The organism is Natribaculum luteum (assembly GCF_023008545.1).
In the GTDB taxonomy this organism is placed as follows: Archaea; Halobacteriota; Halobacteria; order Halobacteriales; family Natrialbaceae; genus Natribaculum; species Natribaculum luteum.
This window is the reverse complement of sequence record NZ_CP095397.1, coordinates 559,743-786,218: the sequence shown is the minus strand read 5'-3', so window position 1 is coordinate 786,218 and position 226,476 is coordinate 559,743. Positions and strand designations below refer to the sequence as shown.

General features: G+C 58.6%; 217 protein-coding genes and 41 pseudogenes (2 of these 258 running past the window's edge). 100 read left to right on the top strand and 158 right to left on the bottom strand.

The window, feature by feature from the left end:
* The 7 genes from MU558_RS04130 to MU558_RS04100 all read right to left on the bottom strand — a co-directional run.
* Positions 1-1,184 carry the 5' portion of an IS4 family transposase gene (locus MU558_RS04130; RefSeq protein WP_425607621.1) on the bottom strand. Its footprint begins 121 nt before the window's first position, so 1,184 of the gene's 1,305 nt are visible here — the first part of the coding sequence; the start codon lies at positions 1,182-1,184; its stop codon lies off the left edge, out of view.
* 328 nt (positions 1,185-1,512) lie between these two features.
* Positions 1,513-2,337: an IS5 family transposase gene (locus MU558_RS04125; RefSeq protein ID WP_246966781.1), complete on the bottom strand. Its 825-nt coding sequence runs from the start codon at positions 2,335-2,337 to the stop codon at positions 1,513-1,515.
* Positions 2,338-2,552: 215 nt separating this feature from the next.
* The gene (locus MU558_RS04120) at positions 2,553-2,807 is read right to left on the bottom strand and encodes an arsenate-mycothiol transferase ArsC (RefSeq protein ID WP_246972187.1); all 255 of its coding nucleotides are present in this window, start codon (positions 2,805-2,807) and stop codon (positions 2,553-2,555) included.
* 540 nt (positions 2,808-3,347) lie between these two features.
* Entirely contained in the window at positions 3,348-4,163 is an 816-nt protein-coding gene (locus MU558_RS04115) for an IS5-like element ISNpe14 family transposase (protein WP_015298633.1), read from the bottom strand.
* 69 nt (positions 4,164-4,232) lie between these two features.
* Entirely contained in the window at positions 4,233-4,457 is a 225-nt protein-coding gene (locus MU558_RS04110; protein ID WP_246972186.1) for an arsenate reductase/protein-tyrosine-phosphatase family protein, read from the bottom strand.
* 15 nt (positions 4,458-4,472) lie between these two features.
* A complete protein-coding gene (gene arsB / locus MU558_RS04105) occupies positions 4,473-5,639 on the bottom strand; it encodes an ACR3 family arsenite efflux transporter (protein ID WP_322987035.1) in 1,167 nt (388 codons plus the stop codon).
* On the bottom strand, positions 5,632-6,030 hold the full coding sequence (locus MU558_RS04100) for an ArsR/SmtB family transcription factor (RefSeq protein ID WP_246972182.1): 399 nt from the start codon (positions 6,028-6,030) through the stop codon (positions 5,632-5,634). The genes arsB and MU558_RS04100 overlap by 8 nt, the downstream gene beginning before the upstream one ends.
* 150 nt (positions 6,031-6,180) lie before the next feature.
* Between MU558_RS04100 and MU558_RS04095 the strand changes: the two genes are divergently transcribed.
* The 4 genes from MU558_RS04095 to MU558_RS04080 all read left to right on the top strand — a co-directional run bounded on the left by MU558_RS04095 (position 6,181) and on the right by MU558_RS04080 (position 8,908).
* Positions 6,181-6,603, top strand: a complete 423-nt coding sequence (locus MU558_RS04095; RefSeq protein ID WP_246972180.1) for a RidA family protein — start codon at positions 6,181-6,183, stop codon at positions 6,601-6,603.
* Positions 6,604-7,069: 466 nt separating this feature from the next.
* A complete protein-coding gene (locus MU558_RS04090; protein ID WP_246972178.1) occupies positions 7,070-7,312 on the top strand; it encodes a thioredoxin family protein in 243 nt (80 codons plus the stop codon).
* A 6-nt stretch (positions 7,313-7,318) separates the two neighbouring features.
* Positions 7,319-8,248 carry a permease gene (locus MU558_RS04085; protein ID WP_246972176.1) on the top strand — a complete coding sequence of 310 codons (930 nt, stop codon included), beginning with the start codon at positions 7,319-7,321 and terminating at the stop codon, positions 8,246-8,248.
* A gap of 279 nt (positions 8,249-8,527) precedes the next feature.
* On the top strand, positions 8,528-8,908 hold the full coding sequence (locus tag MU558_RS04080; protein WP_246972173.1) for an ArsR/SmtB family transcription factor: 381 nt from the start codon (positions 8,528-8,530) through the stop codon (positions 8,906-8,908).
* Between the two features lie 231 nt (positions 8,909-9,139).
* Here MU558_RS04080 and hcsS read toward each other — a convergent pair whose 3' ends face one another.
* Together hcsS and MU558_RS23300 are read right to left on the bottom strand one after the other, a co-directional pair.
* Positions 9,140-9,331 (bottom strand): halo-CC-star protein HcsS, encoded by a 192-nt coding sequence (gene hcsS, locus MU558_RS04075; protein WP_246972171.1) that lies wholly within the window; start codon positions 9,329-9,331, stop codon positions 9,140-9,142.
* Positions 9,322-9,462 (bottom strand): annotated as a pseudogene (locus tag MU558_RS23300) (halo-CC-star protein HcsL); the annotation flags it as partial. The gene hcsS and the pseudogene MU558_RS23300, both read right to left, overlap by 10 nt.
* 47 nt (positions 9,463-9,509) lie before the next feature.
* Here MU558_RS23300 and MU558_RS04070 point away from each other — a divergent pair.
* Together MU558_RS04070 and MU558_RS04065 are read left to right on the top strand one after the other, a co-directional pair.
* Positions 9,510-10,115, top strand: coding sequence for a helix-turn-helix domain-containing protein (locus tag MU558_RS04070; RefSeq protein ID WP_246972169.1), 606 nt, complete (start codon positions 9,510-9,512; stop codon positions 10,113-10,115).
* The gene (locus MU558_RS04065; RefSeq protein WP_246974815.1) at positions 10,094-10,582 is read left to right on the top strand and encodes a transposase; all 489 of its coding nucleotides are present in this window, start codon (positions 10,094-10,096) and stop codon (positions 10,580-10,582) included. The genes MU558_RS04070 and MU558_RS04065 overlap by 22 nt, the downstream gene beginning before the upstream one ends.
* On the opposite strand, the gene MU558_RS04060 is transcribed toward MU558_RS04065, so the two are convergent.
* From MU558_RS04060 to arsD, 3 genes are read right to left on the bottom strand one after another with little or no spacing between them, the layout of a single operon-like run.
* Complete coding sequence (locus tag MU558_RS04060) at positions 10,579-10,818, bottom strand: YlbF family regulator (protein ID WP_246972167.1); 240 nt, start codon at positions 10,816-10,818, stop codon at positions 10,579-10,581. The genes MU558_RS04065 and MU558_RS04060 overlap by 4 nt on opposite strands.
* Positions 10,815-12,746 carry an arsenical pump-driving ATPase gene (gene arsA / locus MU558_RS04055; RefSeq protein ID WP_246972165.1) on the bottom strand — a complete coding sequence of 644 codons (1,932 nt, stop codon included), beginning with the start codon at positions 12,744-12,746 and terminating at the stop codon, positions 10,815-10,817. The genes MU558_RS04060 and arsA overlap by 4 nt, the downstream gene beginning before the upstream one ends.
* Positions 12,747-12,749: 3 nt before the next feature.
* A complete protein-coding gene (gene arsD, locus MU558_RS04050) occupies positions 12,750-13,079 on the bottom strand; it encodes an arsenite efflux transporter metallochaperone ArsD (RefSeq protein ID WP_246972163.1) in 330 nt (109 codons plus the stop codon).
* Between the two features lie 74 nt (positions 13,080-13,153).
* On the opposite strand from arsD, the gene MU558_RS04045 reads away from it, so the two are divergent.
* The 3 genes from MU558_RS04045 (at position 13,154) to MU558_RS04035 (ending at position 16,859) form a co-directional block, all read left to right on the top strand.
* Positions 13,154-14,037 (top strand): IS1595-like element ISNpe28 family transposase gene (locus MU558_RS04045; protein ID WP_015310310.1). Its coding sequence is split into 2 segments (ribosomal slippage): positions 13,154-13,616 and positions 13,616-14,037, totalling 885 coding nucleotides; the frame shifts between segments, so codons are not numbered across the junction.
* On the top strand, positions 14,034-15,200 hold the full coding sequence (locus MU558_RS04040; protein ID WP_246972161.1) for a Cdc6/Cdc18 family protein: 1,167 nt from the start codon (positions 14,034-14,036) through the stop codon (positions 15,198-15,200). The genes MU558_RS04045 and MU558_RS04040 overlap by 4 nt, the downstream gene beginning before the upstream one ends.
* Positions 15,201-15,599: 399 nt before the next feature.
* On the top strand, positions 15,600-16,859 hold the full coding sequence (locus tag MU558_RS04035; protein WP_246972159.1) for an RNA-guided endonuclease InsQ/TnpB family protein: 1,260 nt from the start codon (positions 15,600-15,602) through the stop codon (positions 16,857-16,859).
* 48 nt (positions 16,860-16,907) lie between these two features.
* Here MU558_RS04035 and MU558_RS04030 read toward each other — a convergent pair whose 3' ends face one another.
* Positions 16,908-17,096 carry a hypothetical protein gene (locus MU558_RS04030; RefSeq protein ID WP_246974813.1) on the bottom strand — a complete coding sequence of 63 codons (189 nt, stop codon included), beginning with the start codon at positions 17,094-17,096 and terminating at the stop codon, positions 16,908-16,910.
* 109 nt (positions 17,097-17,205) lie between these two features.
* Here MU558_RS04030 and MU558_RS04025 point away from each other — a divergent pair, with 109 nt between their 5' ends.
* The 3 genes from MU558_RS04025 to MU558_RS04015 all read left to right on the top strand — a co-directional run bounded on the left by MU558_RS04025 (position 17,206) and on the right by MU558_RS04015 (position 20,455).
* Complete coding sequence (locus tag MU558_RS04025; RefSeq protein WP_049912044.1) at positions 17,206-17,562, top strand: calcium-binding protein; 357 nt, start codon at positions 17,206-17,208, stop codon at positions 17,560-17,562.
* A 162-nt stretch (positions 17,563-17,724) separates the two neighbouring features.
* Positions 17,725-19,137 carry a DEAD/DEAH box helicase family protein gene (locus tag MU558_RS04020; protein ID WP_246972156.1) on the top strand — a complete coding sequence of 471 codons (1,413 nt, stop codon included), beginning with the start codon at positions 17,725-17,727 and terminating at the stop codon, positions 19,135-19,137.
* Complete coding sequence (locus tag MU558_RS04015; RefSeq protein ID WP_246972154.1) at positions 19,124-20,455, top strand: DUF790 family protein; 1,332 nt, start codon at positions 19,124-19,126, stop codon at positions 20,453-20,455. Before MU558_RS04020 ends, MU558_RS04015 begins: the two co-directional genes overlap by 14 nt.
* A 443-nt stretch (positions 20,456-20,898) precedes the next feature.
* On the opposite strand, the gene MU558_RS04010 is transcribed toward MU558_RS04015, so the two are convergent.
* From MU558_RS04010 to MU558_RS03980, 7 genes and pseudogenes are all read right to left on the bottom strand, one after another.
* Entirely contained in the window at positions 20,899-22,071 is a 1,173-nt protein-coding gene (locus MU558_RS04010; protein ID WP_246972152.1) for an ISH3 family transposase, read from the bottom strand.
* Between the two features lie 177 nt (positions 22,072-22,248).
* Positions 22,249-22,446 (bottom strand): annotated as a pseudogene (locus tag MU558_RS04005) (hypothetical protein); the annotation flags it as partial.
* Between the two features lie 380 nt (positions 22,447-22,826).
* On the bottom strand, positions 22,827-24,152 hold the full coding sequence (locus MU558_RS04000; protein ID WP_246972150.1) for a Cdc6/Cdc18 family protein: 1,326 nt from the start codon (positions 24,150-24,152) through the stop codon (positions 22,827-22,829).
* Between the two features lie 699 nt (positions 24,153-24,851).
* The gene (locus tag MU558_RS03995) at positions 24,852-25,049 is read right to left on the bottom strand and encodes a hypothetical protein (protein WP_246972148.1); all 198 of its coding nucleotides are present in this window, start codon (positions 25,047-25,049) and stop codon (positions 24,852-24,854) included.
* Positions 25,049-25,213, bottom strand: coding sequence for a hypothetical protein (locus MU558_RS03990; protein WP_008015145.1), 165 nt, complete (start codon positions 25,211-25,213; stop codon positions 25,049-25,051). Before MU558_RS03990 ends, MU558_RS03995 begins: the two co-directional genes overlap by 1 nt.
* 158 nt (positions 25,214-25,371) lie before the next feature.
* Positions 25,372-25,932: an SWIM zinc finger family protein gene (locus MU558_RS03985; RefSeq protein WP_246972146.1), complete on the bottom strand. Its 561-nt coding sequence runs from the start codon at positions 25,930-25,932 to the stop codon at positions 25,372-25,374.
* Between the two features lie 110 nt (positions 25,933-26,042).
* Positions 26,043-26,477, bottom strand: coding sequence for a TRAM domain-containing protein (locus tag MU558_RS03980; protein ID WP_246972144.1), 435 nt, complete (start codon positions 26,475-26,477; stop codon positions 26,043-26,045).
* 365 nt (positions 26,478-26,842) lie between these two features.
* Between MU558_RS03980 and MU558_RS03975 the strand changes: the two genes are divergently transcribed.
* Positions 26,843-28,012, top strand: a complete 1,170-nt coding sequence (locus tag MU558_RS03975) for a DUF6498-containing protein (protein ID WP_246972143.1) — start codon at positions 26,843-26,845, stop codon at positions 28,010-28,012.
* Here the strand turns inward: MU558_RS03975 and MU558_RS03970 are convergent.
* Positions 27,993-29,335 (bottom strand): annotated as a pseudogene (locus MU558_RS03970) (ISH6 family transposase). The gene MU558_RS03975 and the pseudogene MU558_RS03970 overlap by 20 nt on opposite strands.
* Positions 29,336-29,361: 26 nt before the next feature.
* On the opposite strand from MU558_RS03970, the gene MU558_RS03965 reads away from it, so the two are divergent.
* On the top strand, positions 29,362-29,934 hold the full coding sequence (locus MU558_RS03965; RefSeq protein ID WP_246972141.1) for a Cdc6/Cdc18 family protein: 573 nt from the start codon (positions 29,362-29,364) through the stop codon (positions 29,932-29,934).
* A gap of 178 nt (positions 29,935-30,112) precedes the next feature.
* Here MU558_RS03965 and MU558_RS03960 read toward each other — a convergent pair.
* Positions 30,113-30,996 (bottom strand): IS1595-like element ISNpe28 family transposase gene (locus MU558_RS03960; protein WP_015310310.1). Its coding sequence is split into 2 segments (ribosomal slippage): positions 30,113-30,534 and positions 30,534-30,996, totalling 885 coding nucleotides; the frame shifts between segments, so codons are not numbered across the junction.
* Between the two features lie 238 nt (positions 30,997-31,234).
* Between MU558_RS03960 and MU558_RS03955 the strand changes: the two genes are divergently transcribed.
* Positions 31,235-31,882: a hypothetical protein gene (locus MU558_RS03955; RefSeq protein ID WP_246972139.1), complete on the top strand. Its 648-nt coding sequence runs from the start codon at positions 31,235-31,237 to the stop codon at positions 31,880-31,882.
* Positions 31,883-32,930: 1,048 nt separating this feature from the next.
* Here MU558_RS03955 and MU558_RS03950 read toward each other — a convergent pair.
* The 4 genes and pseudogenes from MU558_RS03950 to MU558_RS03935 all read right to left on the bottom strand — a co-directional run bounded on the left by MU558_RS03950 (position 32,931) and on the right by MU558_RS03935 (position 36,796).
* Positions 32,931-34,580, bottom strand: coding sequence for an IS1634 family transposase (locus tag MU558_RS03950; RefSeq protein ID WP_246972137.1), 1,650 nt, complete (start codon positions 34,578-34,580; stop codon positions 32,931-32,933).
* A 221-nt stretch (positions 34,581-34,801) separates the two neighbouring features.
* A pseudogene (locus MU558_RS03945) lies at positions 34,802-35,755 on the bottom strand (ArdC-like ssDNA-binding domain-containing protein).
* 282 nt (positions 35,756-36,037) lie between these two features.
* Positions 36,038-36,457, bottom strand: coding sequence for an HVO_A0114 family putative DNA-binding protein (locus MU558_RS03940; protein ID WP_246972135.1), 420 nt, complete (start codon positions 36,455-36,457; stop codon positions 36,038-36,040).
* 24 nt (positions 36,458-36,481) lie between these two features.
* Entirely contained in the window at positions 36,482-36,796 is a 315-nt protein-coding gene (locus tag MU558_RS03935) for a toxin-antitoxin system TumE family protein (protein WP_246972133.1), read from the bottom strand.
* 136 nt (positions 36,797-36,932) lie between these two features.
* Here MU558_RS03935 and MU558_RS03930 point away from each other — a divergent pair.
* A pseudogene (locus tag MU558_RS03930) lies at positions 36,933-37,277 on the top strand (restriction endonuclease); the annotation flags it as partial.
* Here MU558_RS03930 and MU558_RS03925 read toward each other — a convergent pair.
* Positions 37,216-37,497, bottom strand: a complete 282-nt coding sequence (locus MU558_RS03925; RefSeq protein ID WP_246972131.1) for a DUF8129 domain-containing protein — start codon at positions 37,495-37,497, stop codon at positions 37,216-37,218. The pseudogene MU558_RS03930 and the gene MU558_RS03925 sit on opposite strands and share 62 nt — an antisense overlap.
* 103 nt (positions 37,498-37,600) lie before the next feature.
* Here MU558_RS03925 and MU558_RS03920 point away from each other — a divergent pair, with 103 nt between their 5' ends.
* Positions 37,601-38,869, top strand: coding sequence for an FAD/NAD(P)-binding protein (locus tag MU558_RS03920; protein ID WP_246972129.1), 1,269 nt, complete (start codon positions 37,601-37,603; stop codon positions 38,867-38,869).
* A 38-nt stretch (positions 38,870-38,907) separates the two neighbouring features.
* On the opposite strand, the gene MU558_RS03915 is transcribed toward MU558_RS03920, so the two are convergent.
* The 6 genes and pseudogenes from MU558_RS03915 to MU558_RS03895 form a co-directional block, all read right to left on the bottom strand.
* Positions 38,908-40,152, bottom strand: a complete 1,245-nt coding sequence (locus tag MU558_RS03915) for an FAD/NAD(P)-binding protein (RefSeq protein WP_246974810.1) — start codon at positions 40,150-40,152, stop codon at positions 38,908-38,910.
* A gap of 68 nt (positions 40,153-40,220) precedes the next feature.
* Positions 40,221-40,958: a P-loop NTPase family protein gene (locus MU558_RS03910; RefSeq protein ID WP_246972127.1), complete on the bottom strand. Its 738-nt coding sequence runs from the start codon at positions 40,956-40,958 to the stop codon at positions 40,221-40,223.
* 502 nt (positions 40,959-41,460) lie between these two features.
* Positions 41,461-41,694, bottom strand: a complete 234-nt coding sequence (locus tag MU558_RS23375) for a DUF7124 domain-containing protein (protein ID WP_425607622.1) — start codon at positions 41,692-41,694, stop codon at positions 41,461-41,463.
* A gap of 47 nt (positions 41,695-41,741) precedes the next feature.
* Positions 41,742-42,311 (bottom strand): annotated as a pseudogene (locus MU558_RS03905) (GTPase domain-containing protein); the annotation flags it as partial.
* On the bottom strand, positions 42,304-42,489 hold the full coding sequence (locus MU558_RS03900; protein WP_246972123.1) for a 30S ribosomal protein S14: 186 nt from the start codon (positions 42,487-42,489) through the stop codon (positions 42,304-42,306). The pseudogene MU558_RS03905 and the gene MU558_RS03900, both read right to left, overlap by 8 nt.
* A 2-nt stretch (positions 42,490-42,491) precedes the next feature.
* Positions 42,492-43,640, bottom strand: a complete 1,149-nt coding sequence (locus MU558_RS03895) for an NAD(P)/FAD-dependent oxidoreductase (protein WP_246972102.1) — start codon at positions 43,638-43,640, stop codon at positions 42,492-42,494.
* 64 nt (positions 43,641-43,704) lie between these two features.
* Between MU558_RS03895 and MU558_RS03890 the strand changes: the two are divergent.
* Positions 43,705-44,325: pseudogene (locus tag MU558_RS03890) on the top strand (CobW family GTP-binding protein); the annotation flags it as partial.
* A gap of 121 nt (positions 44,326-44,446) precedes the next feature.
* On the opposite strand, the gene MU558_RS03885 reads toward MU558_RS03890, so the two are convergent.
* The 7 genes from MU558_RS03885 to MU558_RS03855 form a co-directional block, all read right to left on the bottom strand.
* Positions 44,447-45,982 carry a GNAT family N-acetyltransferase gene (locus tag MU558_RS03885; protein WP_246972100.1) on the bottom strand — a complete coding sequence of 512 codons (1,536 nt, stop codon included), beginning with the start codon at positions 45,980-45,982 and terminating at the stop codon, positions 44,447-44,449.
* A gap of 246 nt (positions 45,983-46,228) precedes the next feature.
* Positions 46,229-47,017, bottom strand: coding sequence for an ABC transporter ATP-binding protein (locus tag MU558_RS03880; RefSeq protein WP_246972098.1), 789 nt, complete (start codon positions 47,015-47,017; stop codon positions 46,229-46,231).
* On the bottom strand, positions 47,008-47,850 hold the full coding sequence (locus MU558_RS03875; protein ID WP_246972096.1) for an ABC transporter permease: 843 nt from the start codon (positions 47,848-47,850) through the stop codon (positions 47,008-47,010). Before MU558_RS03875 ends, MU558_RS03880 begins: the two co-directional genes overlap by 10 nt.
* The gene (locus MU558_RS03870; protein WP_265781565.1) at positions 47,847-48,875 is read right to left on the bottom strand and encodes an ABC transporter substrate-binding protein; all 1,029 of its coding nucleotides are present in this window, start codon (positions 48,873-48,875) and stop codon (positions 47,847-47,849) included. The genes MU558_RS03875 and MU558_RS03870 overlap by 4 nt, the downstream gene beginning before the upstream one ends.
* Before the next feature lie 18 nt (positions 48,876-48,893).
* Positions 48,894-50,198, bottom strand: coding sequence for an IS4 family transposase (locus MU558_RS03865; RefSeq protein WP_425607621.1), 1,305 nt, complete (start codon positions 50,196-50,198; stop codon positions 48,894-48,896).
* Positions 50,199-50,421: 223 nt separating this feature from the next.
* Entirely contained in the window at positions 50,422-50,850 is a 429-nt protein-coding gene (locus tag MU558_RS03860) for a CopG family ribbon-helix-helix protein (RefSeq protein ID WP_246972092.1), read from the bottom strand.
* A 41-nt stretch (positions 50,851-50,891) separates the two neighbouring features.
* Positions 50,892-51,215 (bottom strand): hypothetical protein, encoded by a 324-nt coding sequence (locus tag MU558_RS03855; protein ID WP_246972091.1) that lies wholly within the window; start codon positions 51,213-51,215, stop codon positions 50,892-50,894.
* Positions 51,216-51,742: 527 nt separating this feature from the next.
* Between MU558_RS03855 and MU558_RS03850 the strand changes: the two genes are divergently transcribed.
* Positions 51,743-52,585 (top strand): N-glycosylase/DNA lyase, encoded by an 843-nt coding sequence (locus MU558_RS03850; protein WP_246972090.1) that lies wholly within the window; start codon positions 51,743-51,745, stop codon positions 52,583-52,585.
* A gap of 223 nt (positions 52,586-52,808) precedes the next feature.
* Complete coding sequence (locus MU558_RS03845; RefSeq protein ID WP_246972089.1) at positions 52,809-53,900, top strand: glycolaldehyde reductase; 1,092 nt, start codon at positions 52,809-52,811, stop codon at positions 53,898-53,900.
* Positions 53,901-53,968: 68 nt separating this feature from the next.
* Here MU558_RS03845 and MU558_RS23235 read toward each other — a convergent pair.
* Positions 53,969-55,054, bottom strand: a pseudogene (locus tag MU558_RS23235) (saccharopine dehydrogenase family protein); the annotation flags it as partial.
* Between the two features lie 73 nt (positions 55,055-55,127).
* Here MU558_RS23235 and MU558_RS03835 point away from each other — a divergent pair.
* Positions 55,128-55,943: an IS5 family transposase gene (locus tag MU558_RS03835; RefSeq protein ID WP_246972087.1), complete on the top strand. Its 816-nt coding sequence runs from the start codon at positions 55,128-55,130 to the stop codon at positions 55,941-55,943.
* A gap of 222 nt (positions 55,944-56,165) precedes the next feature.
* On the opposite strand, the pseudogene MU558_RS23295 reads toward MU558_RS03835, so the two are convergent.
* Positions 56,166-56,357 (bottom strand): annotated as a pseudogene (locus MU558_RS23295) (oxidoreductase); the annotation flags it as partial.
* Between the two features lie 71 nt (positions 56,358-56,428).
* On the bottom strand, positions 56,429-57,184 hold the full coding sequence (locus tag MU558_RS03830; RefSeq protein ID WP_246972085.1) for a DUF8170 family protein: 756 nt from the start codon (positions 57,182-57,184) through the stop codon (positions 56,429-56,431).
* 92 nt (positions 57,185-57,276) lie between these two features.
* On the opposite strand from MU558_RS03830, the gene MU558_RS03825 reads away from it, so the two are divergent.
* Both MU558_RS03825 and MU558_RS03820 read left to right on the top strand, forming a co-directional pair.
* A complete protein-coding gene (locus MU558_RS03825) occupies positions 57,277-57,750 on the top strand; it encodes a helix-turn-helix domain-containing protein (protein ID WP_246972083.1) in 474 nt (157 codons plus the stop codon).
* A 225-nt stretch (positions 57,751-57,975) separates the two neighbouring features.
* The gene (locus MU558_RS03820; RefSeq protein ID WP_246972081.1) at positions 57,976-59,004 is read left to right on the top strand and encodes a Cdc6/Cdc18 family protein; all 1,029 of its coding nucleotides are present in this window, start codon (positions 57,976-57,978) and stop codon (positions 59,002-59,004) included.
* A 19-nt stretch (positions 59,005-59,023) separates the two neighbouring features.
* Here MU558_RS03820 and MU558_RS03815 read toward each other — a convergent pair.
* Together MU558_RS03815 and MU558_RS03810 are read right to left on the bottom strand one after the other, a co-directional pair.
* Positions 59,024-59,488 (bottom strand): annotated as a pseudogene (locus MU558_RS03815) (SOS response-associated peptidase); the annotation flags it as partial.
* A gap of 547 nt (positions 59,489-60,035) precedes the next feature.
* Positions 60,036-61,847, bottom strand: a complete 1,812-nt coding sequence (locus MU558_RS03810; RefSeq protein WP_246972077.1) for an outer membrane protein assembly factor BamB family protein — start codon at positions 61,845-61,847, stop codon at positions 60,036-60,038.
* A 586-nt stretch (positions 61,848-62,433) separates the two neighbouring features.
* Between MU558_RS03810 and MU558_RS03805 the strand changes: the two are divergent.
* Positions 62,434-62,710: pseudogene (locus MU558_RS03805) on the top strand (Lrp/AsnC ligand binding domain-containing protein); the annotation flags it as partial.
* 160 nt (positions 62,711-62,870) lie between these two features.
* On the opposite strand, the gene MU558_RS03800 reads toward MU558_RS03805, so the two are convergent.
* Positions 62,871-63,710, bottom strand: a complete 840-nt coding sequence (locus tag MU558_RS03800; protein WP_246972072.1) for a DUF4397 domain-containing protein — start codon at positions 63,708-63,710, stop codon at positions 62,871-62,873.
* 156 nt (positions 63,711-63,866) lie between these two features.
* On the opposite strand from MU558_RS03800, the gene MU558_RS23230 reads away from it, so the two are divergent.
* Complete coding sequence (locus tag MU558_RS23230; RefSeq protein WP_322987047.1) at positions 63,867-64,352, top strand: MBL fold metallo-hydrolase; 486 nt, start codon at positions 63,867-63,869, stop codon at positions 64,350-64,352.
* Here the strand turns inward: MU558_RS23230 and MU558_RS03790 are convergent.
* Positions 64,245-64,580 carry a putative quinol monooxygenase gene (locus tag MU558_RS03790; RefSeq protein WP_246972069.1) on the bottom strand — a complete coding sequence of 112 codons (336 nt, stop codon included), beginning with the start codon at positions 64,578-64,580 and terminating at the stop codon, positions 64,245-64,247. The two genes, MU558_RS23230 and MU558_RS03790, sit on opposite strands and share 108 nt — an antisense overlap.
* A 593-nt stretch (positions 64,581-65,173) precedes the next feature.
* Between MU558_RS03790 and MU558_RS03785 the strand changes: the two genes are divergently transcribed.
* The 3 genes from MU558_RS03785 to MU558_RS03775 are packed head-to-tail and all read left to right on the top strand — an operon-like array spanning position 65,174 to position 68,582.
* Positions 65,174-66,106 (top strand): hypothetical protein, encoded by a 933-nt coding sequence (locus tag MU558_RS03785; RefSeq protein ID WP_322987034.1) that lies wholly within the window; start codon positions 65,174-65,176, stop codon positions 66,104-66,106.
* Between the two features lie 2 nt (positions 66,107-66,108).
* Positions 66,109-66,414 carry a DUF8156 family protein gene (locus tag MU558_RS03780; protein WP_246972064.1) on the top strand — a complete coding sequence of 102 codons (306 nt, stop codon included), beginning with the start codon at positions 66,109-66,111 and terminating at the stop codon, positions 66,412-66,414.
* A gap of 2 nt (positions 66,415-66,416) precedes the next feature.
* Entirely contained in the window at positions 66,417-68,582 is a 2,166-nt protein-coding gene (locus MU558_RS03775) for a type B DNA-directed DNA polymerase (protein WP_246972061.1), read from the top strand.
* 405 nt (positions 68,583-68,987) lie between these two features.
* Here the strand turns inward: MU558_RS03775 and MU558_RS03770 are convergent, their stop codons facing one another.
* Positions 68,988-70,403: an ATP-binding protein gene (locus MU558_RS03770; RefSeq protein WP_246972059.1), complete on the bottom strand. Its 1,416-nt coding sequence runs from the start codon at positions 70,401-70,403 to the stop codon at positions 68,988-68,990.
* A 184-nt stretch (positions 70,404-70,587) separates the two neighbouring features.
* A pseudogene (locus MU558_RS03765) lies at positions 70,588-70,686 on the bottom strand (MerR family transcriptional regulator); the annotation flags it as partial.
* A gap of 68 nt (positions 70,687-70,754) precedes the next feature.
* Between MU558_RS03765 and MU558_RS23370 the strand changes: the two are divergent.
* Positions 70,755-70,946 (top strand): annotated as a pseudogene (locus MU558_RS23370) (HVO_A0114 family putative DNA-binding protein); the annotation flags it as partial.
* Here MU558_RS23370 and MU558_RS03760 read toward each other — a convergent pair.
* Positions 70,918-71,556, bottom strand: coding sequence for a hypothetical protein (locus MU558_RS03760; RefSeq protein WP_246972057.1), 639 nt, complete (start codon positions 71,554-71,556; stop codon positions 70,918-70,920). The pseudogene MU558_RS23370 and the gene MU558_RS03760 sit on opposite strands and share 29 nt — an antisense overlap.
* A 115-nt stretch (positions 71,557-71,671) precedes the next feature.
* Between MU558_RS03760 and MU558_RS03755 the strand changes: the two genes are divergently transcribed.
* Both MU558_RS03755 and MU558_RS03750 read left to right on the top strand, forming a co-directional pair.
* Positions 71,672-72,508, top strand: a complete 837-nt coding sequence (locus tag MU558_RS03755) for a DUF8170 family protein (protein ID WP_246972055.1) — start codon at positions 71,672-71,674, stop codon at positions 72,506-72,508.
* 1,743 nt (positions 72,509-74,251) lie between these two features.
* Positions 74,252-75,421 (top strand): annotated as a pseudogene (locus MU558_RS03750) (orc1/cdc6 family replication initiation protein); the annotation flags it as partial.
* Between the two features lie 5 nt (positions 75,422-75,426).
* Here the strand turns inward: MU558_RS03750 and MU558_RS03745 are convergent.
* Both MU558_RS03745 and MU558_RS03740 read right to left on the bottom strand, forming a co-directional pair.
* Positions 75,427-75,915, bottom strand: a pseudogene (locus MU558_RS03745) (IS630 family transposase); the annotation flags it as partial.
* Positions 75,916-75,986: 71 nt separating this feature from the next.
* On the bottom strand, positions 75,987-76,496 hold the full coding sequence (locus tag MU558_RS03740) for an IS630 family transposase (RefSeq protein ID WP_246971982.1): 510 nt from the start codon (positions 76,494-76,496) through the stop codon (positions 75,987-75,989).
* 47 nt (positions 76,497-76,543) lie between these two features.
* On the opposite strand from MU558_RS03740, the pseudogene MU558_RS03735 reads away from it, so the two are divergent.
* Positions 76,544-76,723: pseudogene (locus MU558_RS03735) on the top strand (cell division control protein Cdc6); the annotation flags it as partial.
* Between the two features lie 449 nt (positions 76,724-77,172).
* Here the strand turns inward: MU558_RS03735 and MU558_RS03730 are convergent.
* Positions 77,173-77,496, bottom strand: a complete 324-nt coding sequence (locus MU558_RS03730) for a DUF6788 family protein (protein ID WP_246972050.1) — start codon at positions 77,494-77,496, stop codon at positions 77,173-77,175.
* Positions 77,497-77,622: 126 nt separating this feature from the next.
* Complete coding sequence (locus tag MU558_RS03725) at positions 77,623-78,036, bottom strand: helix-turn-helix domain-containing protein (RefSeq protein WP_246972048.1); 414 nt, start codon at positions 78,034-78,036, stop codon at positions 77,623-77,625.
* Positions 78,037-78,165: 129 nt separating this feature from the next.
* On the opposite strand from MU558_RS03725, the gene MU558_RS03720 reads away from it, so the two are divergent.
* Complete coding sequence (locus tag MU558_RS03720) at positions 78,166-78,714, top strand: DUF8170 family protein (RefSeq protein ID WP_246972046.1); 549 nt, start codon at positions 78,166-78,168, stop codon at positions 78,712-78,714.
* Between the two features lie 67 nt (positions 78,715-78,781).
* Here the strand turns inward: MU558_RS03720 and MU558_RS03715 are convergent.
* From MU558_RS03715 to MU558_RS03700, 4 genes and pseudogenes are all read right to left on the bottom strand, one after another.
* Positions 78,782-79,102: pseudogene (locus MU558_RS03715) on the bottom strand (hypothetical protein); the annotation flags it as partial.
* Positions 79,103-79,244: 142 nt separating this feature from the next.
* Positions 79,245-80,228 (bottom strand): DUF7983 family protein, encoded by a 984-nt coding sequence (locus MU558_RS03710; RefSeq protein WP_246972044.1) that lies wholly within the window; start codon positions 80,226-80,228, stop codon positions 79,245-79,247.
* Positions 80,229-80,315: 87 nt separating this feature from the next.
* A complete protein-coding gene (locus MU558_RS03705; protein WP_246972042.1) occupies positions 80,316-80,912 on the bottom strand; it encodes a hypothetical protein in 597 nt (198 codons plus the stop codon).
* Positions 80,913-80,975: 63 nt separating this feature from the next.
* Positions 80,976-81,362, bottom strand: coding sequence for a hypothetical protein (locus MU558_RS03700; RefSeq protein ID WP_246972040.1), 387 nt, complete (start codon positions 81,360-81,362; stop codon positions 80,976-80,978).
* Positions 81,363-81,443: 81 nt separating this feature from the next.
* Here MU558_RS03700 and MU558_RS03695 point away from each other — a divergent pair, with 81 nt between their 5' ends.
* The 6 genes and pseudogenes from MU558_RS03695 to MU558_RS23225 form a co-directional block, all read left to right on the top strand.
* Complete coding sequence (locus tag MU558_RS03695) at positions 81,444-81,698, top strand: DUF8081 domain-containing protein (RefSeq protein ID WP_246972038.1); 255 nt, start codon at positions 81,444-81,446, stop codon at positions 81,696-81,698.
* 381 nt (positions 81,699-82,079) lie between these two features.
* Positions 82,080-83,897: an SWIM zinc finger family protein gene (locus MU558_RS03690; RefSeq protein ID WP_246972036.1), complete on the top strand. Its 1,818-nt coding sequence runs from the start codon at positions 82,080-82,082 to the stop codon at positions 83,895-83,897.
* Positions 83,898-83,993: 96 nt separating this feature from the next.
* Complete coding sequence (locus tag MU558_RS03685) at positions 83,994-84,482, top strand: hypothetical protein (protein ID WP_246972034.1); 489 nt, start codon at positions 83,994-83,996, stop codon at positions 84,480-84,482.
* Positions 84,483-84,617: 135 nt separating this feature from the next.
* Positions 84,618-84,884, top strand: a complete 267-nt coding sequence (locus MU558_RS03680) for a hypothetical protein (RefSeq protein ID WP_246972032.1) — start codon at positions 84,618-84,620, stop codon at positions 84,882-84,884.
* A 98-nt stretch (positions 84,885-84,982) separates the two neighbouring features.
* Entirely contained in the window at positions 84,983-86,296 is a 1,314-nt protein-coding gene (locus MU558_RS03675; protein ID WP_246972031.1) for an RNA-guided endonuclease InsQ/TnpB family protein, read from the top strand.
* 50 nt (positions 86,297-86,346) lie between these two features.
* A pseudogene (locus tag MU558_RS23225) lies at positions 86,347-86,436 on the top strand (ligand-binding protein SH3); the annotation flags it as partial.
* 101 nt (positions 86,437-86,537) lie between these two features.
* Here MU558_RS23225 and MU558_RS03670 read toward each other — a convergent pair.
* Both MU558_RS03670 and MU558_RS03665 read right to left on the bottom strand, forming a co-directional pair.
* Positions 86,538-86,800 (bottom strand): annotated as a pseudogene (locus MU558_RS03670) (type II toxin-antitoxin system RelE family toxin).
* Positions 86,793-87,071, bottom strand: coding sequence for a ribbon-helix-helix domain-containing protein (locus tag MU558_RS03665; protein WP_246972029.1), 279 nt, complete (start codon positions 87,069-87,071; stop codon positions 86,793-86,795). The pseudogene MU558_RS03670 and the gene MU558_RS03665 overlap by 8 nt, the downstream one beginning before the upstream one ends.
* A 77-nt stretch (positions 87,072-87,148) precedes the next feature.
* On the opposite strand from MU558_RS03665, the pseudogene MU558_RS03660 reads away from it, so the two are divergent.
* A pseudogene (locus MU558_RS03660) lies at positions 87,149-87,363 on the top strand (restriction endonuclease); the annotation flags it as partial.
* Here MU558_RS03660 and MU558_RS03655 read toward each other — a convergent pair.
* The 3 genes and pseudogenes from MU558_RS03655 to MU558_RS03645 form a co-directional block, all read right to left on the bottom strand.
* Complete coding sequence (locus tag MU558_RS03655; protein WP_246972028.1) at positions 87,338-88,288, bottom strand: MarR family transcriptional regulator; 951 nt, start codon at positions 88,286-88,288, stop codon at positions 87,338-87,340. The pseudogene MU558_RS03660 and the gene MU558_RS03655 overlap by 26 nt on opposite strands.
* 44 nt (positions 88,289-88,332) lie before the next feature.
* Positions 88,333-88,915, bottom strand: a pseudogene (locus tag MU558_RS03650) (hypothetical protein).
* Positions 88,916-89,125: 210 nt separating this feature from the next.
* Positions 89,126-90,724: a glycoside hydrolase family 71/99 protein gene (locus MU558_RS03645; RefSeq protein ID WP_246972027.1), complete on the bottom strand. Its 1,599-nt coding sequence runs from the start codon at positions 90,722-90,724 to the stop codon at positions 89,126-89,128.
* A 346-nt stretch (positions 90,725-91,070) separates the two neighbouring features.
* Between MU558_RS03645 and MU558_RS03640 the strand changes: the two genes are divergently transcribed.
* A complete protein-coding gene (locus MU558_RS03640) occupies positions 91,071-92,024 on the top strand; it encodes an AAA family ATPase (protein ID WP_377071182.1) in 954 nt (317 codons plus the stop codon).
* Here the strand turns inward: MU558_RS03640 and MU558_RS03635 are convergent.
* The 8 genes and pseudogenes from MU558_RS03635 to MU558_RS23365 all read right to left on the bottom strand — a co-directional run bounded on the left by MU558_RS03635 (position 92,021) and on the right by MU558_RS23365 (position 99,561).
* Positions 92,021-93,499: a DUF7519 family protein gene (locus tag MU558_RS03635; protein WP_246972022.1), complete on the bottom strand. Its 1,479-nt coding sequence runs from the start codon at positions 93,497-93,499 to the stop codon at positions 92,021-92,023. The two genes, MU558_RS03640 and MU558_RS03635, sit on opposite strands and share 4 nt — an antisense overlap.
* Positions 93,499-94,620, bottom strand: coding sequence for a DUF58 domain-containing protein (locus MU558_RS03630; protein ID WP_246972020.1), 1,122 nt, complete (start codon positions 94,618-94,620; stop codon positions 93,499-93,501). Before MU558_RS03630 ends, MU558_RS03635 begins: the two co-directional genes overlap by 1 nt.
* A gap of 203 nt (positions 94,621-94,823) precedes the next feature.
* Complete coding sequence (locus tag MU558_RS03625; protein WP_246972018.1) at positions 94,824-95,690, bottom strand: DUF7269 family protein; 867 nt, start codon at positions 95,688-95,690, stop codon at positions 94,824-94,826.
* On the bottom strand, positions 95,683-97,662 hold the full coding sequence (locus tag MU558_RS03620; protein WP_246972015.1) for a DUF4129 domain-containing protein: 1,980 nt from the start codon (positions 97,660-97,662) through the stop codon (positions 95,683-95,685). Before MU558_RS03620 ends, MU558_RS03625 begins: the two co-directional genes overlap by 8 nt.
* Positions 97,659-98,081, bottom strand: coding sequence for a hypothetical protein (locus MU558_RS03615; protein ID WP_246972011.1), 423 nt, complete (start codon positions 98,079-98,081; stop codon positions 97,659-97,661). Before MU558_RS03615 ends, MU558_RS03620 begins: the two co-directional genes overlap by 4 nt.
* Before the next feature lie 335 nt (positions 98,082-98,416).
* Positions 98,417-98,563, bottom strand: a pseudogene (locus MU558_RS03610) (IS5/IS1182 family transposase); the annotation flags it as partial.
* 284 nt (positions 98,564-98,847) lie between these two features.
* Positions 98,848-99,243 (bottom strand): DUF7567 family protein, encoded by a 396-nt coding sequence (locus MU558_RS03605; protein ID WP_246974802.1) that lies wholly within the window; start codon positions 99,241-99,243, stop codon positions 98,848-98,850.
* A 75-nt stretch (positions 99,244-99,318) separates the two neighbouring features.
* On the bottom strand, positions 99,319-99,561 hold the full coding sequence (locus MU558_RS23365; protein ID WP_425607620.1) for a DUF7568 family protein: 243 nt from the start codon (positions 99,559-99,561) through the stop codon (positions 99,319-99,321).
* Between the two features lie 510 nt (positions 99,562-100,071).
* Between MU558_RS23365 and MU558_RS03600 the strand changes: the two genes are divergently transcribed.
* Positions 100,072-101,232, top strand: coding sequence for a Fic family protein (locus tag MU558_RS03600; RefSeq protein WP_246972008.1), 1,161 nt, complete (start codon positions 100,072-100,074; stop codon positions 101,230-101,232).
* Here MU558_RS03600 and MU558_RS03595 read toward each other — a convergent pair.
* The 4 genes and pseudogenes from MU558_RS03595 to MU558_RS03580 all read right to left on the bottom strand — a co-directional run bounded on the left by MU558_RS03595 (position 101,229) and on the right by MU558_RS03580 (position 103,565).
* Positions 101,229-101,817 (bottom strand): annotated as a pseudogene (locus MU558_RS03595) (DUF6735 family protein). The gene MU558_RS03600 and the pseudogene MU558_RS03595 overlap by 4 nt on opposite strands.
* Positions 101,818-101,884: 67 nt before the next feature.
* Entirely contained in the window at positions 101,885-102,265 is a 381-nt protein-coding gene (locus MU558_RS03590; protein WP_246972005.1) for a hypothetical protein, read from the bottom strand.
* 91 nt (positions 102,266-102,356) lie between these two features.
* Positions 102,357-102,545, bottom strand: coding sequence for a DUF8012 family protein (locus MU558_RS03585; protein WP_246974799.1), 189 nt, complete (start codon positions 102,543-102,545; stop codon positions 102,357-102,359).
* Between the two features lie 126 nt (positions 102,546-102,671).
* The gene (locus MU558_RS03580; protein ID WP_246972002.1) at positions 102,672-103,565 is read right to left on the bottom strand and encodes a biosurfactant protein 1; all 894 of its coding nucleotides are present in this window, start codon (positions 103,563-103,565) and stop codon (positions 102,672-102,674) included.
* A gap of 136 nt (positions 103,566-103,701) precedes the next feature.
* Between MU558_RS03580 and MU558_RS03575 the strand changes: the two genes are divergently transcribed.
* From MU558_RS03575 to MU558_RS23105, 3 genes and pseudogenes are all read left to right on the top strand, one after another.
* The gene (locus tag MU558_RS03575) at positions 103,702-104,232 is read left to right on the top strand and encodes a DUF7342 family protein (RefSeq protein WP_322987033.1); all 531 of its coding nucleotides are present in this window, start codon (positions 103,702-103,704) and stop codon (positions 104,230-104,232) included.
* Between the two features lie 223 nt (positions 104,233-104,455).
* Positions 104,456-105,832, top strand: a complete 1,377-nt coding sequence (locus MU558_RS03570) for a transposase (protein ID WP_246971998.1) — start codon at positions 104,456-104,458, stop codon at positions 105,830-105,832.
* A gap of 64 nt (positions 105,833-105,896) precedes the next feature.
* A pseudogene (locus MU558_RS23105) lies at positions 105,897-106,010 on the top strand (DUF7342 family protein); the annotation flags it as partial.
* A 6-nt stretch (positions 106,011-106,016) separates the two neighbouring features.
* On the opposite strand, the gene MU558_RS03565 reads toward MU558_RS23105, so the two are convergent.
* From MU558_RS03565 to MU558_RS03530, 8 genes and pseudogenes are all read right to left on the bottom strand, one after another.
* Positions 106,017-106,469 (bottom strand): toxin-antitoxin system TumE family protein, encoded by a 453-nt coding sequence (locus MU558_RS03565; protein WP_246971996.1) that lies wholly within the window; start codon positions 106,467-106,469, stop codon positions 106,017-106,019.
* The gene (locus MU558_RS03560) at positions 106,466-106,978 is read right to left on the bottom strand and encodes a winged helix-turn-helix domain-containing protein (protein ID WP_246971994.1); all 513 of its coding nucleotides are present in this window, start codon (positions 106,976-106,978) and stop codon (positions 106,466-106,468) included. Before MU558_RS03560 ends, MU558_RS03565 begins: the two co-directional genes overlap by 4 nt.
* A 77-nt stretch (positions 106,979-107,055) precedes the next feature.
* Positions 107,056-107,619: pseudogene (locus MU558_RS03555) on the bottom strand (transcription initiation factor IIB); the annotation flags it as partial.
* 46 nt (positions 107,620-107,665) lie between these two features.
* Positions 107,666-109,122: pseudogene (gene tnpC / locus MU558_RS03550) on the bottom strand (IS66 family transposase).
* A gap of 75 nt (positions 109,123-109,197) precedes the next feature.
* A pseudogene (locus MU558_RS03545) lies at positions 109,198-109,566 on the bottom strand (TFIIB-type zinc ribbon-containing protein); the annotation flags it as partial.
* A gap of 163 nt (positions 109,567-109,729) precedes the next feature.
* A complete protein-coding gene (locus MU558_RS03540) occupies positions 109,730-110,149 on the bottom strand; it encodes an RNA-guided endonuclease InsQ/TnpB family protein (RefSeq protein WP_246971992.1) in 420 nt (139 codons plus the stop codon).
* Between the two features lie 274 nt (positions 110,150-110,423).
* Positions 110,424-111,269: an arsenite methyltransferase gene (locus MU558_RS03535; protein WP_246971989.1), complete on the bottom strand. Its 846-nt coding sequence runs from the start codon at positions 111,267-111,269 to the stop codon at positions 110,424-110,426.
* A complete protein-coding gene (locus MU558_RS03530; RefSeq protein ID WP_246971987.1) occupies positions 111,262-111,621 on the bottom strand; it encodes an ArsR/SmtB family transcription factor in 360 nt (119 codons plus the stop codon). The genes MU558_RS03535 and MU558_RS03530 overlap by 8 nt, the downstream gene beginning before the upstream one ends.
* 657 nt (positions 111,622-112,278) lie before the next feature.
* Between MU558_RS03530 and MU558_RS03525 the strand changes: the two genes are divergently transcribed.
* Complete coding sequence (locus tag MU558_RS03525; protein ID WP_246971985.1) at positions 112,279-112,377, top strand: CBS domain-containing protein; 99 nt, start codon at positions 112,279-112,281, stop codon at positions 112,375-112,377.
* Positions 112,378-112,478: 101 nt separating this feature from the next.
* Here MU558_RS03525 and MU558_RS03520 read toward each other — a convergent pair whose 3' ends face one another.
* The 4 genes and pseudogenes from MU558_RS03520 to MU558_RS03505 form a co-directional block, all read right to left on the bottom strand.
* Positions 112,479-112,838 carry a MarR family transcriptional regulator gene (locus MU558_RS03520; protein WP_246974797.1) on the bottom strand — a complete coding sequence of 120 codons (360 nt, stop codon included), beginning with the start codon at positions 112,836-112,838 and terminating at the stop codon, positions 112,479-112,481.
* 99 nt (positions 112,839-112,937) lie between these two features.
* Positions 112,938-113,136, bottom strand: a pseudogene (locus tag MU558_RS03515) (DUF7558 family protein); the annotation flags it as partial.
* A gap of 73 nt (positions 113,137-113,209) precedes the next feature.
* Positions 113,210-113,500 (bottom strand): DUF8069 family protein, encoded by a 291-nt coding sequence (locus tag MU558_RS03510; RefSeq protein ID WP_246971984.1) that lies wholly within the window; start codon positions 113,498-113,500, stop codon positions 113,210-113,212.
* Positions 113,501-113,671: 171 nt separating this feature from the next.
* Positions 113,672-114,094 (bottom strand): type II toxin-antitoxin system VapC family toxin, encoded by a 423-nt coding sequence (locus MU558_RS03505; RefSeq protein WP_246971983.1) that lies wholly within the window; start codon positions 114,092-114,094, stop codon positions 113,672-113,674.
* 57 nt (positions 114,095-114,151) lie between these two features.
* Here MU558_RS03505 and MU558_RS03500 point away from each other — a divergent pair, with 57 nt between their 5' ends.
* Positions 114,152-114,661 carry an IS630 family transposase gene (locus MU558_RS03500; RefSeq protein WP_246971982.1) on the top strand — a complete coding sequence of 170 codons (510 nt, stop codon included), beginning with the start codon at positions 114,152-114,154 and terminating at the stop codon, positions 114,659-114,661.
* 71 nt (positions 114,662-114,732) lie between these two features.
* Positions 114,733-115,221 (top strand): annotated as a pseudogene (locus MU558_RS03495) (IS630 family transposase); the annotation flags it as partial.
* A gap of 73 nt (positions 115,222-115,294) precedes the next feature.
* Here the strand turns inward: MU558_RS03495 and MU558_RS03490 are convergent.
* Entirely contained in the window at positions 115,295-115,600 is a 306-nt protein-coding gene (locus tag MU558_RS03490) for a hypothetical protein (RefSeq protein WP_246971981.1), read from the bottom strand.
* An 884-nt stretch (positions 115,601-116,484) separates the two neighbouring features.
* On the opposite strand from MU558_RS03490, the gene MU558_RS03485 reads away from it, so the two are divergent.
* The gene (locus MU558_RS03485; RefSeq protein ID WP_246974794.1) at positions 116,485-116,736 is read left to right on the top strand and encodes a hypothetical protein; all 252 of its coding nucleotides are present in this window, start codon (positions 116,485-116,487) and stop codon (positions 116,734-116,736) included.
* A 315-nt stretch (positions 116,737-117,051) separates the two neighbouring features.
* On the opposite strand, the gene MU558_RS03480 is transcribed toward MU558_RS03485, so the two are convergent.
* On the bottom strand, positions 117,052-118,761 hold the full coding sequence (locus MU558_RS03480) for an ATP-binding protein (RefSeq protein WP_246971980.1): 1,710 nt from the start codon (positions 118,759-118,761) through the stop codon (positions 117,052-117,054).
* A gap of 288 nt (positions 118,762-119,049) precedes the next feature.
* On the opposite strand from MU558_RS03480, the gene MU558_RS03475 reads away from it, so the two are divergent.
* The 3 genes from MU558_RS03475 (at position 119,050) to MU558_RS03465 (ending at position 120,423) form a co-directional block, all read left to right on the top strand.
* Positions 119,050-119,358 carry a hypothetical protein gene (locus MU558_RS03475; protein WP_246971979.1) on the top strand — a complete coding sequence of 103 codons (309 nt, stop codon included), beginning with the start codon at positions 119,050-119,052 and terminating at the stop codon, positions 119,356-119,358.
* Between the two features lie 270 nt (positions 119,359-119,628).
* Positions 119,629-119,964, top strand: coding sequence for a winged helix-turn-helix domain-containing protein (locus MU558_RS03470; RefSeq protein WP_246971977.1), 336 nt, complete (start codon positions 119,629-119,631; stop codon positions 119,962-119,964).
* A gap of 9 nt (positions 119,965-119,973) precedes the next feature.
* Positions 119,974-120,423, top strand: a complete 450-nt coding sequence (locus tag MU558_RS03465) for a type II toxin-antitoxin system VapC family toxin (RefSeq protein WP_246971975.1) — start codon at positions 119,974-119,976, stop codon at positions 120,421-120,423.
* A gap of 6 nt (positions 120,424-120,429) precedes the next feature.
* Here the strand turns inward: MU558_RS03465 and MU558_RS03460 are convergent, their stop codons facing one another.
* The 6 genes from MU558_RS03460 to MU558_RS03435 all read right to left on the bottom strand — a co-directional run bounded on the left by MU558_RS03460 (position 120,430) and on the right by MU558_RS03435 (position 125,173).
* Positions 120,430-120,645, bottom strand: a complete 216-nt coding sequence (locus MU558_RS03460; protein ID WP_246971973.1) for a HalOD1 output domain-containing protein — start codon at positions 120,643-120,645, stop codon at positions 120,430-120,432.
* Between the two features lie 183 nt (positions 120,646-120,828).
* Positions 120,829-123,087 carry an AAA domain-containing protein gene (locus MU558_RS03455; protein WP_246971971.1) on the bottom strand — a complete coding sequence of 753 codons (2,259 nt, stop codon included), beginning with the start codon at positions 123,085-123,087 and terminating at the stop codon, positions 120,829-120,831.
* Between the two features lie 87 nt (positions 123,088-123,174).
* On the bottom strand, positions 123,175-123,609 hold the full coding sequence (locus MU558_RS03450; RefSeq protein WP_246971969.1) for a PIN domain-containing protein: 435 nt from the start codon (positions 123,607-123,609) through the stop codon (positions 123,175-123,177).
* Positions 123,610-123,861: an AbrB/MazE/SpoVT family DNA-binding domain-containing protein gene (locus tag MU558_RS03445; protein ID WP_246971966.1), complete on the bottom strand. Its 252-nt coding sequence runs from the start codon at positions 123,859-123,861 to the stop codon at positions 123,610-123,612. It abuts the gene before it with no gap.
* Positions 123,862-124,032: 171 nt separating this feature from the next.
* Complete coding sequence (locus tag MU558_RS03440) at positions 124,033-124,248, bottom strand: HalOD1 output domain-containing protein (protein WP_246971965.1); 216 nt, start codon at positions 124,246-124,248, stop codon at positions 124,033-124,035.
* On the bottom strand, positions 124,241-125,173 hold the full coding sequence (locus MU558_RS03435) for an ArdC-like ssDNA-binding domain-containing protein (RefSeq protein WP_246971964.1): 933 nt from the start codon (positions 125,171-125,173) through the stop codon (positions 124,241-124,243). Before MU558_RS03435 ends, MU558_RS03440 begins: the two co-directional genes overlap by 8 nt.
* Before the next feature lie 657 nt (positions 125,174-125,830).
* Between MU558_RS03435 and MU558_RS03430 the strand changes: the two genes are divergently transcribed.
* Positions 125,831-126,901 carry an outer membrane protein assembly factor BamB family protein gene (locus MU558_RS03430; protein WP_246971963.1) on the top strand — a complete coding sequence of 357 codons (1,071 nt, stop codon included), beginning with the start codon at positions 125,831-125,833 and terminating at the stop codon, positions 126,899-126,901.
* Positions 126,902-127,008: 107 nt separating this feature from the next.
* On the opposite strand, the pseudogene MU558_RS23360 reads toward MU558_RS03430, so the two are convergent.
* Positions 127,009-127,169 (bottom strand): annotated as a pseudogene (locus MU558_RS23360) (DUF7558 family protein); the annotation flags it as partial.
* 49 nt (positions 127,170-127,218) lie between these two features.
* Between MU558_RS23360 and MU558_RS03420 the strand changes: the two are divergent.
* Positions 127,219-127,845: an IS607 family transposase gene (locus tag MU558_RS03420; RefSeq protein WP_246971962.1), complete on the top strand. Its 627-nt coding sequence runs from the start codon at positions 127,219-127,221 to the stop codon at positions 127,843-127,845.
* Positions 127,838-129,613, top strand: coding sequence for a zinc ribbon domain-containing protein (locus MU558_RS03415; protein ID WP_246971960.1), 1,776 nt, complete (start codon positions 127,838-127,840; stop codon positions 129,611-129,613). Before MU558_RS03420 ends, MU558_RS03415 begins: the two co-directional genes overlap by 8 nt.
* Positions 129,614-129,712: 99 nt before the next feature.
* Here the strand turns inward: MU558_RS03415 and MU558_RS03410 are convergent, their stop codons facing one another.
* The 6 genes and pseudogenes from MU558_RS03410 to MU558_RS03385 all read right to left on the bottom strand — a co-directional run.
* Positions 129,713-130,054 (bottom strand): PemK-like protein, encoded by a 342-nt coding sequence (locus tag MU558_RS03410; RefSeq protein WP_246971958.1) that lies wholly within the window; start codon positions 130,052-130,054, stop codon positions 129,713-129,715.
* Complete coding sequence (locus tag MU558_RS03405) at positions 130,051-130,410, bottom strand: MarR family transcriptional regulator (protein ID WP_246971956.1); 360 nt, start codon at positions 130,408-130,410, stop codon at positions 130,051-130,053. Before MU558_RS03405 ends, MU558_RS03410 begins: the two co-directional genes overlap by 4 nt.
* Before the next feature lie 92 nt (positions 130,411-130,502).
* A pseudogene (locus MU558_RS03400) lies at positions 130,503-130,890 on the bottom strand (DUF7558 family protein).
* On the bottom strand, positions 130,890-131,180 hold the full coding sequence (locus tag MU558_RS03395) for a DUF8069 family protein (protein ID WP_246971954.1): 291 nt from the start codon (positions 131,178-131,180) through the stop codon (positions 130,890-130,892). Before MU558_RS03395 ends, MU558_RS03400 begins: the two are co-directional and overlap by 1 nt.
* A gap of 369 nt (positions 131,181-131,549) precedes the next feature.
* Complete coding sequence (locus MU558_RS03390) at positions 131,550-131,942, bottom strand: DUF7994 family protein (RefSeq protein WP_345781507.1); 393 nt, start codon at positions 131,940-131,942, stop codon at positions 131,550-131,552.
* A gap of 185 nt (positions 131,943-132,127) precedes the next feature.
* Positions 132,128-132,682: pseudogene (locus tag MU558_RS03385) on the bottom strand (hypothetical protein); the annotation flags it as partial.
* Positions 132,683-133,317: 635 nt separating this feature from the next.
* On the opposite strand from MU558_RS03385, the gene MU558_RS03380 reads away from it, so the two are divergent.
* A complete protein-coding gene (locus MU558_RS03380; protein WP_246971949.1) occupies positions 133,318-134,679 on the top strand; it encodes a CapA family protein in 1,362 nt (453 codons plus the stop codon).
* A gap of 211 nt (positions 134,680-134,890) precedes the next feature.
* Positions 134,891-135,303 (top strand): annotated as a pseudogene (locus MU558_RS03375) (zinc ribbon domain-containing protein); the annotation flags it as partial.
* A gap of 18 nt (positions 135,304-135,321) precedes the next feature.
* Here the strand turns inward: MU558_RS03375 and MU558_RS03370 are convergent.
* Positions 135,322-135,585: a HalOD1 output domain-containing protein gene (locus MU558_RS03370; RefSeq protein ID WP_246971947.1), complete on the bottom strand. Its 264-nt coding sequence runs from the start codon at positions 135,583-135,585 to the stop codon at positions 135,322-135,324.
* A 113-nt stretch (positions 135,586-135,698) separates the two neighbouring features.
* Between MU558_RS03370 and MU558_RS03365 the strand changes: the two genes are divergently transcribed.
* Positions 135,699-135,977 (top strand): DUF2250 domain-containing protein, encoded by a 279-nt coding sequence (locus tag MU558_RS03365; protein WP_246971945.1) that lies wholly within the window; start codon positions 135,699-135,701, stop codon positions 135,975-135,977.
* A gap of 189 nt (positions 135,978-136,166) precedes the next feature.
* Here the strand turns inward: MU558_RS03365 and MU558_RS03360 are convergent, their stop codons facing one another.
* Positions 136,167-136,946 carry a class I SAM-dependent methyltransferase gene (locus MU558_RS03360; protein ID WP_246971944.1) on the bottom strand — a complete coding sequence of 260 codons (780 nt, stop codon included), beginning with the start codon at positions 136,944-136,946 and terminating at the stop codon, positions 136,167-136,169.
* A gap of 251 nt (positions 136,947-137,197) precedes the next feature.
* Between MU558_RS03360 and MU558_RS03355 the strand changes: the two are divergent.
* Positions 137,198-137,407, top strand: a pseudogene (locus MU558_RS03355) (RNA-guided endonuclease InsQ/TnpB family protein); the annotation flags it as partial.
* Between the two features lie 190 nt (positions 137,408-137,597).
* On the opposite strand, the gene MU558_RS03350 reads toward MU558_RS03355, so the two are convergent.
* Positions 137,598-138,788, bottom strand: a complete 1,191-nt coding sequence (locus MU558_RS03350) for an ISH3 family transposase (RefSeq protein ID WP_246971941.1) — start codon at positions 138,786-138,788, stop codon at positions 137,598-137,600.
* Between the two features lie 106 nt (positions 138,789-138,894).
* Between MU558_RS03350 and MU558_RS03345 the strand changes: the two are divergent.
* From MU558_RS03345 to MU558_RS03340, 3 pseudogenes are all read left to right on the top strand, one after another.
* Positions 138,895-140,016, top strand: a pseudogene (locus MU558_RS03345) (RNA-guided endonuclease InsQ/TnpB family protein); the annotation flags it as partial.
* Between the two features lie 43 nt (positions 140,017-140,059).
* Positions 140,060-140,199 (top strand): annotated as a pseudogene (locus tag MU558_RS23510) (DUF8158 family protein); the annotation flags it as partial.
* 65 nt (positions 140,200-140,264) lie between these two features.
* Positions 140,265-140,733: pseudogene (locus MU558_RS03340) on the top strand (DNA-binding protein); the annotation flags it as partial.
* A gap of 332 nt (positions 140,734-141,065) precedes the next feature.
* Here the strand turns inward: MU558_RS03340 and MU558_RS03335 are convergent.
* From MU558_RS03335 to MU558_RS03325, 3 genes are read right to left on the bottom strand one after another with little or no spacing between them, the layout of a single operon-like run.
* Positions 141,066-142,148, bottom strand: coding sequence for an ABC transporter ATP-binding protein (locus tag MU558_RS03335; protein ID WP_246971940.1), 1,083 nt, complete (start codon positions 142,146-142,148; stop codon positions 141,066-141,068).
* On the bottom strand, positions 142,145-142,972 hold the full coding sequence (locus tag MU558_RS03330) for an ABC transporter permease (protein ID WP_246971939.1): 828 nt from the start codon (positions 142,970-142,972) through the stop codon (positions 142,145-142,147). Before MU558_RS03330 ends, MU558_RS03335 begins: the two co-directional genes overlap by 4 nt.
* Positions 142,969-143,904, bottom strand: a complete 936-nt coding sequence (locus tag MU558_RS03325) for an extracellular solute-binding protein (RefSeq protein WP_246971938.1) — start codon at positions 143,902-143,904, stop codon at positions 142,969-142,971. The genes MU558_RS03330 and MU558_RS03325 overlap by 4 nt, the downstream gene beginning before the upstream one ends.
* A gap of 59 nt (positions 143,905-143,963) precedes the next feature.
* Between MU558_RS03325 and MU558_RS03320 the strand changes: the two genes are divergently transcribed.
* Positions 143,964-144,389 carry a Tfx family DNA-binding protein gene (locus MU558_RS03320; RefSeq protein ID WP_246971937.1) on the top strand — a complete coding sequence of 142 codons (426 nt, stop codon included), beginning with the start codon at positions 143,964-143,966 and terminating at the stop codon, positions 144,387-144,389.
* A 260-nt stretch (positions 144,390-144,649) separates the two neighbouring features.
* Here the strand turns inward: MU558_RS03320 and MU558_RS03315 are convergent, their stop codons facing one another.
* Positions 144,650-145,423, bottom strand: coding sequence for an E3 ubiquitin ligase family protein (locus tag MU558_RS03315; RefSeq protein ID WP_246971936.1), 774 nt, complete (start codon positions 145,421-145,423; stop codon positions 144,650-144,652).
* 154 nt (positions 145,424-145,577) lie between these two features.
* Positions 145,578-146,384 (bottom strand): annotated as a pseudogene (locus MU558_RS03310) (IS630 family transposase).
* A 94-nt stretch (positions 146,385-146,478) separates the two neighbouring features.
* Between MU558_RS03310 and MU558_RS03305 the strand changes: the two are divergent.
* The 3 genes and pseudogenes from MU558_RS03305 to MU558_RS03295 all read left to right on the top strand — a co-directional run.
* Entirely contained in the window at positions 146,479-147,294 is an 816-nt protein-coding gene (locus tag MU558_RS03305) for an IS5 family transposase (protein WP_246971935.1), read from the top strand.
* A 427-nt stretch (positions 147,295-147,721) separates the two neighbouring features.
* A pseudogene (locus MU558_RS03300) lies at positions 147,722-148,104 on the top strand (transposase); the annotation flags it as partial.
* Positions 148,100-148,357: pseudogene (locus MU558_RS03295) on the top strand (IS5/IS1182 family transposase); the annotation flags it as partial. The pseudogenes MU558_RS03300 and MU558_RS03295, both read left to right, overlap by 5 nt.
* 50 nt (positions 148,358-148,407) lie before the next feature.
* Here the strand turns inward: MU558_RS03295 and MU558_RS03290 are convergent.
* Both MU558_RS03290 and tnpC (MU558_RS03285) read right to left on the bottom strand, forming a co-directional pair.
* Positions 148,408-149,385 (bottom strand): annotated as a pseudogene (locus tag MU558_RS03290) (transposase).
* A 20-nt stretch (positions 149,386-149,405) separates the two neighbouring features.
* Positions 149,406-150,863: an IS66 family transposase gene (tnpC, locus tag MU558_RS03285; RefSeq protein ID WP_246971934.1), complete on the bottom strand. Its 1,458-nt coding sequence runs from the start codon at positions 150,861-150,863 to the stop codon at positions 149,406-149,408.
* A 93-nt stretch (positions 150,864-150,956) separates the two neighbouring features.
* Between tnpC (MU558_RS03285) and MU558_RS03280 the strand changes: the two genes are divergently transcribed.
* The 4 genes from MU558_RS03280 to MU558_RS03265 all read left to right on the top strand — a co-directional run bounded on the left by MU558_RS03280 (position 150,957) and on the right by MU558_RS03265 (position 153,296).
* Positions 150,957-151,148 (top strand): hypothetical protein, encoded by a 192-nt coding sequence (locus MU558_RS03280; protein ID WP_246971933.1) that lies wholly within the window; start codon positions 150,957-150,959, stop codon positions 151,146-151,148.
* Positions 151,141-151,824 (top strand): restriction endonuclease subunit S, encoded by a 684-nt coding sequence (locus MU558_RS03275; protein ID WP_246971930.1) that lies wholly within the window; start codon positions 151,141-151,143, stop codon positions 151,822-151,824. The genes MU558_RS03280 and MU558_RS03275 overlap by 8 nt, the downstream gene beginning before the upstream one ends.
* Positions 151,825-152,104: 280 nt before the next feature.
* On the top strand, positions 152,105-152,869 hold the full coding sequence (locus tag MU558_RS03270; protein WP_246971928.1) for an aldo/keto reductase: 765 nt from the start codon (positions 152,105-152,107) through the stop codon (positions 152,867-152,869).
* A 31-nt stretch (positions 152,870-152,900) separates the two neighbouring features.
* On the top strand, positions 152,901-153,296 hold the full coding sequence (locus MU558_RS03265; RefSeq protein WP_246971926.1) for a pyridoxamine 5'-phosphate oxidase family protein: 396 nt from the start codon (positions 152,901-152,903) through the stop codon (positions 153,294-153,296).
* A 6-nt stretch (positions 153,297-153,302) separates the two neighbouring features.
* Here the strand turns inward: MU558_RS03265 and MU558_RS03260 are convergent, their stop codons facing one another.
* The 6 genes from MU558_RS03260 to MU558_RS03235 form a co-directional block, all read right to left on the bottom strand.
* Complete coding sequence (locus MU558_RS03260; protein ID WP_246971924.1) at positions 153,303-154,037, bottom strand: MBL fold metallo-hydrolase; 735 nt, start codon at positions 154,035-154,037, stop codon at positions 153,303-153,305.
* Between the two features lie 282 nt (positions 154,038-154,319).
* On the bottom strand, positions 154,320-155,087 hold the full coding sequence (locus MU558_RS03255) for a Nif3-like dinuclear metal center hexameric protein (RefSeq protein WP_246971922.1): 768 nt from the start codon (positions 155,085-155,087) through the stop codon (positions 154,320-154,322).
* Between the two features lie 87 nt (positions 155,088-155,174).
* Positions 155,175-155,993, bottom strand: a complete 819-nt coding sequence (gene speB / locus MU558_RS03250) for an agmatinase (RefSeq protein WP_246971920.1) — start codon at positions 155,991-155,993, stop codon at positions 155,175-155,177.
* Entirely contained in the window at positions 155,993-156,367 is a 375-nt protein-coding gene (locus tag MU558_RS03245; protein WP_246971918.1) for a translation initiation factor IF-5A, read from the bottom strand. Before MU558_RS03245 ends, speB begins: the two co-directional genes overlap by 1 nt.
* Positions 156,368-156,626: 259 nt before the next feature.
* On the bottom strand, positions 156,627-157,694 hold the full coding sequence (locus MU558_RS03240; RefSeq protein WP_246971916.1) for an aminotransferase class I/II-fold pyridoxal phosphate-dependent enzyme: 1,068 nt from the start codon (positions 157,692-157,694) through the stop codon (positions 156,627-156,629).
* Between the two features lie 120 nt (positions 157,695-157,814).
* Entirely contained in the window at positions 157,815-158,867 is a 1,053-nt protein-coding gene (locus MU558_RS03235) for an enolase-like domain-containing protein (RefSeq protein WP_246971913.1), read from the bottom strand.
* Between the two features lie 24 nt (positions 158,868-158,891).
* Between MU558_RS03235 and MU558_RS03230 the strand changes: the two genes are divergently transcribed.
* Positions 158,892-159,029 carry a hypothetical protein gene (locus tag MU558_RS03230; protein WP_246971910.1) on the top strand — a complete coding sequence of 46 codons (138 nt, stop codon included), beginning with the start codon at positions 158,892-158,894 and terminating at the stop codon, positions 159,027-159,029.
* A gap of 69 nt (positions 159,030-159,098) precedes the next feature.
* Positions 159,099-159,272 (top strand): DUF1059 domain-containing protein, encoded by a 174-nt coding sequence (locus tag MU558_RS03225; RefSeq protein WP_246971907.1) that lies wholly within the window; start codon positions 159,099-159,101, stop codon positions 159,270-159,272.
* Positions 159,273-159,277: 5 nt separating this feature from the next.
* Here MU558_RS03225 and MU558_RS03220 read toward each other — a convergent pair whose 3' ends face one another.
* Positions 159,278-159,433 (bottom strand): hypothetical protein, encoded by a 156-nt coding sequence (locus MU558_RS03220; protein WP_246971905.1) that lies wholly within the window; start codon positions 159,431-159,433, stop codon positions 159,278-159,280.
* A gap of 35 nt (positions 159,434-159,468) precedes the next feature.
* On the opposite strand from MU558_RS03220, the gene MU558_RS03215 reads away from it, so the two are divergent.
* From MU558_RS03215 to MU558_RS03205, 3 genes are all read left to right on the top strand, one after another.
* Complete coding sequence (locus tag MU558_RS03215) at positions 159,469-160,293, top strand: helix-turn-helix transcriptional regulator (protein WP_246971903.1); 825 nt, start codon at positions 159,469-159,471, stop codon at positions 160,291-160,293.
* 233 nt (positions 160,294-160,526) lie between these two features.
* Positions 160,527-161,132, top strand: coding sequence for an OsmC family protein (locus MU558_RS03210; RefSeq protein WP_246971901.1), 606 nt, complete (start codon positions 160,527-160,529; stop codon positions 161,130-161,132).
* Positions 161,133-161,143: 11 nt separating this feature from the next.
* Positions 161,144-161,914: a methyltransferase domain-containing protein gene (locus MU558_RS03205; protein WP_246971899.1), complete on the top strand. Its 771-nt coding sequence runs from the start codon at positions 161,144-161,146 to the stop codon at positions 161,912-161,914.
* Between the two features lie 74 nt (positions 161,915-161,988).
* Here the strand turns inward: MU558_RS03205 and MU558_RS03200 are convergent, their stop codons facing one another.
* Positions 161,989-163,590, bottom strand: a complete 1,602-nt coding sequence (locus tag MU558_RS03200) for an ABC1 kinase family protein (protein ID WP_246974791.1) — start codon at positions 163,588-163,590, stop codon at positions 161,989-161,991.
* On the opposite strand from MU558_RS03200, the gene MU558_RS03195 reads away from it, so the two are divergent.
* Positions 163,519-163,671, top strand: a complete 153-nt coding sequence (locus MU558_RS03195) for a hypothetical protein (protein WP_246975079.1) — start codon at positions 163,519-163,521, stop codon at positions 163,669-163,671. The two genes, MU558_RS03200 and MU558_RS03195, sit on opposite strands and share 72 nt — an antisense overlap.
* Here the strand turns inward: MU558_RS03195 and MU558_RS03190 are convergent.
* Entirely contained in the window at positions 163,668-164,033 is a 366-nt protein-coding gene (locus MU558_RS03190; protein ID WP_246971898.1) for an Hsp20/alpha crystallin family protein, read from the bottom strand. The genes MU558_RS03195 and MU558_RS03190 overlap by 4 nt on opposite strands.
* A gap of 99 nt (positions 164,034-164,132) precedes the next feature.
* Positions 164,133-164,408 (bottom strand): hypothetical protein, encoded by a 276-nt coding sequence (locus MU558_RS03185; RefSeq protein WP_246971897.1) that lies wholly within the window; start codon positions 164,406-164,408, stop codon positions 164,133-164,135.
* Between the two features lie 142 nt (positions 164,409-164,550).
* Here MU558_RS03185 and MU558_RS03180 point away from each other — a divergent pair, with 142 nt between their 5' ends.
* The 4 genes from MU558_RS03180 (at position 164,551) to MU558_RS03165 (ending at position 169,267) form a co-directional block, all read left to right on the top strand.
* On the top strand, positions 164,551-165,792 hold the full coding sequence (locus MU558_RS03180; protein WP_246971896.1) for a molybdopterin molybdotransferase MoeA: 1,242 nt from the start codon (positions 164,551-164,553) through the stop codon (positions 165,790-165,792).
* Positions 165,793-165,945: 153 nt separating this feature from the next.
* On the top strand, positions 165,946-166,629 hold the full coding sequence (locus MU558_RS03175) for a haloacid dehalogenase type II (RefSeq protein WP_246971895.1): 684 nt from the start codon (positions 165,946-165,948) through the stop codon (positions 166,627-166,629).
* A 51-nt stretch (positions 166,630-166,680) separates the two neighbouring features.
* Positions 166,681-168,555, top strand: a complete 1,875-nt coding sequence (locus MU558_RS03170) for a molybdopterin biosynthesis protein (RefSeq protein ID WP_246971894.1) — start codon at positions 166,681-166,683, stop codon at positions 168,553-168,555.
* Positions 168,556-168,619: 64 nt separating this feature from the next.
* Positions 168,620-169,267 carry a helix-turn-helix domain-containing protein gene (locus MU558_RS03165; RefSeq protein WP_246971893.1) on the top strand — a complete coding sequence of 216 codons (648 nt, stop codon included), beginning with the start codon at positions 168,620-168,622 and terminating at the stop codon, positions 169,265-169,267.
* A gap of 37 nt (positions 169,268-169,304) precedes the next feature.
* On the opposite strand, the gene MU558_RS03160 is transcribed toward MU558_RS03165, so the two are convergent.
* The 6 genes from MU558_RS03160 to MU558_RS03135 all read right to left on the bottom strand — a co-directional run bounded on the left by MU558_RS03160 (position 169,305) and on the right by MU558_RS03135 (position 173,476).
* Positions 169,305-169,934 (bottom strand): HAD family hydrolase, encoded by a 630-nt coding sequence (locus MU558_RS03160; RefSeq protein WP_246971891.1) that lies wholly within the window; start codon positions 169,932-169,934, stop codon positions 169,305-169,307.
* 78 nt (positions 169,935-170,012) lie between these two features.
* Complete coding sequence (locus tag MU558_RS03155; RefSeq protein ID WP_246971889.1) at positions 170,013-170,540, bottom strand: hypothetical protein; 528 nt, start codon at positions 170,538-170,540, stop codon at positions 170,013-170,015.
* 118 nt (positions 170,541-170,658) lie between these two features.
* On the bottom strand, positions 170,659-171,039 hold the full coding sequence (gene lwrS, locus MU558_RS03150) for an LWR-salt protein (protein WP_246971886.1): 381 nt from the start codon (positions 171,037-171,039) through the stop codon (positions 170,659-170,661).
* Between the two features lie 2 nt (positions 171,040-171,041).
* Positions 171,042-171,323 carry a 4a-hydroxytetrahydrobiopterin dehydratase gene (locus tag MU558_RS03145; RefSeq protein WP_246971884.1) on the bottom strand — a complete coding sequence of 94 codons (282 nt, stop codon included), beginning with the start codon at positions 171,321-171,323 and terminating at the stop codon, positions 171,042-171,044.
* Positions 171,324-171,433: 110 nt separating this feature from the next.
* Positions 171,434-172,747, bottom strand: coding sequence for a glutamyl-tRNA reductase (hemA, locus tag MU558_RS03140; protein WP_246971882.1), 1,314 nt, complete (start codon positions 172,745-172,747; stop codon positions 171,434-171,436).
* Between the two features lie 324 nt (positions 172,748-173,071).
* Positions 173,072-173,476 carry a DUF5778 family protein gene (locus tag MU558_RS03135; protein ID WP_246971880.1) on the bottom strand — a complete coding sequence of 135 codons (405 nt, stop codon included), beginning with the start codon at positions 173,474-173,476 and terminating at the stop codon, positions 173,072-173,074.
* 134 nt (positions 173,477-173,610) lie between these two features.
* On the opposite strand from MU558_RS03135, the gene uppS reads away from it, so the two are divergent.
* Together uppS and MU558_RS03125 are read left to right on the top strand one after the other, a co-directional pair.
* Positions 173,611-174,543: a polyprenyl diphosphate synthase gene (gene uppS, locus MU558_RS03130; RefSeq protein ID WP_246971879.1), complete on the top strand. Its 933-nt coding sequence runs from the start codon at positions 173,611-173,613 to the stop codon at positions 174,541-174,543.
* Positions 174,544-174,602: 59 nt separating this feature from the next.
* Entirely contained in the window at positions 174,603-174,968 is a 366-nt protein-coding gene (locus MU558_RS03125; protein ID WP_246971878.1) for a DUF7344 domain-containing protein, read from the top strand.
* Positions 174,969-175,049: 81 nt separating this feature from the next.
* Here MU558_RS03125 and MU558_RS03120 read toward each other — a convergent pair whose 3' ends face one another.
* Positions 175,050-175,655, bottom strand: a complete 606-nt coding sequence (locus tag MU558_RS03120) for an undecaprenyl diphosphate synthase family protein (RefSeq protein WP_246971877.1) — start codon at positions 175,653-175,655, stop codon at positions 175,050-175,052.
* A gap of 195 nt (positions 175,656-175,850) precedes the next feature.
* On the opposite strand from MU558_RS03120, the gene MU558_RS03115 reads away from it, so the two are divergent.
* Positions 175,851-177,182 carry a DUF92 domain-containing protein gene (locus MU558_RS03115; protein WP_246971876.1) on the top strand — a complete coding sequence of 444 codons (1,332 nt, stop codon included), beginning with the start codon at positions 175,851-175,853 and terminating at the stop codon, positions 177,180-177,182.
* Between the two features lie 15 nt (positions 177,183-177,197).
* On the opposite strand, the gene dnaG is transcribed toward MU558_RS03115, so the two are convergent.
* Both dnaG and MU558_RS03105 read right to left on the bottom strand, forming a co-directional pair.
* Positions 177,198-178,514, bottom strand: coding sequence for a DNA primase DnaG (gene dnaG / locus MU558_RS03110; protein ID WP_246971875.1), 1,317 nt, complete (start codon positions 178,512-178,514; stop codon positions 177,198-177,200).
* 157 nt (positions 178,515-178,671) lie between these two features.
* The gene (locus MU558_RS03105) at positions 178,672-179,661 is read right to left on the bottom strand and encodes an ArsR/SmtB family transcription factor (RefSeq protein WP_246971874.1); all 990 of its coding nucleotides are present in this window, start codon (positions 179,659-179,661) and stop codon (positions 178,672-178,674) included.
* Positions 179,662-179,841: 180 nt separating this feature from the next.
* Between MU558_RS03105 and MU558_RS03100 the strand changes: the two genes are divergently transcribed.
* The 6 genes from MU558_RS03100 (at position 179,842) to MU558_RS03075 (ending at position 185,426) form a co-directional block, all read left to right on the top strand.
* The gene (locus tag MU558_RS03100) at positions 179,842-180,081 is read left to right on the top strand and encodes a DUF3311 domain-containing protein (protein WP_246971873.1); all 240 of its coding nucleotides are present in this window, start codon (positions 179,842-179,844) and stop codon (positions 180,079-180,081) included.
* Complete coding sequence (locus MU558_RS03095; protein WP_246971871.1) at positions 180,078-181,547, top strand: sodium:solute symporter family protein; 1,470 nt, start codon at positions 180,078-180,080, stop codon at positions 181,545-181,547. The genes MU558_RS03100 and MU558_RS03095 overlap by 4 nt, the downstream gene beginning before the upstream one ends.
* 785 nt (positions 181,548-182,332) lie before the next feature.
* On the top strand, positions 182,333-182,962 hold the full coding sequence (locus MU558_RS03090; RefSeq protein ID WP_246971869.1) for a DUF6517 family protein: 630 nt from the start codon (positions 182,333-182,335) through the stop codon (positions 182,960-182,962).
* 558 nt (positions 182,963-183,520) lie between these two features.
* Positions 183,521-183,811 carry a hypothetical protein gene (locus MU558_RS03085; protein WP_246971868.1) on the top strand — a complete coding sequence of 97 codons (291 nt, stop codon included), beginning with the start codon at positions 183,521-183,523 and terminating at the stop codon, positions 183,809-183,811.
* Between the two features lie 409 nt (positions 183,812-184,220).
* Entirely contained in the window at positions 184,221-185,237 is a 1,017-nt protein-coding gene (locus tag MU558_RS03080; RefSeq protein WP_246971867.1) for a tyrosine-type recombinase/integrase, read from the top strand.
* Positions 185,238-185,279: 42 nt separating this feature from the next.
* Complete coding sequence (locus MU558_RS03075) at positions 185,280-185,426, top strand: hypothetical protein (protein WP_246971866.1); 147 nt, start codon at positions 185,280-185,282, stop codon at positions 185,424-185,426.
* Between the two features lie 12 nt (positions 185,427-185,438).
* On the opposite strand, the gene MU558_RS03070 is transcribed toward MU558_RS03075, so the two are convergent.
* Positions 185,439-185,879 (bottom strand): hypothetical protein, encoded by a 441-nt coding sequence (locus MU558_RS03070; protein WP_246971865.1) that lies wholly within the window; start codon positions 185,877-185,879, stop codon positions 185,439-185,441.
* Positions 185,880-186,028: 149 nt separating this feature from the next.
* Between MU558_RS03070 and MU558_RS03065 the strand changes: the two genes are divergently transcribed.
* On the top strand, positions 186,029-186,262 hold the full coding sequence (locus MU558_RS03065; RefSeq protein WP_246971864.1) for a hypothetical protein: 234 nt from the start codon (positions 186,029-186,031) through the stop codon (positions 186,260-186,262).
* Here the strand turns inward: MU558_RS03065 and MU558_RS03060 are convergent.
* The 3 genes from MU558_RS03060 to MU558_RS03050 form a co-directional block, all read right to left on the bottom strand.
* Positions 186,244-187,127, bottom strand: a protein-coding gene (locus tag MU558_RS03060) for an IS1595-like element ISNpe28 family transposase (RefSeq protein ID WP_015310310.1) whose coding sequence is annotated in 2 segments (ribosomal slippage) — positions 186,244-186,665 and positions 186,665-187,127 — 885 coding nt in all. Because the reading frame shifts where the segments join, the coding sequence is not laid out codon by codon here. The two genes, MU558_RS03065 and MU558_RS03060, sit on opposite strands and share 19 nt — an antisense overlap.
* A gap of 250 nt (positions 187,128-187,377) precedes the next feature.
* Positions 187,378-187,545 (bottom strand): hypothetical protein, encoded by a 168-nt coding sequence (locus tag MU558_RS03055; protein WP_246971863.1) that lies wholly within the window; start codon positions 187,543-187,545, stop codon positions 187,378-187,380.
* A gap of 1,067 nt (positions 187,546-188,612) precedes the next feature.
* On the bottom strand, positions 188,613-190,337 hold the full coding sequence (locus MU558_RS03050; RefSeq protein WP_246971862.1) for a hypothetical protein: 1,725 nt from the start codon (positions 190,335-190,337) through the stop codon (positions 188,613-188,615).
* 348 nt (positions 190,338-190,685) lie between these two features.
* Here MU558_RS03050 and MU558_RS03045 point away from each other — a divergent pair, with 348 nt between their 5' ends.
* Positions 190,686-193,448, top strand: a complete 2,763-nt coding sequence (locus MU558_RS03045; RefSeq protein WP_246971861.1) for an outer membrane protein assembly factor BamB family protein — start codon at positions 190,686-190,688, stop codon at positions 193,446-193,448.
* A gap of 39 nt (positions 193,449-193,487) precedes the next feature.
* Here MU558_RS03045 and MU558_RS03040 read toward each other — a convergent pair whose 3' ends face one another.
* The 4 genes from MU558_RS03040 to MU558_RS03030 all read right to left on the bottom strand — a co-directional run bounded on the left by MU558_RS03040 (position 193,488) and on the right by MU558_RS03030 (position 195,951).
* Complete coding sequence (locus MU558_RS03040; protein WP_246971860.1) at positions 193,488-194,603, bottom strand: phospholipase D family protein; 1,116 nt, start codon at positions 194,601-194,603, stop codon at positions 193,488-193,490.
* Between the two features lie 42 nt (positions 194,604-194,645).
* Complete coding sequence (locus MU558_RS23505; protein ID WP_377071379.1) at positions 194,646-194,918, bottom strand: DUF8112 family protein; 273 nt, start codon at positions 194,916-194,918, stop codon at positions 194,646-194,648.
* Positions 194,915-195,340: an SWIM zinc finger family protein gene (locus tag MU558_RS03035; protein ID WP_246971857.1), complete on the bottom strand. Its 426-nt coding sequence runs from the start codon at positions 195,338-195,340 to the stop codon at positions 194,915-194,917. Before MU558_RS03035 ends, MU558_RS23505 begins: the two co-directional genes overlap by 4 nt.
* Before the next feature lie 344 nt (positions 195,341-195,684).
* On the bottom strand, positions 195,685-195,951 hold the full coding sequence (locus MU558_RS03030; RefSeq protein WP_246971854.1) for a winged helix-turn-helix domain-containing protein: 267 nt from the start codon (positions 195,949-195,951) through the stop codon (positions 195,685-195,687).
* 109 nt (positions 195,952-196,060) lie between these two features.
* Here MU558_RS03030 and MU558_RS03025 point away from each other — a divergent pair, with 109 nt between their 5' ends.
* Complete coding sequence (locus tag MU558_RS03025; protein ID WP_246971851.1) at positions 196,061-196,552, top strand: FxLYD domain-containing protein; 492 nt, start codon at positions 196,061-196,063, stop codon at positions 196,550-196,552.
* 30 nt (positions 196,553-196,582) lie between these two features.
* Here the strand turns inward: MU558_RS03025 and MU558_RS03020 are convergent, their stop codons facing one another.
* Together MU558_RS03020 and MU558_RS03015 are read right to left on the bottom strand one after the other, a co-directional pair.
* A complete protein-coding gene (locus MU558_RS03020; RefSeq protein WP_246971848.1) occupies positions 196,583-197,572 on the bottom strand; it encodes a DUF7983 family protein in 990 nt (329 codons plus the stop codon).
* A gap of 63 nt (positions 197,573-197,635) precedes the next feature.
* On the bottom strand, positions 197,636-198,010 hold the full coding sequence (locus tag MU558_RS03015; RefSeq protein ID WP_486641996.1) for a DUF7964 domain-containing protein: 375 nt from the start codon (positions 198,008-198,010) through the stop codon (positions 197,636-197,638).
* Between the two features lie 275 nt (positions 198,011-198,285).
* Between MU558_RS03015 and MU558_RS03010 the strand changes: the two genes are divergently transcribed.
* Positions 198,286-199,197 (top strand): HFX_2341 family transcriptional regulator, encoded by a 912-nt coding sequence (locus MU558_RS03010; RefSeq protein WP_246971846.1) that lies wholly within the window; start codon positions 198,286-198,288, stop codon positions 199,195-199,197.
* Positions 199,198-199,331: 134 nt separating this feature from the next.
* Here MU558_RS03010 and MU558_RS03005 read toward each other — a convergent pair whose 3' ends face one another.
* Positions 199,332-201,980 (bottom strand): efflux RND transporter permease subunit, encoded by a 2,649-nt coding sequence (locus tag MU558_RS03005; RefSeq protein ID WP_246971845.1) that lies wholly within the window; start codon positions 201,978-201,980, stop codon positions 199,332-199,334.
* Between the two features lie 190 nt (positions 201,981-202,170).
* Between MU558_RS03005 and MU558_RS03000 the strand changes: the two genes are divergently transcribed.
* The 3 genes from MU558_RS03000 to MU558_RS02990 all read left to right on the top strand — a co-directional run bounded on the left by MU558_RS03000 (position 202,171) and on the right by MU558_RS02990 (position 206,504).
* Positions 202,171-202,824: a DUF8102 family protein gene (locus tag MU558_RS03000; protein ID WP_246971844.1), complete on the top strand. Its 654-nt coding sequence runs from the start codon at positions 202,171-202,173 to the stop codon at positions 202,822-202,824.
* A gap of 131 nt (positions 202,825-202,955) precedes the next feature.
* Positions 202,956-205,745 (top strand): valine--tRNA ligase, encoded by a 2,790-nt coding sequence (locus MU558_RS02995; RefSeq protein ID WP_246971843.1) that lies wholly within the window; start codon positions 202,956-202,958, stop codon positions 205,743-205,745.
* Positions 205,746-206,150: 405 nt separating this feature from the next.
* Positions 206,151-206,504, top strand: a complete 354-nt coding sequence (locus tag MU558_RS02990; protein WP_246971842.1) for a DUF7344 domain-containing protein — start codon at positions 206,151-206,153, stop codon at positions 206,502-206,504.
* A gap of 127 nt (positions 206,505-206,631) precedes the next feature.
* Here MU558_RS02990 and MU558_RS02985 read toward each other — a convergent pair whose 3' ends face one another.
* Entirely contained in the window at positions 206,632-207,330 is a 699-nt protein-coding gene (locus tag MU558_RS02985) for a DUF1405 domain-containing protein (protein ID WP_246971841.1), read from the bottom strand.
* A 90-nt stretch (positions 207,331-207,420) separates the two neighbouring features.
* On the opposite strand from MU558_RS02985, the gene MU558_RS02980 reads away from it, so the two are divergent.
* Together MU558_RS02980 and pdxS are read left to right on the top strand one after the other, a co-directional pair.
* A complete protein-coding gene (locus tag MU558_RS02980) occupies positions 207,421-208,179 on the top strand; it encodes an acetoacetate decarboxylase family protein (protein ID WP_246971839.1) in 759 nt (252 codons plus the stop codon).
* 206 nt (positions 208,180-208,385) lie between these two features.
* Complete coding sequence (gene pdxS / locus MU558_RS02975; protein WP_246971837.1) at positions 208,386-209,294, top strand: pyridoxal 5'-phosphate synthase lyase subunit PdxS; 909 nt, start codon at positions 208,386-208,388, stop codon at positions 209,292-209,294.
* A 76-nt stretch (positions 209,295-209,370) separates the two neighbouring features.
* Here pdxS and MU558_RS02970 read toward each other — a convergent pair whose 3' ends face one another.
* The 6 genes from MU558_RS02970 to MU558_RS02945 form a co-directional block, all read right to left on the bottom strand.
* A complete protein-coding gene (locus MU558_RS02970) occupies positions 209,371-209,970 on the bottom strand; it encodes an HAD family hydrolase (RefSeq protein WP_246971834.1) in 600 nt (199 codons plus the stop codon).
* 49 nt (positions 209,971-210,019) lie between these two features.
* Positions 210,020-210,361, bottom strand: a complete 342-nt coding sequence (locus tag MU558_RS02965) for a hypothetical protein (protein ID WP_246971833.1) — start codon at positions 210,359-210,361, stop codon at positions 210,020-210,022.
* 2 nt (positions 210,362-210,363) lie between these two features.
* Positions 210,364-211,242, bottom strand: a complete 879-nt coding sequence (locus MU558_RS02960) for a homoserine kinase (protein ID WP_246971832.1) — start codon at positions 211,240-211,242, stop codon at positions 210,364-210,366.
* Between the two features lie 631 nt (positions 211,243-211,873).
* A complete protein-coding gene (locus MU558_RS02955) occupies positions 211,874-213,133 on the bottom strand; it encodes an MFS transporter (RefSeq protein WP_246971831.1) in 1,260 nt (419 codons plus the stop codon).
* 116 nt (positions 213,134-213,249) lie between these two features.
* The gene (locus MU558_RS02950; RefSeq protein WP_246971829.1) at positions 213,250-213,564 is read right to left on the bottom strand and encodes an ASCH domain-containing protein; all 315 of its coding nucleotides are present in this window, start codon (positions 213,562-213,564) and stop codon (positions 213,250-213,252) included.
* A gap of 56 nt (positions 213,565-213,620) precedes the next feature.
* Complete coding sequence (locus MU558_RS02945) at positions 213,621-214,214, bottom strand: DUF6149 family protein (RefSeq protein WP_246971827.1); 594 nt, start codon at positions 214,212-214,214, stop codon at positions 213,621-213,623.
* A 145-nt stretch (positions 214,215-214,359) separates the two neighbouring features.
* Here MU558_RS02945 and MU558_RS02940 point away from each other — a divergent pair, with 145 nt between their 5' ends.
* Positions 214,360-215,592: an NAD(P)/FAD-dependent oxidoreductase gene (locus MU558_RS02940; protein ID WP_246971825.1), complete on the top strand. Its 1,233-nt coding sequence runs from the start codon at positions 214,360-214,362 to the stop codon at positions 215,590-215,592.
* A 72-nt stretch (positions 215,593-215,664) separates the two neighbouring features.
* On the opposite strand, the gene MU558_RS02935 is transcribed toward MU558_RS02940, so the two are convergent.
* From MU558_RS02935 to MU558_RS02910, 6 genes are all read right to left on the bottom strand, one after another.
* On the bottom strand, positions 215,665-217,305 hold the full coding sequence (locus MU558_RS02935) for a bifunctional N(6)-L-threonylcarbamoyladenine synthase/serine/threonine protein kinase (RefSeq protein ID WP_246971821.1): 1,641 nt from the start codon (positions 217,303-217,305) through the stop codon (positions 215,665-215,667).
* A gap of 122 nt (positions 217,306-217,427) precedes the next feature.
* Positions 217,428-217,562 (bottom strand): 30S ribosomal protein S27ae, encoded by a 135-nt coding sequence (locus MU558_RS02930; protein ID WP_246971819.1) that lies wholly within the window; start codon positions 217,560-217,562, stop codon positions 217,428-217,430.
* A 4-nt stretch (positions 217,563-217,566) separates the two neighbouring features.
* Entirely contained in the window at positions 217,567-217,881 is a 315-nt protein-coding gene (locus MU558_RS02925) for a 30S ribosomal protein S24e (RefSeq protein ID WP_246971817.1), read from the bottom strand.
* A gap of 135 nt (positions 217,882-218,016) precedes the next feature.
* A complete protein-coding gene (locus MU558_RS02920) occupies positions 218,017-219,012 on the bottom strand; it encodes a WD40/YVTN/BNR-like repeat-containing protein (RefSeq protein ID WP_246971815.1) in 996 nt (331 codons plus the stop codon).
* Between the two features lie 364 nt (positions 219,013-219,376).
* On the bottom strand, positions 219,377-219,844 hold the full coding sequence (locus MU558_RS02915; RefSeq protein WP_246971813.1) for a GNAT family N-acetyltransferase: 468 nt from the start codon (positions 219,842-219,844) through the stop codon (positions 219,377-219,379).
* 73 nt (positions 219,845-219,917) lie between these two features.
* Positions 219,918-220,712 (bottom strand): ABC transporter permease, encoded by a 795-nt coding sequence (locus MU558_RS02910; protein WP_246971811.1) that lies wholly within the window; start codon positions 220,710-220,712, stop codon positions 219,918-219,920.
* A gap of 187 nt (positions 220,713-220,899) precedes the next feature.
* On the opposite strand from MU558_RS02910, the gene MU558_RS02905 reads away from it, so the two are divergent.
* The gene (locus MU558_RS02905; RefSeq protein ID WP_246971809.1) at positions 220,900-221,988 is read left to right on the top strand and encodes a COG1361 S-layer family protein; all 1,089 of its coding nucleotides are present in this window, start codon (positions 220,900-220,902) and stop codon (positions 221,986-221,988) included.
* A 49-nt stretch (positions 221,989-222,037) separates the two neighbouring features.
* Here the strand turns inward: MU558_RS02905 and MU558_RS02900 are convergent, their stop codons facing one another.
* From MU558_RS02900 to uvrA, 3 genes are all read right to left on the bottom strand, one after another.
* Positions 222,038-222,997 carry an ABC transporter ATP-binding protein gene (locus tag MU558_RS02900; protein ID WP_246971806.1) on the bottom strand — a complete coding sequence of 320 codons (960 nt, stop codon included), beginning with the start codon at positions 222,995-222,997 and terminating at the stop codon, positions 222,038-222,040.
* Between the two features lie 115 nt (positions 222,998-223,112).
* On the bottom strand, positions 223,113-223,517 hold the full coding sequence (locus MU558_RS02895; RefSeq protein WP_246971803.1) for a DUF7994 family protein: 405 nt from the start codon (positions 223,515-223,517) through the stop codon (positions 223,113-223,115).
* 154 nt (positions 223,518-223,671) lie between these two features.
* Positions 223,672-226,476 carry the 3' portion of an excinuclease ABC subunit UvrA gene (uvrA, locus tag MU558_RS02890; protein WP_246971800.1) on the bottom strand. It continues 153 nt past the right edge of the window, so 2,805 of the gene's 2,958 nt are visible here — the last part of the coding sequence; its start codon lies off the right edge, out of view — the gene reads right to left on this strand; its stop codon occupies positions 223,672-223,674.

Sequence of the window (226,476 nt, the reverse complement as noted above, 5' to 3'; positions counted from 1 at the left end):
AGATACTCTCTCAGTTCGCGGAGGATGAGCTGGGCGTGCGACCGAAAGGTCGCCGCCCAGCGTTCCGGCGGAAACACGATCCCATCATCAGCGTGCTCTATGACCAGACCGAGTAAATCACGACTCACGACCAAGGATAACAACGCTGCGTACAGCAGAATCTCTACGATGTGCTTCTTCGTCGTGTCGAACTCGTCCAGTTCGTACTGCGTCTTCAGTTCACGGAACAACAGCTCTACTTCCCATCTACATCGGTAGATCGTCGCTAGATCGGCCGGGAGAAACTCTTCCCGAGAAAGGTTCGTGATGTACAGATGGTAGTCGTCGGCGTCCTCGTTGCGGACGCCGACGACGCGGAACCGTTTCGTATCACGTGACTGCGTGCCCGCGTACTCTCGTCGGTCAAACTCGACCTCGACTTCCACGTCGATGTACTTCCGGGAGAGATCATCCACGATGTCGAAGATCTTCTCGCCTTCTAAGGGAATGGCGCGGCCGCGCCATTCCCGTAATTCCTCCGTTACAACCGGGTTCGCGCTCTTTTTCAGTCGGCTCACGAAGTAGCCGTCGTTCTCGTCGATCAACGCGAACCGCCGGTACTTGAAATAGGCGAGGTCGAAGATCGCTAGCCGTCCTTCCAGCCACGATCCTGTGTTAAACAACGTGCTGTCGTGCGTTTTCTCGTCTGTGACGTTGAAATGTTCGACTGTCTGGTCAGTGACGTTGTGGAGCAGGTGGAGCTTCGCTCCAGCCTGCTCCTCGTGACGTGCTTTGTACGCTTCAGAGAGCAACTCGTGCAACCGCAGGACGGTTCCATCAGCGATCATCACGTCTCGAAACCGGTCGAACTCATCAGAGACGGTGTGAGGGACAGCGACCTCGTCGAACCCGTATTCGACGAGGTCGCGGAGGTACTCTGCGAGCGTCGGAGTCAACCGCTGGTAGAAGCCGCCCGGAGAAAGTGACTCGTCAGCGGTAGAGTTGTAGGTACGTCTGAAGGCCGCAAGCGTTCGGCTTTCGCCTGCGGCGAAGCCGAACGCAAACGACCAGACAAGTGGCGGGAGCTGAAGCTTCCCCTCGCGCTCGACCACGCCGACGGCATCGGCGTGGTCTTCGAGCGCTTCAGAGGGAAGGAGGTTAGTGAGACGGCGTTCAATGTGACGTGAGGAGGTTTCGGTGTGCACAGCTGTCACCTCCTCATTCCTTCCGAAAAGCAACTCCGATAAGCCGCCGCTGTCATGCGGTTCTTGGCTTAGCTAAAGACGGATGGATGCTGCACTGACCGAAGAGGACCCTTCGGATTTTGACAGAGCCGCTGCGGCCATCTGAATCCGGAACCGTATGCATTGAGAAGATCAGTCTCAACTTCTGGGTGTATTTGGAAATTGAGACTAAAGCAGGTCTAGCGGGCCTGTAATGCGTGGTTCTGGACGGATTGGCGATCAAGAACTGTTTCAGACCGCCTCTCAATCGTCCTCTCCTGTGCTCTGTTGAATAGATGCTGAGTCACGGTTACAGCGGTTCACACAGCGATTCTATGTTAATGATAGCGAACATCAAGACAATTTCACGGAACTGCCGATACCAGCCGAGCGCTCGCACGGCGTCGCCGAGCGAGCGCTTGGTTGTCGAGTACGACGTTTCGGCCATCCACCGCTGAGAGTAGCCTTTTGCCCGGTTGAGCGCGTTGTTCAGAGCTGCTTTCGGTGATGATCCACGATAGTGAACGAGGTACTCAACGTCATATGCGGCGATTTCGTACTCGGTGTGCCAGTCTTGGAAGCCATTGTCGGCGGCGACGGACTGCAGGTCGTCCGCGTTTCGGCGGACGACCTGCGGTCCGGTCTTCGTATCATGCTTCCACCGTGCTGTGATGTGAACGTCAAGAACCGCAAGCGATTCCACATCAGTTAATGTCGTCACTTTCAGCGTCTGTACGGTACTTCCCGACCGCTGGCGGAAGTACGACGACGCACGGCGGCGGTCGAAAAACGTGCTGTCGAGAGCGGCGTGTCCAGATTGCGGGTGCTGCTGCGCTGAAACGCGCAGCAGCGCCCGCCACACCCACATTTTCAGCCGGTCGAATGATTTGTAGATCGTGCTGTAGTCCGGCAGATCGTCCCGATCTAAGCCGAGCGCTTCACGAATCTCAGTCATATACTTCAGCCGATTCGGCGTTTCACGGTAGCTGTGGCCTTCTTCGAGCCGAAAGCAGTGCAGAACGACGTGGACCCAGCGGGCGAACCCGCCGCTGGCGGGCTCGCCCGCATGCTTCCCCAACGCTTGTTTAGCTAGGTCACGACACTGCTCAACGAAGTCGAGGATATCGAGTTCCATAGGACAGAACCGAATTCCTCGGCTTCATCCTTCTAAACTAGTGATATCGGCTGATTAGATCGCTATTCAACAGAGCACTCTCCTGTTGTACCGGGGAGCAAGACATTACCCAAGTCTGAATCATAATATGTTCAGGATGGCTTTATATCCACGTCTACGGTAGGTGGATGCTGAGATCGATACTCTCGAGATGTCGATCGGTGTAGGGATGGTTGCTACGCCGATTCGATCTCGTCGAATAGGTCGTTCACTCGTCGTTCGATCTCGTCACAGATCTGGCTAACTTCAGCAGCTGACTTCCCGTCCGGATCGTCAAGCTCCCAATCCCGGTTCTCACCAGCCCATCCGGCAGGACAGACACCGTCGGCTGAACAACCCATCGTGATGACGTAATCGCTCTCCTGTGTTTCCTCGAACGTGACTTCCCGGGGCGTCCGCCCCGAAATATCGATTCCAACTGCGTTCTGCACGCAGACGAAGGCAATTCTCAGTGGGTCAGTTTCCATGTTCTCAGTCATGTGTAGTAGAGTGTGCGCGACGCTCCGCCTGATCTGGCAGATCGTCGATAAGTTCGATCACCTGTTGTTCGATTTCAGTGCTGATTGCCCAGACAGACTCCAGATCGGTGTCTACTGGGTCGACGAACCCCCAGTCACGAACGACGACCCCCGGTGGCACGTCCTCAACCGATAGTGCACAGCCCATCAACGCTACGACGTCACACTTCTCGAGCGTGTCACGGGTGATCTGTGTCGGTGACTGTTCGGACATGTTGTAGCCTTTTTCATGCTCTGTTGAACGCAAGACGGCGGCAGTATTGAAATTTTGATATCCAGGCAGATGGCGTTAGAACTCCTGTACTGATTGTTTTGAGATCTGGATGATGTGGGAGGAGTACAGTTCGTTGATTCTGCAACCATCAGAATTAGGTCACTTTGTGAGAACCCGTACGTGGATGACGGCGATGTCTCTGGCGGATACGTCCAGAGAAAGAGAGCAGGCGGCGAGCCCTAACTCGCCGCCTGCGATAGGTTATGCACGATACACTTGCGCGTGAGCTCTCGGAACTGGCCGTGCCAGCTCCGAGAGCGTAACTTCTCACCGTCATCCTTCAGCAGTGAGAACGCAGTCTCACTCAGTGTCCGCTGATGGTACAGATCTTCGTCCATCCGAGCGTTATGCGCTTTCTTCAGCGCATTGTGCTCCCTGTGTTTGATTAGCGGTCGTGTCGCGCCAGCGCGACACTCCTCTCTGAGATCTGACCACGAATAGTTCGCATCTGCAAGGAACTCTTGCAGGTCTTCGGCGTTGCGCCGATAGACCTGCAAGCCGATGTGTCCGTCCCACTTGCGCTTCGTCGTGAAATGAACGTCTTTGATCGCCAGTGACTCTGTATCGACCAAAATCGTTGTCTTCAGCTTGTGAAACGAGAAGCCAGCACGATTCCGGTAATGATAGCTGGTTTGATCTCGCTGGAAGCCACTGGCGTCGATTGCTGCTGTTCCCGACCAGCCAGCCTGCTCCGCACTGCGGCGGAGCAGGCTGCGGAGTTCACGCATGTCGACCTGTTGCTCCCATCGACAGAGCGTGGTGTGATCCGGCGATTTGTCGATGTTAAGCTCTTCACGGATGGCTCTGGAGTCATTGAACCATGCTTCAGTCTCTCGGAAATCTTTGTCGAGTTCCGCATGCAAGAGGATAAACGCGATCTGAGTCCACTCGGCGAACCCGCTGGCGCCGTCCGGCGCAGCGGGTTCGTCAGGGTTATCCACGTGCTGTTTGGCAAGATTCTTACACTGCCGTATGATCGGCCGTTTCGACCTCATATCGCAAGACGGCGTCCAATTCCCCACAAGCCTCACGGAAATCAGCCGAGAACAAGGCTGAAACTGGTGCTATTCGACGCTGCAACAGAGCACTTTTTCACCCATCACCTCTATGACGGCCGGATAGATCGCTTCGGCGGGATCTGTCCCACCAGAGATGACCTCGATGTCGGTTCGATTCCGGATCTGGACTTGGGTTTCGGCGAAGGCAGCAGCGATCTGGCTCCGACCTGCGTTTTCGACGCAGACGAACGCAAGGCGGAGCGGGTCAAGGGTGTCTGTGTGTGATCCCATTGGCATGTCTTGTTGTTAGTCGTCCTCCGCGGGTGGATTGGAGGGAGGTGTGTTGAGCTGTCCGGTTGTGGCACCACTCCAGTCGAAGCGCCGCTGGAAGTACAGTGCGACGTTGACCAGTGCGAGTAGAACCGGCACCTCGATAAGCGGACCGACGACGGTCGTGAAAGCGACGCCAGAACCGACGCCAAACACCGCGACTGCAACCGCGATTGCGAGTTCGAAGTTGTTCGATGCGGCGGTGAACCCGATCGCGGTCGTCGTCGAGTAGTCCGCGCCGATGCCACGTCCCATCCCGAAACTCACGAGGAACATGACGACGAAGTAGATCGTCAGCGGGACGGCGATCAGGAGGACATCACCGGGCGATGCGACGATGGCCTCGCCCTGAGTCGCGAACATCACGATGACGGTAAACAGCAACGCAATCAGCGTCAGCGGGTCGATCTTCGGGACAAACGTCTCCTCGTACCACTCCTCGCTTTTGGTTCGCGTTCCGATGTACCGGGTAAGGAAGCCGCCGGCGAAGGGAATGCCGAGGAAAATGACGATCGCTCTGAACACCTGCGCTGGCGTTACGTTGAACGTCTCGATGCCGGCGACGAGCGCCTCCATGCCAAGGAGCGGCGGGAGAAACAGGCCGAAGAACCAGACGTAGACGCCATAGGTGACGATCTGGAAGAGACTATTGAAGGCGACCAGCCCAGTCACGTACTCGGTCGAACCCTCGGCGAGTTCGTTCCAGACGAGCACCATCGCGATACACCGGGCCATCCCGATGAAGACGAGTCCGAGGAAGTACTCCGGGCGTGCGGGAAGCCCGGGCACGAGCCCACTGAAGAAGACGACTGCGAGTCCGAACATCAGCGTCGGACCGATGAGCCAGTTTTGAATGAGGCTCAATCCGAGGACACGCCAGTTGCGAAAGACGGTTGGAAGCCGCGAGTAGTCCGCTTTCGCCAGCGGCGGATACATCATCGCGATCAGACCGATCTGGACGAGGTGGAACTCTTGAATCGGCTGTGTGACCGACGGCGCGACGAAACCAAGTCCCACGCCGATGGCCATCGCTCCGAAGATCCAGACGGTGAGATACTTATCGAGAAAATCCATCGACCGCGGATCGCCACAGCTCTCGCAACCACAGTTCGGGCCGTGTTCGTGCGCGTCGGTATTACTCATCCGTGATCATCCCGTCCAACAGCGTCAGGATCGCAACCGCGCTGTTCGAGGCACGATACTTCCGCCACCGCCCGTCCTTCCGGCGTGTCACCAGACCGGCGTCGGTTAGCTCAGAGAGTGCGTGACTGATGGCACTCTCGCTCGTATCGATCATTGCGTTCAATTCACAGACACAGAGCTCGCCGTCAGCGGCGACGAGTAGCCGAACGAGCTTGTACCGCGTTTTGTTCGCAAGCGCTGCTAGCACGTTGAGATCCGAGTCAATCCGCTCGGTCGAGAGCACCGCCTCGAGCGTATCGAGCTCGTCGAGTCGCTGATCGACGTCCTCGGGACGACAGTCCTCGAGTTCGCCCTCGAGATATCGCTGAAGACGCTGGGTCGCTGTTGACATCATCCTCAATTGAGACTCTACTCAATTAATACTTCCGAACGATACCGAACGATAACTGGTAAACTCGATTAAACCGCTGATTTAAGGTGTATGGTAGACTTTGGCGTAGTGCCCAACAAATCTATAAGTGAGCATTTCTTCAATTGAGGTATGCAACAGTCAAACATCAATCAGCATCAGTTGCCGTCTCGTGCAAGCGTCTCGAGTCGCAAACAGCGTGCCGGGACGGCGTTCACCGGCGGCTACGGCACGAAAACTGGGAGTTCTGACCTCCTGTTTCTGGAGGGGCAACTTCCAACTGAGGACGGTGTGGTCGACGGCGATCAGCCAGCGGCGGCACAGATGAACCGCGCGCTCTCGAACCTCGAGACGGCACTCGAAGAACAGGGCCGAACGCTCGAAGACGTGCTCAAGGTGACGGTGTATCTCACCGACCTTGAGCAGTACGACGCGGTTAACGAGGTCTATCGCGAGGCATTCGGTGAGCAGCTCCCAGCGCGGGCCGTTGTCGGTGTTTCGGAGTTACTTGGTGGTGCCAGCGTTCAGCTTGACGCGGTTGCGGCAATCGAGTGAGGATTTCGTTCTCGAACGGTTCTCGTGGGATAGCTAAATGTTATCCGAGAAACAGTGTATCGAAGTGAGTCGTCCTGTGTAGACTGAATTGATCTCATATCGAAGGTTCCCGATTTATCCGACACTCGACTTGAGTCCAGTCGCACCCGATCTGAACCCGATCGAGTCAGATGTATACTTGCGTTCACCGGATGTATCACCTCTTATTCTGTCGAACAAGCCAGCCATCCACAATATTTGTCTTTTCCAAACTGGTAATATACCCCCTCTCGAGGACTACCTCTGAGTGAGGTTCGCACGAACAAATCGAGTTTTATCGAAACGTACTAATACCGCACCGGACTTTATCGATATGTATGGCAGATCCAATGGTCAACAAGACCGTGGACGCACAGGATGGAACCGATTTGACGGCAGATAACTCCCGGCGTTGGAACGGCGAAATCGAAAAAACCGGAGGTGACCTATGAAAATCACCGTTTACGGACCGGACGGTTGCAGCAACTGCTCACAACTCAAAGAGAAAGCTCAGAACGTCGTCGACGAAAACGGATTCGACGCGGACGTAGAGAAGGAAGGGGACATGGCGAAGCTGGCGGAGAAAGGCATTATGTCCACGCCAGGCTTCGAGATCGACGGCGAAATGGTCTTCAACGGGTCGAATCCGTCTGAAGACGAGTTACAGGAGCTCATCGAGGACCGGTTGTAAGAACCCATGGTTTTTCAACAGATAGCCACATACGTAGTCGAGGCTCTCGGACTCACGGGGTCGCTGAGAGCGGCGGCTCATTTCTGGATCTACGACACGCTGAAGATCCTCTCGATACTCATCGTCGTGATTTTCGGCGTGACGTACCTCCGAACGTACTTTCCGCCGGAGAAGATCCGGGACTATCTCCAAGGGAAGCGAGCAATAACGGGGTACGCACTCGCTGCGTTGCTCGGAATCGTCTCCCCGTTTTGCTCCTGTTCGACGATCCCGATATTCCTCGGAATGGTCGGTGCGGGAATCCCGTTCGGGGTCACGATCACGTTCCTCGCCGTCTCGCCGATGATCAACGAGGCTGCGCTCGTCGTGTTGCCGGGCGTCGTCGGATTCAAACTGACAGCCCTGTATGCGGTGAGCGGGATCGTGATCGGGATGTCCAGCGGTTACACGCTCAATAAACTGGGCTTCGACAGATACATCGAGGAGTTCAATTTCGGCGACTCGGATGTCGAAATCGATGAACCCTCGAGAAGAGAGCGTGCCAGAGAGGCGTACGTCGAGGCAAAAGACATCATCGTCGAAATCGTGCCATACGTTATCGTCGGCGTCGGAGCGGGTGCAGCTATCCACGGCTACCTGCCCGGCGAACTGGTGACACAGTACCTGTCGGGGCCGCTCGGCGTCTTCGGCGCGGTCGCCGTCGGTGTCCCGATGTATACCGACATCCTCGGTGTCATACCGGTCGTCGAATCGCTGATCGGGAAAGGACTACCGGTTGGGACGGGCCTGGCGTTCATGATGTCGGTTGCTGCACTCTCGTTCCCACAGTTCATGATCCTGAACAAAGTGATGAAGAAGGAACTGATCGCGGCATACGCGACGACATTGGCAACAGGTATCTTGATCATTGGATTGCTCTTCAATCTAATACTCTAGATTCGTAGTTGACTCAACGAAGCCAGCGTTCAGGTTGACGTCGTTGCGTAAGTCGACTGATAATATCTTCAGTATACCGCGAAGACCTCTAGACTCGCGTCTGAGAGAGTTCATTCACCGAAACCTTTAGCAGCGAACCAGCCGTTAACGATTTGTATGGCAGCTTCTCCGGTCAGCAAGGCTGTGGACGCACTGGCTGGAGCGAATTCGGCCGTCGCTGATACCTCCTGTAATTGTGACGCCGAACTCAAAGATGTTGCCGGTAAACAGTAAGCAACGATGGCTGACTCAGTACCTGAATCGGCACGACAGACGCTGGACCGGCTCTATGAGGACCCAGAGAATCGCCTCTCGTCGCTATTTGAACTTACGCCAGACGACGAGCAAGTGAACGCGCAGCTTACGGTGTTCAAGGCACTGGCAAACGAACACCGCATTCGAATTCTCGAAGCTCTCAGAGAAGGCGAGTTGTGTGCGTGTGAGCTACAGGTTGTTCTCGATGCACCCCAATCCACGGTCGCAAGTCACCTTCGAGAACTCAAAGACGCGGGGATAGTCAAAACCCGACGTCAAGGCAAATGGACCTACTATCGAATTGGAGACACTGCAGTTCTCCAGTTGCTCGAGATCTCTTACGCGCTTACCGACAAGACTGACTAGCGCCTCTAGGCCCCATTGGTGCAGTGAAGTCACTTCTCGAACTCACGAGTGTAGTGCAAGAACTGCATACCATCCTCCCACCGTCACTTTACACCCGTCTTGCGAGAGTACCGATTCTACGCCCCGTCTCACGGACTCAGTGTTTTGGTTTCTGTGCTTCAATAGTCGCAGTGATGATATATTCACACATGACCTATATGATAAATACTGGTGTGGCTATCAGAGCTGCTGTTAGCAGCAGTCGCTCCCAGCGTCGCAGACTGCACCGTACTCGAGACCAATCTCGTCGCTGATAGCTTCATTACACTCGATCAACAACGCCTCGAACTCGGCCGCTGTCGCCTCCGACTGCGCCATATCGAGGTCCTCACCGAGTGCTTCGGCGGCGGCCAAAACTTCTTCGTCGGAAGAGCTCAACAGCACCCACCTCCCAGTAACTGCGCGAACTCCCGTCTGATCTGCTTGCTGATCACATCGTTCGTCTGCTCGAGAAGGTCGACGAGCTCCTCTTGCGCTGCCCGATGCTGTTGGATCGTCTCGTTGTTCGAGAGCTCATAGTGTCTAGGGAAATGTTTTACCTATAGAGACACTGGTATTGGTAATGGGTCGGCTCGACGACATCACGCTCGAAGAACTCTATGATCTAAAGGACCAGATCGACAAAGGGAAGCCGCGAGAACGTGTTCTCGCGGCGATTGGGCGTAAGCAGGGCGATCAACTGGAGACACTAGCTGATCGCCACGGTGTTGTCGAGAAAACGATTCGCAACTGGCTCGATCGGTTCGAGGAAGAACCGATCGAGCAGGCACCGTACGACGCTCCTCGACCAGGAGGTCCAGCAAAAATCGAGGGCGAAGACCGTGAGCAACTGTTCGAACAACTGCAACAGCCGCCGACCGAACTCGGCTACGACCAGCAAGCGTGGTCAGCGAAACTGTTGCTCCATCACGACGCCAAAGAGGATACGGCGTCGAATACCACGAAAACCTACGCGTACGACTTGCTGAAAGAGGCCGGCTGTCCTTGCGGACAGCACGGCCTCAACATCATGAAGCCGACCCTGAGAGAAAGCCGAGTTCCAAGAAACAGTCGAAAAAAACGACCCGAACTAACCGACAAAACCGTCGTTGTTGTCGATCAGCACACAAACACGTCGGAACTGTCCAACGACGTGGCTTCTACCCGATTGGCTCAAATCCGACAATAGAGGTTGCAACGTCGTGGGATTCAGTGACCGTGCTGGCGCTGTCACCGACGACGGTGACAGCTTCTTCTGCTGCTGCACCAGAAGAGAATCTCACACGGAACCATGGGATTCGGCTGTTAGAGGCGTTAACCGAGCGGTTCGGTGAGGAGTTAGTGGTGTTTCTGGATCGAGCGGGCTACTTCTATGCGAGGGATCTCTGGGAGCACGTGAGTGGTGAGCGCGAGACCGAAACTGTCGGAGACAGTTCGGTCTCGTGCGTGCGCGGAGACGATCTCGAAGTCTGGTACTTCCCGTCAAAACTCCCCGAATTGAACGCCGTCGAAGGGTGTTGGGACCAGCTGCAAGAGTGGTTCAAGTATCGACTCGTCCCTGATCTCTCGTCGCTGAAAGACTACATCTCACGAGGTGTAAAAACAATCAGCGAACCCAGCATTTGGCCGTATCTTACCGGTAAAGATTCGAACTAATCACTATCAGTCTGTAGTTCCTGAAGTTCGCTCATAACCGACGGGTCGAACTCGTCTCCTTGCAACTGCTGTTGTTTTTGCTGGTACGCTTCGAGCAGTGACTGCGCTTCATCGTCCGCTTCGAGTTGCTCGCTTGCGTCTACGAACTGTTGATAGGTCTCTGAGTCGCAGAGCGTCTCGATGAACGCCTGCAGCGACTCTTCGACGGCTGGCTCTTCTGACACAGCTTCACTCACGACGCCGTCACCTCCTGTTCCGTCTCCTTAGTGATATCGTCCAGCCCGGTGATCTCCTCACCGAACGCGCGCAGTTCGTCTAGTCCGACCGGCTCGTCCTGGCGCAGCGGGGCAAGCATCATCGGCACGTCGAACCGATCGCTGATCTCGCCGAGGTACTTCTCCTGCTGGGCGCGGCGGTTCTCAAAGAAGGCATTGTCGCCGTATTCCTCGGGGAGCAGGTAGTTCGCTACCACCAGCGAGGTCTCGATCCCAACTTGATTTTCGAGATCCGCGGCAGCCCGGTAGGCCTCCATCATCGGGGTGTACTCGGGGTACATCACGAATGCGAAGGTACTCCGTTTTGGATCTTTCATCGTCTCGATGACTTCGTCGTACTGGTCGGCTTTCGCGGGTGCGGCGCCCTTCGTCAGCGAACCGAGGTCCATGAACCCCTTCCAGTCGGAGGGAAGTTCGAGGAGTCGGAGTGTGTGCCCTGTGGGGGCGGTGTCGAAGACGACGACATCGTACCCGTCCTCGTCGAAATAGCTCACGAACTTTTCGAGGGCAGCCATCTCTTCGGCACACGGTGACTCCAGTTCCTCTTCAACGTTCGCGATCGCCGCGTCCACGTCGATCTGGGTGTCCTCCTTGTCCTCGTACATCTCGGTGACGTGGTTGAGGACCTGCGTGCGGTACTCCTCAAGCGCTTTCTCCTGGTCGATCCGTGCCGCGTCGAGGTTCGCCTGGCTGACCGAGGTCGGCTCGTGGCCGACCGGCTCGCCGAAGATGTCCTCAAGATGGGCGGCCGGGTCGGTGGTGATGACGAGCGTCTCGTGGCCCGCTTCGGCGAGCTTCGTTGCCGCCGTCGAAGCGATCGTACTCTTGCCGACGCCGCCCTTCCCGGTGAAGAAAAGGTACCGCGTCTCGTCGCCCGGTTGAAGCTGGTCGGCGACCGCCTCGGCGTCAGCCATCGAATCGAAGTCAACTGCGGTCTCGGCGTCTACGTTGGTTGCCGTTCCGACGTCGACGGCCGCCTCGTTGCCACCGTAGAGGACGCTGCCGACGTCTGCGAGCAGGTCAAGTCCTGCAATCTCGCCGGGTTGGAGTGGGTACGTCGCCATCGCGTTCGCGTCGAGCTCCGTCCGTGCGCGCTCGATAACGGCCTGCTCGTCTTCACGCTTCCCCTCGAAGAATGGATCTTCACACACTGACTCGGGCAGGTAGCCGTTGATGATCAGCAGTTGGGACTCGATCCCGAGCTCGCTGAGGTCGCTCGCGCTGCGTTCAATCTCGTCGATCGAAGAGTCCTTGGGCTTGCCGACGAACGCGAATGAAGTCCGCTCATCGTCCTGGAGTGTGTCGATGGCACGCTCGTAGTCCTGTTTTCGCTCCTCCATCGAGGCTGCCGGCCCGATACAGGTCGAGCCGCCCTTCTCCAGTTCGGCGTTCCAGTCGGAGGGCAATTCCATCAGGCGGATGGTGTGTCCCGTGGGGGCGGTGTCGAAGACGACGACGTCGTACTCCGGGCTATCCATGAAGTCAACGAAGTTATCGAAGGCGGCGATCTCCTCGACACAGGGACTGTTAAGCTGTTCTTCGACCGTCTCGATCTGATCCTCGCCGAGCAGTTCGCGCATCGGTTCGATCGTCTCTTGACGGTACTCCTCGGCTGCGGTGTCCGGATCGATCTCGATGGCCGAAAGCTTCTCGATGTCGTCGATAGCGGTGACCTCGTGGCCGATCTCCTGGCCAAAGATGTCCGAGAGATTCGGCGCAGGGTCGGTCGTCACCAACAGCGTCTCGTAGTCGTTGTCGGCGAGCCAGGTTGCCGTCGCGCAGCTCACGGTGCTCTTGCCGACGCCGCCTTTGCCGCTGAAGAAGACGAACTCGGTCTCATCACTCGTCGGCTCGACGACCGCTCGCGCGTCGGTGGGCGTTGTGCTCATGCGTTAGGCCTCCTCTGTCGGGGAGGCAGTTTCAAGTGCTGCCGCGAGTTCGTCGTACGAGAGGTACTCGGACTTGGCGACGATCTCGTCGTCGACGACGGTGATCGGCAGGATCGAGGGGCCGTGTTCCTCGACCAGATCGTAGATGCGCTGCGTCTCGAGGAACTGGTCGATGTTGTGCTGCATGTTCGCCCGCGAGATATCGACGTCCTCGAATTCCGCTTCGAGCTGGTCGAGGGCGACGCTGACTTCAACGAGTTCCTCGTCGGGGTCAGGACCACAGACGCCGGTGGAGCAACACATCGCCTCTTCGTACAGGGTGAGTTCAGTCATTGATGAAAATGGATCATCGCTCATCTCGATAAGTCGTAACATCAATTTTCCTTACTCTCCAAGTGTCTTCCAAGATGGACGAGAAGTCTGCGCAAGTGTTCCTTCCACCACGTGAGCGGTGCTTTGAACGTCTCCGTCTCGCCCGCTTCGGCGAGACGGTGACGTGTGTCCATTGCGAGAGTGACGACGTTGTCAAGCGCGGAACAACCGGAAAAGACGCCCAGCAGTACTGGTGCAAGGGGTGTGAGACGTACTTCAACGACCTCACAAACACGATCTTCGGCCAACATCGCTTCGAACTGGAAGAGATGTTCTATATCGTCAAGGAGATGCGATCTGAGCCGACCGCTCAGATCGCTCGTGACCTTGGCCGAGACTACGAAGCTGTTCTCAACTTCGTTCACAAAGTCCAGGATGTGAGCGGGGAGATCGATGAATTTGAGCTGTACGATGTCTGTGAAGCTGACGAGATCTACGTAACAGCTGGTGAGAAAGGGATCGAAGACGAGGATCAGAGTCCGCGCAAGCGCGGACTCAAAAAAAGGGACGAGGACGATTCGAATCAGACAAACCACCGGTGTTGACACTCGTCCGTCGGGATGACGGACGAGTTCGGTTTCTCGTCTGCAAGGATCTCCAAGACGCCGACGAAGACATCGCTGAATACGGTGATGGAAGCGTCATCCTCTGTACCGATGATTACACAATCTACGACGAGATCGAGGAGAAGGAGGGGGTGGACGGCCATCTGGCCGTCACCCACTCCGACACCTACGTCATCGGCGATGCCCACACGAACACCTGTGAGAACCGCCACAGCTTCCTTCGCCAGTGGCTGGCGAAGTTCAGAGGTGTCTCAAAACATCATCTCCAACGGTATCTCAATTTCCTTGAACTGAAACTCAACGAACCAGATAGCTGGTTCGAGAAACTCCTATGTTACAATGTATCGGGATGAGCGAACCTGTCCTCCAGGACGAAGGCATCCCGGATATGCTTCTGAGTGGTCCCTCGGGAACAGGAAAATCGCTTATTATTCATGCAGTCTGTAAACAGATCGTCGAACTGTGTGAGTCCCAAGGAAAGGTGTTCGGTGTTCTTTCGATCAACTGCGAGGGTCCAAAGACCGCAGATCGTGCTGTATATCGGTTAGTCAAAGCCGCCGCTGATGATCTCGGTGTTGATCCCGGTGTTCCACAGACCGGCGTCTCAACCGATCAAAAACTCGAACGCCTGTACGAACTAATGCGAGAGCATTACGATGGAGTCATATTCATTCTCGATGAGATCGATCTGCTCGAGGGACCGTATCAGGAGGCAGAGTACAATTCTCTCATCTACCAGCTTTCACGGGCCCGAAAGCTCGCCGACTTTGATGGTCCGATCTCACTTACAACCATTACTAACTATGCAGATTTCATGAAGAATCTCAATAGTCGAGCTCAAAGCTCTTACAACCCCGATGATATCTTCTTTGACGACTATGATGCGACGCAACTGCGTAGCATCCTCAAATACCGTCGCGACGCGTTCAAGCCGGAGTCTCTTTCAGATGACGTCATTCCACTTGTTGCTGCGTTCGGTTCCCAAACGCATGGGGACGCACGGAAAGCAATTGACCTTCTCAGATGGGCTGGTGAACTAGCTGAACGGCGGGGGGCGGATACAGTCACTGAATCCGATGTTCGCAAGGCACAGGAGAAATACACTGAGAACCGAAAACTCCGCCACATTAGCGGGATTTCGACACAGAAGAAGCTCTCCACATATGCCGTGGCGGCTACTGCCCACTATACGAAAGAAAACTTGGAGTGGATTCCAGCTGGTCCCGCATTTAAGACGTATCAGTTTATCGCCGACACGATGGATGCAGAGAAATACAGCCGTGAAACCTTCGTGAATCACGTTACTGAACAGAGTACGTACGGTGTGTTAGACTTCGAGCGTCGAGGGAGGGGACGTGGCAGAGGAGTACACATGTACTTCTCTCTTTCCGAAGACCCGGAAACGATCATGGAGACGATCCGTGAAGACTCTCGATTCGCTGATTTAGCTCACGAAGACCCAACTATCAGCTCTGTTGTTCGAGAACGAATGAAGAAGTTTCGTTCCAATAGCTAATCTTGACTCTACAGATAAGCAAGGCAAGTGCCTCGGGGCTTGACCCTGAGGCGGTTCACAGTGATAGGCAACGTGCCTCTGGGTGTGGCCCCGAGGCGACCCGGATTTTACAACTCGAAAACGGGGGGAGAAGACTCATGAGTTTTAATTTTCCATCTGATATAATCTCTTCCCCATCCCCATTTACAACTCGAAAATGGGGCTCCCGGTCTACTTAACCAGTCTCTCTTGTAGAACACGTTATACGCTGAACAGGCGCAATACCGCGTCCTTGAGGGCGTGGATGCGCACCGTCACTTGATGCAACAATCCATCGCCTATTGCATGGCCGGATATTCTCTACTGGAGCGGTACTATCATCTTCTCCGGGACTATAACTGGTTATGAAGCCAGAAATAGATGCGTACCGTCCGAACCTTCGAGGCGTCAATTGCCAACCCACAGCAGGTTAGTGATGACCTCGATCAACTCGGATGGGCCGCATCGAAACTCTGGAACGTCAGTCGCTACTACGCACAAGAACAGTGGGACGACACGGGCGAGATCCCCGATGACGGGGAACTCAAAGCTGAACTCAAAGGCCACGAACGCTATACGGACCTTCATTCTCAATCCAGTCAGCGCGTTCTCGAAGAACTCGCTGAAGCGTTCACTGGTTGGTTCGCAAAGCGTCGGGACGGCGATAGCCGTGCCCGACCGCCCGGCTACCGCAAACGCGGCGATTCGCACCCACGTTCTACTGTGACGTTCAAGGCGGCTGGCTTCAAGCATGATGCACAGTTCACTCGCGTTCGCCTCTCGAAAGGCCGCAACCTGAAGGAACACCGTTCGGACTTCGTGCTGTGCGAGTACGAGCTCCGTCCCGACGTAGACCTCACCGAGTGGGATATCCAGCAGGTCCGGGCCGTCTACACGTACGAAGAATGGCGGCTTCAGTTCATCTGCCGAAAGTCAATCGACCCCGACCCACCGGGCGACGGTGTTGCGGGGGTCGATCTCGGTATCTCAAACATCGCCGCGCTTTCGTTCGGGAGTGAGTCGATCCTCTTCCCCGGTAACGCACTGAAAGAGGACGAATACTACTTTGGGAAGCAGAAAGCGAAGTGTGACGATAGCCGATCGAACGAGCGCCTTCGGTTGGACCGGAAACGTACCGAACGTCGAACCCACTTCCTCCATACCCTCTCGAAACAGATCGTTTCGGAGTGCGTAGAGAGGGGTGTCGGGACCATCGTAGTCGGTGATCTCGAAGGGATCCGTGATAACGAGAACGGCGAGTCTCGCAACTGGGGCTCGCATGGCAACCTCGATCTTCACGGGTGGGCGTTTGACCGCTTCACGTCGATACTCGACTACAAGGCGGAAACGGAGGGGATCGATGTACTGATTGAGTCCGAACGTGATACCTCAAAGACGTGTTCCGCCTGTGGGACGAAAGACGGCAATCAGCGCGTCGAACGTGGGTTGTACGTCTGCGAGGAGTGCGATACTGTCGCGAATGCGGACGTGAACGGTGCAGAGAACATCCGACAAAAAGTAACTCCAAGTCCGTCTCAGGATAGGAGTAACGGCTGGTTGGCACAGCCTTCAGTCCATCTGTTCGATCGGAGTGAGGGCCGTTTCGCCCCGCGAGAACAGGTCGTGGACTGTAAACCCTAATATCCCAACGGCGGTCGGGATTCCACGTCGTTTACGGCGTGGAGGATGTCAAGCGGACATGGTGGGGTCCTTCCTTCCACAACCTTCCGTGTCATCGGTCAAACACTCACCATCAGAACCGGTACTGTCTGATCCAGCGACTGCTTTCGCACGCTCGAGCTCACGGATCTCTCGCTGAGCCTGTCGCTCGAGCAGTTCAGCTCGTCGATAGCGTGCACGTTGGTTAACCTTGTCCAGTGACTCAGATCTATTCTATGGGCGGATCGAGTGTCTCTTGGATTGGTTGGCAAGTGGTTTCTGCCACCCCTACCCGAGCATCTTGAGGCTAGAATGAGTACTGGTGGATATGACATGGACCGAGAAGGACGAAGAGCGGGAAGAGCGCATCAAGATGCGTATCATCGTCGACACCTACAGTCCAGAAGAGCAGGCGTGGGGATGGTACACCTATCTGGACGATACGATGGACTTCCCGTTTGAAGCGCGTTGTGTCACCGAGCGAGAGGAGTCTCCCCTCAAAGAAGGCGAAACGATACGCGTGATTGGAATGTCCCCGACAGATCCGACTCTCAGCCAGATGTTCGTGACGATAGAGTGGATGGACAGAGAACTTGGCGTGCCGCTAGAGCAACTGGAACCTCTCGAAGCCGGTCGTGACACAGAACAAGCGATTGCAGACTGGCAGTACTGGCTCGGCCGCTAACAACCGTGGCTCCTGACTGGGCTATCCACAACCGTGACCCCTCTCGGAGTCCAGCACCAAGGCACTCGCCTGTTTGTAGAAGGACAAGACGGACGAATGCCTCAATGGAACCCAAGAAACCCACATATTGAATCCGGTCGGGGACCTCTGTATATACACTGAATGCGAGTCGAATTCGACGACGGGACGCTCCTACTCCGTGATGCCCCAGACGATATCCCCTATGCGGAGTTGGACGACCGCGTCGACGAGTACCGAACGCAAGCATATCGATATCGATCCCTCCTCGAATGGGTAGGCGCCTGGTCGGACGGAAACGAGCAGGCAACGCTTCAGGACGGGTTCGCTCACGCTCTCGAAGACACCGCGCGGGCCTATCCTACCCTCGATCTTACGCCAGCACTCCACATCGAGCCACGTGACTACCAGCAGGCCGCCCTCGACGCTTGGATCGACCATGGCCGCCAGGGGAGTGTTGTTCTCCCGACTGGCAGCGGGAAGACCTTTCTTGGACTGCAGGCCATCGCTGATGCCGGAGTGAGCACACTCATCGTGACACCAACGATTGATCTGATGAATCAGTGGCACGCCACACTCACCAACGCCTTTGGCGATCAACTCACAGATCCGATCGGCGTTCTCGGCGGCGGTAGCCACGAGGTCACCGCAATCACCGTCACTACCTACGATAGTGCCTACCGCTACATCAACGAATACGGCGACCAGTTCGGCTTACTCGTCGTCGACGAGGAACATCACCTGCCAGCGCCGACCTACCAGCAAATCCCCGAGATGACGATTGCACCGTATCGGTTGGGACTGACTGCTACCTACGAACGGCCTGACGGAAAGCATGAACTCCTTGAGGATCTCATCGGTCCGGTTGTCTATGAAGAGGCTGTCAATGAACTTGCTGGCGAGTACCTCAGCGAGTACGAAACCATCCACATGTCTGTCGAGCTCACGCCAGAGGAACGGGAGACATACGACGAGGAGTACCAGCTCTATCGCGACTACGTCGATAGCCACGAGTTTGATCTCTGGAAAGAGGAGGGTTATCAGGAGTTCCTCAAACGGACGTCCTACGATCCGAAGGGACGGCGGGCACTCATCGCCAAGCAGCGCGCCGAACGCATCGCCCGAACGGCAGAGAAAAAACTCGAGACGCTCGACAACCTGCTCAAACGTCACCACGACGATCGCGCGATTATCTTCACTGCGAACAATGACTTCGCCTACCAAATCTCTCAGGAGTTCATCGTCCCTTGCATTACCCATCAAACGAAGACGGACGAGCGCACGGAGATTCTCGAGCGGTTTCGGACTGGCGAATACTCGATGCTGGCAACGTCTCAAGTGCTCGACGAGGGGATTGACGTTCCCGCTGCGAACGTGGGGATTATCCTGTCAGGAAGCGCATCGAAACGGCAGTATTCCCAGCGGCTTGGACGCATCCTCCGGCCGACAGATGACCGCCAGCCGGCCCGACTCTATGAGATTATCACGGCAGACACGATGGAAACATACGTGTCCCAACAGCGCCGACAAGGGGTGACGACGAATGCTGACGGCTGATCTGGCTCGCTCTCGTACCACCGGCGATGCAATCAAGCCGCTGTTTATTGATCCGACGGATGAGAACTATCGAGAGACGGCACGCGAACTCATTGCGCTGTTCGATGCCCATCTCGGTGAGCCGAAAGGCGATCTCGAGGATGCGATTGACGAACTCACCGTGGCGGATACCGACTACAAGATCGTCCAGGGACTGGCGAAACTGCTTCTGGACGAGTGTGAGTTCGAAGTCAGATCTCCAGTCGAGCCTCGTGAGATCCGCCAGACCCTGTTCGAGAAAGCCAACGAGCGGTATCCGGTTGTTCGCCAGCCTACGCTCGGTGACGACACACAGAAGATCGAGGTGTATAGTGCAGTTGCTGATGAGTTGGGTATCACACTCGAAGCGTGCTACCGCGGGATGTATGCTGACCTCGAGGAGAACAAACGACTTGTCCAGATCGGCACGCGGACCGCTGACCAGTATGCCGGTACTGGCGAGCAATCGACTACGACCACGACACTGACTGGCAGTAGTGACGGTGAGTACGAACACACTGATCTGACGGTCGACTGGCTGGTAACTCGCTACAATCTTGCGCTCGCCCAGGCAGTCCTCTACGACGCAACTGAGATGCGGATCCGTGTCTGGGATCATTTCGGGACAGTATTCAGCTACGTCAAACTCTTCGGACTGATGCACCGGATCTATCCGATCGATTCTGACGGCAAGCGTGTCGAACGAACTGACCATGCTGATGGCTATGAGGCCATACTCGATGGTCCAGCGTCATTGTTCTCCCAATCGCAAAAGTACGGCATCCGGCTGGCGAATTTTCTGCCAGCATTGCCTCTTTGTGACCGCTGGGAGATGACTGCCACAGTACTTGTCGATGAGACAGCGGGTGAGACACGGCAACTCAGACTAGACGGCACTGACGGACTCGATTCACACTACAGTACTGGCAGGCAGTTCGATAGCGATCTCGAGCAGACACTCGCCCAGAAATGGGAGCGAGCGACCACGGATTGGGAGTTACTACGCGAAAACGATGTGTTTGACCTCGGTGATGAGGTGATGATCCCCGATTTCGCGATCGAGCACCCGGATGGCCGGCGAGCGATTCTCGAGATCATCGGATTCTGGACACCCGAGTATCTCGAGTCGAAGCTGAAGAAAATATGCCAGGCAGATGCTGAGAATCTCCTTGTCGCAGTCTCCGAACAGTTAGACTGCTCAAATAATGACTTCGGTGACACGAGCGAGCGGGTGCTCTGGTTCAAAACTGGGATTCACGTCTACGACCTGGTTGAACTGGCAGAAGAGTATTCGATTTGAGAACGGAACTCTCAGTGTGTTTTCGACTGGCAGAGTTCGTGTCATGCGCGGTCGCGTCCGTGTAACTGGGAATCGGGAAGAGATTGATAATGAGGTCATCGGACAGATGACCTGTCGCGTGATCCACTGCGCGCGACACTGCCCGGATTCAATCATCGCCCACCCTCAGTCCCGTCCGGTGCTGATCTTCGTCCTCGATCCACCGGACGAATCGCTTTTCGACACTCGAGACACACCGTGTGCAGAGTAAACTCGGTACTTCCCGAACGTCGCTTCGTGAACTGTGCTGAGTCATGACAAATGGAGTGAATGCCGGTGTGGTAACTGAGTGAACAGGAAATAGAATCTACGGATGAGGAGAAGTGAAGTAAGAAGGCTGAGATACGCTGTTCTAGGCGAATGCTGTTGCTCACCAGGAGCTTGCCCAAGGCCGCGGGCTGGCGTCAGCCCGCGGCCGGCGCGTATGCTTCTGGCACACCTGTTCCGTTCATCTCGATCTCCCAACTCCGCTCTAGCTCTTCCTCTAATGCATGTCTGATCCAGTCAGAGAACGTCTTGAACGTGAATTCCTCGGGCAGGTCGCGCCCGCCCCGCTGGGGGCGGGCGACGACCGCCCATCGAAGCACAAGCCAGAGGTTCTCTAACAGGAATCCAACCAGGACGAACGCGAAGCGGATGATTGGGTCTTGTGTCGTCGTTACCACTCGTGCTTGGCGAAATACACGGTAACTCGTTTCGATCGCTGACCGTTTCCGATAGAGTCGTTCGACTTGTTTCGGCGTGCGATCGGTCAGATCGCACGCCACATAGCCTCGAACGACCTCGCCGCTTTTCCCGCGATCTCCGGCGTGATATGCCACCGCGACCGCGAGCGGGAATTCCAGTTCCCGCTCGCGGCCTTTGTACATCCGATAGGTTGTCATGTACGAGCAGTGCGTATCCAGCTTCTTCCTCATGCGCTTGCCCTTCTTTTGGACGGGAACGACAGTCGCAGCAATCTCCCGTGAGCGGCGCAGAATACGTTCGTTGTAGAAGCCACGATCTGCCAACAGAAGTTCTATCTCGAAGGGATAGGCTTCGACGCGGTCGAGGACGCGCTCGACCGCGTCGGCCTCTTTCTCATCACTACGGACGTACGTCATCGCCAACGTCACTGGCTTTCCGTTCGAGACGAGATACGCCGTGCAGTACCGGTGGCACGTCGTTGTTCCGTCTTTCGCGTGCATGCGACAGAGTTCACCTTCTTCATCGGCGTACGTTCCGTGGTAGGGGTTATCGACGAAGTCAATGGAGACGATCCTCGACCGATCAGGGTCGAGGATCGTCATCGCTAACTCCCTGAGAAGGCGGTTAGCAACCCGCTCAAGCCACTCTCGGTTGAGCGTATGGAGCCAGTCCATGACAGTATCATCACAGGCAGCGTTGTCGTTGTCCTTGCACGTCTCCCAGATGGACGTCTGATTGACTGCTGCAAGAATGACAACAGCCCAGATATCGCCGGGATCGAGGGGCGAGCCCTCGATCCCTGGCAAGGGGAGCTGGCAGATGACGTCTTCCGCTAAATCTTTCACGTCCGAATCCGAAAGAACACCGTCTGGCTGAGGGATACTGAACACATTCACTCAACCAGACATCTTCCTCATGGGACCAACGCTTTAGCTCCAGCTTTCACACCAGTCGGGAAGTACCGAAACTCTGTGTGAGTGGGGCCTCAACTATCTGTGAAGGGGGATTTTCATCCCTGTTTTCTCAGGAAATACGGTGTGTCTTCCGTCCCCCAACGTTCCATGTCGCTGGTCGAGCACTTCAATATCAGAATCTGTACTGTCAGGTCCAGCAACTGCCTTCGCACGCTCGAGTTCACGGATCTCTCTTTGAGCCTGTCGCTCAAGCAGCTCGGCTCGCCGACACCGTTCACGAGCGACATCGTCGACACCGTCCTCGTCACTGATCGTGAAGTGCTTGCCACGGTGATCGACCTGCTCGAGCATCAGTACCGATCCTCTGACTCATCTACTGCAGCATCCCGAGCGTCCGCTTGGAGATGCTCGTAATGAAAAGCGTGTTTGGTGGGGACACCATGTTGCAAGTGTTCTCTACTCTGGATCCCTAGATCGTTTAGCAATAATCGAACAATAGTAACGGTATAACATAGACACCACCCTGCAAGTGTTTTCTCTGCTAAGACGCGCTAAAGTGCCCCATTTGGGGCTATTTTAAATCACGCAGTTTTTGAGGATATTCAGCCTTCCTGATCTGTAGAATACAGAGTCTGGGTTCACTATGACACCACCCTGCAAGTGTTCTTGCTGTACATTGGGACACCATCTTGCAAGTGTTCACTATTGTGTCGAAATAAAGTCTGTATAGTCTACGTGAATTTCCATAGATTTTCTTGGTGTTGATCAGATATATCTGGTGCTTCGTATTCAGATGCTTCTTCTTCCAAATAATAGGCTAACATTTCATCTACATTACTCGGAACAGCATTGTTGTACGATGACTTGCGGGCAGCCTCGATAATATCACGTGGGTCGTCTGTAATATCGTACACGTACCGCCGACCACCTTCACGTCCAAGGTTCTGCTCAGCCGATCGTACTAAGCCCTGCATGGATAACTGATCCAAGAATTCGTAGATTTTCCGTTCACTCTTCACACGGGACACGACTGATTCCGCTACAGACGAATATAATTTATAAATCCGTTTCGTCGTTGCTTCCTGCTTCGGTTCGATGACTGCGAGTGCGGCCGCTAAGTACGTCATCGCTTGATGCGATGTGAGATCCTGCTCAAAATAATCCAAGATCTCGTCTGTTTCAACAGTTTCTGTCGCTTCATGCGTGTGTTCAGAAGTCACGACTTCTTTACCGTCCATACGGGCAAGTTCACCCGCTTTCTGTAGGATCCGTTTTCCTTGCCGAACGTCACCGCGCTCTTGTGCAGAGAATGCAGCTGCAAGTGGGATCACATCTTTTTCGAGGACACCATCTTTGAACGCCATATCAGCATAATACTCCAGAATATCGTTAAGCTCATTCGCGTTGTACGGCCCGAACTTAATTTCCCGTTCTCCGAGCGTAGACTTGACTTTTGGCTCGAGCACGTCAACGAATTTTAGATCGTTTGAAATACCGATTAACCCGATTTTCGCGTCTGTGATCGGCGTATTCTCGTTCGCTTCAGCGCGAGGTAACTCGTAGAGGAAATCATTTCGAGCATCCGGTGGAATGTTATCGATCTCGTCTAAAATGATAAGCACGTTCCCCCCAGCGTTCTCGATTTCCTGATATAGAAAGTCGAATACTTTGTCAGTGGAGTATCCGCTGTTCGGTAATTGGTCGTCAGGCGGACGAAAATCATTGACGAGTGCTGTGGCGAGCGCGTATGCTGATTTGTAGTTCCGACAGTTGATTGGCCCGACTACATTCAACGGGACGCCGGTTTCCGCAGCTTTCTCCTTGAGCTTGTTCCGCATCCAGAGTGTGACAGCGGTTTTCCCAACACCAGTCGGGCCGTAGATGAAGACGTTGTTGGGATCATGCCCAACAATGATATCTTCGAGAGCGATTGTGTACTGCTGGATTTCATCGTCTCGATGAAAGATTTTGTCAGGCATTTCATCCTTCTTGAGGATTTGCTTTTGTTTAAATATAGGATCCGTTGTATTGAACGGATTTTCGTCGAGATCAGTCATACCTAGAAAGTCAAGCGAATCCAACATAAACTTTGCTGACCACCCTGCAAGTGTTACAAGTGTTCTTCACCAGGACACACACACACACCACCTTGCAAGTGTTCTGCCGCTCACGAAAGCCTCCCCCCTATTTCCATATGAAATACTGGTGAAGAATGAATAAGGAAGGGAAACAATAGATTAGACCACATGAAACACTAGAAATTCGGCATCTTACTACTCACAATGATTCTGTAGAGAGGGTCATATCCAGTATTTCAACTGAATGCCATACTACTAGCTAGTACTAATATGAATGTTGTTGTTGTTACTATACTTGCCAACTCATAGAAATGGCTTCTAAAACGCTTAGAATAGAGAAACTCTGTGAAATAGTCCAACAAGAACACTCCTCAAAACCGTGTTAGAACCCTCCTTTATAAATAGAAACCTTCTGATCTGTTACATGGACTCTTTCGGAAGACCATGAACACTTGCAGAGTGGTGTGTGGGTGTGTTCGATGCGGATAACGAGGACATCGGTACATCATCTGTCGCGTGATCCGCTACGCGCGACATTGTCCGATCATTCTCACCCCTCAGTCATGTCCGGCGCTGATCTTTGTCCTTGATCCACCGGACGTATCGCTTTTCGACACCCATACACACCGTGTGCAGAATGAATCACTCGAGGTCACACCACGAGGGGAATGTTTGGTATCATCGTTCAAGTACTTCGACATTCGGATTAGCACCGTCTGATCCAGCGACTGCCTTCGCACGCTCGAGCTCACGGATCTCTCGCTGAGCCTGCCGTTCGTGCAGTTCGGCTCGCCGACAACGTTCACGAGCGTCGTCGACAACGTCCTTGTCACCGATCGTGAAGCGCTTGCCACGGTGATCGATCTGCTCGAGCATCAGTACCGATCCTCGGCTTCGTCCACTGCAGCATCTCGAGCGTCCGCTTGGAGGTGCTCGTAGCGGACCTCGCAGCTGTCCGAACAGAACCGACCAGAATACCCTGTCCGATCGCGGGCAGGTTCCGAACACGTCGGCATTCGGCATTCGTCGCGGTCAGTCATCTGGCGATCCCTCGATGTAGGAACCGAGTTGTTTCAGTGGCTGTCGGCGTGATTGTTGTCTCTCTTTGTCTCATGGGTTACTACGGTGGGCTCCTTTCGAGCCCCCGCACCCCTTTCGGGGGTTACAAACCGTCTCGAGTGATCTCGTCACTCGACAGTCAGCGGTTGAACGTGCCATCTGGCGCAGGAACAAGTCCCGTCCGGATCTCGAGGTCGACACGGCGAAGATGCTTGCAGCCGTTTTCTGGCTGGCGCTGTTCGAAATCTGGGCACGTACACGTCGCTGCCTCGATATCGACCTTGTAAGTGTTCCCGCTCTCACTCTCGACCTCGTAGACCGGGCCCACTGTTGCAAAGCGGACGTTCAACTTCTCGTTCAGTGCACGGCGAGTTCGTGGGTCGTCAATCGAGTAGCCACCTGCCTCGAGGACAGTCGGCGGCTGGGGATTGTTGCAGGGGGTGGTGAACTCGTCGCGATGGTTGCGTTCTTGGCCGCACTTCCTGCAACGCCAGTAGCGTGTCCGATACTCGTAGCCATCTGTGAGATTGAGTTCGTACGGTGTCGGTTCCGCGCCTGGCAGCCACTCGTCGATTGCGACGAGTTCGTGTCCGTTCAGCCGGGCAACGTCTCCTGGATAGCTGCGATCGCGGTCGGTCGTGTACTCGTCTGTCAGTTGATTTCGATGCTGGTCGCTCTGGTGTGGTCGATCTGTACTCATTCGTGGCCTCGAGGCACACGAGTATGCGCCTCACCCACTCAGGCGCAGAAAATCACCGGTATAAGCAGATTAGGGAAACAGATCAAGCTCTCGGCTATCTGGGTGGTGTTTCACAGTGCTCGTGGATCGCTATCGACGATGCTCGCAAATGCGACGTTCTTCTGAACCTGCTCGATTTCGATGGTAGGTTCGTCACCAGGTTGGGCTCCAGAGACGATCACGACATAGCCGCGTTCGACTTTTGCAATTCCGTCGCCCTGATCGCCGATAGTCTCGATTGTTACATTACGCACCTCGCCTTCCTCGACAGGAGGTCCCGATGGGGAACGGCTCACGGTCTCCTGAGAAGGAGGTTGCTGTGTCTTCTGTTGCACCGATGACTCTGTCGAAGCAGGCGACTCAAGAATCGCTACGCGATACGTTTCGTCGGCTGACAACGCCTCGTGATCGACTTCACTCGAGGGAACTTCGACAACGTATGTTCCATTTTGCTCTTCGATTGGGGCGCTAAACAGAGAGCGAAGGGAATCTGGAATCTCGACCATTGATTTTCTAGTGTTCAGTACCCACGGGACAAGTAAGTTTCAGTACTTCACAAAACTGGTCCTCGTAGACGTGGATTGCATTGTCTGCTTGCTCGATAGTAGACACACTTCACGCAAGCAGATTTTCAACTAACCAGCTTCGTGAAGTACTGATAATCCTTCCTGATGCTAAAGATATCTGTGCCGCTGGGGGTGAAGTGACTGGTTGGTCAGTATGTTAACCACGGTTAACCGGTCATCACGTGTAACAATTCATCCCGAAAGAGATTAGTAGCTATTTCCGCTGTTTTATTTTAATATCAGTTATATAATACGTGATATTATATTTTTAGACCCATATATCATTGTGGGTTTTTTAAAATATGGTGTTGGAGTCGACAGTCTTAGTTAAATCAACAGATTTTAGTGCCCGTGATATTAAATTCTCCCATAATAATATGATTAAAATCGAGCGCCGGCGGGATCAATTCACGGCGGTGCTATCAAATCTGGTATTGTTTGTTGGAGTCTTTGTGTTTCGATGGGACCCCCATCTTATTCTATTCTTCTATTGGTTTGAAGCAGGGATTGTTGTCATCCGAGAGGTGATTCAGTCATTGTTTGCTGAATTGCCACCATCAGAGGAATATTGCCCATCAGGATCAAAAGCAACATTTCCACTCAAAGAGTTAGCGGATGTCCGAGGCGGCCTTCAACTTACTCGCTTGCTTCCGCCAATATATCCACGCAATGTCCCATATGCACTAATGACGGTCATCCAACTGATTGCCTTTTGGCCGTTCGGGGGACTCGTATTAACCGGTATTGCTACCTCGTTTGTCGAACCACTTGTCTTACCGTCATCGGCTGCCCTCGGGATTCTTGCTATCGTGGGTCACCAACTGATTCAGTTGGTGTCCTGGTTTCGGTCAAGCAACTACAAAACAGTCGCTGCGACCGGAGGTATTTCCAAAACATATCTAGCGCTTTTATTCCTCCTTGCATTCATTGCGCCGGTTATCATCGGTGCCGTCCAAACAGTCGGTGTCGCTCAGGTCGGGCTTAGCCTGATCCTTATCGGATCAAAAGTAGTGTACGATATTCTCGAATTTCGAAAACCTAGGTTCGTCCAATCGACGATGTTCATTGATGAGACAGTGGGCGAAGAACCAACAGTCAAAATCCCAGATGGCAAGACGGTTGCAGAGTTTCACACCGACTGGCGTGCTGCACTTATAGTATCGCTATTTCGCGGTATTCTCTTTTCTTTCGTTATGCCTACAGTTCTTTTCGTTCTCGTCGGCGGGTTGATAGGGGGAATAGTCAGCGGGACACTATCCGGTGCTATAGCCGGTGCTGCAACTATCATCGCCATCCGTACTTTCTTCCAAATTTTTGTGGGATGGATCACTATAAGACCGATAGTCTATCGCGTGTATCCCGATGCCGTCGTCGTATATAATAGGCTAACCGGGGAAGCACAGGAGATAATCTCTCGAGAAGAGATTGAATATGTGGGTCCCGTCCCAAACTCGTCTAGAGTTCGCCTCTGGTAGCGTCAACTGACACCTCCATTGTGATGGCTGTTTTGGCTGATCGCTCGAGCAGTTCGTCGGCGAACGCCGCGAACTGCTCGGGATCGGCATACTGCACCAAATTCAACCAGAGAAGCGACTCTAACCCTGCTTCTGACCACCGCATCCATTGATTCTTACACCGCTTCGAAACTTCACCCATGGCTCGTTCGACCACGTTTGACGTCCACGGAACCTGCTGTTGATCAAGCGCGAGTTCCGCGAACGTCACGGTTGCTTCTGCCCATTCCCGGAGGTACGTCGTAGCTTTCGGGGAGTCTTGACGCTCTAACCTCCAGGCTTCCTTCTCGAGATTCTCGAGCGTTTGGTCGATCCGCTCGCGGATCGCCAAACGCTCATTCCTCGGTGCATGGAGTGCGACAGAGTTCTTCAGATGGAATAGATCATCCGTAACGCCAGAGACGATCGCTTTCCGCTCGGGGAGCGGAAACGCATCGTCTTTCCAGAGCTTGTACCGAGCGTTCGACCGACGTGAACGAGATCGAGCTGGTGAGATCGGTCTCCACTTTCGAACGCATCGACAAGCGCCTTTTCGGCGTCACTGACGACTGTGGCGTCGTCAGTGATCGCCTCAGTCTCTTCGAGGGGTTCTGCTGTTTCATCCCTGGATTCGTTGACGTTGACGTCTAAGAGTGTGGTTTCTGTGTCGTCACCCTCGGGCAAACGGCCGAGGGTGACGTTGACATCATGGTAGGTGCAATGGTCCTGCTGGCTATGACACTTCGTTCCGTCAGGAACGACAGTGTCTGCATTCGTCCCAGGAAGCCGATCACGAACGAAGTCGCCGAGCTTGCTGCCGTATTCACGGACTCGGCGGTTGACCGTCGTGATCGAGGGCATGGGAGTGAAGCCGTCGCCGTGGGCGACGGCATCACGATAGCTGAGCGAAGTAGCAAGTTCGGCAGCCTGGAGCGAGATATCCTCTTGATAGATGCGCTGGCCGTCGAAGTCGATAAGATCCTCGAGCGGACGGAAATAGGTCGGATCGCCGTCGGTAGCAGCAGTGTCTTTGACGTGATGGAGGGTGAATTCGTGTTCTCTTGCGGTTGTCACAGTGGTTCGTGTGGAGGTTCCAGCGCGCTGGAAACGGCAGTCGCCGTTTCCGCGCGCATGTTTCTCACCACAGTACGCCTCGACGAGGCGCTCGTCGAGGCTTCTAACGAGCTCCTCGAGGATAGTGGCCTCAAGCTGAATCTCAGTGAGAGATTCAGCGAGAGTGGCAAGCGGTAGCGTTTTGTCTTGGTCGAGACTAACTGTGAACTGCGCGTCAATTGTGGCGTGCATGGGTCACTTCGGGGTAGGTACCAGAGGTGACCCTGCTTCCACAGGAGTCAGTTACGACTCTAGACGAGTTTGGGACACGACCCCTCTCTGGAGATGTAATACCGCTCTGCGCAGCGCTTGCTGGCCAAGATACTGGCGACGCACGGCAGGCGATTCATCTCTTATCTACCGCGTGTGATCTCGCGCTAGACGATGGTAGTGATATCGTCACGGAATCTCATGTCCGAGAGGCCCGTGAAGAAATTCAGGAAGAGACGATTGGAAAAGGAATTCGTGGTGAGACGATCCAACGGAAAATCGCTCTACTAACTGTCCTTGAGTCTGAGCTATCGGGTGACGCGCCTGAAGGGACAACACAACTCTATCGTCGATACAAGCGGTTTACGAAACAGATTGGGGCCGACACTTACCAGCAGGGTACTTTCAGGGAGAAACTCAATGATTTGGCACATGGGAATATTCTTGAGGGTGACCGCCGCGGTCGTGGGCGTGGACGTGGAATGACGAATATGTACAGCCTTTCGGTTGATCCTGATCTCGTGATTGACAAAGTTGGTGATGACAACCGGTTGAGTCAGATCACGGAACAATTCGAGTAGCACGACTCATTACACTTTGTCTTGAGTCTCTTTTCCACGGACTGGCCGCCTCTTGGTCGATATCACCGACTTACACTCTGATACCCCCTCCCCCGAAGAATATATTCTGCTACCAAGTCGGCATTGTCCAAGGGGAGTTCACTCGCTGGTTAAACCTGATATCTATTCAATTCTTCGCTCATCCCGATACATTGTAACATAGGAGTTTCTCGAACCAGCTATCTGGTTCATTGAGTTTCAGTTCAAGGAAATTGAGATACCGTTGGAGATGATGTTTTGAGACACCTCTGAACTTCGCCAGCCACTGGCGAAGGAAGCTGTGGCGGTTCTCACAGGTGTTCGTGTGGGCATCGCCGATGACGTAGGTGTCGGAGTGGGTGACGGCCAGATGGCCGTCCACCCCCTCCTTCTCCTCGATCTCGTCGTAGATTGTGTAATCATCGGTACAGAGGATGACGCTTCCATCACCGTATTCAGCGATGTCTTCGTCGGCGTCTTGGAGATCCTTGCAGACGAGAAACCGAACTCGTCCGTCATCCCGACGGACGAGTGTCAACACCGGTGGTTTGTCTGATTCGAATCGTCCTCGTCCCTTTTTTTGAGTCCGCGCTTGCGCGGACTCTGATCCTCGTCTTCGATCCCTTTCTCACCAGCTGTTACGTAGATCTCGTCAGCTTCACAGACATCGTACAGCTCAAATTCATCGATCTCCCCGCTCACATCCTGGACTTTGTGAACGAAGTTGAGAACAGCTTCGTAGTCTCGGCCAAGGTCACGAGCGATCTGAGCGGTCGGCTCAGATCGCATCTCCTTGACGATATAGAACATCTCTTCCAGTTCGAAGCGATGTTGGCCGAAGATCGTGTTTGTGAGGTCGTTGAAGTACGTCTCACACCCCTTGCACCAGTACTGCTGGGCGTCTTTTCCGGTTGTTCCGCGCTTGACAACGTCGTCACTCTCGCAATGGACACACGTCACCGTCTCGCCGAAGCGGGCGAGACGGAGACGTTCAAAGCACCGCTCACGTGGTGGAAGGAACACTTGCGCAGACTTCTCGTCCATCTTGGAAGACACTTGGAGAGTAAGGAAAATTGATGTTACGACTTATCGAGATGAGCGAAGCTGTATACCTCAAAGGTCTTCAACAACAGCGAAACGATATTGGACAGACTGAGATGCATCTCGTGTCAAGATTGCCTCGATCAAATGACAAAGTGCGATACAACGCATGGGACTATTTGGATAGCATCGAGTTTGGAGAAACGTCTCACGAACCTTGGGAATGGGGGGTCGATAACTGATGGTTGAGTCAATCGAAATCGATCTCATACTAGAGGATACCGAGGCTAGCGCCGTCCTTGATAAGGTTCACAGCCACACTTCTGATATAGATGGATACTTGGTGGAATGGTATCCAAACGAGAAAAAACGCATTTATATATCTCATAGACTTAATGATCAGTCATTTGGGTTATCTGTGACTGCCAATGAAGATGATGATCCTGAATGGTATACTTTACCTTCGAGGTCAGCGATTGGCCTTCAAGTTCAAACTGAAGATCTTTCTGGTTACAATGCTACTGATGAGCGGGTGTCTATGCTTTTAAACATCGTAGAGACTGTTTATACTGCGTCTGATGACTATATATATGGATACGGACTTGATACGGAACACGTTGGGAGTATTGGCGAGAACTGGGGGCCTGATAAGCCGGTAACCAATGAGAGCATCGCGAACAATCGCATCGCAGACGTGAGCTGGCTGATGCTCTTTGCGCCGGAACTGGTTGACGAGTACGGTCGGGAATGGTTATTGAGTGCACCGACTTGGAAACATCAGGAGTTTGACGACGGTGGAATTATGCTTGTTGCAAGCCCTGATCCCACCGACTACGACACCTTCACCGAAGGGCGTGAATACCTGCGCGAGTACTTCGATTTTAGGTGACGATGACCTGAGTTCTTTCCTTCGCTCTTGCTAGTATTGACAGCAGTGGCGGCGTTATTCACTGTCGATAGCGTAGACGCTACAAGAGCTAAAGGCATGTTTGTAAATTCAATTTTTATAAATTATGACTGATGTAATCATGTTATGAGACTTCATCGGCGAGGCCATCGACGACGAAAAAGCGAAAACTGATCGTCTACTCGATGCTGCAGACGGTGGTCGAGATGGGGTAAGAGATATGGTTCTCTCGTATCTTGGGCTCGGCGAGATCGACGAGGCACGGAAACGGGGCCGCCGAAGCAGCGCCAGACTACCTGCAGTATGCGCGATTCGTCGCGGAAGGCGACGCGATCACGAACTTGACGAGCACGCCTGGCCGCCGACCGCCTCCTCGAGTACGATGTCGAATCATTCGAGGCCGTCGATGCACTCGAGATTGGGTAGAAGTCACTCAATACGAAATCTCGAGACGTCTCGAGAGGATTTCATACTTGCCCAGATGGGTAAGGAGTAACCGCCAGCCAGGGCGGGACAATCACCACGTCGGCTTCATCTCCCGCGTGAACGTGGTGGCATTCGCCTTGGACTCTGTAATCACATTTCGAACACAGCGTTATTCTCACCATCTGGGTCGAAGAGCAGATCGAAAGCTGGGTGTTTGAAGAGTTCTTCATTACAGGACTTGCACTTGGTGAGTAGAGTCCGTTCTGCGCTCCAGTAGTCTGTCCGCATAATTACAGAGCTGCCTTGCTTTCCGTAGTGCCCTCCAGTTACCCTAAAATGACTGAATTCACAACTCCCGCATTCTGGACATGAGTCTGTCAGGCCCTGCCAGTCGTCCCGCTTGCTACCGTTAATACCCACTTTCAGTACCTGATTCCGATTTCACGAGTTATTTTCCGAAATTGGCATGATCTGCAAGTCTATTTCATAGAAATCAAGTAGGTTATCATCTGATAGATTATAACGGCCCTCTCAACATGTGATTGAACTAAAAATATTGCGAAACAAACGTGCGAGCCAGAGAGGTTTGCCTCTCTGGCCGCGCTTACACCTTCGATTCGATCCCATACGCGGCAATGCTGAGATCAAGCAACTCAAGAACCCGTTTCGGGAGATTGTCATTGTCTGGAAGCTCTCGTTTACCGTCAGTCTGCATCACGAGCACGTTTTCGAAGCGTTCCAAGACGCGTCGGCCGGTGGGCCGAAAACTCGTCGGCCCACCGGCCAGATCCATCGGTTCATCCGCATCTTTCAGCGCCTCGCGTGCGCGTCGTTCAATGAGTGAGTAGACGAGCAACGCCATCAGCAGCACGTACCCTAACGCTTCGACACGCTCGGGCCGGTCAAGGTAGACCGGCCCGACGCGTTTCGGATCTTTGAGTACTGGGAATCGACGCTCAACCGCTTGCTGTTCTTTGTACTCCCGCAGTACTCGCTCTGCTGGCCACTCTTCTGCATCGTCCAACGAGGTGACGACTACGAAACAGCTGGCTCTTTTCTTGCGATGGGCGATCGCCGCCGCGTCCCGCTGGACGCTGGCGGCGATCTGAAACACGGTTTCGTATGGGTCCCATTCTTTCGGCGGTCGTCCCGGTTTGTCGCGGCTCTTCTTCTGTTCGGTTTCAACGACCTTTGCTTCGAATTCGAAGTAGGGATTGTTGTGATCGTCGAGCCACGCGTCCCACGCTTCCTGAGCGTCGGGTTCACAGGCGAACGAGCGGTCGGTCAGCTGACCGACCGCGTCTTCAAGATCTTCTTCGGTGCTGTCGAGATCGTTGTCGATGCGTCGTTCAGAGCGTCCGTCAAGCGTGGACGAATGGACAACGACACACCGCAAATTGTGTTCAGAGATGGGAGTTTGAAAGGTTTGAATCTGGTAGGAGGCAGCGTCTTCGTCGTCTTCGTCATCGACAAACGTTCCAAGATTGGTCCAGTCGTTGGCCTCCCACGCGCGGTCGATGAGCGTATCGACCGCGCTGTATGTACGTGGGAGTCGACTGATGATGGAGATGCCCTCAGCAGCGGCTTGATCGAGCGATGTTTGATTGACGACCGCGCTGTCAGCGACATAGACGGGGGGCTCGTCAGCGGCGAGCCGCTGACGGAGCCGAGCGATGAGGTCAGTGTTCCAGGTGCTGTCAGAGGTGTTCCCGTCGAGGATGTCTCCGACGACGGGAACGCCGGCTCGGTTGACACCGAGCCCGACTTGGAATTGCTTGAGATCCGGCCGATGATCTTTGCTGTAGCCATGCGTGATAGAGAGTGTTTCGTCTGTGTCTTCGTCAGTTTCGTAGAGTCCGTGAACGGAGAAAGAGGTGGTATCCGCGTGAAGCACGTCGGTAGAAACATCTTCGCGAGCAGCGGCTTCGACCAGCACGGTCCCGAGGACCGTGCTTGGGTCGCCCTCAGAGAGTTTGTCGAGTGCTCGTCCAAGGGTATGGTCGTTGAGATCTTCAGGTTCAGTATCCTCGCCAAAGAGGTTCTCTGTGTCGGTATCACGGAAGAATTCGGGCAGCCGATACATCGGCTGCCCTTGAGTCAGACAGTTCATGATTAACGCCATGAGCCGCAACCCGGGCGAAAGCTGGGAGCGGTCTTCGTCCCAATCGAGATCCTCATTGAGAACCTCAATGAGGCCACTTTCCTCACAGATAGCACGAATGACCGGAAGAGGTCCCGGTGCGAGGATTTTCACAGACGAACTCACGGTACCGTGAGTTTGTCTGAGTGCCTCAAGAAGCTCACCCTACTCCTCAACAGGAAATAACGTTGTCAATCTGGATGAGGTACTGAAAGTGGGTTATATACTCACTACCCCACCACTTCCGCTGTTAGAGTGATCAGTATCCAGTTCGGGGATTCACTCCACTGATTTATAATATAAAAAACCATTACAAACGCCTGTCCTGAAGATCCTCAAAAAGAAGCACCCGATCGCTCATCGTCGATTACCTCGCTGACGACGTCGATGATCTCCTGGGCAGTCGAACGGATCCACTCAAGCCGGTTAAGGATCGTCTCCGGCTCGTCACCGTGCCACGCGGCGAGGTAAAACGCTGATCCACTGTTATCCAACTCGAAGTACCGCCCAACGATGTAGCCGACCGCTTCGGCCTCGAGTTCGCGCTTTGATCGCTCAGCCTCGTCGTCTACGCCGCTGTGTAACAGCGCATGTGCGTACTCGCGAACGAGCGTGATAGCGAGATCAGCGTCGTTCTCGCGATCACGGACGGCGACGCGTGGCTGTTCTGCTGGCTGATACTGGCAGACGCCTTTGGCGTTCCCATGCGACCAGTCTTGAGGTGATACAACCTCGACGTCTACTTCGAGTGTGTCTGTCGCCTCGAGGAGTGCGGGAACTAACTCGTCAGCGTCACCTTTCGCTTCTGTCTCGAGGTCGGGCAGTGGCTCGCCGTCAGTCTGTGAGATATCGAAGACGGCTGCTGGCCGAAAGCTCACGAGTCCCTTTTCCCAGCTGTCCGGGGGGGTTTCATCGTATTCACAGTCACTGCGCTCGTGATACGACGGCGAGTTTCCACAGTCAGGACACTGTTTCGCGATGATGGGTGCCCAGATCTAGATCGCCGTCTCCCCTTCTTTGACGTGCCGGTCAAACTCGTTTTGCCATGTTCGATAGCCGGCAACGCGTGTCGCGTGTGGACACTGGAGTGTGATCAACAGCGTGTTTCGGTGCGAGTAGTCGTGGAAGCGACTCTGGACGTCCAACCATTCTTTGAACTGCTCGCTCGAGACGGCGTCATCGACCTCATTGACGAGGTCCTGGATCCATGTTTCGATCGTGCTGTGCATCTCGTTGTTCCGGGTGTCCGAATCGTCGAACGTTTCCCGGGAGCTTCTGCTCGTAGTCATATTCGATCACCGCTTCTCGAGTCGAATCGGACCGAATCGGACTGAACTCGAGAAAACCTCCGCCCCTCAGTGGGTCTCACAAAAGACGCCGGACTCGAGCAGCTAGAGAGTCGTCAGTCAGTGGGCGCAGGGGTCTCCACTTTGATCGGCACGTCGTCTGGTGCTCCGCTCTCGTTCAGGGAGACGCTAGGTATGTATTATGCATCGTACGCAGTCCCGATCAGCAGTGATTCAACTTCTGCGAGCGCTTCGTGTCGGTGAACAGATAAGTAAACCGGAAGACTAATCTGCGCTGGCAGGAGCACTGTCAGCGTCGCCGTCGTCAAGGAGGGGGTAGTCGATATGCATCTCTATTTTGTCGAATGGGACGATTGGTTGTATCGCGCCACCAGGGCCACCTTCCTCAAGCTCGAGAATACCCAGCACCTCGAGGTGCTTCAGGTCTGCATGAACATCGGAGACATCGCGATCGACGAGTCGTGCAGCTTCACGCATACTGGAGGGGTGCTCTTTGGCGATTGCTTGGATGAGAGTTAGACGCAGTGGTGTGAGACTGTCAACGAGATCGTCGTAGGTACCGAACTGGAGGACTGCCTGCTCATCACTCTGATCTAGTTCATCAGCTTCAGCGTCTTGAATGAACTGGAGAGTGTCCTTACGAACCTGTGCTCGATCGCCGACGGTGATGTGAAGCGTGGTCATCGGTTGGTGTGGTGTATGCAGTTTTCAATAGGGACGTGGCGGATTGCCGCCAGTGGTGTCCCAGTATTCGTCAGCATTGGCCCAGAACTCAACGAGGAGTTCCTCCATTCCAGGAAACTCGAGATCAGTATCGCCAGCAGCAGTGTGGAGTTCATGGCCTTTGGCATCTTCGTGAGCGTTGTCGTAGCGGATGAGCGTCAGGTCTTGTAGCGTGCCCAAGTGGAGTGTGTATTTCCAGCCGGACGGGTAGGTGTTTGTATCGGTCGTACGTCGTATGACGACGTTTTCAACGAGTCCGGCTTCGACGTGGGTATACCGATGCGTAAGTTCATGGCCCATCCTCCATCTGTTGGGATGTTCCCCAACATCAAAAGTACGTTGGGTGAATACCCAACACTACCCCTAACTATTTGATACACTCAAGCGACTCAGAATATATTTGGCAATTAAGTGATGTGTTCTGAATATCTCCGAAATGGCTGTCTTGGATAATTTCTCTGGGTTCGAATTCGGGGACCTGATGGAGGATGTCTTCCGAAATCTCGGTTACGAAAACGTCCGGCAGGCCGCAAAAACGGCTGATAAGGGGCGAGATATTCTGATGGAAGAGGTCGTCGACGGGACTCGGCGAGCGATTGTTGTCGAGTGTAAGCATACAGGGACTGTTGGACGGCCAGTCGTACAGAAACTTCATTCAGCCATTGCGACGTTTGACTTCGACGGACCCAAGCGCGGAATGGTCGTCACGACAGGTCGGTTTACCAGTCCCGCCCAAAAGTACGCTGACCGCCTCGAGCAGAACGGCGATCCATATCCTGTGAGCGGAGTTCGTTAGTCCGCGTCTCGAGCAATCGGAGAATCGGGACGCGTTGTTGGTGCTGGTTTTCGTAGGCGATGCAAGCTCGCAGTATATCCATATCGTTGACGAGAACGGCGAGATCGCGGTCGCCGCTCTCGCCCAAGACGTGATTGAGCGTGGTCGTCTTGCCGGCACCGAGTGTCCCGGAGAGCACCGTCACCGGGATCGTCTGCTCTTCCATACGTTGCTAATACCATTCTTCGAAATAATACATACTAGTATAATATCCAAGTTCTTATTAACTATAGAGGGTTGTCTTCGAGCACTGACGCGACGTATCTCATATGACGACAGGCAACCCAACCCGTGAATTCGGCTGCATCATCGTCGGAGGAGGGATCCACGGCACGTACCTCGCCCAACGTCTCCTCGAAGACGCTCCGTTCGACAGATCTGACGTTCTCATCGTCGATCCCCACGACCGATTGCTGGCGTCATTCCGTGAGAAGGCAAAGGCCTGCGGCATGGAGGCACTTCGATCGACGTTCGTTCACCACGTCGGAACCGAACCGTTCGGGCTCGAGAGTTTCGCCGAAGCGAACGATCGCGAGGACGAACTCGTTCCGACGGTCGACTACCCACCGAGGCCGTCGCTCGACCTCTTTTTGGACTACTCGGACTACGTGATCGATCGAAAGAATCTCGGCTCGCTGCATCGTCGGGCCGCCGTTGATGCGATACATGAACTCCCCGATGGGACGGGTCTTCGGCTCGAGACAACCGAAGGTCCCATCGATACCAATTACTGCATCTTGGCGATTGGCCACGGCGGGCACTATCGGTGGCCCGACTGGGCCGCCGGTCTCGATGGCGTCGAACACATCTGGGAGGGGTTCGACCCCGACGCGTCGGCCGATCGAACGATCGTCGTCGGCGGCGGCATCACGGCCGCGCAACTCGCGTGTGAACTGAGCGAGACAGAGTCGGTGACCTTGCTATCACGGCATCCGCTCGAGTGGGAGGTCTCCGAGGCGGATCCGCCGTGGATCAACTGGTCACACGTCGAAGAAACCCTCCACATACACCCACCGGGATCGAGTGACCGGTTCGAGGTGATTTCGGATGCTAGAAACGCTGCGACGATTCCACCGTACCTCTATCAGGAGTTGGGGAACCGGATCAACGAGGGCGAGCTTACGCTCGCACAGGGTGCGGTCGACTCGGCGACGGTCGAAGACGGGTCGGTTCGGCTCTCCCTGGATCACGGGTTGCAGTTGCTCGGAGACCGCGTCGTTCTCGCGACTGGATTCGAACCCGTGTTCGATCACCCGTTCGTCGATCGAATCGCCGACGAACTCGAACTGGCTCGAGGGTATCGAGGGATGCCCGTTCTCGACGACGACACACTCGCCTGGCAGCGCGACGACGGCTGGTTCGTTCCGCTGTATGTCTCCGGAGCGCTCGCCCTCGGGGCAGTCGGCCCGTACGCGCCCAACATTCCGGGTGCCAGACGAGCCGGCGATCGGATCACGGCTGCCATCAAACACCGCCGTCACCGTTCCGAGGCGGATGGCACGAGCGAATCGGCGTCCGGAATGGGTGCGTCCGACTGATCGAGTACGGTACGACGACGAACAAGGTTCGATTCAGTTCACAGCTTGGTTGTTCGTTTCTCGGCGTCGAGGTCGGACTCGAGAGATCCGGCGATCAGCTCTCCCGCACGTCTGGCACCGATGACGTTTCGAGCGAACGGACCGAGGACCTGCTCTGCGGCGGCGCCCGAAACCGCGATTCGCGAGGGCGTCTCGTCCTGGCGCATCCATCGGAGCGTGTCGTCGTCCAGAACGGGTGCCCCATGATACCCAGTCTGCAGCGACGATTCTCTGCGTAGGTGGCGAAACAGTTCGCCATCGTACGGCGATCCGAACCCCGTCGCGCAGATCAGTTCGTCGAGACAGAACGCGCTGCCGTCGCGACAGGTGACGACGACCGTTCCACCGGCTTCCGTCGCGACCGTGATCTCCGATTGCTCGAGTTCGACCCGCTTCCGCTCGAGCGCTCGCTGGAGTCGACGAAACACGTACGGGGGCATCGTTCCGTCGTACCGAGCGTCCGAAACCAGTTCCTCGCGAGCACGCGATCCGGGAGGGTGTGCGTGGAGGTTCTCGATAGCACCCGAGAAATGCATCCAGTCGGTGCTTGCCTCGAGCGTCTCCACGCGAAACGGGCTTCGGGCGAACAGCACCACGTCACGGCCCGGTTGGGCGAGCGTCGTCGCGAGTTGCGCGGCGGTGATCCCGCCGCCGACGACTCCGACGGTCGATGTCTCCCCAATCGCATCGGGGTCGAATCCCGGATCCCAGACGTGGGTCACCGGTTCCGTCGAGGCCAGGTCCGCTGCCCACTCCGGGTACGTGAACGAGCCACCGTGCCCGACAGCGAGGAGACACCACCGTGAGTCGATACGACCGTGGTTCGTCTCGATCTCGACGACGCCTCGACGATCGGCGATATCCGTGACCCGAGCCTCCAACCAGATCGACTCGAGGTCGTACCGATCGCAGAGCCACTCGGCGTGATCGAAGAACAGCGACACTGTCGGTCGATCCGCGCCGACCGTGCTCGGCACGAGTTCGTCCTCGCGACCGTGTGCTCGAGCGAAGTCCCGAAGCGAGAACGGATCGGTATCGACGTGATGGACGAACGGTGATCGAAACTCGACCATCCCGCACTGGCGACACTGTCGGCGAAACGCCTCAAGCAGACCAGCCGGATCGATGATACGTAACTCACTCAGCTCTAATAGCTCAGCGTCCAGTAGACGAACCGCCAGATGGACGCCGTGGACGCCCCCGCCGACGATTGTGACGACCGCGTCGGTATCCGCCTCCGTCATCGTCGTCCGCCGATCCACTGATGAGAGGACCGCACTCCGCTCGGGGAAAGACGTTCGTTATCTCTCATTCAGTCTAGTCGTCGGCGTGCCAGCACGTGTCCGTCATGGCATCGGCAGTTACACTCGAAATAGGCCGCGCTGTATCCGGCCGTTTCGAACGAGTCGATGAGCGGAGCAGCATCGCCTCGCTTCTCGACTTCGACGTCGACGATCGACTGCTCGCCACGTTCGAGTGCCTCGAGTGCTCGCTCGGCTCCCTGTCGGTCGGGTTGGATGGCTTCGATGAGTATCGCCTCGACGGTCCAGTCCGAAAGCACAGGCACGCGTCCGTCGGCGATCGCCGACGATATCTCCTCGTCGTCGTAGAAGTACTCGGCGAGTTCCGGTCCGTCGACCGTTCGAAGTCGATCCCTCGCCGACTCGCGGAACCGATTGACCAGGAGGAACCAGTCGACGTCGTGTCGGCTGGCGACCCGCTCGTACCTCACGACGCGCTCGAGCGTCTGGGGCGTTGCAACGACGAACACCGTATCCAGGCGTTCGGCACGGGATCCGATCGCCTTCGTACCCGATGGACAGTCCTCGACTGTCCACTCGACACCGAGTGCGCCGTCGGTGGTAACGTCGCGGTCGGTCACCAGTTGCGTTGCCTCACCGGTAACCTGTACGCGCGTTCGCTCGGCGAGTCGAGCCGTGACGAGCGCGGCGATCGTCGTCTTGCCGACGCCTGGATCGCCGACGAACGCGATGTGATGCGTCTCGCGCTCATTCCCGACCGTTCCGACCTCCGTTGACGTTGTCGACACGATTGTTGGCAACACCGACCCCGAAGATAATCAAAATTATTATTTCTTTACTTATTCTTAATAATTGCAGCGTGTGTGAGCAGGCAGTGTTCAGATAAGGTTGAAGGAATGAGACGTAGCGTTTTCTGAGTGGTTCGTGTCCGAAAACGCACGTCTCAGTCCTAGTATTGGCCAGATAGACCTGCTGATGTCCGGGCAAGTCTCGAGCGGCTCGAAGAGTTGGGTGTCACAGTCTTTGATGCTCGAGAGTGTTGGAACGGTGCAGCCGCGCTCAAGGAAGCGTATACGATGGCACTCGGCGATGCATATGCGCTTGCGACGGCCGACGCTGTCGATGGAACACTTCTTGTCGGAGCAGACGATGATTAGCGCCCCCGAATTCGATTCCTCCGGAAGTTCAGATGAATCTTGGTCACTTACTGGGTTTCAGGGGTAGTTCTGTACGAAAGCCCTCATCTATTCGAGTATTTATCTTCTAGAAGTCCTCTCTTACTGGTATCTCTTACCCTTGACCCCTAAGTACACGTGCCAACCAGGAGGTCAACTGGTTCCGTAGCGTAGTCTCCGTGTCCTCGAGCTCCCAGCCAGCAGCACGGGCAGCGTCTGCGAGGGCGAAATACTCCCAGTGATGCTGAGGAAGGTAATCGGGACGGTCGGGAGCCTCTCCGACTAGAACGTGTCTCTCGGTCATGAACCGGTTATGAAGGTGGTTGAAGTTCGGGGTGGTCGGTGTCATCTGGAAGTCTCGACGAATGAGATTCTCTGAATTGAAGGCGTGAGCAGCCCCGGGAACTCGTCGACGTCGTGAAGCGCGCTGACGAGGTGCCTGTGATCGGTTCCGTCGACTGCAGTACTGCCGCCGTCAGTTGCGACGCGGGAGACGTTTCGCACGTCCACCGGAGCGAGCGGGACTCCGAGGTCGTCGGCGAGCGCGTCCAGTTCAGTACGTGCTTCGGTCGGGTTCGCCACTTTGTCCCAGAACGTCACTGCGATCGCACCGACTTTTCCCTGCACCAGCGGCAGCAGGTCTTCGAGGTCATCGTCGATGTTCGTCGCGCGAACGACGAGTAGTACCGTATCAGTCTCTTCGACGGCTCTGATCGCCGCTCGGGTGGTCTCGGTGTCCGTCCCGAGCAGGATGCCGGGTGTGTCGACGAAGACGAACTCGTCCGACTCGTATCGTTCGACATCGACGGTGGTTCCCCGGAAGTTTCCCGTCGTCGGATTCGTCCCAGAGAGACCGGCGACGAGTTCCGATTTCCCAACGCTCTCTTTACCGACGACCACGACAGTTGCCTTCCCGTCGTTCTCCGTCGATGGGACGTTGCTCGTGAGGCTCCGTGCGTCAGTCATATTTTTTGAACCCCATCTTCGGAGCCAGTTCACGGAACGATTGCCGGCAGAGCCAGATGTCGTACTTTCCGACGAGACCCTGTTCGCGGCCCGTCATCCGGCAGACGTGTCGGTCGTCGTCTCTCGCCTCGTTCGGCTGCTCGGTTCCACCGTCTTTCTGCGGAGTCTCTCGTGCCATGATTAGCAGTCGCACATATCGGGTTCGCAGCAGGACAAGTCCTCGAGGAACATGCTCTTCTCGCGGTACTCGTCGAGGGGAGTTCGGTCGATATCGAGTCTTGTGGCGATTTCGTCGGCGACGACGGCGAAGCGCTGCCTGAACTTGTAGATGAAGCAGAACTGTTGACCGTTGTGCGCGACCTGTGGACCGGCGAGAAACAGGCCAGGGCTGGTGGTCGACTCGTCCTGTTCGGTCAGCTGGGGCTGGCCATTCTCGAAATCGAAGTATTCGTCGACGAGACCGAGTCCACTCTCGAATCCAGTCGCAAGAACTGGCCGATTCTGGGTGGTAAACCACGCTCCGTAAGTACCGATTACGTCGAACGTCTCCTCCTCAACGTCGACGCGCTCAACTCGGATTCCGTCTTCGAGGGCGATCGGTGCGTCGTATTTGAGGGCCTCCCGCAGCCGCTGGCTCGTATATGGAGAGAGTACTTCACTCGGATCTGGTCCCCGGAACTGCCACGGCCCTTCCTCGTCGACGACGAGCACTTCGTGACCCAGGTCAGCGAGTGCGAGTGCCGCGTCGATACCGCTCTCGTACCCGCCGATGATGACGATGGGGTCCTCGACACACTCGCTGGCGAACGCACTCCAGGACTCGACTCGGGAGTTGTGGACGCAGTGACTCGCACCGGGGAACGGATCGTCCTTCGGTTGCCCGAACTGTCCGGCCGCCCAGATGACGAACCTGCTCTGGATGATGCCAGTAGACGTGTGAAGTACGAACCCGTCGTCGTGTCGCTGTACCGACTCCACTTCTGCACCGGTCCGGACGGGTAAGTCGTGAAACTCGACGACTCCTTGGAGATATTCGGCGTACTCTCCACCTGTCGGGTGTTCACGGTCGAGCGCAAATGCGGGTGAGGTGTCAGTAGTGACGGCGTTCAGGTCCCGGCAGCCGAAGCTGGTGCTGGGAAACGATGGCGTGATGAGACGCATCTCTTCTGGCCACTGTTGGAACGACGCCCCGACTTCGTCTCGCTCGAGGATGGCGTAGGAGTCGAGACCTAAATCCGCGAGAACGGCCCCCAAACCGACGCCAGCGGCACCTGCGCCGACGATTGTGACGTCGAGCGACTCGTGTTTACGGGCTTCTTCGGGTGTCACTGTTAACAATATAGAATGTTAGATAGCCAATTATAAATAAGACATGGCCAAATTTTAATAACAGATAAGTCGAGAGACGATTCCCGTCACCGTGCTGAGCGGCAACCTCAGCGCGGGCAAGACGACCGTGCTGAACAACCTCCTGAACACGCGAACGGACCAGGACGTCGCGGTCCTCGTCAACGACATGGGTGAAGTGAACGTCGACGCCGAGCGCGTCGCCGAACACTCGGACATCTCGGAAGACGACGAGGACCTGATCGAACTCTCGAACGGCTGCATCTGCTGTGAGCTACGCGACGACCTGCTGGACGCACTCGCGAAGCTCGCACAAGCCCGCGAGTTCGACTACCTGATTATCGAATCGACTGGCGTCGTCGAACCGTTGTCCGTCGCCCAGACGCTCACCATGGGATTTGACCCGGGTGACCTCGATCCCACGGAGTTCTACGAGGAGACCGGTATCAAGGTGATGGATTACTACGAGCTCGACACCACGGTCACTGTAGTCGACGCTCACCAGTTCTGGACGACGTTCGATTCAAAGGAATCGCTGATGGACGGCGACACCGAGAAAGGTCTTGGGAGCCTCCTGGTCGAACAGATCAAGTTCTGCGACATCCTCCTGTTGAACAAGTGCGACCTCGTGGACGAGGAGACGCTCAACGAGATCGAAGAGATGATACTGTAACGGAGTTTCTACCTGTTCTCTGAAGGAGGTGTACTTTCAGCCAATATATAAATTAGACTACAGAAATCAGGGTTCGCCCAACGAAACAGGGCGGGAAAGCCGGATTCAGTGCTGTTCATTTTGCAGTGACGAGCAGTGCAGTAACCGTGCAGAAGTATCCAGATTGGTCCGGCAGGTAGTCGTCGCTGTCCGGATCGAACACTCTCTTGAGATCATCGAGATCGCTGCTGGTTACTAGTTGTTCGCTCGGCCGTGCTCGCAACTCACTATCACTGAGGTACGCCTCTGCGGCCTTCAGGTACTCCGTCTGGTAGATGTCTCTCAGTCGGTCCCGTATCTCTTCGTCGTCGACCGTGCTGTCCGTGTCCCCCCTCGTCTCGAACGATCCGTCTTCGGTTCTACTGTGCGTGACTGTATAGGTGTCGAGCGTCACCGTATCGAAGCCTGCATCGAGTAGCCACGAACGAGCCCGTTCTGGACTGATATCTGGATGGTATGAGTCCGAGTCCGCCCACTCTCTCTGCATCCCGTCGTCGCTACTGTTCACGGTACTCTGGTAGTACCGTTCCGCAACGACGTTCAGCCGGTGTTCGAGATCAGTATATCCGGGTAACAGCTGCGGCCGGAGCCAGTTTCCGTAGTACATTGCGAACACGCCATCATCGGAGAGAAACGGAGAGAGGGAGTCAACTAGTTTCGGCCCTGACATTAATCCAGGTGAGAACCCGTCTGCTACCCAGATACAGTCGAACTGACCAGTCTCGAACCCTAAATCGTCCGCTAGCAAGTCCGCTTGATGAAACGTCACCGGAAACTCACAATGCTTGTCGACGTGATCCTGTGCGGCTAAGATTTTCTCACACTCCTTCTCAACTGCGTGGACTGTTGCGTCGGGTCCGAACTCGCTCGTGAGTTCCGGCAATAGTCCTCCCGGTCCACAGGGAGCGTCCAGTACTGTCGGCTCGCCCGTGGTTACGTCGTCACTTACGTCGCGGATGGCCTGCTCGTAGGTTGGGTACATGAACTTGTTGTACCGCCGCGAAATATTTATCTCAGCCTCGTGGCCGTCGTCTTCCTCGGCGTCGGCTCTGCTCTCTCCTTCTCGGAACACCGGTTGCTGTTCATCCCAATCCTCTCTGGTCAGACCGTAGTAGAGGTTGTTCTTGTACTCTCCCTCCCAGCGCCACCCACTCCGCTTCTCACCCTCGAGTAGGAAACCGACTGACTCGAGAAGACTTTGTGATAGCTCGTTGTCCTCCCAGTGGTGGGCCGAGATACGCTGGCAATCGAGGTATTCGAACGCGTGGTTGACGACCGCCTTCGTCGCCTCCGTTCCGTACCCTTTTCCTCTCGCTTCTGGAATCAGCCAGATAGTGAGTTCGTAGTTGTTCTGCTGTTCCCACTGTGGGATCAGCGAGACGGTCCCAACGCGATCGCCATTAACCGTGATGAGCAGATATAATCCCCTGTTATCCCTCTGTTCGCTAATACGCTCTCGTTCCTCTTCGACGGTCAACGGCCGCATCCGGCCCAGATACGGACGCATCTCTGCACTGTTCAACGCGTCGTTTATGAACTCAACGTCTGAGTCCGAATCATCGTCGACCACTCGAAGGCCGACCTGACCGTAGTGGATGAATTCAGCCCCCATTATGCTAACATGGCTACAAATAATAATAAATGTTATTATTTATTGGCCATATTGTAGCAACTCGAATGTCAGTGTCTGTTGGGTGGAGTCCAATTCTAGGTATCCGCTGTCATCTTGCGACCCCCAGCGCCAGCCCAGTGGTGAGTCGGAATACGATCACCGTGGCGACAGTCCACTTCGCGGTACCTACCTGATCAACTAACTTCTCTCCGAAACTTGGCGGAATAAGCTTGCCCCAAGAGAGTATCAGTGACTAGTGTCGACCGGGCTCCCGAGTTCATCCCTAATTCGGGCGACGTGGTCCACGAAGTCACGCGAGGTCCGTTCACGTGGGCGCTCTAAGTTGATCGAGAACGTCGACTGCACGGTCCCCGGGTCTGCATTCATGACGACCACGCGATCAGCGAGAGTCACCGCCTCGTCAATGTCGTGCGTGACGAACACGACGGTCTGTCCGGTCTGTGTCCAGATGTCGAGCAATTCGGCGTGCAGTCGGTCGCGCGTCCGGGCGTCGACACTGCCGAACGGTTCGTCCATCAAGAGGATTTCAGGATCGACAGCGAGAGCGCGAGCGATCCCGACGCGTTGTTTCATGCCGCCGGACAGCGCCTTCGGGTACGCGTCCTCGAAGCCGTCGAGCCCCACCAGGTCGATCAACTTCCGGACCCGTGCTTCGCAGTCGGGGCAGTCACAGGCGGGCCGATCGAGGCCGAACCGGATGTTTCCGCGGACGGTTCGCCAGGGGAATAGTGCGTACTCCTGAAAGACCATCCCCCGGTCCAGCCCAGGACCAGTAACCGGGTCTCCACCGACCAGTATCGACCCACCGTCCGGGTCGTCGAGCCCGGCGATTGCCCGCAACAGCGTCGTCTTCCCACACCCCGAGGGACCGACCACACAGCAGAACTCACCCTCCGCCACTGAGAACGAGACGTCTGCGAGCGCTTGCTTCGACTCGTAGGACCTGCTGACGTTCTGGATTGTGATCTTCTCACGTGCGTCTTGACTGGTCGACGAGCCCGAAATCAGCGCCATGCGAGGACCCTCCGTTCGAGAAGTCGGAACCCGACGTCCATACAGAGGAATGCCAGGCTGATCAGGAACATGTAGGCGACGCTGGTCGCCATCGCAAGGTTGTTCGAGGCGTTGATGATCTCGTAGCCGACACCGGGCGCGCCGAACAACTCGGCGCCGACGACGATCATCCAGCAGCGACCGATGCTCGTCCGGAACCCAGTCAACACCTGGGGAGCGGCGCTCGGTAGTGCGACGAGTTTCAGCATCGAGAGGTCGCGCTCCACGCCGAGGGTTGACGCGGCATCGGTCAGCTCTCTGGAGACGCCTTCGACGCCACCGTAGGCGCCGTAGAAGTTGATCCAGAACGCGCCAACGAAGACGATGAACGCCGCACCGGTGTGGTGAATGCCGAACCAGACGATCGCAAAGACGATCCACGCCAGCGGCGGGATCGGCCGGAGCACCCGGACGAGTGGCCGCAACCAGTCATCGAGTGCCCTGTTCCAGCCCATCGCTAATCCCAGACTGATTCCACAGCCTGCACCGAGGAGGAGGCCAGGGACGTAGTGGAACAACGTTTGTGCGAGGTGCGCGAAGCCGGTCGGCAGTACTAGACTCGATTCCAGGACGGGGACCACGATCGCAGTCGAGGTCGCGAATAGGTCGATAAACGCGCGTACTGAATCGAGCGGGCCCGGCACCAGATACGACGGCTGGGTCGTCATCGCGCCGACCCACCAGACGAGGAGGAACACGAGAAGACCGCCCAAGCCGCGCAGATACCGTCGTAGGTCCCCCTCGAAGCTGCCGGCGACCACCGCGTTGGAACTGGTGTCGGTACGCGTGCTCATTCCTGGATGGCGTCGTAGGGATCGAACGCGAACAGATTCTCAGTCGCGACCGGTTCTTCGATGTTCCCGACGTTCGCGACGAACTCGCCCATCGTCGCAGCTTGGTCGGTGATCGCGTGCGGGTCCGAGAAGAAATCCGACGCCTGTGAATCCATGGCTGCCGTAGCGAGGTCCTCGCTCACGCCGGAGCCGATCACCGATGTGGCGTGGGCGGCGGCTGCATCCGATGAGTCTGATGTGAACTCGGTCGCTGCCATGTGCTGTTCGACCAGCGATTGGGCGACTTCACTGTCGTCAAGCACTCGTTGGTTTGCGAACAGCACCGTGACCGGGTGGTTTTTCAGTATATTTCCGGACCAGACAAGTTCGCCGAGGCCGTCATCCTGGCTGATGATCGTCGCGAACGGCTCCTGAATGATCGTCGCGTCGATATCGCCCGACTGGATCGTCTGGACCGCCTTCGCTGGCGGGACTTTCGACTTGTTAATTGCGGACTCCATTTCACCGACGTCGAGATCCTCTTGGATCCAGTATCGGAGGACGATATCGGGGACGCTCCCGTCCGGTGGGGCACCGAACCGTATCTTGCGACCATACTCCTGCTCGAAACGCCCGAACATAGCTGCGCCCTCCTGTTCGTAGAGCTCGACGAGTTCGGTTGTCCCCATGACCTTGAAGCCATTTCTCGAGTTTGCCGCGAGGATACCGGCGTCGGTGCCTTTGTCGACGAGAACCATCGCAGGGGTAATCCCGAAGAGCGCAACGTCGACGTCCCCGCTGGCAAACGCCTTGACGACGCTGGGACCAGAGCTGAACCGCTCAATTGTGACATCCGCTGGGACGTCCTCGTAGTAGTTCTCTTGTTCCATCACGTAGTGTTGCATGTTCGGATAAATCGGGACATACGCGATTGTGACGGAATCAAGTGGCCCCCCTCCTCGACCGAGACAGCCAGCGATTCCCGCCGCAGCAACAGTGGTTGCGCCTGCCTTCTGAAGCAGCCTTCGACGCGAGATGTGGACCATTAGTGCATTGGTCTTTAGCTAAGCCTCAGCAGCCGGTTGGATGGTAGTAGCGAGCTGTTCTTGCAGGATTGGTCGTTGCCTGTGGATCTTCTGAGCGTCTTCGATCAGTCGTTGTAGCAGTGGCGGCGGTGAGTAGGCGAGATACTCTCTCAGTTCGCGGAGGATGAGCTGGGCGTGCGACCGAAAGGTCGCCGCCCAGCGTTCCGGCGGAAACACGATCCCATCATCAGCGTGCTCTATGACCAGACCGAGTAAATCACGACTCACGACCAAGGATAACAACGCTGCGTACAGCAGAATCTCTACGATGTGCTTCTTCGTCGTGTCGAACTCGTCCAGTTCGTACTGCGTCTTCAGTTCACGGAACAACAGCTCTACTTCCCATCTACATCGGTAGATCGTCGCTAGATCGGCCGGGAGAAACTCTTCCCGAGAAAGGTTCGTGATGTACAGATGGTAGTCGTCGGCGTCCTCGTTGCGGACGCCGACGACGCGGAACCGTTTCGTATCACGTGACTGCGTGCCCGCGTACTCTCGTCGGTCAAACTCGACCTCGACTTCCACGTCGATGTACTTCCGGGAGAGATCATCCACGATGTCGAAGATCTTCTCGCCTTCTAAGGGAATGGCGCGGCCGCGCCATTCCCGTAATTCCTCCGTTACAACCGGGTTCGCGCTCTTTTTCAGTCGGCTCACGAAGTAGCCGTCGTTCTCGTCGATCAACGCGAACCGCCGGTACTTGAAATAGGCGAGGTCGAAGATCGCTAGCCGTCCTTCCAGCCACGATCCTGTGTTAAACAACGTGCTGTCGTGCGTTTTCTCGTCTGTGACGTTGAAATGTTCGACTGTCTGGTCAGTGACGTTGTGGAGCAGGTGGAGCTTCGCTCCAGCCTGCTCCTCGTGACGTGCTTTGTACGCTTCAGAGAGCAACTCGTGCAACCGCAGGACGGTTCCATCAGCGATCATCACGTCTCGAAACCGGTCGAACTCATCAGAGACGGTGTGAGGGACAGCGACCTCGTCGAACCCGTATTCGACGAGGTCGCGGAGGTACTCTGCGAGCGTCGGAGTCAACCGCTGGTAGAAGCCGCCCGGAGAAAGTGACTCGTCAGCGGTAGAGTTGTAGGTACGTCTGAAGGCCGCAAGCGTTCGGCTTTCGCCTGCGGCGAAGCCGAACGCAAACGACCAGACAAGTGGCGGGAGCTGAAGCTTCCCCTCGCGCTCAACCACGCCGACGGCATCGGCGTGGTCTTCGAGCGCTTCAGAGGGAAGGAGGTTAGTGAGACGGCGTTCAATGTGACGTGAGGAGGTTTCGGTGTGCACAGCTGTCACCTCCTCATTCCTTCCGAAAAGCAACTCCGATAAGCCGCCGCTGTCATGCGGTTCTTGGCTTAGCTAAAGACGGATGACCATTAGTGTTACTAACACCAAGAACAATTCTAATAACACCTATGATTTTCATAGGGGGAGTTAATACTCAAAGAGGGTTCGAGAGCGGAGATGTTGCTAGAGTTGGCGTGAATGCAGCGAGAAGGGGAGAGCAGGATCAGTTCATGTCGGCGAGCGGGCCGAAGTCATCCACCGGTAGCATAGAGTAATCAATCGTGAGCGTGTCCTCCGTCGCTCGGATCTTCCCGACGAACGTCGAGATCACTTCGAGGGACCCCTCTAACACGAACAGTTCCATGCAGTGATGGCCGCCGACGTGACTATGGAAGTTCGAAGCGACAATGTCCTCGTGCTCGTGGCAAAGGTGCATCATCTTCTCCTCAACGCTTGTCGTTTCGTAGTCGAAAACTACAGTTACGACTCCCATCAAATCACGGTCTTCGAGTTTCGTGTCCTCGAACTCACCGAGGAGGCTCCGACTCGCCTCACGAAGTACTTCACTGCGACCAGTATAGCCGTGATCGTCTGCAAACTGGTCGATCCGATTAAGTAGCTCCTCCGGCATCGAGACGCTGACTACACTCATATAAGGGTGTTAGAATAGTGGTGCCACTGGCCGACCGCCCGCTACAGCCAGCGCCAAGCTGCCCCCTTCTCGCGTTCGCCGAGATCAAGCTGAGCCGGGCCGAACCGATCTGGGTCCTTCGCCGCGGCCGTCCATAGACGATAGGCTTCGTTCAGACGAGTCTTAACGTTCTCGCTGCCCTGCAGTCGCAACATCACACGGGCTTCCTGTCGGTCGTCAACATCGACACTATGCTTTGTACACCACGCGACCAGCGCGCTCATCGTCTCGTCGATCCCGCGCTCCGCTGCCTCGAGTGCCTTCGCACCAGCCTCGATAGCGCGGCGAGTCGCGTCACGAACCTGCTGTACAGCGTCGTGGACCATCTCGGTGACGAGGTTCGACCGAAGCGAGACGGACCCGCATTCGGACTCGACGACTCGGGAATCCGCTTCAGCACCCGTCGCACGCTGTCGACGTGGCGACCGTATTCCTCGGCGATATACTAGGGAGATACTTGCCCACCGTCAGTGACCAACGCCTCGAGGGCCTCCCATTCGACGGGTGACAACCCGTCCGAGAGGTGCTTCACGACGACGTTCTCTTGCGTTTCACGTATTTGTGAGAGGTCTAACGAGACCGATGTTCACCTCCAGTTCCTCGGTCAGATCGAAATAGGCATCTGAGACGTACAGCCCATACCCATCACCATGATCGTCATCCGCAGGATGAACCAGAAGACCAGCGTTAGCAATCACTAAACATACTGTCTCGTCGAACTGGGCTATCAGATCCTTGAGATCGTCGGTGACGCCGATTGTCTCGTCTCACCGACCCACTTGTACGACGCTCCGAGCTCTAGAGACACCTCTCTCCACAGGGATTTATACTAACACAATTGATCCAACAAATCATGTCGAGCGAACGGATCGACAACGTCGCGGACGCTATGATTGCGCTTGGCTACGAGGGCATCGTCCGGTTCGATACGACGGAACCCGAGTACGCCTATGTGGTAGCGACCGTCGACAAGTTCGAGAGCGAGACACACCTCGCACTCCTCAATATCCTCGCGGCGACACAGGACTACCAACTTGCCGGCGATGCACAACGCTTCTGGCAGACGCTCGAGGAGACAGTTCTGGCCCAAGACGAAATTGTCACGGAATCGGACGTCAATGCGACGCTGAATGCGTTCATGGAAGAGCCAGTCAACGCCCGGCTGCAGAACCAAAAGAAAGACCGGTTGATTCGCATGATCAACAATGGATTCGGGGCGTGGTTCATCGAGAACTACCCCGACGTCGAGCCGCTCCAGGTCTGGGAAGAGATCGCCACAGCACTAGAGACGACGAAGGACAAGAAGACGGTCGTCTTCGCGATGAAGGTCTACGACATTTTCAACCTCGTTGTCAACGGCGAGTATCTCGATTTCCCAGTGGATCTTCCGATTCCGTGTGACGTGCAGGTCGAACGTGTCGCCACTGCCTCCGGAATTACCGATACCGACGCAACCGATCACGTGATGGATGCGTGGGCACAGGTGATGAATCTAGTAAACACAGAACTCGATCGCCCCGTCTCTATGCTTCGCATCGACAGCATCGTCTGGCAAGCTGGGCAGATCATCTCGAACAATGGCGATCGGCGTGCCGAAAGCAGGAGTGCTCTCGAGGCGTACTTCGAAGACGAAGTGGGGCTTGCCACGATGGACAGCGAACGACTAGCGCAAGAGCTGACGGTTGCCCTCGATTAAAGATATCCATCTATCTTAGACAGCTAAGATAGCTATCTAAGATCCCAGAAGGAGTCGTCTGGAACTAGTGCCGAGTTCTGTAACCCGTCGAGGTTCGTCCCAGTTTCAGCTGTTGTCCAGTACGTCGTGCTGAAGACAGGACGTGGTACGATCACCAGCCGTCCAATACCTGCGCACGAGAGCCAGGCCAAGCTACATTATCGGGACCGTGGTTCGGTCAAACATGGCAAAGATATTCGCCTCCCCTGCGAACTACACACAGGGCCGTGGCGTCGCTGCAGAGATCGGAACGCACGCGGAGGACCTCGGAAGTAGCGCCGTCCTCCTCGCTGACGAAATTGTGATGGACATCGTGGGTGATACCGTCACGGAGAGTCTCGAAGACCACGGGTTCGCCACCGAGACGGTGGAGTTCCGGGGCGAGTGCTCGGAACAGGAGATCGAACGCGTCGCCGACCAGGCAAGCGAGTACGGGAACGACGTCATCGTCGGCGCCGGCGGGGGCAAGGCACTCGATGCGGCCAAGGCGGTCGCGGAACGGCTCGACATCGCCATGGTCTCGATGCCCACCATCGCGTCGACGGACGCCCCCACGAGTTCACTCTCGGTGATCTACACCGAACACGGCGAGTTCGAGGAGTACTGGTTCCACTCGAAGAACCCAGAACTGGTCCTCGTAGATACGGCGATCATCGCGGAGGCACCGATCCGAACATTCCGGTCGGGTATCGCCGACGCGCTCGCGACGTGGTTCGAGGCCGACGCGACCTACCGCTCGCACGGCGAGAACATCTTCGGTGGGGCCTCGACCCGGGCCGGTCACGCGCTCGCCGAACTCTGCTACGAGACGCTCCGCCGGCACGGCGTCTCGGCCGTCCGTGCCGTCGAGAACGGCGCCGTGACGGAAAGCGTCGAAGCCGTAACCGAGGCGAATACGCTCCTGAGCGGCCTCGGATTCGAGAGCGGTGGGCTCGCAGCGGCCCACTCGATCCACAACGGACTCACGCAACTCGAGGCGACCCACGACGCGACCCACGGGGAGAAGGTCAACATCGGCACCCTCTCCCAACTCGTCCTCGAGGGCAAGGACGACGAGTTCGTCGAAGACATCATCGAGTTCTCGCTCGACATCGGGCTTCCGGTCACGCTCGCGGACATCGGTCTCGACGATCCTACCGAAGACCAGCTCGATACGGTTGCCAAGGCGGCCTGCGTCGAGGAGGAGACGATCCACAACGAGCCGTTCCCGGTCGAGCCCGCGATGGTCCGGGACGCGCTGTTGACCGTAAACGGGCTCGGCGAACGGCACAAGTAGCGCGTCCGGTATCGAAGCGAGACCGCTTGACGGTCGGTGCAGGCCTAGCCTCCGGTGAGCAACTCCTGCTACGCAGGCGGACGATCCCACACGTCAACCTCCACATCCAGTCCCGCCTGCCGAAGCCTGTCAGCAAGTGGGTCACCGATACCTGACGCCGGCGTAAGAATCCCTCCTGCGAGCGGTGAGTCGGTCTGGTCGCGCACCAGACACATCGCAGCTTCGCTGAGCATCCTCGCGGTTGCGCCGTACCCCGGATCCCGATCGGCGCTAATCTGACTCTCCACGACGAACGGGCCGTCAGTGGCGGTCCCACGGCCGAGCACACGGACGGTGAAATACCCATTTTCGATCTGTTCTCTCGTCGGCCCTTCGCCCGGCTCCGGGAACACGAATCGACGTAAGCCTTCTCGTGTTGATCCGAACGCCATCCCAGCAGTAGCGACCGTGATCCCTGCCCAGACAGCGTTTGCACGTGCCAGGCCGCCGAGGCCGTCGCCCATGGGCATCACTTCTGTGCACTCGAACTCACGCCCCCACGGGTACCCGAGCAGTGCGTTGCTGCGTCGAATGACTCGTTCGTTCACCATCGCCATCGGCGACGGAGCCGTCCACACCGCTCGTAGTGGGTCCTTTTTCGGTATGGACTGTGCGCCCGGATCGACGCCGTCGCGCTCACCTTTCGGTGCCAACGAGTACGGGTTCCGAAGCGTCTGCCGGGCCAGTGGGTCGGTCGACGCAGCACGAAACACTTCGATTGCACTGGCCATCGTGCCACCGCTCACGCTACCGCGACTGTCTTCCAGGTATATTTGTGCCATATCACACGGAGCCCCGAACTCGTCGATGGCGAACGATTGAACGAGTTTCGTACCGAGATCGGTGGGGATCGAATCGAATCCACAGCTGTGGACGATTCGAGTGCCTGCCTCGACTGCGTCGTCGTGGTATCGGTCGATCATCTCCCGCACCCAGTTGACCTCGCCCGTCAGATCACAGTAGTCCGTTTCAGCGGCGATGCATGCCTCGACGAGTGGTGTGCCATACTTCGTGTACGGACCGACCGTCGTACAAACGACACGCGTGTCTTCGGCGATGGCAAGAAGACTTTCAGGCTCGGTTGCGTCGCCGAGGACGATCGGGATATCATCCCATGCTCTGTTGAACGCCGACGCCCTCTGCGGATTGTATCGCTGATTTCAGGGGATTTGGACGCCGTCTGGCGATATGGGACGTCTCAGGAACCTCGCACAGACGTTTCACGAGTTCGCCACGACCCACGTAGAAGAACCAGACGTACCCGCCGCGCCGGACGGCGCGGACGGGTACGCCAAGTCCACGAAGATCGCGTTGCTCTTGCTCAAAGAGGAAGTCAACAAGCCGCTCCGGCAGTTCGAGGACTATCTGAACGAGATGCCGGGAATCCTTGCTGTGTTCGGCCTTGAGAAATCACCTGATTACACGTCTTTCAGCGTGTGGGACGGAGAATTCCCGATGAAAGAGTTGCGCCGCCTGCTCCGCCGGTCAGCGGAGCAGGCGGGGCTCTCAGGAACTGCCTCGATCGATGCCAGCGGCTTCCAGCGAGATCAGGCTAGTTCGCACTACCGAAATCGTGTCGGCTACTCGTTCAATGCGATGAAGACAACGCTGCTCGTCGATACGGAGTCACTTGCTATCATGGACGCTCATTTCACCACAAAGAAAGCCTATGACGGTCACATTGGGCTGCAGGTCTTTCGGCGCAACGCCGAAGACCTGCAGGCACTTCTGGCTGACAAGATGTACTCATGGAGCAATCTCCGGGAGGCCTGCCGTGAAGCGTCAACGCGACCAGTGATCAAACACTGTGAGCAAAACGCACTCAAGAAGGCTCACAACGCCAGAATTGACGACGAAGTCTACAATCAACGGTCAATGAGTGAGACCGTATTTGCGATGCTGAAGGACGACGGCGACGAGCTCCGCTCCCGGAGCTGGCATGGCCAGTTCCGGGAGCTCACACGGAAGTGCATCGTCCATAACCTCGCGCAGGCGGCGAGTTAAGGCTCGCCGCCTGCTCCTCTTCTCCGGACGTATTCGAGAGAGGCATCGCCATCGTCCATCTCACACTTCGTGCAGCATCTTGTGAAACTGATGTTTTGATCACTGCACAAGTCGGCTGAAATCGAATCGTCCGATCTCAGAACCTACCGATAGAGCGTAGCTACCGGTGGAAAAGCGAATGTCAAAATTTCTATGACGGCGCTGTCTTGCGTTCAACACTGCATCATCCCACGCAGAACGCCGGTCTCTGAGTGCTGTTTCCAATTTGTGGAGGCGACTCTCGTTGCGACCGCCGAGTGCGAGCGAGAGCTGGTCTGGTGTGTACTGTGCAGTGAGATACTCGGCGACGAGGCGGCCAGCAACGCCGGTTGCACCCCAGACGACGAGATCGTGCTGCCGGTCAGTGTTGGACACGGGTATCGGTTGCAATTAGTTATCCATGGCCTCAACTGTTGGGTCAACTACCCTTTCCGATGGGGCGGATGTCACGGAACGTTCGATAGCTGCTCTTCGAGTTCCCCCGTCGTCGTCCACGAAAAGCACTGATTCAGCGAGTCGAGGTGGACAAGGGAATCGGTTATCACGCCGCTGTACGACGGCGTGCGACCACCGAGTTCGGACTCCAGATACGATTTGAGATCCTGTGTCGAGATGTCTAGTCCCTGCTCACGAGCGTGTTCAGCGAGTGCAGCAAGTTCCTCCTCGAGGTCATCAGCATGATATGCCAGTTCGACGGCTCGAGCAAGTATCGCGTCTTGTGTTGTGAGCAAAGAGCCATCATCGTAGTGTTCTTCCTGTGCTCGAGGGAAGAGATACGTGCGCTCGAGCAGCACCGGGCGTTCAACGCGTCCAAACTCGGCGACCGCCCCTCCAGTATCGTGTTCAAGAATCAGCGGAATCGAATCCGCGTAAAGAGCGTGTAGGAAGAACTTGACTTTGAGGTCCGGAATGTCATCCGACACATCGAGGTCAGGCTGCGTGGCGAGCAGGTACGCATAGGCATCGTACCGGTGGTTCAACATATCAAGCGCCTCATCGAGGCGATACTTGAACGGCGATTCGTAACTGCCCAGCACAAAATACGTCGAATGTGGGCCAAAGAGATGCTCGTGTCGCTCTCGCATATACGAGAGGAGCCGTTCACTATCTACTGGGTCAAGTTCGAGGCCATAGAGAATATCATTTAAAATGAACTCCGTGAGTTCTTCGGTATTCCCCGGTATGTCTTCCGTACTAACCAATGTGGATTTACGGCCCAGTAACCATACTGGTCTAACTTAGAGAAACCCATCCCCTGTGCCTATGTGATCCGCCATCGTATGTACAGTTGATAATGGCCGACATCTCCGCACATTCCAAAGCCGATAACGAGGAAAACCCCTTAGAGCGGCAGCGTGAGCTGATGGAGCTGCTGTCACAGGAAACTCGACACAGCATCATTCAGGCACTCATGGGACACCCGAAAACCCTCGCGTCGGCGGATGAAATCAACCATTTCGTTCCAAGCAAATCGAAAAAGACCGTCGAAGAGCAACTGGACGTGCTCGTTGACGCGGACATCCTAGCAATCTACGAGTATCCACCAAACAAGGAAAAGCGCGGCTTGCCGTGGAAATTCTACGGCTTTACCGAGTATGGTGCCGGTATCCTTGGAGACTTCAATTATCTCAAGGGTGTCCCAATGGCGCGAGCCGTTCACCAGAAAACGCGAAAACCCGAGAAGATCGGGCGACACGAGACGGCCCCCCGACCGCCCCTCCCAGAACCAGTTCGTAAGACGTTCCGACTCGACGAAGAGACGGAATGACGGAGATCATCTGCAACTGGTAGGAGTCTCAGTATTGAGATCCACCTACAGCTAAGAGAGCTAAGTAATTTTCCGGGAACGTTCGAAGTCCTGCGGACCGAATCAGAGTATACAGGCTTGACAGCGGTAAAATACGGAGAGGAACAGATTGTGTATGGGGTATTTCCCGGAAACGACCCACTCACTCTTTTATGACTTGATGAAAAAGCAGTCTGTCAACAACAGATGATCCGCGATGCTCGTGTGCTCCGTTCCGGCTTCGTCCCTCGAGAAGTCGAGCATCGCGACGCCGAAGTTAACCACCTCTCCAGCGTCCTCGAGCCCATCACAAACGACGAACCCGCCGACACCACCGTCGTCACTGGCCCCAGTGGCGCGGGAAAGACCTGTCTCTCGAAGTTCGTCACCGAACGCCTTCGCGAGGAGGTCCTCGACGTCGAGACCACCTACGTCAACTGCTGGCGGAACTACACCCGGTTCCGGACGCTCTACCAGATTCTGGACGACCTCGGGACGACCATCGACATCCACCGCCAGTCGACGCCCCACGATGAACTCATCGACCGACTCCAGCAGCACGACGGCCCTCGAACCGTGGTCATCCTCGACGAGGCTGACCAGCTCGAAGACCCAAGCGTCATTTACGACCTTCATAGCCTCCCGCAGTTCGCGATTATCTGCATCGCCAACAAGGAAGAGGAGCTGTTCAGCCGCGTCGACGACCGCCTGGTGAGCCGACTGCGCTCCAGCGAACACGTCCGGATGGACAAGTACCACGACGAGCAGCTGTTCGACATCCTGAGTGCCCGTGCGAAATGGGGGCTCGACGAAAACGTAATCACCGACGACCAGCTCTATCGCATCGCCGACGCGGCCGCCGGCGACGCCCGACTCGCGATCGGCATCCTTCGGACGGCGGCCAGCAAGGCCGACCGCGAGAGCCGCGAACGGATTACCGACGATGTCCTCCTGGACGCTGCCGAGGACGCCCGCGCCCAGATCCAGCAGAAGAGTCTCGATTCCCTCACGCCCCACCAGCGCGTCGTCTATGATATCGTTCGCGACCACGGGCCGGTCGGGCCGAGCGAGATTCACGAGCGCTATGCAGCGGAGGTCGACGATCCGCGGACGAAACGAACGGTCCGGACGTATCTCTCCAAGATGGTCCAGTACAACCTCCTCGAGGCGGAGGGCACGAGTCGGGACCGAGAGTACTCGCTTGTCGATTCGGCGGCCGCATCTCCGATGCAGTGACGGCAAGGCATGCTGACAGTCATCCCGAACTGAATTCACCGAGGCCCGACTGCTCGTGGTCCAGCGGTTCGATGACCCGGGGATCGTCGTTGCCGGGGTTGTTGACCCGCGTCGAGATCTCGTCGGCGTCCATATCGTCCCTCGGATACGGCTGGCACAGTTCCTTGCGGGTGTCCGGATCTGCGGAGAGCCATTCTGACTCGGCATCCTGCGGAAGGACGACCGGCATCCTATCATGGATGGGTTTCATTACATCGTTCGGGTCCGTCGTGAGGATCGTCTCGTCGTCTCCCTCCCAGACGTCACAGAGCCCGGCCATCGCGAAAGTCGGATCATCCTCGCGGTAAATCCGATATGGCTGTTTCGGCCCACCATTCTGTGATTTCCATTCGTAGAACCCCGACGACAGGACGAGGCAGGGGCGGGATTCCCACGCCTGTTCGAAGACGTGTTTCTCATCAGCAGTTTCGGAGCGGGTGTTGATTCTGGAAAATAGTCGAATGTCGACGTCGCAGCTAGTGCGTGCCTGACAGGTCAACAACCCGACCTCAAGGGTCGGGGTATCCGCCTCGACCGCCGATGAACAGCGGTCAAATGGGGCGGAGGACCGCCTAATGACAGACGATACACCTAAACAATCGACAGGAGATACTACACTAAGGCTCTATTAAAACCCTCAACGGTTGATATAAATAGTGTGTTGAATACACAGCGCGAATGCAGCACGGCGATGTATCGAAATCGGGAATCACCCGATCGGTCAATGTAGACTCAGGACCAAGCGTCCACGCGAGTGTGTGCATCGGGGACGGCAACCGTGGTTCAAATCCCTGGGTCATAACCGTCGACGACAGCGGGGCACTCTCGGCCATTCGTTGCCGACTTCCCCCTGGCCCGCGACCTCACTCTGGATGTAGTGTCTCGCGCTGCGTGTAGTGCGTTGGGATCACGTGGATGACGCCGGCGACGGCTTTCCGCCCCGTCTGCGAAGGTCTACCGCCGCCGGTGATCGAGCGGCTGGTCGTCACCCCCTACTCGGGATGGGTATCGAAGGCAGAGACGATCCCACCACCACGACCGAGGTCTGTCGCATATACGACGCCGTCCCGTACCGTCGGTCGATGCCGAACCCAGAAGCGCACCTCCCGTTCCCATCGTTTCTCGCCGGTGTCCCTCTCGATGGCGTAGAGGTTCCCATCCCGGCTGCCCACGTAGACACCGTTGTCAGTAATTGCAGGTCGTTCGACCCAGCCATCGGTTTCGAACGTCCAGTGCACGTCGCCATCCTCGGCGGACAATCGGTACATCGAACCGTCGTGTGACCCGACGTAGATGCTTCCGCCGCGGGGATGGGGACGGGCGGTATCACCCGTATCGAAAGTCCACCGTTCCGCTCCGTCGTCGTCTTCCAGGGCGTACACCTTCCCGGAGCGGTCTCCCACGTACACCGTTCCATCTCCGTGCGTGACGGAGACGGTCGTGTCGTCGGTCGAGTATTGCCACTCGATGGACCCGTCGTCCGCGTCGAACCCGTAGACAGAACCCTGGAAGGAGCCAGCATAGAGTCGGCCCTGTGAGACCACCGACGGCGAAACCCAGTTCCAGGTCGGGAGGGTGGTCTGCCAGCGTTCTGAACCGGTCGTCGCGTCAATCGCAGTCACGACGCCTTCGGTGTCACTAACGAAGAGCGTTCCGTCGTGGAACATCCGCCTGGAGACGGACTGGTCTGTGCCCCACGTCCACGCCGCCGATCCGTCGTCAGCGTGAAAGGCGTATACCCCGCCGTAGCCGGCGAAGACAACGATGTCGTCGACCACTGTCGGGTGCGGGAGGCGCGTGTCGACCGTGTTGGACCACCGCTCAGAGCCGTCCCCGAGGTTGAGGGCGTATACGTCGCTTTCGTTCGTCCCCACGAAGACAGTCTCACCCTCGACAGTGTGGGACGAACTGTTCGTCAACCTATCATCTTCCCAGTTGATAGAGAACTGCCACCGCGATGAACCGTCGTCGCGATTGAGGGCAACGACCTCATCGCTGGAGACGAGGACCGTCTCGCCCTGGACGGTGGTGAAGGGGTGCTCACCGACCGGGACCGCCCACAGCGGTAGGTTCGTGTCTGCCTCGTCCATCCATGCCGGTTCCTCGACGGTGATCCCGGGGCCCGTTTCACCGTCGACGACAGCTCGAATCCGCTCCGACGCTTCGACCAAGAGGGTCGCCGAGACGCCGACGACAACTCCGTCGGCGTTCACCCGTAGCCGACAAGTCTCTATGTCGACCTCCGCCCCCAGGTCCTCGTCCAGCCCGACACCCTCCACGACGTAGCTACCACGGTCTTCGTCCCACTCCGGATCGCCGAACTCGAACGACGTGCCGACCTCGTGGAAGCTCTCGAGTTCTCTCTCGACTCGACGCACGAACGCTCCGTAGTCGGCTTCGTCGCGCCCGAACTCGGCGTCTCCCTCTCGCATCTGTCGGCGGTACACTTCGTCGTCGTTATAGAACCGCTCATAGACGATGTTGGCGTCGGTCGGTTCCTCGAGTTCCGTCTTGCGGCTCGACGCCGACATGTAGCGTGCCATCTCGGCCTCGGGATCGCCACGACCCGACCTCGCCTGGCTGTCCTGGACGGTGCCATCCTCAAGGAAGGATACGCCCCCCTGCACGGCGAATGCCTCCTCGCCAAGTGCCCGGGCCGTGCGGTCTCGAAGCGCATCGATATCGACACCGCCCCGAAGCGGTTCGGGCGGCTCGTCGGGCTCTGGCTCGTGGTTCATGACGGCATCCATTTCGGAACAGCCAGCCAGCGCGCTGAGGCCACCGATCGTGGCCATCGTGAGCATCCGGCGCCTCGAAAAAGATCGATCGCGTTCCATTATGAGAGCTCGTCGTTTCATAATCCCATAATGTTTCGGTTTGGATACAAATATATCGCATGTTCTGACTATTGGGTGTCCGTAGTTCTGACTCGCGACGGGGCGATCTACCCGCACGTCGCCAGCGAGTCGAATCCCAAATAGTCACAGAGAATAATTTCAGTGACACCAAAAGCGCCACCGGCCGCTAACAGCATGACCACCAGAGTCAGTACAATCATAATTACTGATAAGTTTCTCATAGCTTTCAGTCACTCTCAATGATTATAACGTCTAGCGGGTATGATTCTCGAGTTAGTCGCTGAACGGAACCGGGATGCGGTTGAGCAGATCCAATCGGCTCTTTCCGCGGTGAGCGAGCGGGTGTGAACCAATGTTTATCCCTGACAGAAGCGTCATCTGTATGGAAGAATATTTTCTGTATGATTCCCGATGTGCTGCCAATGTCTCGCTATGTTGTTTAATACGGGGAAATGTGGGCCTGTTGAAATCCTCAGTTGGTGATAGCTTTCGGAAGCCGTGCTGAATACAGGGCGCGAATGTCGCACGAGATCTGGCTCGATTTACCATCTCAACGCGTGCGTAGAACGTCACAGGCGATAATCGAGGTCGGCGTCCCGGTCGATGTCGGCACCCGCGAGGTTACAAAACGGACAGCCGAGTGGGAGGAAGTCGACTTCGTCTGGCAGGTCTCGGGCGAACAGGACATTGTCCTCGTCATCGACGCCGCCGACACCTGTGGCGTCAACGAACTCATCACGCAGGTGTGCGAGCAAGAAGGGGCCGCGAGCACGAAGACGCGGTTCATCCTCGACGAGCAACTCGAGTGACGTCCCGACGAGTCTGCTCTCCTATCAACTCATTCATGTAGTTGTGAGTTCTCGAACATCGCAAACGTATCGCGTTTGCTCATACGTTCAGCTGTACCTGCGTGAAAACATTCACTACCACATGGCAGCGAGAATTTTCCACGACGGGCAGCCGGCAGTATCACGTATCTTTCTTGTCCTCACACTTCTCCTCCTTTTTAGACTCTTTCTCGGGTTCGTCTTCTTTCGGCTCCTCTTTGTCCGACTCAACGACCTCTTCATCCGGAAGGGAATCCTCCGTGAGGAGTATCTCGAACGGCTCATCGGCGGGTGCTCCCTCTGGCTCGAGGTAGCCAATCGCGAACGCGGAGTAGACGGTTCCTCCGGCGAGGGAAACGTCGATTTCGAAGACGCTGGTCTCTCGGTCACCCGCAGGATAGATGACGAGCGTATACTCGCCTTCCGGGACCTCGGTGTAGCCGGATTCACCGAAAGCAACGTTCTCGAACAGCGCGTCCCCGTTTTCACTGGCAACGACGTCCACCGCAGGCGCGTCGGGTGAGGCGTGGAGGACGCGAACGCGAGCGGTACCCGGATCGACCGGGCTGTTGTCGTCGTCGAGGAACAGCGCCTCGAGGGGCTGGTTTTCGGCGGCCACTTCGCCGATCACTGCGAGAAGACCGTCGAGGGTGGGGTCCACGTCGCTGGCCTCGATGGTCTCCTCGAGCACTGCTTCGGACGGATCTTCACCGGTGGGAACGATCTGGACCGTGTACGTGCCAGGCGGGAGTTCGCGGTAGTCGGTGACCGTCCCGTACGGGACGCCCTCGCGGACCCGCTCTCCGTCGACGTAGACGTCGATGTTGGGTGCGTCGGGTGAGAGGTGTGCAACTCGAGTCTGGAAGCCGGTATCGGTTGGCTGGTCGTTCGTTTCGTGGTCACTCGAGGCGGCTGTAGTACCTCTGACGCCACTGACCACCACGAGGCCGCCGCCGATCTGTAGAATTCGTCGTCGGCTCACGCAATCTTCAGTCATTCAAATATCATGAATGGTGATATAGGTAATAGTGCTAACACTTGCAGGCACAGGCCGATGCAGTTCCGAGGCTCGATATCCAACGCTTTGGGCCGTCCGAGCGAACCACCCGATATAGAATAATCCAGATGCGCCCACGCCCTGCCCGTCGCCGTCAAGACGGAACGTGGCCTCGTTCTGGTTGACGTCGGACCCGAGGGGATTGCCGACGCCCTCGAGGTCCGCCTCTCGGATCTGGGCTATGGACTTGAGGACATCTGGCTAGTGTCCCTAACTCACCACGACGGGGACCACGTCGGCGAAATTGAAGAGGGCCGTGCACGCGCCGATCCAATCGTTGCTGCCCATCCGGAGGAGATGCTGAGCTTATCCTCTGAATGTTGCAAGCCGCTTCTGACAACAGTTCGGTACCTCGTTGAGTCTCTGCAAGATACACAGCGCGAATGCAGCACAGAATCTTGTTCAATCTGCGAAAGTGGTGATCGTTTAGTAGAGATGGATCATATATCAGTCAGCGGTTCAATCAAGTGCCGCGGCAGCATCACTTGCTGTGAACTCTGTACACGCTATCTCATCAGTCTCAAACTGAATCGTTTCGATCTTCCCATCTACGAGATCTGGGAGTGACTTGACAAATCTGCGGTATTGCACGGATTTAGTGTGCGTTTCGGCAGCAGCAGCATCTTCGTACTGCTCAAAAAACCGCATGACACTGGGGTCGTCGATGTCTATCATTGCGCGGTACCGGACGGTTCCGTCTTCGGTCTTCGAGCATTCAACGAGACCAGACACGAGTTCCATCACTTCCTCCCGCCGCGCTGAATCGAATGGAATTGTAGTATGAATAACCAGCATATTTGATAAGACATAGTCTGAACTCATAGTCGTTCCGGATTATCAATACGCTATCATCTCCTGCTAATTACGCAGATCTACCAAACAATTGGTTCATTGTCTTCGAAGGGAAACAAACAAAGCCGTCGTGCTGAACTCATGCTCTGGATGTAGCACGCTGTTTTTACCAGTTGACGTATAGGTCATACTCTACTGCGATACATCGCCCACCTATACTTATCGGATCGGGACGCCTACATAGTAGGTGCGAGAGCCGTTCTATGACGCCCTCATGGAGGTAAAGCAATATCGTACAGAAGGCCCACCCCTCGTCAGCTCTTGGGATATGCGGGGGCCGCAGCAGAAACATAGTCGCGTGAAGGCGACATCTGCGAGGGATCAAAGTGAATTAACCAACAATTTGTTTCAGATCACCTAATTCGTTGGTTAAAGCAAATAGTGCTGTCTGCCTTCGACTCTGGAAACTTCTCGGAAACAGTCGAACGACCGCAGGAATTCGGCGACTGAGTCCGGTCTCCATCTGTCTCATTTCTTCCCTGAAACGCGGAAGAGCCACGCCGCGGCTTATCGTGAACGTAGGCATCTAGTCGAGTATGCCTGACCACTCGACGTCGACATCGAACCGATTGGCGGTGAAACAGCCAACACGGGGCGCTGACCGCAATCGGTCCCTTGCTGACCAGGCCGATCCAGCCACGGAAGAGATGCTGTTGCCGTCACTCGAGGACGGCATCACGCTGCTCGACGTGGAGGGCGGCCGCGGCGTCCCAATCCTGCAGTCGCTCGTGCTCAATCACCTCCTCCTGCACGACGGGCCCGCCTTCTGGGTCGACGCAAACGGACACGCGACGACGACCACACTCGCGCAGATCGCCCCCAGCCAGCGGCTGCTCGACCGGATCCACGTCGCACGCGGGTTTACCGCCTACCAGCATTACGGCGCCGTCTATGATCTCCCGACTGCGGTGAATCAGTCCATCCAGGAGTCCACTGCTAATACCGGAACGGGTGGTCGACAGTCCGCGAATCGTGACGAGGACGCGTCCACCCACACACCCTCACTCATCGTCGCGCCGGCCGTCGACGCCCAGTACCGCGCCGACGACACCCTCGGTGAGACGCACGCGGAGACACTCCAGGCTCGAACCCTCGCCCGGTTAGCGACCTATGCTGACGGCTACGATGTTCCCGTTCTCGTCACCCGGAGCGAGCGCGACGCATTCACGGCACCGGTCGCGACGGCTGCCGACCACCACCTGGAGTGCGAGCAAACCCGGATGGGCCCACGGGTCATCAGCGACGACTTCGAGACGCTCCTCTATCCCGTCGACGGAGCGTACTACCAGACGACGTTCGCATACTGGCGGCAGCTGCTCGAGGCGCGCGCAACGCAAGTCGGCGTGGAGCCGTCGACAACGACTTCCAACGGTGTCGGGACGGGCGTCACAGCCGACGGAGAGACGATCTCGGTCGCGGCGAACCCCCTCCTCGACGCGTGGACAGCTGCTGGCACCGGAGGTCAATAACGATGGGGCGTACGAACCCCACGTACCGAGATGCCCTCCGGGCCATCGAAGAGCGCTGGGCAGATTTCAGGCGGGCACTCCGTCGTCGCGACCAGCCTCAATTCGACCGGCTGTTCCAGTACGCCCGCGAGCACGCCGATGCAAGCGGGTTATTGAACCATCAGAACCCGCTCCTGCCAGCGCTGGTGAGCATCGATCTCGAACAGGAGGCCCGCCTTGACGAGCACGAAGAGCGCCTCGAGGAGCTCGAAGCCGCGGTCGCCGCGGTTGATGACCAGGAGGACGCCGCTCTTGGACCGGACGTCTGACAATGCCGTTCACAATCGACTTTCTGGACGACGGTCGCGTCCTCGAGTGGGAGGCAACCGCCAATGGAGCCATCGCGACCGAGCACGACGACTACACGCCGCGTTTCTACGTCGCGCCTCGCGACCCCGGCGCAGACGTCGACCTCACGTCACTCCAATCGGTCTACGAACAGCACCCGAACGTCGTCGCGACCGAGATGGTTGTGCGACGTCCTGGCTTTCGACGAGACGAGGAGCCAGTCCTTGTCGTCGACGTCGAACACATCGACCGCATCACTTCGCTTTCCCGGCAGGCCCGCCAGCTGTCCGCCTATCCGGTCGGGGATCTCGCCTGCTTCAACGTCGACTTCTCACGGGAGTTTCGCTACTGCCTGGAGAACGAAATCGACCCGATGCCAGCGAGCGATCTGTCGACGCTCCGGCTCAGTGTCCCGGTGACTGAAACCAGCGGAGAGACGTACACGGAGCTGTCCGTCGCCGGCGACACCGTCACTGGACCGCCGGCGGATCTCTTGACGACAGTCCAGACAGCCCTCGAGGAACACGACCCGGACATCCTTATCTGCTCGACGAGCGAGATCATCCCGACGCTGTACGAGATGGCCGCGGCCGCTGGCGTCGACGAATTCACACTCAGTCGATGGCCCGATGTGGCCTATCAGCAACTCGCGAGTCGCTCGACGTACTCGAGCTATGGCCGCGTCGGCCACTCCCCGGCCCGGTACAACGTCCCCGGGCGGGCGATCGTCGACGAGTCGAACACGTTCTTCTACGGGGAGACGAACCTCGACGGCGTCCTCGACCTCGTCTCGCGGTCGAAAAAGCCCGTCCAGGAACTCGCCTGGGCGTCGATCGGAAACGTACTGACCGCGATCCAGATCTGTGAGGCACACGACCGTGGCGTCCTCGTGCCGTGGAACTCCTGGCGCCACGAGTTCTACAAGCCAGTGGGCACACTCCACGACGCCGATCGGGGCGGGTTCATCTTCGCACCCGATGTTGGCCTCCACGAAGACGTCCACGAACTCGATTTCTCGAGTCTCTATCCCAACATTATCTGTACACGAAACGTCTCACCGGACGTCATCCGATGTGAGTGCCATCGCGACCGTGACGACGTCCCCGGGCTCGGCTACGCGATCTGCGACAAGCGCGGCTATCTCGTCGACGTCCTTCAGCCCATCATCGACGCGCGCGACGATATCAAGGCGGCCATCCGTCGCGAACAGCAGCGAGATGACCCCGACGAGGAGCGCCTCGAGGAACTCGAAGGGCGATCGGGTGCGCTGAAGTGGATCCTCGTCGCCTGCTTCGGGTACCAAGGGTTCAGTAACGCAAAATTCGGACGAATCGAGTGCCACGAGGCAATCAATGCGTTCGCTCGTGAGATTCTATTAACGGCCAAGCAACGCTTGGAAGCCGGCGGCTGGCGCGTCGTCCACGGGATTGTCGATTCGATCTGGGTCACACCTGATCCCGATGTCGACGACGATGACCGCGAGGACCTCGAGACGCTCGCGATAGAGATCACAGAGAGCGTCGAGATTCGGCTCGAACACGAAGCTCACTATGAGTGGGTCGCGTTCGTCCCCCAACGCGGGAGCGACGCCGGCGCGTTGACGAAGTACTTCGGGAAAGTCGCCGGCAAAGATAAATTCAAAATCAGAGGCATCGAAGCTCGACAGCGGTCGACGCCGCCATTCATCGAGGAGGTCCAGCGGGAGTGTCTCGAACGGTTCGATGCAACCCGGTCGGCAGAAGCGGTACTCGGTTGTCTCCAGGACGCGATCGAGCGCCTTCGCTCCGGGGAGGTGCCGGTCAAGCAACTCGTCGAGCGGAACCGTGTCTCCAAGCCGCTAGAGGAGTACACGCAGAACACCCAGAACGTGGCGGCCCTGAAGCGTGCTCGCGATCAGGACCTCGCCGTCCATCCAGGACAGGACATTGAGTACGTGGTCGTCGACGATGAGAAAGCCTCTCGGGGCCGGGTCGCGTTGGCCCACGAAGAAATCGAGTCGTACGATCCGTCGTACTATGAGACGGAACTCGTCAGAGCTGTCGAAAGCGTTCTGTCTCCGTTGGGGTGGAGTCGGTCGGACATCCATCAGGAACTCGCCAAGACGCGGGTTCCTGAGCTGACGGCGTTCACCGATGCTGGAAATAATTAACCAACACGACCGCCTGACTAACGGAGTCGTTGGTTAAGACACGAAAGGTTCGGCTCGTATTCTTGGGTAGAAAGAGAGGGGACTCGAGGGCTCACACCTCTCGTCAAGAGTGAAAATCTGGAAGAGAGGGCGGGGTGAGGTCCACAGGAAATAGAGGTTCACGAGAAGAGGAGACGCAAGAAATCACGGAGAGAGCTGCTAAGACTGGCAGAAACGGCAAGAGGAGAAAAGTTATCACGAGCCGTAGTTCACGAGACTCTGGACGAATACCGCCTTCGTCCTCCTTATTCGCTACGCCATCGTCTCATTGGTTTCTTTCATTTGGTTCGCCTCTGGGGGTACGTTCGATTCCCCCGCACTCCTCTCTGGGGTCGAAAAACCATCCCCAGCTGTTACCCTCCGGCGTTACTCGTCGGCTTTACTCTCAAGAACAGCAACGATATCGGATAGATCGAAGAGACGAAGATCATCACGCTCGTCTGCAGCTTCCTCGACGGAGCGTTTGAACCCAGAGCGGCTGAACAAGGCGAATTCATACGTCGGCTCACCTCCTCCGGTGGGTGTCCAGTCGATGTACTCCACGTCGTCTTCGAGATCCGAAAGCACATCATAGCTGAGGGGGGCGCTGGTGAATTTCGCTTCGCCAGCGATCAGCGTTGACTCGTCAGTTGGTGCAACGATATCTACCTCCCGGCCCTTGTACCACCACTGGCTTGGCACCTGTGTGAGCTGGTAGTCTGCATAGAGCGCCGGCACCGCCTGGTGGCAGAGCGATTTGAACGTTTCGCTGACGAAGTCGGGCAATTCCGGTTCGATAAGGTCCTCGTAGGCGTTCTCGCCGTAGAGTTCGTACTGCCCTCCGCGACCGTAGAGATACCGGAAGTAAAACCGGAATACGGGATCTCGAATCTGGTATCGCGTCCGCTTGCTGCGTGCCGGGTCGGCGAGTGCTGGATGGTGTTTCTCGATGATCTGGAGCGTTTCCAGCCGGTCGAAGTAGTACGACGTGTTGGTGCTCTCGATGCCGGCTCCCTGAGCGATCTCGTTTCGACTGCGGTTCCCGCTAGCCATCGATTCCAGTACGGAGAAATACGTGTTCACCTCGTTGAGTTCCATCTGGAGGACGGTTTCGGGCTCGTCGTGGAGTGGGCCATCCGGGTCGCACAGCAGCCGCGTGATGTTCTCTCCGAGGCTCTGTGATGGATCAAGTGGGCTGAGATATCGGGGTGTACCGCCGAAGACGCCATAGACGAACACCCGTTCTTCGGGATCGTACGTCGGCACGAACTCTTGGATGGAGCGAAACGGCAGCTGGGTGAGTTCGAGGCGGCCATTCGGTGTCTGGGACACCCTGCCGTAGAGTGGCGCACCGCCATCGAGGACGTGGGTATGAATCATGCCGATTGCAGAGCCTGTGAGTACGAGCGTTGCCTGACTCTCGCCGACAGCTGTATCCCACAGGTGTTGAATGACCGACGGAAGTCCCTCGTTCGAATCGATGAGGTATGGGAATTCGTCGATGACGATGATGGCGTCTCTGTCGGTGAGGTACGTTAAGAGCGGTTCCCATTCCTCTTTGACGGCCGTGATGTCTGGATAGGTCGTCGCTGCTGCCTCGACGAACCGCCTGAGCTGTGTCGTCGCTGTCCCTTGGACTGCCTGATAGTACACGGCATCGTCGCGGTCGGCAATCGATTGGCGGACGAGTTCGCTCTTGCCGATCTGGCGGCGCCCATAAATAATTGCGAGTTCTGCAGCGTCACTCTCATAGAGGGTCTGCAACCGATCGAGTTCCTCGATACGATTGACGAACTGGTCCATACCTCCAGTCGTTGTGGGAGGTACATATGTGCCCCGAAGTTAGGAACCAGACTATAATAGTTTGAGCTATAATAATCTGGTCCCTAATACGGCGGGTCAACCATTCAACGACACACGAGGTGTGGCCAGCGCTCCAATCTAGTTGATCAGCGAGCGTACTGATACCGTTCCTATTTTCAGCAGGTGTGTAGTCAAGGTCGCCGTTTCGACACCACCGTTTGACAGTTTCGGGGTGGACGCCAAGTTCCTCCGCGAACTCGCCGATGGCGTACGACCGTGGCATCGTGTTGTTGCTAATTACCATTTATTACTTCTTAAAGACTCGGAATTCAGAAACAGTTATGAACCCTCATCGTGACCGTAAAGTCGTCAAGTGAGTTCCACGACGATGTCACCGACGATATCGAGGTATTCGAACGGGGCGTCGCGGTGGATTCCACGTCAACGCTCTCGTTCACCAGCTACGATAACCTCATGAAGACGCTGGCTCTGCGCCGAGAGAGTTGCCTCAGGATCAAAACAGTTCGTCGAGCGGGCGATCGGCGTTGTCCTCGGTGATGGCGTCCGGGTCAGGTTCCACCGGGGGTGCATCGAAGAGTCGGCCGCCACCACGTTCCCGGGCAGCCAACACATCGTCAAGTTCGGCTTGCATTTCATCGTCGAGAGTGGGCGCGGTGAAAGCGTTGGCAACGTCATCAGGCAGGGCGGGACGAGGTGCGTTTCGGTGCCGCTCGATTTTCTCAGTGAGGTAGAGGTTGTCCTGAAGGGCGCGCAGCACAGGCACGTACCGAAGGTAGTCGTATTCATCGAGTAGAGTGATGCCGTAGCTAGTGAATCTCCAGAACTCGCGTGGGTCATTTTGCTCAGCATCATCGCCGTCATAGACCTGTTTTGTCACGAGTTCTTTCTCCGCGAGGCGGTCGAGATGCTCAAGGATGGTCGACCGATTCTTGGGTACCAAGTACTCCAATTCGTCCAGTGTGACGAGATGGTCAGGATGGCCGAGGATTGCCTGGATAACGTAGTAGCGAGTTTCTTGCGTAATAAACCGGTGTGCGCGTCGCTGTTTCTCGAACGGCAGAACGTCTTCCCCACCGAACGGATCGGTTGGCCTTTCGGGAGGGCCTCGGTGGGCGTCCGCGCTATCGCTCATATGCGTCTTTTCCAGCCGAAGTTACGTAACTGTTCGGGTTAGCCAGGTTGAGATTACAGCAGTTTAGCCAACTTGTATATGAACGTTTAAGCCGAACACTTCTGTAGGGAGGAACATGAGCGGTCCACGGGTTCCCCAGAACGCAAACGCCATCTACCAAGCTGTCGACCGCATATTCGAGGGGATAGAAGCACCCCAGCGAGACTGGCAGGAAGTCATTCGATACATGAATGAGGAACTGCCACGATTCGAGCAAGCTGACACTAGTTACCTCGTTCTCGGTAGCTACCGGGGCCAGTACGGCCACCGGCTACGCGAGTTCGCCAACTGCTTGAACATGCCAACCAACGCCGAATCGATCGTACTTGGAGACACGCTCGATCTTGACACAGCAGTTATCCCTGAATTCGATATCAAAATCAATCTACTCGGCGAATTCGCTGACTCTATCGCGGGCGTCTACGAAAAAGAAGACGGCGGAGAAAGTCCTGAATTGGGCGTGTGCAGATCATTGTTCGCGAGGAAGACGTTTGTGTTTCCTCGAGATTACACAGGCCTCACTCGTGATAACCTCGAGACGCGAGAGGACGTTATCCAGGCAGCGCTCGCCATTTACTACACGGACTTCGACAACATCGATGAGAAAGACCGAGAGCAAGAAAAGAAGAAACGAGAGTTAGCGTCACTCATCACAGCCGCACAGCGTGAGGGAATTAACATCACCGAGCGCGAATTAACCGATATTATCAAAGAGAGAACAGCCAGTGTCGACGAGGAACCGGCAGTGTACAGCTGGGTGCATCTAAGTTTCTTCAAGCGGTGGGAAGCGATGGGGCAGTGCTACCCGTGGACGACGCTTGAAGAACTGCGCGATCTTGCTGACGAGATGCCAGGACCGGTGCGACCACGCTGGGAAACCGAGTTTGATGTCGACGTCTTCCTTGACGAGTGACATCCTCCGCGTCTTGACGTCTTCCACACGGCTGAAGCCCTGTCTCTTACCCACAAGTTGCACCACCAGTCGCGGGCGATCCATCGGAGAGTGGCGATCGAGATACCAGTATTCAGCGCCTTTCGCCGGGTGAAATCCGTAATTGTGGATCCGAACGCAGTTGACTCGAGTACTACGCTCCGTACCGAACGTCGATCTCGTCTCTCTTCCTGTGGGTCTCAGCTCGTGCTCGCCCGCCTCGGGAGCCTCCGAAACGCCGCTTTCGCGAGACTCCGTCGTATGGGTAAGAGACAGGACTACAGTCGTGGGCTTTCTCCTGTATTTCTGTAAATCAGAAATCGTTATCATACCATTTAATATATTAATTGATATGTCAGATATGGTCTCGTGGAAAACAGTTAGTATTGCAGCGATCCTCGCCCTTCTGGGAGTCGTGTTCAATACCACTCGATTTCACCTGACAGGAGCGGCACTTGGGTTGTGGATCGTTGGGAGCGTCGTGTTTGCGTTCCTCTTGACTCATGGTGTTCAGTACTACCGCATTAACTACGGTCAGTAGACGCTCTGTACTGTGCGATTCGAGCGAGGAAAATATCAACTGTTGAGCATTTCAACAGAGCCAAGCCATAGTGTATCAAATTATCAAGTGTGTCTGGTTTGACTGTACTGTTACTGGCTGTGCTCGTTCTCCAACATCCCATAGCTATTTTGATGTATTTTGATGCAAAGCGACTCGATCTCAAAAACCCAGAAATGTATTGGTTGGGGGTGATAGTCCCCGCAGGTGGATTTGCAGTGATACTCTATTATTTTTCAAAGCGGAAAGATCTCCCCAAGAAAGAAACCGAACTTTCGTAGAAGATCGCTGCTAAAAGTTTTTCACCAGTACTGAGCAATTTGTTCTTCACCTGAACCTACTGTTTATCAGGTAATTATAGGGAGCATGCGAACTGTTCTCTGACACTCTCAGGAACCCGCAAAGATTAACCAACGATCGAGGGAGTGTCCAAGTTCTGTTGGTTAAGAGAGAGCAGTCTCAGGAACGAGGACCCCCACACCCCGTGTGCGAAATGAAATCTGCAAAGAGGTCACGGCGACTGAGAGCAGAGATAAAACCGTAAACGGACGGAAAAGAGGGTGAGAGTAAGCAAACACGGGAGTTCTTCCCGGGAATTACTGTGAGAGAACTCTAGGATAATGATGTCGTATCACAATAAATACCATTTCAATTCAACCGACTCTAGTTCTAGTACGGTTCTGGTTGACAGAGGAGCTACATAAAAGTTCCCCTACTATAGACCCTTCTCGATTTCCGCTTTATCAGGCTCTCTACCCCACGAAGTCGACTATCTCGGCCAGATCCCGACGGATTACTCCAGTCTCCTCCCCTACCTCTCTCCTAATTTCATCTCGCACACGGGGTGTGGGGGTTGACGACTTTCGGGTTTCTGGGATCCATTGTGATCTCCTGGGTTGACTCCAGTTCCATCAGAGTCTGAGGTCTAGAGTACTATTTCATATCGCACACGGTGTGTGGTCTCTTACTCCCTTCTGATTGGAATCTGTTTCTCCACCAATTTCATATCGCACACGGGGGGTGACCGGGAAAATTGATTTCGCCCGCGGTTATACAATCTATTTGAATTGCCCCTTTCAGAGCCGCTCTAACCAGGTAATTCGACGAATTTAATCTCGCACACGGCTCCCCATAATTATTTATGGTCTCAACGATACCCCGAATACATGGCTGACGGGGACAATCAACAATCCCTCTCCCAATCCATTAAAGGCCGTCTTCAAGAGGGGGTACAGAATTCTGTATTTCGGGACAAGGGGCTCCTCGATCCTGATGCCGTCATCGACGAGGATCGAATCGTTGGTCGCGATGAACAACTAGACGATATCATTACTTACCTTCGGCCAGCGTTGCAAGGGAACCGCCCGCCTAATATGCTCCTTTATGGACCGTCGGGCACTGGGAAATCGCTTATCATCAATGCGGTCTGTCAGCAAGTGCTCGAACTCGCGAACTCCCAAGGCAACGGCTTCGGTGTCATCAAGATCAATTGCCAGACGATCAAATCTCACGACCGTGCCGTCTATCGTCTCGTCGAGAATGCTGCCGGCGAAGCTGGTGTTGATGTCGGTGTTCCCGAGAGCGGTATCTCGACGGACCAGAAGCTCAATCGCTTCTACGAAATTCTGAGCAACCACTTCAACTCAGTTATTATCATTCTGGACGAGGTGGATCTCTTGGTGGGGCGACAGCGTGATCCAAACGATGAACCAGCCTACTCAAAACTGCTCTATCAGCTGTCACGGGCGTCACAGCTAGGTCGGATCGAGGGCCACGTTTCTGTCGCTGCACTCACGAACGATCCTCGATTCATGGAAAACCTCGATGGGCGAGCCGAGAGTTCGTTTAATCCCCAGGACGTCGTCTTCTCTGACTACGACGCGAATCAACTCCAGGCAATTCTCGAGCGACGTCGCGACGCTTACCAAGACGGTGTCCTTGAGGAGGATATTATCCCGCTCAGTGCTGCGTTCGCTGCGCAGGATCACGGTGACGCTCGAAAAGCAATCGACTTGTTCCGGAAGGCTGGTGAGATCGCAGACCGCAATGGCGAAGACATGGTCTGTGAAGCGCATGTTCGCAACGCTCAGCGAGAGGCTGAACGCGACCGGACGCTGACCCAGATGCAGGGGCTATCGACGCAAAAGAAGCTCTCGCTTTACGCCACTGCGATTGTCCCTGTCTACTCTCAGCGCAATCTGAACGCCGTACCGAGTACGGTTGCGTACCGTGTCTATCAGTTTCTCACGGAGCTGTTAGACGCAGATGAAAAATCGCGTGACTCCTATCTACGGTACATGAGTGAAGCCGAGACCTACAATTTCGTCACGTCTGATAGTGATTAGTTCGAATCTTTACCGGTAAGATACGGCCAAATGCTGGGTTCGCTGATTGTTTTTACACCTCGTGAGATGTAGTCTTTCAGCGACGAGAGATCAGGGACGAGTCGATACTTGAACCACTCTTGCAGCTGGTCCCAACACCCTTCGACGGCGTTCAATTCGGGGAGTTTTGACGGGAAGTACCAGACTTCGAGATCGTCTCCGCGCACGCACGAGACCGAACTGTCTCCGACAGTTTCGGTCTCGCGCTCACCACTCACGTGCTCCCAGAGATCCCTCGCATAGAAGTAGCCCGCTCGATCCAGAAACACCACTAACTCCTCACCGAACCGCTCGGTTAACGCCTCTAACAGCCGAATCCCATGGTTCCGTGTGAGATTCTCTTCTGTCCAGCAGAAGAAGCTGTCACCGTCGTCGGTGACAGCGCCCAGCACGGTCACTGAATCCCACGACGTTGCAACCTCTATTGTCGGATTTGAGCCAATCGGGTAGAAGCCACGTCGTTGGACAGTTCCGACGTGTTTGGTGAACTGATCGACAACAACGACGGTTTTGTCGGTTAGTTCGGGTCGTTTTTTTCGACTGTTTCTTGGAACTCGGCTTTCTCTTCAGGGTCGGCTTCATGATGTTGAGGCCGTGCTGTCCGCAAGGACAGCCCGGCCTCTTTCAGCAAGTCGTACGCGTAGGTTTCGTGGTATTCGACGCCGTATTCCTCTTTGGCGTGATGGAGCAACAGTTTCGCTGACCACGCTTGCTGGTCGTAGCCGAGTTCGGTCGGCGGCTGTTGCAGTTGTTCGAACAGTTGCTCACGGTCTTCGCCCTCGATTTTTGCTGGACCTCCTGGTCGAGGAGCGTCGTACGGTGCCTGCTCGATCGGTTCTTCCTCGAACCGATCGAGCCAGTTGCGAATCGTTTTCTCGACAACACCGTGGCGATCAGCTAGTGTCTCCAGTTGATCGCCCTGCTTACGCCCAATCGCCGCGAGAACACGTTCTCGCGGCTTCCCTTTGTCGATCTGGTCCTTTAGATCATAGAGTTCTTCGAGCGTGATGTCGTCGAGCCGACCCATTACCAATACCAGTGTCTCTATAGGTAAAACATTTCCCTAGACACTATGAGAAGCGCGGACGGGGCTACGGTAACGGTGTTCACAAGGAGTACACCTTCGTCGATGATCCAGAGGTAGTCGCCGAGACGCTCCAAGCGGATATCCGACTCGAAGAGGTGGAACATGAAGAGGAACTGATCAAGTCTGTTGTCAACGCGCAGATCGACGATTTCTTCGACGGGAATTGATCTGAAGATGCGTCGACACTAGTCGCAAATTCATTTCGCACACGGGGTGTCTCCTCTCATCCTATCAGCCAATTCATCTCTCACATGGGGTGGTGGGATGCTCAAAGAAGTTAGTATTACTAGGTGTGTTAGACAACGATACACGGCATTTCATTTCGCACACGGGGTGTCTCCATTTGATCCACTACCGAATTCATTTTGCACACGGGGGGTCCACCTGATTTGGGGGCAAAATCATCTCGCACAGGGGGTGTCTTCTCTCAGATTCTGAGATTTCACTTTGCACACGGGGTGTGGTCGTGTTTTGTTAATTTACTTCGCACATGGCGTATAGGCTCCCCCTTATCGATGTGTAAATTTCTTCAATTCTGACAAAAGCAGCACTCCCTCTCGCTTCTCGTGTTTTCATTCTGATCGACCAGACGCGCGGTCGATGTGCCAGCCTACCGCTACTCGTCAGGATTGACTGGGCCTTTGTATTTTGAGGTCACCGTATCGCCTTCCCTCCACTGCCAGTAGTAGTAGCGATTGTCGTTGATCTCCTTGATCGTGATCGTGGCCTTCGCCGGGACGTCGTCTGGGAGGTCGTCGGGGCGTTCTTCGATCTCGTCTTTGTCCGACTCTTCCTCGAGGCGGGCCTCGCGTGCTTTGTGCTCGGCCAGTGCCTCAGCGTAGCGGGCAACGTGCTGGAGCTGGTCTGGTGAGTACCCGTTGAGCGTATCGACGATGTCTGTTGGGAGGTCTGCCGGCGGCGTCGGTGGCTCGTACGACATGGGGTGTCGCCTCGTGTTAACCAACATGTTGGCCAATAGTATAGATCTGTTGGTTAAATCTTCTCATCGCCTTCGTTACCCACTGAAGAGCACGATTAGCAAACTATTCGGAAATAGAACGTACGGTTATGCACCGTCAGGACGGGGGGCGTTCTCGTACTTGATCATCTTCTCGGGCTTGTCGGTGATCGTCTCGTAGATCCGCTGGAGCGTCTCCTCGGCGGCGAGCAGGTTGTGTTCTTCGAGGAAGGCTCGACCCTCCTCCGTGAGACCGTAGAACTTCCAGGGATACCCCTGCCGGCGCTGGTCGCCGTCTAAGGCGACCTCTTTGACGATGCCGGCGTCGATCAGCTTCTGGATGTGTTTGTAGACGGTGGCGTCGCTCACGCTGGGGTTGAGCTCCTCGAGTTCGTACATCGAGGGGAGCTGTTCGGGGTGCTGGAGGATGTTGTTGATGAGCGCGAACCGCGTCTCTTGGGTAACGAAGTGGACGAGTTCGCGGGTTTCCATTCCCTCAGTGGGTTCCAGGTCGGTGCTCATACGACACGATACACGCCCTTGCGGCAAGTAGTTTACTCCTAAGTAAATCACTCTAAGGTAAACTGGAATATGACTGACTCGGTAAATTACTTCATAAATCATATCTCGTGACCGTGAGGAGGACAGTGTATGTCCGACGAGGAGCCGCCCGTCCCCGAGGAAGTCCTCACGAGTGCGAAGGACCAACTCGACGAGGAAGAAATCTCTCTGGCGGACAACGAGGAGATCATCCACACTCTGAGCGAGTTGACGCCGGTCTACGAGAACGATCGATCGTACTTCGTGCTCGGGAACTACGACCAGGAACCGATTCGACGGCTGAACCTGGTGGTCGACCGACTCAACCGCCGGCAGGATGCCTACGCGTTCCGGATGGTCGACATCCGGGGCGAGTGGAACAACAGCATCCAGAAGTTCTGCCTGATCGCCGACATCGTGACCTACCTTGTCGGCGTCGCCGAAAAAGAGCCGAGTGACTTCCTCGTCGAGCAGGGGCTACTCGTCGGCACGACGGAGTATTTCGCGAAGAGCCACGTCCTCAAGCGGGTGTACGAGAACGAGGAGCATCCCTTTGGCTGGATGCAGGACGGCGTCTTCGCGCTGTTCGACCGGGAAGGACGGCTGTATTGCTGGCAGACCGAGGAGGAACTCGTTGACGTGACTGAGGAACTCCCGTGACAGCGGGTGGGCCGATACGGCCGGAGTTAACCAACACAGGCGAGGCGTCGGCCGGTCAGTTGGTTAATCAGAAGCGGTCTGCGTCAGTAGGGAGTTGACCATCAGGTCGGGGGACACGGCCACGCTTGATTTCGTGGTCAACGCGACGCATATGCTTGCAGCCACTGGCGGGCGTTCGCTGCTGCCAGCCCGCACAGGTCCAGGATTCACCGATCACGTCGACTTCGCAGCGGTTCCCAGACGCGAACTCCACCTCGTACCAGCCTCCCTTTGCGAGTAGGGAGACGATCATCGCTTCCTCGACAGCGCGTCTGGTTCGTGGCTCGAGATCGTCTGTCGACGTGGTTTTCTCTGACACGATCAGCCGATCACGGACGTCGCCTGCCCGTATCGACGAGTGATCCTATGAGGGAGACGTATCGAAAACGACGAGCTGCGGTCCTTTTTATCAGACTCAGATGTCCGGCGAAACCAGCGGTGAAGTCCACTGAGTAGATGAGTGCCACGACGAGAACGAGGCGTCGTGTGCATCACGGGTCAGCGCCTGACTGGGTATAGTACTCGGTTCCGGTGTCGAAGCCGGTCAAATCCTCGATCCGTGCTTCCAGATCCTCGATTTCCGCGCGCAACTCCGTGGCCTCCTCACTCTCGCTCGCTGCCAGCCGATCCTTCAATCCCTGCAGGCGCGTTTCCTTGACCTCCTCGTCGACCTCGGCTTTCCGGACGTATTCGGTCTCTGTGATCTCGTAGACATCACTCTCTCGGAGTTCGGTCACGTCGAGCGCATCGTCGACCTTGTCCGGATCCACACCCAGAACACGCTCGCGATCGATCCCCGCGTCCTCTAGCGCTGCGAGGACCTCCTCTTCGTCTCGTAATGACTTCGATCGACGGGCCGTCCGCTGGACCGAGCCGAACTGAGCGTGAACCGGGCGGTCGTGGTGGATCCGATTGAGGAGGATATCGGCGATATCCTGCCGGAGGTCGTTCGCCTCACGTTGCACGTCCGAGAGCAACGTGTAGAGGTTGACAAGTGCGTTCGTGTCGAGTTCGGTCAGATTAGTGGAATCGTGGCGTTCGAGAGCATCGATCAGAAGGAATGCATCCGAGTACACTCCGGCATCCGGTTCAGCCCGGTCTTCCGTCCTCGACTCTTCGTCATCGACGACGTGCGTAGCACTCGGCTCCTCGGTCTCGATGATGACGCCAGCTTCCTCGTCGATTTCGAATCGGGGGTGGAGCGTCAGGACCGCAGCATACGGCTCTGCGTCTGCCGGGATCCGGTCCAGCTCGAAGCGGCTATTCCTCTCTTGGATCCGCCGGTAGAGCGTCTCAAACTGCTCGCGCTGGAGCGGACGAGAGTCACTGGATTCCTGACATTCGATGATCACGCGGTGTTCCTGCGTGTCGGTGATGCGAAACCGCTTGTGCGAGAGTGGTGTGATGAGAGTAGCGTCAGAGGGGAGTTCCTCGGCCTCGTCGAGAAGCGTGTGCCAACTCACGCTGAATGGCATATCTGTATGAATGACGCCGGGAGCACAAAACTCCGCGGCTAACGCTCTCACCCCGATACACGTTCCAGACGAGTCTATTCGAGTGAACTACCGTCCACTACTGTGCTCGTCGCCCTCGAGCGCGTCCCGAAGCCCGTCCGGGAGTAGGGAAAACGGCTTCTCAGCGTGAAAGGCGACGTTCTCGTAGGCCTGCTCGATGTGTTTCCGCTTGGAGTCCTCACACTCCTCGGCGAGCGCTTCCAGTTCGTCCATCATCGACCGGAGTTCGTCGCTTTCTCCGAGCATCTCGGCGGTCAGCGCCAGTTCCTTGATCGCCTTGGCGGCCGCGCGTCGCACGCGGCCGTCGTCATCGCGGAGTGCGTCCACGTAGAGGTCCCGCAACCGGTCGTGGTGTGTCGCGATCTCGTCGAGCGTCCACTCGCCCGGTAACGCCTCGTCGGTGAGGTCCGCCCCGACCGTTCGATAGGCCAACCTGGGATACAGACCGGCCGCAAAGCGGATCACGGACTGTCGCTGGTATCCATTGTCGGCCTCGTAGAGGTCGCGACACATCTCGAAACACTCGTCGAACAGGGCGGCTCGTTCCTCGAGTTCGGTATTCTCGATTTCGTCGATTGCCCGATTCACGCGCTCGGTGTCGCCAGAGGAGAGTGCGTCGGCGAACGCCTCGCGAGTGTGATCCATACTCGTTCTTGGTCGGATGACGACGTAGTTCCTCGGATTGGGCTTCGAGAGGATCTCCGTTCCTCACCCGGCGGCGTCGTCGACGTAGTCTTCACGCCACCAGACGGTCCGGTCTGCAGGCGACCTGACTGCTGTCGCCGTGAACACTTCGACGGAGAACGTCTCCGTTACGGTCGTATCCGATCCGTGAAGATGGGTAGCGAGATAGCGCAGTAGTTCGGGGATCGCTTCGTCACTCCACGTATACTTCTCCCGGAGCACGAGAAGGGCGTATGCCCGATCCTCGTCGAGTGACCAGATCGTGGCCGTGGCGAGTCTGGCGCTGACGTGATCGTCGGCGACCACGTCCGGATGTGTGGTGTCGATGTACCAGAGTGTAGCTTGCTCGGACTGGAAGAGTGGAAGCGGATCAAAGTGCTCGGACTGGAGATGTTCGGGCGTCAGTTCCATATGCGGTTCGTACGGCTGGTAGCAATATAATCGACCCCGACTTGGGAAATCCTGAAGAAGAGCTACCGCGAACGAACAGCCATGGCCGACTACATCGTGGAACTCAAAGACTCGGTCTTTCGCGAGACACCACTCGCGGAGGCGAATTTCGAGGAGGATCGTCGACTTGTGTTCGGCTCGAAAGCGGACGCGGAGGCGTGGGTGACTGAACAGAACCGAGAACACGCGAGCAGGGGGCAACTCACGCTCCATACCGCCCATCCGGCCGACACGTCGGACGTCGACGCCTACGTCGTCTTCCAGCCGGTGAAAGGCGTCTGGGTTCCAGATTCGTAGGCCCACAGCCCCCAATCGTCCACCACAGTTATGGGATCAACTTTTGCAGGCGGAGTCCCCGTCCGCTGGGAGCATCGCAGTCCGCGCAAGCGGACGAAAAGCGCAGTAAGTCGGGGAGGAAGCCGTACACTTATCTGACTTCAGGAAGGATATCGAGACACGTCTATCCGGGCCAACAGTCGTCCGGATGGATGGGCACCAGTCAACGTGCCCCGAAGTCCGGGACGATGACCCCGAGAGCGGAAAACCGCCCACGCAGTATCGAACAATACTGCTGTCGAGGATGAGAACACGGACAAACCCCGCCCTCCACGAGCGAGTGGGCGCAAGCCCCCAGCGAAGTAGGGCGAGGTAGTTGACTCCGTAGATATCATACGAGCGATGGTTGATCCCGACCCAACACTCACGGAGGCAGCAGTCCGGGATCTGGCACGTCCACAGTCATACGACCGGGGGGAGAACTACTACGACGAGGGTGCCGTCGTCGAGCTCGTCCGGCGCGGTGAGACGATCCGAGCGGCGGTTGATGGCAGCCAGTATGTGCCCTATCAGGTGCGAATCGAACTCGACGAAACCGGAGTCGTCGACACGGCGTGTTCCTGTCCGTACGATCACGGTGGGATTTGCAAGCACCGTGTAGCCGTCCTCCTAACGTACGTCCGGGACCCCGGCAGGATCGACCAGCGACCGCCGGTCTCCGAACTGGTCACCGACGCGGATCCCGAGGATCTCCGTGAGGTTCTTGTCGACCTCGTCGAGAGTCGCCCGGAGTTGGCAGAGCAGGTTGTGTCCCGGCTCGAAACACTGGACTCAGGCGATGAGGACGACGACGCTCGCGACCGCACGCCCGACATTAATCGGGAGTCGATCCGCCAGCAGGTGCAATACATTCTCCGTCCAACCGAGGGATGTAGCGCCCACGCGCACGACCCGTATGAGGCGGTCGAAACTGACGTCGAGAAGTTGCGAAACCTTCTCGACCAGGCACGGACAGCCGTCGAGGCCGGCGACGGCGAGACGGCATTGGATATCCTCGAACCGCTGGCCGACGAACTTATGGACGAGGAGTGGCTCGCTCTCTCGTACGACGATTCGCACGCGATCTTCGAGTTTTTCGACGAGGTCGACCGAGTGCTGGCCGAGGCATTGCTCACGGCCGACCTCTCGGAGGCCGCGCGTGCCGACTGGGAGGATTGCCTCTGGGCGTGGGAACAGGAGATGGGGGGCTATACCCACCAGCCACCGTACAGCGTCGCCCTCGAAGCGACACAGCGGGGCTGGGACTTCGAGCCGATCCAGCGGGCGATGCAGGGCGATATCGGCTACGCGGACCTCTGGGAGGGCGACCCGCCCTGGTATGCCGAGGACTTCGTCAGAGCCCGACTCAACGTTCTCGAACGCCAGGGCCGCATCGAGGAGTACCTGAACCTGGCGGAGGCTGCGGACCTGATCGACGACTACGTCACCATGCTCGTCGAGGAGGGTCGGATCGACGAGGCAATCGAATACGGCCGGCGCAACCTGTACTCCCCGGACGAAGCACTCACGCTGGCCAAAGCCCTTCGGGAACACGACCAGCCAGAAGCCGCCCTGGAGATCGCCCAGCACGGATTGACCCTCGACGACAGCAGCGGGCAAGCGGAGTTGGCCGAGTGGCTCCGTGATAGAACTAGCAGCATGGGCGAATCCGAGATTGCGCTGGAGGCAGCCATCGCCGCGTTCGACGCCTCGCCGACGCTTGCGGCCTATCAGGCCGCAGAGGAACTCGCTGGCGAGGAGTGGCCTCCCGTCCGCAAGGAGCTACTGGAGTCGCTTGCAGACAGGGACACGAGACAGCGGACTGCGCGACGGCACGTCGAGATCTTTCTGTACGCGGAGCAATACGACGAGGCCATCGCCATCGCGGATCGGTTTTCGGATTACAAGGTAGTGGAGCCGGTCGTCGAGGCCGTCTGGGAGGAGCACCCCCACTGGACGATCGACGCCTGCAAGGAGCAGGCCGAGCCGATCATCGAGGAGGGACAGTCTCAGCGGTATCGCCATGCTGTGGACTGGCTGGAGTACGCGGGGAAGGCAGCCCAGGCGTCGGGAAACCTCGACGAGTGGTGTGCCTACGTGGAAGGTCTGCGAGACGAGCACTATCAGAAGTACAAGCTCCGGCCGATGCTCGAGGATCTGTTGGAGGAGTTCTCGTGCTGAAAGAACGAACAGAGAGGAACGGGGCAGTCTCCTTTTGGTTCCCGGCGGGCACCTCGTGCGATAGGCTTCTCTGTCTTCGTGGATACACTTCAGCCGATGCAAACCGAGACATGGATCGAGCGAACGATCATCGACCAACTTACCACCCACGACAGACGCTACAAACACGATTACGGTGGCGTCGAAAAAACGACTGACGACCTCGTCGCAGCCTGTGTGAAACACGATCTCATCACGTCAGAGGATGAACCTGAACTCCCATCGCTCGATCAGTTTTTCGCAGCGGATGTGGATCTCGAACCGGCGGTCGAGAGCGCACTCCAGACACTGGTGGAACGGGGCCTGATCGAGCGTGTCGGGGAGCGCGAGCGGCTTGGACCACCGCTCGAACCGGGTGACTACGGGACGACAGATCTCTGGAAGCCGACAGTCGAGGGACGGGCCGAAGCGAGCGCAATTCGTGAGGCATACTCCACAGAGGTCGAAGCACTCGCGGAATCGCACGGTACAGAGTCAGACGAATTCAAGGAACAAATCGTGACGCTCGCCAGAACGTACGGCATCCTCCCGAACTACTTCGGCTAAGAACGGGTTCGGGGCTCAGACCCCAGCTTTCTCCAGCTCGTCGAGAAACGCTGGCTGATTCGAGTACTCGTCTCGGAGGAACGACACTAGATTTTCGAACCGTCGGTCACGTCCCAGCGTCTGTACCGTCTGGAGGTGTTCGGTGACCTGTCTGTAATACTTGCGCCGACTCGCGTCGGCAGCGGCCTTCTTGATCTCGCGACGATACGCATCGAAGTATGCGGCGGGATCGTGGTCTCCGAGTTGGTCGATGTAAGCTTCGAACAGGTCGAGGTCGCGGGCGTTCGTAACCGTCTCGAAGGCGTCTTCGATCCAGTCTTCTCGCAGGTAGATTTCGATTATATGCTGAACAGGCGCAATACCACGGCCTTCAGGCCATGGATACGCGCCGTCACTCAGTGACCCATTCTACCGACTCCGACAGAGCCGGATATTCCACCGTTCTCAATCCAAATCTTTACAAAAGAAACGAATATAAGCGATTATAGAGGCGTTTCACGATGCTGGAAGTCCACCGCACCCATCGAGCGAAAATCCGCAACCACTCACAGGTCGCGGAGTCGCTCGACCGGCACGGGTGGAGTGCCAGCAAGTTGTGGAACGTCGCCAACTACCATTCCCGAGAAGTGTGGGCGGAAACGGGCGAGATTCCCGACCACGAGGAGTTGAAAGACGAATTGAAGACACATCCAAAATACAAGGGACTCCATTCTCAGTCCAGTCAGCGGGTTCTGGAGGAACTCGCTGAAGCCTTCAACTCGTGGTACTCCTCGGACGACGACCGGGACAATCCGCCCGGCTACCGCAAACGCAATTACTACGATGACGAAGGCTGCCGCGTCCACGAAGAGCACCCGCGCAGCACAGTGACGTGGAAGCAAAACGGTATCCGTCACGATACGAAGAACAACCGCGTCCGGCTATCGAAAGGTGCGAATCACAAGGAACATCCCCGAGCGTGGGAATATATCCTTGTCGAATACGAAACCCGTCCCGGCGTCGCAGTCGAGAACCTGCAACAGGTTCGCGCCGTCTACGACCAGCAGAAAGAGCGGTGGGAACTCCACCTCGTATGCAAAGACGAAATCGAGACACCCACCGCTCCCGGCAACGAGACTGCCGGTATCGACCTCGGCATCAGCAACTTCGCGGCTATTGCGTACAGCACCGAAGACGCCGACCTCTACCCCGGCAACCGCCTGAAGCAAGACGGCTACTACTTCCCGAAGGAAATCGCCACATGCGACGATAGCGGTGGTGAACGAGCGACAAGGCTTCACCATACGTGGTCGGAGCGCCGCACCCACTTTTTCCACGGTCTCGCCAAGCACATCGTTGAACGGTGTGTTGAGAAGAGGGTTGGACGCATCAACGTCGGTGACTTGGAAGGCGTTCGAGAGGACGATGACGGGGAAGCAAAAAACTGGGGCAAGCACGGCAACCTCGACTTGCACGGATGGGCGTTCGACCGCTTCACCAAGATTCTCACCTACAAGGCGAAAGTTGAGGGAATCACGGTCGTGGAAGTGTCCGAACGCGATACGAGCAAGACGTGTTGCGTATGCGGTAGGGAAGACGATGGTCAGCGCGTCGAGCGCGGCTTGTACGTGTGTGAGGCGTGTGATGCGGCGTTCAATGCAGACGTAAACGGGGCGGAGAATATCCGTCTCGACCTGAATGAAAGTAACTCCGAATCTGCACCCGATTTGGGTGGGGATAGGAGTACCGGCTGGTTGGCACAGCCCGGAGTCTACCTTCACGACCTTTCCCGAGGATTCCAACCTCGGGCAGAGGTGGTAGACTGCAAACCGTAATATCCCAACCTCGGGATTCCTCCGCGTTCACGCGGAGGAGGATGTCAATCGACGAACCGGCAACGAGTGCTCGCCTCCTCTTCATTTCCGTGATTATCTTCGGGATCGTCGGGCTCCACCTCGTCTCCGGTGGCCAGTGAACTACCCCGCCCTACTCGCTCACGTTCATTCGCTCCTCGAGGGTGGGAGCTTAGAACCCTCACCCAATCGCTAACCGAAGTACAACCGTAGGTAGAGCGGATTACGGTGGGCGGTGGCGATCATAGATATTCCGCCGATGCCCGACTGCCTCAACGATGAGGACATCCTCTTCTCGATTCCACGTGATGATCGCACGGTAGTCGCCGGCGCGAAGCTTGTAGTACGGATACCCAGTGAGCTTTTCGAGGCGATGGGAGGTCCAGTCTTTCGCTTCATCGAGTTTCTTCACCAACCGCTCTTGGCTTCGGTGTCGAGTCCCTCCTGTAAATCGAGTGCTTTCGGTGTCCACTCGACCTCAGTCATCGATTCCCAGCCGGTCCTTCACTTCGTCGTGTGACACCGTCTCTCCCTGCTTCCGCTGCTTGCGACTTTCGGCCAGATGCTCGAGCACTTCCTCGGACAGCTGTGTGGGGGGATTGACAGCGTCCCGAAGCGCGTCGCAGATGAACTCAGATTTGTTCGCGTAGCCACGTTCCTCCCAGACTTCGTCGACCTGTGCCAGCAGCGACTGGGGCACCCGGACGTTGATCTTCTCCATTTCACCGTCGCCGCCGGCGTCGCTGTCAGCGCTCATGTGCTGTGATCCGTTTGTATCACGTAAGTAGATTCGGTTGGATACGCGGGACTGTGGTTGATGAGGTCGAGACTGCGCTCGAGGGAGAACCGGTCTGCACGGGCTGTGCGGTTACCGAGCGGTTCGCGCTAATGATGAAGTACTTCTACGACGAGAACAACCTCGAGGAGTACGCCGACATGCCACTCCACGAGAAGGCGGTGGAGAACAAACTGCTGGTCGGGGGTGCGTGGTCGCGATACTACTGCTCATCGTCGGCCTGCTCGTCATGGGACTCCGTACTGCTCTTTGAGCGCCATATATTCGGCTTTGTTCGGGAGGCTGACGGGCAGATTGTCTGTCCTGTCGAAGTCTCCCTGAAGTGGCCGATACAACGCGTCCACAGTAGGTTCTAGGTCGTACCACTGTGCGGTCTCTGTGAGTGTTTCCTGGTCGATATCTAGCGTCTCGATCAGCAGTATCGAATAACTGACTCGCCGGGATCCACTATCGAGAAGAAGCGTATGGCAGACGATTTCGGCCGGTGTGAGCTTTTCGTCCGGGGCATACCAAAACGGAGGCTCGCCGGCGAGGAAAAACTGCAGACCATACTCTGCAAATCGACCCAGTCCGGTCATCTCCCAGTCTGGAGCTGCTTGTAGTGCGTCCGTATCCTCAGCGGTCTGTACGCGGACGAGAGCCCGCCTCGGATCGCACCACACAATCGTTGCGCTGGGAGCGATTTCCCGGACTCGTGATCGGTGTTCGTGTTGTACGACGGTACGAGCCAACGCCAGCAGCGGCGAGACTTCGTCGCGGAGCGTGTACTCGGGATCGGATCTGGATAGTAACGCTCGGTGCTTGAGCGGTGATAACGCGCTGTGGACACCTTGTCGGGTGATCCTGAGCCGGTCTGCGATCTCAGCGATGTGTCGTGGCCTATCGAGATACCAACACACGCGGAGGGCGGCTGGCGAGAGCAGTTCAGTCCAGTTAACGTGGCTGAACTCCGATTGGAGCGTTCGATACGCTTCGGTGACCGGATGTTCCGCGGCGCGGACTCGACGGTGATTGCTGGGGCCACGGGCCTCTGCGAGCAATCCCGCTGCGAGCAACTCATCGAGTACTTCGTAGAGATGCTCTCGTGAATACCCGGTCTCAGCCGCGAGTTCCTCCGGTGTCGCTTCACGGCCGGTACTCAGCGCGTCAAGCACGGCGAGTCCGGCCTTCGTAATCATCTATGTCTTTCTAAACTCTAATTATATAAATACAATTTGGGATTTTACTTGACGATTGCTTCGTCACGAACCAGCTCTATGAGCGCGTCCTCCAGTGACCCGTGGAATTGCCAGTTCGCCGACTCGAAGGCCTCGTCGGTCGGACCGTCCCAGCGGGGGAATGCCGAGTGACCGCTCACTTTGACCGTCCACTCAGCCGGCTCGTCGAAGGGGTTCTCCGTCGGGAGTTCCACGACGTAGAGATACTCTTCGTCGCCGTGAATGCCGTCAGCTGGATCCTCGATGCCGTGGCCCAGTAGGAACAGCGGCTGGTTGAGGTGCTCCATGTTGGCCGGCTCAAGGAGATCCGTAGGCTGGGCTGCGTCGATCGTTCGCTCCGGGTCTCCATCCAGATACAGGCCGACCGTCGAGAGCTTGTCGAGAAACACGAACGCGGCTGCCGTGTAGCCCGGCCCGCGCTCGGCGCGGGTCGCATCGAGGAGGTCTTTCAGCTGTGTAAGATCCCGGAGGACGCTCGCCGGGTCCCCATCTGAATGCCGGTACACCTGGTGCGACGCGGTTGTCATCGTTTGGTTCGCCGTCCTGGTCGACTCGCTGGACGAATCGGAGCTGACTTCGTGTCGACATCGATCATCGCCGGCATGAGTGCGCCGGCACCCATCGCCGGCGCAGCAGCAACATGCCGTAGTGGTAGACAGCGTGCGTCCCACTAAGCTCCACCCGGTCTTCTGAATACTGAAGGCGGTTTCGCACTCATATTGAAAACATAATTTTATTACATAGATAATATCGACATAACGCAGAATCAGTCCGCAAAATTAAAAAAGTGCTACTGACTCAACCCGTAGAGTACGTGTTCCAAGCGCCACCGATTGCAATTGTGCCCATCTGAGTATCTCCGATTCGAACAGTGACAGTGATGTTATCTGTTACTGCTCGTGCCACCAATATAAGTTCTGAAATGTCTGTCGTCGGGACAAAAAGCCGTGTCTGTGCAGTTTCACCCCCGAACCAACGCCACGTCCGCTCGCCGTCGGATTCGGAACCGTATACCCCCTCGGTGAAGAATGTCTGCCCTTCGTCGCCACCAATGTCGACCGCCAGTGTTCCATCAGCGGTCGCTACGCGAAGCTGGTCTACCATGACCGCGAGCTCTCGGGTGTCGTCGCTGTCTGGATTCTGTTCGGCCGGTTCGACCGTCTGTTCGTACTCGAGGACAATCGGTGTTAACGCTGGACTGGATGGCGTCTCCCAGTCGGTCCGTGCGAGTTCCTCTGCGACGGTCTCGAGATATGTCATGTCATACTCCTCGCTAGGCTCGATGGCCGAGTATTCCGGCCACTCGTTGAATGAGGTGATCACGATAGCGTCGTGATCACCCAAGCCGCGGAGCTGTCGGCAGTGGTCCCGGAAGCGCTCGGGGCTCCGCTCAAGCGCCGGGAGAAGGCGATCATCGCGGAATTCCGCCGGTGCCTCCCTGTGGTCGAATCCTGGCGTCACCGTCGGGATGAACTCAAGATTGTACTCATGGGCCGCCGCCCGCCATCGCTGGTGGTTCTCGATCACCGCCGTGTCGAACGCGTCGAGAAACGCCTCGTCAGGGAAGTAAGAATGATAATCCAACACGGCGTCGAAGGTTTCCGCATTGTAGCTCATCCGACGTGGCTGGTTGTAGTAGTCCGGGCCGCCGATGACGTACGCGTCGACGTCAACAGCGTCCCGTGCTGCCTGGAACACCCCCGGCATGTCACCCTTCGCACCGCTCGTCGACCAGAAGTACAGCGGTGGGCGGTCGTCTCCCAATCGGAGGTAGTTCGGGTCCGGCACGTGATGATCGGCCCAATGAGTGAACCAGCGTGTAATTAGCTCCTCCGCCCGTGGGTGGTCGAAGTCGAACCGGCCATCGTCGTCCCTGATCTCCGGTGGGAACCCGACGAGCAGCGTGAAGTTCATTTGATCGGCGTAGTCCGCCTCGAACACGACGTCCCGAATCGTGGTGTCGATTGGACCGTCCGGGCGGCCACCGGTGATGATCCACCAGTTAATGCCGTGTTCGAGACACCACTTCATATGTTGGTTGACGACCTCTACGTCCCTGGAGTCGTATGCACCGAGTTCCGGTGTGCCGGGTGTGGCAGAGAGCCACGAGTCCGGAGCATCTGTGGAGAGAAACTGACCACCGAAGCCCTCGTCTCCCCAGTACCACGCGTAGTACTGGACGCCGATGAGCTTGTCGTGGTCGATCTCGTCGACGGGGTCCGAGGTGGACGTTGTTGTTTCCTCTGTTGGTGTCTCCGACGGTGGTGTCGCCGTCGGCGTTCGCTCTTGACCCGATGGTGTCTCCAACTGGTTCTCGTTACTCGAACAACCCGCCAGACCGGCAATCCCGGCGCCACCGAGTTGTAGGAGCCGACGGCGCCGTAGTTCCTCACGCATAAAGTGACAATATTGAGAAATACCAAATAAGCCCTTTGGCTGGATTGGAAGCCAACTCGACGTGACGTACTCTGGGCGATAGTGTAAAATCGCCAAATTAATTGGTCGCGTCACAAAGCCGTCTAGAGTTTCCCGCTGAGAGTCGCGGCGGCACCTTACTACAGACAGTGATCCTGCGTTAGAATGGCGTGTACCGAGTGCACGTAGTTTAGAGATCGTTAGAGATAGGCACCACCGGACCGTCTACTCAACCACCGCTCGAAACTCTAGACTGCTTTGAGACGGCACCAACATATTTCCAAAGTATCAATAGGTTACTTGTTGAATATACTGATAGATAATCATGGTGGACTCGGATAAGACTATGGAAGCTGTACTTGATGCTGTTTCGGATGTAGTCGTTGCAGACGAGGAGTTTCTCAAGCAGATTCTTTCAGGGATCGTGGCGAATGGGCATATTCTGATTGAGGACGTCCCAGGAACAGGTAAGACGCTTACGGCTCGTAGCATCGCGACTGCGTCAGGCCTATCGTTCAAACGGATACAATTTACGCCTGATCTCTTGCCAGCAGACGTGACGGGTTCGTATATTTTCAACGAGGAGCATAACACATTCGAGTTCCGTGAAGGGCCTATCTTCGCAAACGTCGTGTTAGCAGATGAGATTAACCGTGCGCCGCCGAAGACGCAAGCAGCGCTTCTTGAAGCGATGGCGGAGGGTCAGGTGACTGTCGACGGCAAGAGTCACGATCTTCCATCACCGTTCTGCGTGATTGCAACAATGAATCCTGTCGAGCAGGAGGGAACGTTTAGGCTCCCGGAGGCCCAACTAGACCGGTTCTGGCTGAAAACAGAGATTGGATATCCTGATCGAGAAGGAGAATTGTCATTGTTACTGGCTCGTACTGAGCGAAGCAATTCGATACCAACCATAGAACAGGTAACTACCCGTGAACAGGTGCTTGATTTGCAGGCTGCGGCAGAGTCAGTCACCGTTGATGAAGATCTCTGTCGATACATCCTAGATATCGCACGGGCGACACGCTCCTCCAGGGATGTTGAGATTGGTGTCTCACCGCGCGGCACACAACGGTTGCTTGAGGTTGCCAGGGTCTGGGCGCTTATCAACGGTCGCGGCTATGTCATTCCTCATGATATAAAAACCATCGCTCAGCCAGTACTAGCCCACCGACTTGTTCTTGAACCAGAAGCGCAGGCGCGGAATATCCGTAAGACTGAAATCATCGAAAGTGCGCTGTCTACTATCGAGGTGCCGACAACAGAGGAATTGGAAACTTAGATATATCGGAGTGCTAATGCAAATGTGACGCCGGCGAACAGCAACGGGCTGAGAATCAGGAGTGATGGGGCTTTACCACTTTGTAGTGATACTGTGATTGAATATGTCCCTAGTGCGATGACAACCGCGAGACCGCCGACAGCACCACTTGCCAATCCATGAGCGAGTTCATTCTGGATAGCGTTGAACCGTCCGTTGAGCTGCTCACCTAGCGTGACACCGTTCTCGAGTATATCCCAGGTTAGGATGGATCCGATAAGACAGCATGCAACGACTGGCGGCCATGCTCCAGTAAAGCCTAATAGTGCAGCCCCAAGGAACAATCCCGCACTTGTAGTTGCTGGTACCCCTCGGGACTCAAGCCGGTAAATAACCCCCGTACTCAGCCAGAGTGTCGTGAGAGCGACTGATAAGAGGACAAAGATGAGACCAGATGAGAGTGCTGCGATGCCAATCAATTGTTCCATTGAAAATCCGTTATAGCCGGGAACGTGGACCAAGAATCGGTTCAAAACCAACTCGTTAGGGGCAAGCGTGAACGTGGTTGTTACGGAGATAGTCAAGATGAATGGAACAACTAGATACGATACTAGTGTTACCGCCTGTTCAAGACGCGCCCATCGAATGATCCGCAACACGAAAGACAAACAAAGAAGCGTGAGCAGTACCGCCTCGGCACCGAAAAATAGTGGTTGTAGCTCCAATATTGAGGGGATACCGCTAAGGACCGTTTCACTCCCAGAGAACATGCTAAGCCTCGAGATCACGTAGATGAGGGGTGGTCCAAGAGCAACGAATCCAATAATAAATATAGCTTTCAGGCCGAGTCGCGAGACTCGTCGTTGCTGGGAATAACTTATCAGATCAAGTTGTTTGAATTGACTGCTCGTAGCGTAGATTAGCAGGTACACCGCAAAGAGATGAATCAGAGTGATGGAAGCGGAAACTTGCATTCCCTCCTTTGAGATGGTTCTCAAATATGCTGAATGGGTGCTAGTAATGGCACTGGTGGCCGCATTCAGAGACAAGGAGGGAGAGTTTAGTAGAACAAGCCCCAGAATCAATGGGGTGATTGCTACTTGTACAAGCAACTTGCTATGAATCCTGAATAATGAGGGATCAGTATATCCCACTGCGACAAATGCAAGTGTGGCAACGCCAGAGATAGCGAAACCAGCGGCTACTGCCGCAATTGGAGGTGTATTGAAACTTGTGACAGCAATGGATGCGACAATTAAGAGAGTTCCAACGAAAGTAGCTATTCCGCCAGTTGACACCCCGATCGGCGTCTGTTTCTCCAGTGCAACAAGGCCTCCTGCAAGGACAAATCCGCCACCAACAGCAGCGATGGCCGCGAGGCCACCGCTAACCATAGTTGGATGTACTGTCAGTAGTATCACCGCGGTGGTCACGATTCCAATCAGCGTCGCAGTCGCGACACTAGTCACTGGAAGGGTAATATGCTCGCTTCTCATCACAAATCCTCCATGAGAGCCGCTGAAAGCGGATCACTGGTGTCCCAGTCGACAACAGCGACGCTTTCCTCCCGCAACGTTCGGATCCGGATTTGTCTATGCTGTGAACTCATCTTCGCACCTGGGCTCTCACGGTCTGTGATATCCGGCGAAACAACCGACACTCCGTAACCGTGAGCACTAAGCGTTTTGACGAGACTTCCAGGCTCGTCGTCGAGCAGCGGTGTGAATACGATACACTGTCCATAGTCTGGAAGCGATGATAGCAGCGTTCTGATCTCGTCTGTCTTTGTCTTGTCCCAGATCTCGAAATCTGGGCGGACTGAATCTGTCACGAACGGGTTATCAGTCGGATCAGCGTTATCTGGTGTCGAATTTTGTCTGTCTGTGATCGCTGGTTTGATTGGCTGTAACGCCTCGTGTTCTTCAAACGCTGCTTTCGCTTTGACAGTGTGATCCGTTCCTGAAGCAGGTGCTACTGCCAAAACATCATGTGAATAGAACCCGACGCCGACATGATGGTTAGCATCCGAGAGGACAGCGAAGTGCTGTTCGGCTGCATACACGCTTAGCTCGACTGCAGTTGGCTGTTCAACCGATGCCTGTCGGAATGCGATCGACCGCGTATCGATCAGGAGGTGAATGGTCGCAGCCTTCTCTTGATGGTATTTGACCGTTGAGAGTTCGCCCGTTTGAGCGTAGCGCCGCCAGTTAATCCGGTTCAACGTGTCCGATGAACGATACTCGCGAACAGAATGAAACGCCGCTCCGCTCCCACCGCTTTCCGTCAGGACTTGTCCAACTAGTTTTGAAGTCTGTGTTCCTGGCGGTCTAGTATTGATCGGTCGCTTGCATTTGAGTATCGTTTCAATATTGTGATCGTCACGCCGAGCAACGGTCCCGCTTGGTATATACGAAATCGTCGTTATCGGCCTGAACTCGTATGTTCCTTGACGAGCTGTGACCGTGTATTCGAATGTCTCACTTTCCCCTGGCTGGAGCAACATACCGGCGCGGGGTGAGCCACTGTTAATACCGAGCTCCGGTGGCACGCCATCAATAATTCTTAGGTCGGATATTACCCTTGTTCCTGTGTTTGTCACAGTGATTTTCACGTTCACGTCATCACCAGGTTCTGGTGGATTTGGTGATAACGAGCGCTCGAAATTGACTGACAGTGGTGGCTCGCGGACAAGTGCTCCATATGCGGAAAATGTTAGCGGTATTGAACTAAAGCTGAGTAACATACTACTGCGAAGGGAAATTCCGAGTGCCGCTAGAACTAATGCCGCCACCACCAATGAGTCCCACCGACGAGTCCGAATCATACGTTATCACGCTCTGTTACATTATCAAGTTCCTGAATAGTGCGCACGGCTCGTCGTTTGACTGAGGGTTCTGCGCTCACCCAGTCAAGCAGCTTGTACCGGATTGGCATGTCTGGTGTGTCTGCTCCCCCGACAAATGCTGCGATATCCTTTTGATCGGTCCATTCACCGTGCTTGACAACCTTCTCAGCATGTTCCCGTTTCCAACCATTATGTGTCACGAGACTTTCCACGACCAGTTCGCGTAGATATGCGCGCATATCGTTCTCTGAGCTCTGCCACTCAAGATCATCACTGCCCAATTTCATTAGTTGGTGATCAATATCGTGACCGGCCTTTGTCTGAGACTGACGATGAACTTCCTCCGGTGGTGAGACATCCTCAATAACCTGTTTTGTTCCATTCCAAGAAGTAAGCATAACAATAACAAAAACGAGTGCAGCTACGAGCCCTCCGAGAACGTAAAACGGTATATTTCTTGACTGTCTGGCCTGCTCAGCCCAGCTAGCGAGTTCTAGGGGAACTATACCTGGCCGAATCCAGATTGCGACCCCAATGCCCATGAGCATGATCCCAGTGACAAGTAGCCCGATAGACACCCAATGTGACGACTCTGGAGATTCGCCGTCAACGTTGTCGGCCGTTGGGCTGGATTTATCATCAGATCGGGTGGCCTCAGCATGCTTATTCCGCTGTGGTTCTTCGTCATCGTCGGCAGTTTCAGTGCCCTTGATCTGCTGTGAGTCTTCGTCATCTTCGGTAGTGTCAATGTCTTCACCGTAGACAAACCATCGTATCTGAATCAGAGCGACTACGATGAACGCTAATATAAGCAACAGAAACACTGAGTTCTGTTCAGTCATTGGTATCATCTCCATTTAACGCGTCAACGATGTGTGAGGCGGTGTCAGTCATTTCGGGAGTTGCTTTGTGGTCTCCGTATCGGAGTTTACGAAAGGCATGTGCCAGTTTTTTGACCGAGTTTGATGGATATCCTTTCTCGGACGCTTGTTCGGCGACCTCAGTTGGCGTCCACTCTGGTTGCCGACCGGCGGCTATCTCTAGTTCTTCCCATGCATCGAAGATCAACTGTACATTTTCGACAGACACCTCTGTTTCTTCATCTAGTAGCTTGTCAACCGCTCCAGTAGAGACTGTCTCCGCCGTTGAGTTTCCGTCACCGACATGCCGCTGTCGCAACGCTTGTCTTATACGTCCTGGAAGGTCTGCAATCCAAGTCGCGATAGCCATCCACGACGCTGGATCACGGATGATTGTAGAGATCTCAAGGAGCCAGCGGCCAGCCGACACTAACCGACGCAGGATAGCCAATTGCGCACGGAAGAGCGTACCAGTTAGGTCCCGTTTCGCGGCCACTAACCAGTGCTGGCCGCGGTTGATTAGCTGTCGGAGATTACGTACGGCCGCGGTTGTATATTCTATCAATCTAATATATATGTTTGTTACAGACCCCACCATATAGAAGGGAAGCCGTTGAATATTCTCACCGATGTGACCAATAGTATACCGAATCTTACTGACTGACCGATAGCGGATGACAACGGCCAAACCAAGGAGTGAAACCCCGATTCCGTATAAGAGCCAGTACAGCCAGAGATTATACGGCCCGGCAGTCGCCCGTATTGTACCCCGCTCGGCTACGACCATTCCATGGGTCGTCGCTTGCAGCAGACGGAACGTTGCTTGTCCATCATCCCCCGTTGTGGTGTACTCCTTATTTGCGAACATAACGTCGACGCCTTCGACTGGTTTTCCACCGTTTGTAATGGTGGCAGTGACCTCAAGTCCGGGTATAACGCGGCTATCGACTGTGAGATTAGCATCAGTCATAGTCGTCACCTGCCTTTCGGCTGAAAATTCCCCTCGTTTTGCAATAACTGTTGTTTCATTCTTAAATGGGAAAGTAATATTCGCCCTGCCATTACTATCAGTTATTGTCGATGAGTTGGCAACTCGAACAGATGCATTCGTCACTGGAGAATTAGCAACTGTAACACGAACCTCAGTGGCGGTCCCAGCGTAGGCTCTCTCATCGATATTGATATTAAGATCCTTTGAGACGAGTATCGACTCGTTTCCTATTAGGGTACCTTTCTCAACGATAACAGATGTGTTACGCTGGAACGGCACAGTGATCATTGCTGTCCCGTTCTCGTCGGTCCTAGCCGTTTTACCATCGACCTGTACACGACCATTAGTTACGGGCACACCATCGATGTGTGCATGCACCTTCATCTCCGAGCCAGGAATGGAATCCTGTGGCAGTGACACCGAGATGGTTGACGAGAGATTGTACCGGCGAGTCGTTTTGTCCGAGTTCTGTTCTATCGTGCTCCTATCCTGAATTGACGTTTGGGTGGATGGAGCCGCTCCTTGCCCCATCTGCCGAAATTCACGATTTTGAATCCTATCGGTTTGAGCACTATACTGCATGGTATTAATCGGCTCACGGATACTGCGGTGAGAGTTTGTTTCTCTACTGGTTTCTGGATCACGACGGGCTGTTACGTTAAGAATCTCCGTGTATGGGACCTCAGCTTCTATCTGCCCACGATTGTCCGTCTCATCAATTACATTTTTGTTGAACAGAATCTCCACGCCGGCAGCTGGCTCTCCATCGGCAGTAACGGTGACTGTAATTGTTCTACCTGGAACTGGTTCTGGATCGAGACTAATGTTAAGCGGGTTCGTTCCTCCTTCGTCGCTATTGGCCACCTGATCTCGGCTTGATTCCTCTTCGCTGTCCGCATTTTGTGTCTCTGATTGCTCAGAGGTATCTCCGTCCCCGCTTCTTGATCCAACACTTCTATTCATACTTCCCGACTCGTCTGTTTCTCCCCCACTACTCTCGGACCCAGTAGTCGTTTCTCCACTGTCCCCTGCACCAGTTGTGTCTTCTCCACTGTCCCCTGCACCAGTTGTGTCTTCTCCACTGCCCCCTGCACCAGTTGTGTCTTCTCCACTGCCCCCTGCACCAGTTGTGTCTTCTCCACTGCCCCCTGCACCAGTTGTGTCTTCTCCACTGCCCCCTGCACCAGTTGTGTCTTCTCCACTGCCCCCTGCACCAGTTGTGTCTTCTCCACTGCCCCCTGCACCAGTTGTGTCTTCTCCACTGCCCCCTGCACCAGTTGTGTCTTCTCCACTGCCCCCTGCACCAGTTGTGTCTTCTCCACTGCCCCCTGCACCAGTTGTGTCTTCTCCACTGCCCCCTGCACCAGTTGTGTCTTCTCCACTGCCCCCTGCACCAGGTGTCCCTTCTCCGCTGAGCTCACCATCGCTTGCTGAGGTTGTGGTCTCGTTTTGCTCGCCCCCGATTAAGTTTCCATCAGCTGCGTTGCTTCTGAGTGCTGGATCTGTCTCCCCCCCAAGTTTTTTTATAACTCCTTCATCCGACACTGACACGTTCGCACCGGCGAGCCCAAGACTACTAATACAGAGAACAGTAGCGAGGATAACACCTACACTCCGTCTATCCATTGACGGCGAATAGTGTGTGATATGATAATAGTTTTGCGGAATAATATGTGGTCCTGAATCTTAACCAAGAGAGCGTGTCATAGAATCCAACTCATAGCTTGAGTTTCTCACGTCCTGGATCACCTCCTCGCTCGTAGTTGGTGATTGCAATCACGATCCGGAGACACAGCACAACGAACACTTCTGTTCGTGCGTGGACGCGGCATTGGGCGCGAACGTGCCCGAGGCCGCAGCCCTTGGGGTCGCGTCGCAAAGCCGTCTAGAGTTTGCCGCTGAGAGTCTCGACGGCATCTTACTATAGACCGTGATCCTGCGTTAGAATGGCGTGCACCAAGTGCACGTAGTTTAGAGAGCGTTAGAGATAGCACTACCGGATCGTCTACTCAACCACCGCTCGAAACTCTAGACTCTAGACCGCTTTGAGACGCGACACATTATCTGAGCGGATCGTGCGGGATGTGCGCTCACGGTTCAGTAGAGCCGCTGATATCTGTCACCGACTGTCGGTTTTCGACATAGCTATTATGCCAGATGTGACAGTTCTTCTGCTTCCTCCACGTCGTCGAACTCGCCACGCTCGATCGGCCCCCAGTCCTCACCCGGCTCCGGACTCCACCAATCGACCTCGTAGGTGTCCGGTGCGCCAAGAACCTTCACTCGCGCCGAACCATCCGGAAGATCGTGACGCAGCTTCTCGTCGACGTGGAGTTTCCAAGTCGTGGCGATGTCGAAGCGGGCGAGCACAGCCTCCTCGTACCCGCGTGTTTCTCGGGATTCTTGGAGTTCGACCTGCGTGCTGCAGTTCTTGTAGAACACTCCCTCGAAGGGAATGTGGCTGAATATCTCGTGCCCGCAGACGGGCCACCAGAGGAACTCGAACAGTGCCTCACCGTGTCGGTCGAGTACTTCGAGACTCATTGTTGGACTGACCCGGTCGAACCGGGCCAACCTTTCCTGCCCGGACGAAAAACAGCGCTACGGGCGTACTCTCACTCAACGCTCGGCACCGTAGATGATGCGCGATGGAGCTTCGTAGCCGCAGTCGGGGCAATCGAACCAGCGCTCTACTTTCGGCCCGTCTGCTGATTTCTCACCGACGAGGACGTCGTCGCGCATGATCTCTTGTCCTCCTCTTCTGGCCGACCGTCGGCTACTCCGTGTGTCAGGATTCGAAAAGGCAAGGTTACAGCGGAAGCAGCGCGAAAGCCCACGACTGAAGTCCTGTCTCTTACCCACAAGTTGCGCTACCAGTCTGCGAGCGATCCATCGGAGAGTGGGCGATCGAGATACCAGTATTCAGCGCCTTTCGCCGGATGAAATCCGTAATTGTGGATCCGAACGCAGTCGACTCGAGTACCACGCTCCGTACCGAGCGTCGATCTCGTCTCTCTTCCTGTGGGTCTCAGCTCGTGCTCGCCCGCCTCGAGAGCCTCCGAAACGCCGCTTTCGCGAGACTCCGACATATGGGTAAGAGACAGGACTGAAGTCGCGGGAGAAGTCAGTCATCACCCCGTCTTCGGGCTGATGTGCTCGGCATACTCTGAATTCTTGGCTTGCTGATCAATCTCGAGGTGCATCACTTCAGCTAGGCGATGGTCGTCTGTCCGTTATGTACTGACGATGGCGGTGGCGATTTGCATAACGAATTCCAAGTATCTCTATCTTGGAACGGAGTGAGCTCACTTTTAGATAGCGATATCGAGATTCCGTTATCTATATTCCCATGGCTATGTGAGTTAGATAACAATGCGACCTGAAGACTTTGGTGAGGGCGCTCCGGGCGAGGTGGAGATGGTCGACGGCATCTTCGCATTCAGTCCCGACCCACTCCCCCCAGATCTTGACGCCACACACGGGCTGGTTGACGAGAACGGGGATGCGATGCATGCCGTGGGTCAGCTCTCCGATCTGGATACGTGGCTCGATTCGCCGGAGGTCATTCTGAGTCCCCTCATCCATCGTGAGGCTGTCGACTCCTCGAATATCGAGATGACGACGCGACTCACGCTCTCGGACATCTACCGGCGGGAAGCCGGCGAAGAGCCGGGACAGACGGCAACGGAACGTGCTGATATTACGGAAGCACAAAACTACGTCGAGGCAATTACGACTGGAATTGAAGCGCTCCGCCAGGGTGCTGCCTTGGATCGGGATTTACTGTGCCAGCTGCATGAAATCTTACTACGAGGTGCGCGCGGCGAAAAAAAGAACCCAGGAGAATTTCGTGAAGACCTTGTAGGGATTGATCAGCCGGGAACGCCGCTCAGCAAGGCCCGGTTCGTTCCGACACCACCGGCGAGTATTCCGTATGCACTCCGAAGCCTGCTCCAGTATATTCGGTCAGGACCTACGTACGCGCCGCTGGTCGACCTGGCGCTGATCCATTACCAATTCGAGACGATTCATCCATTTCAGGACGGCAACGGGCGGCTCGGTCGCCTTCTCGTGATGCTGGCGCTCTACAAGTGGGAACTGTTGCCCGGTCCGTATCTGTATCCGTCGTCGTATTTCAACGCGAACCGTGATGCCTACCTCGACAGGCTGCTGGCCGTGAGTCGTGACGGTGCCTGGACAGAGTGGGTGTCGTTTTTCATTCAGGCCATCGCCGAACAGGGACGTGAGGCATATACTGTCGCCCGAGAACTGCTCGCCCTGCGTGATCGTTATCGGGAGCAGTACCAAGGCCAGGGTGTCGTCATCCGCGAGCTCCTCGATTTCATCATCGAACACCCGTATCTCACCGAACCACAGGCAGTCGACGGGCTGGATCGATCACAACCGGCGGTCAATCAGGCCATCCGACGCCTCTGGGACGACGACGTGTTACGAGAGACAACTGGTCAACAACGAAACCGCCGATACGAAGCCCCTGAAGTCCTTGAGATCGTCGAACCGTACAATCCCTAATCGGGACGAACTGTGCTCCGGTCGGAGTTGGGGATGCGCAACTCCTGTCGCTCCTCAACCCACTCGTCGAGTTTCTATTCAGATATTGTTTCGCCGTCGACGGTGTGATCGCGCCCTTGTCGATCATGTTGCCGACGACATCCTTGAGCGCTTGGAACCGCCCCTGCAGGTGGCCGTCGCCAACCGCTTCACCATTGTACCAGCGCACAGTCGCGAGCGCCCCGTTCTCGACCGTCTCTCCCTGTTCGACTGTCTCCGAGTCGTACTGCAGGCCGAACTACAGCGTCCGATACGCGGTCACCTCGACGACGATCTTGTCGAGCGTGAGGCCGGTGGCGCGGGGCTTCGGCTCGACGACGGTCGGTCTTCGCCGGCGAGGTAGCCGTCGACGGCATCTGCCTCGAGGCCATCGGCCAGCTCCGCCAGCAGCTGTTTCGCCCACTTGGAGTCGGTGTCTTCGCCACCGAACGGCGACTCAGCCGAGATTCGGTGTTTGAGCTTCAGGTTCGCTGCGCCCCAATGGGTGTAGTGGAGCGTGTACTGTCCATCGGTCCGTTTGTACGCAACGAGTGTGCGGTGTCCCATCGAGCAATCACCTCGCAGGGCGACCGCGACTGGATTGCCCCGCACCCTTCCCGGAGGACGAACAACCCTACTCGTCGATCGGCTCGGGGGAACTGAGGTCCGCGTGCAGAACCTCGCCGTCGCGAACGACGTACCACTTCGCCAGCACGGGGAAGCGGCACTTCGTGAACCCGGCCGTCTGAATATCGAGTTCCTCGTCGGCTTCGAGATAGTCGGCGAGTTCTCGCAAGAACTCGAGGGTCACGATTCCACCGTCGTAGTCCGGGAGGCCGTTCTCCCGCGCCTCGTATACCTCGAAGTCGTCGTACCCCCAGATGGTGAGATCTCTGTCTTCAGTGACCTCCCAATCGAGCGTCCCGAAGCAGTAGCTCTCACAGAGCTCGCGGACAGCCTGCGGATCCGACACGATCGCGCCGGTCGACGTCGTCGCAGCTTGCAGTGTCGCCATGTCTGGACTTCACGGGGTCGCCCCCGCACCCCTGTCGGGGGCGATAAACCGACGCGAGAGGTGGCTCCCGAGGCGTGGCCGGGGACTCCAGTTAGGAGTCTGCGTGGGCGTCCGCCCCGGCTCCGTCGCCCGGCCGCGTGAGAAGGCTCACCTCTTCCAAGAGGTCTCTCACGGTCTCGACTCGCTCTCGATCCGCGTCGTCCAACCGGTCGACGTCGAGCCGTTTGAGATTGCTGAGTACACGATGCATCCGGTAGCCCTGTTTGAATTCTTGCTCCATCGGAAGCGCCTCACCGCTCGCCGGCGCGGAAAGACTCCCCATTGAGACTGGCGTCGGGCTTGCAGGAGATCACGGCCTTAACCAACGAACCTCGGAGCTACGTTCAGTCTGTTGGTTAATCGACGCTCAGCACTGGAGCTGCTCGAGACTGGGTCCGTAGCGAGCCGAGCCACACACCTGGCACTCCCAGATCGGTTGTCCAGTCCACGCCTCATCCGGGGCCGACTCGTGGGTCTTGAACCGGTGGTCGGTCGCCCGCCCACAGTTCTGACAGTCGAGTTCCTGAGTCGTCGGTACCGACGATACCTGGCTCTCAGCCGCAGCCTCGCCAGCGGATTCAATCAGCGCCATCGCTGGAACCAGCCACACCGCGTCGTCGGCGTCGTCAAGGACCTCAGTGAGCTGTGACGCATCGCGGATGCCGTTCCCCCGCTGGTCGTAGAGCCGCGTCGGGGCCTGCTCCTGACGCTCCGCCGTTCCCTGCCCGTTCCAGCCTGTCTGGTCACGGGCGGCACTGAGAAGCCGCTCTCCCTCTCCTGACAACACCTGTACCGCGTCAGGGAGTGAGGGCCATTGATCGGCCAGCTGGCGCGCCGGCGCCTCGTCGAGGTCGTAGATGAGCGTGTAGTCGTCGACGTCCGGCTCCGCCTCGTTGGCAGAGAGGTGGTTCGCCGCGGCGCCGCCCTTCACGACGGCCCCGTAGAACGTGGTCGACTCGACGAGCAAGTGGACGATGCCGAGGAACGTCGTCGACGCTGACTCGTCCGTGCTGGTGGCCTCACCACCGAGATGGTTGGCGAGACAAAACCGGCATTTCATTTGCCCGTCTGGGACTGACACCCAACAAGGCCGGCACTCGCCGTCGGTGGCCGTCGGCGCATCGGGGTAGCCCCCCGAGCTCGTCGCGACGCGTTGCCGCCGGGGATCACCCTCACAGTCGTCGTCCAGCCTCGTGTCCGGGATGTGGGACGCCTCGCCGGTCGGCCGCAGTTCCTCGAAGTCAGAGTATCGGTTGTGCATCGGTTGGCTCATAGCTTCTGTCGGTCTCACATTTCAACGTCCGTACGCCCTCGCTCGCAATACCCTCTCGATTATACGAGAGTATCTAACCATATATGGGAGTTCAGCGCAAACACTGTCGTAAGCGGTGCCAAGTATGTCCGAATCCTCGCGAGATGGGGTCCAGTCGTGGGCTGAGTCGATGATGAGCGCCCGCGACCGTATTCGAGCGGTCGCCGAGACGCTTCGTGAACCGCGGTCGGTCAACTGGATCAGCGAGCAGGCCGACGCTGCCTGGAGCACGACCAACGAGGAACTCCAAGCGCTCGTCGCCCAGGGCCAGCTGCGTCGCGTTGAGGCCGGCGAGACGACGCGCTACCAGCCGGACTACACGCGACTGCTCTTCGAGGAGATCCGCACGCTCATCGAGGAAAACACCCACGAGGAGCTGCGGAGCGAATTGGCCGCGATTACCGAAGAGATCGAGGAGTGGCAGGCGACCTACGACGTCGAGACGTGGGAGGAGCTCGAACAGTCGCTCGCCGATGGCGACCTCACAAGTGACGAACTTCACGAACGCCGTGACGTGATTACAGAAATGCAGGAGAAGGCCCACGGCTTTAGCCGTGTGGATGAATCCGTCACTTCTGAAACCAACCACAACTCTACAGCCCTCCTGCAATCCTGACCTTTACAAACCAATACACTAACTATACAGCCACACGTGAGCAGCCGACCACAACGCACTAACGAATACATTGCCGAACCCACCACCGAACGGTATCGGCAATGTCTATTCGGGTGGTTGGCCGCCCACGCCTCATTGTGGAACCAAATCACCTACCGACGCCGACAACAATACTTCACTGAAAACGGCGATGTATGGGACGCAGAATACACCGATCTTTACGATGACTACGCTCCCATACTCGGCAAAGCAAGTTGCCAGCAACTCGCCCGTAAAAACAGTGAAGCATGGCGAAGCCACTTCCGACTTCTCAACAACGCTCTTGTGGCGGAGATTGTTGATACAGTTTCCCGTCGTCGGCTCGAGTCAAGACTTGTCCGCCAGAGCCACTGAGATGCAAGTTCGCGATCTACTGCACTCGCTGCAGAATCGCGGGACGGCTCCGCATCAACAATGTGCTACACAAGAGCGTCTCAACAAATACCACGACAAAACCAGCACCACCATCACGGAGAAACCCAGTCCACCCGGATACTGGGGTAATCGAGAAAACGGCTACGAACTTCACGGCCTCGTCAGAAACGACCTCTACACGTTCGACTGGAACGAAAAACAAAGTACACTAGAGTTCGGCGTCGGCAAAGCACTCAAAGAAAAATACGGCCTTGGAGGACGAGAGCGTCTCACGCTTGAAGTCCGAGGCAACCCACAATGGAGCGGTGACGATGCACGGTTAGAACTCGTCTATGACGAAGCGGCAGACGTGCTTCGTGTCACGCATCCGGTTCGCATTCGGCCAGACAACATACAGAAACAGCGACTGGATGCATTCACTCATACACTCGATTCCGAGAACATGACACATGAAGCCGCTATCGACATAGGTGCAAACAACACGCTTACCATCGTCACCACTACCGGCGAAACCGCCGTGTATCATGCCCGTCCAGAGTTTGAACGGTTCCACACCGTCACCGAAGTAATCGCTGAACTACAATCACAACTCCCTGACGATCAATACACGAGCAAACGCATTCAGCGTGTGTACGATGAGCGTGGGGAGAAGCGTGATCATAGTCGTGATGCTGCGGTGAAACATGCGGCTGACTGGCTATTAGAACGGCACGTTGATACAGTGTACGTTGGCGATCTAACTGACGTATTGGACACACATTGGTCGGCAGAGGTGAATGAGAAGACGCATTCGTTCTGGTCCCATCGCCAACTTGTAGACCGAATCGAACTCACGTTCGGTGATGTCGGTATCACTGTCGAAGAAGTAAGTGAGGCTGATTCAAGCAGTCAGTGTCCTGAGTGTGGAAGTAGTGATGTGGGTCGGGATGGTGACTCGTTCCGGTGCCATGACTGCGAATTAGATGCACATAGTGACGTAGTAGGGGCGTGGAACGTATTGCGGTCGGAAGTTGGGCCGATGGCACGGCCTGCCGCCCTCTCCGCTGAACGCGATAGGGACGCACCCGAATCAGGGGCGTACTGGGAGTGGAATGGGCATGACTGGATACCCGCGAGTTTTGGGGAACAGTCATGTCCAGGTGACCAAACCAGCGTCGGCAAACCCGTAAGTTCACAGCCGGGGTAGTCTGCTGGCCGGATTGCCCACGGAGGAATCCCACGGCTTCAGCCGTGTGGAGGATGTCAAGCGCTGGGAGGAAAACCTGGAAGACCGCCGCCTCATCAAGCACGCGTTGGCGCTCTACTCGGATGTCGAAGCCGCTCGCGAGCAGATGATCGACGTGGGTGACCGAACGATGCGCTAATGCCGCTCACGGCGGGTTTGAGGCGCTATTCAGCTGCTCTATGTCGTCGTCCTCGTAGGCTGCCCGCCACATCGCATGGACGGCACGCGTCACGAGTGAGACCTCGGTCACGTCGATACAGGACGGCTCGGCGGCTGTCGTCGTGGCGTCGGGCGGAGGGTGGAAATGGATCTCGGGGGAGTGTGTATTCGGGTGGCGATCGAAGCGCCAGTTGACGTCGTCGCTATCGACGTAGTGAAACGAGTACATCCCCAGTTCGCTCCACTGGATATCGAGTCGCGCAGCGTCGGCGTCGCCGAGCCCATCGCTGAGACTGATCTGCAGTTCCGTGGGGGCGACGACGTCGTCGTACGAGGTTGCGTCGACTAACGGCTCAAGCTCGAGCCAGAGGTCACGAATCCGCTGAAGCGCCGGGAGATAGATCGGTCCGAACTCGCCGGCTCGGTCGTCCTCGCTCATACAGCGAGCTGGTGGCTGGCCTCGTCGTAGGCAAGTGCGGCTTGCGCGACGGCGAGATTCTGCCGGGTCGTGCGCCACGCCGTCAGGTCGTCCCAGCCCTCCGTCTCGCCGGCCTCAAGTTGCTGAGCGAGTTCTTCCGGGGACACCACGCCGTAACGGTCCTCGTAGCGCCGGATCTCGGCCTTCATCTCCTGGATACTGTCAAGCAACTCCGGCCGAGTGACCTCCTCACGCAGTTCTCGGATCCGGGACATCAAAACCCGGTCGCTGTTTCGCTTGTACAGCGTCGTTTGGCCGTCCTGTTCCGTCTCGGCGAACCCGGTGTTCACGAGCGTCTTGCAGTGTCGGCGCGCCGTCGGCTCGCTCACGAGCGCTCGATTGGCGATCTCGGCCGCCGACTGCCCATCGTGGGTCTGTTCGACGATTTCGTATACCCGCTCGAATGGCGTAGTCTCCTCTTTCCAGTCCGCTTTGACCTGCTCGTTGACGTCGTCCCACGTCTCGGTCATACTGGGTGCTACGCGGCCCAGGAACAAATAGTTTCCTGAAAAAACTATCTAACGACAGTGCTTGTAGCCGAGTATTGTCAGGCTACCTGTTCCTCTAACGTCTCTCGATGCGCCCGGACCGTCGTTGGCGTGACGTTCCCGATCTCCGCGACGTCACTTTGTGTCACCCACGTTCCCTGTTCCTGTCCCGCTTTGTAGAGGCAGGCCGCTGCGAACCCGGCCGGATGGACACCCGTCGTCACCCCCAGTTCTTCAGCCTGCTTCGCGAGTGTTCGGGCCCGCTGTCGGATCTCGTCCGGACACTCGAGGTCCGAGGCGAGTCGCGGCACGAACATACTGGGGGAGACAGGCTGGGCAGGAAGACCAAGTTCTTCGTTCAGCGTTTTGTACGCGTTTGTGACTCGAGACTCCTCTACGCGGGCCATCTCGCTGACCTCGCCCAGTAACCGCGAGAACCCGTTACATCGACAGGCCCCGTACACGCTGGCCGCGGCGATGGCCTCGATGGATCTGCCACGAAGCAGATCCTCGTTCTGGGCACTTCGGAAGAGCTGACACGCCTGGTCGCGCACCGAGTCGGAGAGTTCGAGGACACTCGCGATTCTTCGAACGTCACCCAGGCCGTGTGCGAGGTTTCGCTCGGGTAGTTGGATAGCGTGACCAGGATTCACCGGCCAGTGATGCCTCTCATCCTAATCTGAGTTCTTGCCCACCGAGGATGGACTGGAGCTGTTCAGGCGGATCAAGTCCTCGTCGTTTCCACGTGGCTAACATGGTCGTAATCGTCTCGTGAATCTGGACCCCTTCGGCTGAGCGGAGGGTCCGGAACATCTTCCGCAGCACAACTTGCTCGCGCAGAGCGCGCTCTGCGCGATTATTCGTCGAATCGACGTCTGGCTCTGTAACGAACGTCAGCCAGTGCCCTAACCCGTTCCTGATCTTCTCGATCAGCTTCTTGACCTCCTGTGCCTCGTAGTCTTCCCTGATCAGGCCTTCCAGATGTAACGACGCCTCCGCCCGCTTTTGCTCGCGGGCGGAGGCGGACGGATCCTCCTCGTCGAACGCCGTTAAATCGTCATGGAGAGCGTGTAACTCCTCAGACAACCTCTCTGCTTCCTCGTACCGTTCAGCAACGTACTCCGCCTCCCGCAACAGATGTGCCCAGCACCGCTGAGCTTCGAGTGATAGCTCGGATACGCTGACCAACCGTCACAGCTGAGCGTTGAGTCCTCGGCGAAGTCCTCGCCGAGGACGTCCTCTAACACCTGACTTCCACGACTCTCATCAACCCAGAACAGCACTTCTTCGTCAGTAACGAACGTCCACGCCCAGTGTTGCTCTCCGTCAACAGGAAATCCCGTTTCATCGCAGTAGACGACGTCACTTTCCTGAATACGGGCTTTGACATCGTCATACGCGGGTCGCAGCCGGTCTGCGACCCGCTTGGTCAGGTTGTAGATCGTCCGATGAGAGATGGGTGTATCGAGTTCCCAGTCAAACAGCTCCGCCTGTTTACGGTTTGGAAGTCGCTGATGGAACCTACCGAGGGCGGTTTGGGCCATGATATTTGGCCCAAACCGCCCGGTTTCCGGGCAGTCTGGATGTTCAGCAACGACTTCGTTTCCACAGGAACAGCGGTGTTTGCCGAGTTCGTACTCGACGACAGTGGTTGGAATAGGGAGAGGTATGTCGATAATCGTCCGTGAGATGTAGCTGTCCGGGTTAGAGAGGATTTGCTCACAGTCTGGGCAATATCCCTGATCGACTCGAATAGTCTCCTCTGGTTCCGGAGGCGGTCGAGTTGTTCCTTCGTGACCTTCGTCACGTCCTGGAGAGGAGCCGCTGGCGGCGTCAGCGTCGCCGCCAGCGTCGTCCCCTTGGTCTTCGTTCTCTTCCTCGTCGCTGTCATCGTTGCCAGGTGATCCAGCCACGCCACCCTGCTTACTGGGAGGTGTGTTTGGGTTTTCGTACCGCTTGAGGCGAGCCTCAAGTTGTTCGATCTGCTGTTGTTTTGCAGTGATCTGACGACGAAGAAGTCGGTTCTCAAGCTCTTTGACGACGAGTTGCTGGCGGAGATGCGTACTGTTCTCGGTGCGGATCGTGGAATCTATCGATTCCAGCGATCCGCTAACCCCCAGCGACACACTTGATTCACCATTGAGAGACCATTCATGAGACTGCTACGAAATCGGTCTGACGGCAAATCGCTATCCAACTACTCGCTCGGCTTTCGACTGAAACCGACCACGAATCTGTTCACGCCGCATTCGGGATAACCGCTGGCGCTTTTGCCCGGAGAGTTCGTTACCGTTCGCATCTTTCCCGTGACCGATTTCAGTTGAGAGCCCTCGGTCATGACGTGCCGCGGTGAGTGGGGCACCCGTCCGCTTTCGCTGGTCCCGATCGTGAGTTCTCCATTCAGGGCCGTGGTCGATCTGTTGCTCGTCAACAACGAGCCCACAGTCCTCGCAGATTGTTTCGACCGAATTGGTCGTGACCCGGCCATCGCATTCCGGACACGGATTCGGGCTGGAGTTTGTCTGGACGTCCTCGTCGAAGTTCGTTTCGTAGATGTCTCTCGTCGCCATGTTTCGTCACCAGTTCTCTGGAGATTCGCCAGCACGGCGAACCCCTCACCCATTGAGGGGAAAATAAACTCTGGGGCTCTGGTGAATCGCCATACTACGCGCTGTCTAGTTGTTAGCCTTTACCACCCCGGTCTTTCATCCATGCGTGGGGGCTTACAGGCTTTCATCCCATCAGTGCCGTCTCTCCCAGACCTACTTCAGAAAGCGAATAGTCGGCACCCAACTCGTCCAACCCAAGCTTTTGAACGTTGTACGCCGCGTTCTTGTCCCTATCTGCTTCAAACCCACACGCGGGACATGAATGCTCACGAACCCACAATGGCTTCGCCGTTTCCACGTCACACACCGCGCACCGCTTCGTCGTTCCCTCCGGCGGTACGGTTTCGACGTGGCAACCGTGCTTCCGCCCGTGGCGTTCGAACGTTTGAATCGTCTCGAACCACGACATCAACGCGATGTTCCGCTCGTTCGACGACAAGCGGAGCAGGCCGCGAGTGTTCAAGTCTTCGAGAAATACAGCGTCGTACTCTCGAGTGTATGCGCGGGCGAGTTTCTCACGGAAGTCTTTGAACTTGTTACGCAAGTCCTCGTAGGCTTCCGCGAGCCTACGCCTTGCTTTCGACGCGGAGCGGCGCGTCGAGGGTCTGTTTGACGAGTTCCATCAAGACAAACCGTAGCGCAGGCGCAATCGGCATCATGCGCTCGGACGAGCGGTAACCTGAGCGCCGCTCTCGATAGCTACATCATATGTCATTGAGAGCACCAGTCTCATTTACTCCTCCTCAATTTGTAGGATTACGTTTAACGTGTCTGTAGGAGTGGTGAAGTGGTCAGGACCGTCCGTACCTGCTGGTCGGTCATGTGTCGTATGCTGGTTTTCGGGCCTCGATAGTGGCGGAAACGAGGTAGTCACCGAGGTCGCGATCAGCGTCCCAGTCGCTGATGAACTCAGTGCTCTCGTCCTTGGGCGCTATCTCGATTGCTTCGAAGCCAGCACTGTCGAGCATCGCTTCAAGGGCGTCGATGGTTGACGCCCCGGCGACGCAGCCAGTTAGCGAGTCCGGGTCCATCCTGATGTCGTCGGGGAACGGTGCGGTTTGAACGACGTCTGAGATGGCGACACGGCCGCCAGGCTTGAGGACACGGTAGGCGTCGTCGAACACGCGTTGTTTTTCGGGGGCGAGGTTGACGACGCAGTTCGAGATGACGACATCGACGGTCGCGTCGGCAACGGGAAGGTGACTGATCTCGCCAAGGCGGAACTCGACGTTGTCGGTGTCGTTCTTCGTGACGTTTTCCCTCGCTTTCGAGACCATCTCTGGTGTCATGTCGACACCGATGACGTCGCCGTCTGGGCCGACCTCCTGTGCAGCGAGGAAGCAGTCGAAGCCGGCACCGGAGCCAAGGTCGAGCACTGTCTCGCCGGCCGTCATCTCGGCAAACGCCTTCGGATTTCCACACCCGAGGCCGAGGTCTGCACCGTCGGCGACCGACGCGACATCGTCTGCGTCGTAGCCGAGGCGTTCACTCCCGGTCACGTCCGCGTTGCCGCCACAGCACCCACCGTCGTCGGTGACATCGATGCCGACATCGCCACAGCAGTCCTGCCCGTCCGAAGCGATAGTCCCGTAGCGTTCGCGCACCATCTCACGGGTCTCCTCGGGGTCACGGTCACCGGCCACCGTATCAGTATCGTTATTCATGGGTACCTCGCAGGTCGTCGAGTGTTTCGAGGAGGGCCGCGGTCGTCTCAGTCGGTTCGTAGTACCGCCATGACCCCTCCTTGCGGCGCGTGACCAGCCCTGCGGTGTACAAGCGGGAGAGCGCTTGGCTGACGGCACTCTGACTGACGCCGACTGCGGCTTCGAGATCGCAGACGCAAACGCCGTCATCCGCGTTCGCGATTCGGCGAAGCAGTTCGTATCGCGTGTCGTTCCCCATCGCGGTTAGCACTTGGAGGTCCGTCGTCATTGCGTCTGAGTCGACATCGCCGGGCGGTGCACAGCAGGTCTCAGCTTCTTCCGTGGTTCCGTCAGCGATCGCATCCTCTGCCATATCAGCACTAGCTTATACAAGCAAGTACTAATATGTTCTCCTCAACGGGGCTATTCGCAACTTCGGAATCAACTCGAGCTCTCGTTGTCGCCTCAACATCACCGAGTTGAACCCAAATCAGTGCGCTAGAAAGACCGAGTACACCGACGCAACTGTCGGCTGTGTTGAATCGCCATACAGCGTTGGATTTCACTGGTTGACGGTCCGCTTGATGTTCTGTTTGATCTCTTGGAACGCCGTCGTCACCTGTGGATCCATGGGGAAACTCAATTGTACGACCGTTGTGAGTGATACAGACCGATAGCGCATACCTCCGACTTTAGGTGGAGGGCAAGCGGTAGGCCCAGCGAACCACCCGCAGTCAGTGAGCGGGGGCGGATTTCGACCAGAATCGTTTTGCTGTAGTCCCGAGTAACATGAACTGCTACGAATACCGTGAGATGCCGTCCCCGAACCACAAGGGGAAGCGAGCCAGCGGTGGTTAGCACGGCGATGACATGGTATTCGATGGGGCCTCATTGACCGGGCCACAGCCCTATATGAAGGAGGAAACGAGAGTTCCCCCGGTGTGTCGCCGGTTCCCTCTGAGTGCGGGTTGGAACCTCGAACGCCACATCCGGCGGAAATCCAATGGTCGGATTCCACGCTCTTTAGGGCGTGGAGGAGGTCAAGAGAGAGCATTCGGTTCAACACCTCCCAGTCGTTGATGATGATGAGATCGTGGGGATTTTGACAACAACTAATTTAGCTCACTAGTTACCTCGACTTCGGAGGAACATTCTCCGATCTCGGAACGAGCTTAGCGGTCATTGACCTCCTCCCACGACTGAAGGCAGTGGGTACCTGACCGAACGCTGTCACCGCACCTCCTCCATCTCGTCTGTCTTCAACTTCTCGAGATGCTCCTCGCCGTACTGCTCGTCTGCAGTCTGGTGGTGCTGGTGAAGCCGGTAGGCGGCCTGGAGCCGTTCCTCATCGTCAGTAATCGCCCAGTACGGCCGCTTGTGCCGCACGAGACCTCGTTCCTTCAGTCGCGAGAGGATCGCACTGACAGCATCCGTATCCAGCTCGAGTTGCTCGGCGATCGCCGCTGCCTTCCACGCCCGGTCGTCGTTCTCGTCGAGGAACAGCACGATCCGCTCGGTGTCGTTTCGTTCCTCGAATTTATCGTCGTCGGCGTTCTCGAACTCGTCGATATCGATGGTGCCGCTCGACATGGATAGTGTGGATTCCGTTGGACCATAGCTGTTTGGAGTGTTTGTTGGATCACGAAGGGGAGTTCCTGCATGTGGGTACGATATGGCTCTAACGGCACACTCCGCCGACAGAGTGACGAGATACTCCTCGAGGTCACGCGTCCAGTACGGCACGGGGCCATCGAAACTACAGCTGGTGCAGAGTTGGAGCGTGCCTTCGAGATATCCAAATTCGACACGAAAACCGCGTGAATGCGGCAAGTGTGTCGACGACGAGGCCACAGCCGTCGCAGGCGTGGTGATCCCGCTTGTCTTTCTCCCGGAATACGCTACTCCTGTCGCAGATTAGAATACTGTATTACAGAAGGTACAGTCCGAAAGCGTCTGCTGCATCACTTGTCTGCCTCACCAGCGTCACGGGCAGCCGACCAGCCACGATGGAAGACGGCGACCTGCTGAATCGAGTCGAAGGCTTCGCCACTCGGTTCGTGCACGAGGATTCGCTGTTCGGCGACCGCCGTCACGACACTGTCGTCGACGAGGTCATTCACAAGGTGTCGTGCGGTCGTCTCATCAACGTCCGCCGTCGATACCTGAGCAATATCCCGGTCCTGTGCGAGGAGTTCGGTTTCGAGCCGCTCGTGATCATCTCCAGTGTCGTCGAGTATATCTGGACCAGTCATGGGAACTCACTTGAGGCACGGTCGTTGAGCGCGCTTCGCGCTTCCTGGCGTTGACAAACATCCCGATGACACAGACGTGACCGAATACGCTCTCTCAACACACCCCGGGTAGCGAGGACACGCCCCCCGACCACGAGGCTACTGGCGACCACCACCACCTCAGCGAGGCTACTATCCCAGATCGATGTGCGGAATCGTCACGACATCGAATAGCTGGTAGTGTCGATCGTACGTCGCAATGTGGTCGACACCCAGTTCCTCCATGTGACTCGAAATGACAAAGTCCGTGAATGAGGCGTCGTTGCCGTCCCACTCGATGAATCTATCGCGACCCTGCTCGAATGCCTCATCGGGAACACGCTCGAAGCGAAACAGCCCACTTTCATCGACCGCTTTGAATAGCAACTCGGCGTATCGAAGCAACGCACGCTTTTTCAGTCGCGTTGCCGCCTCGTCGAGCGCGTGCTCGTTAACGATAAACTGTCGATATGGAAGATCCCCGCTGCGTGCGAACTCGGCGAGCGCTCGCGATGCGCCGTGCAGTTCGTCGTTCGGATTGAAAAACGCGAACAGGAACTTCGGCCCAAGAAACACCCGATGGGTGATAGTGTCTAGGGAAATGTTTTACCTATAGAGACACTGGTATTGGTAATGGGTCGGCTCGACGACATCACGCTCGAAGAACTCTATGATCTAAAGGACCAGATCGACAAAGGGAAGCCGCGAGAACGTGTTCTCGCGGCGATTGGGCGTAAGCAGGGCGATCAACTGGAGACACTAGCTGATCGCCACGGTGTTGTCGAGAAAACGATTCGCAACTGGCTCGATCGGTTCGAGGAAGAACCGATCGAGCAGGCACCGTACGACGCTCCTCGACCAGGAGGTCCAGCAAAAATCGAGGGCGAAGACCGTGAGCAACTGTTCGAACAACTGCAACAGCCGCCGACCGAACTCGGCTACGACCAGCAAGCGTGGTCAGCGAAACTGTTGCTCCATCACGCCAAAGAGGAATACGGCGTCGAATACCACGAAACCTACGCGTACGACTTGCTGAAAGAGGCCGGGCTGTCCTTGCGGACAGCACGGCCTCAACATCATGAAGCCGACCCTGAAGAGAAAGCCGAGTTCCAAGAAACAGTCGAAAAAAACGACCCGAACTAACCGACAAAACCGTCGTTGTTGTCGATCAGTTCACCAAACACGTCGGAACTGTCCAACGACGTGGCTTCTACCCGATTGGCTCAAATCCGACAATAGAGGTTGCAACGTCGTGGGATTCAGTGACCGTGCTGGGCGCTGTCACCGACGACGGTGACAGCTTCTTCTGCTGGACAGAAGAGAATCTCACACGGAACCATGGGATTCGGCTGTTAGAGGCGTTAACCGAGCGGTTCGGTGAGGAGTTAGTGGTGTTTCTGGATCGAGCGGGCTACTTCTATGCGAGGGATCTCTGGGAGCACGTGAGTGGTGAGCGCGAGACCGAAACTGTCGGAGACAGTTCGGTCTCGTGCGTGCGCGGAGACGATCTCGAAGTCTGGTACTTCCCGTCAAAACTCCCCGAATTGAACGCCGTCGAAGGGTGTTGGGACCAGCTGCAAGAGTGGTTCAAGTATCGACTCGTCCCTGATCTCTCGTCGCTGAAAGACTACATCTCACGAGGTGTAAAAACAATCAGCGAACCCAGCATTTGGCCGTATCTTACCGGTAAAGATTCGAACTAATCACTATGAGTCGTTCAGGCTCGAAGTCCCCCGCGGACACCGGCCCAGTGTCGGTATCAATCGAACGGCCCATTCACTCCTCGCTGTCGGGAGTCCCCGAGAATCGGATCCCAGCCGTGTCTCCACGCCACTCCTCAACCAGATCATCTTCTGTGGCGGCGTTCGTCCGTGGTGTCTCGGGCACTGGCTCTTGATCGAGCTGGTCGAGAATCGCGAACAGTGGATCGTCTGGATCGACCTGGTCCTGTTGTTCCATCCAGACTTCGGCCGCTTCATGTAAGGCCGCCGTGAGCGAGAGGCCCCGCTCTTGGGCGAGCGATTTGAAGTGACGGTATTCTTCGTCCGACAGTTCGGTCTGGACGTATGTGGACTCACTCATCGGAACTCACCCTGTTCATGAATAAATTAGAATTCATGGAGTATAAGCCTATCCATGGACGGTCTGGAGTATCATATCACCGAACGACTGGTGTCGTCAGGGTCATCTCCTGCAGCAAGATCAGAATTCAGGCGAGAAGTTCGGTTTCAAATCGCTCCTGATCGGCTGACCGGCCGTCGAGGATGTCTGGATCGGTCATGATAACGCTTGCTGAACCTCCGAGCGAATCCCTCGAAACTACCATCGATTGCCTCGTTATAGAGGTCAAGGAGAATACCTGCGGCTGAAGCCGCAGGATGAATCCGACAACCCGGAGTCAATCTACGCTGCAATAGCCACTCTGAGATTTGGCAATCCGTAGCTTAAAGTGATAGAAATCCTACGTATGGATAGGACTCAGGCTGGGAACGGAGCGATTCCCGTCAGTCCTACGATGGCGGCCTGTCCGCCCCAAGCAATGAGACAGTAATCGGAACCAGTTAGGTGAACGGTCGGTTCCTATACTGAACCGATGCAGTTCCCGACTGCTTGAAAGCACCACAGAAAGTAACTCCAAGTCCGCCGAAGTCTGCCGGACTCCCCGAGGCAAAAACAACTCCGGGAGTCCGAACACGACGGAGGATAGGAGTACCGGGGGCTTGGCACTCCCAGCAGTCCTACTCGCCACAGTCCGTGAACCCCACACGGATTCTCACCGCGTCGGGGTTCGGTGGGACTGCAAACCTGAAATCTCCAACGCTCAGGATTCCTCTGCGTTTACGCGGAGGAGGATGTCAATGGGGCTTTCCGCAGTTCTCCATAAAGGCGACATAAGAGCGAGTATTGGAATTAGCGACGCCGCAGTCAGGTGGTTTAATGGTTTCAGTTCCCTATACAGAGCAATGATGGCTGATTCCAGCGACCCACGCCCGCCGTTGGCGGAGTGGATTCTCGAGTGCTACGACCGTCTCTGTGCACAGACGGCCGACAGTGACGATCACTCCTTTTCTCGAGACCAAGCCGTCGAGATCCTTCTCGACGCTGACGGTCTGGCACTTGAGCCTGAAGATGCCACGTATGCACTTACTCGGCTCCTCGAGCGCGGCTACGTCTACGAAGTCGATGGCGAGTTTCGAATAACGACTCCAGAAAAATAACCCTGTTCCGCTCGAGACCTGCCGATCCAAATCAGCCTCGAGACACGACAAGTTGCTTGAACGCTTCGAACCTAGCAGAGCAGTATCTGCTCATTGGCGGCTCAAGCGGCAACAATCGACGTTCAGAGAGGGAAACGGGGGGCGATAGTGATGGTGGTGGTGGTGGACTTGCGGATGGGTCGACTGTGGAGCCCCCGAAGATGTCCCAGCGAGAGAGGTGGAAGACCGTTCGAATCTCCCCTCCCGCCGTCCGATGCTGATAGGTAGTGAGCAATAATGTATTTGGTCCAACCATCGAAAATCGGCTTCTGTCACTCAGTCACCCATCTGCAGTTGCACCTCAGCATCGTCGAACACAGCCTCGAACCCATTATCAACAACCGCCTGGACAAGTGTCGCAAACGTTTCGCGGTTCGCTGGATCCTCGATCAGTGAGCGAAACGTGCTCTCGAAATGGTGTCCGTGTGACGGTTGATCCGTACTCGAGGTCTCGTGGGCTGCTTCGTGCAACACCACGAGATACAGGTCGTGCATCCAGACCGCACGCTGCCGGCTCGTTACAGCGGAGTCAGTGATCACGATGTACGTTCTGCCGTCAGTCCAGGCATCGGCACTCGCTTCACCATAGTGCACATCCCGATCGATCCCAAGCTCCGAGGCCAACACTCGAGCAAAGAGCAGATACCGCCGCTGGTCAGCGTTCAACTGCGATTCGTCCTCGATGCGATGATAGCCCGTCCAAACGCCCTCTGATGTTGCCTGCTCACCGACATCGAACGTTTCCGGCACCGCTATCGATGTGTTCTCGTCGGTGGCAAGGTCGTGAAGTCGTTGAGTTGCCGCATCGCTCGTATCAAGGACGACGTAGCCACGCTCGACGAGTTTATCTGCGCCTTTCTGAGCGCCGTCGACCCACCCGATCTTTGGGGCCGCTTGGATCTCCTCGAGGCTGATGCGGGATTCGGTTGCCAGCTGGAACAGTTTGCGATCGGTCCACTGCTCGTCCGATGACTCGGACGCCATCGCTTCGACCATCACTTCACGGCTCTCGGCAGTCAGCCGGTCGTCTGAGACATTTGCGTACAGGTCATCACGCGCCTGCTCGAGTGCGTGGTCGATCCGCTGCCAGCGGTCACAGCCGGACTGGATGTCGTTACGCGCAAAGTTCAGCGTCAGATTCCCCTTCGAGACGACGAGCCCACCAAGTCCGTACTCGCGCTTCGTCGTGACGTAGAGCCCGTTGCTGTAGATGTCGAGTCCCTCGTGAGGCGTGTACTCGAGTGCGAGGATCGCCTCCTCGGTTTCGCGAACAAGTGATGGGTGTGGCGAGTCGGCCACTGCCTCGAGTGGATCCCCCTGATCGACCGGTTCACCGTTGATCACGACCGAGACGCCTGTCCGGGATTGCACGTACGCGAAGCGTTTGCGAAGATTGCGAACGTAGCGCCGCCACCGGTAGCTGTCTGGATCGGGCACTTCGTCTTCGTAGTGATCGATCTCGACGAGCATCCCCTCGAGGTGGTGGTCGACCTCTACAAGTTGGCCGTCGCGACCGCTGATGTCTGCCCACGGTCCCGAGTCGCGTTGATCGCGGTAGTCGAAACACAGTGCGGTGTCGTGACTCCAGATACGAACGGCACCCTTTGCGATGATCGCACCCTTGCCGATGCCCCACTCACCAATTGTCTCGTCGTCTGATCGTTGCTTGTTTCCTGCGCCAAGCACTGAGAGATTGCGTCGCCCCTCTGTCGACTCGAGATCGACGCCAGCGCCGTCATCGAGGATGAGCGATTGCCCGGGCGAGACGCTAACCAGCACACGGGATGACCCGGGACTGTCGATGCCGTTTTGGACGGCTTCGCGGATTGCGTCTGTGAGATCTGCCATCTGGTCTTCGATGAGGTACGTTGCGACCCGCTCGTCGGCCGTCATCGTCACGGTCTCGTCAGTCGATCGCTGACTGGCCTGCCTCGAGTCAGTTGTCTCATTCGTGGCGAACTCCGAGAGTGTTAGATGTTCTGTCATGGTGTCCGCCCATGTGGCACCACAGAAACCGAACGGCGGAACTCGAGCGCTTTCGCTAGTCGCGGTTGCTGCTGGAACTGGTAGATGGATTCGGACAATGGCTGCCTGCTTCGTCCTGTCTGTACTCTGGAATACAATGCTGGATTAGTAACCTAGGATGAGAGTGTCATAGAATAGGTCTCTCATCTACTATGCCGTACCCAGATTCAATAAGTACAGGTTGTGCAGTTATCCCTACTTGAGGGTGAATGAGTGAAAATAAGTTCTTGTGATATACGTTCTATAACAATGATCGAGTGGTTCGGTGGAGAACAGAACGTTATCGAGATCCTCATTCCACTGTTCGGGATTTGTGCTCTCTTGATCGCCCCAAAAATAACCGAAACCGGCCGTAGTAGACGATATTTTGTTCCAGCATTCATCTTCTGGCTTAGCTACCAAGTACTGATCGGACTTGAAGAAGGAACTCTCATCGCATTTCCCCACTCAATCGGGCTGATTAGTGCAATTCTGCTGTTGATCGGATTCATTGGATTGTTCTTCCGCGGGCTCTTTGCCGTGTGGAAAGAACGAGAATCTTCCATTTCCTCGGAGTGATATCACATTCTTGGAAGGGGTCCTATACGAGATATTTGCATACTCACCTATCGTGTTATTCACCGTAGGGGGAGTTGTAATCAATGCCGTGAGAAGACTTCTGTGACGCCCTCTAGGATTAGTAATCTATCGAATTATCGCCTTGGAGCAGGAGCCTTCATCGTTAGAAGCCGGTATTATTGGCAAGTCAGTCAACACTACGCATGGCTCGAATCGTTTCGGGTTGCTCCCGAGCAAACCGTTAAGACGCTAGAGAGAATATCCGTAGGTATGAGCGGAAATAATCGCGACGACCGTGGTCACTTCCAGGCCGAGCATACCGACCGGGAGTATCTTGCAGCCGTCGCTGAGCGGGAGCCGGCTGGCACATCGGAGATTGCTGAGGCAGTTGGTGTGACACGGCAGAACGCCGACCGTCGCCTACGCCGACTCGAGGATCAGGGGAAAGTCAGCTGCAAGAAGATTGGGACGTCGTTAGTCTGGAGCCTAGAAGAGGACACATACATCGTCCAGCATGTTGATCCAGACGATACTTTCTGGGAGGCGGAAACCTATGCCGGCGAAGAGATGAGTGCTGAGGATATCGACGACATCCTCTACAGCTAGCGGTATCAAATGACAACTGCACCAGAGCCATTGTTCATCGATACTGCCGCATTCTTCGCTCGGTTCAACGAGCGGGCTGCGGAGCACGAGCGTGCAACTGCCGTCTTCGATGGAATCCGTTCAGGCGACCTCCGATTTGATCCGTTGTTCACGAGCCGGTACGTTCTCTCTGAACTTGCGACCCTCATGCTTCGAAAAGTCAGCCACCGAGCAGCGGTAAACGCACTTGAGACCATTCGAAAAGCCAGTAGCTTCAACGTTCTTTCAGTTGGTGGGAACGCCTTTGATCGAAGCTGCGAACAATTTGCCGAATACGATGATCAGCAGATTTCGTTTGTTGATCACTCGAGTGCTGTCCTCGCTGCCGATTGTGGCATCGAGCACGTTTTCACATTTGACCGACGTGATTTCCGCACTCTCGATTTCACCGTTGTTCCAGACGATATCAGTGGTGTCTGACAGAAATCACATTCTAGTGACAGTTACTCTGGAGTCTGTAACCAACACGCGGAACTCACTATCCGTGAATTGAATTCCGAGATCAGTGTGTGGATCTGCTGAGTCCACAAGTTGCTCGAGTGCTTCGACGTCGATCACCCGCTGCAGTTGGTATTCATTGCGGCCGAGTCCCTGCTTCTCGAGTGCCTCGACGATCTCGAACAGAAGCGTTCCATCACTCATCGGCCATCACCCCGTCGACGACGTCGATAATCTCCCGGGCGGTCGAACTCGAAGCATCTCCCAACGATGTAGCCGATCGCTTTGGCCTCGAGTCAGTTGTCTCGTTCGTGGTGAACTCTGCTGACGTTGGATGTTTTATCATGGTGTCCACCCATCTGGCACCACAGAAACCGAACCGAACGGTTACTTGGGGACGGGAATGAACTCCGGTTCGACCTGACGTAGTCTCCCGGTGCTCTCGAGGAATGAGTAGAGGTCATCGTACAGGCCAGTGTTTTCGTCGGTGCCGTCTGGAGATGAGCGTAACGTGTACCAGTCGCCGACGATCGCACAGAACTGTTGGGCACGAGTCATCGCGACGTTCAACCGTCGGGGACCATCAAGTGGACGCCCGAGGAAGCCTGTCTCGCCAGTTGTGTTACTCCGAACTAACGAAATTACGATTGCGACTTTTTCGCTCCCTTGGAAGGAATCGATCGTGTCGACCGTGATGTTTCTTCCAGAATCAAGATGTCTCGCTAGCTTCTTTTGAATCGCGTTAGCCTGAGCCGTGTATGGCGTAATGACGCCGATTTCGGATGGGCTGAGATCTGCATCGGCGAGCAGTTCGCCGACGATATGGGCAACGAGTCGCACCTCTGCGTCGTTGCGCTTGGAGTGATCGATCGTTTCCTCGCTCCCACCGATATCATATCCGACGAATGCAGGCCGGTCCTCGAGTGCGGTAACGTCACGCCCTTGCCGCAGGGCCCGGTCGTAGAAGCGGCGGTTCGGAAACCAGGCGATGTCGCGATGCATCCGGTACTGCGTTCGGAGCTGGACGCCAACACCCTCGTAAACGCCGCCGTCGGCGTAGAGGTGCTCGAACAGGGAGAGACCGGCTGCAGACTCCGGTGGCTCTTCGGTTGCACTGAATGGCGGCAACTGCTTGTGGTCGCCTGCGAGGATCACTTTGTCCGCTCGCGAAAGCGGGATACACGAGGCGGTGCATGTCGCCTGTGTCGCCTCATCGAGGACGAGGACATCGAACTCTCGCTCGAGGGTCGCTGCGCTGCTGTTCGTCGCTGCGACGACATCGGCCAGTCCGTCGCAGGTGGCATACTTGGTGCTGACGACCTCGTTCGAGGATCTGCTGGCGTTCACGCGTCGGAGTACGAACTCGCCGGCACCGTGTTGTGCATGGGCGTGCAGTGATCGGTCGTCGGTCTCAGTCGCCGTGCTCGAGCCAGCAATGAGATTGTCGACGGCTTGGTTTGAATCGGCACAGACGAGGACGTCGTCCCCAGCCTCGACTGAGCGCCTGACGACTTCGACGAGCGTTCGCGTCTTGCCTGTGCCTGGCGGCCCGTGAATGCAAAAGAGGTGATCAGCAAGGAGGGCACAGGACACTGCAAGCTCCTGTTCCTGGTTCAGTTCGACGTCTTGCTGGCTACTCTTGACACCAGCCGTGTCCCCGAAGGTGACTGCTGTGTCGCCTGTCAAGAGCGCGCGTTGATCATCACGGTCGCGAACGCGCGCAATCGCAGCAAGTTCGCGCTCGTACGGAACGGGATTCAACAGTTGGGTGAGTGCAAATCTCCGTCGCTTCTGGCGGAGGAACGCACCGACAGTCGACCGGTTCTCGATCGTATACCAGTCGATAGCGAGACTGACGGTTAGTCCCTCGATCGTATCGACTGTCGCTGGAATCGGGAACGCATCTGGTGAGTGCTCTTTGCTTGGTGGGTGGAGGAGCACTTCGTTTCCTTCGAAGATCCGGAATTCACTCTGGACGACTCTATGCGTGTCATGCTGCCGATCGACTTGTCCATCGTCGATTCTGAATCGGTAGATACCATCTTCTGGGTGGCCGAGGGATGCAAGCGATGGAATCGCACCGAATCCCTCGGCACGGAGTGCCTCGGGTGTTGACGCGGCTGCTTTCGCTCGGTTTTGGTCACGTTGGGCGTCCATCTCTGCCCGAACGAACGACTCGAGTTCGTCAAAGAAGGTGTCTGTGTCGTTGTCGTCAGAAAGCGGATTTCGCGGTGGTTCCCGCTCTGCAATGGGAGAGTCGAAGTACGACGGCGGATCGTCAGGCGCGTAATCGGAGTGCCAGAAGCGTACCCGGTTGGCTAGCGATGAGACGGCAAACGTGTCTTGATCGACCGAAGCATAGTCGCCGCCATCATCGTAGATGAAAACATCGCCATGGAGTGTGTGTTCTGTGAAGGCGAGATATTCGCCCGAGAGTGCTGCGCTATTGCGTGTATGGAGCGGAATTACGATCCAGTCGTCTTTCTCGGGATGTACGAGTTGGTCGTGGTAGCTCGCATATTCGACGATCCCATCGATTGGAATGGGATCATCTCGCACCGGTTCGAACGTCTCGTCTGCCGGTGAATGGAGGGCAGCACTCGAGAGGTCAAAATTGCCGATCGCACTCTCGAAGAGGAGAGACATGTCGCCCAGAACGAAGCACTTGATCCTAAATCTTCCCGTTCAGTGAAGTCATTACGTGGCGAGTAATGTGCATATTGTCTGTCGGCGTCAATTAGGATCGTAGGGGTTCGTGGCTGTGTCGAGTCGGTAGACATCTTCTGCTGCATCGAAGTCATCGTCGAATGCATACAGATAGCCGAGCCCCTCGGTCTGCATGTACGCAATAATGCAGCTATCGACAAAAGACAGCGGCTCATGCTGTCGGAACAGTGCTTTTCCCGTTGCAAGGGCGTCGGCAGTGAGCGAGTCGATATGGAAGCGAGCGTTTTCCTCAATACGATTGAGGAGATCAACAGCTGCGTCGTGGCCGGCATGGGTAACGAGCCCGTTGAGCGTTTCCGCGAGGACGTAGTCAAGGACCACCGCCTCTGGAAGGTCCCCGCTGTCGATGCCACGGAGTACCGGAAGCGCGACTTCGTGAGAACTGTCCCGTCGGTATGCTGCTGCGAAGAGAACTGTCGTATCGATGAGCGCGCGTGGCATTTACTCTACATCGACGCCCCAAGCGTCATGATCGGTCGTAACGTTGGTATCCGTCTCGCCCTCGTAGCCATCGAACTCGGCAAACGTTCCCGTTTGCTGTTGAATGACTTGGACGCGGACGCTCCCATCGTCTTCGATATGCCACCGAAGCTGATCACCGTCGTCGATACCGAGTTCACGCCGAATTCGAGCTGGGATGTTCGCCTGATTCCCTGACACCTTACTTTCGGCGTCGATCCGTTCACTGCTCATATCTATCGATACGAGGCTGGTCCTGAAAAACCTAGTGTGTCTCCACACTACTCCGAATATGCCTCGTATACAGCAGACTAACCGGTTCACGAAAGAAACAGATTTGAATACGCCTCTGGATATCGGAGAGGAGATGTCTGAAATCCTTAAAAACGCCCTGGAAGCGTGGATTTATATTCTATCGACAGTCACCTCAGAGTCTGTAACTAGCACACGGAACTCACTAACCGTGAATTGGATTCCGAGATCTGTGTGAGGATCTGCTGAGTCCACAAGTTGCTCGAGTGCTTCGACGTCGATCACCCGCTGCAGTTGGTACTCATCACGGCCGAGTCCCTGGTTCTCGAGTGCCTCGACGATCTCGAACAGAAGCGGTCCATCACTCATCGGCCATCACCCCGTCGACGACGTCGATGATCTCTTGGGCGGTCGAACTGATTCGCTCGAGGCGATCGAGGATCGTCTCGGGTTCGTCACCCTCCCATGCAGCGAGGTAGAACGCCGACCCACTCGTGTCCAGTTCGAAATACCGACCGACAATGTAGCCGACCGCTTCGGCCTCGAGTTCACGTTTCGATCGCTCAGCCTCGTCATCGACGCTGTGCAACAGCGCATGTGCGTACTCGTGAACGAGCGTGACGGCGAGGTCAGCGTCGTTCTCGCGATCACGGACAGCGACGCGTGGCTGCTCTTGAGGGCGGTACTCACAGATGCCCTTGGCGTTCCCATGCGACCAGTCCTGGGGTGGCACGACCTCTACGTCTACCTCGAGTGCGTCTGCTGCCTCGAGGAGTGCGGGGATCAATTCATCAGTCTGTCCCCTTGCTTCTGTCTCGAGGTCGGGCAGTGGCTCGCCGTCAGTCTGTGAGATGTCGAAGACGGGCGCTGGTCGAAAGCCCACGAGTCCTTTCTCCCAGCTGCCCGGCGGTGTCTCATCGTATTCACAGTCACTGCGCTCGTGATACGACGGCGAGTTTCCGCAGTCGGGACACTGCTTCGCGATGATGGGTGCCCAGATCCAGATCGCTGTTTCTCCTTCTTTTACATGCCGGTCGAACTCGTTTTGCCACGTTCGGTAGCCAGCAACGCGTGTTGCCTCTGGACATTGGAGTTTGATCAACAGCGTGTTTCGGTGCGAGTAGTCGTGGAAGCGACTATGAACGTCTAACCACTCTGTGAACTGCTCGCTCGAGACGGCGTCATCGACCTCGTCGACCAGGTCCTGGATCCATGCTTCGATCGTCCTGTGCATCTCGTCGTGCCGGGTGTCCGAATTGTCGAACGTTTCCTGAGTGCTGCTGCTCGTAGCCATGCTTGATCAGTGCTTCTCGAGTCGAATCAGACCGAATCGGACTGAACTCGAGAAGACCTCCGCCCTTCAGGGGGTCTCACAAAATACACCAGATTCGAGCAGTTGGAGAGTCGTTAGTCAGCAGACGTCGGCGCCTCTGCTTTGATTGGCGCGTCGTCTGGTGTTTCGCTCTTGTTCAAGAGCGATGCTGGATATGCATCGTACGCTGCCCCGATCAGTAGTGGTTCAACCTCTGCGAGGGTTGCGGGTGTTCCGTATCGACTGCTGTCTTCTGTACTGTTCCAGGCATGGACCCAGTACGTCTGCTGGGACAACGTTCATGACCCGGTCTCAAGAGTGCCTCAACCCAGTGCAGTTTGCGTTCGTCCTCGCCAACAAGTGCCTGTACAATCATGATATCTGACACACTAAGTAGGTAGCTTAAACGCTAATTTGAATGTTCAGTAACTCTTTATGTCAAAATACATAGTAGAGACTAAGACAACCCACCAAAGAGTGATTCATATGAGTTGGTGTCGTCGTCAACTACTTGTCGGGGTCGGCAGTATAACCGCGCTGTCGGGTTGTCTGGACTTCTTCGGAGACAACGATCGTTCGCTCCCGGAACCCCCAACGGGAACATGGCATCAATCAGGTCACGATGCCCGAAACACATTTATGTCCGATGTCACTGTGCCCGACCGCGGGACGCCTGTTTGGAACAGCGGCGGTGCTACAACGATCTCGCCGCTGATTGCTGGAGAGACGGTGGTTTCGGTCGACGACGGCCTGACGGCGTTAGACGCAGAGACCGGCAACCAGAAATGGCAAACCGATCTCGACAGTGACCCATCAAGCGCATCCCTCACACAGCCGTCTGTTGCTGACGGGAACATCCTGCTTGGCTCTAAGGGACAGCTGCGCTCGTTCGATCTCGAGGATGGCAGCGAGCAGTGGGTACGGAAGATCGACGGTGCCCCGATCGGACCGATAACAGTCGGTCCAGACAATCAGATCGGGATCGTCCCGTTCGAGCGTCCGGAGAAGGGCGATTCCGTCATCGAACTCGTGGCGTTTGCCGTCTCGTCGGGCGAGACCGAGTGGACGGCTCCACTTCTTGTGTCCGTTCGAACGACGCCGCCAGCGATATTTGACAGCCGGGTCTATACCGGAGGGTATACACGCGATGAGACGCCGATTATCCGCTGTTTGGATGCCGATAGTGGCGAACTCGTGTGGGAACGGGAACTGGACGACCCAGCGACCCAACCAGTCGCCACCGAAGACGGGATCATAGTTGGAGACGGCGGGAGTCTCATCGTCTACGACCCAGCCGAGGGCGAGCGTCTGGCTTCAATAGATGTCACGGACCGCGAGATCAGAGCGATCGCCATCGCCGACGGGATGGCATTCGTTCTTTCTTACGATGGGCTGATCGCGTTGTCGATTTCAGACGGCTCGGAACACTGGTCTGTCAAGGGAGACCCGCAGGCGGACGGACTTGCAGTCGGTCGAAATACTGTCGTGGCACCGATTTCCTCTGACGCCTTCGATCTCGACACGTCGTGGCCGTGTATCGCCGCCTTTGACCGGAGCGATGGAACGACGCGGTGGTATTATACCATAGATGACACTTTTGATCCGGCAATTAGTGCTCCACCGGTCATCGCCGACGGTGCTGTCTTTGCGATGAGCAATAAGCGATCTGGGATTACCGCCCTTGGAGATCTTCCTCCCGAAGAAGACTGAAACGATTCAGCTCGGTTCTTCCGCTCCTCTGCAATGTTGCTTCCCACCCTCTACAGGCAGGCCGAGTTCCTTGGAGTTTGACCCCGAGGCAGTTCACTTAACCGCTACAACGTGCCTTCGAGATGGCCAAGTTCGACGTGAAACTGCGTGAGTGGTGCGAGCGTATCGACGACGAGGACGCCTTCGTCTCAGGCGTGGTGGTCAAGCTTATTGGGATTCGGTTCGGCTGGATGGCACAGTCGACACAAATGGGGTTCGTAACTGTTTCTGAATTCCGAATCTTTAAGCAGTAATAAACAGTGATTAGCAACAACACGATGCCACGGTCGTACGCCATCGGCGAGTTCGCGGAGGAACTTGGCGTCCACCCCGAAACTGTCAAACGGTGGTGTCGAAACGGCGACCTTGACTACACACGCACGCCCGGCGGCGACCGACGCATCCCACACCGCGAACTCCTCCGCCTCGCTGGTGGTGCTCGCCCCCGCGACCACGTCGCGCTCTACGCCCGCGTCTCCAGTCACGGACAGAAAGACAACGGCGACCTGGATCGGCAACTCGACCGTCTTCGAGACCACGCTCACGACAACGGATGGACGGTCGAAACCACCTACACAGACGTCGGCAGCGGTCTCAACGAAGACCGTCGCGGGCTCAACCAACTCCTCGACGACGTACAAGACAGCGACTACGGCCGCGTCCTCGTCACCTACGAGGACAGACTCACCCGCTTTGGCTTCTCCTACCTCGAACGCCTTCTCGACCACCACGGCGTCACCATCACCGTCATCGAAGACGAGACGGACAAAACCGCACAGGAAGAACTCGTCGACGACCTCATCAAGCTCGTCGCCAGCTTCTCCGGCAAGCTCTACGGAATGCGATCCAGCAAAAAACAACAGGTCGTCAACGCCGTCGAATCCGAGGTGAACCCCGATGACTGACCACCTCTCGCTGCCCCTCCGACTGCCGGAGACACACCACGACGCACACGAACGGTTAGACGAGTTCGTCCAACACGTCGCCACCCGCATCCTCCACCTCCGCTGGACGCCGGAATACCTCGACGACATCCACGACGCCGACTATCAGGCGTGGACGTACTTCGACGAACACCAACCATTCGAAGAACTCGACGACCACGCCCTCTACCACTCCATCCACGGTGAAGATCCGCCGGCGGATTTCGAACTGTACGTACCGTCACGTATCCGGCGATGCATCCTACAGAAAGTCGGAGAAACCCTGCGGAGCCACGCCGATCGCCGCGACGCCTTCTACGCCATCCAGCGCGTCCTCCCCACGCACAAAATCCGCCGAATACACCGTCGCCGCATCAAAGAACAACTGTGGGAGGACGGCGAGTACCTCTCCGGGGGCTACGTTGATGTTCTCATCGACCAACTCAACACGTACTACGACCGCCACGGAAGGTATCCGGACACGTATTTCGAGTTGCAAGACCCGCCGGAGTACAGCAACGGCGCGTTGCCGTACTCGGCGGACGACGGCCCCACGAGCGGCCAAGCCGTCAACTACCACTACGACGAAAACGAGCAGTCGGTGACGGTGAAGGTGAAAACCCCTGACACTGTGACTCCCGAACGTCGTGGGGACTGGTCGTGGCACGAACACGACCTCGCCGGGTACGACGCCTTCTACACGCTCACCCAGCACGGCTCTCTGTCAGCCCCAGAGTTCCAATCCACGTGGCGGAAGAACGGCGACCACATCCACGAACTCTCGTTTCCTGTCGAAGTCGATAACGCCGACACAGACGGTGATGCAGAACGCGTGTTGGCGCTCGACGCCGGGATGCGGAAGGACGTGACCGCGGTCGTCGTTGAGGAGACTGGCGAACAGGTGTCGCGGCCGCATTTCGTTCGAGTTACTGATCGTGACGGGATGCGCCGACTGCACCGGGAGCGACAGCGGTTGAACGATCAGTTGGCGGAACTTCGCCGGAGTGGGCGGGATCACACGGCAGCGTTCAAAACAGTGCAGGCAGAGTACGAACGAGTGAACACCAAAATCCAGCACAAGCGCGAGCAGTTGACACATGATGTGGCGAATCAGGTCGTCGCGCTCGCCTTGGTGTACGACGTGGACGCCGTGGTTCACGAGGATTTGCGGTCGCTGTCCCCACCGTCTGGTGAAGGTGGGTTGTCGTGGGAGCTGTCGAGTTGGGCGCGGCGCGAGATTATCGAGAAGATCGAGTACCGCTGCGAGTACGTTGGCGTGGACGTGGATCGGGTGTACCCGCAGGGGACGAGTCGGTCGTGTCCGCGTTGTGGTTCGACTGGCCATACGTGCAAGTCTCCCGACCACACGGAGGAGGTGTGGTGGGGTGGGCACTTCCGCTGCGACAACGCTCGGTGCGGGTTTGAAGGTGATCGAGATTACATCGCGGCGGTGAACGTGGCTCGCGTGTTCTTCAGCGAGACGGATGGACTGGATCACGGTTTCATGTCCTCCTATACGGGGGATTCGGAAACCGTGCCAGCTCGCCGTTCCGTTGGCACGCGGCTCGCGTTCGGGCGTGGCGTTGTTGCCTACGAGCCCGAACGGACAGGGGCGACCGCTGGTGGTGGGTCGGCTGTCATAACGCCCGCTGTCGCCCTGTCAGAGTCGAATGCGGATGGCGGTGATGGGTGTGGCCCAGCCACCCGTCAGTACACCCAATTCCAACGGGTTACTGCTGAACACTGCTGAAAATAGGAACGGTGACTCGGTTGTCCTGCCACCACGCATTCGTGTTACTGGCCCCGATGTCGATTGCCCGGTGTCGCCGTTGACAATAGCACGGTTCGCTCAGGAGGAAATGTAGCTGATTAACTGTGTGGCCACGTTCTCGGTGCGTTCGCCGACGAGAGAGGTCATATGGAATTCCACCTCTGACACACCGTTGAGGGTCGCGAGCGACCACGGAAGAACGTGACTTCGTTCCCCGAGTGGCTCGCCTTTGTAGTCGTCATCGCGGAGCGTGAGCGATTCTTCATGATAACCTTTCGTGGAGATCAGGACAGTGATCAGCTGTACGCCGTGGTTCGGGAACCGAGGTGTTCCCAGAACAAGCATCGGACGACCTTTGTCCGAGAGTGGATCGGTCCCCCAAATAATGTCGCCGCGTTCCAGTTCATCGAACGCGGTCACCGCACTTCCTCCATTTCGTCAGTCTTCAACTTCTCGAGATGCTCTTCGCCGTACTGTTCGTCTGCAGTCTGATGGTGCTGGTGAAGTTGGTAGGCAGCTCGAAGTCGGTCCTCGTTGTCTGTGATCGCCCAGTACGGGCGCTTGTGCCGCACAAGACCTCGTTCCTTCAGTCGCGAGAGGATGGCACTAACGGCGTCCGTATCCAGTTCGAGTTGGTCAGCAATCGTCGCCGCCTTCCACGCCCGGTCGTCGTTCTTGTCGAGGAACAGCACGATCCGTTCGGTGTCGTTTCGTTCCTCAAATTCATCGTCGTCGGCGTTCTCGAACTCGTCGATATCGATGGTGCCGCTCGACATAGATTATTGTTGGTACCGTGGGTGCATAGCTATTTGGGTGTTTGTTACAGGAAGAGTACACTCACGTCCGAAGGTCGGTTTACCTCTATCATTCACTCTATCGGCGTCGTGACGAGGGGCTCCTTGAGGTCACGCGTCCAGTCGGTAGCTGGCCCACCGGGGCTACACCTCGCACACAGCTGTAACGATCTCTCGAGATGGCCGAGTTCGACGCGGAACCGTGTGAGCCGGGCGGGACCGAAGGCCCCGCTGGAAGCCGGCGTGAAACGCCGGCGACGCCGCGATCATGTCGACGACGAGCCTACAGCAGCCGTCACAGGTGCAGTGATCGCGCTCGCCAGGGCCCGGCTCCGCCTTGATAACGCAGTCGACACAGATTGGGTTGGTGACCTGCTCGTCTTGGCCCCACGTATGCGCCTTGCCAGACCCGGTGCCGGACAGGGCATCGCAGAAGGTACAGTCAGCGAGCGTCTGCCACATCACTCACTCTCCGTGTTGGCGTTGTGAGCAGCCGTCCAGCCACGATGGAAAACAGCAAGCTGAGTGCTCGAGTCAAAGGCAGTCCCACTTGGCTCGTGGACGAACACCCGTTTGCCAGGTACCGGCGTTACCACACCGTTATCGATGAGTTCCGTAACGAGCTGTCGGGCGGTTGTATCGCCGATATCTGCTGTCACGACGCAAGTTGCATCTCGATCATGGGCAACGAGTCTGGCTTCGAACCGGCTGTGATCGTCTGCAGTGTTGTCAATCGGATTTGGATCAGTCATTGTAAACCACATGACGGCTCACTGTTGAGTGCGCCTCCTGCCTCATGGCGCCAAGAAAATCGCTGCTTGAAGCACAGTCGAGTAGAAGATACTCGGTGATGCGTACTGGAGGCAGTACCTATATTCACCAACAGGCTGGAGTACCGACAGTTGGTGATTACAGATATTCGAGGAGAACACCCACGACTGCAGTCGTGAGAGTAGTCACAGGGCTGTTCGCCAAAGCTTGCTGGTGATCTGAATTGACAGTCGTCCTGCAGACTCAATCGACAGCTTCTCGGAAGTTAGTTATTGAACTGTCATGATTCTTGCTCGAATACCGTGTCCGTTGGACCGCCCTACCGAAGAAAGCTGGAGTGGTCGTTCACTTTATGTACCATTTCGATCGAGTCTCTCACCACGGGTATACTTTCCATGGTAGACGAGCATGTCAATGCCCATTGCCGCTAGCGAAAGTCCACCGATGGCGGCCACTAGAAGGAAAAAGAGGCTGTGTTTACTTCCCACGAACCCAAGTGGGAGTGACAGTCCGAGAAAGATGTTTCCGAGGCCGCTCCATTGATACCATGCCCAGCGGGCAGTTAGTTGCGTGTCGGTCGCTGCTACGATATCGAAGATGCCTGCCAGTCCTAGCAACGTCACCTGGCTGAGTAGGAGTGGTGTTTTGAACAGATTCTCAACAAGTAGGACGACACCACCAGCGATGAGGACAAGAAACGCACCAACGATGGCACTCATTTGACGATTTCGTCGCTCATTCATGCGTGGGCTAGTATCTGTACGTGGTATCTATTTGAAAGATTGTGTGGCCGAGACGCGTGGTGGATACAGCTTGGCTAGTCGAGAGCTTAAATTACGGGAACACTGATACTGGTGATCTCACCGTTGTTGAACCTCTCGCTGTTGGTAACAGGATCTGATTCGAGCGTCGTTACACGGACGTGACTCAACGCCTTGAGACCGGCTTCCAGCGATTCATGAAGTTGCCAGGATGCTCGCTCGAATGTCTCGTCCGTTGGCCTGTTCCACTGGGGAAAGCCAGCATGGTTGCTCACCTTGACGGTCCACTCAGCCGGTGCATCGGAGGGGTGTTGCGTCAGAAGTCCAACGATGTAGAGATACTCCTCATCGCCATGGAAGCTGTTAACGGGATTTTCGACACCGTGGCCGAGCAAGAACAACGGTTGCTCGAGATGTACCATGTTCGACAGGGCTAGCAAGTCATCCAGCTGGTCTGCATGAATGCTTCGCTCACGCCCTTCGTCCACGTAGTGGCTCATACTCGAGAGCGTCTCGAGGAAGGTGAACTGCACGGCGGCGTAGCTGAGACAACGTTCTGTTCGTGTCTCATCGAGCAACTGCTTGAGTCGAGCGAAGTCTCGGAGAACGCATTCCGGATAACCGTCGGAATGCCGGTAGACCTGTGCGATGCGATTGGTTGAGCCCTGTTCTGCTGCAGACTCGTTTCGGTGGACGAATCAGAGTTGACTCGAGGTTGACATCGATCTCTCCTCTCCGGCGTGAGTGCGCTGGCACCCATCACCGGCGCAGAAAATCACTGCAGGAACGCGTCTGTCTCACGGAGTAGTGCGATTCGGATCGGTAGTGGCATCGACAGTGATAGTCAAGGCAATCGACTTACAGATAGATGTGAAATTCGACGCTCGAGGAAGCGTTGACCGAGATGTCGGCCGAACCGGATTTCGTCGTCCTATCGGACGCTCCCGGCGACGCCGCGGCCACGATTGACAAGCACCGCGAGGTATCGAAGTGCAAACCGACTCGCCTTCTCTGGCAACTTGCCATTCAGTCTACAAAGGGCGTGCACCCCGCATCTAGACCGTGAACTCACCGTTCGTATGTCTATTTGAGTCTGTACACACACATATCCTGGTGGGGACTTAGGAAGCGCTCTTGTGTAGCACATTGTTGATGCGGAGCCGTCCCGCGATTCTGCAGCGAGTGTAGTAGATCGCGAACTTGCATCTCAGTGGCTCTGGTGGATAAGTCTTGACTCGAGCCGACGACAGGAAACTGTATCAACAATCTCCGCCACAAGAGCGTAGGAAGTATCTCTATTTGTACGAAGGATGACTAGATCAGTAGAATTCAAGTACACTGTATATCAGTAATAGTCATGGCATCTGATTCGTTCACCTTCGCTGCAACGGGAGACGCGATTATCGCACCGTCGGTCTCCAAACCGGAAAACGTGGAGCGATTTGACGATCTTCTCAACGTGCTCCGTACTGCCGATGCTGCAGTCACTCAAGTGGAACCTGTCCTATTGAACCAGGAGACCCCTCACGCAGCCTTACGACAGGTGACCGATCAGTACCAGTACCTTGCACCATTCCCAGGCGCTCTCATAGGAACTAGCCCTGACGTCCTTGACGAACTAACCGAAATGGGCCTCAACCTGTTCACAGCTGCGTCGAATCACTCCCTTGATTTCGGGGAACGAGGACTTCGAACGACCTTCTCTGCGATGCGCACGCGGGACGTAACGTTTGCAGGGATCGGACGGGACCTAACAGAGGCGAGTTCTCCCAGCTATCTGGACACCGACGCTGGCCGCGTCGGCCTCCTTAATGCGACGACGAGTATCCCTCCTGGTGGGGAGGCACGTGTCTCAACGCCCGGATTCGACGGTACGTGCGGCGTCAATCCGCTTCACGTGGAGTGGACGTATCGAATGTCACCCGAACATCTCGAACAACTACGGACAATCGCTTCCCACACCGGGATCGATCAGGTCAAAGGAGAGTGGCTCCGGCGCGAAAACTCCGACTGGCAGACCGACGATGCGTACTACTTCATGCAGATGCGGTGTGCCCCAACGACGGAGGCGCAGCCACCAGGTATCTATCATTCTCTTCACGAACGCGATCGCAAGACACTCCTTTTGGGTATCGAGGAGGCAACTGCCACTGCTGACTGGGTTGTTGTAGCCCTTCACTCTCATCAGGCCAGAGCTGGGAACCGAAATACAAAGGAGATACCTCAGTTCCTCCAGCAGTTTGCCCACGAATGTGTCGAGACAGGCGCCGACACAGTCGTCGTGACCGGACCACACGCGCTCCGTGGGGTGGAAATCCATCGGGAAAGACCGATCTTCTATTCCTTGGGGAACTTCTTCTTCCACGAGGACGTCATTCATCGGGTTCCAGATTCCCTCGACCAGACAGTCGACTCCACTGTGCCGGACGTGCGTGGGGAAGATGCCTCTTCGGAGTCGGACTCGACAGTCGCACACGATGCGGAGAACTGGATGTCTATCGTCCCACGATGCGAATTCGCACCGTCAGGGACGCTTGTAGACATAACACTACATCCATGTACCCTCCACCCCCAGTCACCCCATTCGCCGCAAGGGACACCAACTCTCGCAACTGGTGACGAGGCCCGTGACATCCTCAACACTGTCGCTGAACGTTCCGCGGCGTTCGGGACTACTATCCATATCGAGGAGGAGACAGGCGTGATAGATATCCCATAGCAATGTCCATCATTCGCATTCCTCGAGAGGTACGAACTCCTTGCTGTACGGACAGAAGCGCCCCTACTTGGCTTTCGTCCAGTGCGTTGACTGCTTAGAAGCTGCAGGTCTCATCGAGCAGTCGAATGAAGGTCAACCGGCAGAGTACATAGCTCATGAAATCGTACTCCAGGAAGCCTGTTAGTACGACAAGAACCAGAGTTTGAGAGACGATCTCGTTGCGGTCGAAGACCTTGACGCAAAAGGTCTGGTCGAACTTGATGACAACTCTCGAAAACATGCCGGAGCAGTGGGGAGAGCGTTCCTCCGAACGCTTGAGTACAAGTGTGAACGCGAAAGGACTACTTCGTGACCGTCGATTCGGCCGGGACGGCCAAAGAGTGTGCGGCGTGTGGTGTCTCGACCGACAAGCCGCTCTGGGTTCGCGAACACTCTTGCCCGTCGTGCGGTTTCACAACGGATGGGGATTGGGATGCAACCTGGAATGTTCTTTCTCGCGGGATCAAACAGGTAGGAGCCGGACGCTCCGAATCAACGCCTGTGGAGACAGCGCTTCCTACGGAAACCGATTCGGTTTCTGCAAGGTGCGTCTTGGAAGCAGGAGGTTCCACCCTCAAGGAACGAGCGAATACGGTGGGCAGTTCACTGGCTGTCTGTAGTTGTACTGGCCTGCTCAGAAACGATTACTGTCGTGGGTGTGACGGTCACCTGATACTCGTCTGCCGTAAACGTGACCGTCACTGGCCCGGTTGCTGACTCGAGAAGTTGTTCGAGGACATCTGGATCGATGAAGTCATAGAGACGATTGGACTCGAGGTCGAACCCTTCGGCCTCGAGTGCATCCACAATTGCGAGGAGGAGGTCGTCATATCCATCTTGCGTTGGTCGATCCTGTGTATCACTCATGTCTCTTTGTCGTTTTTCGTAGTTTAAAGAGATGTTGGTCACCTATAGAATCTTACCGCATCTCTGGTTGACGGAACGCGGCTTGGATACTCGTGTAGCAACCAGCGTTGAGTATGCGTTTCGATGCTGACTGGATGTCACGTGCCGATGATCGGATTTTGGAACATCTCTCTGAACGCGGGCCAGATACGCCAAAGTCGATGGCTGACAGTGGTCGTGTGCGATTCTCCCGACAGCATATCAATCAGCGCTGTAAGAAGCTTGTTGTCTACGGATTACTCGTTCACCTCGGGAATGGTGTCTACGACATTACTGATGCAGGCCAGCAGTATCTCGATGGCGAGCTAGATGTCCGAAACCTGGATCCAACTACCGCTGAGAACGGAAAATAATCGTTCACAGATAGATCGGTCGTGGAGCGAATACTAGTTCTCACAGGAGGGGATCATAGGATTATACTCATGGAGTTGGTTGCATCTCCATTTCGGCGAACTAATCGATACGAAGGTCGTGCGAACTGACCGCCAGTCTACAGATGAGCAAGGCAAGTGCCTTGAGGCGTGACCCCGAGGCGGTTCACGCTATTTGCGGGTTTGAATGGCGACGACGCGGAGTCGCCGGTAATCAGCGATCCACGTTCCGTTTTGAAGCAGGTCATCGCGAAGACGATCTTCGACAGCAGAGATGATTGTTGATTGGTCCTCATCAGGAACGACGGATAGCAGGCTATCGCCGAACATGCTGAGCCATTCTGCAAGTCCGTCTGGCCCATTATCGAGTTCCGTCGGGCGGTCGAAGAGTGTCGCATGTCGCGTCTCAAAGCCATGTGATTCGAGCTTCGTGGCGTATTCGCCGATACTCGGGAAGTACCATGGGCTCTCGACTTCATAGCCATGCTCAGCCGCTTCTTTACGGACTGCGTTGACGATAGCGGCGACGTTTCCTGCGCCACCGAGTTCGGCGACGAATCGTCCTTCAGGAACGAGAGCGTCAGCAACCGAATCGAGAACGGCGTCTTGCTCGGGAATCCAGTGGAGCGCCGCGTTAGAGAATACCGCGTCGAATGGGTCCTCGAATGCGAAGTTCCGAGCATCAGCATGTACAAACTCACACTCTGGATAAGTTTTGCGTGCCTTCGCAACCATCTCTTCGGAGCTATCGAGACCAACAACGTTTGCTCCCGAGTTGGAAATTTGCGCTGTCAGGTGGCCAGTCCCACATCCGAGATCGAGTATTCGTTCGTCCTTTGCCGGCTCTAGAAGATCAACCACACCCTCGCCATACTCAAAGACGAAGGAATGCTCTTCGTCATAGGCGTCAGTATCCCACTCATTTGCTTTTTCTTCGCCCGGTTTAGTCATACAACTATACTGGTCAAAGAAGCAACTTCTACCTATCGAATACGCCATCATCTCACTTAAATCATAGATCCATGCATTCAGTAGAGCTATTATATGCTGAACAGGCGCAATACCACGGCCTTCAGGCCATGGATACGCGCCGTCACTCAGTGACCCATTCTACCGACTCCGACAGAGCCGGATATTCCACCGTTCTCAATCCAAATCTTTACAAAAGAAACGAATATAAGCGATTATAGAGGCGTTTCACGATGCTGGAAGTCCACCGCACCCATCGAGCGAAAATCCGCAACCACTCACAGGTCGCGGAGTCGCTCGACCGGCACGGGTGGAGTGCCAGCAAGTTGTGGAACGTCGCCAACTACCATTCCCGAGAAGTGTGGGCGGAAACGGGCGAGATTCCCGACCACGAGGAGTTGAAAGACGAATTGAAGACACATCCAAAATCGCTAGTTGTCCACTGCGTCAATCACGCCACGGACAGATCCGAGGAAATAGACGAGACGTGAGGCAGAATCAGTGTGTAACCTGACGAGGAGACAGCACACAGTTGAGAATCTGTCTCACTACGCTCACTTTGGCAGAGATTCTGACGACGAGAAAGATAGCTGACGCTAGTAGCCGACCTCGCTTCGTCAGAAGCGAGGCGGCTTAGCCGAGTCCGTGATCACATCCAGGTGGCAATCCGGTACCGTTCGTCCGATGCTTCTCTTTCCATCCCAGATCGCGGTCTAACTCCCGGACGACTCCGTGGAGAAACGCATCTCCGAACGTGAACTCAACGGGAAGTGCTCGCCCGCCACGGCGTGGCCGGGCGAGCACGGCCCACTGTAATACCAGCCACAACTGCTCTAACAAGAACCCGACACCCACGTAGAAGAGGCGAATCGTCGTTGACGGTGTTGTCGTCACTGCACGCGCTTCACGGAACTTCTCGTAGCTCTTTTCGATCTGTGACCGCTTGTTGTAGATCGTCGCAACCTGCGTCGGCGTCCGGTCTTCCAGACCGTACGCCGCGTATCCGGTCGTCTTCACGCCAGACTTTCCACGGTCACCGTTCTGGTAGGTAACGTTCACTGCCATCGGAAACGTCTGTTCGTGCTCTTTCCCCTCACAAATCGTCTCTTCGGTCATGTATGACGCCGTTACGGAGAGCTTCTTTCGGATCGACGCCTTCCCGGTCTTGACCGGGAAGACTGGCGGTGCACTTTCTCGAAGGACGCCAATCAGCTTCCCGACGTAGGCGTCTCGATCCATGAGAATTCGGTCGATCTCGAATGGATACGTCTCGACGCGGGCGAGCAGGCGCTCGACCGCGTCGGCCTTGCTATCTTCGCCAGCAACCGGTTCAACCGCGAGTGTCAGCGGCTTTCCCTGCGCAATCACGAACGCTGTGCAGTAGCGATGACACTGGGTAGTCCCGTCCCGAGCAGACATCCGTCTGATCTCGCCGTCACTGCTGGGATTTCCGTGGAAGGGGTTGTCCATGAAGTCGATACAGACGGTTCTCGACCTGTGGCGGTCGAGAACCGTCATCGCCAGCGTAGCGAGAATATCGTTGACGGCGTCTAGCATCGGGTCTTTTTGGAGCGTGTGGAGCCAATCCATGACGGGTTCTCTATTGGGCGTTTCCTCTGTATTGGTCGTGACGCCGTTGACAGAGGTTGTCCCAGCGGCGGCTCGAAGAACGACTTCCATGATATCGCCGGGATCGAGGGGCGAGCCCTCGATTCCCGGCATCGGAATCAACAGGAGGAGCTCCAGAGAAAGAGCCTTGAGTTGCCGGTTCGAAATGAACTCGTCTGGATCAGTAAGCACCTGCTTGAGTTTTGGAAGGTTCATCAGGTGCGGATCCGGACAGCGGATGAATCAGATTTCTGATTCACCCGCTTCCTTCATCACTACGTGTTAGCCAGCTGGCCGCTTAGCCAGAGTGGACAACTAGCGAAAATACAAGGGACTCCATTCTCAGTCCAGTCAGCGGGTTCTGGAGGAACTCGCTGAAGCCTTCAACTCGTGGTACTCCTCGGACGACGACCGGGACAATCCGCCCGGCTACCGCAAACGCAATTACTACGATGACGAAGGCCGCCGCGTCCACGAAGAGCACCCGCGCAGCACAGTGACGTGGAAGCAAAACGGTATCCGTCACGATACGAAGAACAACCGCGTCCGGCTATCGAAAGGTGCGAATCACAAGGAACATCCCCGAGCGTGGGAATATATCCTTGTCGAATACGAAACCCGTCCCGGCGTCACAGTCGAGAACCTGCAACAGGTTCGCGCCGTCTACGACCAGCAGAGAGAGCGGTGGGAACTCCACCTCGTCTGTAAAGACGAAATCGAGACACCTACCGCACCCGGCAACGAAACTGCCGGTATCGACCTCGGTATCAGTAACTTCGCGGCTGTTGCGTACAGCACCGAAGACGCCGACCTCTACCCCGGCAACCGCCTGAAGCAAGACGGCTACTACTTCCCGAAGGAAATCGCCACATGCGACGATAGCGGTGGTGAACGAGCGACAAGGCTTCACCAGACGTGGTCGGAGCGCCGCACCCACTTTTTCCACAGTCTCGCCAAGCACATCGTTGAACGGTGTGTTGAGAAGAGGGTTGGACGCATCAACGTCGGTGACTTGGAAGGCGTCCGAGAGGACGATGACGGGGAAGCAAAAAACTGGGGCAAGCACGGCAACCTCGACTTGCAAGGGTGGGCGTTCGACCGCTTCACCAACATCCTCGAATACAAGGCGAAAGTTGAGGGAATCACGGTCGTGGAAGTGTCCGAACGCGATACGAGCAAGACGTGTTGCGTATGCGGTAGGGAAGACGATGGTCAGCGCGTCGAGCGTGGCTTGTACGTGTGTGAGGCGTGTGATGTGGCGTTCAATGCAGACGTAAACGGGGCGGAGAATATCCGTCTCGACCTGAATGAAAGTAACTCCGAATCTGCACCCGATTTGGGTGGGGATAGGAGTACCGGCTGGTTGGCACAGCCCGGAGTCTACCTTCACGACCTTTCCCGAGGATTCCAACCTCGGGCAGAGGTGGTAGACTGCAAACCGTAATATCCCAACCTCGGGATTCCTCCGCGTTCACGCGGAGGAGGATGTCAACCACCGCATCCTCGTCGACCATACCCCTTTCGGACTGCCACGCACGATCTCGAGATGTGCGATATCGACGGCGTTCGTATCGGGACGACGGCAGGCAGGTTCCTCGGAGAACTGAACGCGCAGCACGACGGCTGAAACTGACGTGAGCAATTCCGGTCGCCAGGATGGTGATGGGCAAGCTCTGTGCAATCCCTAAAACCGTTACCCAGAAGCAGTTGGCGACTGTGAACAAGCAGTCGATGCGACTGGCAGAGCAGTTGGATGGCTGGTCTCGAGCAGCGATCAGTCGACGGTTGAGTGAAGCCGTCGTCGGTGGCCTGGACCTGACAAGTGCGCTCGTCAACGTACTCGAGGAACTGCAGACGGCATCCGGGCACGTCATCCCCATTGGAAAACTCGAGAGGGTGAATCGAAGAGGTGAGCATCGAATGGCGTGTCGAAATTCTGTGGGATCCCTCACGTGCGAGCATCGCGCAGGTTGATGTCATTGCGGATGGCAGTGGCCAGACACGCGTGACGATCTGGAAGTCATCAGACGCTCTGTGGATCGAGGAAGGCAAGCAGGTGTGCATTCACAAGGTTGCCCGGTACTGGCACGAGGGCCGTGTCTCATTGGCCGTGACCGGATGGACGACGATCCACTTCCTCGAACTCTGCCGTTGGTGGGAATCGCCAGGCCTAAGCACCTTTTTTGCTGGTGTTCGCGCAATCATCGCCACCTCCACGGTCTAGGCTGTTCACGGTCAGTGACCGTTGTCGTTCGAAAGGGCTCCGCTCTTTTGTGATGACGAAACTCTTTGATCCAGAAGTTGAGACTGAAGTTCCCAATGCTCGAGCATTGAACATGATCACCAATCCATATTTACTGCCTATGGAGTTCAGAGCGTCTCTCGGAACACTCGCTCAACATCCTACTCGGTTAACATCGAGATGAAAACGCAACTCACTGATCTCTACTTCTGTGAATGTGTATGCGTCACTCGTATCGACCTCGCAACAGTTCATACGACTACAACATCCGAACCGTCGAATTCGACGGCAACGTCATCCCCTTCGTTGACAGTGACACTGGAGTTGACGACTGCTTTGAACGTCTCTGAGAGGCCGCAGTCGAGGAAGATCGTCTTCGATCCTCTCTCGGATATGACCCTCTCTATGGTGCAGTCGATACTGTTGATAGACGTGCCATCAGACCGGTGTGGTTGGGTCTGGGTACGACGACCGCCGTCGCCTCTCGTGTTCTCTGTGATCGTCACGGATTCGGGGACAATACCGATGCAGACATCAGATTTCGATACGTTACCGTCATCGAGAACCGTTTGTTCCGGCTCGACCCACGCGACACCGGTATCCACGACTGTTCGGCCGGACTCAGTCTCACGTATCTCACCGCGTATGAGATTCTCGATGCCCACGAAGTCGGCGACGAACTCGTTCCGTGGCGATTCAAGCATCTCCTCATAACTACCTTGCTGGAGTACAGTGCCATCCCGCATCACGACGACCGAGTCGGCGACGACTGACGCCTCGTTCTGGTCGTGTGTGACATAGATGCAGGGAATGTCGAGGTCGGCGAGTACGCGCCGGAGTTCGTACTTGAGACGCCGGCGGATGGGTTCGTCGAGTCCCGTCGTGGGCTCGTCAAGGAGTAATGCGTCGGGTTCTGTAACGATCGCTCTGGCCACCGAGACGCGGCGTTTTTCGCCCCCCGAGAGCGTCTCCGGCGATCTGTCAGCTTCGAGCAATCCGTCGATTTCCAGCAGCTTACACAGGTCGCGTATCTCGTCGTCGGTGATCGCAGCCCCGTACTCGATGTTCTCACGCACAGAGAGGTGAGGAAAGAGCGTCGGTCGCTGAAAGACCATCCCGATATTTCTCCGCTCGGGGGAGACACCATCGAGCGGTTGATCATTGAGAAAAACGGAGCCCGAGTCGGGAGTCTCGAAGCCGGAGATGATCTCGAGGAGTGTCGACTTCCCGCTCCCGCTAGGTCCAATGACCGCAGTAATCTCGTTTCCGAGTTCGACGTCAACATCAAGCCCAAAGCCGCCGTAGGTCTTCGTGACCCCGTCGAGACGGATCATTCTTTGACACCTATGCTCTTTCCGGAATAGCGGATTCCGACGACTACGGCCAATCCGAAAGTCACCAGCACTGCGACAATCGGGAGAGTGGCGTAGACCCCTCTCGATATGAAGGTCACCCATATCTGCGTCGGCATTGTATGGGGATTGTACGCTGTCATCATCGTGGCACCAAACTCGCCGATCGAACGCGCGAACGTGAGGGCGACTCCCGCGAGTATGTGTCCGCTGGTGAGCGGCAACGAGACCCGGAAGAACGTTTCAACAGGTCCCTTTCCCAAGCTTCTCGACGCTCTCTCGTACTCCTCGACGGAGTCGAAACCCGCACGTGACGTGATGACGACGAACGGAGATGCCACGAAGGTCTGTGCAAAGATGATACCAATGTACGAATCGGTGAGCGTCAGTCCCAGCGAGTTGGCAACCTGCCCAACAGGTGTGAAGCTACCGAAGCCCGTGAGGAGCATCACACCGCCAACGACTGGCGGAAGCACGAGCGGAAGTATGACCAGAGAGTCAACGAGGAGTTTGCCCCTGAACTCCGATCGCGAGAGAAAGTAGGCCAGAGGTACGCCGAAGGCTGTGGCTACAGCTGTCGAGATAGGGGCTGTCGTGAGCGAATATCTAGCTGCCGAAATGATCTCTGGACGTGTGAAGTCAGCAACAGAGATTCCGTTCCCCTGAGCGCCCGCGAAAAAGGTCACAAACGGGTAGAGCAGATAGACGGCCAGAATAGCCCCGAGAAGACCAAAGACAGTGTAGTCACCACCGAAGACTGAGTTGAATCCTGTTCGGTTACTTTTGGTTTCGTGCATCCGAGTCATGGAAGGACTTCCTCCGGAACATCTCCATTCGTTCTGGGGAATCTATCATCGACTATGAGGCCGTTCTCGCTGAGGACATCCCGGTTCTGCAGGAGGTAGCTGAGGAACCGTCGTCCGTTCTCGGGATGGTCAGCGCTGGTGAGGACGGTCGCGTTGTACAGTACCGGCGTCCCTTCGATAGTCGTACCCTCGTCAGTCGTATACGTCGCTTGAGCGTAATGATCTGCGTACTCTGGGTTCGAGAAATTGAGTTCGTCGGGTAGCGAAACAAAGGAGAGACCGTGGTCGACTGCCATATTCTTATAACAGACAGCAGCGGCCCGGTCTCCCGTCTCAATTCCTGCCAGCAGATGTGCTTCCTGTGGATCGATTTCGAGTCGGTTGATGAGGTCCTGTGCTAGACCATCGACATCATAGTACTCCTCGGCAAGCTTGAACATCTGGACCGTCCGATACCCGAGCGGATCGAGATCGGGGTCGCTCATCGCTATCTCCGAATCCGCCTCACGTAATGCCCTGTACCACGGTGTCCCGTTTTCGAGCATCCGTCCGACCTGCGTGTCGGGGTTGTACGTTATACCAACGGAGTTCGAGGCGAAGACGACATCCCACGTCGTGTAGTCGGGTTGGAGTTCGTCACGGAGTAGGCCGGCATCAGCACTTGCGACCACGTCTGGCGACTTCTGCCCTGACGTGATGAACCGCATGACAGCATTCGAGCCATGGAATTCTCCCTGAAACGTTGTCCCCGTTTCCTGTTCAAACGACTCTCCTACCTTGTTCCCGAGAATTATCGAGAGACTTCCCGCTGATAATAACTCCATTTTACCCGTACTGTTACTGCTGCTACAGCCAGCAATCCCGAAGACGGTTGTCGCACCGACTGTAGTGAGGAATTGCCTCCGGGTGATACTAGATCGCGTATTCGTCACGTGCTAATAGAGAAGAAGTTAGGAAAAAAGCTTATCTCAAACACTACTGTTTGACCAATATGATCTCTGCAGACTCGACGATCCTGACTGACCGCCAAATAGAGGTGCTCGAGCTCCGAGAGCGAGGATTTACACAACAGGAAGTAGCCGAGGAATTCGACACGACTGGCTCGAACGTGAGCGCTATCGAACGCGCGGCTAAACAGAACGTTGAGAAAGCTCGTCGGACATTAGAACTCGTCCGGACGATTCGGTCGCCGGTTCAGTTTTCTGTTTCTCCAGGAACGAGTTTTGACGATCTGGTCGCCAGTGTGTACTCACACGGAGACGAGGCTGGCATTAAGATTGCGTACTGTCGCCCGGAGCTCTATACACACCTCTACGGGGTGCTTGAAGAGTGTACGAAACAGAACGAACTGATGGCGTCGATTGATATCGGGATTACCAACGAGGGCGAGGTGAGAGTCTTTTCAGAGGACCTCTGAGAGTGGTTCGGAACCACGAGTCTCATAGCCCTGTCACCGATTCTATGACACGCTTATACTACACTTGGGCTTGTACGTGTTTTCAGCCGGTTAATTGATTACGATCCCCTTCGGTGTAGTGTATCTGTACAGATGCTATAGGAAAATTGGAGTCAGATGATCGCCATCCTCGACTTCGCCCATCGTGACCGATAGGCACGTAGAGTGAGTTGAAATTTCATTCTATTAGGTATCAAAGAAGAGGATTTTAACAGAGCCTGTTATATCGATAGGAACGGAGAAACGACCCCAGTCAGTCCAATCACGGTCATGAGTATGCCAGCGGCTAGGAGGACGAGGCCACTACTCCGTTCCTCCTCTATCAGCGTGGCCTCCGACTTATCCGAGAGGATGAAGTCACCGTCGGGCGTCGGCTCGTCAATTACGTACTTGTGATTATCCCAGCCCGCCTCGGTCTCCCTGGCGGTCCCGAGGAGATAGACGTCCTCGCCCGGCTCGAGTGTGCCCTCGAGGTAGCGCCGGCGCTCACCGGTGCTCAATGGGCCGATGTCGATGCCATCCGGGAGGTCGAGTGCGGGCTCGTTCCCGACGTACGTGCGGATCTTTTCTGGTGGGTCGTCGCCGGCTTCGACTTTCCATTCTGTCTGCTCGAGGTTCAACCCGCCGTCTTCCGGGAGGTCGACCAGTACCTCGCTGGTGCCGTCGTCGATGAACATGGGCTCGGCCGTCTGGTCCTCGAAGATGGTCTGCCAGTTGCCCGGACCATTGCCGTCCGAGTGCAATTCCTTGACCTCGACGTGGACGGCTAATTCCTCCGTCCCGTCGATGGGCGACTGCTGGAAGGTCGCGTCGTCGGTCCCGCGTACAGTCCCCTTGACCTCGACCGGCCCTGGTTCCAGATCGCGAATTGCCGTCGTCTCGGTCTCCTCCATCCGAGTGCTCTTTGCACGTTCCGCGCGACCCTTGTTCACCGTGATGAGCCCCACCACGACGAACACGAGACTACTGAGTGAAATGACGAAGCTCTCGACCATTAATTTTCTCAACTAATGCTGCATACTTGAAAACTTTGGGACCGTTCTTGCATGGACTGTTAGCCGCAATACTACCGGCGAAACACTCTCCCGAAAAGATTCCCCTCACTGACTCTGGTAAATCACCATATTGCGTCGGGTTCCATAGTAGAAATTAGAAACAATTACTCGCTTTTGGTATAGTGATCTGGTCAAGAACTGTATCAAGCGCCGTTGTAAGATCGTCGAGTGACTCAAAGAAGCGGTTGCTGAGAGCAGCTTGGAGTTGTCTCCAGCACTCCTCGACAGGATTTAACTCTGGCGAGTATGCCGGTAACGTGACGAAGGCGAGGTCGTCACGGGCCGCCAGGTCCGTGACGGCCGACGCCTGGAAATACGGCGCTCCATCCAGTACGATGAGCAAATCATTCCGAACCTCTTACATAATGAAAGAATGAAATGTTTGGCGTGTTCGGCAGTTACGTACTCTTTGAATTGAGCGAAAAAGCGATCACCGTCTTCAGTGATTGCGCCCAGAAGACACGTCCAGTCGCGTTGGCCGGATAATTCGGCAGACGGCCGCGTGCCGCGGGGAAACCACGCGGCACGCGGCTTGACTTGCACGAATTTCTTGGTTTGATCGATACAGACTACTGTGGCGTCCATCTCCCGCCGCTTTTTTACACTCTTCGCGGAACGATTCTTGCTCGTCAGCATCGGATTCGGCGGCTGTACGGCGTGGTTTTTGATAGACAGTTGCTTCAAACTGCTCTTGCTCAGTTTCCGAGAACTTCCTCTTTCTCCCAGATTGATGAACATCAGTAACAGTCTGCTCAAGCGACTCATCAGTTTCAAGTCGCTTGAGCCAGCTATAGATCGTCTGTCGCTGCACGCCGTCCCACTCGGCGAGTTCAGTCTGTGTGACGCCGTTTTTGTACGCTATTGCGGCTAAGAGCCGTTGTGTCGGCTTTTTTCCGTCCACGTTGTCGAGAGTATCTTACAATGCTCTGTTGAACGCCGACGCCCTCTGCGGATTGTATCGCTGATTTCAGGGGATTTGGACGCCGTCTGGCGATATGGGACGTCTCAGGAACCTCGAACAGACGTTTCACGAGTTCGCCACGACCCACGTAGAAGAACCAGACGTACCCGCCGCGCCGGACGGCGCGGACGGGTACGCCAAGTCCACGAAGATCGCGTTGCTCTTGCTCAAAGAGGAAGTCAACAAGCCGCTCCGGCAGTTCGAGGACTATCTGAACGAGATGCCGGGAATCCTTGCTGTGTTCGGCCTTGAGAAATCACCTGATTACACGTCTTTCAGCGTGTGGGACGGAGAATTCCCGATGAAAGAGTTGCGCCGCCTGCTCCGCCGGTCAGCGGAGCAGGCGGGGCTCTCAGGAACTGCCTCGATCGATGCCAGCGGCTTCCAGCGAGATCAGGCTAGTTCGCACTACCGAAATCGTGTCGGCTACTCGTTCAATGCGATGAAGACAACGCTGCTCGTCGATACGGAGTCACTTGCTATCATGGACGCTCATTTCACCACAAAGAAAGCCTATGACGGTCACATTGGGCTGCAGGTCTTTCGGCGCAACGCCGAAGACCTGCAGGCACTTCTGGCTGACAAGATGTACTCATGGAGCAATCTCCGGGAGGCCTGCCGTGAAGCGTCAACGCGACCAGTGATCAAACACTGTGAGCAAAACGCACTCAAGAAGGCTCACAACGCCAGAATTGACGACGAAGTCTACAATCAACGGTCAATGAGTGAGACCGTATTTGCGATGCTGAAGGACGACGGCGACGAGCTCCGCTCCCGGAGCTGGCATGGCCAGTTCCGGGAGCTCACACGGAAGTGCATCGTCCATAACCTCGCGCAGGCGGCGAGTTAAGGCTCGCCGCCTGCTCCTCTTCTCCGGACGTATTCGAGAGAGGCATCGCCATCGTCCATCTCACACTTCGTGCAGCATCTTGTGAAACTGATGTTTTGATCACTGCACAAGTCGGCTGAAATCGAATCGTCCGATCTCAGAACCTACCGATAGAGCGTAGCTACCGGTGGAAAAGCGAATGTCAAAATTTCTATGACGGCGCTGTCTTGCGTTCAACACTGCATCTTACAACTCTTCGACCGAGATCTCGTCGAGGTGATCCACTGTCTGTCGCAACACTTTACGAGTAAATAATTCTAACGGTTACTATAGGAACACGTGAGTGGTGAGCGCGAGACCAAAACTGTCGGAGACAGTTCGGTCTCGTGCGTGTGCGGGGACGATCCATCTGGCCGTATCTTACTGGTAATGATCCATCCTAATCACTATGAATAGTAACAGTCTGGTGAAATGGACTGAGGATGAGACGAAAGAACGGATTTGCGGCGTGTTAGAAAAGATCCGCGAGCAGAATCCCGGCAAGCGGATTCTGCTTGTCTTGGACAAGCACGGATCACATGTTTGTGAATACACGCGCAGACGCGCCCATCAACTTGGCATTGATCTCGTGTTCCTTCTATCTGAGTCACCGCAGCTCAACCCGATCGAACAGGTCTGGAAACACCTGATGTAGACGATGTCACCGATCATCGTCCAGGACGAAGACGAGTTCCACGAATCTGTCAAGACATATACAAACAAGTGATACAACGAGTCAGCTTCGCCAAGAAGTGGGCAAAGGACTTTCTTGACTTTCAAAAGTTATCTTGATCATCACAGCAGGTTAGTGACAGCTATCACACACAATCCGAGCAACACTAACGACCCGAAAGACATCGAGTACAGGGTCGAAGACCGTGTTGAGGAACATGGAGAGGACGTACAGCTCAAGCAATCCATCTTAGACGTGACATACGATCGCCGTACAGGAGTCGAGCAAGCCAACGATACTTGCAAGGACAGCGGTCTCGGGCGCAAACGTGCCCGAGGCTGCATCTACACACGAGCACAAGTGTTCGTTGCGCAGCCTTGCTGTGGACAAAGGCTACGATTGAGGGTGTCCTACAATTCATCTCATGCCACGAGCTTGGTTCGACCCGGATTTTCACTCTGTTCGTAGTTCGTGATGGCGACGATCATTCGGAGACACAGTCCAAGATACGCTTTTCCCCGCGCATGGACGTGGCCTCGGGAGCGTAGCGTCTCGAGGCCTCCGTCTAAACACGCCCCAAACGTCCGCTCAACTTGTGTTCGACGCTTGTACGTCTCATCAATGATCGAATGTTTGAGCGTCACATCCTCGGTAAATTTGCTGATTCAATCTTCGACGCGGTATTCGATATCGAGTGGATCAGTTGTGTTCCGTGAGTTATACGCGGCGATCGGCACGACTCCTGCTTCCAGCAGGTAGTCGTGCCAGTCGAGGATGTCGTAAGCACTGCCCCCAAGCATCCAGGTCGGATGGCTAACAGCGAGCGCGTCACGCGTGACGCACATCGCTGTCTCCTTCGAGGCCTGTTTCGCCTGCGTAAACTCCGCTGCAATCGGAATCTTTGGCCCTGCCGAAACGATCGCGAGGCCGAACCCGTAGTAGTACTCTTCAGCTGTTGGATCGTAATTCCACGAAGCGTCATCGTTCGACGCGAGAGCTTCGAGATCGGTTAAATCGATACGGAGGGTAGAGTCGAGCAGGCCGCTGCCCGCGGCCTACTCGACGAGGCGGCTGAACACGTCGTCAACGATAAGTCCGAGATCGGTGAGGAAGCGATCGACCGCCGTCGAGAGACGCGGTCGATCGAACCCGCAGCTGAGCCAGACGGCCGTATTCTGGAGTTCTCGGGTGACAGGACGAGGGCCGTAGATCCCCTTGTAGTAGCAGTGAAGAAACCCTCTGAACAGTTGTGGCGGATGATGGTCTCGTGTTCGCCCCCGGCGAGCGGGGACGAACACGTCATACTCACTGAGAAAGTCAAAGTCGAGGTATTCGAAGAGCGGAAGCGTCTCGACCGCCACGAGATTAAAGAACTCGTAGTTGGATAGCGTGACCAGGATTCACCGGCCAGTGATGCCTCTCATCCTAATCTGAGTTCTTGCCCACCGAGGATGGACTGGAGCTGTTCAGGCGGATCAAGTCCTCGTCGTTTCCACGTGGCTAACATGGTCGTAATCGTCTCGTGAATCTGGACCCCTTCGGCTGAGCGGAGGGTCCGGAACATCTTCCGCAGCACAACTTGCTCGCGCAGAGCGCGCTCTGCGCGATTATTCGTCGAATCGACGTCTGGCTCTGTAACGAACGTCAGCCAGTGCCCTAACCCGTTCCTGATCTTCTCGATCAGCTTCTTGACCTCCTGTGCCTCGTAGTCTTCCCTGATCAGGCCTTCCAGATGTAACGACGCCTCCGCCCGCTTTTGCTCGCGGGCGGAGGCGGACGGATCCTCCTCGTCGAACGCCGTTAAATCGTCATGGAGAGCGTGTAACTCCTCAGACAACCTCTCTGCTTCCTCGTACCGTTCAGCAACGTACTCCGCCTCCCGCAACAGATGTGCCCAGCACCGCTGGAGCTTCGTGTGATAGCTCGGATACGCTGACCAACCGTCACAGCTGAGCGTTGAGTCCTCGGCGAAGTCCTCGCCGAGGACGTCCTCTAACACCTGACTTCCACGACTCTCATCAACCCAGAACAGCACTTCTTCGTCAGTAACGAACGTCCACGCCCAGTGTTGCTCTCCGTCAACAGGAAATCCCGTTTCATCGCAGTAGACGACGTCACTTTCCTGAATACGGGCTTTGACATCGTCATACGCGGGTCGCAGCCGGTCTGCGACCCGCTTGGTCAGGTTGTAGATCGTCCGATGAGAGATGGGTGTATCGAGTTCCCAGTCAAACAGCTCCGCCTGTTTACGGTTTGGAAGTCGCTGATGGAACCTACCGAGGGCGGTTTGGGCCATGATATTTGGCCCAAACCGCCCGGTTTCCGGGCAGTCTGGATGTTCAGCAACGACTTCGTTTCCACAGGAACAGCGGTGTTTGCCGAGTTCGTACTCGACGACAGTGGTTGGAATAGGGAGAGGTATGTCGATAATCGTCCGTGAGATGTAGCTGTCCGGGTTAGAGAGGATTTGCTCACAGTCTGGGCAATATCCCTGATCGACTCGAATAGTCTCCTCTGGTTCCGGAGGCGGTCGAGTTGTTCCTTCGTGACCTTCGTCACGTCCTGGAGAGGAGCCGCTGGCGGCGTCAGCGTCGCCGCCAGCGTCGTCCCCTTGGTCTTCGTTCTCTTCCTCGTCGCTGTCATCGTTGCCAGGTGATCCAGCCACGCCACCCTGCTTACTGGGAGGTGTGTTTGGGTTTTCGTACCGCTTGAGGCGAGCCTCAAGTTGTTCGATCTGCTGTTGTTTTGCAGTGATCTGACGACGAAGAAGTCGGTTCTCAAGCTCTTTGACGACGAGTTGCTGGCGGAGATGCGTACTGTTCTCGGTGCGGATCGTGGAATCTATCGATTCCAGCGATCCGCTAACCCCCAGCGACACACTTGATTCACCATTGAGAGACCATTCATGAGACTGCTACGAAATCGGTCTGACGGCAAATCGCTATCCAACTACAGCGAAAGATACCACTCGGTGTCGTTTGATGAAATTGAAGACACCGAGTACTCACTAAATTACAAGGACTACATTGAGTTCGACAACGGAGAAGAACTCCCTGAGCCAGAGGAATTGCTGACAGAACTGATGTCTCTACAGGAATTAATGATGGAAAGTACAGAGCAAGTTATGACTGAGATTGAGGAAAATGGAGGTCAGGATGATTGAAGAAATACCAGAGCACTGGAGATGGGAGAAAGCGGAGGATGTCTGCGACTACATTCAACGAGGAAAGCAACCGGAGTATTCTGAGGATGGCGAAGTACAAATTATCAATCAGAAATGCATTTACTGGGATGATATCTATCTGGAGAACGCTCGACGTTTAGCAGAAAGTCATCGACCAAAATGGCAGGAATATCGTTATCTCCAGAAGGGGGATGTTTTAGTGAACTCTACAGGGGTTGGTACGGTGGGCAGAGCACAGGTATTCCCTGGTAGTGATGAACCCTTTGTCGTAGATGGGCACGTGACGATTATGCGAACATCTGACACCTTACTTCCTCGATTCTTGTGGTATTTCCTCCGCTCTGAGTCGGGACAAGACCAAATCAATGCAGCGGGTAGCACTGGTCAAATCGAATTGAGAAAAAAGGATGTTCTGGATATGAATATTCCGGTCCCACCGATTGAGGAGCAGGAACGTATCGTGAACAACCTTGGTAGTCTCTTTGAGAAAATCGAGGATGCAAAAGAAGCAAAAGAACGTCTCGAAGAGATTATCGAGATTTTACCACAGTCTGTATTAAATAAAACTCTAAGGGGAGAGCTTGCAGAGTTCGATGAGGAGGATACATTCCCTGGCGAACAGGACGACCAAAGCGCTATTCAAGAATTCCAATAAGAGAGAGGCTCGAATTCAGGGGTATCATTTTGTAATCGATGAGCGAAATGAAGGGTCGGTAATTGTTCGGCCTCGGCACTCATAGGGCTCGTCACCACCGGATGCCGAGTCCGGCTCGGAACGGGTGCATCGTCATCGGCCGGGCGGAACTACGGACGGGCTCCAGAAGACAGTTCGGGTGTCCGTTCGTCTTAGCCAAAAATTACGAACCGTCGACGGCGACGCGCGACACCGGCGTCGAAACGCGAGGCTTCTTGTCCACGCCACCGGGAGTACGCCCATGGACTTCCCACCCGTCGGGCTCGGGACGATGGGGATCGAGGACCCGGCCACGATCACGACGGCACTCGAGGTCGGCTACCGGCACCTCGATACGGCACAGATCTACGGGAACGAAACCGTCGTCGGCGAGGGAATCGCTCGCAGCGACGTCTCCCGCGAAGAGCTGGTCGTGGCGACGAAAGTGTGGGCGGACAGCCTCGCACCCGACGACGTCCGTCGGACGATCGACGAGAGCAGCGACCGACTGGGACTCGAGTCCGTCGACCTGCTGTACGTCCACCGACCGATCGAGGCCTACGAGCCGGCGGCGACCCTGCCGGCGTTCGACGCGCTCCGCGGGGAGGGGCGGATTCGAAGCGTCGGCCTGAGCAACTTCTCGGTCGCCGACCTCGAGACCGCCCGCGAGATCCTCGAGTCGCCGATCGCCGCCCACCAGGTCGAGTTCCACCCGCTGTTCCAGCCCGACGGAGCGCTCGAGCACGCCCGCGAGCACGACTACCCGCTGGTGGCGTACTCGCCGCTGGCCGGCGGCCGCGTCCGCGAGGTCGAGGAAGTGGTCGCGGTCGCGGAGAAACACGAGACGACGCCGGAGGCGGTGGTGATCGCGTGGCTGTGTGCGAAAGAGAACGTGGTGGTGATCCCGAAAGCGAGCAGTCGGGCGCACCTCGAGGCGAACCTCGCCGCACGGGAGCTGGAACTCGAGACTGGAGATCTCGAGTCGATCGACGGGATCGAGCGCACCGAGGAGCTGTTCCCGGAGTGACGGCGGTGAAAGCTTTGCCGTCGGATGCCCTATGTGGATCGTGACCGAGCTCCCGCCCGAGGCCGAACGACTGCTCGAGAGCGAACCGCTGATGGCTCACCTGGCGACCAGCGTCGACGATCGGCCACACGTCGCGCCGGTCTGGTACCGCTACGACGCGGGGACTGTCGAGATCGTGACCACGGGCCGAAAACTCGAGAACGTCCGCGAGAACCCGCGGGTCGCCCTCTCGATTCAGAAAGACGAGGGCGGCGACGCCCGGTGGATGGTGACGCTGCGTGGCACCGCGACGGTCGTCGAGGACGAGGTGGCGACCCGCGAAGCCCGCCGTCGTATCAACGCGAAGTACGGGGCGGAGCCGGACGCGTACGCGGACAACGCGCTCGTTCGCATCGACGTCGGCTCCGGGACGTACCGGACCTACTGATCGACGTCACAGAGTAATTCGTTCCCCGTCTTCGGGAACGTGGACGCCCTCCGTCTCCGATCGCAGTTCGTCGCGCGTGAGAAGGCAGTGGTTGATCGCCTCCATGTGAACGACGACGACCGTGGCGTCGGTGGCGTCGCGGACGGCGTCGACGTCAGAGACGCCCATCGTGATGGGGTCGCCCCGATTGAATCGTGCTTCGCCGCCGTTGAGAACGACGAGATCGGGCTCGAAGCGCTCGAGCGTCCGTTCGACCCCGTCGTACCAGACCGTATCCCCGGCGAGGTACAGCGTCGCGTCGGCTTCGAAGACGAACCCCGAGACCGGTCCCATCTCCTCGGCTAGCTCTCCGTGTCCGTGTCGGGCGGGCGTCCGGTGAATGGTTACGTCGCCGAACGACGACTCGTCGTCGACGGGTCGCACGTCGGAAAAGCCCTCCTCGAGGAAGTCGCCTTCCTCTTCGGGCTGACAGAACACGGGGACGTCCGCGTCGAGTTCGGCTTTCGCCGCCTCGTCGAAGTGATCGAGGTGACGATGGGTGACGACCACGGCGTCGTAGGACAGTTCGACGTCGGGCATCGGAACGAGCGGATTCTCACGATCGTTCGGCGTCTCCGGGATGGGCGGTACGTCGCCCGGAGACGCGAACATCGGATCGACGAGGAACGTCGTCTCACCGACGGTCGCGAGGAGGGTAGCGTTCCGTACGAGACGAATGCTGATGTCGAGGTCGCTCGGCATACACGAGAATCATCGGTGAGCGTAGGGTTATACTTCTGGACAACACGGCTGGGACGTCGATCGCACTCGAGACGCCCTCGGCAACGGCGACAGCCGTCGAGACGCGATCGGGTATGCACTGACTGTTATCCGGTAGTAGCAGGAGTTGCTTGGAAATCGACAGTGAGGCCGAACTCGTGGGCAGTGTCGCGCTCGTTCGCTCGTCGAGCGTAACCCGACGGGACGCGTCGACTCACGTCAGATGCGACGAGCAGTGTGACACGACAACGAGACCGATACGCCCTAGAGGCCGGTCGGCACGTCGAGGTACGTCGTCTCGAGATCCCACTCCTCGATCAGGTCCTGTAGCGCCCGGACGCCGAACGTCTCGGTCGCGTAGTGGCCGGCGAGGAAGACGTTGATCCCGGCTTCCTTCGCCTCGTGGTAGGCCTTCCCCTTCCCTTCGCCGGTCACGAGCGCGTCTGCGCCCACGTCGACCGCCTCGTCGAGCCAGTCGACCCCGCTGCCGGTGACGATCGCTACGTCCTCGATCTCGTCCGGGCCAAAGTCGAGGACTCGCACCGGGCGACCGCCCGTGTCGAGGTCGGCCTCGAGGCGCTCGCAGAGTTCCGCGGGCGCGTAGGAGTCGACGGCGGTCCCGCGCTGGCCGACGTATTCGGGGCCGAGTTCGCCGAACGGGGCGCGATTCTCGAGTTCGAGCACGTCCGCGACGCCAGCCGCGTTGCCGAGTTCCTGGTGGCCGTCCAGCGGAAGGTGCGAGACGTACAGTGCGAGGTCGTTCGAAAACAGCGGCTCGAGGCGGTCGTAGGTTCGGCCGGTGACGCGATCGAACCCACCCCAGGAGAGGCCGTGGTGGACGACGAGGGCGTCGGCGTCCGCCTCGATTGCCGCCTCGAACGTCTCGAGGACGCCGTCGACGGCGACGGCGACGTGCTCGACGGTTCCCTCGTCGGGGCCGACCTGCAGTCCGTTGGCGCTCGCGTCGAGGTCGGCGTAGTCGGCGGTACGCAGCTCCGCATCCAGTCGGTCGACGAACTCCGAAAGCTCCATGGGCGTCGGTGCGGGCTCGAGTGGCTTGTATCCGGCTGATCGGCAGCCGACTCGAGGCCGGTTCGACGGCGGGCGTCTCGAGATCGCCTACGACCGCGCGTCGGCGTGTGAGAAGACGAACTCCCGCAGGAGTTTCCCGGCGAGCGCCGCGGCCTGGCCGTCGTCGCGGTCGTTGACCTCGACCACGTCGAAGCCGGTCGCGTGCGGGGCGACCTTGCGGACGACGTCGCGCATCTCACGTGGGGTCAGCCCGAACGGTTCCATCGTCCCCGTTCCCGGCGCGTAGGCCGGGTCCGCCCCATCGATGTCGACGCTGAGGTAGACCTCGCGGCCTGCGAGTCGGTCGCCGAGCGAGACGTCGGCGACGTCCTCGGGCGAAACGACGGTCACGTCGTCTTCGGCCGCGCGGTTCCACTCTTCTTCGCTGCCCGTCCGTGCGCCGAGGACGATCGCTTCCTCGACGCCGTCCTCCTCGAGGATCCGCCGTGTCACGGCAGCGTGGCTCAGTGGGTTGCCGTCGTACTCCTCACGCAAGTCGAGGTGGGCGTCGAGGCAGACGAACACCTCGGGGTCGACCGCGCGGACGCCCGCGGCGGAGATCGCGTGCTCGCCGCCGAGCGCGAGGGGGACGGCGTCGTCCCAGACGACGTCGCGCAGCGTTCCCTCGAGGAACTCGAGGTACTCGGCGGCGTCGTCCCACGCGTAGACGTCGCCGTGGTCGTGGACGCCCAGTTCCGAGAAGTACTGGTCCGTCCGGTAGTCGTAGTCGTCGTACGTCTCTCCAAAAGTCCGGATTCGCCGGGGGCCAAAACGGGTTCCCGGCTGAAAGGTCGTCGATACGTCCAGGGGCGCACCGACGACCACGAAGTTCGCGCCCTCACGGTCGGCGGTCGCCCCGGGAAACATTAGACGATCTTTCGCTGGTCTTCCATCTCGAGGAATTCGATGTTGTCGTCGGGCGAGACGTCTTTGTCCTCGGGGACGCGCATCGTCATCGTCTCGTAGGTTTCGAGGTCCATCACCTGCATGTCGTCGCCGTCGACGGAGACGACCTGGCCCTGTTTGCGTTCGATGATCGGGACCCAGATCTTCGCGTCGACGGGCTGGGAGAGCGATCGTTTCTTGCCGTCGAAGACGCCCTTGGCCTCGATGCGAGCCTTGGCGCTGCCGTGTTTGCCGGGTTTGGCCGTGCTGTAGGCGTTGATCTTGCACGCGGCGTCATCGATCATCACGTAGCTACCTTCCTGGAGGTCGCGAACTTCTTGCTGCTGTTTCGCCATGTCCCGGGGTAATCAACCGAGGGGCATAAACCGTTTGAAACTGAGCGCCTCTACGGGTTCGATTCGCTAACACGTCTCTGCAGATCGGTCCGTGGCACTCGAATACGAACTGGGACGGCCCGGCCGACCGCCCCGAACCGACCCGCGACGAGAGACGACCGGCACCCTCAGCGAAGGTGAAGCCACGACAGGTACTGGGGCAGGGATACGAAAAGGCACACCGCGCCACCGGTGGAGTGAATCGTGTCGTCCAGTAGTGTCAGTCCGCGATCACTCGCCCGACCCGCTCGAGTCCCACCTCGAGTTCGTCGGTCGGGAGGCCGAAGCCGATCCGGAAGTAGCCAGGGTAGCCGAACAGGTCGCCGGGCGCGAGGACGACGCTCTCTTCTTCGACGACGGTCCGGCAGAACTCCCGGCCGTTCTCGAACCCCTCGGGGACGGTGACGAAGCCGTTGACGCCGACGGGATCGTACCACTCGAGGTCGTGTTCCTCGAGGAACGCCCGAACCCGGTCGCGGTGGTCGGCGGCGAGTGCACGGTTCTCCGCGAGGACGTCGTCCTCCTGGTCGCCCAGCGCCTGTTTCGCGACGTGCTGGCCGAACAGGCCGGGCGAGATGGTCGTGTAGTCCTTCCAGTTCCAGGCGGCGTCGACCACCTCGCGGTCGCCGACGAGCCAGCCAAAGCGGAGGCCGGCGAGTCCGTAGGCTTTCGTGAGGCTGGTCGTCGAGAGGCCGTGTGGCCCCATGCTCGCGACCGGCGGGAGGGGGTCCTCGGCGAGCAGCCGGTAGACCTCGTCACAGAGCAGGTAGGCGTCGTTGTCCGCGGCGAGGTCGTACAGCGCCTCGACGTTCTCGAGCGGGTGGTACCGTCCCGTCGGGTTGTTCGGGTTGTTGAGCACGATCACGCTCGTCTCGGGGCGGATCGCGTCGGCGACCGCGTCGATGTCGAGTTCCCACTCGGGGGGCTCGAGTGCGACTCGCGTGACGTCGCCGACGGCCTCCGGGACGGCGTGAAGCGCCTGGTAGGTCGGGGTCACGACGACCGCGTGGTCTCGTTCGCCGGTCAAAAGCGACAGAAACGCCAGGAAGTTCGCCTCCTGGGTCCCGCAGGTGAAGAGGACTTCGTCGGCCTCGCGGTCGTACCGCGCGGCGACGTCGGCACGGAAGTCGGGGTCGCCGTTCGTCGGGATCACGTAGCCGAGGTCGCCGGGGTCCGTGTCGAAGCGACTCGCGGGAAGGCTCCTGATTCCGCTCTCGGCGAGCATGACGTCCGCCTCGTGTTCGTACTTCGCGAACCACCGCTCGAGGCCGAAGGGTTCGATCTGCATGCCAGGTCGTAGGCGAGCGCGGAGGGAAATACTCACCGTCGGCGGCCCGAGACAGAGAGTCGACGACGAGTCCTGCGAACGGGCGTCGACGCCCGAACTCGACGGCCGATAACGCCGACGTCAGGACCAGCGAAAACCGACCGGCTCGGCAGGCGGCTCGAGCGGGCTCGCCGGCAACGTCTCGGGGAGGTCGGGTTCGTTGTACCGACGCGGTGCAAGGTCGTTGGGACCGTCGGGGTAGAAAAGCGACGCCAGCAACTGGTTCTGGCCGCGACCGACGTCGAGTTCGAACTGTCCGCCGCCGTAGCAGGCAATCTCGCGCTCCTCGCAGTAGGCGATCGTCTCGAGCAGCGACTCGAGCGAGCCGAAGCGAGAGGGTTTGACGTTGCACCACGACGGCTCCCACGGCAGGGCCTCGAGGTCGTCGATCCCGTGGATCGGCGCGTCCCACGACACCCGCTCGCGGACGGCCGGATCCTCGAGCAGCGGTCGCGTCTCGTCTGTCAGCGCCGGGTCTTCGACGACGGCGTCGGGGAACGACTCGAGGACGAGGTCGTAGAGGTCGCGGTCGGCGGGGACGTCGACCTCGGTGCCCTCGTACTGGCCTTTCAGGTCGAGGATGTGAACCGCGTCGGTCGCCGCGAGGTCGGCGACGAGCGCGTCGTCCCACTCCGGGGTCGGATCGAGTTTGAGTTCGAGATCAGGCACGCGCTCGTGTAACGCGTCGACGCGGTCGCTCGTCGGCGGGTCGCCAAGGCGCGTGCTGGCGACGAACCGCACTGGATCGGGCGACCGGCCGAGTGCCGTCGCGAGGTCGGTGTCGGCCTGCCGGAGCGCCAGGTCGAGCGCCGCGCTCTCGAGGGACCACCGTCGGTAGTTGCGGAACACCTCGCGGTCGGGCGCGCCCGCCGGGAACAGGTCGCAGTCGCCGACGTGCGCGGAGAACGACTCGAGGGTGTACTCCCCTGTGAGGTCGGGAAGGCCGGTTTCGGCGAGCGCGTCGTGTTCGTCGGCGTCGTAGGTGACGTCTTCGCCTCTGCCGACTGCGCCGTCGCCAGCGAGCGAGACGAGCGTCGTCACGCGGGTAAAGTCACTCGAGGTCTCCCGTTCGCGTCGCTCGAGGGTCACCGAGTCGATCGACAGCGGCAGGTCTGCAAGCCGGTCGAAGCTCATGATACCTTCTCGGTCTCGACAGAAATGAACGTTTCACCTGGCTATCTCGTTCGACCGTGGGCCGACGACGTGCTCGTGCTCGGACGAGAGCGGCCGACGGAACGGATGGCACCGGGCCGGCAACCGGTGACCGCCGATCATCGGCTGCACGACCGGCAGTGAATGCCGGCCGTTCATCAGATAGTTACCTACTCCTCGTCCTCGTAGCGTTTCTCGCGGAAGGTGATCCTCATGGCAAAAGCCCACCGTCTCGACTGTGAGAAAGAAGCCGCCGACTGCCGGTTCGTTATCCAGTCGGAAAACGAATCTGAAGCCGTCGAACTGGCCAGAAGTCACATGAAAGAAGTACACGGGCAGGACTTCACGGACGACGAACTCAGAGCCGAGTACATGGAAACCGTCTAGACGCCTCAGGCGGCGCGGTTTCCAGCTGGCTCCTCGTCTCGTCGCAGCGGTCGCGTCGACTGGACGAGCGATCCCCGACACCGGGTCGCCTGCACGTCGACGGCTGCGCGGACGAGCGGATCGATTTTCGGGCTGGAGACCGGTAATCGCTGGCCGAGCACCGAATAGCTATACCACCGGTGGACGTACGTCTTCCATGGGCAACGTTACCATGGTACACGATACTGCCGAGTCGACGTTCGACGACATCGCGTACCTCACCCGATCCGAACACCGTGTCCCGACGCTCGTCGCGCTGAGTATCCGGCCGCGGAGTCGGTCCGAACTCTGGGAGATGACCGGAGTGTCGTCGTCGACGATCCGTCGAACGCTTCGAGAGTTCGAGAAGCGAAACTGGATCCGCAGGGAGGGATACCAGTACGAGACGACGCAACTCGGCACGTTCATCGCGTCCGCGATGGAGGAACTGATCGAACGGATCAAAACCGAGCGAAGGCTTCGTGACGTCTGGAACTGGCTTCCCGGCGAGGATAGCGGGTTCACGATCGAGATGTGTTCCGACGCGGTCGTGACGGTCGCCGAGTCGGACGACCCGTATCGGCCGGTGACTCGATTCGTCTCCCTGTTCGAGGAGACGGACCGGTTTCGCTTCGCCGGATTCGACGTGGCTCTGCTCGAGCCGTGTAAGGACGAACTCTGTCGACAGATCGTCGACGGCATGCAGACGGAACTCATCAACCCGCCTCGAGTCGCCACCTACATTCGGTCGACCCACCCGGAACTCTTCTCGGAGGCGTTAGCGAGCGGTAATCTTACGGTCCGATTACACGACGACTTGCCCTCTTTCGGGGTCGGCCTCTTCGACCGTCGCGTCGTGGTCAGCGGCTACGATCCCGACGGCGTGATGGTCCGTGTGGTCGTCGATACCGATACGGCGGAGGCTCGCGAGTGGGCGGAGTCGACGTACACGGCCTACCGTCGTAAAACGCCGACCGTCCCGCTCGAGTCGATCGAGGGGTGACGACACTGGCCATGGCCGCATTCTCGACGACGCTGCCGATCTCGGCCGCCTCGCCCGCCGTGGGGTACCGTCGGCGGCGTGGATCGGCTGCCGAGCCACCGAGTAGACGGCACCCGGCTGGCAACGGCTGGCCTCCCAGCGGTTGCACGGACGGCAGTGGCTGCCGAAATGTCACTAGATAGTTATCCAATCCGCGTTCTCGTACCCTCTCCCGCCGGAGGCGACACAGAACCATGACCGACGACAAGCGGATCGAACACGGTATCGACCTCGAGACGCTCGAGGGGTTCGCCGAACACGCGGCCGAACACCCCGAAGACGTACAGCTCGGACTCGGAGCGTCCGCGACCTACGAGGGGACGTGTGCCCACAGTCTGGCGAAGGTGGACAGCTACGTGCTCGGTGACGAGACGATCGACCGCGAGACCCGCGAGTACACGATCCCGTACGGCGGCTGGAAGGAAGTGCTGGAGGCCGGGGGCTGGGTCGGCGCGACCGACCGAATGGAACCGATCGAAGCCGCGCTCTCCGCGCTGGCGGCCTGCATCAACGTCGGCATCACCGTCAACGCCGTCGCCAGCGGCGTCGACGTCGAGCACCTCCAGACGCGAGTTCGGACCGACTTCGACCCGGGCGTCCTCTTCAGCCTCGCGGACCTCGAGGAGGCCGGCACCGTCTTCGAGAACACGACCGCGGAGGTCGAAATCGAAGCCGACGGACTCGACCCGGACATGATCGACGAGTGGGCACGACGCGCCCCCGTCTACACGCTCGTCTCGCGCAACCAGGACGTCCACCTGACCGTGAACACGCCCGCGGAAGTAGCGGGCGACGACTGACCGGAGTGCCGATGAACGATTCACTCGACACCAGGAAACTCGAGCGGGAGGTCAAGAACATCTACCGGGACGTCGCCGAGACGCCGACCGAGGAGTTTCACTTCGAGACGGGACGCGAGCTGGCAGAACGGCTGGGCTATCAGCCGGCCGAACTCGACCGGGTCCCGACGGACGCCACGGCGTCGTTCGCCGGCGTCGGCTACCACTTCGACCTCGCCGACGTCCAGGAGGGCGACGACGTGCTCGACCTGGGGAGCGGGTCGGGGACGGACGCCTTCGTCGCGGCGCTGTACGCGGGCGAGACCGGGAGCGTGATCGGGCTGGACATGACCGACGAACAGCTCGAGAAGGCCCGGGCGTTGCGAGACGAGGCGGGAATGTCCACCGTCTCCTTCGAGCGAGGGTACGTCGAGGAACTGCCGTTCGAAGACGGGTCGTTCGACGTCGTGATCTCGAACGGCGTCATCAACCTCTCGCCGAACAAGCGGCGGGTGTTCGAAGAGGCCGGTCGCGTGCTCACCGGGGATGGGCGACTCGTCCTCTCGGACGTCATCAGCGAGCGCCAACTGCCAGAGAGCATCAAGACCGACGCGGATCTCTGGGCGGCGTGTATCGGTGGAGCCGAACAGATCGATCGCTACACGGCCACGATCGAAGACGCCGGGTTCGAACTCCAGGAGGTCCGGAACAACGACCAGTACGAGTTCACCTCAGACCAGGCGACGAACGCGTGCCAGAAGTACGGGGTGAAAAGTGCCTCGCTAGTCGCTCGCGTTCGGTGAGTCACGCGGCCGGCCCGACGCTCTCCCGCGTGCTCGAGTCAGACGGATCACGCCCACGCCACGAGCGTCGTGACCTACTCTTCCTCGCGTCGCTGCCGGAGGTTCTGCCTGGTGAACTGCGGTTTCGCGCGGATCGACCGCGGCTTGCGAAACGACCGGTACAGCAAGACGGTGAGGACGGCCGAGAAGACCGCCGCGACGACCGACGCCTCGGGCGCCTCGAGCGCGTAGAGGACACCCATCGAGAACAGCCCCATCGTGAGCAAGAGGCCGTAGATGAGCCGCTTCGCGAGTTTGTCGAAATTCCCCTGCGAGTCCTCGACGTCGACGCGGACGTAGAAGTCGTCGCGGTCGATCCGGCCGAGGGTTCGGTCGACTTTCGGCGGAATCTGGACGAGCGCCTCGGCGGACCGCTGGAACTGCTGGCCCGACTCCTCGAGGATGCGACGGATCGACTCCTCGCGGTAGCCCTGCTCGGTGAGGTAGTCGGTCGCGGTCGCGATGAAGTCGAAGTCGGGATCGAGGGTGACGCAGACGCCCTCGACGACCGTGGCGACCCGGAGGACGAGCGCGAGGTTCGCCGGCAGCCGGAAGGGAAACTCGTAGATCGAGTCCTCGATTTGGCCGACGATCTGCTGAACGCGGTACTGTTCGATGTCCTCGCCGCGAGCGTCGGCGATGGCGAGTTCCATCACCTCGGCCATCACTGCCCGGTCGGCCTCCGGGCTGAGCGTGCCGATCTCGATGAGGGCGTCGAGGATCGCGTCGATGTCCTGGTTTGCGACCGCGATGTAGAACTCGACGATCTTCTCCTGGACGAACTCGTCGACCCGGCCGCTCATCCCGAAGTCGTAGAAGACGATCCGCCCCTCGTCGGTCACCGCGAGGTTTCCCGGGTGGGGATCGGCGTGAAAGACCCCGTCGTCGATGATCATCTGCAGGTACGACCGCTGGAGGTTCTCCGCGATGCGCCCGCGGTCGATCCCTTTCTCGTCTAGGGTCTCGACGTCGTTGATCTTCGTCCCCCCGGCGTACTCCATCGTGAGCACGCGCGGCCCGGAGTGAGAGTCGACCACCTCGGGGATCAGAAAGCGGTCGTCGTCGGCGAAGTTCGCCCGGATCTCCGTGAGCATCGTCGCCTCGCGCTCGTAGTCCATCTCCTCGCGGATCGTCTTGGCGAACTCGTCGGCCAGGTTTTCCAGCGAGAACGCGCGCGACTCGTCGACGAAGTACATCAGGATCGGCATCGACCACCGGATCACCAGGAGGTCGGCCTCTACAAGGTCCTCGATGTTCGGCCGGCGGATCTTGACCGCGACGTCCCGGCCGTCGATCGACGCCCGGTAGACCTGTCCGAGGCTCGCACCGCTTATCGCGTCGGTGTCGAACTCGTCGAATCGCTGCCCGACGGGGCCGAGTTCGTCCTCGAGGACTTCCTTCGCTGCCGACCACTCGGCCGGCGGCACCTCGTCTTGCAGCGCCGAGAGCACGTCGATGTACGCGGGCGGGAGGACGTCCGGCCGGGTCGAGAGCAACTGCCCGAGTTTGATGAACGTCGGACCGAGCGTCAGCAGTGATTCGAGTAACACCTCGGCGCGACGGCGGTGGGTCTCGGGATCGACCGGACGCGGTCGACCGAACAGCAGGAACCGCCGGCGATCACGGGCGTACGCCAGCAACAGCGGGAGGAAGTGCCACGCGACGACGACGAACCGTCGATACGCGCGGAGGAGAGCCAGACGTACTCACCTCGTTAGGCGTCCTCGCTCTCGACGACGTCGATCGTCGTCTCCTCGGCAGTACCGCGTTTCGGAAGTTGCAACTCGAGGACGCCACGGGAGACCGACGCCTCCGCCTCCGTCTCGGTCGCGTCCGCCGGCAGCGGCAGGTCGACCTCGAGGAACATCGACCGGTTCTCCTCGAGGTAGCGGTAGTCGCCGGGGACGTCTTTCTCGCGCTGGGCCTCGATCGAGATGTGTCCGTCCTCGACGGTGAGGTCGAGCGTCTCCGCGGAGACACCTGGCAGGTCGAGGACGAGGAGGTACGCGTCGTCGCTCTCGAGGAGATCGAAAAACACCGCGTCCGAAAGGTTCCGCAAGGCATCGCGGAGTGCTGACATACGCATAGATTGGGTCGCCGATACGAAAAAGGCCGCGGTAGCGGGCGATCGTGGCGGCGAGCCGAAGCCACCGTGGCAGCGAAGCCGCCGTGGCAGCCGTCACGGCCACACGCGCAACGGCCACCAGTCTGCGACCCGTTTGACGGCTCGCGTCACCGGGAACGGTCGATCCCGGAAGACGGCGCTGGCGAGTCCGAAGCCGATCGTGACTGCGAAGACGAGGGTGGCGACGAGCGCCGTCACGACCACCGGACGGTCGACGCTCACGAACGGTTCGGTCACGAAAACGAAGACGAGACCGGTGACGACCGCCGTTGGCACGAACGCGTCGACGACGCTCAACAGGACGATCCCCACGGCACGTCCGACTCGCATACCCAGCCGTCGCACGCTCTCGTGAAAAGTGTATTCATCCAGTAGATCTCGAGTTCGGCCCGGTCGTGACGCACTGCCGACGATGGCGAACGGCCACCGAACGTCCCGCACGTTTTTGCCGTCGGCACACCCGAGATACGGTATGGAAGGAGCCGACCGGGATCGAACGGAAGCGGGCTTCAAACAGCGAACGCGGGTCGCTGACGCCCGCGAAATCCTCCGCGAGGCAGTGACGGCCGTCGAGGGGCCGGGAACGGAACGGATCGCACTCGAGCGAGCGGACGGCCGGGTGCTCGCCGAGTCGGTGACGGCGGCCCGAAACGTCCCCCACTACGATCGGGCGGCGATGGACGGCTACGCCGTCCGGGCCAGCGACACGTTCGGCGCGAACGATCGCTCCCCCGCTGTCGTCCACGTCGCAGAGAGCGACCACGTCGCGCCCGAGACCGCGGTTCGCGTCCACACCGGCAGCGAAGTCCCCGAGGGCGGCGACGCCGTCGTGATGATCGAACACGCCGAGACGCTCGAGGCGACGGGCGAGGTCGAGATCACGGACGCGGTCGCCGAAGGGGAGAACGTCGCGCCTGCGGGCGAGGACGTCGAGGAGGGACAGCACCTGTACGAGCCGGGACACCGACTGCGACCGTCCGACCTCGGCCTCCTCCGGTCGGTCGGCCGCGAGCGCGTGGTCGTCGCCGAACGGCCGACCGTCGGCGTGATCCCGACCGGCGAGGAGCTCGTGAGCCACGATCCGGACCCGGGCGAGGTGATCGAGACCAACGGACTGACGATCTCGCGACTGGTCGAGCGGTGGGGCGGGGCGGCGACCTACCGCGACGTCGTGACCGACGACAGGGAGGCGCTGCGGGTCGCGATCGAGCGCGACCTGACGAAAGACGTCGTCGTCACCACCGGCGGCTCGTCCGTCGGGAAACGCGACCTCATGCCCGAAGTGATCGACGACCTCGGGGAGGTGCTCGTCCACGGCGTCGCGTTGAAACCCGGCCACCCCGTCTGCCTGGGCATCGTCGAGGACACGCCCGTACTCGCGCTGCCGGGCTACCCCGTCGCCTGCATCGTCAACGCCGTCCAGTTCCTCCGGCCCACGATCCGGTGGCTCGAGGGTGCGCCCCTCGAACCACACCCGACGACGCAGGCCCGCCTCGAGCGCAAGATTCCGAGCGAACCCGGCACCCGGACGTTCGCGCGGGTCCGACTCGAGGAGCGCGACGGCGAGCGCGTGGCGATCCCGACGCGGGCAAGCGGGTCGGGCGTGCTCTCGAGCGTCGCGCTCGCGGACGGCTGGGTGGTCGTCGAGGAGTCCCGCGAGGGAATTCCGGCGGGCGAGACGGTCGCCGTCGAAGACTGGGAGCTGCCTGCCTGATACGGTCTGCTGTACCGATTTACCGGTGCAACCGCGACCACCCTGCGGTTGCACCGGAAACGACGTACAGTAGTCCGTACGAAACGGCGACCCCGCGGTAACCCGTCGCCGGTACCGGAGCGATTACGGTCGTAGTGTGCGATACCGACACACATGGGCTTCGAACCCGATCGCGTCTCGACGATCACGGTCGACTCCTACAGCACGCTCGTCGACGTCGACGCCGCCGAACGCGCGCTGGCCGACCGCGTCGACGACCCCGAACCCGTCTCGCGGCGCTGGCGCGCCCGCTCGCTCGAGTACACGATGGTGGCGAACCATCTCGACGCCTACCAGCCATTTTACGAGATGAACCGCGATGCCCTCCAGCACGCGCTGGACGCCCACGACGCCGACGTCTCCACTGCGGAACGCGACGAGATCCTGGCGGTCTACCACGAACTCGACGTCTTCGACGACGTGCGAGACGGCATCGAGCGACTGCGCGAGGGCGGCTACGGCGTCTACGTCCTCTCGAACGGGAACCCGGAGATGCTCGAGTCGATGGTCGCCCACGCCGGGATCGGCGACCTCCTCGACGGCGTGATCAGCGCCCACGAAGTCGAGACGTTCAAACCCGACGTCGAACTGTACCGTCACGCCGCCGGCCGAACGGGGACGCCGATCGAGGAAATCACCCACGTGAGCGCCCTCTGGTTCGACGTCCAGGGTGCGATCCACGCGGGCATGCAGGGCGTCCGGGCCGACCGGAAGGGCGAGCCGTGGGAGTCGTTCGGGCCGGACCCCGACCTCACCGTCGAGACGTTCCACGACCTCGCCGCGGAACTCGGCGTCTAGGGAGCCGCGAGTTCGGGGGACGTTTTTGCCCTCGAGGTTCGAAAGACGTTCATGGACCGCAAGGAGTTTCGCGACCTCGCCTCGCCGGAGGAGGCACGAGAGGCGATCCGATCGCTCTCGCTGGAGGGTGGCATCGACCGCGTCCCGCTCGCCGACGCGCGCGGGCGAGTGCTGGTGGCACGGCTGGACGCCGAACTCGACGTCCCCGGTTTCGACCGGGCGAGCCTCGACGGTTACGCGTTGCGCGCGCGGGACACGTTCGGTGCCGACGAGGCCGAACCCGCCCGCCTCGAGGTCGTCGGCGAGGTACACGCTGGTGAGAGACCGGGCGTCGACGTCGGCGAGGGCCAGGCAGCAGAGATCTCGACCGGCGCAGTGATGCCGTCGGGGGCGGACGCGATGGTTCCCGTCGAGCGGACCGACGCGGACGGCGACGACGTACTCGTTCGGACGAGCGTCGCGCCCGGCGACAACGTGATGTTCGCCGGCGCGGACGTCGCGGCGGGCGAGCGCGCGCTCGGACCCGGGACGCGGATCACGCCCCGCGAGATCGGCCTGCTGTCGGCCCTCGGCGTCGACGAGGTTCCCGTCCGGTCGCGGCCACGCGTCGGCATCGTCTCGACCGGCGACGAACTGGTTCGGCCGGGCGAGGACGTAGCGAGCGACCGCGGCGAGATCTACGACGTCAACAGCTACACCATCGCCGCAGGCGTCGAGGACGCGGGCGGAGAGGCGGTGCTCTACCCGCACGCTGGCGACGACCCGGAGGAGATGGAGCGAATTCTCCGGGAGGCCGCCGACGAGTGCGACCTCGTGCTCTCGTCGGGATCGACGAGCGCGAGCGCCGTCGACGTCATCTACCGCGTCGTCGAAGAGCAGGGCGAACTGCTGCTTCACGGCGTGAGCGTCAAGCCGGGCAAGCCCATGCTCGTCGGCCGACTCGAGGGATCGGCGTACGTCGGCCTCCCCGGCTACCCCGTCTCGGCGATGATGGTCTTTCGAACGTTCGTCGCGCCGGCGATCCGCGAGGCCGCGGGACTGCCCGAACCCGCCGCGACGACCGTCTCGGGAACGATGGCGGTCCAGGAGCGGTACAGCCAGGGCCGGATGCGACTCATGCCGGTCGGCCTCGTCGACGACGGCGACGGCGAGACACTCGTCTACCCCGTCGACAAGGGCAGCGGTGCGACGACGAGCCTCGCGGAGGCCGACGGCGTCGTGGAGGTCGACCCCGACACGGACTACCTCGAGGAGGGCGAGTCCGTGACGGTGCGGCTGTTCTCGCCAGACGTCCGGCCGCCGACGCTGTTCGGCGTCGGCGAGGACGATCCGACGTTCAACCGACTGCTGGATCGCCTCGAGAACCCCCGCTACCTCGCGATCGGATCGCGACCCGCGCTGCGGCGATTGCGCGAGGGCGTCCCGGACGTCGCGGTCGTCGCTGGCCCACTCGCACCGGACGACGGGGACGTGCTCGGGCGGTGGCGACGCGAGTGGGGGCTGGTCGTCCGGGCGGGCAACCCCGACGAGATCCAGGGGCTCGCCGACCTCGTCGACCGCGACCTCCGCCTCGTCAACCGGACGACTGATTCGGGCCTGCGGACGAGTCTCGGGAACGCCGTCGCCGACCTCGCCGAGAGGCGCAGTCTCGAGCGCCACGAGGTCGTCTCCGCGATCGACGGCTTCGAACTCGGTCTGCGCGCTCACGAGAGCCCGGCACGGAAAGTGATCGACGGCGAGGCGGACGCCGGCCTCGGGCTCCGGGAGACGGCCGAACGCCTCGATCTGGGGTTCGTTCCGCTCGGCGAGCAGGAGGTACAGGTGCTCGTCGATCCGGATCGACGCGAGAAGCCGGGCGTCCGGGAACTCGAGGCGGTCCTCGAGCGCCACGATGACGTCGACGCGGTCGCTGGCAGCGACGCCTAGTCGACGCTGACTGTCCGCTCGAGCGGAAACGCAACTTTTACCGCCGAACGGTGTACCACCGCTAATGCCGACGATTGCGGAGTTTCGCCTTCCGGCCGAAGACGTCGCGCTCGCGGAGACGTTCGATCGCACACCGAACGCGACGGTCAGGTTCGAGTCGTCGGTCTCGAAGACGCTCCCGTGTCTGTGGGTCGCCGACGTCGATCGAGTCGACCTCGAGGCGGGATTCGACGCGGATCCGACCGTCGAGTCGGCCGAGTTGCTCGTCGAGACCGACGGACGGTACCTCTACGACGTCACGTTCATCGACGACGTCACCCAGCTCTGTGACCTGTTGCTCACCGGGGGCGGATCGCTACTCGAGATGCGAGGAATGAACGGCTGGTGGCAGGTCAGGATGCGGTTTCGCGACCGAGACGCCCTCTGTCAGGCCCACGACGAACTCGCCGCACGTGGCGTCAACGCCGACATTCAGCGCGTCACCGACCTGACGGAGACGACGGCTGCACACACCCGTCTGACGCCCGAACAGCAGGAGGCACTCGCGGCCGCGTTCGAGTGTGGCTACTTCGACATCCCGCGTGGAATCTCGATGGAGGAGCTGGCCAACGAACTCGACATCTCCCACCAGGCGCTGTCCGAACGGCTTCGCCGCGCCTACGAGACGCTCGTGGACTCGGAGCTACAGCCGGCGAGCGATAGCTCCGCCTGACAGGGGACGCTACTCGAGCGATCGGTAGACGTGACGTTCACTGAAGTTCGTCGAACGAGGAGACGCGATAGTCGCCGAGGACGCACTGCCCGCGTCGGTCGTGGCCGACCCGTTCGACGTGGATCGCGTCGATCCCGGCGTTCCAGGCGGCCCCGACGTCGTTCGCCCCGTCGCCGGCGAGGACACCCCGGTGCCCGTTGTCGCCGACGCCGAGTTCGGTCATCGTCCGTTCGACGGGCATCGGGTCGGGTTTCCAGCCCGTCTCGTCGGTACAACAGAGGACGACGTCGAACCAGTCGCGGATGTCGACGTTGTCGAGGACGGGTTCGGTCAGGTACCGCTGGCAGTGCGTGACGAGTCCGACGGGTTCCTCGAGATCGGCGACGAACCCGGCATCGTCGTGGAGGTAGGTTTGCTCGGCTCGCACGAGCGGATCTTCCTCGGTGTGGAACGCCTCCCAGAACTCGGTCGGGTCGACGCCCCACTCCCGGAGCTGGTGGTCCCTCGAGCCTGTCAGTCCGTTCCAGATGACGTCGGCCTCCCGATCCGTGAACTGGCGACCGAGGCGGTCGCCGACCCTGTCGAAGACGTCGCGGGTGTACGACCACTCGACGTCGACGAGGGTCCCGTCGAGGTCGAGCAGCCAGAAGTCGTATTCGGAGACCATCGGGGACACTCGAATACGACGTTCGAAACCAAGTGCTTGTCGGCTGCAGGCGTCGGGGTCCGCCGGTCCGGCGCTCGCTTACCGTCCGATCGCCGGAACCCGCTCGGTCACCGTCTCGGGTGCCAGTCCGTTGACCGCAGCGTAGACCGCCCCGAGGAGGAGCCCGTACACGAGGTGTGCGACCGTAAACGACAGCGCAGCCAGGAGCTCGGCGGCGATTCCCGGAAGCGGGAGGAACGGCACCGGGAACGTACTCGCCCCGAGCAGGTCCAGCGCGAACGGAAACGGGAAGCCGCCGGCGAACAACCCGAGTACGACGCCGTAGGCGAACCCGAACCCGAGGTAGCTGGGAAACGTCTCCGTGAACTCCGCGAGTGCCGGCCGCGAGACGATCGCAGCGAACACCAGCCCGAAGAAGACGCTGAGCAGGAGGTGTACGATCCAGCCGCCCCGCGCCGTCGGATCCCCCACGAGGACGCCGAGGATCGGTATCAGCGCCCCGGCGTGGAGGACGATTCCCATCCCGACGCCCCCGACGAGGCCACCGACGATGCCACCGCCCCAGACGCCGACGCTCCTCGTGGCGTGTTCGGTTTCCCCGGTCATACCTGCGGCTACGTTCGCGAGCGGTATAGTTTTATCACGGTCTTTCGTGGACGAGAACGTCAGGCCGTCAGACCGGTTTGTGACAGCGATTCTCCGGCCAGCGCGACGGTCGGCGGTGCTACTCGTCTGTGCTCTCGACCATCAGCGACGAGCCGAAGTACTTCGAGAGCACTTCGGTCACGTCGTCGGCCTTGAACGGCTCGAGGTCGGCTGCGATCTCCGCTTTCAGCGCCTCGAGATACTCCTCGTCGGTGTGCAAGGCGGCGAACTCGACGTTCTCGACCGGAACGGGGAGTTTCTCCTCGACGAGCCGGCGGGCGTGTGCCGGGTCGCCGACCTCCCCGCGCCAGAGGGTGTCGCGGAAGAACAGCCAGCCCTCGGTGCCGGGTTCGGCCGCCGCGAGCGAGCAGGTCGTCTCGAACGTGTCGGGCGCTACGCTGACGTCCGCGGCCGCTGGCTCGAGGCGAAACCGGACCCGGAAGGCGTAGCGGGCGTCCATGCTCAGGTCCTGCGTTCGGACTCGATCAGTTCGGCCATCTCAACGTCCGCGTCCGTGATCCCGCCTTCCTCGTGACTGGTGAGTCGGATCTCGACTTCCTCGTAGCGGACGATCATCTCCGGATGGTGGTACTGGGCTTCCGCGATCTCGCCGACCATCTGGGCGAAGTTGACGCCACGGAGGTAGTCGTCGAACTCGTAGACTCGAACGATCTCGTCGCCCTCGCGCCCCCACGCGTCGGGGAGGGAGTTCGCGATCTCCTCGTCGGAAAGAAGCTCTGCCATGCGTGGGCGAACGCGACCCAGTTAAATAATGGTTGTGTCCACGAGGATAGAACGTCAGCGTCGTCGATCACGATCTCGTCGACAGGGTCCGTATTCCGGCGTTACGTGCCTCAATCGTCGTCGATCGCGCCGACGGCACCCTCGAGTCCGTTCTCCTCACCGACGTTCGAGATCAGGGGTTCGGGACCGAACTCGGGATCGAACAGTTGCAAGGCGGTGTTGATCGTCTCCCAGTCGTCTTCTGCAGCGGCCTCTCGCAGGCTCTTGGTCGGCGGAGCGAGCAGTTGGCCGACGAGCGCGTCGGCCATCGATCGGACGACCTCCTTCTGGTCCTCCGAGAGATCGTCGGCCGACTCGAGCCTCGAGAGGGCGGTTTCGACCTCCCGCTGTTTGACCCGTTCTGCGCTCTCGTACATGGCGGCGATCACCTCGTCCGCACGGGTTCGCTTGTACTGCTCGCAGAGCAGGTCGAACTCGCGGTCGATCATCGCCTCGACCTCGTCCGCGGCGTCGGCTCGCTGCTCGCGGGTCCGCTGGGTGACCGTCTCGAGGTCGTCGAGGTCGTAGACGGTCACGTCGGGAGCTGCCGCCGCACTGGGACGGACGTCTCGTGGCTGGCCGAGGTCGACGACGACCTGTTCGCGCTCGCCGAGGTGGTGGGGCTCGAGTACCGGCTCCGGACTGCCCGTGGCCGCGACGACGACGTCGGCGCGGGCCGCCGCCGTCTCGAGGTCGTCCAGGGAGACCGTGCTCCCGTCAGCATCGAGGTCGGCGACGACGTCTTCGGCGTTGGAGACGGTCCGATTCGCGACGACTACCTCGTCGACGCCGTAGTCGACGAGACTCTGCGCTGCGAGCTGTCCCATCTCGCCTGCGCCGACGACGAGCGCGGTCGCGCCGTCGACGCCGACGGTCTCGGAGACGAGTTTCGCGGCAGCAGAGCCGAGCGAGACGACGCCCTCGTTGATCGCCGTCTCGGTGCGGGCGCGTTCGCCGACGTGGAGGGCCTTCGTGATGGCCGTCTCGAGCATGGGGCCGATGCCGCCGGTCGTGCGGGCGTCCTCGTAAGCGGATCGAACCTGGCCGAGGATCTGGTCTTCGCCGACGACAACCGAGTCGAGGCCGGCAGCGACGGACAGAAGGTGTCGGAGACTCTCGTCGTGGTCGCTCCAGACGACTGCATCCTCGCGGACGTCGGCGAAGAACTCCTCGAGTGCGGCTCGTCCGACGGCGGTCTCGGACGCGACGACGTAGGCTTCGACGCGGTTGCACGTCGAGAGGACGAACGCCTCGTCGACGTCTGGAAGTGAGCGGAGGCTGGCGACGCCGGTTCGCTGGCTGTCGGGACTGGCCGCGGCGAGGTCGTCGACGCTGCCGGTCTCGTGGGTCACTCGAGCGCTGGTGACGACGCCCGTGTCGGTCACGGCGTCTCACCCTCCGAACACAGATTTTCGACGAACACGTCCTCGATCACTCGTCGGGGGTTGGCAGTACCGGTACGTAAAGCTGTCCAATCCGACGAAGGTTCGACGGAGGCAACACGGAGAGGCCCGCGGTCGAAGACGAGCGGCGGCGCTCGCGCCGGTCCCACCTCGGCGCGTCGCGGTCGCCGAGAGCGCGAACGGTGCCGCGAGAGACCTACTCGTTGGAGCGTCGACGACCGGTCCGCGATCGCATCGGTCGACACCGTGTTCATGTGAAAACGTTCGTTCCGGCCTGACATAAGCGGCTCGCCACGTGGATCGGTATCACTCGCCTTCGACGCCGGTGGCCTCGTACCCGAGGTCGCGGACGTCTTCGAGGATCGCCTCGTGGTCTGCGCTCGCCTCGTAGTAGATCACGATGTCGAACGTCCCATCGCGCAGAAGCTGCTGGCACTCCCAGACGAACTCCTCGTCCTCGAGGGTCAGCCCCTGGTGCTGGTTCGAGGAGAAGTCGGTGTCGTCGTTGCCGGAGTAGACGTAACAGTCCGTGGGATCGTAGCCGGCGTGTTCCGCGATGATGTCGCCCACGTCGATCGTCGCCTGCATCATCTGGACGTCCTCCTGGGAGCCGTACTCCGTGTGGACGATCGCGCCGTTGAGCTGGATCTCGCCGGGTTCGAGCAACGCCTTCGTCCGCCTGTAGAGGTCCTCGTCGATCACGTCTGCCATCGAGCGAAACCAGGTGGCGGAAACGGATAGCCGTCACGATTCGGCACCGATAGCGGAAAGAATCTCGATAACACACATCACAGACGGCGACTGACACACAAGACACATAGTGATCGCTACTGTCTGCTTAGATGATGAGTGGGTGGTTCCGAAAGCGCGTCAGGTCGGCATACGAGCGACTGCTCGCCCGTGAGATTTCGGGTGCGCCGACACACGTCGCAGTGATTCAGGACGGCAATCGTCGGTACGCGCGACAGCGGGGAGCGGACGCGCCAGACGGCCACCGGGCCGGTGCAGAGACGACCGAGCGCGTCCTCGAGTGGTGCCAGGAGATCGGCATCGAGGAACTCACCCTCTATGCGTTCTCGACGGAAAACTTCGACCGCCCGCCCGAAGAACGCGAGGCGCTGTTCGACCTCCTCCAGGAGAAACTCCTCGAGTTCGCCGACGCGGAGAAAGTTCACGACAACGAGGTCTGCATTCGGATTCTGGGCGACGTCGACCGGCTCCCGGATCGCGTCCAGGAAGCCGTCCGCTACGCCGAACGACGGACCCAGGAGTACGACCAGTTCGTGCTCAACATTGCACTCGCCTACGGCGGCCGCTCGGAACTGCTCTACGCCACCCGCAGCGTCGCCCGCGACGTCGAACGCGGCGACCTCTCGCCCGAGGACGTCGACGTCGAGACGATCGAAGATCGACTGTACGAACGCCCCGTCCGGGACGTCGACCTCATCATTCGGACAGGTGGGGACGAACGAACCTCGAACTTCCTGCCGTGGCACGCGAACGGCAACGAGGCGGCGGTCTTCTTCTGTGCACCGTACTGGCCGGAGTTCTCCAAGGCGGACTTCCTGCGCGGGATTCGAACCTACGAACACCGTGAGGCGTCCTGGCGGCGCACCAAGGCACGCCGGGCGCTCGCGTTGTTGCGTGCAGTAAGCGAACCGGAACTCGCCGAGGCCCGTGCGGTCGCCAGTCGGTTTCGCGACTCGCTGCCGATCGCCGAACGCCCCGACGCCGACGAACTCGCCGACACCGACTCGTCCACTCGCGCCGCCGACTGAGTCCGGGTCAAGAATTTCTCGCGCGAGGATTTATTGATGTCGAGTAATAACTAATGGATATGTTCGATGGTGGTGGATCGGTCGAACGGTTCGCACAGGCGACTGGTATCTCGCTCGACGACGCGTACGCACTCCTCGCGAGCGGCCGGACGCGACGGACGCTGACCGTGCTCTCGACCTTCGACCCGCCGGTGACGCTCGAGCGGCTGGTCGAGGGTGTCGCGCGACTCGAACGCGACGAACCCGACGAACGGACGACCACCGAAGTCCGGATCGCCCTCGTTCACGTCGTTCTGCCGAGACTCGAGGACGCGGGCCTGCTCGCGTTCGACCCGGCGACGGGAAGCGTCACCGTCGAGAAGCGTCTGGAGACGGACTCCGAACCGTTCGAAGGCGTGAACGTCGAGAGCGCGACGTCCCGGTAGGTCGTAACGACGGCCGTGAGTCAAGTGCCGATATGCCAGCTACCCATCGAGCGCGTCGGAACACAGCCACATCCGACGGTGTCAGCGACCGAACCGGCGAGAGCGGTTACAGAACTCGTGGACCGCCCGCAGGAAGTCCCGCTTCCGGAAGTCCCGCCAGTTGACGTCGGTGAAGTAGAGTTCGGAGTAGACCGACTGCCAGATCATGAAATCGGAGAGCCGTTCCGCCCCGGTCTTGATGACGAGGTCGGGTTCAGAGGGAAAGATCAGGTGCCGTTCGACGTCCTCGTCGTCGATGTCTTCCGGCGAGAGGTCGCCAGCGTCGACGCCCTCCGCGAGCGTCCGGACGGCGCTCGTAAACTCGTGTTTCCCGCCGAGACCGATGCCGATTCGAATCGGTGCGTCCGCCCGATCACGGTCGTCGGGACCGCGAACGTCGACGGCACGCGGTGCGTCGATCTCCTCGAGTTGTCGCCGGAGCGTCGGCACCGCGGCGGCGTCGAGGACGCTCACGTAGACCGTCACGCGCGTTGCGTACTCGAATGCCCACTCGAAGAAGTCGGTGAGCGTCTCGTATGCGCCCTGCTCGAGCAGGTCTCGTTCGGTGATGATGAGTGCGACGTGGTCGGGCCGCTCACCGTCGTGGCGGCGAATTCGAACGGCGAGATACTGTTCGTACAGTCCCACGGGTCGAGTTTCCCACCCAACCTGCCTAACCGTTACGACTTTGCGCTGGCTGTCGACGCCGCGACCACTGGCGATCGGGCGGCCGCAATCCCTGGTCTGTCGTCTCGTGCCGCTGAGCCGTCCGCTCCAGCGCGGTGACGCGAGGAATTTTGCTTGCTAACGTTAAAGTGACCCCCGCAGAAAGGAACCGATATCGTGACATCGCCAGTTCGGCGAGCAGGGGCGTTTGCCGCGCTCTGTACGCTTTCACTCGCCGTTCCGCTGTTCGGACCGATGGCCGCCGCACCTGTCGCTGCCGTCGTGTTGCTGGCAGCGTTCGTCGTCAGCGGCGGCCCCCTGTTCGACCTCTTCGCGTTTCCCGACGATTACGAGGACGAACGCCTCTACGGACTGATCACGTTCGTCCTCGCCGCAACTGCGCTCGGCGTCATCGCGGTGACGTCGTCGATGTCTCTTTCGATCTTCGTCGGCAGCGTCCTCCTCATCGGCTACGGCAACCTCGCCGAACAACTCACTCGAGTGCGAACCGACGCGGCCGTCGTCCACGCGAGCGCGTTCTGTGTCGGCGGGAGCCTCGCGGCCGTCGTCGGCCAGACGGCGACGCTCGTTCTGCTCGGAACGTCGCTCGAGGGCGCTTTCCCGTCGATCGTCTTTCTCGCTGTCAGCGGCGCGCTTCTCGCCGCCCTCCTGCGTGACGTACTGCTGCTCTACGACGATCCCATCGTCATGCTCTCCGTCGGCCTCCTCTCGTGGCTGCTCGCGGAACTCGAGCCCGAGATCGGCGCGACCGTCATCGCCATCGCGCTCGTCGTGACCGTCGCGTTCGGCTACGCCTCCTACGCGCTCGGGGCCGCCTCCGTCGCCGGAATGCTCACCGGTATCCTGCTCGTGTTGTTGACGATCGTCTTCGGCGGCTACGACTGGTTCGCCGTCCTCATCTCCTTTTTCGCCATCGGGAGCCTCTCGACGAAGTTCCGCTACGAGGAGAAAGCAGCACGCGGCGTCGCCGAGGACAACGACGGCGCACGAGGGAGCGGGAACGTCCTCGGGAACGCGGCCGTCGCCCTCACGGCCGTCCTCGGCTACGCCGCCAGTTCTGCCGAACTGCTCCCCGGCGGGGCCGACCTGTTCCTGTTCGCCTTCGCCGGCTCCGTCGCCACCGCGATGAGCGACACCCTCTCGAGTGAGATCGGCGGCGTCTTCGATCAGCCCCGGCTTATTACCACGCTCGAACCCGTCGATCCGGGCACCGACGGCGGCGTGACCTGGCAGGGAGAACTCGCAGGGATCGCCGGCGCGGGCGTCGTCGCAGGGATCGCCTACGGCTTCTTCCCCGAGGTCGGCGCGGTCGGCGCGGTCGTTATCGTCGCCGCGGGCGTCGTCGGGATGACCGTCGACAGCCTCCTCGGCGCGACGCTCGAGGGGTCGGTGCTCGGCAACCAGGGCGTCAACTTCCTCGCGACGCTCTCGGGAGCGGTCGTCTGTGCGCTGCTGGCGCTCGGTCTCTCGGCTGCCGTCTTCTGGTGAGAACGAGGAGCGTGATCAGGTCGAGTCCGGGGGCGTCTCGGCGACGTCGTCGATCGCGTGGATCTGAACGCCCGTCGGCCGTTTCGTGAACTGCCCGAGCGACCGCGCGACGATCCGGTCGACGCCGCGATCCGCGGCCAGATCGAGCACTCGCTGATCGAGGATGCCGTCGAGAACGACGGCCGACGGTGCGGACTCGAGCGTCGAGAGCGTGTCGTAGGTGTCGACGGCGTCCGTCTCCTCGAGCACGCCGTTCTCGTCGTCGAGGAATCGGACGCGGTCGGTCCCCTCGCGGACGATCGCCGTCGCGTGGTCGTAGATCGTGTCTGGTTCCGGTTCCGACTCGGGTTCTGGTTCCGGCTCCGACTCGGAAACCGGTTCGCCGCGCTCGCCGTCTGTCGCGTCGACGCCCTCACTCGAGTCACACGTCGATTCGTCGACTGACGGCGTCACGACGTCCTCGGAAGGTGGCGGCGCGGGCGTCGTACTCCCGTCCGTCGCGGCGACGGCTTCGCGGGGTGCGTTCAACCCCGAGACGGCGTCGTAGGGGACCTTGTTTCGCAGGGCGGCAAACAGCTGGTGGTGATCGAGGTCCTCGACGGAGGTGCCGGCGGGAGCGAACGCCACGTGGTCGATCTCGCCGACTTGCGAGAGTTCTTCCAGGATGAGATCGCCACCACGATCACCGTCGAGAAACGCGGTGACGGTTCGGTTGGCGGTGAGGTCGGCGACGGCCTCGGGCACGTTCGTCCCCTCGACCGCGATGGCGTTTTTGATGCCGTACTTGAGCAGCGTGAGGACGTCCGCTCGTCCCTCGACGACGATGATCGCGTCGCTGTCCGTCACGCGGGGGCCCGCAGGCAGCCCCTCGTACTCGGTGATGTCCTCCACGCGGACGTGCTGGCGAACCTCCGCCAGAATCTCCTCGGAGGACATCACGGAGTCGTCGAAGCCCGTCTGCAGGAGTTCCTTGGCGCGTTCGACGACCTCCTTTCGCTTGGCCGCCCGGACGTCCTCGATCTCCGTGATCTCGATGTCCGCCCGGCAGGGGCCGACTCGAGTGATCGTCTCGAGGGAGGCTGCGAGCGTCGCGGTCTCGACCTTGTCGAGGCTCGTCGCGATCGTCAGGTGTCCGTGTGACTGTCCGTGCGTGCTCGAGACGTCGACGTCGATGCGGCCGACCTTCTGTGACTGGCGCAGGTCGCGGAGGTCGAGGTCGTCGCCGAGGAGCCCTTCGGTCTGCCCGAAGATGGCACCGACGACGTCACTCCGTTCGACCACCCCGTCGGCCGTGACGTTCGCGTGAATGAGATATTTCGACGTATCTTCCATGGGAGATCTGCCCCGACGTGGGGCTCGATGACGCGAGAGACGCGTTCATAGACCCTCTAGACAAAAATTGGTTCGTCAGTGGCAAATACTTGTTGACACACGCAAGCGGATCGTGACCGGATCGTCTCGACGTCGGCCAGGGTCACCAGCGGTGGCGTTATCGGGCAACTCGCTGGGACGACCAGTACCAGTAACCCACGACGATCGTGAGGACGACCAGGCCGCCGAGGAAAAAGAGGAGGCCGGGCGGGAGCGTCGACGCAGCGTCGAGGACGTCGGTCGTCTGATCGAGGACGTCTGTCGCCTGGTCGGCACCGTTCTCGACGCCGTCCGCGCTGTCCGGGGCGGCGTCGTGCTCGGGGCTCGAGTCGGCAGCGCCACCGCCGGCGTCGTTCCCGGCGTCCGACGTCGGTTCCGCGTCCTCGGAGTCGAACGTTCCGACGTCGTCACCGTCACTGCCGTCCGAGTCCGTACTGTCGGCTGTCACGTCTCCCTCGTCCCCATCTGCCGACTCCTCGTCGATCTGCTCTTGCTCTGCGTCCGTCTGGTCGTCCGTGCCGTCAGCGTCGGCCGCGTCGTCCGTCTCACCGGCGTCGGCTGTGTCGTCCGTCCCACCGGCGTCGGCACCGCCGGAATCGGCCGCATCGTCACCCCCTTGCAACGTATAATCTGTCTCGGATCCGGTCCCCGCCCCCGTTCCCGCGGGACTGAAAAACCGGTAGGCCATGTACTGGACCAGCAGACTGCCCCCCAGCAGGGCCACGACGCCGCCGAGAAACCGCGAGATCGCATCTTTCAGCTTCGCGGCCCGCGACTCGTCGCTCGTGACGATCAACGGACCGTTGGCCGTCGCGTAGACACTCATTTCGTTGCCCCGGGAGGAGTACCAGGTGTCGACGACCTCGACCAGCCCCGCGTCCTCGAGTTTCTCGAGGTGGTAGCGGACGTTCTGGATCGAGGAGTCGATCGCCTCGGCGACGTCGCTCGGCGTCCCGGGTTCGTCGTCCAGCCTGGCGTAAATCTGGCGAGCCGTCGTCGACGAAAGTGCGCCAAACACCGCGTCGGCGTCCTCGTCCTCCAGGTCGACGACCCGCGGCTGTCCCTCCGAAGCAGAGGTGTCCGACCGAAGGGGGAACAGACGGGCCATAGTGGATGCTATTCGAGTTCGTTCGACGACACGTATACTCCTTTCTATAGGTAAAATCGTCCTTTTACCTTGCCGAAGGCGACTCCTCGATCGAACAGCCAGGCAGTGTGATGAAGAAATGTCTTCAATACCTGGGTCCGAATAGAAACAATTACGCACCTCGAGTGGTCACCTGTCACCATGCGTCGCGTCGAACTCGGAGTGTGGATCGCCATCGCGGTGGTTCTCGTCGCCCTGTCGATCCCGTGGTTCCTGTGGGGAACGGCGACGGTCGTCGCCGGACTGCCGGTGTGGGTGTGGTGGCACGTCGGCTGGATGGTGCTCGCGTCGGCGGTCTTCCGGCTGTTCGCGACTCGAGCGTGGGGAATCGGCATCGAAACCGGAGAAACGAGCCCGACAAGCCGGGGTGATACCCGATGAGCCTCTCGCTCCAGCTGGGGATCGTCGTCGGCTACCTCGTGCTCGCGCTCCTCGTCGGCCTCGTCGCCTACCGGATGACAGACCGCACCGCCGAGGACTTCTACCTCGCGAGTCGCACGCTCGGGACCGTCGTGCTCCTGTTTACGACGTTTGCGACCCTGCTGTCGGCGTTTACGTTCTTCGCCGGGCCGAACCTTGCCTACCACAACGGGCCCGAGTGGATCCTCGTCATGGGCGTGATGGACGGGATCATCTTCGCGATCCTCTGGTACGTCGTCGGCTACAAACAGTGGCTGCTCGGCCGCCAGTACGACTACGTCACCCTTGGCGAGATGCTCGGCGACCGCTTTGGTTCCCGGACCCTCCGGGGACTGGTCGCCGGCATCAGCCTCCTCTGGCTGTTCCCGTACGTGATGCTCCAGCAGGTCGGGGCCGGGACCGCACTCGAGGCGCTGACCGACGGTGCCGTCTCGTATGCGGCCGGAGCTGGCCTCATTACGGCGTTTATGATCGTCTACGTCGTCCTCGCCGGGATGCGCGGCATCGCCTGGACCGACACCCTCCAGGGGGCGTTCATGCTCCTCGTGACGTGGGCCGCCACGCTGTGGGTGCTCGCGGCCGTCGGCGGCCCCGAGGTCGCGACGGCGGGACTCGAGGAGGCCGCCGCGGAGCACCTCGCGCTCGGCGGCGGACTGTACACGCCACAGTGGATGCTCTCGACGGCGATCACGATCGGCTTCGGCGTCGCGATGTTCCCGCAGGTCAACCAGCGGTTTTTCGTCGCCGGGTCGAAGACGGTGTTCAAACGGTCGTTTACGCTCTGGCCGATCCTCTGTGTCCTGCTTTTCGTCCCCGCGTTCATGCTCGGCGCGTGGGCTCGCGGACTCGGCATCGAGGCCGCAGTGGGCGAGAACGTCCTGCCGCTGATCCTCGCCGAGTACACGCCGCTTTGGTTCGCCGCCGTCGTCGTCGCCGGCGCGATGGCCGCGATGATGTCTTCCTCGGACTCGATGCTGCTGTCGGGGTCGTCGTACTTCACCCGAGACCTCTACCGTCCCTTCGTCGAGGCGGACCTCCCCGCGCGCCGTGAGGACCTGCTCGCCCGCGCCGGCGTCGTCGTCTTCGCCGTCGCGGCGTACCTCGCGAGCCTCGTCAACCCCGCCACGCTGTTCGAACTCGGCGACGCGGCGTTCTCCGGGTTCGCACAGCTCGCCTTGCCCGTCATGGTCGCCCTCTACTGGCGACGGACGACCCGAACCGGCATCCTCGTCGGCGTCGTCGCCAGCCAGGCGTTCTACCTCTCGAGTCTCTTCGTCGACGCGGTTCCGGCCAGCTACGCCGGCTGGACGGCCGGTATCGTCGGCATGCTGCTCGGACTCGTCCTCACCGTCGGCGTCTCCGCGGTCACCTCGCCCGCCGCGGACGAACGGCGGGCGATCTACTTCGACGGACTCGGAGCCGACTGACGGCCAGCCGCGTATCGAGACTCGAGGCCACATCGATACGGACCGCTGTGCGTCCTTAAAAACGAGCACGTCTCCCGATCGTTGCGCTATCGGAAAGAGCGCTACACAGCCATCTCCAGACAGTCGCCCGTCTTCGGGAGTGTCGAGAGAAAGAGATCGAGTCGAGCCGCCGCTTCTGTCTCGCTCGAGCGTGCACGTATTGCTGGATACCGAAGAACGGAGACCTCGAGGACGCGGCTTCGAACGGTGGATGGTGGTGGATCGCCGATAGTGGTGGTCGCCCTCGAGGGTGGTCAGTCGCTCGATGCGAGTGTCTCGAGGGTCCGACAGCCACGTGGATCGGCACACCGGACGGTCCAGCGACCGTCACGGCCGCCGTCTCGACACCGAGTCGCGTTCGGCGTCGTCACTCGACGGCGATACGTCGGTCGTGCGAGACGTTTATGTCTCGGTAGGACGAATCCGGGCATGGCTTTCGAACCCTCGCGGGTTGGAAGCCAGTCTCGGGTGCGGCCACACCCGGGACACTTCGATTCGTGTCCCCTCGGAGAGCGGCTTCCGTTCTGATCGTTGACCTGTAGCGAGATAAATCTACTGTCCGGCGTCGAGAGAAGATACCGCTTATCGGTGGGTTCCCCGCCGACAGGAGTCGTGACCCGTCCCTGGAGCCCTCGAGGACTCGGCCGGCAACCGTCTCGGAGACGGTCGCCACGGATACGCGACGCGTCCCTCTCGACCGCGGGAGATCGCCACCTCGAAGGCCATCGACCGCGAACTCGAGGTCGATGCCGATCGAGTTGCCCCCGGCCCACCGCGAGACGTGGCGCGTCGTCGGAACCCGCACCCAGAAAAGCCGACTGGGACTGGTCTCGACGACCTCGCAGACGACGCTGTACGAACACGTCCCGACTGCCGACGCGCTCGAGGCGCTCGACACGGACGGCGTCGAGATCCCCGTCAGGTCGCTGTTCGCGATCGACCTGTCGATTCGGCCGTCGCTGACATCGCTGGGCGTCGCTCCGGGGACGGTCCTCGGGATGGCCGCCTCGAAGGCGAAAGGCCAGTTCGTCGAGAGCGTCGAGGGGGACGGCCTGATCGTCGAGGGCGAACGCGAGTCGACGCGGTTCGAACGCGCCGACGGCACCACCGGCAAGCGGTACGTCCTCGAGACCGCCTGCCCCGTCGACCCTGCGCTTTCGTCCGACGACGCAGAGGCGATCACCGCCGAAACCCACGTCGCCGTCTGGCCCACCGAGACCGACTACGGGATGGCCGGCGGCACGCTGCCACTCGAGGCCCCGGCCGAACTCGAGGCCGACCTCGCGGTCGACCCAGAACGGGACCGGAAGACGATCCTCGAGGTCGTGCGAACGCTCGAGATCGGTTCCGAGTCCGACGACGGCGACGAGAGCTAGCTCGAGACGACGAGACGCGAGTCGATGTGATTTCTTGTATCTGTAAGCTGACTATAAGCAAAACCACCATCTCACAATGCCTGCTGTAACTGTGTTCGGAACACCGCCGGTCGGCTCGTGGTTGCTTCGGAAATGGCCTACAGCATACGTTATCAGGTGATATCCGCGCAGAGAGGGAGAGTGATAGGCGAAATACGCTCAGTACGAATCGAACCACGCTTCGGTATCCTCATAGAAGGCCTGAAGCGTGTTTTTGTGGAATCGTCCAAGAAAGCACAGGGGATACTGCTGTTCACTTGTGTTACTGTGTCGTAAGAAGCGGTTTGGGTCATGCAGACCGCTGTCATCCATGAACGCGTCTCGATCAAAGATGATGTGATACCCGGCGAAATCTCCCAGCGTTCCTGTCTTATTGAATTCGAAACATGAGAAGCCACCGTGTTGGAAATCAGTCCTCAAGCCGCGAAGAAACGCTAACTTCCTGCTGTAATGTAGTCGATCTGTTCCCCCTGAGGAAGGTGTGAAATCGCTACTCGAGACCGAGATCCCATCGGGGGAATGCTGATTGAAGAGAACGCGGATGGTTTCGTTGAACGAATAGAGGGATGCGAGATAATTGTGGAGAAGTCGAAGTGCCTCAAAACCTTCCTCTTCTCGCTTCTTATTGTGGCAGATGAATACCGGGTTCGTCTCAAGATCGCCGTCGATATACTCGTCTATCTCAAAATAATTCTGATCGAGAGTACGTTTGGCTACGCTCAGACGTGTTCGGTTGCCGCCGTTAATACCTCTCTTCGGATGTACGGTTTCTCCGACAATCTCCTGTATTTGGAATTCGAACTCGGATGAAGGAAAATCAGAAGACACAGAAAGCCGCTATTCGTCCGTGTCGTCGTTGAACTTGACAGCACGGAGCGCCCGCTGAGCGGTCACTACGTCACCATCAACTGCTGTAGCGACCTTCTCAGCCGTGGGAACGTCGCGTTTCTTAGCCATCTCGTCTGCAGATACCTGCTGTGGTCTCTTAATTGTTTGGCACCGAAAACGACGGGAGCGTGTGACGATTCTCGTGAATCCTGTGATGGAGAAGATACAAACAAACGAAATCTACAACTGAACGCTACCCTACTTGAGGGGATTGATAAAGACGCCGCCGAAGTATAGCGTATGCAAACCCACATCGTCCCGGTCGGCTTCGACTACGACCGGCTCATCGCGCCGCTCGCGGCCTCTGTCGGGCTTTCAGAGATGTTCACCAATGCCCGAAACCACGCTCGAACCCATCGCTCCGGACGAGGCAGTTCGCCTCTACCTGCGTGACCGTCAGAACGAATTAGCCGACGCCACCATCGACTCTTACCGCTACAAACTCGAAAAGTTCGTAGAGTGGTGCGAAGCGGAAGACGTAGAGAACCTGAACTCGCTCTCGGGGCGTGACCTGCTTCGATTCAAGCAGTACCGCGCTCAAGACCTGAACAGCGTTTCCCTCAAGGGCCAACTCGACGCTCTGCGGGCGTTTGTGAAATGGTGCGAGTCCATCGACGCCGTCAAGCAAGACCTACACAACAAGGTTCTCTCGCCTTCGCTGAACGATGGCGACCGAGAGCGCGACGTGTTACTTGCCCCCGACGCCGCGACGGACATACTCGACCACCTCGCGCGGTTCGAGTACGCGTCACTACAGCACGCGCTCTTGACCTTGTTGTGGCGCTGTGGGGCGCGGTCGGGGACTGTCCGGTCGTTCGACCTGCGAGACTACGACCGAGAGAACCAGTGGCTCCGCGCAAAGCACCGACCCGAGACGCCCCTGAAGAACAAGGAGAAGGGCGAGCGGCTAATCGCCTTGAGTTCCGACGTGTGCCAAGTCCTGAATGACTACATCGACCACAACCGCGAAGACGTGACCGACGAGCGGGGACGGGAGCCGCTACTGACTACGCAGTTCGGGCGCGTCTCGAAATCAACCATTCGAGAAACCTGCTATCGGTGGACGCACCCCTGTCAGTACAACGGCGGGCATTGTCCCCACAGTCGGGACACCGACACCTGCCAAGCACTGAACCCACCGGAGAAAGCCCCGTCAGTCTGTCCCTCGTCTCGGAGTCCCCACGCGTGGCGTCGTGGTGCGATTACCCACCACTTGACCGAAGATGTGCCGGTGGACGTGGTGTCCGACAGGATGAACGTCTCTCGTGAGGTGCTTGAAGCACACTACGACCGGCGGGACGAGGAGGTGAAGGTCGAACAACGTCGTGGCTACCTCGAAGGGGTGTAAGCCACCCAAAGTGATTCACGCTTTGCGCCTGATTGAACTGGTATGAGCGACGACAAGAACCCACCTGTCCGAATCCCCGAGAGCGAAGACGACGCCGTGGCGATGGTCGAAGAGGACATGGACGACGACGAAGAGTTGGACGACCAGAAGCGCAACCTAATCCGGGCGCAGAAGCGCCTTATCGACTGACGAGTACGAGTGCTAATCTCCTTCTTCGTCTTCTCTGAAAGGCTCTGTTGCCGAATCAGCGGCTTCGGCACGTTCTAACTCTTCAATCGCGTTGAAGGAGACATACTTTTCATCTATCTCTCGAAGCGTTTGCTTTCCCCTGTTACCCTCAACAGCGTCAATTGGTTCCGGCCCCGCGCCCCACATCAACCTCGCGTCACTCAATTCAACGTACTCTTCAACATCCTCAAGCAGAAATCCCGGTGGAAAAGATGTAACGTCTGAAACAGTTCCCCGAATCACGTATGAGTTTTGCCGGATGTTTCCCCTGTCACCAGAGTCGCCCCCAACTGCTACCGAGTGCGTCCGAATCAGGATTTCCTCACCTTTGTAGTCCTTCCAAAACTCGTAGTAGTCGGACGCACCGTCTACCAACTTCGAGAGTGGGCCGAGAGCCGCTGAAGGGTCTGCCATATCTTGTTCATCCGGTGTGCGAGGTATAGGAGTCAGCCGTGTGGTGAAACTGAACTATGCTTTTACATTCTCGGTCACATTCAGTACTACCCCCAATTCTGATTTGGCTGTGATGAACGATTATATGTCTGCCGTGTATTCGGTCATGTATGCTCAATGACCCTATGCCAGACCCCATAGATACCAACCCAATCCAACTAAAGGTGCCTCTGCCTGATGAGGCGTCAGGGTATGAGTTCAATACAGAACAAGATGTTGTCTTCTTTGTATATGAGAGTGAGACAACGCTCTCTTTCACAGATGATGAAAACCACATGGGGATACCTGAAGGCGGCCCCGAGGAAGAAGTCAAATCTATAATCGCTCATCCCGATACATTGTAACATAGGAGTTTCTCGAACCAGCTATCTGGTTCATTGAGTTTCAGTTCAAGGAAATTGAGATACCGTTGGAGATGATGTTTTGAGACACCTCTGAACTTCGCCAGCCACTGGCGAAGGAAGCTGTGGCGGTTCTCACAGGTGTTCGTGTGGGCATCGCCGATGACGTAGGTGTCGGAGTGGGTGACGGCCAGATGGCCGTCCACCCCCTCCTTCTCCTCGATCTCGTCGTAGATTGTGTAATCATCGGTACAGAGGATGACGCTTCCATCACCGTATTCAGCGATGTCTTCGTCGGCGTCTTGGAGATCCTTGCAGACGAGAAACCGAACTCGTCCGTCATCCCGACGGACGAGTGTCAACACCGGTGGTTTGTCTGATTCGAATCGTCCTCGTCCCTTTTTTTGAGTCCGCGCTTGCGCGGACTCTGATCCTCGTCTTCGATCCCTTTCTCACCAGCTGTTACGTAGATCTCGTCAGCTTCACAGACATCGTACAGCTCAAATTCATCGATCTCCCCGCTCACATCCTGGACTTTGTGAACGAAGTTGAGAACAGCTTCGTAGTCTCGGCCAAGGTCACGAGCGATCTGAGCGGTCGGCTCAGATCGCATCTCCTTGACGATATAGAACATCTCTTCCAGTTCGAAGCGATGTTGGCCGAAGATCGTGTTTGTGAGGTCGTTGAAGTACGTCTCACACCCCTTGCACCAGTACTGCTGGGCGTCTTTTCCGGTTGTTCCGCGCTTGACAACGTCGTCACTCTCGCAATGGACACACGTCACCGTCTCGCCGAAGCGGGCGAGACGGAGACGTTCAAAGCACCGCTCACGTGGTGGAAGGAACACTTGCGCAGACTTCTCGTCCATCTTGGAAGACACTTGGAGAGTAAGGAAAATTGATGTTACGACTTATCGAGATGAGCGATCTATAATTTGGGACGCTGTTGATGAGAAGGCTATTGAGCGAGATGTCGATGAAGGCAATCCCATAACTATCGGTCGTGTTCGAGTTCAGACTTCCTCGGGGAGTGGCAAAATGACTATTTGGGGAGAATTGAGTACAGCATACGCTGATGAAGAGAGATTTGGTTGAGGGTACACAAAACTTCTATGTCGTCTATTGAAGTTGTGCGACTAACCAACTGATTGCGACCAGCAGACCACCGCCGAGAAGGGCCAGTGCAACAGCACCGGTCGCACCAACTGCCGAGAGAACATCCAAGAAGGGGCCGCCGGGGTCATAGCGGATTGCCCACCGGTAGACAACACTGACGACGCCAACCATGATAGCCACGCCAGCAGTCCCTACAAATAGTTCTTTCTACGGTAGACTGGTCATAGTATGTCATGGTCGCCGTCCTTACAGACGAAGTTAGGGTAGGTGTCCGTGTCCCCCTTGACTTCGCTACCACAGATAGGACAGATAATGTTAGTTTTGTGGGACGTTCCGACCATCAGCGTGTTGCTCGTCCCATTGTAGACCGCCGAATCAGGGAAAGAGTTGAAATGCGCGATAGTTATAAAATTTATCCCAGCGTGGTCATGTTCACTGCGACAAAACAGGGGTGGCGACCACCGGAATCTCGCCCTCTCTCGGCCACCAGTTCACTACTCTCGGGTTTGAGACACGACGCCGACGCATGACTCGCGCCGACAGGGACGACGCTCACGACCGACACGGGGCCAGTAGAGCGGCACGAACGCGCTCGATTCACCCTCGAAAATGCAACATCGAGAGAGCCGGAGAGGGCTTCAGAGAAAATCACCACCCCTCTCGAACCCCTGCCCCTGCCCCCGACTGTCCCGGCCCGACCGACCCCCACCGGGGCCAGTCCCCCCGGCCTCTCGTACCCCCACCAATCCACCCGGCCCGTCAGGGGTATCCTCACCACACCCCTGCCTCTCTGTGCGCTCTGCTGGTGCCTGTCTCTGCTGTGCGAGTGTGTAGGCAAGTGGACGAGTCGGGCTGGCCCCACCAGAGACAGGCCCACACGTTCGTAGAGTGGTGGTACGACCCACTCACGCCGTCTAAAACACTGTTAGAAGTATTTAAACCCGGTTTTCTCCTGTTTCGGGGGTCATTCCGAAATGGGGAATAACCGCAGAGAGAATCAAACTCTCACAGAAGATTCGAGGTTTGATTCATCCCCTGACTTGGAATGACACGGGATACTTCGCTCACCAGCGTCGAAGGGACTCCGACACCTCAATCCGAGAGTCGCTACCGTCGAATAACTCTTGGTAATCCTAACACCCACTTCTATTAACAGGGTCGAACGCACCCTCTAATAACAACTATGAGTAGGGCTGTTCGGACGCGATAATATATTCTGATACGGTTATCACTGTGGGTTATTCTGCGTCGTTCCACACATACGCCGCCGCGTCGGGAAGGTCGTCGTACTTGGTCACGAATCCGTTCTCTGCGAGCGCTTCGGCCTTCTTCCGGGCGCTTCGCTCGTTAACTTTCGTCCCATTTTCGATTTCACTCACTTGACCACCTTCGCCACCCCTTTCCTGAAGATACTCGGCTACCTCTCGGGCGTCTTCGCTGAACAGAACGAGGTGTGCCGCTTCGCTCGGCACCCATTCGGGAAGCGCCGCCGTGTTCACGTAGACCGTCGTAGGTTTGGTATCTCGTCCGAACCGAAGCACGTCCTGAAGCGTCTGCCGCCTCATATGTCGGTGAATCTTGTTGCCGAACTCGCCGTAACTCTTCGCTGTCCCCCGCTTACCGTTCGATGTGACGACTTCTCCGGCATACGCACCCCATTTCTTGATGTAGGGGTCGCCGTAGTGTCGAGAGCCGGAGACGAACCCGAGGTGCTTGTCCGCGAAGCCTTGGTAACTCAAGACGTTGCTGAAGTTCCGAGAGGTGCCAACGTGGTTGAACAACTCACCGTCGTTGTACTCCGGATACACGTTGTCAATCGCTTTCTTGCTGGTGATTAGACCGGGCTTCTCGCCTTCTTTCCGGTGTATCCAATGCGCGATTTGGGTGTCTTTCGGAGCCGTAATACGCCCCTCTGCGTCGTTCTGGTATGGCTTTAGGTCGTCATTTGTCCGAATGATGGTCTGGTTCAGCACGTCCGAGACGTACTTTCGCTTCTCACGGTCTTCGAGAACGTCTCGGTGCGTAAGGTCAAGGCCGGTCGCTATTCGCCACATCGCGGGCGTCGGAGTCCCGTCTAAACCGAGGAAGCCGTCGCCAATATCGAAGTTCGGTGGATTGAGAAGGTACATCGTATCTTCGTCTCGGTCGCGCACGCAGATGGCGTTCGAGTTGATACCCGAGGCGTCGATACCATGCAAGTCAGCCCAATCCGAGACAGGTAGCCGTTCCCACTCATTCCCTAACTCATGCCCGGCCAGTAGCGCGAATGTCAGGGTTGGGGCGAGTGCATGGTACTCTTCGTTCGGAGATTTGAGAACGTTGCTGGTGTCCTGATAGAGGCCGTGTTCTCGGAACCAATCGAGGGCGTCGGCATACCTGTCGCTGTCGGGCTTTGCGTTCAGTACGTCCTGATAACTGTCGTAGCGTAGGGTGACGTGCTGAAGGAAGCAGTCAACGACCTGTTCCGGGTTCTCGAACTCGGTTTCAAACTCACCCACCGAGAACTCGTCTTTCACCACGAATCGTCCCTTCAAGTACTCGTCTCGGTAGGCATGGCTCGGGTCGCCAATTAGAACGTCTGGTACCGACGGGTCGAAGTCAAGCAGGTCAAGATACCCACAGTCCCCGCCGCACCGTATGTCGTCAAGTCGCTCATGGATTTCCCGACCACCAACGCCGTTCTCATATGATTTCACTGCCCGACCGTCGTAATGGTCTTGGTCGCTCCTATCGAAGGCAGGGCAGTGCTTGTACGGAGTGGGAATCCGCTTGTAAGTGAGTCCAAACGTGTCGCACAACTCTTCAGCGTCCCGCTTCAGATAGTCTCGGGACGCGAGGTAGAGCAACGGCGTCTCGTTCTTGCTGGCGATTTTCAGGGCCGAATAGGATTTCCCTGCGACCGGCAGGGCTTCGAGTAGCACGTTCTCGTGTCCATTGTAGATTCCTCTGATTGCTCGTTCCACGCGGCGTCGAACGCCGTCCAAGGTGGGTGGCCGATACGGTGGATTCTTACTGATAGCGTTCCTACTTTGCATTGTCGTAGCCTCTTCCACGACAGGGGAAGGACGACCTTGGCCGGACGACCCTTCCCTCTTTCTCGCAACCGAACGAATAGCGGTGCGTGTCGTGTGGTTGGTTCACCTACTTTCTCGGAACACAAAAACGGTCGCACAGGCGTACCTCAAGGCTTCACACGAGCGTATAGAGTTCTCTGATAGGGCTATTGGAATCACACATACACCCTATTTGAGGTTGACTTGCTAATCAGTCATAAATATCATATCGCTCCGTCCGAAGTTAGTTATATACCAATGCCAGAGGGTTTCTCTCGAAGGTCTATTTTGGGGTTATTCGCCTCTGGAGTATCGCTTGCTGATATTTCGCCAGCACAACGAAGCAATGAACTGTCCGGCCCTTCGCTTGCGTCGGACTGGCCCGAATTTAGAGGGAACAAACAGAATACAGGGGTCAAATCGTCGGACGTAGGGCCTTCGGATTTCCCTCTTGAGTTGGCATGGTCGTTTGACGGTGGTAGTAAGATAGATAACCCAAATGAATACGAAGAAGGGTATACATATCACCGGGTTATCACTCCGTCACCATCAGTCGTTGGCGGGACTGTTTATGCACCCGTGTATCAAGGGGGTGTATTTGCGTTAGACGCAACAACCGGAAGAGAAATTTGGGAATATGATATGGAGTCGTATGGAAGATTATTCTCTTCGTCCGTAGTATGGAGAGACTCACTCTACGTTGGTTCAACAAATCAATATGCGGCAACAATAAAAATCCAATCTTCTTCCGGCACCGTGAGTTGGACTGAAGGCGATAATCCCGATAATAGCAAAGAGAGTTCGCCAAAGTATATACAATCAGATGGTTCTGGGTTTGTGATTATCGGCGGTAGTGATGAGGATGGAACTGGCTATCATGCCTACGATTCAGAGACCGGCGAAAAATCCTTTTCAATAGTACCTTCTGCTTCTTCAGGACTTTTCAGTGCTACTTCCACTCCCGCCCATGATTCTGAATACTTGTATGCCCCTATTGACGAAGGCATTGGGAAATTTGAAATAAATGAGGGTGGGGCCAGAACGGTCTGGGAAAATAGGGAAGTAGACCGTATCATTTCCTCGCCAGCAATAAAGAATGGTTCAATATATTTCGGGGATGATAGTGGAAATATCGTTAGTGTTGATTCAGATTCCGGGAATATAGAGTGGATGAAAAATCCCGAACAGTACAATTCTTGGATAGTATCTTCACCTGCTGTAGATTCAGATTCGCTATATATTGGAGTTAGCGGTGATGAAAGTGGCACTCTCTATGCTCTCGATACAGAGCAAGGTGGGGTTCAGTGGGAAAAACAAGGACTGCGAGAGTTGATTTCGTCCCCTATCGTATACGATAATACTGTATTTATAGGCTCTAAAAACGGGAATGTCTATGCATTGAATAAGCAGAATGGGGGAACACGCTGGCAATATGACGTTGGTACGCCAATTTCATCTTCGCCAGTCATTGCTGGTGAATATTTGTTTGTTACTGACAATAAAGGGGTCGTCCACGCCTTTGGGCCTAAAGGGTCAAGAGCCTACACGTTGATACAACGGGCTAAACAAGCACGAGGATACTTTGGAGTAAAACGTTCTGTCTCAAACTTTCTTGGTCGAGATGACCTACTTCGTAGAGCCGAACAGGCGTACAATCAGGCCAAGTACGAAGAATCTGAACGACTTGCCAGAAAGTCTATAAACAAAATAGAAACTGCGGATGATATAATCACGGGTACCGTTGTCAGCAGTACAGGGATTGCCTCAATAGTTGGTAGTAAAAAAGGATTTGATAGGTACAAGTGGCATAAGGTCAAACAGGAATATCGGGATTTAATTTCGAGGTCTGAAGACATATTCAATTCGTATCCGGGAGAGACTGAATCACTATCTAATGGAATCAGAACAGTAGACCCGAGTAACTATGATTCTATTGAGCAGGCTGAAGAGGAAATTAATAGTGTGACCAATAGTTTAGAGAGCATATCAAAGATAAATGATAAATATAGAGAAATTGAAAATAGGTTAGAATCTGTGGGTAATGGTGAGTATGAGAACCCACTCAAGAACACAATTGAGGACGTTCAACAGAGTGACTTCTTGCAGATAGGTAGTTATGAATCGGAAATAAAGAAGTCAAAAAAGATAGTAGATGGCATCGAGAAAAAAGAGAAATTACTGGACGATATTGAGGATGATTCCGGAATTGTCTCTAAAAGTCATTTTTATACCGCTATAGAAAGGACAGACCCGTATACGAAGCCTGATTCCGCTATCGAACATACAAATAAAATTCGAGAACTACGTAGTTGCTCTATCGAGTTGAATAAAATCCAACAATGGAACAGGAGAGTCCCAACCGAAGCGACAAAGAATAAGATAATCCAAGAATTAGAATCTACGCCTGATTCAATCGCTATTGGTGAGATTAGGCAAGAAGTTGAAAAACATCAGCGTCTCCGTGACCGAGTCAAGAATATCCGGGATTTCCTACGAAGCGTTGACATAAGTCAAACTGATATTGTGGAGAGCGAGGCTCAAGAGAAAATACAATCCGCAATCACCGAAGGCGACCCCGAAATAATAAGAGAGTTGAACAATCGAATAGAGCGTATTTCTAACACGGTCTGGGAACCTAATGATTTGTTTGAGTATTCACCCTACCAGTTTGAAAGACTCGTGGCTCAATTGTGGGAGAACTACGGGTATTCGACTCAAGTATCTTCCAAGAGTGGAGACGAGGGTGTTGATGTATATGCTAAAAATGGCGATGAAATCGTAGCAATTCAGGTTAAGCAGTATACACCCGGCAAGAGTAAAGTCACCCCATCGACTGTTAGGGAAATGGCAAGTCCTTTAGCAAAAGGGAATGCCACTCATTCAGTTATTGTGACCAGTAGCACGTTCACAAAGAATGCTGTCCAAGAAGCACAGTCATATGGAGAGAGAATGAAGTTGATTGGCCAACAGGGGTTATTAGAAATGCTTACTGATTCCTATATCCAACCGCCGAGAGACTAAATGTGGGTTTTAGTTGGATTTTGTCAGTTCTAATTGGGTTTAAAATGATTCTTGAAGCACCTTATTTCGATACTTTTTATCAACTGCCACCCGGTGAACAAGTGGCTCATGCGAGTCCTGATATGGCGACCCACTCGCACGCTCTAACTCGCTGTAGACCGCGCTAATCCACGCTCGACGGAATGACTGTGACACCATTCGTTCCGGCTCTTCGGTGAACTCGACCCAATGGGGGGTATCGTCGGTGGCTTCGCCAGAAAGGGCATTGAACGCCATGTGTTCGTCGGCAGTCTCAATTAGTTCGTCTACGTTCTCGGTGTCGGCACCGACGATGAACCCGGTCGTCGGTTCGCCTGAAAAGAACGCACCGAAGACGTAGCGATTGTTGATGGACACTGCGATTCGGTCGCTTTGGGCGATGGACGTGACCAGCCGTGCGTCGTCTTCAGCAAGGCCAGTCGCGGCTATCAGGTCGTTCAGCAGGTCGAAGAAGTCAGTCGCCCATTCTCGGCTCGGGGCTTGTTGAACGCGTTGTACCAGCGTCTCGTGTGCCTCTTCGTTGGCGTCAACGTCTTCAGTGGTAGGTTCGGTATCGTCTACGAAGGTCGCGCTCACTCGTGGGGCGTCAGAGGAAAGCGAGGTACCAGACCCGGCATGAGTCGTTGGTGTCGAGGGCGACGATTCCACGAACTCGTCCAATTCCTCGCTATCGACGGGGCCACTTTCAGACCAGAGTCGGGTGAACCACCTGTTCAGTTCATCTACCTTCGCGCCGTCGGTGAACCGAACCCCCATCTCTGTCCGACCGACCACGCCCTTCTCCGTGAGGTTGGCCGAGCCGACGACAGCCGAATCATCGGATAGGACGGCCTTCGCGTGAACATCGGGGAAGTGGTGAATCCGCTCGCGGTTCGTCGCTATCAACTCGTGTATCACGTCCCTCGTACTGCCACCGAACGTTCCAATCCACGCTTCCACGTCCGTCACAATCCGCCACTCGTCAGCAGGGTCAAGGACGGTTTTCAGATAACTTGGGCTGATGTACGGACAGACAACCCGAACGCTTTCGGCGTCGGCTGTTTCTCGTATCGCTCTGTCGAATGACGATTCAGCACGGGCATAACCACCCTCGGAATGGTAGATAAGGCGAGACATTAGCATAAGAGAGGCCCATCTGGTTGAAAATTCCTACGCTGGTCAGGGCCGACTCCGGCACACGGTATTGACGCCGACGAGCCGACCACGCCAGTACACGGCTTCGACAATCACCTCGTCGGCACCGTCAGTCGGCAGTCCGATAGTTCTGCTTCCGCAATCGCACATCACCCGCCGGACGACCCACCCATCGGAGTCGTAGTAGGTCGCGTAGACTACGGCTTTGTCGCCCGTTCTGATACCCCTATTACACCGGTCACAGATGTTACCCACCTGTACGCCGTTCAGCGCCGCCGCCGGGGACGGTCGGGTCATTCGTCCTCACCCGGCAGGTCGCGCCGACCGTCGTTGTAGCACCCGAAGCACGGGAATGAGTGGTCGTCACACCAGCACCCGCCTTCGTCGTCGTCCTCGGTAGTGAACTCCGCGAGGGTGACACCACCGTCAGCACGGACGGGCTGTTCCCGGCTGGCCGCTTCGAGAACCGGCTCTCGAATCGCTACCGCAACCATGTGCTTGCACGCACCGGGCTGGTATTCCCACGCAGGACATTCACAGTCCGATGGGATTCCGCCCTCGACGTGGACGGTGTAGGTGTGGTCGTCGGCGTCCGCGTGGGAGTCGTTGACCATTTCTACGTCGCCGTCACCGTGGACGGTGAACTCGAAGGCTTCCCATTGCGCTCGTTTCTCTACCTGTTCGTTAGCGTCAAGAGTCTCGATAACGGATTTGGACATGGCTTTCTGGCACCTTCAGAAGGCCACTGCCTGCCTGCTCTAACAGGCGGGCTTTTGTCGAAATAGCCCCGGAGAGGCAGTGTACCTACTATATCCTACGTTCCATAATCTTATTATTCTTGGGCATTAATAAGTAGTTCAAGATTACTTTGGGGAATTAGAACACGCTCACACAGCCGCACAGAGCCGCAGAACGGCTGTTAGAAACGACGGTCCAATCTACTCGGTCGCGCTTCGACCGCACTCACGCACAACTCACGCCGTCTCTCGGCTTGCTGGTGGCACGGCCACCATCGAAAGGCGGGGCAGAACGCTTCTCGTTCCGGTTTAGGGAACGACCGGCGTTACTCTTCGTCGGGTTCGAGTTCGTTAAGATTCAGTTCGCCAGTGAGGTACGCTTCTCCCTCGTCGGTGAGAACGAACACCGCGTTACCGTAGTCCTCGATTAGCCCGTGGTCTACCAGCACCTTGCACCGCTTGGATAGATACGACCGCGAGAAATGGATATTCTCGTGGTTCGCCATTTTTGTCGGCGTCCCGCTCTTGTTCTCCCGTAGATATTCCAAGATACGCTCGTCCGCAAGGGTCGTCCATTCCGCCGAAAGGCGCATTGCCGGAATATAGCGTCGTTAGGCGATAGCACCCACGAATCGTGATATAGGTCACGTAGCGTGACTATGAGAACGATATAAGTAGTTGCCGCTTAATTGCCATATTGCAATGGAACTGAATCGGAGACGATACCTCGTAACGCTCGGAACGACCGCCAGCGCTCTCGCCCTCGCGGGCTGTTCAGAAAGTGACTCGGGAGACTCCGGTGGCGGAGACGCGAACGACAACAGCGGCGACAGCAGTAACGGTAACTCGGACAACAGTGGCGGCGACAGTAACAGTGGAAACAGCAACGACGAGAACAGCGGAGACGGTGGTGGCAACGACCAGCCCGACGTGGAAATCCTGAACCACGAGTTCTACGAGGAAGAGTTCTCGTCGGGCGTCCGTGGCACCGCCGTCAACAATACCGACAGTGAAATCGGCTACGTCGAGGCGACCGCGACGTTTCTCGACTCGGAAGGTACGCAGATAGGTGAAGGACTCGACAACGTGAGCGACCTTGCTGGTGGGCGTGAGTGGGAGTTCGACTGTATGTTCACCGGGCAGGACGCAAGCCGTATCGACACCTACGAGGTAGAGGTTTCGACCGGGTTCTGACGCCCCCTTTTCGACATTTGAACCGACGCGTTACTGCCCACCAGCAGACGTGTGGAACGACCGACCGCTTCGGAACTCGGTCAGTTCGTCAATCCGGTCTTCGAGTTCTTCGATTTCCTCACGGAGTGCGTCGGCTTCCTCGCCTTCGGTGGCCGCGAGTTGGTCTTTGAGTCCCTGTAGGCGCGTCTCCTTCTCGTCTTCGTCCACGTCGGCCTTCCGGACGTACTCGGACTCTTGCACGTCGTACACGTCGCTCTCGGACAGTTCCGTGACTTCAAGCGCTTCGTCTACCATACTCGAATCCACCGTGGTCAGTCGTTCTCGTTCGATACCTACGGCCTCAAAGGCGTTCAACACCAGTTCATCGTCTTTGAGCGACCGGTTCCGGCGCGAGGTTCGCTGTACCGACCCGAACTGACCGCTCACCGGCTGGTCGTGGTGTAGTCTGTCGAGAAGGACAGCCCGCACGTCTTGGCGTAGGTCGTTGGCATTGCGCTGTACGTCCGACAGCAGAGTGTAGAGGTTCACCAGAGCGGGCGTCTCTACGTCTTCGAGTGTGGTCACGTCGTGGCGTTCGAGGGCGTCAATCAGCAACAGAGCGTCCGCATACACGTCCACATCCGGCTCTTCCCGCTCTTCGTCGCCGTCGTCGGTGGCTTCGGTCGCGTCCACCAGCGGCGAGCCTGTCGGCGTCTCGCTCTCGGTCAGCGTTCCCTCTCGGTCGTCTACCTCGAAACGCGGATGTAAGGACAGCACTGTCGCATAGGGTTCGGCGTCCGGTGGGAGTCGGTCTAACTCGAACTCGCCATGTGCGTCTTGGATACGGCGGTGAAGCGTCTCGAACTGGTCGCGTTGTAGAGGTATCGTCTCGTCGTCGTCCCGGTACTGAATCAAGATACGAGGTTCCTGTACGTCGGTCACGCGGAAGGCTTTGCGCGAGAGTGGTGTGACGAGTGTCGCGTCCGATGGGAGTTCTTCGACGTTCTCAATGAGATTCTGCCACGTAGAGCCGAAGGTCATAGGCGTGGATAGGACATAGCAGGCGTAAAATCATGCGGGTCGGTGGGAGAAAATCGCCGAGTGCTACCCGTTGGCACCGTCTCCGATTCCGAGGTGTTCCTCTGTCACCCCGTAGAACTTTTCGACCAACTCGCGGACAGCACCTTCCTCTTCGAGTTCGTAGTCCCTGTGTTCAATGAGAGCGTCAATCGCCGCGCGATATGGTTCGTCCCCGGATTCATTGGCGACGACTGTCCACCCCTCACCGTCGCCCTCGTAAGCAAGAACGGCGACCGACACGGGAAGGAACAACAACAGGTCGTAGATACGCCTTCGACCATCGTCGTCGGTGTCCATGCTCTCGGGTGTCGCAGGGAACGCGAACCGTATCGCTTCGCTCTCGGTGAACGCCGCTAACTCCGACTCGAAGAGTGGGCGGTCGGGAAGACCATCGAGCATAAGAGTAGATGGACACTCGCGGTTTTCACGATAACGATAGCGAAGACCAGTTATTCACACGCTGTCGGAAATCAGCGATAGCCGTTTCCACCGAAAAATCCACGCTGAATACGCAACTCCCGCTATTCATCCCAACATCAGGAAAGAACTGAAGGAGCCACAGCCCCTACGTTTTCACGAAAGCCCACGAGGGCGCGGCGGCAAACATCGGTGATGTGCATAACAACGGTATCGAAACTGGTGCTTTATATAAACGCCAGCCCGTTGTCCCGCGTATGCAGACCCACATCGTCCCGGTCGGGTTCGACTACGACCGGCTGATCGCCCCCCTCGTGCGCGATCAGATCGACGTCGACCGCGTCGTCCTCCTCGAGGGGGCGGTCGGCAGCGAGGCCAACGTCGAGTACTCCCGTCACCTCTCGCGAAAGCTCGAGACGGACTTTCGGAACCTGCTGGGGGCGGCGACCGAACGGTTCGTCCTCGAGGACGTCTACGACTACGACGGGGCGTTCGAGCAGGCCTACGACCTGATCAACGCCGAACTCGACCGGGGAAACGAAGTCTGGGTGAACGTCGCCGCGATGCCCCGGACCGTCAGTTTCGCCTTTGCGAACGCCGCCCACTCGCTGATGGTCGAGCGCCAGGAGGACCGCGAGCAGATCCACACCTACTACACCGCCCCCGAGAAGTACCTCGAGACGGAGCTCGCCGAGGAACTGCGCGATGGGGCGGCGCTACTCGAGGACCTGCTCGAGGAGGGGGCAGTCGCCGACGACCGGATCGAGGACCGACTCGAGAGCGCCCGCGGGTTGCTCGCGGAGTTCGACGAGCGCGGGACCACGATCGGCGCGAAGGAGATCGACGGCGACCACATCGTCGAACTGCCCGTCGCCTCCTTCTCGAACGTCAAGCCCTTCGAGGAACTCATCCTGTACAAACTCGGCGAGGACGGCGAGTTCGACTCCGTCTCGGAACTCGCCGAGGCGCTCGCACGCGAACTCAACGAGGAGTACACCGACAGCTTCCGCTCGAAGGTCATCTACAACGTCGACCGACTCGGACCGGGCGGGAAGGGGTACATCGAGCGCGAAGAACACGGGAAATCGTACCGGACCCGACTCTCGAGGATCGGCGAGTTGTGGGTGCGGGCACACTCCGACGCGGACTCGGACCGACGCGAGGAGTGATACTGCCGGACAACACGGTTCAGCCATCGATCGCACTCGAGACGCTGTCCTGACGACAGCCGTCGAGACGCGATCGAGTAGTCACTGACTGTTGTCCAGTAGTATGACGAGTCGCCTCGGCCGCGACGCGAGGCCTACCGGCGCTCGAGGAAGCGTTCGCGCAGCGCGAAGACGCTCGGCAGGACCGTCACGCAGGCGACGAAGGCGTAGACGATGCTCAGTCCCGTCACGATACCGAACCGCTGGAGCGGCGGCGCGAGCGCGAGCGCGAGGACGCCGAAGCCGGCCGCCGTGGTCGCCGCGCTGCCGAGCAAGGCACCGCCCGTCCCGGTGACCGCCGCCTCGAGGGCGTCGCCGATCTCCTCGCGACGGGCGCGTTCGTCGACGATACGCTCGCCGAGGTGGATGCTGTAGTCGACGCCGAGGCCGATCGCGAGGCTCGTGATGACGGCCGTCTCGCTGTTGAACGGAACGTCGAAGGCGGCCATCGTGCCGAGCAGCCAGGCGAGCGCGACCACCACCGGGGCGAGCGTCACGACGCCCAGGCCGGGGGCGCGGTGACGCCACCAGTACAGCGCCACGAGGAACGTGAGGATGACGACGAGCGTCACGGCGAACGCCTGGACGAGCGTCTCGAGCAACGCATCCTGGACTACGGCGGTGACGACGGGGCCGCCGGTGGCGACCGCCGTCACGGGCGCGTTCGTTTCGATCGTCGACGCGACGTCCCGGACGTCCCCGGCGATCGTCTGTGCTGGGGCGTCGCCCTGCACGCCGACCGTCAGCCGGGCGGACTCGTAGGTGCCGTCGTCGGTCCGGTACAGCACCGACGAGGCTCGATCGGGAGCGACGTCGAACAGGATGTCGTAGACTGCCGCGACGTCCTCGTCGGGCAAGCCGTCGCCGTCGGCGTCTCGCTGGTCGATCGCCGCCGCGACCGAGGGTTCGTCGTCGGCGACCTCGCGGAGGACGGACGCCGGACTCTCGATCGCCGCCGTCCCGTCCGGACGGGGGACGATCGTCCCGTCGCGGTCGAAATCGCGCGTGACGTCGTCTACGGCCTCGAGCGTCGCCGGATCGGTCACGTCCTCGCGTAACAGGATCTGGGCTTCGGACCCCTCGCCTCGCTGGCGGAAGTTCTCGCCGAGGTAGGCGACGTTCTCCCGGACGTCGTAGTCGCCGGGTGCGAGCGGGCCGGGCAGTGACTTCGCCCACGCCGGCGCGTCCTCGGGCAGGAAGTCGGCCTGGTTGAACTCCGTGTCGATGCCGGTCGCGCCGTAGGCTCCCGCCGACGCGAGCAAGAGCGCGACGACCACGACAACGACCGGCGCTCGCGTGGCCAGCGAGACGACCGTCGAGAGGGCGCGGTTGATCGGACCCGCGCTGACCCCGACCGCCGGTTTGCGCCGCTCGCGTCCGAACCGGTCGAAGAGGCGTTCGACCTCGAGTTTGACCGCCGGTACGAGCGCGCCGAAGACGAGAAACGTCGCGAAGATGCCGCCGGCGCTCAACACGGCGAAGTCGCGGACGGCAGCGAGCGGGCTGACGTAGTTCGAGAGGAAACCGACCCCCGTCGAGAACGTGGCGGCCGCAAGCGCGAGGACGACGCCCGCGACGCCCAGCCGCATGGCCGTCGTCGGATCACGCCGGTCGACGGAGCCGTCGTCGGCCTCGAGCGTTCCCTCTCGGGCCTCCCGGTAGCGCATCACGACGTGCAGCGAGTAGTCGATGCTCAACCCGATCAACAGGAACGGCACCGCGATCAGGAGTTGACTCGAGGGGATCTCGAGCCAGCCCTGGATGCCGGCGAGCCACGCCATCACGACGCCGATGCCGAAGACGCCGAGCAGGACGTCGACGAGGTCGCGGTAGGCAAAGCCGAGGACGACCAGCACGAGCACGAGCGCGACGGGCGTGATGATCGCGAAGCTATCGCCGACGGCTCGTGTGGACGCGTCGTCGGTAATCCCCTGCCCGAAGACGAACGCGTCGTCGAATCGCTCCTCGACCAGCGAGGCGATCGCGACCTGGGCGTCGTACGCGTCTTGCGGGTCTTCGTCGGGGCCGCCGTCGTTTACCTGAAAGACGAACGTGATCCGGGCGTCGGCGGTCGTCGCCCCCTGTTCGTAGTCAGACGGCAGGAACTCGTAGGGATCGCCGCCGGGCGTCTCCGCGTCGGGGTCGAGAACCCGCTCGAGGAGGGTCTCGACCTCGGCGTCCGACCGCGACTCGAGGGCCTCGATCTGATCCTCGAGCGTCGGCGACGCGAACTGGTCGGTCGTCTGCGGAGGCGCGGTGCTGCCGTTCTCGTCGCCACGGTCGGACGTGTCGCTGGCGTTTGTGGGCCCGGTCGTCGTGTCGTTACCGGGCGGGCCGGTCCGTCCGGCGAACCGGTCTTCGTGGACCGCCGCCGTCGCGACGACGTTCTCGAGGCCGACGAATCCTTCCTCGCGAAGCGTCGCGTTCAGCGTCTCGTTCTCGCGGACCTCGCGCTGGAGTCGCAGGCTCTCGAGCAGCGACTCGCGGGTGAGGACGTCGCCGCCTTCCTCGCGAACGACGAGCTGGGCGACGACCGCGTCGTCGGTGCCGTATGTCGCCTCGATCTCCTCTAGGGCGTCGCGCTCTGCGGAGTCGGTCTCGAACTGGCCGATCTCTCCGTCCTCGCTCTCGCCCACGACGGCACCGGCGGCGACGAGCGCCGTCAGCACGAGTGCGAGGACGATCACGAGACGGCTCCGCGAGACGAGAACGTCGGCGTACCGGTCGACGGGACCGCCAGCCATCGGTCAGGGCCCCTCCGGACTGGCGCGTCCAGTCTCCCCGGCGATGGGCGAGCGAACGGTCCCGCGGCGGTGCTCCGACGCCTTCGACGAGCGGCGAACGACCCCGTGGCGTGTCATCGACGTGTCGGTCGAACCCGTTCGCTGATATAGCTTCGCATAGAACCCAGTGTCGTATAATCCAAATCCGATTATGAACGTCGATGCCAACCGCGACCGGGGAATCCTCTCTCGAGCGGACCGGACGTACCTGCTCGGCGAGGCGGAGATGAGCCACGAACAGTCGAAGCGAAACGCCGAGGCACGGATCCGACGGCGAGTCGTCGACGGCATCCTCGACTTCGACCTCCTCGTCCACTACCTCGAGCGCACGGACCGCAAGCAGGTGTTCGAGCGGGCGACGACCGACGAGGCGTTCGTCGACGGCCTCACCGCGATGCTCGCGTTCGCGTACATCGGACTGCGCGAGCAGGGCGTCGACTTCGAGCAGGTGCTCGTCCCCGCCGTCGAGAGCGCAGAGGAGGTGTACGCCGTCGATCAGTCGTCGACGAAGGTTTCGGTCGACGTCACCTTCGAGGTCGAGACGACCGTCGAGTCGACGCTCGAGGGGATCCAGTCCCGGCTGGCCGACGGCGAGCCCGTGACGCCGCGAGAGCTGTTCTCGCTGGTCGTCGAGCACGGCCGCGACGTCGCGGTCCACGACCGGATCAGGCTTCGACTCGCCGACGAGACTGGCCGCGACCACGTCGAGCGCCTGGCGGCGTACCTCGAGGCGGACGTTCGCTACGCGAACGACTCGCTGGCAGTGTTACACTGGGAGGGAGACGACGAGACGCGAAACACCTAACACGCCTGCCCGGAGTATCAGTACGTATGACGTCCGTCGTGGCTGCAGGCGACCGTCTCGACGGCCCACACGACGCCGTTTTCGTAGGGGCCTTCTAGCCCCGCATCACCCACCCCGTTTCGACGGATGTATTGTGTCCGACCAGTATTCATCGAGCAACGACCGGTATCACCAATGTACGAGCGACGTTCGCGACCGACGTGTACGCGGAATCGACCACGCCCGTCCGGGGCGGTGAAAGCATGAGCATGGACGCCGAAGAGCAGGCTGACGAGCCGGCTGCCAGCCTCGAGGGCGGCTACGACCCCGAGGCCGTCGAATCGAAGTGGCAGCGCCGGTGGGTCGACGAGGAGACCTACGCCTACGAGGGCAACGCCGAGACAGACCCGAACACCGTCTACGCCATCGACACGCCGCCGCCGACGGTCTCGGGGAGTCTGCACATGGGCCACCTCTACGGCCACACGTTGCAGGACTTCGCGGCGCGCTTCCAGCGGATGGCCGACGGCGACGTGTTGTTCCCCTTCGGCTACGACGACAACGGGATCGCCTCCGAGCGGCTGACTGAAAAGGAACTGGACATTCGCCACCAGGAGTACGAGCGCCGCGAGTTCCAGAACCTCTGTCGGGAGGTCTGCCAGGACTACGAGGCCGAGTTCACCGAGAAGATGCAGTCGATCGGCTGCTCGATCGACTGGAACAACACCTACAAGACGATCGAGCCCCGCGTCCAGCGGATCTCCCAGCTCTCCTTTCTCGACCTCTACGAGCAGGGCCGCGAGTACCGGAAGAAAGCGCCAGCGATCTGGTGTCCCGAGTGTGAGACGGCGATCTCGCAGGTCGAGATGGAGGACATGGAGAAGGGGTCGCACTTCAACGACATCGCGTTCGAGATAGTGGGGGAAGACGCCCCGCGCGAGGAGTTCGTCATCTCCACGACGCGTCCGGAACTTCTGCCGGCCTGCGTCTCGGTGTTCGTCCACCCGGACGACGAGGACAACGAGGATCTCGTCGGCGAGACCGCCCGCATCCCGATCTTCGGCCACGAGGTGCCGATCATCGAGGACGAGCGCGTCGACATGGAGAAAGGAAGCGGGGTCGTCATGTGCTGTACGTTCGGCGACCAGAACGACATCGAGTGGTACCAGGCCCACGACCTCCCGCTGCGCGTGGCCATCGACGAGTCCGCGACGATGACCGACCTCGCCGGCGACTACGAAGGGATGTCGACCGAGGAGGCCCGCGAGGCCATCGTCGAGGACCTAGAGGCGGAGGGCTACCTGCGTGATCGCTGGGAGATTACCCACGCGGTGCAGGTCCACGAACGCTGTGACACGCCCGTCGAGTTCCGCGTCTCCAAACAGTGGTACGTCGAGATCCTGGACCACAAAGAGGAGTACCTCGAGGCCGGCCAGGAGATGGACTGGTACCCGGAGAAGATGTTCACCCGGTACAAACACTGGATCGAGGGCCTCGAGTGGGACTGGCTGATCTCCCGCCAGCGCGACTCGGGCATTCCGTTCCCCGTCTGGTACTGCGAGGAGTGTGACCACCCGATCGTGGCCGAGCGCGAGGACCTGCCGGTCGATCCCCTGAGCGACGACCCGCCGGTCGACGCCTGCCCGGAGTGTGGCCACGACGCGTTCGAGCCCGAAGACGACGTCTTCGACACCTGGGCGACCTCGTCGCTCACCCCCCTCATCAACGCCGGCTGGGACTGGGACGACGACGCGGAGGAGTTCACGATGGACCACCCCGAACTCTACCCGTTCGACCTCCGTCCCCAGGGCCACGACATCATCTCCTTCTGGCTGTTCCACACCATCGTCAAGTGTTACGAACACACCGGCGAGGTGCCGTTCGACGCGACGATGATCAACGGCCACGTCCTGGACGAGAACAGAGAGAAGATGTCCAAATCGCGGGGGAACGTGGTGGAACCCGCCGAGGTCATCGCGGAGTACCCCGTCGACGCCGTGCGCTTCTGGGCAGCGAGTGCCGCCGTCGGCGACGACTTCCCCTATCAGGAGCAGGACATCGTCGCCGGGGAGAAGCTGCTCCGGAAGCTCTGGAACGCCTCGAAACTGGTCGACACGATTGCGCCCGCCGATCCCGAGGAACCCGAGGAACTCGAGGCGATCGATCGCTGGCTGCTCGCGGAACTGGACGACGCGATCGACACCCTCACCGAGCACTTCGAGGCCTACGAGTTCGCCAAGGCTCGCAACCACCTCCGGACGTTCTTCTGGAACACGTTCTGTGACGACTACCTCGAGATCGCCAAGACCCGCGAGGACGATCCCTCGACCCAGTACACTCTGCGGATCGCCCACCGGACCTTCCTCCTGCTGTGGGCGCCCATCCTGCCCCACGCCACCGAGGAGATCTGGCAGGCGACGTACGCGGATGGCGAGCCGAGAGACGACACAGCCGAGTTCGACAGCGTCCACACCGAAGACTGGCCCGCAGTGCGAGGCTACGAGGCCGACCTCGAGGCCGGCGAGACCGGGATGGAGGTCATCTCCGCGCTGCGGCGGTACAAGAGCAAACGCCAGCTTCCGCTCAACGCGGAACTCGAGTCCGTCTCGGTGTACGGTTCCATCGACGGCTTCGAGGAAGCGATCCGGGACGTGATGCACGTCGACGACCTCGAGGTCCTCGACGAACAGCCGGAGATCACGACCGAGGTCGCCTCGATCGACCTCGACTACGCGACGCTCGGACCGAAGTTCGGCTCGAAAGTCGGCGAGATCGACGCCGCGATCGACGACGGTGAGTACGAGATCGACGACGACGCGGGCGTCCTGCGCGTCGCCGGCGAGGAACTCGAGGACGACCTGTTCGACGTCGAGGTCGAACGGACGTACTCTGGTGACGGCGAGATGCTCGAGACGGAGTCGGCGGTCGTCATCGTCGGGTAATACTACCGGACGACAGTCAGTGACTACTCGATCGCGTCTCGACGGCTGTCGTCAGCGACGACAGCGTCTCGAGTGCGATCGATGGCTGAACCGTGTTATCCGGCAGTATACGTCCACCTCGCTCCTCCCGGCACGTCAGGGCCGACTCGACGGACGCACCCGGTCGGGATCACGTTCGAACACTCGAGGAGTCAATCGGACCACAAACGGACAGGATAGCAGAGGGAAATAGACCATTTACCCATATAGTCAGGCGATCCTGGGGAATTAACAAAATGTTTATGGTTTCGTCGGCCCAACCGTCGGTCGTGCTCTGCTGAAGTCGCCTCGAGATGACGAGTCGTGCGCTATCGGAGTCGGAACCTCCGGCAGCACAGTCGTCGCGTCAGCCGAGTATGGGACACAATGACAATTGATACCTCGAACGTGGAGCCAGCCAGTACCGATCCGTCCCTCCCGGCGAGTACCGTCTTCGAGCTGTTACTCGACCGACACAGACGGTACGTGCTGTATTACCTCTTCGAGACGGTCGGGGAGGTCTCACTCGAGGAACTCGCCGACCGGCTCGCGCGATGGGACGGAAAACCCACCGAGAGCAGGCGAGAGTGCGTCCGGATCGAACTTCATCACAACCACGTTCCCAGGCTGACGGACGCGCGGGTCGCCCGCTACCATCCGAGCAGGGACACCGTCGAACTGCTGCCGGCGGCGAGACAACTCGAGCCACACCTCGACCTCGTCGCCGATTCCGATCGGTGAACGCGAACGCGAGACGGTATACTGCCGGACGACGGTCACTGAACACTCGATCGCGTCTCACGGTCCGTCGCCAGCGGCGACGGCCGTTCGCGTGCGATCGATGTGTGAATCGTGTTGTCCAGTAGTATTAGGAGTCGTCCGGCAACGGACCCGCGATCGCCTCGAGCTTTTTGACGCGCGTCGAGAGTGCCAGGAAGAGCGCCAGCAGCGTGAAGGCCGTCTCGCCGGCCGCGACGACGCCGAGGGCGTCGGCCCCAAGGAACATCGGCGTGTCGCGGGCGACGGGGATGAGCGTGTGGTGTGGATCGCCGACGATCGGCACGGAGTAGTCGACGATCAGGCCAACCCCGTACCACGCGAGGGCGACGGCGACGGCGCCGACCGGGAAGTTCGTGATCCGGTGGAGGACGAACGCCTGGACGACCATCGCAAGGTGGCTCCAGAAGAGGAAGTGATACATTACCGGATGCAAGTACGCGTAGGCGTCGAAGAACGCGAGCAGGGTAAAGGGCGTCCACAGCCCCAATATCACGTTACCGAAGAAGGCGAGCGCGGTGAGCCACGGTCGCTCGTGACCGAGCTTCCAGCTCGCGATCGCGAGTGCGATCAACAGCGTGGCGACGGGACTGTCGGGGACGAACGGCCACATGACCGTCGTCGTCTCCGCGAACTGGTGGCGGTAGTACCAGAAGCCAAAGACCGTCCCGCCCAGGTTGACCGCGACGACGAGCCAGGCGTACCGGAGGCCGAGGTCCTCGATTTTCTTCGGAACTGGAGCCAGGTACGTCGGCAGTCGATCCCGGTCGGGCAGCCCAGTCGTCGTCATTCGTCCACGGCGACGAACGGCAGGTGCAAAACGATAGCGGTCTCTCGTCGTCCGCCGAAGTATATGCGTTCGGCATCCGTCGGTTCCCGTATGCGAAGCCGACGACGACTCTCGACTGGTCACGAGGTCACCCTCCCGCTCGAGCTCTCGTGTGCGATAGGTGGCGTCGTCCTCCCGGCCCGCCGGCGACGGCTGGCCCGCATCCTTCCGTCGGCGCTGTCACCGCTCGCGATCGCACCTGGCATCGGCTGTGTGATCCTCGTCGGAATCCAGTACCACTGCGTCGGCGGCCCAGAGCCTGACGCGGCCGACGCTGCGGAGGGAGCGACTGGTCTCGAGCCGTACGACGAGTTCGGCGTGATCGTCCCGGCCGTCGCCGGGGCTCGCGTCGACCTGCCGCTCGTCCAGCTCGCGGGCGACGTCGGCGGATACGTCCACTGGCTCCCGGTGACGACCGACGCGTCGGTCGCGCTCGGACGCGAGATCTGGGGGTACCCGAAAGAGCGCGCCGACGTGACCGTCACCGACGGGCCAGACGGCATCAGGACCGTCGTCGACACCGACGACGACCGAGTCCTCCGACTCGAGGCCCCGCGAGTCCGTGACCGCGAGCGCGAGTGGACGACACACAGCTACACGACGAAAGACGGCGACCTCCTCCGCACACGTGCCGACCTCAGCGGTCGAATCGGGCTTCGACCAGGGATCGGTGCGAGAGTCGAGTGGGGCGAGGCGGCAGGCGCCCTCCGAGAGTTGACGAGCGGCGCCTCGGCGCTCGCAAGCGTGTACGGTTCGCGGGTTCGGGCGCGGCTGTTCGACGGCAAATCACGCAGGAGTACCGACGACTGAACCGAGACCGGGGTGAGCCGAACGGTCCAGCGCGTCTCCCGAAACCACCACCTACCGACCGGGATAAACCCGTGACAACCTACAGGACATTTATCATTATAACCGTTTCGACACGACCGACAGTGAGACGAAGCGAGGCGCCGGCGACGACGGCAGAGAAGTGGGGAAAAGACACGCGTAAGTGTGATCGATTCTAACGACGTCGCATGGCCGAGAGCACGGATCTCGAGGAGCTTCGACGCGGAACTGATCTGGTAAAGCGCGGGTTCGCCCGAATGCAGAAAGGCGGCGTCATCATGGACGTCGTCAACCCCGAGCAGGCGCGCATCGCCGAAGACGCCGGCGCAGTCGCGGTGATGGCACTCGAGGCCGTCCCGGCCGACATCCGGAAACGGGGCGGCGTCGCCAGGATGGCCGATCCCGCGGACGTCGAGGAGATCATCGAGGAGGTCTCGATCCCCGTGATGGGCAAAGCACGGATCGGGCACACCAAAGAGGCCCAGATTCTCGAGGCCGTCGGCGTCGACATGGTCGACGAGTCGGAAGTGCTGACGCCCGCTGACGACGCCTACCACATCGACAAACGCGACTTCACCGCGCCGTTCGTCTGTGGCGCACGGAACCTCGGCGAGGCACTGCGCCGGATCGGCGAGGGTGCGGCGATGATCCGAACCAAGGGCGAAGCGGGCACTGGTGACGTCAACCAGGCCGTCCACCACCAGCGCACGATCAAAGGCGAGATCCGCAAACTCGAGGGGATGACCCACGAGGAACGCGAGGCCTACGCCCGCGAGATCGAAGCGCCCGCCGAACTCGTCCACGAGACCGCCGAGATGGGTCGGCTACCCGTCGTGAACTTCGCAGCCGGCGGCATCGCGACGCCCGCCGACGCCGCGCTCATGATGCACCACGAGTGCGACGGCATCTTCGTCGGCAGCGGCATCTTCGGCGCGGAGGACCCCGTAGCCATGGGTGAGGCGATCGTGAACGCGACGAACAACTGGGACGATCCCGAAGCGCTGGCCGAGATTTCGAAGAACATCGGCAAGGGGATGAAAGGCGACGCGAACGTCGACCTCCCCGAAGAGGAGAAGCTGCAGGGACGGGGCGTCTAAACGGCAGTTCGTCACCCCGCAGTGACGGCCGCTTCGAGGACCAGGAATCTGCCGCCGCAGCGAGAGGACGGACCGATCACCGCTCCCACCGTATCGTGTCGGGGAGGTCACCGAACCCCCCTCCGTCGTATCGGTGTGCGGCCCAGCCCGCTTTCTGTGCCCCACGGACGTCCGCATCGGCGTCGCCAACCATCGCGTGGGCGTCCGCCGGAAGCCGGCGCTCGGCGAGCCGATAGGGAGCGACGTTCGGCTTGTGCGCGCCCGCCTCGTAGGAACTGACGACGACGTCGACGTAGCGCTCGAGGTCGTGCGCCCGAAGCTTGTACCGTTGCCACTCCGGAACGCCGTTCGTGAGCACGCCGAGGTCGTAACTCGCCGCCAGCCGCTCGAGATCCGCCGCGGCACCCGCCGGCGGTTCGCAGGCCTCGGCTTCCCGCTCGCGGAGCGTCGCCGCCAGCGCGTCCGGATCAGACGCCCCCTCGACGCGATCGAACGCCCGTCGGACGGGGTCGGGTTCGCAGGCCGCGAACAGGTCGTAGAACGCCTCGTCGTAGGCCTCGAGCCACCCGTCGTCGACCGTGCCACACACCGTCTCGAACGTCTCGGCCAGCAGGTCGTGGTACTCGCGAGTGAGCCGAAGGAGCGTCCCGTCGAGATCGAAGAGTATCGCTCGCATACTCCTCGAGTTTCTACGGGCTGGACCGTCAGGTTTCGTGCGGGTCCGATCACGAACGGCCGACCGAAGCCGCGCCCAGAACAGAGGCGAGCACGACGAGGTACGCCACGAGCGCCCCGATTCCGGCAGAGAGTACCAGCGAGGGTGCGACTCGAGCGCCGACGGCTGCGACGCCGACCGCCGCCGCGAGCGCTATGCCCTGTACGGCCGGCCGTTCCCAGTGTCGGCGAACGAGATCGGAATCTCGAGTCGCCAGCAGTTCGAATGCGACCGTCCCGATCCCGCCGAGCGCGAGCGCGGGCGGCGAGAGCGACGCGTCCACGAGGGCGACGGCGGTGACGAACGCGAGAAGCGAGACGAGCGCGAGCGTGCCGTCTCGTCGCGCGCCCATCCTCAGCGGTGGATCGTCGCCCCGTCGCCGACGGCCGTCTGGTAGGCCCGGCTCTCGACGCCGATCGCGTCGAAGGCGTCGACCATCGCGGCGGCGACGGCCCGCCGATCGGACCGACGGCAGACCGCGAGCAGGGTCGGCCCCGCGCCGCTGACGGTGACGCCGGTCGCGCCGGCCTCGAGTGCGGCCTCGTGGACGTCTTCGTAGCCGTCGATGAGTGCGGCGCGTTCGGGCGTGACGATGCCGTCGTCCATGCCGCGACCGACGAGGTCGGGGTCGCCGCGAGTCATCCCGACGGCGAGCGTCGCCGCGTGGCCGACGGTGTCGACGACGTCGTCCATCGCCGCCGACTCGGGGACGACGCCGCGTGCGTCCCTGGTCGAGACCGAGATTTCGGGAAGGCAGGCGACGAGCGAGACGTCGGCGTCGACCTGCGTGACCCCGTCGTCGGTGACGATCGTAAAGCCGCCAAGCAAGGCGGGAGCGACGTTGTCGGCGTGGGCCTCCCCGGAGACGAGCGCCTCCCCTTCGGCGGCGACGGGGACGAGTTCCTCCCTCGAGAGACCGCGATCGTACAGTTCGTTCAGCGCGACGGCGGCGGCGGCGGCGCTCGCGGCGGACGATCCGAGCCCCGACGCGGGCCTGACGCCCTTGTCGATCCGGATGTGTGCGGGAGCGTCGAGTTCCTCGACGACTGCCCCGACGGTGTTCTTGGCGGGGTCCTCGGGAATGTACTGACTGCCGACGCCGGTGACGGTGATCGTGGTTTTGCTCGCGCGCTCGACGCGAATCACGTCGGCGGGTCGCTCGAGCGCGACACCGAAGACGTCGAAGCCACTACCGAGGTTCGCGCTCGTCGCCGGGGCCCGCACGGTGAGCATGCCGATTGCTTTCTATAGCGCGGGCAAAAAGGTAGCGAACCGTCGAGACTCGCAGCGGGACGGTCCCGCCGCGAGTGCCCGTGCGTTCGTCCGTGCCGGTGCCGGACGGCGACCGGCACCGTCTCTGCTCACTCCGAGTTTCGGAAGGTGTACCGTGCGATCTCGATCGAACCGCACATCCGACACCAGATCGTCGGGCGACTCGATTTGTATCCACAGTGGCGACACTCGAATAGTCGGTTCAGGCCTGTTCCTCCGCTGGATTGCTCGTCGGTGAACTGCTCTCGAATGCTATCTTCGACCCTCATTGGTAGTTGTCTTGTTTGTCGCGTCGCGTGGCCACGATCCGGCGGCGGTATGAGTGCATCGGCGGAATGACCGCCGGATCTGACCGTCGTTCGGCCACATGGTCACGCAATCGTGATTTTCGATTTATTCGATATAAATCTAGTTATAGTCACGATTCGAGATATGTACTTATAGACTAGATACGGACCCGAAAATGGCAGCCGGAACGGTCGACGAACGTTCAGTTCGAGTGAGGGTGAGACACGACGCCGAACGGGAACGCCTCGCCGGCGGCGTTCGAGGTCGAGCGGGTGAGTGAAATGGACTCGATCGACGGCACCGATCAATCGTCGGCGGCCGGTCGCGCGTCCGCCGCGTCGGTGCGATCGAGTGCGACCGACAGCCCCGCCGCGAGCAGCGAACCGGTCAGCGCGAACGTCGCTAGCATCGCAAAGAAGGCCGCAAGCGGGAACGACCCGAGGACGAAGCCACCGATCGCGATGCTCGCCGAGCCGAACCCGAACTCGCCGAGGTACGTGTAGCCATAGGAGAGCCCGCGCGTGTCCGGCGGCGTGTGGACCGCGACGGCTTCCTGGTAGAACGGCTGGATGGCAAACAGGAAAAAGCCGAGCAGGACACAGAGGACGAGCACGGGCGCAAGCCCCATCGACGTCACCGGAACGAACGCGAGCGCGAGGACCGCGAGGACGGCGAAGATGGCGATCAGACCTCGCTCGGCAGGGACGCGATTCGTGAGTTTGCCGCCGGCGTACTGGCCGGCGATTCCGACGACCAGCAGGCCGACGTAGATGTAATCGGCCGGTTCGATTCCCTCGAGGCCGGCCGAGAAGGTGAGTCCGTCCATCGCGGGCAGTCCGTGGAGGATATTGGGGAGGAAGGTCAACATCCCGCGGTAGAACAGCCCCTCGACGGTGACGATGACGAAGACGGCGGCGAAAGCGCTTGCGAACAGCGTCCGGGAGTTCGAGACGAGGTCGGAAAGCGAGAGCGCCTCCTCGGAGCTAGCCGAGACGTCGTCGTCGACGGCAGCCGTCGGATCGAAGTTCGCCCGCAGTCCGTAGCCGGCCGCCACCAGCCCCGGCACGGCGAGGACGGCGGCGACGACCTGCCACTCGAGGACGACGAGTAACGTCGCGGCGACGAACGGACCCAGCGCGATGCCGACGTTCCCCGCAATGCCGTGCCAGGCGAAGACCGTCCCTCGTTCCTCGACGCCGGTGCTGATCAGCGAGAGGCCCGCAGGGTGGTAAACGCTCGCGGCGATCCCCCACAGAATCAGTCCGGCTGCAATGGCGTAGATCGACGTGGCCAGCGAGAGGACGAGAAACGAGAGACTCATGCCGCCGAGACAGGCCAGAACGAGCCGCTTCGGACCGAATCGATCGGCCAGAACCCCGCCCGGGAGCGCCCCAATGCCGAAGGGGGCGTACCCGAGCGCGACGACGATTCCCAGAAGCGTGACGTCGAACTCCGCGAGCCAGACGACGAGGAAGATCGGAATCGACGTCTCGAACCAGTGGACGAGCGCGTGTCCGCTCATCGTGAAAGCAGCGATCGACCGGTCGTTTGCATCCAGTGCCATGTCTCGAGTAGTCTGTAGAAACATGGCGACGCTCTGCGTACTTAGCGGCTTGGAAACTGGCGAGAGACGAGACCGTCCGACGACAGCAGTCGAGAAAATACGCGTCGTGTCGGGTGTCACTCCGAACTGCGCTCGAATCGATGGAGGACGGCAGTGTCGTCGTCGTCCCACTCGAGGTCGTGCGTGCGTTCGATCCGCCGTCTGTACGACTCGAGGTCGGGCGATCCCTCGGCGCGTGCGTCGTCGTCGGTCAGTTCGCCGAGACGTCGCTCGCGGACGTCGACGACCTCGAAAGTCGTCCCCTCGATCGCGAACGTATCTCCCTCGGATGCGTGTCTGTCACCCCGGTGGAGTTGCGTGATCTCGCCCTCGAGGACGCCCGTTCGCAGTCGTTCTGCCGGCAGCAGTTCGCTCGCGTCGATCCTCGCCATACGTCGACAGCGGACGGGGTGGTATTAATCCTGGTGGTGGGACCGATCGACCGGCGTCACTGCTCCTCGAGGTCGTCCTCGTCGACGCCGACGGCCTTCGAGACGTCGACGTCTTCTGGCTCGTCCTGGCCGCCGACACGAAGTTCGCCGTCGGGGCCTTCGACGTAGACGTCGTCGGCGAAGCCGCCCACGGCGTGGGGGTGTTCGGGATCGTCGAGTTTTTCGGGCGTCGAGGGGGCCGCCGGGATCTCGCGGTCGCGAAACTCCCCGAGCGGGTCGTCGATGGTGATCCCCCAGGTCTCGAAGAAGTCCCGGTAGCGGTCGTAGTGGTCCTCGAGTTCGTCGGCCGGGAACTCCATCATCTCGGTCCAGCCGTGGTTGTAGAAGTCGAAGTTGGCCTGAATGTGGGTGATCTCGCGGGCTTCGGCCTCGGAGTAGCCCTCGGTGAGCGCCTGCAGGTACGTGTCCATCGTACACTCGAAGAACGCGTCCAGGTGCGCTTTGCGCTCGTCTCTGTGGGCGGCGTCTGCCTTGTCGAGGAAGACCTTGGTGTGGAGGCGAACCAGCCCCGAGACGGCGACCGAGCGGACGACTGGCGTCTCGAGTGCTTTCCGGGAGGCGAAGTGGCGGACGTTCTGGCGGATCTTCATACCCGTCCGTACGGACGCGAACCTAAAGAGCGGTTTGGCAGGTCGGGAGCGGTTTGGGAGGTCGAGAATCGACGACTCGAGGAATCGACTGCTCGAATGGACGAGATAGCAATCCACTTTAACCCCCGTTGCGAACCTTTCGGACATGACCGAGTACGTCATCATCGGCGACGGAATCTCCGGCAGTTCGGCTGCCGAGACGCTTCGGGAGGAGGACCCGGAGTCGGAGATTACCGTCATCACCGATGAGGGGGAGCCCCTGTACAATCGCATTCTCATCAAAGAACACGCGAAAGGCAAACTCCCCGAGGCACCCATCTCGATCCACGACGAGGAGTGGTACGACGAGCGCGACATCGAACTCTCGTTGAACACGCACGTCACGGGGGTCGACGTCGACGAGAAGCTCGTCCACACCCACGAGGGCGACGACGTCTCCTACGACAGGTTGCTGATCGCGACGGGTGGTACCCCGACGCAACTCCCCGTCGATAACAGCGACGCCGACGGCATCCACCACTTCTGGACGTTCCAGGACGCCCGCGGTATCCGCGAGCACGCCGAGCGATCGGAGACCGGCGTCGTCGTCGGGGCCGGACTGCTCGGCATCGACTTCGCCGCCGTCTGTGGCGCACAGGGCATCGAAGGGAAGTACCTGATGCGGGGCAACCGCTGGTGGCGCTACGCGCTCTCCGAAGACGGCGCGGAGATCATCCACGAGGGACTGCGCTCGAAGAACGTCGAACCCGTCTTCGACAGCGGCGTCGACCACTTCGAGACCGACGACGACGGCCACGTCACCGCTGCGGTCGACCCCAACGGCGACCGCTACGAGTGTGACTTCGCCGGCGTCGCCATCGGCCTCAACTTCAACACCGAGTACCTCCGGGGGACCGGCATCGAGGAAGACGGCGGCATCGTCGTCGACGAGTACATGCAGACCAACCTCGAGGACGTCTACGCCGCCGGCGACATCACGCGCTTCTACGACGTCATCCTGGGCGAGCAGGCCCAGAACGGCTCGTGGGGCTCGGCGAAAGAACAGGGTCGGATCGCCGGCGTCAACATGGCCGCCGGCGACGAGGCCGAGGCGTTCCAGTGGGTCTCCTCGTACTCGATCACGCACTTCGACTTCCCTTTCCTCTCCTTTGGCCATCCGACGATTGGCGACGAGTACGCCGAGCGCAAGTACAGCGACACCGAGTGGCGACGTGTCGCCTTCAAGGACGGCAAGATCGTCGGCGGCGTCCTCATCGGCGACCTCTCCCCGCAGAGCAAGTTCAAACAGCTGATGCGCGAACAGCGTACCGTCGCCGACCAGAAAGAGGTCCTCCTCGAGAAGAGCGTCGACCTCGACGAACTGGCACCGACGCAGTAACTCCCCTCCCGATTCGCCTGTTTCGAACCGACGGCTCGTTTTTGTTCCGTCTCGATCGTGACCTCGACGAACCTACGGCACGTCCGTCCCGTCGCCGACGTACCGACCACGTCCCTCGACGTCCCGGAGTCGCTCGAGGACCGCCGAATCGCCGACCGTCCGGTAGGCCTCGTGGACGGCCTCGCGTAACGGTTCGGGGTCGTCTGCGGTGCCGACGAGACTCTGGTCGAAGACGTGGAGGTCCATCGCGTAGTCCTCGACGTGGTCGGTGTGGTAGCCGAGTCCGAAGTCGATCAGGTACGTCCGCTCCTCCCGGGGTGCCACGCGCACGTTTCGTGTCGTCGGATCGCCGTGGACGAACCCCGCCTCGTGGATCGTCGCCAGGTGGCGACCCACGTCGCGAACGTACTCGAGCGAGAGGTTGGCCCGCAGTTCCGCCTCGCCGACGTACTCGAACTCGAGGGTCGCCTCGACCGGGTCGACGTCGTAGACGACCGGCGTGGGGACGCCCTCGCGGCGAGCCAGGTTCGTGAGGCGCGCCTCGAGCGTCGTCCGTTCACGTCGCAGTCGGGCGTCGAGGTCGGGGTGCCGGTAGGACTTGGGGAGGCGACGTTTGTAGACCCGGCCGCGGTCGGGCTCGAGTTCGACGACGGCCTCGGCACCCTCGATCTCGCCGTCGTCGCCGTCACGGCCGAGCGTCAGGTCCACACCCGTCCGCCACGTCACGGGAACCTGATCGGGCCGGAAGTCGGGATCGACGTGGGATTCCGCAACCGGGAGCGTATCGCCGGCCGCGTACATCTTCGCGCCGAGGACGGCGATCATCCCCGCGTTGTCCCCCAGGAATCGAGGTTCCGGTGCGTGAAATCGTGCGCCTCGAGCCTCGCACATCTCCGCGAGCATCTCACGGAGGCGGGCGTTCTGCCCGACGCCGCCGCCGAGGACGAGTTCGTCGCTGCCGGTCAGCGAGAGCGCGCGTTCGGAGACCTCGGTCAGCATCGCGAAGATATTCTCCTGGAGGGAGTAACAGACGTCCTCGACCGGCGTCCCCCGATCGGTGGCCTGCTTGGCCGCGCTCATGATCCCCGAGAACGAGAAGTCCATCCCCTTGACGACGTAGGGGAGGTCGACGTACTCACCTTCTTTCGCTGCTTCTTCGACTTTCGGCCCGCCGGGGTGGGACCAGCCGACGTGGCGCGTGAACTTGTCGATCGCGTTGCCGACGCCGGTGTCCATCGTCTCTCCGAGGACGCGGTAGCGGCCGTTGCGGTACGCGAGCAGGTGGGCGTTTGCCCCGCTGGCGTTCAGACAGACCGGCGAGTCGAATCCCGACGTGTGGCGACCGATCTCGAGGTGGGCGACCATGTGGTTGACGCCGACCAGGGGCACCTCGAGGGTCTGGCTCAGCGCGCGGGCGGCGGTGCCGACGACGCGCAGACAGGGACCGAGACCGGGGCCACGGGAGAAGGCGACGGCATCAACGGGCGGCCCCTCCGAATCGTCGAGGTCGCGGGCGTGCTCGAGTGCCGCCGCCACGACCTGCGGGATCGCCTCGTGCATGTGCTCGGCGGCCTCTCGAGGGTGAATGCCGCCGCTGTCGGGCTGGTAGGCGTCAGTTTCGATGAAAACGTGTTCGTCGTCAGAATCGTACACGGCCGCGCTGGCCGCCCATGCGGTGCCCTCGATTCCGAGCACGCGGACGGCGGAGCTCACGGCTCGAGGGCGCCCATCGCGCGTGCGAGCACTGCGCGGGTGAGCGGACGCTCACGGCGTCTGTCTGCCGGTCGCTTCGCTCCCCGGTTGCGATTCCGAGACATCTCGATTTCGACGTCTCGCTACTCCCACTCGGTGTAGCCGCACTTGCCACAGTGGACGCGGTCACCGTGGTCTGCGAGGAAGCTGTCACCGCAGCGGGGACACAGTTCGCGGTCGGTCGTCCCGTCGTCGTTGTAGAGTTCGTAGTGTGCCATCGGTTTACGCCTCCTCCGCTTCCGCTTCGGCTTCTTCCTCGGCGGCGATCTTGTTGCGCTCGAGCATGTGTTCCTGTTCGACGTCGGTGGCGTGGTCGGCCGATTCGTAGACTTTCGCGTAGCCGACGGTCTTTCGCATGCCGAACTTGGTGTCGAGTTTGCGGACGACGACCTCGTCTGCGTCCTTGTTCAGTTTCGCGGCGAGACTGTCACGAACCTGCAGACGGGACGGCGTCGCCTCGTCGTGGGTTAACTCGAACGTGACGTCCGTTCGGTGCAACATGGGGTTCTCCTCCTCGGAGATGATGTCGACGTCCATGATATCACTCAGTTACTCTACTATCCATTTGTAGCGTGTAAAAGGATTTCGAACCAGCCACCGGCAGCCACTCCCGTGGCCGATCGATGGGTCGAAACGGCCGATTTGGTCACTCGAGTCGACCGTCGTCCGACGCTACTCGAGGGCGACCAGTCCGCGCGGCGTCACCGTCTCGAGGCCGTCGTCGACGTCGATCGCGAGTCGCTCCCACGAGTCGCCGAAGTCGCTCGAGCGGAACAGGCCGCGGTTGTTCACGGCGTAGACGGCCGTCTCCGTCGTCGCGAACACCGCCCGGACGACGCCCTCGCCCATCGGGAGACCGCGTCCGTCGAGTCGGTTCCACGTGCCGCCATCGCGCCGGTAGACGTACGAGTCGGCGGTGCTGGCCGTGTGCGCAGACCGTGCGCCGCTCGCCGCCGAGACGAGCACCCGGCCGGGATCGACGGGGTCGGGAACGACCGACCAGCAGTACCGATGCTCGAGACCATCCTGCGGGTGAGACCAGGAGTCGCCGCCGTCGTCGCTCTCGGCGTAGCCGTCGCCCGCAGCCGAGTAGACGCGGCCCTCGCGGTCGGGGTGAGTCGCCAGACTGTGGTTGTCTCGCCGCGAGCCCGGCGGACGTTCGCGCCAGGTCTCGCCGCCGTCGTCGCTGACGACGAGCGCGCCAAGTTCGATCCCGAGATACAGCCGGTCGGGGTCGAACGGGTCCACCTCGATCCAGCGGATGTGGTGGGTGTACGGCCGCGGCGGGAAGAACCACTCCGGCTCCGAGGGCAGGTCGGTCAGCCCCTCGAGGTGGGTCCAGGAGTCGCCGCCGTCCGTCGAGCGGTAGACCCGACTCGGCTCGGTCCCGGCGTAGACGACGTCGGGGTCGTGGGGACTGATCGCGAGCGACATCACCGCCTCGCTCTCGAAGCCAGCCTCGAGCGCGCCGAACGTCTCGCCGCCGTCGGTGCTTCGAAAGAGACCATCCTCGAACGTGCCGACGAAGAGTCGATCGGGAGCGGCCGGCGAGACCGCGACGCACTCGAGGTCGTACCCCTCGAGCCGTTCGGTCGTCTCCCAGTCGTCGACTTCCGACCCCCGGCAGACGAGCAGTCGGTTCCGGAGTGCGGCGTGGACCGTCGTCATGCGAGTGCGTACGCGCTCGAGGGTGACAAGCGTTCTCGTCGCTGTATGTTGCGGCGTGCATCGGCCGTCCTCCCGAATGCCGGCAGCCCCGTCCAATCTCGCCGGCAGTGACTTCCCGACCAACCGACACGGGTGGGACTGATAATGATGGCTGTGACTGGTTGCCGACGCAACCGCACGACGGTTCGCGGTTGCGGCGGTAACGACTCACAGCTATCGTTATGAAAGGGGCTGGCTCGCTCGACGAACCCGGGCGACGCAAGCACCGCCGAAGGCGGCGCGCAGCGAGACCTGGGAGTCGAGCGAGCCAGGGGCTTTCGTGGTGTTCTCACTCGTGTCACACCACCGAACGCGCTATCTGAACTCACTCTAGCGGCTGTACGTAGTCGACTTGCTTCGGCTGGAAGCCCGTGTCGCGGTAGAACCGACGTGCGCCCTCGTTTTGCCACTCACAGGAGACCTTGAGGTGGTCACAGCCCCGCTCGCGAGCCATTTCTTTCACGTGCTCGATGACCGCTGTGCCGTGGCCGTTGCTCCGGTAGGCGTCGTCGACGACGAGGTTCACGATGCGGAGGTACTGCGAGTACTGCCGGGAGGGGTGGTGGCCCTCACGGAGGGTGACGAAGCCGATCGTCTCGTCGTCGTGGACGATGCGGTAGTCGGTGGTGTCCTCGTCGTCGAGGTGAGCGCGAAAGCCGTCGTCGGGAACCTCGTCGACGTCCGCGTAGGCAAGTTCGTTCAGCTCGGAGTACGCTTCCATCGCTTTCGCGAGGTCGTACCAGCGGGTGACGAGTGCACGAAGGTCGGCGGCAGTGGCCTCGACGAGTTCCATACGGTGACTCTCTGGCTACCCCACCTTTACGCTTCGTCTGGTGTGTCATACTCTGGCACACTGTAGGTCACTGCTAGACGTCACGCCGTTCGAACAGTTCGGCGGCGACGATCACGAGGACGACGACTGCGGCGAGAAGGAGCGCGAAGTCGTTCCAGGAAACGTCGCCGTCGACGAGGATCGCGCCGGGGTCGAAGTACCGCGAGAACGCGAGATCGCCCAGCCAGTCGTAGTCGGTGTCGAACGTGAGAGTGTCGAGCAGGAACATGCCGAAGACGCCGCCGATGGCGACGGTCTGGGCCCGGCGGATGGAGTCGAACGCGGCTGACGCGAGGAGGCCGATCCCGGCGCAGGCCAGCAGGTAGACGATCGAGTAGGCGTGGACGACGAACAGGTCGATCGTGTCGATCGTCTCGCCGACGAACACGACGCTGACGTAGACTGCCACGAACGTCACCGCGTTCACGAGGACGACGTTCGGGAACAACGCGAGGAACTTCCCCACGACGAACCGGGTCCGGGTGATCGGCAACGAGAGCGTCACGTCGGCCGTCCCCCGCTCGACCTCGCCCGCGATCGTCGAGGCGGCGGCGTAGGCGTAGTAGATCGCGAGCAGCAGCACCCAGCCGAACTGGTACAGTTGCGAGACGAGGTAGCCCTCGATCGTCGTCAGCGTCGTCACGTTGCCGACGAACGCCCGCGAGACCTCGTCCGGCAGCGACTCGAGGTAGGCGTCGAAGTCGACGCCCGCCTCCTGGATCGACGGAAAGAGCCCCACCGTGAGCGCGATCAGGGCGATCAGCGCAGCCGACAGTAACAGCGAGCCGCGCAGTCGTCGTTCGGTCTCGAAGGTCGTGATCTCGAGCATGCGTCGGCAGGGACCGTACCGGAACGGTGGTCACGCCGGAACGTAAACCAGACGGGCGTTCGACGACCCCCTCGCGTCGCGAGCGCGAGTCAATCAGCCGTTGAGCGAGCCACGTCGTGGTAGGGCCACCGTACAGCCCGGAACGGCCGCGGTCGTTTATCGCCGATCGGACCCATCGTGTTCGAGAATGACAGCTCGGGCGGGTTCAGCGGTCCCCTCTCGGCGGACCGGTGCGGTCGTCGCCGCGCTGGTCGTCGTCCTCGCGATCGGCGCTCCGGTCAGCACAACGGCGCAGGACGGGAGTCGTGCCGTCGAGGATTCCGAACCCCAGAACGAGTCCGACGAGGTCGTCGTGCCAGCCAACGTCACGGAGGACGACCAGACGGCAGTACCCGAACAACAGGAACAGGAACAGCCACCCGAAGAACCGCCACAGGCACCGGTCGAAGAGCCGGAGCCGGCGGAGCCGGTGCCACAGCAAGGCCCCGAGGCCGACGTCACCGTCGATCTCGAGGACGACGACGAGGCGATCACCGCCGGCGACGCCGAGGCGGTCGAGCTGGAGGTGACGAACGACGAGAACGACGAGGTGACGGACGTCGTCGTGACGCTCCAGGCCGGATCGCCGCTGTACCTCGGCTCCCCGTCGAATCCGCAGTCGACCCGGTCGATCTACGTCGACGAACTCGTCGAAGAGGAGACGGAGACGCTCGAGGTCGACGTCGGGACGACCCGAACGGGGGCCGGAACGTATCCGCTGTTCGCAACCGTCGAGTACGTCGAGGACGACGATGACGAGCCGACGGTCGGCGGGCCGACGGCTCTCGGCGTCGAAGTCGACGAAGAACGCGAGTTCCGCGTCGAGAACGTCACCCGGCGGGTCACGATAGACAGCGAGAGCGTCTACGCGGTCCGGATCACCAACGAGGGCGACGAGGCGGTGACGGGCGTCGTCGCCACGATGGCGACCGCGCCGCCGCTGTCGAGTGCGTCGCCGACCGCGTACGTCGGCACGCTCGGTCCTGGCGAGTCGCGAACGGCCCGGTTCGCACTCGAGGTGTCCGAGGACGCCGTCGCGACGAGAGACAGCGTCGCGATCACGCTCGGCTACGAGACGGCCGCGGGAACCGACGAGCGGACGACCACCGGTCCGAAGCTGGTGCCGGTCACGATCACCGAAGACGAAGACGAGACGGACGTCGACACGCTGCTCCCGTTCGTCGTCGTCGGACTCGTGCTCGTTCTCGCCGCCGTCTGGTGGTTTCGGCGGCGCTGACCTCGGCGTCGGCTCTCGACCGCGACCGCGACGTCGTCTCCGTCGCTCCTCACCCACCGCCGTCCGTCGCCGCGGGCTCGACGTCGCCGTCGGGTACGTCCTCGTCTTCGTTCTCGTCCTCACCGCCGTAGAAGTGCATGAAGACGTCCTCGAGCGACGCCTCGCGGACCTCGAGGTCCTCGACCGTGTACTCGTGGAGTCGGTCGACGAGCGCGTCGTACTCCCGCGAGAGGACGAGGTGGTAGGCGTCGCCGTCGCGGTCGATGCTCGAGACGCCCGGAAACTCGAGCGCCTCGAGCGGCGGCTCTTCTGCGAGGCGCACGTGGACGACCGTCCCGCTCTCGGCGAGCAGCTCTCCAACCTCCTCGAGTGCGATCAGTCGCCCCTCGCGGATGATCCCCACGCGGTCGCAGATCCGCCGGACCTCGCTCAGGACGTGCGAGGAGAGGAAACTCGTCTTCCCCTGGGCCTGGCGCTCGTCGAGGAACTCGTAGAACTCGTTTTGCACCAGTGGGTCGAGTCCGGCGGTCGGCTCGTCCATGATCGCGAGGTCGGGATCGTGCATGAACGTCGCCACGATGGCGAGTTTCTGGCGATTCCCGCTCGAGTAGGCCTTGACGTCGCGCTCGAGGGGTACGGGAAAGCGCTCGAGGAGTTCCTCGCGACGGTCGTCGCCGCGGATCCGACCGAAGTAGTCGAGGATCTCCTCGCCGGAGACCCGATCGTAGAAGGCGACGTCGCTCGGCAGGTAGCCGAGACGGCGTTTGGCCTCGAGGAGTTCCGCCCGGTCTGTCACGTCGTTGCCGAAGAGCCAGGCGTCGCCCTCGGTCGGAGCCAGCAGGCCGAGCAGGACGCGGATCGCCGTCGACTTGCCCGCGCCGTTCGGTCCCAGGAAACCGAAGATGTCGCCGCGCTCGACGGTGAAGGTGAGGTCCTCGGCGCCGCGCACGTCGCCGTAGTACTTCGTCAGGCCCTCGACCTCGATCGGCGGCGCGCTCGAGTCGGACACGGTAAAACGATGGATCGCGAGGCGTTTATAGTTGCGTCGTCCGCTGGCGTTCTGACGGACTCTCCAGGGACGCGACAGAAAGAATATCTGTTATAGGGCGCTCGCGAGCGGGCAGTTACTCGAGAGCGAACGTCTCGCGATCCAGGTACCGTCCGCCGACCCAGCACTCGACGGCGAGCCACGCGGCGTACGGCACCACGACCAGCAGGAGGAGGGTCCACACCGTGGCGGATCCCTCGAGCAGGGCCACGAGTCCACCGACGCCGAGGAAGAACGCCACAGAGCCGAGAGCGAGCGCCGCAAGCCGGGTCCACGGGACCGTCACGACGCCGAGTGAGATCCGTTCCCGGAGACCGGCGAGCAGTAACGCGAGGGCGACGAGCGTGAGCACGCCGATCGTCGCGAGCGACTCGAGGTCGCCCGGGACGCCGAACGCAAAGAGGAGCAGCCCCATCCCTGCCAGCATCGCCACTCCGCCCACGGTGAGACCGTGACGAAACGTCTCCCGGCGTTCGCTCATCTGTAGGCCGAGAGACAGTACCTCGAGCAATAGTCGTTTCGGCGCGCCGGACAGACGTCGACCCCCGTCGCTCATAACGATAGCTGTGAGTCGTTACCGCCGCAACCGCGACCCGTCTTGCGGTTGCGTCGGCACCCAGCCACAGCCATCATCATCAGTCGTCGTCGGTCGGTGCGGTCACGGGTTCGACGCGCTGGCCGCGTGGTCCCTCGAGGTCGACCTTCGGGAGCAGATCCCGGAGATAGCGGCCGGTGTGGGACTCCTCGAGGCGGGCCACTTCTTCGGGGGTCCCGGTGGCGACGACCTCGCCGCCCTTTTCGCCGCCCTCGGGACCGAGATCGATGACGTGGTCGGCGTTCTTCACGAGGTCGAGTTCGTGCTCGATGACGACGACGGTGTTGCCGTTGTCGGTCAGCCGGTGGAGGACGTCGATGAGTTTGCGCTCGTCCTCGCTGTGGAGGCCGGTCGTCGGCTCGTCGAGCAGGTAGAGCGTGTCGCCGGTGTCGCGCTTGCCGAGTTCCTCGGCGAGTTTGATCCGCTGGGCCTCGCCGCCCGACAGCGTCGTCGAGGGCTGGCCGAGTTTCATGTAATCGAGGCCGACGTCCTTCAGCAGTTTGAGCCGGCGGCGGATCTGACTCGAGGACTCGAAGAAGTCGTAGGCCTCCTCGACCGACATCTCGAGGACATCGGCGATGGTCTTGTCCTTGTAGGTGACGTCCAGGGTGGCGTCGTTGTAGCGTGCGCCGTCGCACTCCTCACAGGGGACGTACACGTCGCTCAGGAAGTTCATCTCGATTTTCACCGTCCCTTGTCCGCCACACTCCTCGCAACGGCCGCCCTTGACGTTAAAGGAGAACCGGCCCTTCTCGTAGCCCCGCTGTTTGGCGAGTTTCGTCTCGGCGAACAGTTCGCGGACGTAGTCGAAGACGCCGGTGTAGGTCGCGGGGTTCGAGCGCGGCGTGCGACCGATCGGCGACTGGTCGATCAGTCGGACGGTCTCGATCCGGTCGAGTCCCTCGAGGTCGTCGTGGTCGCCTGGAATCACCGAGGTGTTGTCGTTCATCTCGCGAGCCAGCCCCTTGTAGAGAACCTCGTGCATGAGCGTCGACTTCCCCGAACCCGAGACGCCCGTGATCGCCGTAAAGCAGCCAAGCGGGACGTCGACGTCGACGTTCGCGAGGTTGTGCTGGCGCGCGCCGTGGATCGTCAGTGCGCCGTCGGGGTCGCGCCGTTCGTCGGGGACGGGGATCTGCTCGCGCCCGGAGAGGTAGTCGCCCGTGATCGACTCCTCGCAGGCTTTGACCTCCTCGACGGGCCCGTTGACGACGACCTCGCCGCCGCGCTTGCCGGGACCGGGACCCATGTCGATGACGGTGTCCGCCCGGCGCATCGTCTCCTCGTCGTGTTCGACCACGAGCAGGGTGTTCCCGAGGTCCCGGAGTTCCTCCAAGGTGTTCAGCAGGCGGTCGTTGTCCCGCTGGTGGAGCCCGATCGACGGCTCGTCGAGCACGTAGAGGACGCCGACGAGTCCGGAGCCGATCTGCGTCGCCAGCCGAATGCGCTGGCTCTCACCACCCGACAGGGTAGAGGCTTCCCGGTCCAGCGTGAGGTACTCGAGGCCGACCTCGCACATGAATCCGAGGCGGGCGCGGATCTCCTTTAAGATCTCCTCGGCGATCACCTTCTCGCGCTCGGTGAGGTCGGCCTCCATCGACTCGAAGTGCTTCAGGGCGTCGCCGATGCTCATCGCGTTGATCTCGGTGATCGACGTCCCGTCGACCAGCACCGCACGCGAGGCGGGTTTCAGGCGCGTGCCGTCACAGTCCGGACACTCCGTGACCGACATGTAGTCCTCGATGTGCTCGCGGGTGGAGTCGGAGTCGGTCTCGAGGTAGCGTCGCTCTAGGTTCGGGATCACGCCCTCGAAGCGTTTTTTCTTCCGACGGGTGCCGTTTTTCGTATTCCGCTTGAACAGCACCTGCCCGTCGGTGCCGTAGAGGAACGCCCGCTGGATCTCCTCGTCTACGTCTTCGAACGGCGTCTCGAGTGAGACGTCGAAGTGTTCGGCGACCGCGTCGAGTCGCGTCTGGTAGTACGACCGATTGTAGCTCCAGGGTTCGAAGACGTGTTTTAGCGGCTTCGATGGGTCCTGGATCACGAGGTCTTCGTCGACTTCCTTCGTCTCGCCGAGACCCTCACACTCTGGACAGGCGCCGTGTGGCGAGTTGAAGGAGAACGAGCGGGTCTCGATCTCCGGAACGTCGATCCCGCAGTGGGTACACGCGAGGTCCTTCGAGAACTCGACGACGACGCGGTCGTCGTCCGTCGCTTCGTCGCCCAGTGCGCCGGTCGATCGGGCCTCCTCGCCGAGGTCTGCGTCCGCCGGTGGATCGGGGAGGATCACCTTGAGGATACCCTCGGCCTCGTCGAGCGCCGTCTCGACGCTGTCGACGATCCGCGGGCGGTCCTCGACGCTGACTTTCACGCGGTCGACGATCACGTCGATCGTGTGGTCGTAGTTCTCGTCGAGCTCCGGCGGCTCGAGCGTGAGGTCGTGTTCTTCACCGTCGACCTCGACCCGCGAGTAGCCCTCCGAGACGAGTTCGTCGAAGAGGTCTTCGAACGCACCCTTCTGGTCGCGGACGACGGGCGCGGCGAGCTTCGCCTTCGTCCCTTCGGGCAACTCGAGGATGCGCTCGACCATGTTCTGGGCGCTTTGCTCGCCGACCTCCCGGCCACACTCGGGGCAGTGGGGCGTGCCGACGCGGGCGTACAGCAGGCGAAGGTAGTCGTGCAGTTCCGTCACCGTGCCGACCGTCGATCGGGGGTTGTTGGCGGCGTTTTTCTGGTCGATCGAGATCGCCGGGGACAGCCCCTCGACGGTCTCGACCTGGGGTTTGTCCATCTGCCCGAGGAAGTTCCGGGCGTACGCCGAGAGGCTCTCGATGTACCGGCGCTG

Coding starts and splice junctions, on each gene's coding strand:
- MU558_RS03135 (WP_246971880.1), bottom strand. CDS start 173,476: ATGGCAGACGTGATCGACGAGGACCTCTACAGGCGGACGAAGGCGTTG.
- MU558_RS03145 (WP_246971884.1), bottom strand. CDS start 171,323: ATGGCAGAGCTTCTTTCCGACGAGGAGATCGCGAACTCCCTCCCCGAC.
- MU558_RS03590 (WP_246972005.1), bottom strand. CDS start 102,265: ATGGCGACACTGCAAGCTGCGACGACGTCGACCGGCGCGATCGTGTCG.
- MU558_RS04125 (WP_246966781.1), bottom strand. CDS start 2,337: ATGGAACTCGATATCCTCGACTTCGTTGAGCAGTGTCGTGACCTAGCT.
- MU558_RS03490 (WP_246971981.1), bottom strand. CDS start 115,600: ATGAGTGAGTCCACATACGTCCAGACCGAACTGTCGGACGAAGAATAC.
- MU558_RS03175 (WP_246971895.1), top strand. CDS start 165,946: ATGGGCTTCGAACCCGATCGCGTCTCGACGATCACGGTCGACTCCTAC.
- MU558_RS04095 (WP_246972180.1), top strand. CDS start 6,181: ATGCAACAGTCAAACATCAATCAGCATCAGTTGCCGTCTCGTGCAAGC.
- MU558_RS03075 (WP_246971866.1), top strand. CDS start 185,280: ATGAGCGACGACAAGAACCCACCTGTCCGAATCCCCGAGAGCGAAGAC.
- MU558_RS03850 (WP_246972090.1), top strand. CDS start 51,743: ATGTCGAGCGAACGGATCGACAACGTCGCGGACGCTATGATTGCGCTT.
- MU558_RS04100 (WP_246972182.1), bottom strand. CDS start 6,030: ATGTCAACAGCGACCCAGCGTCTTCAGCGATATCTCGAGGGCGAACTC.
- MU558_RS03180 (WP_246971896.1), top strand. CDS start 164,551: ATGGAAGGAGCCGACCGGGATCGAACGGAAGCGGGCTTCAAACAGCGA.
- MU558_RS02940 (WP_246971825.1), top strand. CDS start 214,360: ATGACCGAGTACGTCATCATCGGCGACGGAATCTCCGGCAGTTCGGCT.
- MU558_RS03070 (WP_246971865.1), bottom strand. CDS start 185,879: ATGGCAGACCCTTCAGCGGCTCTCGGCCCACTCTCGAAGTTGGTAGAC.
- arsB (WP_322987035.1), bottom strand. CDS start 5,639: ATGAGTAATACCGACGCGCACGAACACGGCCCGAACTGTGGTTGCGAG.
- MU558_RS03645 (WP_246972027.1), bottom strand. CDS start 90,724: ATGCGTGAGGAACTACGGCGCCGTCGGCTCCTACAACTCGGTGGCGCC.
- MU558_RS03395 (WP_246971954.1), bottom strand. CDS start 131,180: ATGACTGATCCAAATCCGATTGACAACACTGCAGACGATCACAGCCGG.
- MU558_RS03435 (WP_246971964.1), bottom strand. CDS start 125,173: ATGGCTACGAGCAGCAGCACTCAGGAAACGTTCGACAATTCGGACACC.
- MU558_RS03635 (WP_246972022.1), bottom strand. CDS start 93,499: ATGAGAAGCGAGCATATTACCCTTCCAGTGACTAGTGTCGCGACTGCG.
- MU558_RS03440 (WP_246971965.1), bottom strand. CDS start 124,248: ATGAGTGATGGACCGCTTCTGTTCGAGATCGTCGAGGCACTCGAGAAC.
- MU558_RS03065 (WP_246971864.1), top strand. CDS start 186,029: ATGCTCAATGACCCTATGCCAGACCCCATAGATACCAACCCAATCCAA.
- MU558_RS03770 (WP_246972059.1), bottom strand. CDS start 70,403: ATGGACCAGTTCGTCAATCGTATCGAGGAACTCGATCGGTTGCAGACC.
- MU558_RS03925 (WP_246972131.1), bottom strand. CDS start 37,497: ATGGAAGAGCAGACGATCCCGGTGACGGTGCTCTCCGGGACACTCGGT.
- MU558_RS03475 (WP_246971979.1), top strand. CDS start 119,050: ATGATCGAGTGGTTCGGTGGAGAACAGAACGTTATCGAGATCCTCATT.
- MU558_RS03405 (WP_246971956.1), bottom strand. CDS start 130,410: ATGTCGAGCGGCACCATCGATATCGACGAGTTCGAGAACGCCGACGAC.
- MU558_RS03920 (WP_246972129.1), top strand. CDS start 37,601: ATGACGACAGGCAACCCAACCCGTGAATTCGGCTGCATCATCGTCGGA.
- MU558_RS02955 (WP_246971831.1), bottom strand. CDS start 213,133: ATGGCACTGGATGCAAACGACCGGTCGATCGCTGCTTTCACGATGAGC.
- MU558_RS03585 (WP_246974799.1), bottom strand. CDS start 102,545: ATGGAGCAAGAATTCAAACAGGGCTACCGGATGCATCGTGTACTCAGC.
- MU558_RS03360 (WP_246971944.1), bottom strand. CDS start 136,946: ATGACTAAACCGGGCGAAGAAAAAGCAAATGAGTGGGATACTGACGCC.
- pdxS (WP_246971837.1), top strand. CDS start 208,386: ATGGCCGAGAGCACGGATCTCGAGGAGCTTCGACGCGGAACTGATCTG.
- MU558_RS03245 (WP_246971918.1), bottom strand. CDS start 156,367: ATGGCGAAACAGCAGCAAGAAGTTCGCGACCTCCAGGAAGGTAGCTAC.
- MU558_RS03580 (WP_246972002.1), bottom strand. CDS start 103,565: ATGCACAACCGATACTCTGACTTCGAGGAACTGCGGCCGACCGGCGAG.
- MU558_RS03215 (WP_246971903.1), top strand. CDS start 159,469: ATGGGCAACGTTACCATGGTACACGATACTGCCGAGTCGACGTTCGAC.
- MU558_RS03335 (WP_246971940.1), bottom strand. CDS start 142,148: ATGATCCGTCTCGACGGGGTCACGAAGACCTACGGCGGCTTTGGGCTT.
- MU558_RS03995 (WP_246972148.1), bottom strand. CDS start 25,049: ATGCTCGAGCAGATCGATCACCGTGGCAAGCGCTTCACGATCGGTGAC.
- MU558_RS03085 (WP_246971868.1), top strand. CDS start 183,521: ATGCTGATTGAAGAGAACGCGGATGGTTTCGTTGAACGAATAGAGGGA.
- MU558_RS03020 (WP_246971848.1), bottom strand. CDS start 197,572: ATGACCTTCGGCTCTACGTGGCAGAATCTCATTGAGAACGTCGAAGAA.
- MU558_RS03080 (WP_246971867.1), top strand. CDS start 184,221: ATGCCCGAAACCACGCTCGAACCCATCGCTCCGGACGAGGCAGTTCGC.
- MU558_RS03700 (WP_246972040.1), bottom strand. CDS start 81,362: ATGGAACTGACGCCCGAACATCTCCAGTCCGAGCACTTTGATCCGCTT.
- MU558_RS04040 (WP_246972161.1), top strand. CDS start 14,034: ATGAGCGAACCTGTCCTCCAGGACGAAGGCATCCCGGATATGCTTCTG.
- MU558_RS03015 (WP_486641996.1), bottom strand. CDS start 198,010: ATGCTCGATGGTCTTCCCGACCGCCCACTCTTCGAGTCGGAGTTAGCG.
- MU558_RS03040 (WP_246971860.1), bottom strand. CDS start 194,603: ATGTCTCGCCTTATCTACCATTCCGAGGGTGGTTATGCCCGTGCTGAA.
- MU558_RS03760 (WP_246972057.1), bottom strand. CDS start 71,556: ATGAGCGATAGCGCGGACGCCCACCGAGGCCCTCCCGAAAGGCCAACC.
- MU558_RS03390 (WP_345781507.1), bottom strand. CDS start 131,942: ATGAATGAGCGACGAAATCGTCAAATGAGTGCCATCGTTGGTGCGTTT.
- MU558_RS04080 (WP_246972173.1), top strand. CDS start 8,528: ATGGCTGACTCAGTACCTGAATCGGCACGACAGACGCTGGACCGGCTC.
- MU558_RS03845 (WP_246972089.1), top strand. CDS start 52,809: ATGGCAAAGATATTCGCCTCCCCTGCGAACTACACACAGGGCCGTGGC.
- MU558_RS03820 (WP_246972081.1), top strand. CDS start 57,976: ATGATCCGCGATGCTCGTGTGCTCCGTTCCGGCTTCGTCCCTCGAGAA.
- MU558_RS03045 (WP_246971861.1), top strand. CDS start 190,686: ATGCCAGAGGGTTTCTCTCGAAGGTCTATTTTGGGGTTATTCGCCTCT.
- MU558_RS03320 (WP_246971937.1), top strand. CDS start 143,964: ATGATCTCTGCAGACTCGACGATCCTGACTGACCGCCAAATAGAGGTG.
- MU558_RS03690 (WP_246972036.1), top strand. CDS start 82,080: ATGGTTGATCCCGACCCAACACTCACGGAGGCAGCAGTCCGGGATCTG.
- uppS (WP_246971879.1), top strand. CDS start 173,611: ATGAGTGGGTGGTTCCGAAAGCGCGTCAGGTCGGCATACGAGCGACTG.
- MU558_RS04090 (WP_246972178.1), top strand. CDS start 7,070: ATGAAAATCACCGTTTACGGACCGGACGGTTGCAGCAACTGCTCACAA.
- MU558_RS03095 (WP_246971871.1), top strand. CDS start 180,078: ATGAGCCTCTCGCTCCAGCTGGGGATCGTCGTCGGCTACCTCGTGCTC.
- MU558_RS03370 (WP_246971947.1), bottom strand. CDS start 135,585: ATGAGTGATACACAGGATCGACCAACGCAAGATGGATATGACGACCTC.
- lwrS (WP_246971886.1), bottom strand. CDS start 171,039: ATGGACGCCCGCTACGCCTTCCGGGTCCGGTTTCGCCTCGAGCCAGCG.
- MU558_RS02925 (WP_246971817.1), bottom strand. CDS start 217,881: ATGGACGTCGACATCATCTCCGAGGAGGAGAACCCCATGTTGCACCGA.
- MU558_RS03560 (WP_246971994.1), bottom strand. CDS start 106,978: ATGACCGAGACGTGGGACGACGTCAACGAGCAGGTCAAAGCGGACTGG.
- MU558_RS03665 (WP_246972029.1), bottom strand. CDS start 87,071: ATGAGCGCTGACAGCGACGCCGGCGGCGACGGTGAAATGGAGAAGATC.
- MU558_RS03240 (WP_246971916.1), bottom strand. CDS start 157,694: ATGCAGATCGAACCCTTCGGCCTCGAGCGGTGGTTCGCGAAGTACGAA.
- MU558_RS02895 (WP_246971803.1), bottom strand. CDS start 223,517: ATGAGCGAACGCCGGGAGACGTTTCGTCACGGTCTCACCGTGGGCGGA.
- MU558_RS03675 (WP_246972031.1), top strand. CDS start 84,983: ATGCTGGAAGTCCACCGCACCCATCGAGCGAAAATCCGCAACCACTCA.
- MU558_RS03810 (WP_246972077.1), bottom strand. CDS start 61,847: ATGCTCACGATGGCCACGATCGGTGGCCTCAGCGCGCTGGCTGGCTGT.
- MU558_RS04015 (WP_246972154.1), top strand. CDS start 19,124: ATGCTGACGGCTGATCTGGCTCGCTCTCGTACCACCGGCGATGCAATC.
- MU558_RS03460 (WP_246971973.1), bottom strand. CDS start 120,645: ATGAGTGATGGAACGCTTCTGTTCGAGATCGTCGAGGCACTCGAGAAG.
- MU558_RS03450 (WP_246971969.1), bottom strand. CDS start 123,609: ATGCCACGCGCGCTCATCGATACGACAGTTCTCTTCGCAGCAGCATAC.
- MU558_RS03790 (WP_246972069.1), bottom strand. CDS start 64,580: ATGCTGGTTATTCATACTACAATTCCATTCGATTCAGCGCGGCGGGAG.
- MU558_RS03315 (WP_246971936.1), bottom strand. CDS start 145,423: ATGGTCGAGAGCTTCGTCATTTCACTCAGTAGTCTCGTGTTCGTCGTG.
- MU558_RS03190 (WP_246971898.1), bottom strand. CDS start 164,033: ATGTCAGCACTCCGCGATGCCTTGCGGAACCTTTCGGACGCGGTGTTT.
- MU558_RS02985 (WP_246971841.1), bottom strand. CDS start 207,330: ATGACGACGACTGGGCTGCCCGACCGGGATCGACTGCCGACGTACCTG.
- MU558_RS03470 (WP_246971977.1), top strand. CDS start 119,629: ATGAGCGGAAATAATCGCGACGACCGTGGTCACTTCCAGGCCGAGCAT.
- MU558_RS03725 (WP_246972048.1), bottom strand. CDS start 78,036: ATGAGCACCGACCTGGAACCCACTGAGGGAATGGAAACCCGCGAACTC.
- MU558_RS02980 (WP_246971839.1), top strand. CDS start 207,421: ATGCGAAGCCGACGACGACTCTCGACTGGTCACGAGGTCACCCTCCCG.
- MU558_RS03170 (WP_246971894.1), top strand. CDS start 166,681: ATGGACCGCAAGGAGTTTCGCGACCTCGCCTCGCCGGAGGAGGCACGA.
- MU558_RS03685 (WP_246972034.1), top strand. CDS start 83,994: ATGCAAACCGAGACATGGATCGAGCGAACGATCATCGACCAACTTACC.
- MU558_RS04000 (WP_246972150.1), bottom strand. CDS start 24,152: ATGACTGATCTCGACGAAAATCCGTTCAATACAACGGATCCTATATTT.
- MU558_RS03605 (WP_246974802.1), bottom strand. CDS start 99,243: ATGAGTCTCGAAGTACTCGACCGACACGGTGAGGCACTGTTCGAGTTC.
- MU558_RS04020 (WP_246972156.1), top strand. CDS start 17,725: ATGCGAGTCGAATTCGACGACGGGACGCTCCTACTCCGTGATGCCCCA.
- MU558_RS03155 (WP_246971889.1), bottom strand. CDS start 170,540: ATGACCGGGGAAACCGAACACGCCACGAGGAGCGTCGGCGTCTGGGGC.
- MU558_RS03510 (WP_246971984.1), bottom strand. CDS start 113,500: ATGACTGGTCCAGATATACTCGACGACACTGGAGATGATCACGAGCGG.
- MU558_RS03710 (WP_246972044.1), bottom strand. CDS start 80,228: ATGCCATTCAGCGTGAGTTGGCACACGCTTCTCGACGAGGCCGAGGAA.
- MU558_RS03565 (WP_246971996.1), bottom strand. CDS start 106,469: ATGAGCGAGGACGACCGAGCCGGCGAGTTCGGACCGATCTATCTCCCG.
- MU558_RS03380 (WP_246971949.1), top strand. CDS start 133,318: ATGGCATCTGATTCGTTCACCTTCGCTGCAACGGGAGACGCGATTATC.
- MU558_RS02915 (WP_246971813.1), bottom strand. CDS start 219,844: ATGGAACTCGTCGAGGCCACTGCCGCCGACCTTCGTGCACTCGTCACC.
- MU558_RS03860 (WP_246972092.1), bottom strand. CDS start 50,850: ATGAGTGTAGTCAGCGTCTCGATGCCGGAGGAGCTACTTAATCGGATC.
- MU558_RS03160 (WP_246971891.1), bottom strand. CDS start 169,934: ATGGTCTCCGAATACGACTTCTGGCTGCTCGACCTCGACGGGACCCTC.
- MU558_RS03255 (WP_246971922.1), bottom strand. CDS start 155,087: ATGGAGCTTTCGGAGTTCGTCGACCGACTGGATGCGGAGCTGCGTACC.
- MU558_RS03430 (WP_246971963.1), top strand. CDS start 125,831: ATGTCCGATGTCACTGTGCCCGACCGCGGGACGCCTGTTTGGAACAGC.
- MU558_RS03940 (WP_246972135.1), bottom strand. CDS start 36,457: ATGACCACGCTTCACATCACCGTCGGCGATCGAGCACAGGTTCGTAAG.
- MU558_RS03740 (WP_246971982.1), bottom strand. CDS start 76,496: ATGGGTCGGCTCGACGACATCACGCTCGAAGAACTCTATGATCTAAAG.
- MU558_RS03210 (WP_246971901.1), top strand. CDS start 160,527: ATGACCGACGACAAGCGGATCGAACACGGTATCGACCTCGAGACGCTC.
- MU558_RS03010 (WP_246971846.1), top strand. CDS start 198,286: ATGCAGACCCACATCGTCCCGGTCGGGTTCGACTACGACCGGCTGATC.
- MU558_RS02965 (WP_246971833.1), bottom strand. CDS start 210,361: ATGGGCGCGCGACGAGACGGCACGCTCGCGCTCGTCTCGCTTCTCGCG.
- MU558_RS02960 (WP_246971832.1), bottom strand. CDS start 211,242: ATGCTCACCGTGCGGGCCCCGGCGACGAGCGCGAACCTCGGTAGTGGC.
- MU558_RS03900 (WP_246972123.1), bottom strand. CDS start 42,489: ATGGCACGAGAGACTCCGCAGAAAGACGGTGGAACCGAGCAGCCGAAC.
- MU558_RS03125 (WP_246971878.1), top strand. CDS start 174,603: ATGTTCGATGGTGGTGGATCGGTCGAACGGTTCGCACAGGCGACTGGT.
- MU558_RS03620 (WP_246972015.1), bottom strand. CDS start 97,662: ATGAATAGAAGTGTTGGATCAAGAAGCGGGGACGGAGATACCTCTGAG.
- MU558_RS03270 (WP_246971928.1), top strand. CDS start 152,105: ATGGACTTCCCACCCGTCGGGCTCGGGACGATGGGGATCGAGGACCCG.
- MU558_RS03990 (WP_008015145.1), bottom strand. CDS start 25,213: ATGACTGACCGCGACGAATGCCGAATGCCGACGTGTTCGGAACCTGCC.
- MU558_RS03480 (WP_246971980.1), bottom strand. CDS start 118,761: ATGACAGAACATCTAACACTCTCGGAGTTCGCCACGAATGAGACAACT.
- speB (WP_246971920.1), bottom strand. CDS start 155,993: ATGTTTCCCGGGGCGACCGCCGACCGTGAGGGCGCGAACTTCGTGGTC.
- MU558_RS03165 (WP_246971893.1), top strand. CDS start 168,620: ATGCCGACGATTGCGGAGTTTCGCCTTCCGGCCGAAGACGTCGCGCTC.
- arsA (WP_246972165.1), bottom strand. CDS start 12,746: ATGAGCACAACGCCCACCGACGCGCGAGCGGTCGTCGAGCCGACGAGT.
- MU558_RS03420 (WP_246971962.1), top strand. CDS start 127,219: ATGCCACGGTCGTACGCCATCGGCGAGTTCGCGGAGGAACTTGGCGTC.
- MU558_RS03955 (WP_246972139.1), top strand. CDS start 31,235: ATGGTTGAGTCAATCGAAATCGATCTCATACTAGAGGATACCGAGGCT.
- MU558_RS03885 (WP_246972100.1), bottom strand. CDS start 45,982: ATGGGGGCTGAATTCATCCACTACGGTCAGGTCGGCCTTCGAGTGGTC.
- MU558_RS03825 (WP_246972083.1), top strand. CDS start 57,277: ATGGCCGACATCTCCGCACATTCCAAAGCCGATAACGAGGAAAACCCC.
- MU558_RS03350 (WP_246971941.1), bottom strand. CDS start 138,788: ATGAACCTTCCAAAACTCAAGCAGGTGCTTACTGATCCAGACGAGTTC.
- MU558_RS03000 (WP_246971844.1), top strand. CDS start 202,171: ATGAACGTCGATGCCAACCGCGACCGGGGAATCCTCTCTCGAGCGGAC.
- MU558_RS03705 (WP_246972042.1), bottom strand. CDS start 80,912: ATGGATCACACTCGCGAGGCGTTCGCCGACGCACTCTCCTCTGGCGAC.
- MU558_RS03330 (WP_246971939.1), bottom strand. CDS start 142,972: ATGACTCGGATGCACGAAACCAAAAGTAACCGAACAGGATTCAACTCA.
- MU558_RS03090 (WP_246971869.1), top strand. CDS start 182,333: ATGCCGATCGAGTTGCCCCCGGCCCACCGCGAGACGTGGCGCGTCGTC.
- MU558_RS03625 (WP_246972018.1), bottom strand. CDS start 95,690: ATGACTGAACAGAACTCAGTGTTTCTGTTGCTTATATTAGCGTTCATC.
- MU558_RS03415 (WP_246971960.1), top strand. CDS start 127,838: ATGACTGACCACCTCTCGCTGCCCCTCCGACTGCCGGAGACACACCAC.
- MU558_RS03260 (WP_246971924.1), bottom strand. CDS start 154,037: ATGCCGAGCGACCTCGACATCAGCATTCGTCTCGTACGGAACGCTACC.
- MU558_RS02910 (WP_246971811.1), bottom strand. CDS start 220,712: ATGCTCGAGATCACGACCTTCGAGACCGAACGACGACTGCGCGGCTCG.
- MU558_RS03720 (WP_246972046.1), top strand. CDS start 78,166: ATGTCCGACGAGGAGCCGCCCGTCCCCGAGGAAGTCCTCACGAGTGCG.
- MU558_RS03875 (WP_246972096.1), bottom strand. CDS start 47,850: ATGAGCACGCGTACCGACACCAGTTCCAACGCGGTGGTCGCCGGCAGC.
- MU558_RS03035 (WP_246971857.1), bottom strand. CDS start 195,340: ATGTCCAAATCCGTTATCGAGACTCTTGACGCTAACGAACAGGTAGAG.
- MU558_RS02950 (WP_246971829.1), bottom strand. CDS start 213,564: ATGGCGAGGATCGACGCGAGCGAACTGCTGCCGGCAGAACGACTGCGA.
- MU558_RS03695 (WP_246972038.1), top strand. CDS start 81,444: ATGGCCGACTACATCGTGGAACTCAAAGACTCGGTCTTTCGCGAGACA.
- MU558_RS03730 (WP_246972050.1), bottom strand. CDS start 77,496: ATGTCGTACGAGCCACCGACGCCGCCGGCAGACCTCCCAACAGACATC.
- MU558_RS03230 (WP_246971910.1), top strand. CDS start 158,892: ATGAACGTTTCACCTGGCTATCTCGTTCGACCGTGGGCCGACGACGTG.
- MU558_RS03500 (WP_246971982.1), top strand. CDS start 114,152: ATGGGTCGGCTCGACGACATCACGCTCGAAGAACTCTATGATCTAAAG.
- MU558_RS02970 (WP_246971834.1), bottom strand. CDS start 209,970: ATGCGAGCGATACTCTTCGATCTCGACGGGACGCTCCTTCGGCTCACT.
- MU558_RS03855 (WP_246972091.1), bottom strand. CDS start 51,215: ATGGTCCACGACGCTGTACAGCAGGTTCGTGACGCGACTCGCCGCGCT.
- MU558_RS02905 (WP_246971809.1), top strand. CDS start 220,900: ATGACAGCTCGGGCGGGTTCAGCGGTCCCCTCTCGGCGGACCGGTGCG.
- MU558_RS03445 (WP_246971966.1), bottom strand. CDS start 123,861: ATGAGCAGTGAACGGATCGACGCCGAAAGTAAGGTGTCAGGGAATCAG.
- MU558_RS03870 (WP_265781565.1), bottom strand. CDS start 48,875: ATGGTCCACATCTCGCGTCGAAGGCTGCTTCAGAAGGCAGGCGCAACC.
- MU558_RS02945 (WP_246971827.1), bottom strand. CDS start 214,214: ATGAAGATCCGCCAGAACGTCCGCCACTTCGCCTCCCGGAAAGCACTC.
- MU558_RS04035 (WP_246972159.1), top strand. CDS start 15,600: ATGCGTACCGTCCGAACCTTCGAGGCGTCAATTGCCAACCCACAGCAG.
- MU558_RS23505 (WP_377071379.1), bottom strand. CDS start 194,918: ATGACCCGACCGTCCCCGGCGGCGGCGCTGAACGGCGTACAGGTGGGT.
- MU558_RS03915 (WP_246974810.1), bottom strand. CDS start 40,152: ATGACGGAGGCGGATACCGACGCGGTCGTCACAATCGTCGGCGGGGGC.
- MU558_RS03980 (WP_246972144.1), bottom strand. CDS start 26,477: ATGGTCGAGATTCCAGATTCCCTTCGCTCTCTGTTTAGCGCCCCAATC.
- MU558_RS04085 (WP_246972176.1), top strand. CDS start 7,319: ATGGTTTTTCAACAGATAGCCACATACGTAGTCGAGGCTCTCGGACTC.
- MU558_RS03235 (WP_246971913.1), bottom strand. CDS start 158,867: ATGAGCTTCGACCGGCTTGCAGACCTGCCGCTGTCGATCGACTCGGTG.
- MU558_RS03785 (WP_322987034.1), top strand. CDS start 65,174: ATGCCTGACCACTCGACGTCGACATCGAACCGATTGGCGGTGAAACAG.
- MU558_RS03755 (WP_246972055.1), top strand. CDS start 71,672: ATGAGCGGTCCACGGGTTCCCCAGAACGCAAACGCCATCTACCAAGCT.
- dnaG (WP_246971875.1), bottom strand. CDS start 178,514: ATGGAAGATACGTCGAAATATCTCATTCACGCGAACGTCACGGCCGAC.
- MU558_RS02990 (WP_246971842.1), top strand. CDS start 206,151: ATGACAATTGATACCTCGAACGTGGAGCCAGCCAGTACCGATCCGTCC.
- MU558_RS03530 (WP_246971987.1), bottom strand. CDS start 111,621: ATGGCAGAGGATGCGATCGCTGACGGAACCACGGAAGAAGCTGAGACC.
- MU558_RS03185 (WP_246971897.1), bottom strand. CDS start 164,408: ATGCGAGTCGGACGTGCCGTGGGGATCGTCCTGTTGAGCGTCGTCGAC.
- MU558_RS03100 (WP_246971873.1), top strand. CDS start 179,842: ATGCGTCGCGTCGAACTCGGAGTGTGGATCGCCATCGCGGTGGTTCTC.
- MU558_RS03520 (WP_246974797.1), bottom strand. CDS start 112,838: ATGTCGAGCGGCACCATCGATATCGACGAGTTCGAGAACGCCGACGAC.
- MU558_RS03105 (WP_246971874.1), bottom strand. CDS start 179,661: ATGGCCCGTCTGTTCCCCCTTCGGTCGGACACCTCTGCTTCGGAGGGA.
- MU558_RS03780 (WP_246972064.1), top strand. CDS start 66,109: ATGGGGCGTACGAACCCCACGTACCGAGATGCCCTCCGGGCCATCGAA.
- MU558_RS03775 (WP_246972061.1), top strand. CDS start 66,417: ATGCCGTTCACAATCGACTTTCTGGACGACGGTCGCGTCCTCGAGTGG.
- MU558_RS03535 (WP_246971989.1), bottom strand. CDS start 111,269: ATGAATAACGATACTGATACGGTGGCCGGTGACCGTGACCCCGAGGAG.
- MU558_RS03265 (WP_246971926.1), top strand. CDS start 152,901: ATGTGGATCGTGACCGAGCTCCCGCCCGAGGCCGAACGACTGCTCGAG.
- MU558_RS03485 (WP_246974794.1), top strand. CDS start 116,485: ATGGCTGATTCCAGCGACCCACGCCCGCCGTTGGCGGAGTGGATTCTC.
- MU558_RS23375 (WP_425607622.1), bottom strand. CDS start 41,694: ATGACACCGACCACCCCGAACTTCAACCACCTTCATAACCGGTTCATG.
- MU558_RS03275 (WP_246971930.1), top strand. CDS start 151,141: ATGATTGAAGAAATACCAGAGCACTGGAGATGGGAGAAAGCGGAGGAT.
- MU558_RS03575 (WP_322987033.1), top strand. CDS start 103,702: ATGTCCGAATCCTCGCGAGATGGGGTCCAGTCGTGGGCTGAGTCGATG.
- MU558_RS03880 (WP_246972098.1), bottom strand. CDS start 47,017: ATGGCGCTGATTTCGGGCTCGTCGACCAGTCAAGACGCACGTGAGAAG.
- MU558_RS03935 (WP_246972133.1), bottom strand. CDS start 36,796: ATGGGCCATGAACTTACGCATCGGTATACCCACGTCGAAGCCGGACTC.
- MU558_RS03005 (WP_246971845.1), bottom strand. CDS start 201,980: ATGGCTGGCGGTCCCGTCGACCGGTACGCCGACGTTCTCGTCTCGCGG.
- MU558_RS02930 (WP_246971819.1), bottom strand. CDS start 217,562: ATGGCACACTACGAACTCTACAACGACGACGGGACGACCGACCGCGAA.
- MU558_RS02920 (WP_246971815.1), bottom strand. CDS start 219,012: ATGACGACGGTCCACGCCGCACTCCGGAACCGACTGCTCGTCTGCCGG.
- MU558_RS03225 (WP_246971907.1), top strand. CDS start 159,099: ATGGCAAAAGCCCACCGTCTCGACTGTGAGAAAGAAGCCGCCGACTGC.
- MU558_RS03030 (WP_246971854.1), bottom strand. CDS start 195,951: ATGCGCCTTTCGGCGGAATGGACGACCCTTGCGGACGAGCGTATCTTG.
- MU558_RS03365 (WP_246971945.1), top strand. CDS start 135,699: ATGCGTTTCGATGCTGACTGGATGTCACGTGCCGATGATCGGATTTTG.
- MU558_RS03055 (WP_246971863.1), bottom strand. CDS start 187,545: ATGGTTGGCGTCGTCAGTGTTGTCTACCGGTGGGCAATCCGCTATGAC.
- MU558_RS03835 (WP_246972087.1), top strand. CDS start 55,128: ATGGGACGTCTCAGGAACCTCGCACAGACGTTTCACGAGTTCGCCACG.
- MU558_RS04110 (WP_246972186.1), bottom strand. CDS start 4,457: ATGGGATCACACACAGACACCCTTGACCCGCTCCGCCTTGCGTTCGTC.
- MU558_RS04115 (WP_015298633.1), bottom strand. CDS start 4,163: ATGAGGTCGAAACGGCCGATCATACGGCAGTGTAAGAATCTTGCCAAA.
- MU558_RS03570 (WP_246971998.1), top strand. CDS start 104,456: ATGACTACGCTCCCATACTCGGCAAAGCAAGTTGCCAGCAACTCGCCC.
- MU558_RS04025 (WP_049912044.1), top strand. CDS start 17,206: ATGACATGGACCGAGAAGGACGAAGAGCGGGAAGAGCGCATCAAGATG.
- MU558_RS03455 (WP_246971971.1), bottom strand. CDS start 123,087: ATGTCTCTCCTCTTCGAGAGTGCGATCGGCAATTTTGACCTCTCGAGT.
- MU558_RS03465 (WP_246971975.1), top strand. CDS start 119,974: ATGACAACTGCACCAGAGCCATTGTTCATCGATACTGCCGCATTCTTC.
- MU558_RS03205 (WP_246971899.1), top strand. CDS start 161,144: ATGAACGATTCACTCGACACCAGGAAACTCGAGCGGGAGGTCAAGAAC.
- MU558_RS03025 (WP_246971851.1), top strand. CDS start 196,061: ATGGAACTGAATCGGAGACGATACCTCGTAACGCTCGGAACGACCGCC.
- MU558_RS03600 (WP_246972008.1), top strand. CDS start 100,072: ATGCGACCTGAAGACTTTGGTGAGGGCGCTCCGGGCGAGGTGGAGATG.
- MU558_RS03985 (WP_246972146.1), bottom strand. CDS start 25,932: ATGAGTACAGATCGACCACACCAGAGCGACCAGCATCGAAATCAACTG.
- arsD (WP_246972163.1), bottom strand. CDS start 13,079: ATGACTGAACTCACCCTGTACGAAGAGGCGATGTGTTGCTCCACCGGC.
- MU558_RS04070 (WP_246972169.1), top strand. CDS start 9,510: ATGGGTCGGCTCGACGACATCACGCTCGAAGAACTCTATGATCTAAAG.
- MU558_RS03305 (WP_246971935.1), top strand. CDS start 146,479: ATGGGACGTCTCAGGAACCTCGAACAGACGTTTCACGAGTTCGCCACG.
- MU558_RS03655 (WP_246972028.1), bottom strand. CDS start 88,288: ATGATTACGAAGGCCGGACTCGCCGTGCTTGACGCGCTGAGTACCGGC.